The sequence below is a fragment of the Aidingimonas lacisalsi genome (genome assembly GCF_008079445.1).
GTDB lineage: Bacteria > Pseudomonadota > Gammaproteobacteria > Pseudomonadales > Halomonadaceae > Aidingimonas > Aidingimonas lacisalsi.
The window spans coordinates 288,358-519,043 of sequence record NZ_VRYH01000001.1; the positions used below are offsets into that span (position 1 = coordinate 288,358).

The following is a 230,686-nucleotide window of genomic DNA, read 5'->3' on the forward strand; positions in this document are numbered from 1 at the left end:
GATTGCTGCACTCAAGGTACGTGATGGTAACCGGCTGGGACAGATCCTGCGTGAGCATCTCTGCAACAAGCTCGAGGTTGCGTCGATAGCCGGCATGATCGAGGACGATCACGAACTGAGTGTCGTGAATTCCTGAGTTCGACACTCTGCTCTGCGTACTCCTCCACCAGCCCATGCTCGCTGGGCGTATTCAGCGCCGGGCTCCACGCCCCCCCACTCACCAATGCCATGGCCGCATCCAGTTCAATGGCGTTAGCTTCGGTTCGAACAACCAAGCAATTCCCAGTCGTTGCCTGCTCTGATGACTCCTTGTCCTGGACTATATTTTCAGCTGCCTCAGGACGATTTTGTCGCCACCTCAGACGGACGACGATGACGGCGGCCAATCTGTTAATCTGAACCGGAAAGCGAATTGCAACCGACGGTGACGAACGCTTGCCCCAGAGCGTAGCGATCGCCACGACGTGCTGGATCGCAGCGACGCGATCGAGACTCGAGACAAGGAATTCAACTGCCTCATGGTCGTCATTCACCGCGATACCCGACTTTTCCGCTCGCTGCGAATCTACAACTATCGGGTCTGGGCCGCCGGCGCGCTGATCTCCAACATCGGCACCTGGATGCAGCGCGTCGCCCAGGACTGGCTGGTACTCACCGTACTCACCGACCACAATGCCAGTGCCGTGGGCATCACGATGGCGCTGCAGTTCGGGCCGCAACTGCTGCTGCTACCGCTGACCGGCTACGCCGCCGACCATGTCGATCGGCGTCGCCTGATCATGCTCACCCAGGCACTGCTCGGTTTACTGGCGTTGGGGCTCGGGTTGGTTACCGTCACCGGCGTGGTCACGCTATGGCAGGTCTATGGCTTCGCGCTGGGCTTGGGTTGCGTCAGCGCCTTCGATGCGCCGGCCCGGCAGACGTTCGTCAACGACCTGGTCGACGAAAAGCACCTCTCCAATGCGGTGGCGCTCAACTCGACCTCCTTCAACACCGCCCGCATGATCGGCCCCGCCGTGGCCGGCCTGCTGATCGCCGCAGTCGGCACCGGCTGGGTTTTTCTGATCAATGCAGCCTCCTTCGCCACCGTTCTCGGGTCGCTGTGCCTGTTGCGCGTCCAGGAACTGCACACCGCCATACGCCCGGCACACAAGGCCGGGGGCCTGACCGAAGGCTTCCGCTATGTTTGGCAGCGTCGCGATTTGAAGGCGATGCTGCTGATGCTCTTCCTGATTGGGACCTTCGGCTTCAATTTCCCGATCTACATCTCCACCATGTCAGTGAGTGTCTTCCATGGCGCAGCCGGTCAATACGGCCTGCTGACCTCCTGCCTGGCAGTCGGCTCGGTGATGGGCGCACTGATGGCCGCCAAACGCGAACGGCCACGCATGCGCCTGCTGTGCATTTCCACCCTGTGCTTCGGCACCTTCTGTGGCTTGGCAGCGCTTGCCCCCAACGTATTCCTGTTTGCCGCAGCACTGATGCTGACCGGGCTTTCCGCGCTGACGTTCAACACCGCCGCCACGGCTCTCATGCAACTCTCCACGGAACCAACGATGCGCGGCCGCATCATGGCGCTACGCATCGCCGTCACCATGGGCGGCATGCCCATCGGCGCTCCCGTCGTCGGCTGGATCGCCGATCAAGCCGGCCCGCGTTGGGCCATGGCCGTAGGTGCCGCTGCCGGCATCGTTGCCGCGACGATCGCTGCGCGGCTGATAATCCGGGAACGTCGATCGCCCTCGCAGCCGCCGAACGACTCCTGACGTACCTCCGTTACAGACGTATGGCTGCGATGTCGACACCGCAAACGCCGTACCGTGAGCCACCTTCCAGCAAGCCGATGTCATCCTGGACCGAGGACGATCACGACCTCAGCGTTGCCAACGCTTGCAAGGGGCGATTCATTCATGGATAAGGTGTAAGCACTCGACATACGAGGGCATTCAGCATTCACTGCATGCAGATATGGCCCTAATGCCAGAGGCTATTGGCTATAATGAGAGATGTGTATCATCATCACTGTTCAGTGATTGACTACAAGGTATTCAATGAATACGAATCTAGACGAATTTGAGCAACAGATACGGCGTGAAATCGACGATTTCCAAAAGTCGACGCCTCAGCCGGATACCTCTAGCCAAACCCGCTCGTCTCGACGTGCAACGGAAAAGACCACTGCCGACGGCATGAAGACGGGGCATATCGTCCAGTTGGCCGTGCGCAAGAAGCAGCTAGAGATGGACACCGTCTTCGAGCATCACTCATCCAGCATTTCCAAGCTGGAAGCTCAAATGGAAGCCGAAAAGGCTGCCCGCAAGGCGGGCTACCCCATCGTCGGGCATCTGATCGATATCAAGCGGCTCTGAGTAGACTGAGGTAGCTCGTGACCGGAAGCGGTCGCTTATTGCAGCCAAAAAAGGGCCCACGGAGAGACCGTAAGCCCAGCAGTGCGACTCGCCACCTGATTATTGCGCGGCCAATTTCGCGAACGCCGGTGAACGCACGACCTTGCCGACCAGATTCTGTACGGCCGGCACCAAGGCTTGTGCCGTTTGATTGCAGGCGGTTTCACCGTAAAAGCTCGTCGTATAATCGTAAGTTTCAGAGACGGACATCGACTCACCATTGGACGAGTTGACTGTCAACGCCAAGTCCCATGTGCCACCACCCGAAGAAAAGTCGATGTTCTCCAAGTTCCCCGTCAAGGTTACGGGTGACGTCTCTGAATAGACTTCGGCCATGCGCAATTCATCCATGAGAGCCTTTCTTATGAACTCGGAAAAAGGCTTACCATCCGGTGTCTTGATGGGACCGACAGCGCGACACATGATTTCGGACTGTCCCGGAGTAGAGGCCGTGAAATCACCGACGTTGACCGGTATATTTTCCAGGGATCTCAAGGCGACCACATTGTCAGTCGAGACAGCATACCGGTTGGCCGAATAGGTAGAGCAGCCTGAAACGACTAAGGCTAAAGCAATGATCAGTAGATAGTTTTTCATCTTTTCCCTGCACGATAGATAATTAAAGGGGAGGTTTTGGTTGCATAACAGCGACTCAAGACGCCTGCAACAACATCTATCGACCGTGCGTATTAGAACTTTAGGATTTTATATCTCGAAAACCAAACACTGTCTGACGTATCAACACCGCCCCCAGACCAGGGTCTTTATGGACAATGGATTCGGCTAATTTCGCCCATGCCGCAGCAGCACAGGTGGGGTATGGCAGGAAGCGACGAACTCTCCGAGAACGACTGACCACTGGTCCAGGTACCATGCCAACCCAAACGCGGGCTATCCTGCCATCGAGCTTCTTGACCGGTCGCACAGAGCCCAAAGAATGATGACAGCAAACAAAAAAGGGCCTACGGATGACCGTAAGCCCTTGCTATTCTGGCGCGCCCAGCAGGATTCGAACCTGCGACCCTCGGCTTCGGAGGCCGATACTCTATCCAGCTGAGCTATGGGCGCGTTGCATCGAAGCGGGCACAATCGTACCCGCCCATCGGCGGAGTGTCCAGCGTCGTTCGGTGGCCTGACGCGCGTTAAGATAACGCCGAAAAGCAGCAGGAGGCATTATGGTGATCGCGACACTCGGGCCCGCCGGCAGCAATCATGAACTGGTACTACAACGCTATCTGCAAGCCCGCGAGCATCCGGAGGCCGATATCAGGCTATTCGATGATTTCGAGGCAGCATTCGAAGCCCTGGTCGCCAAGCAGGTGGATTTCGTGCTCCAGGTGACGGCTCACCCCAGCCATGCCGACTGTGTGGGACGTTATATGCACCGCGCATTCATCGTCGATACCTTCATCGCCGCCAGCAAGCCATTGGCGCTATTGAGGCGCACAGACATCGACGTTCACGAGACATTGGGGCTGCAACCGGCAACCCGCTATTACACGGATTTATCCGACTGGACAACGCAGATCGAGGAGCCATCCATCGTGCGTGTCGGTGAGGGCTTGCTCGCGGGGCGTTATGATGCCGGCATCACCGCACAGGAGTTTGCCACGCAGTATCCCGAGCGGTTACGTATCGACAAGCCCCTTGGAGCTGCGCTGGATGCCTGGGTGCTATTCAGCCATCGTCCTTTGGATGAGGATGTCATCGTGTGGCCTCAAGCCCCCGTGACCCGTTGGTTTCCATAACGACATTCACACCAGAAAGATGAGCGCGGTACCCGCGGTGACCAGTACCAACCGCAGCCAGGCAGGACGGCGGGCGATCACGCCATAGCTAATGCCGACCAACCCGAGTCCGATCTTGCCCGCATCCAGCAAGGCAGCGGGCAGGTTCTGGGACAAGCCGATCACATCACTGTTGGCAACCATCGCCAGAGGTATCAGGTACAGCCCAATGCCAAGTGCCATGGCGCGTATCGCCACTTTCAGCCAGTTTTCCCCGACCATGCCCGCCGCAATGAATACGCCACCGCATACGGGCGGTGTAATTGTCGAGAGCAATGCAAACCAGAATACGAACAGATGCGCCAGCAGTGGCGATATACCCAGTTCGATCAAGGCCGGACCGGCCACCGATACACAGATGACATAAGCCGCCGTTGTCGGTACCTCCATGCCCAGGATCAAGCAAGCGACAGCGGTCAGCAGCAATGCAGGCCATAATGCGTCCTGGGAGAGGGAGAGGATAGTGGACGTGACCTTGACCCCAAGCCCCGTCATCGAGAGGACGCCGATCACCAGAGACGCGCAGATGATAATGGACGCGATCACCGACACCTGACGTCCCGCCATCACCGCCGCCTCAGCAAGTCGGTGGGCAAAGGCTCGCCCCGAGAACCGTAGCTTTACATTGAACAGCAAGAGAGCCAGTCCGGCGAAGATGGCGATACTTGCCGCGAATTGAGGCGTATTGCCGCCGACGAAGATACGCTCCAGCAAAATGACGAAAGGCACGGCAAAGAACAGTGAAGTGATCAGCACCTCACGCGGGGCAGGCGCCTCGTCAGCCGCAATAGGCCGCAAGTCGTACCGGGTGGCGAAGGCATTGATACCGGCCCAGACCGTAGTGAAATATAGCAGTGCCGGTAGCAGCGCCGCCGCCATGATCTGAACATAGGGGGTACCGGTCAACTCCACCATCACGAAGGCCCCCGCGCCCATCAAGGGGGGCATTATCTGGCCGCCGGACGATGCCACCGCTTCGACGGCCCCCGCCAGGGAACGCGGATAACCGAGCCTGACCATCGAAGGGATGGTAATGGCTCCCGTCGACGCGACATTGGCGGAAGCCGAGCCGGAAATCGACCCCATCAATGCCGAAGAGATGACCGAGACCTTGGCCGCGCCCCCGGTCAAACGTCCGGCAAAGGCACTGGCCATGTTCATGAAGCCCTGGCCCGCTTCACCGGCATTGAGCACGGCACCGAAGATCACGAAGATAGCGACCACGCCGACGCTGACACCGGTCAAGTTGCCCCAGAGCCCACCCTCGGCAATCGTCAATGTCCCGATGAGACTTGCCGACGGCATGCCCTGATGACCGAACTCTCCCGGTACATAATTACCGAAGAAGGCGTAGAGCAGAGCGAGGGCCGCGACCAAGGGTAATGGCCAGCCAATCGCTCGGCGCGCGGACTCCAGTGCCAGCAGGATCAGGAAGCCGCCGATCGCCATCTGCCATGGGCCATCGATGAAGCCATACTGACTCGCCAATGCCGACTCATTGACCGCAATATAGCCACAGGCTGCAATGCCTAGCAGTGTTAACAGCCAACCACTGCCACGCTGCCAGGACGTCCTTGCCATGAAGATCAATATCCACGGCAAGGCTAGCGCCATATGAATGGGCCGACTGACCAGGGCCGGCGCCAACCCATAGAAGATCAATCCCAGATGGAAGAGGATCGAGACCGCTCCCAAGGCGATCCAGCCGGGATGAGGGTGACGCGGCGTCATGGCGTGATCGCGATCACTCAACGCAACGACTCGGGAATCTCGATGTCCGCTTCTTCGTAGTAGCGCAACGCTCCCGGATGCAGGGTACCGGCCATGTTGCCGATCATGTCGGGGCTGATGGCGCCCCACCAGGGAGACTCCTCGGCCATGGCATCACGACGCTCCCAGAATGTCTTGGTCAGGGTATAGGCGGTGTCATCATCCATCTGGGTGGTGGTATACGCGATGACCGGCAAGGAGGTCGTTTCCACATCCGCTTTCACGCCAGGATAGGTATCGGCCGGAATGGTCTGAGGCGTTGCGCCGGTCTTCGCGATCTGCTCCTCGGTCATCGATACCAGACTGATCGGCATGCTGGAAGCCGTTTCAATCACATTGGGCGTAGGGAAGGAGCTCGCGGTGACGAAACCGTCGATCTGTCCGTTCTTCAAGGCATCGGGACCGCTATCGATTTCAGCGTTCGCCACCTCGATCTCGTCACCGAGATCGAAAAGCCCGATATAGCGTTCTGCCTCACGCGCGCCGAACGTACCCCGCCCAATCAGGATTTCTTGGCCGGCGAGCTCGTTCATGGCAATCACGCCGTCGCCGCTTTCGCTACCTGCTACGACCCAGTGCATGGTGATCGCGGGAATGGGGAACAGGCCACGGATGTCCTGAAAGTTTGGACTTTGGCGCTCGGCGAATACTCCTTCGCCTGCCAGTGCCTGTTCGATCAAGCCGGGCGGCGTGGTAAACACATAGTTGCCGGTTCGCGCCGCGACTTCCATCACGTTCTGCACCGAGCCCTGACTCTCTTCGAGGGTCAGAACGATATCGCCCTCGGTACCCGATTTGATCGACTCGGATAGCTCGACGCCCATCTGGTAATACGCCGTTCCAGAGGCCGCCGACTTATAGGTGACTCGTGTGTCAGCTTGAACTGACAACGAGCCGACTCCCAAGAAAGTGGCAGCCAGCAGCAATACGGTAGTACGAACGGGATGAGGCATGACGCTTCCTCTTATTCTAGTTTACTTGGGCACAGTGTTGAGTTAGTCATGTCAGGCGCTGACATTCGCCTGACAACATGCGAATCGCGTATATTAGACGCTTGCTGACGGGCTTGAGAACCCCGAGCCATATCGTCTGGGCCCAAAGGAGCATGGTGCAGCCATTTTCCTGGCAATCAGGTTGCCGCTATACTCGACCTTTGCGCTGGTACGCCGAGCAGCTCCAATTACAAGACCGTGAACGATGAGGTGGTGAGAGTGAGATTCAACAATCTGATCATAGGGTGTCTCGTCGCCCTGGTGATGATGGTGGTATCAGCCACCACACAAGCTGACATGTCGAAAGAGGCGATTGCCGAACGCTTGGCGCCTGTGGGTGACGTTTGCCTGGCGGGTGAGGATTGCGGTACCGCGGCACAAGCCTCGAGCGGCAGCAGCGGCAGCCAATCCGGCGAAGACATCTATGGCAGTGTTTGTGCAGCATGCCACGATAGTGGCGCTGCCGGTGCACCAGCGCGTGACGATGCCGATGCCTGGGCGGAACGCGCCGAGAAAGGTATCGACACACTCTACGATAATGCCATCGGCGGTATCGGCGCCATGCCGGCCAAAGGCGGCAACTCGGACCTATCCGACGATGACGTTAAACGCGCCGTGAATTACATGGTCGAGAACCATATGGATGACCTACCGGAAATCGGTGGCGCTGAAGAAGCCGACAGTGAGGGCGAAACTGCCTCGGAAGAAACGGACAGCGGCAGCGCCGATGACCAGGATACGTCCAGCGATGATGAAGGCAGCGCATCCGCCGGCGAGGGCGAGGGCAACTCCAACGACGGCGAGTCATCCAGTAACGACGCCTCTCAGAGCGATGAGTCAAGCAGTGACGGTGGCAGTGACATTGATGGTGAAGCCATCTACGCCGATGTTTGCGCAGCCTGCCATGATAGCGGAGCCGCCGGAGCCCCTCTGCTGGGTGACGCAGATGATTGGGGAGATCGCCTGGATCAGGACACCACGACGCTCTACGATCATGCCATCAACGGGGTCGGTGCCATGCCTCCCAAAGGGGGTAACACCAGCCTTTCCGATGCCGAAGTCGAAGCCGCCGTCGATTACATGATCGAGGAAACCGAATAACGCTGGGACGCGTCAATCCAGCAGCGATCGCAGGCCTGCAATGGCGTCCTTGCCACGGGCCTGCTTCTTTTCCGGGTCTTCCTTGTCGGCACGCCCTTCCCACTCGAGGTCCGCCTCGGGCAGCTCATCCAGAAAGCGGCTGGGCGTGCAGTCCAGCAACTCTCCGTAGGCTTTGCGCTGTCGGGCCAGGGTCAGTGTCAATGTGCGCCGAGCGCGGGTAATCCCGACATAGGCCAGGCGACGCTCCTCTTCCACGGTATCCGCCTCGATCGCATTGCGATGGGGCAACAACGCCTCCTCCAACCCCATCAGATAGACATGGGGAAATTCCAGCCCCTTGGCGGCATGCATGGTCAATAGCTGCACCCGGTCGGAGTCGTCCTCTTCCTCCTGCTGTTCGAGGATATCGCGCAATACCAGCCGCGAGATGGCAGCCTCCACGCCATCGGTCTCGGTTGTGGTACTGTCCGAATCCGCTTCGGGCTCGCGGTCGAGGGATTTCTCGAGTTGATCGATCAGAGTCCAGACATTGGCCATACGCCGCTCGGCAATGGTCGGTGCACTGGCATGCTGGTAAAGCCAGGCTTCGTAATCCATATCCCGAATCATGTCGCGGATGGCGGCAATGGCGTCATCCTGATCCATGCGCCGGCGTATCCCATCAATGAAATGAGTGAAGCGTCCCAGACGTTCGACGGCACGGGTCGGCAGGACCTGCTCCAGCCCCAGTTCATGACAGGCGGCGAACAGTGACACACCACGCTCGGTGGCATAGTTGGCCAGTTTCTCCAGCGTGCCGGGGCCGATTTCACGACGCGGTACGTTGACGATACGCAGGAAGGCATTGTCATCGGCCGGGTTGATCAGCAGGCGCAGATAGGCCATGGCGTCCTTGATCTCGCCGCGCGAGAAGAACGAGGTACCACCGGAAAGCTTGTAGGGAATCTGGTAATGCTGAAGTTTGAGTTCCAGCAGGCGGGCCTGGAAATTGCCACGGTAGAGCACCGCGAAATCTCGCCACTCGGCACGCTCCTTGATGCGTCGAGTGAGGATCTCGCTGGCCACCCGTTCGGCTTCGGCCTCCTCGTGGCGATTGACGACGACGCGGATCGGCGCGCCGAGGCCCTTATCCGACCACAGCGCCTTCTCGTAGACGTGCGGGTTGTTAGCGATCAGCGTGTTGGCGGCGCGCAGGATCAACTGGGTCGAGCGGTAGTTCTGCTCGAGCTTGATCACGCGTAGCCGCGGGAAGTCCTCGCCCAGGGTGACCAGGTTCTCCGGGCGGGCACCGCGCCAGGCATAGATCGACTGGTCGTCGTCGCCGACCACGGTGAATGTGCCGCGCTCGGCCATCAGCAGGCGCACCAGCTGATACTGGCTGACATTGGTATCCTGATACTCATCGACCAGCATGTAATGAATGCGGCGCTGCCAGCGTGCCAATGTCTCGGGATCATCGCGCAACAGCACCACCGGCAGCAGGATCAGGTCATCGAAATCGACCGCGTTATACGCCTTCAGATGACGCCCGTAGGCTTCGTAAACTCTTGCCGCATACTGCTCGTCATCATCGGCGGCATGCGAGAGTGCTTGTCCCGGCAGAACCAGATCATTTTTCCACTGTGAGATCCGGTGCTGAACCCGCGCGATCTGATCGGCATCGACCTGGGCGTCTTTCTGCATCAGGTCACGCAACAGCGCCTTCGCGTCCTCGGGATCGAACAGGGAAAAGCCGGGTTTGTACCCGAGCGTCTTGAGTTCACTGCGGATGATATTGAGCCCCAGGGTGTGGAAGGTCGACACCGTCAGGCCGTGCCCCTCCTTGCCCTTGAGCAGCGATCCGACACGCTCCTTCATCTCGCGTGCCGCCTTGTTGGTGAACGTCACGGCCGCAATACGACGTGCGCTCATGCCGCATTCGCGTACCAGGTAGGCAATCTTGGTAGTAATCACGCTGGTCTTGCCGGAACCGGCCCCGGCCAGTACCAGGCAGGGGCCGTCGATATAGCGCACGGCGTCCTGTTGGTGCGGGTTGAGAGCGGAAAGACGCTGTTGGATCGTGGTCATCACTTCACTCGTCGAGATCGGCGCCGGAAAAGTCGAGTTGCCGCCAGGCTTCGAACACGATCACTGCACAGGCATTGGAAAGATTGAGGCTACGACTGCCGGTCTTCATGGGAATGCGCAGGCACTGCTCGTCAGGCAACGCATCGAGCATCGATTGTGGCAAACCCCGTGTTTCGGGGCCGAATACCAGCGCATCGCCCTGGCGGTAACGGGGCGCATGATAGCCGCTGCGTCCACGCGTCGAAACGGCGAAAATCCTCACCGGTTCGACGGCGTCGAGAAACGCCGGCCAACTCGCATGAACAGCGACCCGCGCCCACTCATGATAGTCCAGTCCGGCGCGGCGCAACCGTTTGTCATCGAGCGTGAACCCCAGTGGCTCGATCAGGTGCAGCCGAAAGCCGGTATTGGCGCACAAGCGGATCAGGTTGCCGGTATTGGGCGCGATCTCGGGCTGATAGAGCACCACATCGAGCATGGCGTTCACTCTGCCACGCCATAGCGGGCCCGATAGGCACGAATCGCCTCGGCATGCGGCGCCATCTCGTGGCTGGCGTACTGCTCGAGATAATCGAGGACGTTATCCAGGGTCACGATACTGATCACCGGCATGCCATAGCGAGCCTCGACATCCTGAATCGCGCTGGTCTCACCGCTACCCTGCTCCTGACGGTCGAGGGCAATGACGACGCCGGCTGCCGAGGCTCCTGCATCATCGATCAGCGACATTACCTCGCCAATGGCGGTACCCGCCGTGATGACATCGTCAATGATCAAGATCTTGCCCTCAAGGGTGGCACCGACGGTATTGCCTCCCTCACCATGATCCTTGGCCTCCTTGCGATTGAACGCGAAAGGCAGGTCGCGGTCGTGGTGATCGGCCAATGCCACGGCCGTTGTCGCCGCTAGCGGTATTCCCTTGTAAGCTGGGCCGAATAACACATCCGCTGTCACGCCGCTATCGGCGATCGCCTGGGCGTAGAAGCGCCCCAGACGGGCCAGCGATGCGCCGCTCTTGAACAGACCGGCATTGAAGAAGTAGGGACTCACTCGGCCCGACTTCAAGGTGAACTCACCGAATCGCAACACGCCCTGGTCGATGGCAAACTCGATGAATTCGCGCTGATAAGGCTGCATTTGCTTGGACACCCAACCCCCTATCACTTTTATAAGCTAATGCCATTTACCTAAACGTCTAATCGTCGGGTATCATACAGGCGCGACGGAAAAGGGAACATGTATGAAAATCGCCAGCATCAATGTCAATGGAATCCGCGAAGCAGTCGACCGAGGCTTTCTCGACTGGTTGGCCAACCAGGACGCCGACGTGGTCTGCGTTCAGAATCTCAAGGTCAAGAGTTTCGAACTCGATGACAGCATTCTCTACCCGGAAGGCTACGAGGGCTACTTCCTCGATGCCGAACAGGACGGCTTCTCCGGTGTCGGACTCTACTGTCGCAAGATCCCCAAGGCCATCATGTATGGTCTAGGGTTCCCTCAGTGCGACAATGAAGGGCGATTCCTGCAGGCCGACTACGACCGATTCAGCATCGTCAGTTTTCTGATGCCCGACGGCAGCGATCCCGATGCCAAGGCTACGTTCATGGAGCAGTACCAGGAATACCTGGCCAAGATGGCACGCAAACGGCGTGAATACATCATCTGTGGTACCTGGCACATTGCCCACAAGACCATCGATTTGGCCAACTGGGCGGACAATCAGACCACACCGGGTTTCAAACCCGAAGAGCGTGCCTGGATGGATCAAGTCTTCGGCCCTACCGGTTTCATCGATACCTTCCGCGAAGTCAATCGCGACGCCGGTGAATATACCTGGTGGCCGGCACTGGATCAGGACCAGCCACGGACTCGCCAGGAAGGTTGGCGTCTGGACTATCAGGCCGTGGGCACCGAGTTTCGCCGCCACATCGTCGATGCATGGATTGACGACGATGCCACGTTTTCGGAATTCGCTCCCCTGATCGTCGAGTACGATCTCAGTCTGTAAACGCCGCTTTCCGTCGCCGTCCACGCCAGCACGCCGGCTCCCCTACGGCCGGCACGCTGGCTTGGGTCATCGCGATATCAGCTACGGATCCCCAGGGATTCGCGCTGGGCATCGAACAACTGTCGTCCGGCCCCTTCGGCCAGATCCAGCATGGTATCGAGTTCGCCACGACTAAACGATGCCGCTTCCGCTGTCCCCTGAACTTCGATCAAGCCTCCGCCTTCGGTCATGACCACGTTCATGTCCGTATCCGCTCCACTATCCTCAGGATAGTCGAGGTCAACGACCGGCTTGCCCTTGAAGACGCCGACCGACACCGAGCTTACCAATTGCTTGAACGGATCGCCCTTGATCTGCTTGTTGCGCTGCATGTAGCGGATGGCATCCACCAACGCCACGCACCCACCGGTGATCGCTGCCGTGCGCGTGCCACCATCCGCCTGGATCACGTCACAGTCGATGGTAATGGTGAACTCACCCAGTTTTTTCAGATCCACCGCCGCACGTAGCGAGCGCCCGATCAAGCGCTGGATTTCCAGGGTTCGTCCGCCCTGCTTGCCGCGCGTTGCCTCACGGCCACCGCGCGTATGCGTGGCCCGTGGTAGCATGCCGTATTCGGCGGTGACCCATCCTTGATTCTTGCCACGTAGCCAGCGTGGTACACCGGCTTCGACGCTGGCATTGCACAGCACCTGGGTATCACCGAAAGTCACCAGTACCGACCCTTCCGCATGACGCGTGTAATCGCGAAACAACGTCACTTCACGAAGCTGGTCGGGTTGTCGTCCACTCGGGCGCATATCACCTCTCAAGCCATTACCATTCGAATCGAGCGTCCCATTCTACATGCTAACGGCCGGGAATCGGTTACACTATTTCACCTAGGTCACGTGTCACCAAGTAAATGGCTAGCGTCTCAGCTTCACCCATATCGATCAGGAGAATGCATGGTTCATAGCATGACGGCCTTCGCCCGACACAGTCACGATGCTGACTGGGGCAACCTGCAGTTGGAGCTTCGCTCGGTCAATCAACGCTATCTCGACCTGCATTTCCGCTTGCCCGAGTCACTCCGCGACCTGGAGTCGACCTGGCGGGATCAACTACGCGCACGGCTGGCGCGTGGCAAGATCGAATGCACCCTGCGATTCACCCCCAGTACTGCAGGCACCTCGGTGACAGTGAACCGGGACCGCCTCGATGAACTGGCCCGTGCCCTGCACGAAATCCGCGGTCTGGTTCCCGATGCCGACATGCCGGATGCCCTGGCGCTGCTGGATCATCCCGGCGTGATCGACACGGAAGAGACCGACATCGAGCAGATCAGGCAGGTCGCTCACGCGCTGTTCGCTCGTGCCCTGGACGACCTGGTCGTCGGTCGCGCTCGTGAAGGCGAACAACTGGCCGAGCTGATCCGTACGCGCCTCGCCGGAGTCCGCGAGCAAGTAGACGCGGTACGCACACGCCTGCCCGCCATCATCGAAGGACAACGCAAGCAACTGCTCGACCGTCTGGAAGCGGTGCGCACCGAGCTCGACCCGCAGCGACTGGAGTCCGAACTGACCCTGATGGCCCAGAAAGCCGACGTCGATGAAGAACTCGACCGCCTGGCAACCCACGTCAACGAAGTGGAACGGCAACTCGGCCAATCAGGCCCGGTGGGACGACGCCTGGACTTCCTGATGCAGGAACTCAATCGCGAGGCCAATACCCTGTCATCCAAATCGGTCGTCGCCGACACCACCCGCAGCGCCGTCGAACTCAAGGTCCTGATCGAACAGATGCGCGAACAGATCCAGAATATAGAGTGATGTCCATCCTCATCTACACAATTACATAATATACTGTTTTTAATAGAAATTTTCTGATTGGTTGTCTATAGCTGTCTACGAAAATCTAGCTTAAGCCAGCGCAAAGTGGGGAGTACAATGGGGAGTAAACCAGTGTACTACCCACCAAGAGGCTCGATTTTCCTATGGGTACTCCCCACTTCAAACGCTCACCCCTGGACTGGAGCATCCCGCCCAGGGAAACAAGCCCTGCGCCAACCTGGCAGAAAAAGCCGTGTAAACATGCTCTTGATGAGGCACGCCCTACTCTGGTCACCACAAATTCAAACAAATGTTTCAAATTTTTTATGCACGCTGGAGGAGGGGCTAATGGGCAGCTTTACCGCCAAGAAGGTCCAGTCCCTGATCAAGGACGGAACACCGGGACGCTACAGCGACGGCAACGGCCTGTACCTGATGATTCCAAGGAAGGGCATGCCCTACTGGATGCTTCGATACACGTTCGCCGGAAAGCGGCGTGAGCTGACGCTGGACAAGTACGCGGATCTTTCCTTGGCCGAGGCTCGAGAGCAGGCTGTGGAATCCCAGAAGGCCATCCGTAAAGGACTCGATCCTGTCGAAGAACGCAAGCGTGAGGAGCAGGTCGCCATCCATACTGTCCAGGGCCTTTTCACCGATTGGCACCAGGACCTGGAGAAACGCCTCAAGCACCCTCACATCCCCAAGCGTATCTTCGAGAAGGAAGCTGCTCCATCTATCGGGCACCTACCCCTGGAGAACGTCACCCCCATGGATGTGCGGACGATCATCAGGAAGGTCGCCGGCAGCGGCCGCCCAACCATTGCTAACGATGCCCTGATGTATCTTAAGCAGTTGTTCAATCATGCCATCAAGCTTGGACTGCTCACCTATAACCCGGCATCGGCCTTCAACGTCAACGATGCGGGGGGTGTCGAGAAAAGCCGCGACAGGGCTCTGAGCCTCGATGAGATTCGCCAGGCTTTTCAAGTTTTCAGGGAAAACAGCGATAGCTTCAGCCGCGACAACTATCTCGCCTGCGCCCTTCTCCTCACTCTGGGGGTACGCAAGACTGAACTGATCGAAGCCCAGTGGGCCGAATTCGACCTGGAGAACAGGCAGTGGGATCTATCGGGGGAACGTAGCAAGTCAGGTGTTGGGATCAGAATACCGCTCCCGCCGCAAACCATCGTCTGGCTGGATGAGCTCAAGACCCGAGCCTGTGGCTCGGACTACGTCTTTCCTAACCGTCGCAGCAGTAAGCAGCCCCATATGGGCAAGGACACGCTGAATCGCGCCATTTCCAAGTTGTTCGGCCGAGAGCCAGGCAACAAGCCTCAGCCAGAGAACAAGATGGGCAATATCGCCGAATTCACCGTACACGACCTGCGACGCACCTGCCGCAGCCTGTTAGCTGCCGCTGGCGTACCGGGGCACATCGCGGAGCGCTGCCTGAACCACAAGCTCAAGGGCGTGGAAGGCATCTACGATCGTTACGACTACTTCGAAGAGCGGAAACAGGCCCTGACCAAGGTGGCAGAGCTTGTTGAGCCTGCCATCAGCGAAGACCAAAGCGAATGTCCGGTAGGCCATGAGCAGACAATGACAGTATAAACGCACCTCCTCGGCCAAAACAGCAACATCTGGAGCCGGATTTTTCCAGTTCTGGCTGGACCTAATAAGAGGTCAGGGGCAGGGTCAGTATGGATTCCTCTCGTTTGGAAACGGTTGAACTCTTCGAGGGCAGATCGACGGGCGCCCAAGCCCTGGGAATGCCTACTGCGACCGTGAGCCGCCGAATTTCCGAGCTGGAAGCCGGCCTGAACGCCGCCCGAGGGTTCCTGCGACTCGGCCTGGATGATCTGTTGATGGTGGCACGCGAATTTTTGAATCCGCGGCTGGCTCGGTAATCCCCCATTTGTAGAGGGTTTCAACAGTAGAGCCCTGGCCACTCCAACACCCTGAGTATTCGATCAATAACTCCATTCGTTAACGCATAGACGCCAATAGTCTACAATTCGATTCGGACGGGGGAATCTTCTATGGCCAGCAGCTCTCAAATCAAAGCCTTACTGAACAGTTACGCGGATCAGGACAACGACCGCTTTTTTGCCGTGGCGCTCCAGGTGGCGGCTAAAGAAGCTCAGCGTGGGCACCACAAAGTGGCCCGGGATATTCGCTCGCTGGTGGAAAAACTCCAGCATTCACAGAGCCAGGCAGACAAAAGCCAGCAGCCAGAGCAGCCAACGCCCCTGGTCACGCCTCAGGGAGAGCTGGAAGAGCTTCTCGAGCAGCTAACGCCAGCGGTAAGGCGCAATGAGCTGGTTCTCCCAGAGCAGGTCAGTTCTCGAATTGACGGTGTCATCCACGAGCAACGCCAGAAAGCCAAACTGGCACAGTACGGTCTTTTGCCCAGCCGGAAACTCCTGCTCGCAGGCCCACCTGGCACCGGTAAAACGATGACAGCCTCAGTGCTCGCGACGGAGCTCCAGCTGCCGCTCTATACAGTCCGTCTGGATGGGCTGGTCACGCGCTACCTTGGTGAGACGGCATCCAAACTCCGCAAAATCTTCGATCAGATCGCTGCAACTCGGGCCATTTACCTTTTCGACGAGTTCGATGCGATCGGTGGTGAGAGAGCCCAGAGTAACGACGTGGGCGAAATCCGGCGTGTCCTCAACTCCTTCCTCCAGTTCCTGGAGAAGGACACATCTGAAAGCCTCATCGTTGCTGCAACCAACCACCCAGATCTTCTCGACAAGGCACTCTACCGGCGGTTTGATCAGATCATTCAATATCCAATGCCGGATACTCGTGAAATTGAGAAGCTGATCCAGAACCGCCTGGTGGCATTTTCCCTGGAGCAACTGAACCTTTCTGAGGCCGCAAAAGCAGCTAAAGGGTTGAGCCCAGCTGATGTAACCCGATGCTGCGAGGAAGCTGCGAAGACTTCCGTACTTAACGGGCACCCAGTCAACACCCAACGACTCGTTGAGGCATTCCAGGAGCGCAACACTCACCGCTGAACAATGGACGCTACATGGCGCAGTGGAAGCAACATATAAAGCTGGAAGGTGTAGCCATTCCCGAGTCCTTCCGGAAAAAGGGACGGGGCCCACGTCCACTGATTCCGCAGTGTGATCGCTTCACCCATGGAGGAAAGCTTCAAGGTGAACTCTCCCACGCATGGAGCACGTACGAAGAACGCAGGCAACGGGTTCCCTCACCGCTAGACCGTGATCGCGGCATCTTCCTTGAAATCACCAGCCAACCTGGATACCCGCTTCCCGAGGAGAAGCTGGACAATCAGGATTTCGATCTCCGGCACCTCCGTAAAGTCGGTGATCAAGAAGTGGCAGTCGTTTTTGTGCCGGAAAAATCGCGTCGACGTGTTGCCAACAAAATCGAGAACTACCTTGATCCCAAGAAAGACCGAAAAGGCAAACCAAGCAACCAGTTCCTAGTCACCCGGGTTGCCGAAATAAAGTTGGCAGATACTGCCAGCTTCTGGACGGACTCCACTGAACGATTACCTGAGACTCCTGACAAAAAAGTCTGGCTCGAGCTGTGGATTAAACGAAGGGCAACCCACCTTTCTCGGGAAGAACTCTCAGAGGCCCTTAGCCAGAACACGGAAATCGAAATTGGCAACAGCGCCCTCACCTTCTTCGACAACTACGTCCTTCTGATACGCGCCTCGCTCAACGACCTCGCGTTCGCGCCAGAACTCATTGGCTCCCTGGAAGAGCTGAGAGCAGCAAAAGAACCACCGGAATTCTGGGTTGAGCTCTCACCCTACGAGCAGCATGAATGGGTGCAGGAGCTGCTTGAGAGAACGCAGCGCCATGCGCCTGAAGCAACCGCATGCATTCTGGATACCGGCATCAATTATCACCACCCTTTGCTGGCACCCGCTTGCGCCGAGGAACGATCCGTCTCCTGGAGACCTGAATGGCCCACATTCGATGAGTTTGATCGGTTCAACCCGCTCAAGCGCACAGACGCCCACGGGTCAATGCAGGCTGGTGTAGTTATCTATAACGACCTACGAGCTGCATTGGAGGGACAGGAAACAATCGAACTGCGCTTTGATGTGGAATCCGGCCGCATCCTTCCTCCCAACGGCTCCAACCCGCCGGGTCTCCTGGGTCAATTGACGGCGGGTACCGCGTCCAAACTGGAAATCGATCGCCCACTACTTCCCAGGGTGTATTCGCTGGCTGTAACTGCTGCCCCCGAACCAATCAGCGGCCAACCCTCCTCATGGTCTGCAGAAATCGACCAATTCACCTCAGGTGCTGAAGACGGAACCGCTCGGCTGTTCATCATCAGCGCCGGCAACAATCCAAATGTTGCTCCCAATACCGATCACTGGGATCAGGTAGCCCAAACCCCCATAGAGGATCCAGCTCAAGCCTGGAACGCGCTTACTATCGGCGCTTACACAGAGCAGACTTCAATTCGGCACACCACTTTCGATGGATGGTCGCCCATCGCAGAAGCCGGCGACGTTGCGCCTCAAAGTTCCTCCTCAGTTTACTGGGAATGGAGAGACCAGGCTCCGTTCAAGCCAGATCTTGTTGCCGAAGGCGGAAACTGTGCACTCTCGCCAGACCACAAAGACGCTGACATGATCAATCCACTGTCCGTGCTAACGACATCCGGTCGGACGGATGGTGCCCTTTTCGAATACCATGGCGACACGAGCGCAGCCTGCGCTTCCATAACGCACATCGCGACTGACCTTAGGGCGACCTACCCCGACCTCTGGCCGGAGACCATTCGTGGTCTTTTGGTGCACTCTGCAGAGTGGACTCCCGCAATGGAAAGGCGTCTAGAGCACCTCAGGCGAACTACAAGCCGCTCAGCGGCAACGGCCACTATGCTGAGAACGGTTGGCTATGGAGTCCCCAATAAAGTGAGGGCAAAAGCCAGTGCGGCCCATGCACTCACCCTTGTCTACGAGGACTATCTTCAGCCATTCTCCCAAAAACTTGGAAAAAAGCGCTCAGATCCGACGCTCAACCAGATGCACCTGATAAGGCTACCTTGGCCGACCATGGGGCTGAGTGAACTGGCACCCGAGACAAAGGTGCGCCTGAAGGTTACGCTCTCCTACTTCGTGGAGCCTAATCCAGGACGACGCGGATACCGCTCCCGGTATCGGTATCAATCACATGGGCTCCGGTTCGATGTTATTCGTCCTGCCCAAGGCGAGACCAACTTTCGGCAGAAAGTTAACGAGGAGGCAAGAGACGAGTCCTACAGTGGCCCCGAAGAACAGGATTCAGGCTGGATGCTGGGCCCCTCGCTGCGCACGAGAGGAACGCTTCACTCAGACACCTGGGAAGGCACAGCAGCCGACCTGTTGCGCCGTAACACGCTCGCGGTCTACCCAATCGCTGGATGGTGGAAATACAGAGAAGCAGAAGAACGATGCAATGAAAACGTTCGCTACTCACTGCTGGTCAGCTTGGAGGTCCCAGAGAATTCAGTCGACATCTACTCCGAGGTGGCGAGCAAAGTAGCGGTAGAAACGCCTGCAACGATCAGCGTTTAATCAGGCCTTAGTCAAGCATTCGAACACCTATAGCACGCACCTTTCACTATGGTGCAAGGCAGTAAAAAACATGGAATCGCGGATTCGCGACATTATCCTTTCAATCGTGCCCAACGATGGCAGCACTATCGGTAACCAAAGCCTTTTCAAACAGGTGCGCGAGCAGATTGAAGCAGATGGTGGTAACTATCAAGAATCCGAGATCAATAAAGTCCGTGAATCCCTGATTACGGAAGGCGTCCTTGGCAAAGGGCGCGGCAGAGGCGGCTCAGTTTACCGTAAAAACCAACCGAATCCTCAACACTCCCCTACGGACAAAGCTGATACTCAAAAGAACAAAGAGACCCCGGACCCTATGCCTAACAACCAGCACTTCGGCACCTACGAGCACCCGAACGAAGCGACGCAACGCCCAGATGTGGGACTCCAGGACCAATTTCACCAGGTCAAAGAGCCGAAAACATACCGGTATGACTCAAGCCTTGCGCCTGAACTGACGTGGGACGAAAGCGCAGAACGGGAATTTGCCGAGTGGCTGATAAATCTCATTGCCGAAGCCGAGGAAAAAGGAGAAAACGCTGTCTTCAACGAACCCCAGTGCTGGCAGGGTACGGGTGAAACTTTCCGCTCCATGCAGCAGTGTGCCGCTCGCCTGCGCAGTCTGACTCGGCCGTTCTTGAACTGGGCAGGTAAAGCGGAACGTCAGCAGATAAGCGTCGCGACGGTGCCCCTTTTCGTCCATGAGCGACATTCAACACGCGCCATCCTCGATAAACTCAAGAATTACAAAGCTAGCGGTCAGAGCATGGACCTTTTCGGTGATCCCGAGACGGATATTGCCGATAAGCTGGATGCCTACGAGCACAAAGGGCCCTGGACCAACCGAATGATTTTAGGCGACTGTAATGACCCCCTGGTTTCTGCACACCCTACGCGACTAATGCCGGGTGTGCTCGGGGTGCCACATAGTCCAGAGACTGATGTGGCCGTTCTTCGCTGAAGTCGTAGATCACCGCTTTCGACCCGGCGTAGGAGGTGGTGGCGTAGGCCCAGAGGTCGGCTCGATGGGTCTTCTTCTTGCCCGGGGCCAGCATGGGTACCGGCGTCTCGTCGGTATGCAGCACGGGCTCATCGTGCAGCCGCTCGCGTAGCGCATCGACCAGCGGCTGGAGTCGCACGCCGCAGATGCCGACCCATTCGGCCAGGGTGGAGAGCGGGATCGCCACGCCGGCACAGGCAAAGATCTGTGCCGGCCGGTACAGCGGCAGATGATCGGCGTACTTGGTGATCAGCACCTGAGCCAGCAAGCCTGACGGGGGATGCCCTTGTCGATCAGATGGGCCGGCATCGGCGCCTGGGTCAGCGTCTCGCAGTGATCGCAGACCCACTTGCCACGGATATGTACGCGGTGGTACCGCCAAGGCGCAGTGTCTCCTGTACTTCGTCGATACACGGACCGATAATGTCCGAGTCGATTCGGTCGGGCCGCTCCCCCTCAGTCCCATGATCACCGCGTGACCTGTCCCGTGGCCAATACCAGTGGCTGACAAGGAACCAAAGAGCTGAATTTCGGCTCGTGCAACGTGCTCAAGCAGGTTGCGCTGCTGCACCTCGTCTAGGAAACCGCAGCGGCCTGCATCGGCCCCACGGTGTGAGAACTCGACGGCCCAACACCGATCTTGAACAGATCGAAGACGCTGATTGGCATGCTTTCCCCCGAAAAAAACAAGTGTCGCTGTATGCTAGCGGTCGAAGACAACTGTTCGGTTGTCATGCAGGAAAACACGCCGCTCCACGTGCAACGCTACCGCTCGGGCTAGGGTCAGACACTCAACGTCACGCCCTTTGGTCACTAGGTCCTCGGGATAGTCGGTATGACTGACAGGCTTCACATCCTGGGTAATGATCGGGCCTTCATCCAAAGTGTCATTGATATAATGCGCTGTAGCCCCAACAAGTTTGACGCCCTTTTCATACGCTTGGTGATAAGGTCGTGCCCCTTTGAAACCAGGCAACAATGAGTGGTGGATATTGATCGCCCGACCGGCGAGCAGCTCACACATGTCGCTGGATAGTACCTGCATGTAGCGGGCAAGGATCACCAATTCGGCAGCGGTCTCCTCGACCACCTCCCTTACCTGTGCTTCCTGCGCCATCTTGATTTCGGGGGTAATCGGGAGATGGTGATAGTCGATCCCGTGCCACTCCGCCAGGGATGCTAAGTCTGAGTGGTTGGAAACGATGGCCCGTATCTCGATAGGCAGCTGACCAACGCGATAGCGATAGAGCAGATCGTTGAGGCAATGATCGGCCTTCGACACCATGATCACCACAGGCATGCGTCTTTCTGGTGGCGTCAGTTCGAAGCTCATCGAGAAATCGGCAGCCCGCTCGGTGAAGCCCGCCTGAAAGGCCGCGGCATTGAATAGCTCGTCCTCGGGCTGGAACTCAGTACGGATAAAGAAGCGCCCACTGAGCCGATCATCGAAGGATTGCTGCTCGGTGATATAGCAGCGGCTTTCCTTGAGGAATCGCGTCACTACATCCACGGTACCGAGGCGGCTGGGACTCTGGGCCGCCAGGATCCAACGGTTAGAGTTCTCTTGCATATTGTGTCTCCCGGACGGGGACCGCTGGCCACCGGTCCCGTCTCTGTCAGACCTCGACACCGATGGCATATGCCTCGCCAGCATCCAGGATCCATCGATAGAGGTAATCAGCGAAGCTTCTCCGCAGCACCAGCTCCCAGCGGGTCTCTGTGGGGCGGCGCAGGATCAGGTTCGCCTTAGCGAACACTGTGGTGACGCCCTTGCCCACCGGGAAATTGTCGGGATGGACATCGTAGGGTGTCGATTTCATCAGCAACTCGCGGGCGGCCTCGCCTTCGAGTTCGAGCAGCGTCTGGCCGCCGCTGACATTGACGATGGCGTAGTGGGCGTCGCCCAGAGCCTCGCGCAGCTTGCCCTCCAAGCCAAACTCCTCGCCACCGGGCACGATCAGCAGCCACTCATCGGGCGAAAGCCACTGGATCGAGCGCTCGCCACCTTCGTCCCGGCTGAGCGCATTGGGATATGCTGGCAGGCCGAAGCCAAGTACCGAGTGCACCGCTTCGTCGAGGACGATGGCGCCGCCACGTAGAATCAAGTGCCCCAGCAGGGCCCGCTCACGCAACGCCACCCGACTCTCGGTGCAGGGGGCAGGTGCCCCCGAACGCTGATGGAAAAAGACCAGTGGCGACTCAGCCGATATCTCCACGCCGGGATGCGTTTCGAAGGTCCTGATGTTTTGGGCAACTAAATTAGACATGTTGGCGCTCCCCTTTAGGATCGTAAAAGACATTACTGACGATCTCGGCCTGGTGCACCTGGCCATCGACCATGGGCAGATAGACCGTCTCACCTATCCGGTGATGCCCGCCCTTGACTACCGCCAAGGCAATACCATGACCGAGAATGGCGCTGTAATAGCTGGAGGTCACATGGCCAACCATGGGCATCGGGATAGCGTGATCCGGATCGAAGACGATCTGCGCACCCTCCTCCAGCACCACGGCCGAATCCTTGGGTTTGAGGCCCACTAACTGTTTCCGATCCTTGCGTCGGGTATCGGAGCGCGACAAGGCACGTTTGCCAATCCAGGGAAAGGGTTTGTCGTAACCGACGGCCCACTGCATACCCAGATCTTCCGGGGTCACCGAGCCATCCGTGTCCTGGCCGGCAATGATCAAGCCCTTCTCGGCTCGAAGTACGTGCATGGTCTCGGTACCGTAGGGCGTCAGGTCATACTTGTCGCCGTGCTCGAACAAGGTCGTCCAGACGTGCAAGGCGTAGTTGGCCTGAACGTTGATCTCGTAAGCGAGCTCACCGGTGAAGGATATCCGGAACACCCGTGCCGGGACATCCGCGACCTGACCTTCACGCCAGTCCATGAACTTGAACTGCTCTTTGTCCAGATCGATATCGGTGATCTCCGAGAGCAGTTTGCGCGCTTCAGGACCGGTGACGGTGATCGTCGCCCAGTGATCAGTGACCGAAGTAAAATAAACCTGCAATTCAGGCCACTCGGTCTGGTGCCACAGCTCCAGCCACTCCATGACTCCGGCTGCCCCGCCGGTGGTGGTAGTCATCAGGAAGTGGTTCTCACCCAGGCAACTGGTGGTGCCATCATCCATCAGCATGCCGTCGTCCTTGCACATTAACCCATAGCGCACCCGTCCAGGGGCCAACTTGGCCCACTTGTTGGTGTAGACCCGACCCAGGAACTCCCGGGCATCCGGCCCTTGGATGTCGATCTTGCCCAGCGTCGAGGCGTCCAGCACTCCGACCCCCTGACGGACGGCCAGACACTCCCGCGCCACCGCCTCGTCCAGCGTCTCGGACTTGCCGTTGACAGTCTTCGGGAAGTACCACGGACGTTTCCACTGACCCACATCCTCGAACTCGGCACCGTGCTCCACGTGCCATTGGTGCAGGGCGGTGTACCGCTCGGGGTCAAACAGATCACGGCAGTGACGGCCAACGATGGCGCCGAAGGTCACCGGCGTGTAATTGGGTCGGAATACTGTAGTGCCCACCTCGGGGATCGTCTTGCCCAGGCAACGGGCGGCGATGGCCATGCCATTGATGTTGCCGAGCTTGCCCTGATCGGTTCCGAAGCCCATGGCAGTATAGCGCTTGACGTGCTCGATGGACTCGAAGCCCTCGCGGGTGGCCAACTCGATGGCCGCCGCGGTGACGTCATTCTGCTGGTCGACGAACTGCTTGGGCCCCCGCAGAGTCGGCTTCTCGTGGGGCACCTGATAGAACGCACAGGCGGCGCCTTCGCGCAGCGAGTCCACCTGCGGCAGTGCGATGGGCCCGGCCGGGCGGTCCAGCGCTTCTAACGCCTGTTCGGCCATGGCGGCACCGTCAGCCAGTCCTTCGGCCAGATCATGCACACCTCGGGCGCTGCCTGCAGCATGCACCCCTCTTACCAGACTGGGCACGAAACCGAGACTCTCCTCATTCCAGGAAGGACGCGCACCGGTATGGGATGCCAGGTGAATCACCGGGCTGTAGCCACCTGAACTGGCGATGGTGTCGCAGGCCAGAGTCTCGGCCTGACCGGTGACCTTGAATGCCTCAGCATCGATAGCAGCGATACGGGCACCACTCACCCGATTACCGCCCTTGGCCTCGAGCACCGCCGCGCCTTCGATGATGCGGATGCCGCGGGCGCGTGCCTGCGCCACCAGTTCGCCGTCAGGTGCCTGGCGAGCATCAACGATGGCCACCACTTCGCGGCCGACATCAAGCCAGTCCAGGGCGGCGCGGTAGGCGTAATCATTGGTCGTAGAAAGTATCAGCTTGTTGCCGGGCACCACGCCGTAGCGACGGACATAGGTCGACACCGCACCGGCCACCAGGTTTCCGGGCACATCGTTGCTGCCATAAACCAGTGGCCGCTCGTGGGCGCCGGTAGCCAGTAGCACCTGACCGGCACGCACGCGATGCATCCGCGACCGGGTGGGACGGTAGCCGGCTCCTTGCGGCGCTGTCTCGCCAAGATGCTCCGTGCGCCGCTCGTGTAGGGTCACGAAATGATGGTCATGGTAGCCGTTGGCGGTAGTACGCGGCAGCAGTGTGACATTGTCACACTGGGCAAGTTCATCAAGCACCCGTTCCACCCACTGAACGGCGGGCTGATTATCGAGCAGTTCGCGGCTGTCGAGCAGTGAACCGCCCATCTCCTCCTGTTCGTCGCAGAGAATCACTCGAGTGCCACTGCGCGCAGCGGTCAGCGCCGCTGCCAAGCCAACCGGTCCCGCGCCGATGACTAGCAAATCACAGTGCTGATTGAGGTGATCGTAGCTGTCGGGGTCCCGCTCCATCGGGCTACGTCCCAAACCAGCTCCCTTGCGAATGACTTTCTCGTAGGTCATCCACATGGAAGCGGGTGCCATGAAGGTCTTGTAATAGAAGCCTGGTGGCATGAAACGTCCACCCAGCTTGCCAACCAAGCTCATCAGATCACGCTGGACGTTGGGCCAGCCGTTGGTACTCTGTGCCGTGAGGCCGTCGAACAAGGCCTGCTGGGTGGCGCGTACGTTGGGGACCTGAGCCGACTCCGTACCACCTAACTGGATCAGTGCATTAGGCTCCTCAGCGCCGGCGGCAACGATGCCACGCGGCCGTGAGTACTTGAAGCTGCGATTGACGATGTTCACCCCGTTGGCCAACAGCGCGGAAGCCAGAGTGTCGCCAGCATGACCTTGGTAACGTTTGCCATTGAAGGTGAAGCTCAGGGTGCGGGCGCGATCGATGCGCCCGCCTTCACGAAGACGGTTAATTTGGTTCATGCCTTGACTCCTTCCTGACGCGACATGGCTTCCGCCTCGGTAGTTACCTTCTCGGAGAGACTCCCTTCGGGAAACTCGGCGGTAAAGCGCGGCAGTTCGCCCATTTTATAGGTCTCGAGGATCGCGTAGCTCACGGTGTGGCGTGTGATATTGAAGAACTTGCGACAGCCCACAGCGTGTACCCACAATTCGTGGTGAATACCACGCGGGTTGTCACGGAAAAATAGATAGTCGCCCCACTCTTCGTCGCTGCACGCCTCAGGCTCCTCGGGACGTGCGATGTGCGCTTGGCCCTTGGGATGGAACTCCTCTTCCTCGCGATGTTCCTCGCAGTAGGGGCAGTAGATATGAAACATGGGATTGCCTCCTTAGTGAGCCACGCCGGCCGCACCGTGCTCATCGACCAATGCCCCGGTATGGAAACGATTGATGGAGAACGGCGCTGCGAGCGGGTGGGCCTGGTTCTTGGCCAGGGTCCAGGCGAATACATGGCCCGACCCCGGAGTGGCTTTGAAACCGCCGGTGCCCCAACCGCAGTTGAAGAACAACCCTTTCACCGGCGTGGCAGAGAGGATCGGGCAAGCGTCCGGGCAGGTATCGACGATGCCGCCCCACTGGCGATTCATGCGTACTCGCGAGAAGATCGGGAACATCTCGACAATGGCCTGCAGGGTGTGCTCCACAGTGGGGTAGCTGCCGCGCTGGCCGTAACCGTTGTAGCCATCGATGCCGGCGCCGATCACCAGATCTCCCTTGTCGGTCTGATTGATGTAGCCGTGCACGTGGTTGGACATCACCACAGTGTCCAGCACCGGCTTGAGGGGCTCGGAGACCAACGCCTGCAGCGGGTGCGACTCCAGGGGTAGCTTGAATCCCGCCATCTTGGCCAGCACTCCGGAGTTACCCGCCGCCACGCAGCCGATGGTCTTGGCTTCGATATCGCCGCGGTTGGTGTGCACCCCAAAGACGCGGCCGTCGCGGATCTTGAAACCGGTGACCTCCGTGTTCTGCAAGAGATCTACACCGAGTGCATCGGCAGCGCGGGCGTAGCCCCAGGCCACGGCGTCGTGGCGTGCCACCCCTGCCCGCGGTTGCCAGGAGGCACCAAGAATCGGATAGCGGGCATTCTTCGAACAGTCCATGACCGGCACGATCTCCTGGATCTGCTCGGGGGTGAGTACCACACTGTCGATGCCGTTCAAGCGGTTGGCGTTCACCCGACGCTGGACATCTCGCATATCCTGCAGGGTATGGGCCAGGTTCATCACACCGCGCTGAGAGAACATCACGTTGTAGTTGATGTCCTGTGAGAGTCCCTCCCAAAGCTTTATGGCATGCTCATAAAGTGCAGCGGACTCATCCCATAAATAGTTGGAGCGAACGATGGTCGTATTGCGGGCGGTGTTGCCGCCGCCCAGCCAGCCCTTCTCCAGCACCGCCACGTTGCGGATACCGTGCTCCTTGGCCAGGTAATAAGCGGTGGCCAGACCATGGCCACCGCCACCGATAATGATGACGTCGTACTGTGGCTTGGGTGTAGGGTTGCGCCACTGGCGCTCCCAGTTCTCATGGTGGCTGAGCGCGTGCTTGGCCAGCCCGAATCCCGAATAGCGTTGCATGGGTCTCTCCTAATACATATCAGCGATTACAGGGCGGTCGCGGCCGGCATCTTGGCCCCGTGGGTCACAGCGGATGTGTCACCGTAGACCGGGTGCCGCTCACAGAGCGCGGCGACCTTCTCGCGCACTTCGGTCTCCACCGCATCGGTGTTGCTACGCTCGGCCAGCACGTCAAGGATGTCGCACATCCAATCCGCCAGCTCAGTGCACTCGACCTCATCGAAACCACGCGAGGTCACAGCTGGGGTGCCGATACGCAGCCCTGAGGTAACGAAGGGGCTCTCGGGATCGTTGGGTATGGCGTTCTTATTGACGGTGATATGTGCCCGGCCAAGCGCTGCATCGGCATCCTTGCCGGTCACGCCTTGCTTGATCAGCGAGACCAGGAAAAGGTGATCATCGGTACCACCGGACACCACCTCGTAGCCGCGCTCAATGAAAACGCCGGCCATTGCACGGGCGTTGTCGATCACCCGCTGCTGATACTGCACGAAGTCCTGACTCTTGGCCTCCTTGAACGCCACAGCCTTGGCGGCAATCACGTGCATCAGCGGCCCACCTTGCTGCCCTGGAAACACCGCCCCATTGAGGCGCTTGTAGAGAGGCTCGTCGCCAGCGGCGGAGAGGATCAGCCCCCCACGGGGACCGCGCAGGGTCTTGTGGGTGGTAGTGGTGACTACGTGGGCATAGGGGACCGGACTTGGGTAGAGTCCGGCAGCAACAAGTCCGGCCACATGGGCCATGTCGACCAACAGCCAAGCACCGACCGCATCAGCGATATTGCGAAAACGTTGCCAATCCACCATTCGGGCATAGGCCGAAAAGCCGGCGATGATCAGTTTCGGTTTGTGGCTGCGAGCTAAGCGCTCAACTTCGTCATAGTCGATCTCTCCCGTCTCAGGGACCAACCCATATTGAACTGCGTGGTAGTGTTTACCGGAAAAATTGGGTGCCGCACCGTGGGTCAGATGGCCACCATGAGCCAGACTCATACCCAACACGGTATCGCCCGGCTTGATTAGCGCCATAAAGACGGCTGCGTTAGCTTGGGCACCCGAGTGAGGTTGGACATTGACGTAATTCGCCCCGAACAAGTCACGAGCTCGATCAACAGCCAACTGCTCTATGACATCGACGTGTTCGCAGCCGCCGTAGTAGCGCTTACCGGGATACCCCTCGGCATACTTGTTGGTCAATTGGGTGCCTTGGGCCTCCATTACGGCCCGGCTAGCGTAGTTCTCGGAGGCGATCAACTCGATATGCGCCTCCTGGCGCGACACTTCATCGGCGATGGCGTCAGCGATCTGCGAATCGAAAGTGGCGAGACCAACTTGGTTCATGACTGACTCCTGTTGTTATCGGTAGTGGGCAGGACGTTCTTGGAATCTATCGGCAACCTGCCAGAGGGAAAAATTTGAAATCCTTATGCACAGATAACCTCCACACAACGCATCCGGCTTACCCAGTGATTAAAGGCGATGACAGGGAGGAAGGATTGAACAAATGCGACAGGCCTACTGAACGCCTGACACTATCGAGGGAGCCCCCAGCCTAGGGGCTCCCTCGGCGACAATCGTTGTCGAGGACATCGAGCTGTGGGAGGCGGAAGGTGGTCGTAGAAGAGTCAGAGCTCAGGACGGCTCTCAACATGCAGGAAGAAGGGATCGACTCGATCAGCACCCGGTTCGATAGCACGCTTGCGCATTTCCGTTGGTGTCATGCCGAAGGCACTGCGGAAGTGGCGGGAAAAGTGGGCCGTATCGGCGAAACCGCAGCGCTCGCCGATCTCGGTGATGCGCTTGCCGGTGTAGTGGAGCAACCACAGGCCATAGCGCAGGCGCAGGTCACGCGCGAACTTCTGAGGCCCGACGCCCAGAACCTCGCGGAAGCGACGCTCAAGGTTACGACGCGATGTCCCCACCCGCTCTGCCAGCACATCCATGGAGATCGCCTCTCCCAGATGCTGTTCGAGCACATTAATGGAGCGACGAACCAAACGATCCTTGATCTTGCCAAACACCACCGGCTGCGGCTGAGGGTGGGTGCCGGTGCGGACTTCATCAAGGAGCATGATATTCAAGCTCTTCATCGCCCATGCCTTGCCCAGGTGCCGCTCAACCAGATGAGCGGCCAGATCTGCGGCCGCTGCCCCTCCGGCACAGGTGAGCCGGTCACCGTCATCGATGTACAGTCGATCAGCAACCGGATGAATGGCTGGAAAGCGCTGCATCATGTCGCGGTGGTGATACCAGCTAACACAGCAGCGCCGCCCCTTCATGAGCCCTGCCTGGATAAGGGCAAAGACGCCGGTGCATAGCCCAACTAGCGGCACCCCGACATCGGCCGCCTGGCGAAGGTAGGCCAGAGCGGTGGTATCCAAACGGGCTCTTTCGTCCAGAACCCCGCCGATGACCACGATGTAATCGAACTCACTGGGGTCCTGGAAGGACAGACAGGGCGAAATGGTGGCACCACAGCTGGAGAGAGCCTCCTGACCGATGCTGGTCATGAACGTCCAATGGCAGTGCTGCTGGCGGCTACGATCCCCCTCGTCGGCAGCTAGACGCAGATAATCGACGAAGGCGGCAAAGGGCAGCATAGTGAAGCGGTGCAGAAGAACGAAGCCGACCGAGAGGGGCGCCCTCCCGGGGCAGAGATCAATCGTGACACCTGGTGTCATGGCAATGCACCCCAAAAACCCGGATTCAGTCTGAAAACATACCCTATCGCGCTACCAGTCCTGACACACCAAACGCAGGAAGCGAGCCCCAGACTCGCTTCCTGCGTTTGGTGGTGACAGACTCGAGATCAGGACTGGCCAATGGTGTCCACGTAGTCAACACAACGATCTACGGATTCGACATCACCGAACTTGGCATCGATGTCGAACAGGTTCCAAGCCACCGCTCCGGGAACCCGGTCGCCGATGCACTCCTTGACAGCGATAGGACGGAACCCATCGGCGATACCGTCGCAGACGGTCTGGCGTACACAGGCACAGGCCGTCACACCCGTCACGAGGATCGTATCGACACCGTTGGCACGCAGGATGCCAGCGAGTTCGGTGCCATGGAAGGACGAAGCGCGTTTCTTCAGCAGCGTATATTCACCCTCGACCGGGGCTATTCGCGAATCGATAGCCCAGAGATCCTTGTCGGCAAGATTGACGACATCAATCGGGATTTTATTATGCCATAGCCCCATGTCGGTGAATGGCGCATTGCGATCAGTGATCTCATAAGCCGTGGTCACATGGATTACCGGTAAATTCGCGGCGCGGAATGCCTTGAGCAGTTTCTGCATACCGGGAATGATCTCGTTGTCCATCTTCTCCTGGTCGCAGGTGAAAGGATTGCCCGGGCGGGTCCAAGCATTGGCGAGATCGACGCTCACCAGCGCCGGCTTCTTGCCAAACCCGACGCGGCGCTGGAAGCCGCGCTCCTGATAAAGCTTTGTGGACTCTTCAAAGGATTGCTCGAGCATTGCCATCAGATTTTGAGACATTCTGCTTACTCCAGTGGATCGAGATTCGTGATCTCATGTAATTGCTGAAAAAGTCATCTGCAGTCTGACAGCTTCAAGATTAATAACTTGGTCTAATGCAGTCTAATGACATTTTTAAGGATATTGATAACTTTAAAGTTAATAATAGATTGAGAACAACATTGCGAGTTCCTACAGATCCTCTCTCGAAACCGTCTTATCCAGTTGATCGGAGCGTAGGCGCATGAAACTCTCACTTTCGCGCTCATAGACCCAGTTACAGTCGACACTGGTACCCAGATAGTCATCGGCGGAGACGTCACCACACTCTTCCTGTGAAAAGCGCTTCATCACGTACAGCCTCATGATGGCGAAGTAGATCAGTGCACCGAGAACGAAGCCCAGCAGGAAGGCCCACTGTCCCGAGAAGAAGGCGACAGTCCCGGACACCAGCCAGGCAATGATTCCCGCCGGATTGAAGCCCTTGATGTAGTGAAACTGCCCCCCTTTACGATACAGATGGGGAACATTGAGTCGTCGCTTCCTGATGAAATAGTAATCGGACACCATAATCCCGCCGATAGACGACAGGTATGCACCGTAGGAGAAGAGGAATGCGAAGAGATTGTCGAGTATCACCCAAGGCATGAACAAGGTCCCGACGATGGCCGCGATGACTACGGCGACGGGATAAGACACCTTGGGGGCGCCTGCATTAACGAAGGCGAGCGCCGCCGGAATCAAGTTGGCCGCATTGTTGGTTGACCACTGCGCCAGTACGACGAGCACCAAGAGAACAATGAGACTCAAGCCTTCGCCCTGCCCTTGAATAACGGTGACGGGGTTCCACTCTCCCGCCGCGATGAAGGAGACCGCACCGATCAAGGCAATCCAGGCTTGAGTCGCCGGTAGCGCCAGCAGCTGAGCCAGCAACACATTTCTGTTGCGCGTGAAGAAGCGACGTTCACCGGAGGGGGTCTTGACAAAGCGAGTGATATTCGGAATATCGATGGCTAGCGTGGACCAGAACGCCACATTGGCGAGAAAAAGCGTCAGGATAGTAACGTCCTGCTCGCCCACAAACCGCCAGATGTTAATCCCCTGGGTTTGCGCCAGCACATCGAGAGTGAAGTACATCCAAATCGAGATGGCCAGAATGGCAGGCGCGGCGATGGCGGCCAGCCTTTCCACCGCTTTGATCCCCATGGCCGTATTGGCTACTTGCACCAGGGCGAAAACCCCATACCACACGGCCCAGTTGGAGAAGCCGGTCAGGTACTCAACGATACCACTGAGCGCGAGAGCCCCCAGATAGGTTTGGATACCGAACCAGATGGCGGCCACGACACCACGAAAGACCGACGGCAGATGAGTGCCATACACACCGAACGGTGCCCTGAGATAGACTGAGAACGAAAGCCCATGCTCGGTGCCAATATCAGCGGTAAGCAGCATCAACAGCGCCAGGAGGACATTGGCCACGAAAATGATCGATACGACCTGCGGTAGCGGTGCACCCGATACGCCATTGGCACCCAGTTGGAAGGTCGCGATCATCACCGCGATGCCGACCCAGATCCAGACGAAGCCCAGAGCTGAGATAGGTTTCTGGGAGTTGGCGACAGGCAGGATAGACTCTTCTAGCAGATGATTCGTTTCCGACGCGATAGACGACGCGTTATCGGCGATACCCGATCCTGTAGCAGACATGGTTTCACCCTTGATGAGTTATTGACGTTGTGATCACGTCCTGGAGTTCAGGCCAGGACAAGGATGCTGGAGAGAATGCGGGGGAAGAGGCTCCCCCGCGTTGCGCTGCTACGCGCCCATCTCGCTGCGCCTAGCGGCGGTAGCTAGGCAGTCCAGCTCGAGCATGTCATCAAGGACAACACCATAGGCTTCATAGGCATGTGCGACAGTGCAGAAGTCATCGAGCACGTCCTCCCTAACCTGCTCAGGAGAGCGCTCGAGCGGGTTACCGTAGCCCCCACCACAGGGCGCATAGAAGGCCATGACATCGTTGGCCTTGGTCACATATCCGGAAAACTTGGACGGCATGTTGGCCACCTCATCCCGAGCACCGTAATTGTAGATCTCACACTTGCCAACGGCGCCATCCGAGCCCCCGAAGGCCCCCCAGGGCACGTGATAGTGACGCTCACTCTCGTGAGTGATGAACCCCGGGGTCAGGACACGCTGGGACTTGACGACACCGATCCCCCCGCGATGCTTACCGGCGCCGGGCATGACATCGTCCCGGAGCTCATAGCGGTCGCAGATCATCGGCAGGTGCATGCCGAGATCCTCGATCGGATTGTTACGGGTGTTCGCCATGAGGTTGTCGATGGCGTCGGGGCCATCGGAGGCGGGACGACCACCATAGGCTCCCTCGTTAACCTCCAGAAAGACCCAGTATTCACCGTCGTCCTTCATGCCCGCATAGGAGGCGAAGGAAATAGCGGCGGAGCTACCGGCGATGGTCTGTTCGGGCAGGACGGGGGCGAGCGCCTTGATGATGAGATCGATCATCATGTTGCACTGGGTGAAGCGCGCCTCGGTCGCAGCCGGAAAGATGGGGTTGAAGATCGAGCCCTCAGGGGCCACCACATTGATCGGGCGGAAGGAACCCTCGTTCGAGGGAATCGGTACGTCCAGCTTGCTGGAATCCAGCAGCAGCTTCCGGAACGCGGCAAATGCCGCGACCTTGCAGGAGCCCTCGAAGGGCACGTTGTAGGCGGTGGGTGTCTGGTCGGCGGAGCCGGTGAGATCGACGGTGACAGAGTCGCCCTCCACCCTGACCGTCACCACGACCGGAAGCCGCACTTCGCGATTCCGCCCATCATCATCCAGAAAGCCTTGGGCCTGATACTCCCCGTCCGGGACCTCGGCAATCCGCTTCCTTAGCATTGTCTCGGAGTAGTCGATCAACTGGTCGATGGTGGTAAAGGTCCGGTCCTTACCATACTTGTCGAGCAGCTTCTTGAAGCGCATAACCCCCAATTGTGCCGAGGCCACCTGTGCCTCGATATCACGCATCAGTTGCTGGGATGCACGGCTGTTGGCCGTGATCATCTTCTCCAGCCCGGCGTTCTTCTTGCCCTGTTCGTAGAGTTTCAGGCCAGCGAATAGCATCCCCTCGGCATAGACATCGCCGACATCGATGATCAGCCCCGGGGTGGCGGCCCCGATGTCGATATGGTGCGCGGTGTTAGCGGAGAAACCAACCAGTTCCCCCTCGTAGAAGACGGGAATGATGATGGCTAGGTCGGGGGTATGGCTAGAACCGTAGTAGGGATGGTTATGCACCACGACGTCCCCTTCGTACCACTCACCATCCTGCAGCGTCTTCTCGACGCCTCTCAGGTAGGCGGGAATCGAGCCGATGTGCATCGGAGTCGACTCGGACTCGCAGATGGTCTGGTAATTCCTGTCGAATAGCCCTGCCCCCAGGTCCTGCGACTCGCGGATGATGGAGGAAAAGGACATCCGGTAGAGCACATGGCCCATTTCCTCGGCAATGGTGTCGAGTGCACCACTGATGACTTGCATTGTGATCGGATCAACTTTCTTATTTTCCATCTTGCCCACCTGTACGAATATTTAGCTGGATTTCGTGATCACGAGGTTGCCGTGATTAGAGACAAGAGCCTTCCAACCTGGCGGCACCAGGGAGGTCGAGTCATGCTGCATGACCAAGGCCGGACCGGGAATTTCATGCCCACACAAAAACTTGCTGCGGTCATAGCGGGGTGTGCTATGGATGGAGCCGTCATCGAACACGGTCTCCCTTGCATACATGAAAGCCTCATCCAGTCCATTTCCTTCCGCCGATGCGAGCGGCTTCCAAGCCAGGTCCGTCGATTTCGATTCGCCGACCACGCGTAAGGTCACCAGTTCGACTTCGGCATCGTCATAGCTATACCCATAGTCAGTTTTGTGTTGTCGATGGAAATTCTCTACCACCCGGCGAATACTCTCCCTGTTGCGATCACCATCCGGAATTTCCGCACGCAACTCGAAGCCCTGACCGTGATAGCGACACTCAGCGAAGCGGGTCAGCTTGACATTGGCCGGTGCTACTCCATCCTTGGCCAGCTTCTGTATGGCCTCCTCATCTAGGTCGTGCATCAGCCCCATCACGGTCTCGAAGTTCTGGTTGCTGATCGAGGTCAGCTCGCAGAGATGTGACCTTGTCACCTCGTACTGCAGGTTGGTGGTCAGCAGTCCGGCGGCCGAGGTGATACCGGGAGCGGGGGGGGCGATCACGCCCTTGGCATTGACCTCCTCGGCCAGGGCCGGGCCATGTACCGGGCCGGCTCCACCGAAGGGCATCAGCATGAACTCACGCGGATCGACGCCTCTCGCCACGGAGTTGGAGCGAATCGCCAGCGCCATATTGTTGTTGACGATCCTGATGATGCCGAGGGCCGCATCCTCGACGCTCAGACCCAGCGGATCGGCGATCTTGTTCTTGATGGCATTTTGGGAGAGTTGCGCATCGACCTTCAGGTCGCCACCCAACATCTGGTCGGCATCCAGACGCCCGAGTAGGATGTTGGCATCGGTAACGGTCGGCTCCTGACCGCCCCGGTTATAGCAGGCCGGACCTGGCATCGACCCTGCGGAGCGTGGCCCGACCTGGAAGCCACCCGCCTCATCAACGTATGCTATGGAACCGCCGCCGGCCCCGATGGTGATCAGGTCGATCATCGGTACCATTACGGGATGGCCACCCACATAGGAATCACGCGGGTTCATGATCTTGATATCGCCTTCCGTCAGCGTCGAAATATCAGCCGAAGTCCCGCCAATATCAACGGTGATGATGTTGCGCTCACCATCTAGGTCTGCGAAGAAATGGCCTCCGATCACACCACTTGCCGGTCCGGACATCAGGATGTTGACCGGCTTTTCACAGCAGCTATCCACGGTGGCCAAGCCTCCATTGGACTGCATGATTCTCAGGTCGGCATCGATGCCGTTCTCCTTGAGCTGGCTCTCAAGGTTGGTAAGGTAGAGCGAGGTTTTCGGTCCGACATACGCGTTCATTGCTGTTGTTGAAAAGCGTTCGTACTCGCGCATGGCATCGACGACTTCGCACGAGCAGCAGACATAGGCCTCGGGCATCTCTTCTTGGATGATCGCCTTGGCACGCATCTCATGTTGCTTATTGAGGAAGGAGAAGAGGAAACCGATGATGACGGACTGGATGCCGGCCTTTTTAAAGGTCTGGGCGGCCTGCCTCACCTCGTCTTCGGCGAGCGGCACCTCCACCTCGCCGGTTGGGGGCAGCACGCGTTCGGAGATGGGAATGCGATGACGCCGCTTGACTAGCGGCTTGCACTGCCAGGGCACATCGAAGTGGAGGGAAAAGTTGTGGGGCCGCTTGTGACGCCCGATATGCAGGATGTCCCGGAACCCCCGGGTGGTAAGCATTCCGATCTCGGAACCGTTCTGCTCGATCGAAATGTTGGTCGCGACTGTCGTGCCATGCACGATCGTTCCGACCTCACTTCGTTGGATGCCGGCTTTGTCACAGACCTCCAGTACACCCTGCAATACGCCAATCGACTGATCCTGCGTCGTGCTCGGCACCTTGTGTCGGTGGGTGCCGGCACCGACCGAATCGATGGAGAACGTCTCCAGGATGATGTCCGTGTTGGTACCACCAACATCTACGCCAATACGAGCCATTAAAGCTACCTCACTCTATTGTTTGAGTATTGAATCAACAGGACCGAAAACCTGCGATGTCACTATCCTGACCTTTTATCTTGATTGCTCTGTTGGTCTTTGCGCTTAATTTCCAGTCCACAGAGACCTCTTAGACCAAAGCGCAATGAAAAATTGCTGGATTACTTCCAGACTAGGCTTTATGAGTTATAAGTTCTAATGCCCTTTCCACACACATTGATAACCTTAAAATCATGAATATTCGTTTTGACCTCCGCCAAGTGAGAGCCTTTCTCGCCGTCGCCCAGACCCTACATTTCAAGCAAGCCGCCGAGATATTGTGCGTCACACAACCCGCCCTGAGTCGCATGATCAAGGCGTTGGAAGAGAGCGTCAGCGCTGAACTGTTTTCGCGAACAACTCGGCAGGTCGAGCTGACCACGGCCGGCCAGCTTTTCCTAGAGGAGTGTCAGACGGCCATTACGCATCTCGAACGTGCCGGGCACCTGGCCCTACAGGCGGGAAGTGGCGACATCGGGCATCTCTCCATTGCCTATAATGACTTCTCGATCAACGGTGTCCTGCCCAGAATTCTTGAGATGTTCAAAGAACAATATCCCGATATTTCCGTCGATCTGGTGTATATGCCATCGCATCAACAGCACAGAGCTCTCCTGGATCACGAGATCGATGTCGGCTTCCTCATTGGTCCGCTGCAGGTCGAGGGGATCGAGGCGCTCCGTGCTGCGGTGGAAAGAATTGTCGTCATTCTTCCTCGTCGCCATCCTCTGGCGACGCGTAACCGGCTGAGTATTGAGGACTTGGCCCAGGAGAAGTTCATCCTCGGAACTGAAAGCGGTTGGAGCGAGTTCCGGTACACCATCTTCAACCTTTGCATGCGAGCCGGTTTCACTCCGCAGATCGTTCAGGAAGCGAGTACCAGTAATGGCATCTTTGGGCTTGTCGCTGCCAACATGGGTATCTCGCTTTATTCCGACTGCATCACTCGCTTTCAGCGGGAGGATATCACCGTCGTTCCCCTGGATGATGACTCGATCACGATCGAGACCATCGCGGCTTGGAGTCAGGCTTATGTCACGCCCAGCTTTCGGCTCTTCAAGCAACTGCTTCAATGCCAGCTGGCCACTGACCAGCCGCCCGAAGGCTGAACGCCTCGCCCGACGAGATCCCGGGTCAACCGGGATCCGTGCTCATTTTCACGCCACGTCCGTCAGACGTGACCGTAGCGACTTGATCCGACCCGCTGACTCTGGACACCGTGTTAAGCGAGTACAATCCGCTTATGAGGTGCTCCACGGTGAGAAAGCAAAAGCGCAACCGCTATTCCGATGAGTTCAAGGACGAAGCGCTGAAACTCGCCGAAAAAACCAGTCCTGCCACCGCCGCACGAGAGCTTGGTGTTCATGAATCACAGATGTATGGCTGGTGCTCGGTAAGCGAAGAGTTATCGTCATCTGGTGTATAGCGGTCAGGCCGCATTCCTGTCTAATTGACCGGCTATTTGCTTCCCGTCTTCGAACTTGACCTGGTTGACGACCAGTCCCCGCTTATGGAAGTGCTTGAGTCGTCTCCAGCGTTTCTGAGCGGTTTGGAACAACTGGAAGACCTTCGCCTGGGTCGTGTGTCCCGGGAGCCGCAGTTCCGACTCCGCTTGCTCCGCAAGCGGACCGTGGTGAAGGTCGATTCGATCAGGTTGGTGGTACAGATATGCCCCCAGTGTTCTACTGGGAAGTCATAGAACGCCAGCAGTTCATCCCGATCCTTGGCCAGGCATTCCATCGCATGGGGGGACTTGGCGCCGAAGCGCTTCATCGTCAGATCAGAGGCCTCATGCGCGGCGCCATGGGTCTCGGCCATTCAGATTTCGTGCAGATTGGCCTTGTGCTCAACGAGCCACTGGGCATTCAACCGCGAGACTGTGTTGGGCGACAGGCCCTTCGCCTGGTCGCCCCGCAGCGCCGACAGGGCCAACTGATAGTTGTCGGTGAAGATGCCCTTGAGATAGAGCCAGGGAACCAACGCTTCGACGCTGCAGGCCCGCTCCAGGTAGGGCGTAACAGGGGCTATTGAAGCAGGCCTTGCCATCACTGTGATCCTACGCCTTGGGTACCTTGACGGTGACGTCACCGTTGCCGATCTGCACAGTGCGCTTCGGCCAAGAGCCATTACGCACCACCGCCTGCCGACCGCCCTCCAGCGTCGTATCGGTATAGTGGGCCAGAAAGTTGCCAGCTCAGCCTCCACGGCCTTGACGATCAGATCTCGCGCCCCTTGACGAAGCAACTCATGCAGTGGATCGACGACCTCGGATGCTGGCTGTGAAAGAGCGTGGGGGGTAGAATCGCTCATGGCGTATCCACTCATGTTGATTGAGAGCTTGGTCATGATCAATCAACATGAGTGGATACATCACCTTTCCTACCTCCTTCCATACACCAGAAGTCACCATAGCTCTTTGTATATCTAATCATTCCATCGGCAACCAAAATGGCATAACGATGACGAATATACCCACCGACCTATTGAGAACCTTTGTCACAATCAAAGACCTAGGCGGCTTCACCAGTGCAGGCGACCTTCTTGGTCGCTCACAACCGGCTATAAGCCTGCAAATCAAAAAGCTGGAAGAGGTTCTTGATACCAAGATATTTCTCAGAGGATCGAGTCTCGAGCTAACCGAAGATGGAGAATATCTCTATGAATCGGCGCGACAGATACTGGAAATCAATGACCAGGTTATTGCCAAAGTCAGAGGCGACAATATTTCCGGTAAAGTCAGACTGGGGATACCCAATGACTTCGAGCTAGCATTCCTTCCCAAAGCACTGAGAAACCTATCTCGTGTCTACCCGAATATCGTCGTAGAAGTCGATTGTGAAATTAGTAAAGTCATACTCCAGCGATACCAGAAAGGTCATTACGACATTGCTCTGGCCATGGAACGAGTCAAGGAAAGTGAAGATAGAGACCCACGCGACTATCGGCTGGAGAATTTGGAGTGGGTCTACAATGACAGTTGCCTTATCGATGTATATGACGAACCCATCCTGTTGATTGCCTATCCACAGGGGTGTGTTTATCGCTCCATCATGGAAGAGGCTCTCCAGGGACAGCAACATCCTTTCCGTTTCATGTACACAAGCACAAGTCTTCTTGGAATATTCTCTGCTGTAGAGGAAGGACTAGGCATCACTGCGATGGCCACATCAGTCATTCCCGAGAACCTGAAGCATGTCAGTAGTGCCAGCAGCCTCCCTGAACTCGAGCGGGTATGTATCGGCTTATATTACAAGGAACGCGAACTCAATGTCGCATCGCGTCACGTGCTTGACTTTCTGCGTTCTGGTCTCGCCAACATATAGATCTTCTATGGGGAATTATCGGCCTCACAAGGTCAATAATTCCCCAATTAATTACCTAAAGGTTTCAGACATTTTGGCTATACACTCATCAAGTATCCACTTCCCTTTCTCAGCAGTCGCCTTTGTCGGCGACGATAAGGTTCCAGAATCAGGAACCCAGTCTGGATTCGGCGGAAAGACGTCATAAGGGGGAAACTCAGCAGGAGGAGTATCTATCGCTCTGGACATATCCACGAGCTCGGGGTGAATTTTCAGCATGATTGAAGTCTCCAGCACGCCTCCATGCTCGACAGCCCAACCTGAGAAACCATCTGGGAAGACCATTTCGATAGTGGCTTCACTGATGAAGTCCCAGTAAGAAAGGAGAATCACCTTGATCTCAACACCGGAGAGCTGAGCGTGCTTTACAGCACGATCCGCAGCCTCGACGAGGCACATTGAATTCTCGAAGTGCCCATTGATCAGGATAAACTCTCGACTCCCATGTTCAACGAAAGCGAGAATGACATCATAGACATACTCTTCCAATGCACGACTACTGACACAAGTCGTACCAGGAAAAAAGTTGCCACCCCCTGACTTAACCTGTGACTTGTAGCCATAGGCTATCGGAGGCGCCACCAACATCCCACCGGTTTTCTCGGCCACTTGGCAGGCAATATGCTGAGGGATTAGTACATCAGGGTTGAGTGACATATGGGGACCATGCTGCTCAATAGCCCCCACGGGTATCGCAACCTTACACTCGCCGTTCCCCACACGATCTCGATAAGTCATCCAATCCATATTCTCAATTCTGACATTCATGCCACGGTTTCCTTTGCTTCAGAGTATGGTTTCAGACCGAGCCGCTTCTCTTGACTCAGAGCTTTATAGATCGAGAACGCCATCAGCACCATGATGATCGAGAATGGCAAAGCAGCCAAAATTGCCGCCGTCTGCAAGGTCGTCAACGCCCAGGCACCCCCGGCGACCAATAGCACAGCAGCGATGACGCCCTCAATGACCCCCCACATCACCCGATGACGAGTCAGTGGATGAGGATCACCTTCGCTAAGGATCGTTGTTACGACCAGCGTGCCGGAGTCCGAAGATGTAATAAAATACGTGGATACCAGTACGGTGCCGATCAATCCGGCCATTAAACCGATAACCCCCGGCTCAATAGCTTCGAAAGTGGCATACAAGGCGAGAGACATATTATCCGACACCATATTGGCAATACCACCATCCTCAAAGAGCTCCACGAAAATGGCGGAGCCGCCATAGGCAGAGAGCCAAACGAAAGATAGTAATGACGACACACCTACCACGCCAAAGATGAATTCCCTAACTGTGCGCCCTTTCGATACACGCGCTACAAACACACCGACGAACGGTGACCAGGAAATCCACCATCCCCAATAAAAGATGGTCCACCATCCTTGCCATATATCCTGCCAGGATCCACCTCCGTTTTCCGCTACTTCATTGGCACCGGCATAGAGGCTGAGTGGGATCAAATTGACGAAATAATCCCCAATGGAGTCAAAAAAATTGTTGATGATATATCGTGTTGGTCCGAAGAACAGGAAGAACGCGAGGATCACGAACGTTAACCACATATTGACTTCTGATAGATATTTTATTCCGCGTTTCAAACCCGACATGACTGATATCAAAGCCAGAATGGTAATTACAAATATCAATCCAAGTTGGACATTAATAGAAATCGGGATGTCCCATACAAAATTAAGACCAGAATTAATTTGCTGAACACCAAGCCCCAGGGAAGTGACAATACCAAAGAGGGTGGCAAAGAGAGCAATGATATCGATGAAGTTACCAAGCCAGCCATTCACCCTATCTCCCAGCAGTGGATAAAGCGTATACCGAATACTTAGGGGTAGGCGATACCGATAAGCCATCAAGGCTAGAGCCAAAGCAACGATGCAATAAATACCCCAGGCATTCATCCCCCAGTGGAAATAAGATAACCGCATTGCCACCGTGGCCGCTTCGGTTGAATTAGTTGCCGAAGAGAATGGTGTACCCTGCGACAGGTGCATCATGGGTTCGGCAATAGACCAGAAGATAATTCCGATACCTTGGCCCGCGGCATACAGCATGGCAAACCAGGTAAAATAACCAAATTCCGGTCGGTCGTCCTCCTGACCAAGCCGCAGTTTTCCGTAAGGACTGATTGCCAAGAAGATCAAAAAGAACAGAAAAGTAGCGGCTAGTGCCACGTACCACCAATTAAAGTAATATGTGATAAAGGTTCTTCCAGCATCAGTTACTGAGGTTAGCCTTTCAGGGAAGAACAGAGCAAATGCAATGACCACGCCTACGATAGCGATTGTTATCGAGGCAACCAGCGGGTTGATCCCTCGAAATGGTCCTGAGTGTAGAATCATTGTTATTCACCTCGGCACATAGACAACAAAGGGGGCGTCAGCCCCCTCATCGTTAATTCTCATTTGATGATGTTGTGCTCCGGCCCGTACGGGAAGCCGGTGATATTGTCGGCCCCGTGTTCATTGACTACCAAGATATCGTGTTCTCGATAACCACCAGCCCCCGGTTGCCCTTCCGGTATCATGATCATCGGCTCCATCGACACCACCATGTTGGGCTCAAGCACGGTCTCTACGTCCTCGCGCAGCTCGAGTCCTGCCTCACGACCATAATAGTGACTCAAGGTACCGAAGGAGTGGCCATAACCGAAGGTGCGATACTTGAGCAGGTCGTGCTTAGCGAAGATCTCATTAAGCGCATGGGCGATATCGCAGCAACGTGCACCAGGTTTGATCAGTTCTTGGCCGCGCTCATGGGCTTCGCAATTGGCTTTCCACAAACGCAGATGCTCCTCGGAAGCGTGCTCGCAGAACAGGGTGCGCTCAAGCGCTGTGTAGTAGCCCGAGATCATAGGGAAGGTGTTGAGACTGAGAATATCACCGGACTGCACGCGACGACTGGTCACCGGGTTATGGGCACCATCGGTGTTAATGCCGGACTGAAACCAGACCCATGTGTCCATCAGCTCGCTGTTGGGATAGGTCTTAGCGATCTCTCGCACCATGGCCTGCTGCCCGGCCAACGCGACTTCGTACTCCGGCACACCGGGTGCAATGGCATCACGCACTGCAACGCCGCCCACATCGGCGATACGAGCTCCTTGACGAATCAGCGCGATTTCCTCGGCGGACTTGATCATACGCATTTTCATTGTCGGTACGCCAATATCGACCAGTTCCACGTCGCCAAGTGCGTCCAGCAACTTTTGCTGATTCTGAAGTGTCAGGTGATCGAACTCGACACCGACCCGCCGACGCCCTTCACAGAGCTGCTTGACGGCTTTGAAGAAGTTGTCCTTTTGCCAGTCGGTATAGACGATATTGTCGCCTAAGCGATTGCGACGATAGGGCTGTCCACCATCGATATTAGCGGTCACAGTGGTAAAGCGATCTTGGGTGACCACCAGTCCGTAGTCGCGACCAAATTTGCAATAAACGAAATCGCTGAAGTAATTAATGTTGTGGTAAGACGTCATCACCACAGCCTCAATGTCATGGGCAGCCATGGTTTCACGCAGGCGGTCCAGGCGCCCCTGCATCTCGGCATCCGAGAAGGTCGGCATGACTTTTTCGCCATTGGGTATCTCGATCAAAGATGGCAGTTGCATGTTGTTGTCTCCTTACTTCATTCAAAAGAATCGCTGTACCAGCCAAGACGAAGCCTGCATTGCCCACGCCGGCGCATCGTGCCTATCGTTGTCAAGCATCACGTTCTGTGCTGCTGGTGAGCACGAATATGACCAGCGTTATTTTTGAGCACCAATGACTAGTACAAATGCGCCCATTGGCATAGAAAATAACTATAAAAATCAATAAATTACGAATTAAAAAATATTCGAAACGAGCTAAAAATTCTCGCCCGTATAGGTGTCGCTCGGTGCATGGGAAGGAAAAGACACGAGACGGCACCTAGCTCTAGATATCCAGTTTCAGACGGCACATTTAAATGTAGATTCCTGGCGCTCTCAAGTTCCAAGTGCAACGCTATTGCAGGGTAGGCGGGCCCGCTATTGATTTCTTGAGCACCTCGGCATAGACCTCCAGTGGAGATCGCCAATCCAGTGTCTTGCGAGGCCATGTGTTCAGTAAATCGGCGATGGCATCGAGTGCCTCCTGGCTTTAGACCGAGAGATCGGGCCCCTTGCAACAGGCCATTGGTGTTGTCGTTGGAACCACGCTGCCACAGGCTATGGGGGGTCAGCGAAGTTGCCAATATCAGTGAAGAAGGTCCGCACCCCCAAATCACTACCTGCGGCTGCCCTCGAAACAGCGGATGCCTTTAGCGATGAGCTTGGAGTAGGCCTTGCACATGTAGCTGGCCGCGCAGAAAACCTGCGCGAATGTTGCGGCGTCATTGCGGTGCAGGCAATACACATAGGGTTCACCTGTCAGCTTGTCGGTGGCGACATGGGCCAGTCTCGCCATGTCATGGAGCGGCCAGCCGATGGCCCAGCTCCAGGCGCGCATGCAGCGGTGGTAAAGGTTGTCGTCGGAATAACCGCCATCGGGTGAGCGGTAGAACGTCCCCAGCGAGCAGAAGGCGTCGTAGTTGAGCAACAGCAGCAGGTGGTAGTGGGGCTTGTCGCTGGTGTCCTACTCGCGACACCACAGGTAGCGGACTTCCGTGGTGTACTTGGTGTCCGCGGCGCCCAGCTCCATGCGCAAGGTGTAGAAGAACTGGCTGAGACAGGCGTTATCGGCGTGCATCGGCCCCACCGGCATGGTCTGAGGGAAACGCAGGTCAAGGCGAAACGCCAGCGTACGGCACTGTTGGGAGCAGGTGTGCTGCAAGACCCGTAGGCTCGCCTCCAAATAGTTCTCGATCAAGGGACCGTTGGCGTACTGGTAGACGGGCCACCCGAGATACTTACCGTCGTAGTAGAGGCGTAACTTGGAATTGTCGGGATGGCGCTTCGGGGTCGGGTTATACATACAAATCTCCTGATGTGACGCTCAGGCCACACGCATGCCCACGGCCCTGTCAGCCGTGGAGCGAATGGGCGTACGATGTCACCGTTGGGGTAGGGGCGTAGTTGTCTCGTCGCTGTGAGCTTTGTCAGAGGCTATAGCGAGGAGTGGTCACGACGAGTAAGTGCGAAGCGCTGTCAGCACAGGTAAGCCGTGTGATCTCCCACCAGGATCGCCTCATGGGAAGGCGATCCTGGTGGGGCTGTCATGTTGGCTTCATGAGACAACGCATTGATGGAATCGAGAGGGGGCTGTGGTGTGTCCTCCTGGGGAGCGTTGTCCCATGGCCTTCTGAGCTCTGCTGAGGGTTTATGCCATGTCTACTGTCTGGCTATGCCTATCCTCCTTGAGGATCTCTCCTTCGGGCTCCTCTCTTTACCTCTGCTTCGTTACCATAATCTATAGTTATTAATTATTAGATGCATATTACTAATACCGTCATGTCATCGGCCGACGCTGAGACCTCTGTGCCCCGAGGCATGCGGTGTGGGGCATCCAGGATGAGGCAGGATCGATACCTGATCTAGAAAAATAATTCCATTTCATCAATAAGATAAGAGACGAACCGACTCGATTCAAAAGATCATGCAGACCAGTAAAAATATTTTCAGATCTATATCACCTCGCGCAAACCCAGCATTAGCGCCCTAGAGTGAGCAGATACCTAGGATATTACGACCTTCAGATGTTGCTCTCGGTCTCTACGGTCAAGGGAACAGGAGCTAAAGTTTCCTTAGGTTATGACGATAATGTCTTAGTACCTCACAAAGATAGGCTGGACATCTTTGTGAGAAGACGAAAATTTTCAAGGTAACAAAGAGGTGTTTATATGGATAATGAAACTGGGAAGATTGAAGAAGAACAGAAAGAATGCCAGTTTAATGATGAGGAACTTGATGAAAAGATAAAGGAGGGTGCAGGAAAGTACTCGGATAAAGGGTTTTGGAGAAAAACCACGAAATATGCAAAAAAAGCAGGAGAAAAAGCTATCCACCCTGCTTTAAAAATGTATTATTCTGCCCAAGATTCTGATACACCTACATGGGCAAAGACAACTATTTATGGAGCATTAGGATATTTTATATCACCTGTGGATGCGATACCCGACCTAACTCCAATTGTGGGGTATACCGATGATATAGGAGTGTTGGCAGGTGCGATTGGGGTAGTTGCTACTTATATAAAAGATGAGCACGTTGAAAAAGCCCGGGAAACATTAAATCGTTGGTTTTCTTGATTTCCTAGTAGCTGGCAGGAATTGTCCTGCCAGCTTTATTCAATGTTTTATCATGTTACAGATGGCGGATGCAGGTTCTCAATGCAACATCTCGCGTATCCGTTCGTCATTGTACCCCCCTTCTCTTATTGGCCTGTCAGTGGTACTCGCGGTGCGGCAATGGGATAACCGGCACGGAATGTTCATTGTTACTGGACACGATTATCACCAGCACCTCCCTACTTGGCGAACGTGATCTTCGTAGTCGTTGCCTAGTCGGCCATCGTAGGCAGCATACACATCGACCCAGTCGGATACGTGGGATGATATATCCACGTCAGCATTGATCTAGTCGGTCAGCAATGCTTGCCCCTCAACGGAAAACGATTGGTGCACTAAGTTCCACCGATTGAGGAGTCAGTTGTTATTTGCCAACTACTCGATAGCTGAAAGGTCCTTGCGGTTCTCGGCGATCAAGATGGCATTGGTCTGGGCGCTGAACTTGCCTTCGCGGTCGATCAGTTGGATCTGATGGCCGGGCCTTAGTACGAAGCCAACGGCAGAGTTGAGAGGAGCTGAGCAGTGCTCGGGAAGCGGCGATTACAAAAACTTTAAGATCTATATCACTCCTGTGACCTGAGCCATCCCCAGGCTTGTTTCAACCGCACAGGAGTCGTGATATGCCCCCACCCTGCATGCGCTGTGACTCGCAGCGCGTGATCAACCTCGAGACCGCCCGCAAGCTGGGCATAGCCGCCGGCGCACTGACCGGTTCCCTCAAGGGCGCCTATTCGTCGCTCCATTCTCCTGGTCGTCTACAGACCTCCTCTGCCCAGTTCCCTCTCGGCCGTCTCTCTTCTGCAGTCATTGCGGCCGCAACAGGTGGCATTGCCGGGGCCGCCGCCGGACAGCAGATGGTGCAGCACCTGTTTCCGCCCGGTGAGGGAACGCCCTGGCTCTGCCTGGGCTGTGGTCACACCTTCCGGATGCAGGACTAGCCCCATCATTCCTCTTTCCTCCACTCTTGCCGGCGATCCGCCGGCTTTTTTTCGTTAAGGAGCTTTTGCATGGCACATCTGATTGAGCAAATGGCTTATGTCGGCGATACCCCCTGGCATGGCCTGGGGCAGCAACTGTCCCGTCACCAGCCTCTGGCGGTTTGGCAACAACAAGCCGGTATGAACTGGCACATTGAAGCGTCGCCAGTTCGCTTCATGACTGACTCACCCTCTCACTTGGGAAGTATCCATTCCTTCCCGGAACAGAAAGTGCTCTACCGCTCCGACACCGAGGCACCACTGTCAGTAGTCTCGCAGCGCTACAAGGTCGTGCAGCCCGAGGAAGTGCTGGAGTTCTACCGAGATCTGACCGAGTACGCCGGTTATGAGCTGGAGACGGCCGGGGTGCTCAAGGGCGGCCGCAAGTTTTGGGCGCTGGCTCGCAGCGGTATGGGGGGTGCCCTCAAGGGTCAGGATCAGGTGAACGCCTACCTGCTGCTGGCCACGTCCTGTGACGGCTCGCTGGCAACGGTGGCGACACCGACCTCAGTCCGGGTGGTCTGCAATAACACCCTGACCATCGCCGTGGACGGCATGGCGCAGGGCGTGAAGGTACCTCACAGCACCGAGTTCGATCCCCAACGCGTGAAGCAGCAGTTGGGGATCTCGGTTTCGCAGTGGGACGACTTCATGTACCGCCTGAAGACCCTGGCCGAGCGCAAGGTCAGCCAGGAGGAAGTGAAGACGTACTTCCAGTCGGTGATCTGCAACACCGACGAGCCGCTGGACGATCCCGCTAGGCTACCCAACGTCCGGGCGCTCAACCGTGTCCACCAGCTCTATCACGACGAAGGACGAGGCGCTCACCTGTGCACGGCGCAAGGTACCGCCTGGGGGCTGCTCAACGCCGTCACCGAGTACGTGGACCACGAGAAGCGGGCGCGCAGCAACGACTACCGCATGGACTCCGCCTGGTTCGGCCAGGGGGCCAGCCTCAAGGACAAGGCGCTGACGTCGGCCATGGCGCTGGTGACCTGATCAACGTCAGTCATCCCGTCACGGCTCGCTTTCCCTTCATCCAATGCCATCGCCACCGCATAACGCCTGGCCATTCACGGCCAGGCGTTTCTACTTTCGGAGGTTGACATGCCATCACCCATGACATTCGAGATCTGTCGCTCCCTGACCCAGCTCACACGCCAACTACTGGAAACCGGTGAACACGAAACACAGACCCTTGTGCTGGCCAAGGGCCAGCTCTATCGCGTGACCGTCTCCCTGGAGCCGGTTCCTGCCGATCAGCTCCAGGAAGTGATTGACCACTATCTTTGAGGAGGTCCCATGCCAACGCCCATTTCCCCCCATACCGACCGAAACGCCTCAGACACAGAGTCTCTCCAGGAAACCACCGCCATCATTCAAGTGATCGAGCGGGCGGCCCTCAACCCGGACGTCGACATCGACAAGATGGAACGCCTGCTGCAGATGCAGGAACGCGTTCTGGATCGTCAGGCATTGCTGGCCTACAGCGCCGCCATGGCAGCCATGCAGACCGAACTGCCGAGCATTGCCGAGCGCGGCCAGGGCAACAACGGCGCCTATGCCACTCTGGAGGACATCGTCGATACCGTGCGTCCAATCATGAGACGGCATGGCTTTGCGGTGAGCTTTCGAATTCAGACACAGGAACGCGGCATCCAGGTGACTGGCATCCTGATGCACGAGGCTGGCCACCGTGAAGAGACCAGCATGCTGCTGCCGACCGATATCAGTGGCAACAAGAACGCCGTGCAAGCGTTTGGTTCGTCGACCAGTTACGGCAAGCGTTATGTGCTATGTGCCTTACTCAACATCACCACCCGTGGCCAGGACGACGATGGCCAAGCGAACGCCCCGGCCAAACACGTCACCCCCTTCCAGGCCGGACAACTCAATCAATTGCTGACGGCGTGTCCATCGACCACCCAGGAATGGTTCGCCGGCAAATATGGGGGCGCCGAGCAGGTGCCACGAAGCGACTTCGACAAGCTGCGCGCGTCTCTGCAAAAACGGGCTTCACCGCACCGCCAATCGCACTGAACGACCCGCGAGGGGAATCCCCTCGCCACTATGCCGCATCATCGACAGAGGAGATCGTCATGCAGGTCCTGACACTGGAACAGGGCACGCCGGAATGGCATGCCGCCCGACTGGGCATCGTCACCATGTCCGAGCTGAAGTCCTTGCTGGTCAAGGGCAAGGGGCCAGGCGGCTTTGGCGCCGGTGCCCTCAGTTACATGCACCAACTGATCGGCGAGCGCATCACCGGCGAGCCGTCCGATACCTTCCCGGGCAATGCTCACACCCAGCGGGGACATGAGCTGGAGCCGGTAGCTCGTGAGCTCTACCACGAAGCCACCGGCCTGCCCCGCCTGGAGCAGGTCGGCATTATTCTCAACCACGGAGTGGGCTATTCACCCGATGGCCTGGTGGACAGCCACGGCCTGGTGGAAATCAAAACCAAGCTGCCCAGGTACCAGATCGAGCTGCTGCTGGCTGATGAATTGCCCCAGGAGCACATCGCTCAATGCCAGGGCGGGCTGTGGGTCAGCGAGCGGGAGTGGATCGACTTCGTCAGCTACTGGCCGGGCATGCCACTGTTCGTGAAGCGCGCCTACCGCGACGAGGCAATGATCCGCACCATCGCTGAGCGCGTCGAGGCGTTCTACGAGGAGCTGGAGCGCCGCATGGCCATGGTCATGGCGGCGTGAGGAGAGAGAACATGAACCACCGCAAGCTGAGTGCCGGCGAGACCGCCGGCACCTATCGCATCACCGACACGGTCACCGAAGCGGAGCTGCTGAGCATCGCTCAGGCCTTCGCCCGTCGACGACTGGCCCGAGGCCGCAAGCTCACCCAGCCAGCGCTGGCGTTCGAGTACCTGCAGATCCTGTTGCAGGACTACGAGCATGAGGTCTTCAGTGCCGTGTTCCTGGATAGCCAGCACCGCGTGATCAGCTTCGAGGAGTTGTTCCGCGGCACCATTGACGCCGCCAACGTCTATCCTCGGGAAGTGGTCAAGCAGGCACTGGCACACAACGCCGCCGCCGTGATCCTGGCCCACAACCACCCCTCGGGCGATCCCGAGCCCAGCGATGCCGACCGACGCATCACCCAGCGGCTAAAGGAAGCGCTGGGGCTTGTGGAGATACGGGTCATTGATCACATCGTGGTTGGTAGCGAAGAATGTGAGTCCTTTGCAGAGCTCGGGTATCTGTGACGGGGGGTCACGACATAACGCCGGTGCCACTCCGTTGGGGTGGCACCGGCTATTCACAACTCATTTCTTTTCTTACAGCTGGCTGCTAACGGCCAAAAGCGGTCATTAAGCGTCTACAAAATCAGGGCCCGCTCAGACAACATTCACTACGGTGACTTTTGGGGCTGATAATGCCGGACAGACCCATCCTCGTTGATCAAGTGTTCATCCCTCGCTGCCTCCACGGAACGGACAAACCAAAACCAGCAATCCTCACGACCGTGAGGTGCAGCTTCAATCATATGAAGAACCTCCTCGCGCGAGTAACCTCTTAGCATATCCGAGACGTGACGCAAGTGATGAAGCTTAGTCGGGCACTCTAGTACGCGCGCCAGAAGTTCCTCATGCACGGCGCAGTGCATGGGATTCGCCGTAGCGGCCAACCGATAGAGCAAGCTTTCTTGATCAATGTCGCCCGATCTAATGCAGCGTTGGAGTGCCTTGACAGGAAACAGGTCGAAGCTATCGGAGAACACTTGTGGAATGAGTGCAGCGAGGGCAGGCACCCTAAGCATGCGATCCAGCAGCGGAGCGCTGTAGGAAGCAGTTCCCTTCAACTCCTTAAGTACCGCTGCCGCGTACTCGTCGTCGAGATGATGCACGACGTAGTCGATGGCTAGCTCCGGCGAACGGGACAGTAACTCTGGAGTGAAGTGGTCCTCCCAACTGTTCTTCATACTTTGGCGCACGACCCATTCAGAAAAGGGATGTTCGACACCATCGGCCGTTTTCACGCCTAGTTCAGCACCACTTCTCTTTTGCCAGTCCTCGTAAATTAGAAGGGCTTGGCGGAGGTGGTAAGCCGGGAGAGCGTCGGGCTGCTTTTCGATAAATCTTACAATGTGAGGAACCCCCTCGGGGTAGACTCGCGCAATAGCGTTGAACAAATCCTCTGTCACCTTCGGCCACATGGGGCTCCCTATCCGCCGCCAGATTTCATCGATGAGCGTTTCAGGTGCACTCGAAAGCCAGCGCATGTTGGCAAGTACGGGGATGTGGTGGATACCCGCGAAGGACGAAGGCAATTGTTCGATCATTTCCGGCAGCAGGGCCTCGCCGTGACGCGCGATTAGTACTCGCCATCCTGCCTCTTCATGACCTGCGGCGATCCAGGCCCGCGCTGTCTTGTCATCAACCTCAAGCGAGAGCTCCTCGGCGAGTTTGTGATGATGAGAGGCCCCGGTTGCTAAAGCCACACGCTGATAGCGGGCTACCCAGGGTGAGCCGCGTTCGACGATAGCAAAGCCGAGCAGTTCTTGCGCGCGAGGCCCCATGGAAGGGAACTGGGTAAGCAATAGACCGAACTCGTCGTCATCACCGCAGCCAACGAGCACTCGGTTGAGTTCGAATGTGGCGCCGAAATTCTGCCCTACAATGGATTCGACCAAGCGTTCGTATTCTTCAGCGATGAACCGAGCCAGCCTCCTGTTGCCGCGTCTTGCTGCGGCGGCCCGAAGCATCCAAGCGCGCGAAGCGATGACAGTGTCGAGATGCGGTCGAACCCACTGCGGTACATCGCCACAACAGCCAAGCGCGGTTGCGGCCGCCTCGGCATAACTTATCCGGCCGTCTGCCGCAACCTGCTCTAGCCAAAGGCTCCACTCTGGCCCTCCACCTTGGGCGATTGCATCGAGGACGAGACTGCTATTCGGTGACCCTAGCCAGTCGGCGAGCGTAGCCCGTTGCGCGTACAGGGCGTTTGGGCTTAGGGCCCGCTTCCACTCAGACGGGTACAAGTTGGATCGGCCTAGTTCGGCGAGCACCTCCAGAGCGGGGCGAAGAAGTTCCAGGCGCTCTCCTTCCAGCGCAGCAAGGGCAGCGCGACTGCGCACAGCTAAGCGAGGATCTTCCAGCGAGAGGGAGAGCGCTTGTATTAGGGCGGGTGTGGGGCGTTCTGCATCGCGGCTTGCATCGAGTGTGGCGGCCAGCACCATATCTTCCCTGACCGTTGCGTTTACGTCGCTCTCTGCAGCGCGTCCACCCGCCTGGATAGCCAAGGCATAGCTCTCGCGCGTCCAGAGCGAGTCTAATGCGCGCTCAGCGGCAGCGTCGCCCAGTAGACCGCGTCCTGTGAGCCAGCTCCAGTAAAGGTCGTGGACGGGTACTGCTTGACCGCCACGTTCGAGAATCGTACCAAGGCTCCTTAGCAGCCAGGCTGGATCGGTAAGGCCCACCTTAGTTGCGCGAGTTTGAAGCTCATGCGTAAGACGACCAAAAGACCGCGTTCCCGCCAGCGAGAGGTCAGCCACAGCTCCGGCGAGTACTTCTGTGAAGCGTTCGGGCAGCCCGCGCATAAGGTGCTCGTGGAACTGTCGCAAGAGGTCGCCGGTCGTAGCAGACCGCGCGTCCGATAGAACGTGGATGGCCAGAAGAAGAGGCAGGCGCAGGAGGTCAATCACCGAGCTAGGCGGTAGCGTTTCGCCTGGCGTTGCTGCTGCTACTGCACGTGCAACTCGGTCGGGTGGAAGCAGGTCGAGTGCCCAATGCTTCAGGGCGCCATCGTCGATGTCAGCCAGCTTAGCCGTCGCAACTAAGCGTGCGCTTCGCAGAGCGCGCAGCGCACGTCGCTTCTCCCCGGCCTGTGCGGCGCCCGCGAAATCGGACCAGCTGTCGACGAAAACGCAGATTCGAGGGTCTTGAAACAAAGTGGTTAATGCGACTCCCGGCGCCGCCTCGGTGATCATTTCTTCTAGGTCGCGCCAGGATGTCGCCTGTCCGGCCGGTAGATAAAGCGGAATGATCGTACCGGCTGCGAGCAGCTCTTTTGCTGAGTTCCAGAGGGCATGAGTCTTGCCTGAGCCGGGCTGGCTGACGATGAGGTGTTTTTTTTCCGAGAACCCAATGAGATCCGATATTGAAGCGCTCGCTGGAGCCCTGTCGTATATAATCTCGGTAAGACGTGGCCCCGCTGAGAAAGCGTCCAGAAGTGCGTCCCGGGCTACAACCTTGGCTGCCGGGAGTAGCCGGTCGATCGACGGTGGCGTGCCAGTCTCAATCAACGACTCCGCCAAGTTGCGCAACTCGTCAATGGACAGAGTGGTACTAGGCCGCGCGGCGCGCTCACTCAATAAGTCCACGGCGACGCTGGACGGAACATCGATTGATGTCGCGCGCTCTAGGCAATCCTGAAGTTGAACTCCGTTTAAGCGACGTGGAGCCGGCCCGAGCACACACGCAACGACTTCACGGAACACGGTATCGTAGGAGCGACGAGCCATGTCTACTGTCGCTTGATACTCGTCTCGGCGAGTGACTAGTGTTCGCCGGTTGCCCTCTTCAAGATAGCCCCAATCCTGCGCGCCGCATGCAAAGACCACAGAACTGAGAAGCTCAGCCCTTAGCTTTTCGGTTGGGCTACTGGCGACAAAAGTGCGCAGCTCATCAGATAACGTGCGCTGAAGAAGTGCTGCGCGTAGCTCCTCAACATCCCCTCCGGAAGCGGCAGTTTCCCAAGCAATCAGGCCGGCCTCTCCGGAAGGCAACGCATTCTTTCGCTCCTTTCCGATATCCGATGTTGTCAGAAACACGAGCCTTGCTTCACGACCCGGGTTACAGACACGTAGCCGATGCAGGGCTTCGATAGCCTCTAGCACATCTGGCGAGTTCAGCGTTACCGCCCCTGAATCGCTAGTGTCTTTTACCTGAGTGGCTTTCAGCACTTCATCGCCCATATCCGGCTCGCGGAGAAGCTCGGTAAAGTCCTCGGCCACTTCTAAGTAGAGTTCATCGCCTGTCCCCAGCAGCGCCAACCACGCGGCGGCCGAGGCGTGGAGCTGGTAGACATAGCCACGAAGAGCCGCAGTTGCCTGTCGGCTCACGTCTTCTGGGGGAACGTTCCAAACCTGAGAAGGGTCTCCGAAGACAGAAACGGGCGTGTTCGACATGGGTTTGACTCTGGCGAAAGCAGCGGCATAGCCGGACGCTGCACTGTATCGAAGTGGGGCTAGATACTAAACCAATACCCGCTCACAACTTCGCTTTGCAATTCACAGGTAATATCCACCATTTGTGTAATGCACGATTAGGCTCTCTTCGGTATGACTATCGACAGCAAGCACCGGGGACCCGTCAGTTTTGGATGTATCAGTAATCAATCGAGCCCCTCCAGAACACGCCAAACTTTACGGTAAACGTCTGCATCTGCATTCCCGTACGCTGCCCTCCATTCAATCTCACTCAAATCTCTGAGCCGAGAACGCACACTCGCGATTGGACCGGAGGCAAGATCGGGCTGATTATCTGCGATGCTTAGGGCGGCCGAACGGGGGATGCCAAGGAGTCGGAGGGTGATGGCTTCGTCGCTGTTCACTCCATAAAAGACTTGGGAGGGTAGGTTGCGGACCTCCTCCAAGCGATCTTCTGGCAATTCGCTACCGGTGATGGCAAGGAGTGCGCCAAGCCCCCAAGCTGTAGTCTGCGTCAGTTTGCTGGACAGGTTCTGTCCGCACTGAGTCACGGCGTCAACATAGGAATTCCCATCCATGAAGTAATTTCGCGCAATGGATTCGACGGACACGCCGTTGACCCAATCCTTCAGTATGCATGCGAGTTTATCGCCATTAGTCTTGTTGCTGCCGAGGATATCTTTGAGGTTTTCTCTCAGTTCAGGGATGTTCAGGAGAACCCCCATCATTGCCGGAAGGCTGGTGTCGCCGTCGGCGAACAGGGTTGAGTGGTCCCAGGAGTCTGCAGTGATACCAGACTCCCGTGATTGCGCCATGGCGCCGCGAATGCTTTGCAGAGAGAAGCCGGTGCTATCAACCAACCCAAGAGGTTGATTCGGTTGGCAAATGTACTCAGCGTAAGAACGGACGCCAATTAGTAGTGAACGGGCTTGGTGAGGCTTCTGAGCTCGCAATTTTGCGAAGCCGTACGTGTTGCGAAGAACCTGTTCGACTTCGTCGCTAAAGGTTTCGGGTTTGCCCATCTGCTGATAGGTGTGTGCTAGGTACTGCAAGAATGACGACCATTCAGGGTGGTAGTAGACGATTCTCCCCAGATCTGAAAGCAGATCCTCTGCTTCTTCAGCCATTTGGATGAGTGCGGAATTCAAATCACCTGACTTCTGATTGATAAAAGACCGTAGGGCAGTCGTTCGGTCCTCTGATTCAGAGGCCAACGCTACTACGCCAAGGTCACCTTGCCCAATGCGGCCGGCACGGCCAGCAATGTTCCAAAAGTCCTCAGGTGGCATATCCACGCCATAGGGGTATTGATGGCTGGCCATGACAACGCCAGAAACCGGGAAGTTGACCCCTTGAGCGATGGTGGTTGTTGCGACGAGGAAACGTAGCTCTTCGTGTTCGAAAAGCCATTCCATGAGCGTACGCACCTCATCGGATAAGCCAGCGTGGTGGACACCCACGCCATGGCTGATCATATTAATCAGCGGGAATTCTTTGCCATATTCTAGCCTCAGGAAGTCTTGGACTAGCTTAATGCGAGCACTCGCAGGTTGGAGGTTGCGTTCCAGTGTTAGTGTTTCAGCCAAAGACCATACCCAACGGGGTTGCGTGTGCATGACGATAACGGGGCCGCGCTGCTGCAATTCCTGGGCGGAAATAGCCGCGACCATCGCAGGGGTCGATGCCTTGCTATAAGTGCTGGCGATATCGTGATTGGTGCCCAGTTGAATCGGATCGTCTACCGCTAGGGTCCGGCGTGTAGTGTGGACGGATTCCAGCTCCACCGAGTAGTCATAGCTCTTTCCACGGATGTGATCGCCCTGTTTCAGGTTAGCAATGCCGATGACGCGATCGTTGGGCTGCCAATCGACGCTGAAGCTGATGTCATCCGAGCTTTGATCGCCAAGCCAACGGGCGACTTCGCGAGCGTTGGTGATGAAGGGGGTGAGCAGCAAGAACTGGGCATTCTCACATTCGCTGTTGATAGTGGCTAACAAGAGCTCAAGCTTTAGCCCGCGAGTAGGGCTCTGAAGGTTATGCGCTTCATCAACCACAACGAGCGTCAGGGGCCGTCCAATTTCCCTTTCCCAGCCTTGACGAAGCATGAGATCGAGCTTCTCGGGTGTTGTCACCAGTACCCGGAATTCCTTGCCATCATCACGTTGAGTGAGGAGTTCAATCTCTACGTTGTCGACTTCGAGAGCAGGGCTGACTTCCTCAACGACCACGCCGAGCTGTTCGAAGTCTCGTCGCAGTTGGCGGGCTACCTGATTGACGAGTGTGCGCGTGGGAGCCAGGTAAGCAACCCAGCCGCGTTCATGGTCGAACTGGTTAATGGCTTGCAGTATGCGGAATTGGGCGATCAGTGTCTTTCCGCTGGAGGTCGGCAAACTGACAACCACCGCGCGACGGCTGGACCCCAAAAGACCTTGTTCGGACAGGGCCCGTCGTTGGGGTGGGAGGACGTCGAAGAGTGCGCGATCACCACGCCCTTTGCTGACGAGGGTCTCTACGAATTTTGTGACTCGGGAGTTGACGGCCCGCGTGACTGTCCAGATGGAGTTGTGCGCCATCTGAGCCGCGCATACCTCCAGAAGGCGAGCTACGGGGTCAAGGTCAACTAGTTGGACGTCTTCGCAGACGGCAAAGACACGGTCGAAATGCATATCCAATAGTTGCTGGATCTGGAAGCTACCGTCGGCTTTGCCACTGGTGATGAATTCAGCGAAGATTTCTGCAGCCTTGGCCAAGTGGTAGAGGCCAATCAGTTCAAGGGCATTAACCTTGCCGGTTCCATCGGGCAGGCTGGCGAGGTGTTCAGCTTCGAAGTCGGCTTGCGCTGCACGCAAATCGCTAATGCGTTGCAGTACAGTGTCTCGATCATCCCAGCCCCTCTTGCGGATGAGGCGTAGCCATATGTCTATGATGGTGCTCCAAGTCCGGATGCGCCAATCATCGGAGTTCAGGCCTAGCTGCGGCCACTCGATTGTGTTGAGCCAGCGGCTTGCATCTGCTCCGCGCTCACCGAGGACAGCCATACAGGCCGCGCGCAGGATGGTACGACCGCTATCGACGTCGTCGCCAAACGAAAGGTGCTTCCAGAATCGGAATCCGTCAGCTGCAGCGCTTCGCAGGTCACTGATTTCGTCGCTTTCCCAGTCGAAAGGTCTGGTAGCGATGATATCGATGACGACCAGCTCCATCGACTCAGCGCCACGCTTGAGAAGGTTCCAATCCCACTCTTGCTTGGGTTGGTTCAGCTGAGATTGAACATGGACAGCTGAAGCGACCTTGCCACACTCTTCGCGAAGGTCTGCGAGTGAATCGAGCAACCAATGGCTCATGATTCACCCCCTTTAATGCGTGTGGGTAGGCTGATAATTGAACAAGGAAGGTGCAGGGCCTTCAAGCGGCAAGCGGTCGGCATTTCGAGCCGGTCAGCGAGATTAGAGCCACGAGAACTGAGGTCTTTAGGGTTGGGCTCCGTGTCACGAATGAGGATCCCGAACAGGACGATAGCCTTGTTGCCAGAATCTAGAAGACGCTTCACCGCATGATCAAAGTCTGGCTCATGTGGAGTGCCTTTACAGCGTGGAAAGAGCCAGCGAAGTAGCGTATGAAGGAGGCTTAAGTCATCAGCCAACTTGTCGAGTTGATTGGTCATGCCGCTACGGCCATGCATGACCTGTGGTGGGTTATCGGCCTCGCTGGAACACTTGACTTCACCTAGAGCAAGAAGAGCGCCGTCCTTATCTTCCGTCAAGCCAACGAGGTCAGCACCTGGTAGGCTTGCCATTGGAGTGCGTTTGTCCCGTTCGGAATTCCAGGGCCATTTGACGTCATGTTCTTGGCTGAGATGGACTTCGGCGAGCGCTTCACCGATGGCCCAGTCTCGTTCTTCCTCCGGTGCGGCATCCAACATAGCCTGTAGGCTTTCCTGCTGGAAGCCAGTGCTTGCGAGCCCCCGAAGATGTGCTTCAAAATCAGTTGAACTCTCCTCATCATGGACCCGAGAGGCTACTTCTGTAGTCAGGAACTGATCGAACGTATCTCCATCGTTCATCTGGACGCCGGTCCATGATACCTGGCGGTCCTGATCTGCGTAGCACTCTGAGATGAAATATGGTTTCACCATTCTCAATTAATCTCTCTCGGGGATACGAATATCAGATTCGCATTAATGTCAACAACTTCTCAACTGACGTACGGCTTGCCAACCAAATTCCTGTAAGCATCCAACATGGCCGCTTCGGGTCGAGGCTGTGTGAAAACGCTTGGAACGTCTCGGGCCGGTCAAAAATTGATCAAAAATGGTGCTCTCTCGCGCATTCTGAGGCAGTTGCAAGGCAAAATTCTCTCCAGATTTCGCGTACAAGCACCATCTTCAGGAGAGCCGAGGAGTTTTCACACAGCCTGGGTCGAAAGAGGGCATACGACAACATGTACAGCCTATACTCAATCATTGGCAACATGCCACATACCTGCTGTGGAGGCTCTGCTACGGCTTGTTTTGGTGAACAGTCTTTGGGTAGGTGACGGTCCCGCTTTGAATCACCCCAAGTTGCGTAGACACCTCCAAGCCTTGTAATGAAAGCACTAAGAAGATCCCATGATCCGTTAACGATACACCGAAGAATTCAAGATCGAAGCCCGTCAAGCAGGTGACAGAGCGAGGCCCTCCCGTCACCTAGGTCCCCATCCGGCTGGGTGTGTCCGGCTACAGTCTGTATCAATGGATGAAGCGCTATGCCAAGTCTGCTGAACATCGGCACCAAGACGATGATCTTCAGGCCGAGAACCAGCACTTGAAGTCCGATCTGTAGCGTGTATCAGAAGAACGAAATATCCTCAAAAAGGCCACCGTCGGAATGCCGCCCAAAACTTCGCCAGAGAGTCCGACTGAGGCTGACCCTCCCCCAGCTTCACGGGCGGCTACAGTTATGCCCAGCGCCACCGCGGATGGTGTCCCCTGGCGCCATCAATGCCACTTCGTCGAGCCGCGCGTGTCTCAGGCCGCCGAAGCCACTACCACAGCCTGCTATTGCCGGTGATAGGGGAGAGGCCAGTGTGGAGTTTGGTGCTGGGCTTGGTACTAAAGGCCTAGCATCATAGAATGGCCGTAGCACTCTAGGCCAGCCGGAGCAGACTATCATCAAAATCATCATCGCTATCATAGTCATCGCTGCAGTTATGTATGCTGGGAACCACTATTTCACTATTTCTGGGTGCCGAGAAGCCACCGATTTCGCCATGTCTATGCGCGCTCACAACAACAAAGCAGAGCTAAATATGCAGGAGAAAGTCCAGATGGCGGACATCGCTGAAAAAGCCATGCAGCATGAAGTCACCGAAGATCAGCTTAAACAAGCCACTGCAACAGCAGTTGAAATCGACGCCGGCGGGATGGCTGATGACTACGTGGAAGAGGTTGTCTTCGGGGAGTGTATGCAGTCATCCCTGGTGCAGGTCTGGGCTGAACGATTAGGTTTTGGTGTTATCAATGACATTAACGCAATGGTAAAGTAACGGAACTTCAGTCCCCTCTTCACCCACGGGGCCGTGCCGGATGCTATGCAGCTAGTGTGGAGTCTTTGTAAGTGGCCACTAAAAGACCCTACGAAGACCATAGGTGTTGAATTGGCACTCCCAACATCGTGACTTCCAACTGCAGCAGCGGGTCTCTGATTCATACTGGTGAGTATCGTCATCTCAGGGAGGAGAACGGTATGTTGGCTCACGCTCATATGAAAGCCCGCCAGGGGCCGAATGCGGTGTCCATGCCGAGGACATCGGCTTGCGTATCCACTGGGCGCTCAGTTGGTCCACCGCGCCAAGCAGTGAGGCGACGAGGACGGTCGTTTCATCATCTCCTCTGGATTGCCTTTAACACCGCCTACACTAACGAGCTCGGTGATCTGCGCATCACCGAGGCCCGCATGTTTGGTGAATTCCTGCAATGCCTGACGCCCCAGACGATTAGGATTGACTCTACGCACTTGCCTGGAGGCGCTATCCTGGCGCGATTCGTCTGTTTCTCGGCAACCGGTAAGTCTCCCAGCCCTACTGGGACCATCAGAACGGCCAGCCCGGGGGCGGCAATTAGAACACCGGTACAGTGCTGAGCATTGTCTTCCAGCGCCTCTATACGCTCCGCAAGCAGCTGATCCACGGAAGCGCGACATGAAACGGCTCGGTGAACCGCGACCAACTGCGGGACGCCAACCAGATCTTGGTCGATATGGTGTCGGTGATCGCTCCAGGACGAGATCATAGCCGTAGGAAGAGGCGTTGCGCCGGAGTTCGCGGTTGGCCGTGCTGCTATGGATGCCAAGCTCTCTGGCCATTTTGCACTGGCTCTTGCCCAGGTCATGACGGGCATGAATCTAGTATCGTTGAGTCTGAATCAGCTGTCGGTATCCCATGCTCCGCTTCACTTTGGTCGGTGAGCCGAGAAGGGGATCGGCGCTGGCCCTCCTACCTCTATCGTATGGTCCAAAATGCTGCGGTTATTCTATGAATCCAGAGACCGACAGGTTTGTACCCTTTGGCAGGTACTGCCGCAACAGCCCGTTGGTGTTCTCGTTGAGCCCCGCTGCCATGGGCTATGCGGGTTAGTGAAGTAGATCGCCCTCCCAGTGGTCAGGCATCAGGCGGTCTTCGATCTCAGGCGGCCGCATATGGATGCTGACCGGCTCGGGAATCTGCTGGCATCGATCCTGACCACGGCTGCGTGGACGACGCTTGCCATTGTCCTGCTACAGGCAGGCGATGAGCTACTTCTGGAGGTTGCCGCGTGGCATCACATAGAGCGCGTTGTAGATGGCCTCATGCCAAACCTATCGGCGTGAATCGTTGTGTGACATGTGCTTCAGTGTGCGGAATCTCAGTACAGGTGACCAGTACTTGCGCAGCAGGTAAACCACCACCTCAAAAAGTTCTCCTTCGGGATGCAGACTTGTCAAGCGAACCCAGTAGCCAGGCTGGCATCGTGGTCCTTAGGGTCAGGCCTTTTCGCAGGTGAGTACCCGCGATACCTTACAACCCCCATAACTGACGATGACCCAGATTGAGTGAATGTCTCGTCCGCGACCTTCTCAGACACCGAACTCTTCATCTCTCCCATACTACGAACAGACAGTCCCCGCACAACTTGTTACGCTAAGGCCCATTAGCATACTTAAAATACTGGGCGGCCCCAGAGACGTACTATCGAAAAATAAGGAACGGCGTCCTCCTCCTGGAACCGACGGGAAGCTGGAGCCAACAAGATGCGGGGAAAGAATGGGTCATCAACAACAGTTTGCGCCGGGCATGCGCCTGGAAATCCGCGACGCCGAATGGCGCCTAACGCGGATCGACCACGCCAGTGACGGCGGCCAGTTGCTCAGCTGCACCGGGCTCTCCGAGCTGGTGCGCGGTCGCGAGGCGCAGTTTCTCAGTCGCCTGGAAGACGACATCCGCATCCTCGACCCCGCCTCGACCCAGCTGGTCGATGATCTCTCCCAGGGTCATCGGGCCGGCCTTCTGACGCTGGCCACCCAACTACGCGACACCGCCCCCACGGATGACCGCATCCACCTGGGCCACCACGCCGCCATGGACGCCCTGCCCTTCCAGCTCGAACCGACACGCCAGGCCCTCGATCAGCCTCGTGCACGCTTGCTGATCGCCGACGCCGTGGGGCTCGGCAAGACACTCGAAGCCGGTATTCTGACCAGCGAACTGATCGCCCGCGGTCGTGGCAAGCGCATCCTGGTACTGGCCGTCAAATCCATGCTCGGCCAGTTCCAGCAGGAGTTCTGGAACCGCTTCACCATTCCGCTGACGCGCCTCGACTCCCAGGGGCTGGCCAGAGTGCGCAACCGCATTCCGGCCAACCACAACCCCTTTCACTACTTCGACCGCGCCATCATCTCCATCGACACCCTCAAACAGGATATCGAATACCGGCATTACCTGGAGCAGGCCCACTGGGACATCATCATCATCGACGAAGCCCACAACGTCGCCGAACGTGCCGGTGCTCAGGGCGCCTCCCAACGCGCTCGCCTGGCTCGCCTGCTGGCCACTCGTTCCGACACCCTGGTCATGCTTTCGGCCACCCCGCATGACGGCAAGCCCGAGAGCTTCGCCAGCCTGATGAACATGCTGGATCCCACGGCGATTACCGACCCCGGCACTTACGCTCATGAAGACTTCCGTGACAAGGGCCTGGTGATTCGCCGCTTCAAAAAAGACGTTCGCGACCAGTTGGGCGACTTTCCCGACCGCCAGATCGACCGTCACTACGCTACCGCCAGCCAGCTCGAAGAGCAGGCCTTCGAGCAACTGATGGACGTCAGTTTTCATACTCTCGACGGTCAACGCAGTGCCGGCAGCGGCCTGTTTCGCACCCGCCTGGAAAAGACGCTTTTCTCCAGCCCGGCGGCCTGCCTGGCCACCATCGAGAACCGCCTGGCCAAGCTGCAGAAGCAGGCCCCGAGCCCCGAGCGCGCCGCCGATATCGACAGCCTCGAGGGCCTGTCGCTGGCCGTGCGCGACATCACCCCGGAACACTTCGGCAAGTACCACGCCCTGCTCGAGCTGCTGGGCCGCAAGGCCGGCCAGGGTGAGCTCGGCTGGCAACGCGACAGCGACGACCGCCTGGTCATCTTCACCGAAAGCCTCAACACACTGGCCTTTCTGGAAGACAACCTGCCCGGCGATGCCGGCTTGAATGCCAATCAGGTCGGCGTGCTGCGCGGCACCGACCGGGACCGCGACATCATGGCCACCGTCGAGGCCTTCAACCGCGGTGACAGCCCGCTGCGCCTGCTGCTGTGTTCCGATGTCGCCGCCGAAGGCATCAACCTGCACCACCGCGCCCACCGTCTGGTGCACTTCGACATTCCCTGGTCCCTGATGGTTTTCCAGCAGCGCAACGGCCGCATCGACCGTTACGGCCAGACACAGACACCGCAGATCCGCTACCTGCTCACTGAGTCCGAGCATCCCAAGGTACGCGGCGATCAGCGCGTCCTCGAAGTGCTGATCGACAAGGACGACCAGGCCAGCCGCAACATCGGCGACCCTTCGGAGTTCTCGGCCAGCCGCACCCAGGAAGAACAGGAAGCCCAGGTCGCCGGTGTGCTGGAAAGTGACGACGATCCGGACGACCTCTCCGCGTTGTTCGCCGGCCTGCTGGACGACCAGCTCAGCGACAGCGAATCACCACTCGACGCCTTCATCCCCGACACCGCACCGGCCGCCAGTCTCGATGAGTTGACCACCCAGCCCCCGCGGCTCTATCCCAGCACGCTGGCCTGGTCACGCGCCGCCATCGACTGGCTGCGTCAGGCCATGCGCGAGCAGGGCCAACCGCTGGAGGCCAGTGTCGATGAACAGGCCCAGCGGCTGGAGTTGGTCGCCCCCGAGGACCTGCGCCAACGCCTGGCCTACCTGCCACGAGAAATTCGCCCCGAACACGACCGCTTCATTCTCACCGCAGACACCCAGCGCATGCAGCAGGCCCTCGACCAGGCCCGCCAGGAGGACGATCCCTGGCCCAGCGTGCAGTACCTCTGGCCCCTGCATCCCGTGCTCGAATGGCTGCGCGACCGTATCCTCAATGCCTTCGGCCGCCACACCGCCCCGGTGATCCGCGTCCCCGGTACCTTGCCCGAGGGCCAGGCACGCATCCTCTTCCAGGGCGGCTACCCGAACCGTCGCGGTCAATCGCTGATTCAGGCCTGGTGCGCCGTGCCCATTGGCACGGTGGACGGCACCATCGGCAAGCCCATATCGCTGGAAGATACGCTGGCCGAACTCGCGCTCGACCCCGAGTCGCTGCCCAATCCCGGCATCGAGGGCGACAACAGCGCGCTCCAGGATGCCCTGTCCGGCGCGGTCAAAGCCGCCGAGCGCTATCTCCACCAGGTGCGTGTACAGCGCGAAGGCGAGATCGACGACCGCCTCAACGCCCAGATGGCCGAGATGGACGCGCTCAAGGACCGGCACCTGAAACAGATCGAGATCGACCTCAGCGCCAGCCGCGAGCAGGAAACCCGCAAGCAGCGCCGCCGCGACGACCGCACCGCGCAACTGGAGCGCATCTTCGCAGACTATGGGGACTGGCTGGAGGCCACCCAGCAGATCGAGAACCAGCCCTGGCTCCAGGTCGCCGCCGTCTTTACCGGCGACCCCGCTGCTCGGCAGGAGTCGCCTGAATGATGGGGCGGATGAACCGACATGAAGCGCCGGATACATATCCGGCGCCGTTTCGCGCGATGACAACGGCTGTTGTCTTGCGAGCCGATCTCGGCGTGCCTAAAATCCACTTCAACATACCCGCCAAGCCTATGGCTGCTCCGGCAGTCACGCTTAAATCGAGCGGGTTTTCTTTTGCATATTCATTCCGTGACTCCTTGCGTCACGCCCTCAGTGCGGCTAGCATAAGTGTCAATATACCCGCCAAGCCTATGTGGACTTCGGTTCTCAAGCTCAAATTGCGCGGGTTTTTTATTGCCCGTGAACAAGACACCCCAGCACAGCACCCAAGCCACTTCACTCCAGAGGTGGCATCATGACGCAATTCGACAAGTCCGCCTTGACAGCCAGCGAACAGCTGGATCTGCTGATAGAACGTGGTTTGAAGGTTCATGACCTCGAACGTGCCCTTCGACTGCTGGAAGTCACCACGTCCTTCCGACTCAGCCCCTATATGCGGCCCTTTCAGTACCCCGATGACCCGGCCCACAGCTTCAAGCCAGGCACGCAGCTATCAGAAATCATGCAGGTTTATCGCTTTGACAGCGATCTTCGTCAGCTTGTGATGGTGGCCATCGAGCGGGTCGAGATCGCCGTACGCACGGGTATCAGCAACCATATGGCCTGCCAATACGGGACGCATTGGTACTTGTCGCCTGCTCGCTTCAAATCCCACTTCGATCACGCACGTTTGCTCAAAGAGCTCGGAGACAAACTGGCCAAGGAAGCACGTCAGTACCATAAAGAAGTGGAGCGCATCGAAAACGCGAAGTCTTCTGAAGAAATCAAAATGTTACGCAAGGAAAGCCGAAAGCGTGACAACTACCCACGCTACTACTCTCTGACCTATGATCAGCCGGTTCATTTACCTTCCTGGGCCATGGTGGAAGAGTTGAGCCTGGGATCGCTATCTCATCTATTCGATGGTCTGGACGAGTATCGTGACCGCAAGGCCATCGCTCGCCGCTTTGCTGTGCCGCATCAAGTGCTAGCAAGCTGGCTGCATACGCTGACGTTCATTCGGAATATTTGCGCTCACCACTTTCGTCTCTGGAACCGTGAACTTTCGATCCCGCCCAGTTGGCCAAAGCACCTCACTTTACCGGGCCCCCAAAAGGGAGGCGGCGTCCCCCGCCGCCTTTTCACCGTGCTGGCCATGCTGACGTATCTCACCACGCAGATCAGTCCGGACACTCGCTGGCCAGGTCGACTTCACGCCCTGCTGGAAGAATACTCCGATATACCACGCGCCCCCATGGGCTTTCCGGATGACTGGCAGCCACGGCTCGCCTCGCTCAACGCCGCCACACGCTAAGGAGACCGCCATGAGCCAATCGCCGTCTTCAAAAGCACAAGCCGATGTCGCCCCGGTCGAGGTACTCTCTGGTCTGGGCAGCGCCGACCGCGGCATGCTGGCCACCTTCCTGGCGCTGTTCGATGACGGCCGGTTGCAACGTCGCCTGCAAAAGCGCTATCAGGACATCAAGGAGAAAGTCCGGGGCGAAGGTGACTACGGCGGCGATAATCACCTGGCCCTGCCCAATCCCGATCGGGAGGAAGATCGGCAGGATGCGCAGGAACTAGGCGAGCGCCAGCACTACTGGCGCAACAGCGAGCATGACGACAACATGCTGCGCCTGCTGCTGTGGATTCGTCTGCGCGAGGCACTCCAACTCCCTCCCGGGCTGACCACGACCCGTCGCGGCTGCCACCACCTGGCCGACGACATGGTCGCCCGACTGCTCAACGTCTTCGATTCGCCCGATCAGAAGAAATCGCGTTACCGCTGGCTGCAGAAGCTGGGCTACAACAAGGACGGCGGCCAGGACGCCACCTTCTCCGATATCGTGCTTCCCATCCTCGACCGACTGCTGAGCGAGGACAAAAGCCGGAAAGCCGCCGAGGGCCTGTCGTCCGACCCGGAGCAACGCTATCGACAACTGGCAGAAGCCGTATCCCTGATGGGCGGCCTCAACCAGGACCAACTGCAGCGAGCGCTGGGTGGCGAAAGCATCGACAACATCAACGATGGCGCCATGCGCAACGCCGCACTGCTCGGCGGCTCCATGACTGCCCTGGGCGTCGGGGTGGGCGTCAGCGGCTTTGCCCCCTACCTGCTGGCCGCTCAGGCCTCTGCCTTCTTGCCGCTGATCAGTGGCTCGGGGCTGGTGTCCTTTGTCTCCGTGATCAGCAACCCGCTGACCATCGCCGCCATTACCGCCACCGGTGGCGCCTACGCCTTCAAGAAGGCCGGCAACAGGATCGATGCCCATCTTGCCTCGCACATCATGGCCCTGCTCGCCCTGACCGGACTGCGCAGCGGCAAACAGGCACTGGGCAACACCCAGCAGGCCTTCGCCCTGACGCCCCACCTGACGCACGGCATCGACGCTAGCCACAAGCGAGGGGGCCACAAGACGGCCGAGCGTTATCAGTCCGAATGGCAACGCCTGGCCGGGCTGGCCGACATGCCCGACCCGCACCCCTCCGCCGAAACCGAGGCGATCATGTCGCGCCACCTGGCCCCTACCACCGGCAGCGAACTCGGCAACATGGCCGCCATGACCGGCCTGACCCTGGGCGACATGCTCTACAACCTGGCCGCCATCGACCCCAAAGTGATCCAGGCCGCCGATTTCTCGCGCACCGCCGATATTGACAGCAGCCTGGATTTCGCCACCCTGGCCGAACAGATCCAGAGCAGCAGCCAAGCCGCCGCTATTGGCGCCACCAGCCAGCTCAAGGGCTATGTCGCCGAACAGGCCGTCGCCGCCCAGCTTGTCGCCCAGGGCCACACCGTCAGCCTGCCGGATACCGCCAGCAATCCCGGTTGGGATCTACTGGTCGACGGCCAGCCCCTGCAGGTCAAGTTCCACGACGACCTCGGCGGCCTCAATGCCCACTTCACCCACTACAATATCCCGGTCATCGCCAACACCGAGTTGCAGGGCCAGATCCCCGAGGAATGGAGCGATCAGGTCTTCTTCCTGGAGGGCCTCAGCAACGCCCGCGTCGAAGCCCTGACGGCCCAGTCGCTCGATGCCGGTGCCGAGCTGTTCAGCCCCGAGGTACTGCCCGCCGCCACGCTGATCACTGTCACGCGCAGCATGCTCGCCTATCGCCGCGGCCAGCTCAGCGCCCACCAGACCCTTGAGCAGATTCTGCTGGATGGCAGCATCCGGGTCGGCCTGGCCGGTGCGGGCAGCCTCGCCGGGCCCACCCTCGGCGGCCTAATGTTCGGCCCGGCCGGCGCCGTGGTGTTCGGCGTGGGCGGTCCGGTCTTCGCCCAGGCGCTGACCCCCAGAGTCTCGCAGGGCATCAGGCAACGGGCCTCCGGCGAACAGTATCGCCAGTGGCAGGCCGAAGCGCATCAACACCTCGATGCCTTGCATGGTCGCCTGCTCGACGCCCTGAGCGAAAAGCGCGAGCAGATCGACGCCAAGCTCGCCGCCTGCCCCGATACCCCAGGGGGCGCCTACCTGCGCTGGCGGCTCAACGACGACCGCCGCCACAGCCAGGAAGTGCAGATTCACCTGAGCCACCTGCGCCAGGCGGAAGCATCCGGCGCCGAGCCACGCTTCCGCGCCACCCTCGAGCTGCTGGCCATCGCCGGGCTGCATCCGGTGCACTACCAGGCCGAGCTCGACATCGTGACCCGACACTTCGAACAGCGCCCCAGCCTCAGCCAAACCGTGAAAGACCGGTCACGCAGCGCCGCGGAAAGTGCCCTCGAGTACTCCTTCACCACCGCGGACGTGGTCGCCGGAGGCGGCAAGGCGGCATGGAAGGCCTGGCGCAAGAGCCGCAGCAAGCGATAACAATTAGCATCCGAACGGCACGGCAAACCCGGCGACCCGTAACACGATCATCAGAGAAGCGCCCATGGCACACGCAGGCATCATCAACGACAACGAGTTCTACAGCGAGCACTACCTCGCCGATATCTTCGAGGGCGACATTCGCGGCGTCATCGAGACCTGGCAGCAGCGCGCCAACGACACCGGCGGCGAGACGCCCTGGGCCCTGCTGCGCCGGGGCGCCTTTGAGCGCCTGCGCGAGATCGAGGCCACCCAGGCACTGGCGCGCCGCGGCCGCAGTCGCGAGGCCGTCGAAGCCGCCCGCGAGCTGGCCCGCCCGCTGCTTGAGGCCTTCGGTTACACGCCACGGCCCGAGCGCCGCCTGATCGACGATGAAGCCGAGATTCCCCTACTCGCCGAGCTCAACGGCCAGAACGGCGCACCGCTGCTGTGGGTCATCGAAGCCCTACCGCTGGAAGAGCCTGAGGGCGATCCACTGGCCGCCGCGCCGCTGGCCGCCCAGTACCTCAGCTTCGACGAAACCCCGCTGCCCACCGCCTTCCAGCGCGAACTCAACGCCGAAACACCGCCCAGCTGGCAGAGCCTGCTCTCGCGCCAGGTCTTTGCCCGCGAACAGCCACCCCGATGGGTGCTGCTGGTGGCGCCCCACCAGTGGGTGCTCATCGACCGCAGCCGCTTCGCCCGCGGCCAGTTGCTGCGCTTCGACTGGAGCGAGCTGCTGGCCCGCCGCGAGACCGACGCTCTGAAGGCCACCAGCGTGCTGCTGGGCCGCGAATCCCTGCTCGACGCCAACGGCCAGAGCCTGCTCGACAACCTCGACGAAAACGCCCACAAGCACGCCTACGGCGTCAGCGAGGATCTCAAGTACGCCCTGCGCGAGGGCATCGAACTGCTCGGCAACGAAGCCACCCGCCAGCTCATCGAACGCGCCCGCAGCCGCAAGGAGGGCATCTACTCCGGTCAGCTCGACCCCGACCAGCTCTCCCGCGAGTGCCTGCGCACCATGTACCGGCTGCTATTTCTGTTCTACATCGAGGCCCGGCCCGAGCTCGGCTACGCCCCGGTGGACAGCTCGGTCTACCTCAGCGGCTACTCCCTGGAGGGCCTGCGCCAGCTCGAACTCACCCCACTGACCAGCGAGCGCGAGCGCCAGGGCAGCTTTCTGCACCACTCCATCACCCGGCTCTTCCGCCTGGTGCATGATGGCGTCGAAGCGCCCGGCAACCAGCATTTCGACTTCGACGGCACCGGTAAGGATGCTTTCACTCTGCCGGCACTCAAGAGCCACCTGTTCGACCCCACGCGCACCCAGCTGCTTGACAAGGTCGTCTTTCCCAACGTCATCTGGCAACAGATCATCAAGTTGATGTCGCTCTCGCGCCCTGCCAGCGGGCGCGGAAAGCGTCGACGCGGGCGCATCAGCTATGCGCGGCTGGGCATCAACCAGCTCGGTGCCGTCTACGAGGCCCTGCTCAGCTATCGCGGCTTCTTCGCCGAACACGATCTCTTCGAGGTCAAGCGCGCCGGCGAGGCCACCCCCGACCCGCTGGCCACAGGCTACTTCGTCACCGCCGAGCAGCTCGAACACTTCAGCGACGACGAACGCGTCTTCGACCGCGACGCCGACGGCTACCGCCAGCTGCGCCGCCACCCGCGCGGCCGCTTTCTCTACCGCCTGGCCGGGCGCGACCGCGAAAAGAGCGCCTCCTACTACACCCCGGAGGTGCTGACCCAGTCGCTTGTCAAATACGCCCTCAAGGAGGTCTACGCCGAGCAGCTCGACCCGCTGCCCGACGACGCCGCCCGCGCCGAGCGCCTGCTCAGCCTGACCCTCTGCGAGCCGGCCATGGGTAGCGCCGCCTTCCTGAACGAAGCCATCGACCAGCTCGCCGACAAGTACCTGGCCCTGGCCCAGAGCGCGAAGCAACAGCAGGACCCGACCGCCGAGCGCATTCCCCAAGCCCACTACGCCGCCGAGAAGCAGCGCGTCAAGATGTACCTGGCCGACCACAGTGTCTTCGGCGTCGACCTGAACCCCGTGGCCGTAGAGCTCGCCGAGGTCTCGCTATGGCTCGGCGCCCTCTCCGCCGACCGCTTCGTGCCCTGGTTCGGCTTTCAGCTGCGCACCGGCAACTCGCTGATCGGCGCCCGCCGCGAGGCCTACCCGGCCAGCGCTATCGGCCTCAAGGGCAAGGACCCCGCCGCCTGGCTCAACCGCGCTGGCGACGCCGTACCGCTCGTTGTAGTACCTGAGCACAGCAATTCGTCAGCGAGCGGCAGCCAGCACGCGGCGCACGGTGCGCAGCCGGCGAGCACCGCGCCACAAAGTGATGGTCTTGCGCCCACTCATGGGTTGCAGGAAAGCCGAATCTGGCACTTCCTGCTGCCCTTTACCGGCATGGCCGATTACACCGACAAGGTCGCCAAGCAGCTCTTCAAGGGCGAACTAGCCACCATCAAGCAATGGAAGAAGGCCTTTACCGCGCCCTTCAACGCCGAGGAACGCCAGCGCCTGGAACGCCTCAGCCAGCAGGTCGAGGCGCTGTGGATCGAACACACCCGCGAGCTGGCACGCATTCGCACCCGCACCAGCGACCCCTACCCCATCTATGGCCGCGAGGCCAACGGCGAGCCCACCAGCCTGGCCTTCAAGGACGCCATGGAAGCCTCGCTGACCCAGCGCTACCAGGAGAGCGCCCCGGCCTACCGCCGCCTCAAGCTGGCCATGGACTACTGGTGTGCGCTATGGTTCTGGCCCATCGACCGCGCCGAGGAACTGCCCAGCCGCGAGGAATGGCTGTGGGACCTGGAAACCCTGCTGCTCGGCGACACCATCGGCGCCGGCCCCAGCCACGACATCCCCGACCTCTTCCAGCAGGAGCCCGAGGGCACCGAGGAAGGCCAACGCTTCGTCGACCGCTTCGGCGTGGTCAAGCTCGCCACCCTGTTCCGCGCCTGCCCACGCCTCAAGCTCGCCGACAAGCTGGCCGAACAGCGCCGCTTCTTTCACTGGGAGCTGGAATACGCCGATGTGTTCTCCGGCGCCGTCAGCGGCCGCCGCGGCTTCGACCTGGTGCTGGGTAACCCGCCCTGGCTCAAGGTGGAGTGGCAGGAAGGCGGCATCATGGGCGATCACCAGCCCGCCTTCGCCCTGCGCAAGACCTCCGCCAGCCAGCTCGCCACCCTGCGCGAACAGGCCTTTCACGACCACCCCGGCCTACCAACCGCCTGGAGAGAAGAGTACGAGGAAAGCGAAGGCACCCAAGCCTTTCTCAACAGCGCCGCCAACTACCCTCTGCTCGCCGGTCAGAAAGCCAACCTCTACAAGTGCTTCCTGCCCACCGCCTGGCGGCTGGGCAGTGAACAGGGCGTGGCCGGCTACCTCCACCCCGAGGGCATCTATGACGACCCCAAGGGCGGCAGCTTTCGCGAGGCGGTGTATCCGCGCTTAAGAGCGCATTTTCAATTTATTAACGAGACCAAACTTTTCGCTGAGGTCCATAACCAGACGCTTTTCAGCATCAATATCCATGGCCCGCGTCAACACAGGCCGGCGTTCCTGCAGCTAAGCAACCTCTTTGTGCCCAGAACCATCGACGCCTGCTTTACCCACAATGGCGAAGGAACCGTTCCCGGCATCAAGGAAGAATATACCGGCGACGATGGTCGTCCTCGGGTGAAATGGGAGTACTCGGGCCATCGTGACCGACTGATCCGCATCGATACCGACACTCTCGGCCTATTTGCAGCCCTCTACGACGAGGACGGCACGCCGCCGTTGCAGGCGCGCCTCCCGGCCCTGCATGCCCGGCAAATGCTCAATGTACTCGAACGCTTCGCCGCCCAGCCCACCCGACTGGGGGACCTGGGAGATGACTACTATTCCACCCAGCATTGGAACGAGGTCAACGCCCAGCAGGACGGCACCATGGAGCGTAGCACTCAGTTCCCGAATAACGCCGAGCAATGGATTCTCAGCGGCCCACACTTCTTTGTCGGCAACCCCTTGTTCAAGTCACCGCGCCCCGGCTGCAAGAGCAACAAGGACTACGACGCGATCGACCTGGAGCGCCTGCCCGACGACTACCTGCCGCGCACCAACTACGTCCCGGCCTGCGACCCCGACACCTACGCCGCCCGCACCCCCCGCGTCAGTTGGATCGAGGAAGGCGAAAGCCAGCCCAGGAAAGTTACAGAATATTATCGGTTTGTGACCAAATTTCAGATTGGCAATGGGTCAGAACGGTCTCTTTTGAGCGCCATATCGGGCAAATATTGTGCACATATTAATACAGTTGTATCTTTAATATTCAGAGATTTGCACAGGCTAATCATCACACAAACCTGTTGCTCAAGCATGCCTTACGATTTTTTCGCAAAATCATCCGGTATGCCCACGTTTTTGAGCCTCCGGAGGGCGCTCTCTTTCCCAAACGAGATAAGTAGTCAGGCTTACATCCGAACATTATCTTTAAGCTGCTTGACTCAGGGTTATGCGGAACTCTGGCAATCCTGCTGGCAGGATGACTTCCGGCAGGCCCAATGGGCCAGCGATAGTCCGCTGCTCGATCACGACTTCTTCGCCAAGCTGACGCCGGAATGGCAACGGAACTGCGCGCTGCGCAATGACTACGCCCGCCGTCAGGCACTGGTGGAAATCGATGTGCTGGTCGCCCAGGCGCTGGGCATGACGCTGGAAGAACTCAAGACGATTTATCGCGTGCAGTTCTCGGTGATGCGCCAGTACGAAGCCGACACCTGGTACGACGCCCGAGGCCGCATCATCTTCACCCCCAGCAAGGGTCTCGCCGGCGTCGGCCTCCCCCGCAAGGCCAACAAGAAGGAACTCGATCAGGACATCCACTACTCCATCGAGTCCCCAGAGCGTACCGACTCTTCAAAAGAGTACGGCATCGCCCTCGGCTGGGAAGATGTGAAAGACATGCAGGAAGGCGTCGTCCGCAAGACCTACCTCGACGACACCCTCCCCGACGGCCCCTGGGAAACCACCATCGAATACCACGCCCCCTTCACCCGCCCCGACCGTGAGCAGGACTACGAGGAAGCGTGGGCTTTTTTTGAAAAACAGGGTAATAGCGAGGTCACATAACATGGCAATTCCACTTGCTCCCGCTTTACTGATCCTAGCCCGGTCAGTGGGTGTAGCTCTTCGCAAATGGCCAAGTATTTTAGCCTTGACCGGCCTGGTCGCAGCTTCAGGATTCACGTTTAATTCCATGGTGAGACAAGCCGGAGAAACAGCTCTAAGCTTATGGCCATTATTGGCGCTGGCTTGCTTCTTCCTACTTGCTAGAGAAGTACTTAAAGCTTGGCTGAAAATAAAAAGCAAAGAAGGGAACGTCAAGAAGGAGGAAAGATGAGCCTAGAAATGACCAAACGCTCAGGCTTCGTATTGCGAATGTTGTCGCTAGCCGCATTTTCATGCATGCTAATTTTTGCAAGTATAGTCGTCATCGATAATTCCGAGCTAAACAAGCTTGTACCACCCAGCACAGCGAAAACGTTATCTATACTTTTTGGTTATATCGTCGCCATGACAACATTCAACTATGCCTTAGCAACCAAAGGTAGGAATTTCATGGGCTGGAAAAATGAAGCATTCATCATGCTCGGATTTATTGTCAGTTTTTTGGGCATGTTCCTCCCTCATGCCTTTCCAAAAACTGAAGTATTGGTCACTGAAAGCTGGATTCCATTCTCCTCCGAGGAGAAAGAACACTATAAAGCCAATTGGACCTACGCACTAGTCTCTTTTCTTTCCCTGCCATTTTTTTACAAAGCATGGACGGGAATTAGATCCATGCCGCTTTGGAAAGAATCAAAAAATACAGGATAAAGTTTAATTTTAACCGAGAATATCCAAGAATTTTGTGAAGTAGAAAAATAAATATCCATTCGGTGGATAATAACTAACGTATAAGAAAAGGGGGTAGGTGTTGGTATTGCTAAAATTCAAAAGATACAGCGTCTAGGTAGGTGATTGCGTAGGTACGGGTATCCTCCTTATTGCCGAAGTAAGTGGAATCCGTAGGGCGGCTCTTCTGAGCTTTACGTCGTATTTCCACGACGACGGCAAATAGCGGGAGACGGCACTGGTCGATCATTTTCTGACCACTCCCAGCAAGCTGCTCAAGGGGCACTATCTGTCGCTGCGCACCAAATACTAAAATCCAATTCAGACTATAAAAGCGAACTAGGGGAACTGAGCGCGATGAAGATATCTACTCTCCTCGACCAGATCGACAACGGTCAGACCGCCCTGCCCGAGTTCCAGCGTGGCTATGTATGGAATCGGGACCAGGTACGCAGCCTGATGACCTCCCTCTATAAGCGCTACCCTGTTGGTAGCCTACTCTCCTGGGCTACCGATGCTAGCAAAGTCGGCCACCGTGGCGATCAACATCTCAATGCTGGCACCGTAAACCTTTTGCTGGACGGCCAGCAGCGCATAACCTCCCTCTACGGTATCGTACGCGGCAAGCCGCCTGCCTTCTTCGACGGTGATGAGCGAGCCTTCACGGACCTCTTCTTCAATGTCGAGACTGAAGAGTTCTCGTTCTACATGCCAAGCCGCATGGCCAATGACCCCAAGTGGATCAGCGTCACTAGACTAATGGCCGAAGGCTCGGAAGAGATGACGAAAAGCTTGCCGGACTCAGGTGAAATCTCCATTGATGACCTGTCTTCTATCCTGAATCGTCTTAACCGCCTACGTGATGTACGTGATATCGACGTCCATGTGGAGCAAATCTCCGGAGAGGACAAAACACTGGACGTGGTCATCGATATCTTCAACAAGGTCAACAGCGGCGGCACCAAATTGTCCAAGGGCGATCTGGCGCTGGCTCGAATCTGCTCCACCCAACCGGATGCACGTGTATGCATGCGTCAGGCACTAGAAGATTGGAAAGCTCAAGGCTTTCACTTCTCGCTGGACTGGCTACTGCGCTGTATCACGACGCTGACCACCAACGAGGCCAGATTCGTGTTCATCCATGATCTGGATGGTGAACAATTCATTAGGGGGCTGAATAAGGCGATCAAGCACATCAGCTACCTGCTTGACGTGATCGGTGACCGCCTGGGACTCGACCACCAGCAGGTGCTGACCGGCCATTACGCGTTTCCAGTGCTTGTTCGCTATATCGAGGAACAGGGTGGCAAGATCGGCGACGAGACCTCGCTCAAAGCCATGCTTTACTGGTATATCCACTCGGCAATCTGGGGCCGTTACTCCGGTTCCACCGAGAGCGTGCTATCTCGCGATCTCGATATCCTGCTGGATAACCAACCCGACGGTATCCAGGCACTGATCCAGGAACTGGCGCTGTGGCGGGGCAGCCTGAAGGTACGCGCCGATCACTTCTCCGGTCACACTCGCGGTAACCGCTTCTATTCCCTTCTCTACATGCTCACTCGGGTCGGCGCAGCCAAGGACTGGGGGCTCGGCATTGCTCTCAAGAAGAATATGCTCGGCAGCAATTCCGGCCTGGAACTCCACCACATCTTTCCCAAACACCGCCTGCGGGCGTTCGGCTATGATCGCAAGCAGGTCAACTCACTTGCCAACTTCTGCTTCCTCACCAAGGGGTCAAATCTGAGCATCTCCAACCGCCTGCCTGTGGAATACTTCGAGGAGGTGCGCGAGAATTATCCTGATGCCCTCCAGAGCCAGTGGGTACCGCTGGATGAGTCGTTGTGGCAGATAGAACGCTATCCCGATTTCCTCAAGGCTCGCCGCGAACTGCTGGCCCAGGCAACCAATGCCCTTCTCGATGAGCTCTATCATTTTGATGAAAGCGTAGAGCCCCTGGCGGCACCTGCTCCAGAGCGGGATATTCCGGGTGGCATCGACTCAGAAGAAGAGGAGCAGCAGCTGCGCGAACTGCAGGTCTGGCTGCAGTCCCAGAAGCTACCCGATGGGGAGCTGGAATACGAACTGACCAATCAACAAACGGGCGAACCACAGGCCATCCTCGATCTAGCCTGGCCAGAGGGGTTCCAGCCTGGCTTGGATGAACCCGCCGTACTGCTGCTCAATGAGAATTCCAGTCTGATATTAGCCGCTAACAAGGCCGGCTACCAAGTATTCGAAGAGATCGACAAACTCAAGCGATATGTGGCCGAGCATATTCTCGACGACCACTATGCCGTGCTCCCGGATTGGGCCCAGCACCTGAGTAAGGATGCCATACCAGTGGCTGAATGGGTCATGGACAATAACCTGCCCGAGCCTGTCGTTGGCCATGATGTGCAGAATAGCTCTCGAAGTGTCGTTGGCTCCTTTGAACTCGCCTGGCCAGAGCACAAGGTAGGGATATGGACAAATCAGGGGCGGGCGAATCCGATTCCGGAAACCCTGGTCGGATGGCACCTTTACAGCCTTGAGGAAGTCAGCAAGGCACCGACTCTGCTCACTCAGCGGCTGAAAGAAGCCAGTGTGGCATGAGTTGAGGTATTCATGACCCGCTCAAACGGCAGACAATCATCATCAGAGGTTTTGCAATGAATCCAGCCGCAGCTCTTGAAGCATTTTTGCGAGGCCAGGAGGCGGAGAGCGTCACCTTTGTCTTCTTCTGGCTGATCATCGGTGCCTTTTTCCTGGCATTATATGGCTATAAGACCGACCGGATGCGCGGCTTCGCGCATTATGCCCCCAACCTACTTACCTCTCTCGGCATTCTTGGTACCTTCATCGGTATCGTGATCGGCCTGATGCATTTCAACCCTTCCGATATCGACAGCAGCATTGTCTCGCTTCTTGGCGGCTTGGAAACCGCCTTCATGACCAGCCTACTGGGCATGGCTGCCGCAATCACCTTCAAGGTGTTCACAACGAGTTTCAAGTTCATGCAGCCGGGTGAAGTGACGGGTGTGGGACCCGAGGAGATTGGTCCCGAGGATATCCATGCCAGCTTGCAGGCCCAGTCGGAGAGCCTAGAGATGCTGCGCCATGCTATCGCCGGCGATGAGGATGGCTCACTCGTTTCGCAGTTAAAGCTGCTTCGCAGTGATAACCGTGACATAGGCGACAAGCTCATCCAGCTCGACGATACCAACAAAAAGCAACTGGATGTCATGGTTGAGCTTCATAGGCATTCGGAGCAGCAGTCAGAACGGTTCGAGCGCTTCTCGTCGGATCTCGAGCAGCAGCTCAAGGATTTCGCCGATATGCTGTCACGGTCAGCTACCGAAACGGTCGTCAATGCCCTAAAGGAGGTGATTGCCGACTTCAATAAGAACCTCACGGAGCAGTTCGGCGAGAACTTCAAGGCACTCGACGCTTCAGTACAGAAGTTAGTGGAGTGGCAGGAGAACTATCGGCATCAGCTGGAGGACATGAAGGCGCAGTATGATCAAGGAGTTCAGGCCATCACCCAGACTGAACAATCCGTCACGCATATAAGCGAGAAAGCTGGTGCCATCCCCGACACCATGGAAGGCCTGAAAACCCTACTGGAGACTACTCGGCACCAGCTCAATGAACTCAGCAATCATCTAGAGGCCTTCAAGGGTATGCGCGATGCGGCCGTCGAAGCTGTGCCGACGATCCGCGAACAAGTGGATAGCACGGTCCGTGATGTCAGTGGGGCCGCGCAGAGTGCAAGCGAGCACTATAAGAAACTGCTGGATGACTCCGACAAGTACATCGAGGCACATGACTCGATGCTCCAGGAATTCCTCAAACAGTTCCAGGCGACCACCCAGGAAGGTGTGGAGAAGCTACGCGAAGACCTAACCAATAGCGCCAAAGATGCCTCAGATCGCCTCATCGATGGGGCTGCCAAAGTCAACGAGTCTCTTATTCAAGGTTCGGAGTCAATCAACACGAACTTCGGCAACTTAAGCCGAAACCTGACCCAGACCTCCGATACCGTCGCAAGCAAGTCTGAGCAGATCGCCGAGCAGTTCGATGATGCCCTCAAGGAAGTTAACAACCATGTCCGCAATATGGGCGAAACCCTGACCAAGGAGAGCCAGACCCTCAGCCAGACTCTGGCAGAGGCCAGCAAGCAGACGGAGCAACATATCCGCTCTGTCCAGACCCAGGTCAACGAAAGCATCGAGCAGATGCAGCAACGCCTCACTCGCTCGGTCGAGGAGATGACTGGCATGCAGACACGTCAGATGAACGAAGCCTTCCAACAGATGGATGGTGTCATGCGCCAGTCCGTTCAACGAACCGGCGAGAGTGTCAACTCCCAGCTCAAGGCAGTCGACGAGAGCATGCAGCAAGAGCTCGATCGCGTCATGACAGAAATGGGGAACGCACTGACCCAGATATCCGGTCGTTTCACCCAAGACTATCAGAGGCTGACCCAACAGATGCAGCAAGTCGTCCAGACAGCCAATAGTGGACAGTACTGATGAGTCAGATGAGATCGCTTTTCGGCAAAGGGCACAGTGCCGGTACGGATGACGAGCATCATTGGTTATCGGTATCGGACCTGATGGCCGGGCTGATGATGGTCTTCCTATTCATCTCCATAGCCCTGATGCGTCATGCACTGCTCGAGCGCGACCGCATCAAGGAAGTCGCCGTTGCCTATCAGGAGAATCAGGTCGCCATCTACGATGCCCTAATGGACGAGTTCGAGGATGACCTAGAGGAATGGCAAGCGAGTGTCGATGACGACACCCTGGCTTTTACCTTCCAGTCTCCTGAAGTTCTATTTGCTACCGGATCTGAGTCGCTACGACCACGGTTCCAGCAAATCCTTAACGACTTCTTTCCACGCTACCTCGACATCCTCCTAGACTTTTCCGACTCCATCAATGAGGTGAGAATAGAAGGGCATACCAGCAGCCTATGGGCGGGAGACTCGACGGATCAAGAAGCCTATTTCAACAACATGGAACTCTCCCAGGGAAGAACAAGATCTGTGCTGGGCTACTTGTACGACCTTCCCGATGTGTCGACACACCAGGAATGGATCAAGGCCAATGTAGCAGCGGTGGGATTTTCCTCATCGCGTGTCGTACTTGATGAGGAGGGCCATGAGGATACCGAAAGGTCTCGTCGGGTCAGCTTTCGCGTCATTACCAATGCCGATACACAGATCCGCCAAATTTTGGATGGTACCTGATGAAACTCTCGGTTGACTTCAGTGCCCTGTTTGCCTCGGCCAAAAAGATGGGAGACCCCATTGAGAATGACTTCGTCCTTGATACTCCACGTGAGCCATGGGAAGACAAGCTCGGCTCTGAAGGTATCGAGCTGGAGGATATCAACGAGCTGGAAAGCATGGATGGGTTACTTTCCTATCGTGGTAGGCAGGTACTCCTCTATATCCAGGACCATGGGTCAAGGGTTCAAGAGGCCCTGGTGGCCCCAGATGAGGCAGGCAAGAAGTATCACATCGCCGAGTGCCGAACATTGCACAAGATGCGGAATGAAGGTCGCTTTGAGCGTTATGTGATTACCAATGACATCTCTGGCGAATTCGAAATCAGCGGTCACGACTACATGACAGGCCATCCCGTAGAGGGGAGGACACGACTACGCATTTGCAAGAATTGCCTGACCTATCTCAACTACCAAGGCTATAGCAAGCCAGGTAACTATTCGGCCTTCAATAACTTCGACCTAGATGAGTTCTTCCAGACCTACAGCTCCTTCTTCACCCACTTACCTCAACGCAAGATGGGGGAAGCAGACGGCTATACAGCGGACTGGCCGGAGATCTCGCGAGCCTTTCGCCAGGAAAAGGCGTACACCTGCGAGAAGTGCGGCATTCTTCTCTCGGATCATCCTAGGCTACTACATGTACATCATGTCAACGGCGTAAAAAGCGACAATCGGAAGTCCAACTTAAGGGCATTCTGTGCCGACTGCCACAGTAAGGAGGCCTTCCATAAAAGCATGTATGTCTCGCATGCCGACAGGCAGACCATTTCCCGGCTTCGGCATGAGCAACAGTTTCAGAAACCCGACAATTGGCAGGAGGTTATCAGTCTGGCCGACTCCGGACTCCGGGGATTCATCGAGCGCTGCCGAAGTGGATGTCTACCAGTACCGGAAGTCGGACTCGACCTGCAGGATGACAAGGAAGAGGTCAAAGGCATGCTTGAACTGGCATGGCCACTGCAACGCTTGGGCATCGCCATTGATGAACGAGACAAGCTGCATGCCGAACGCCTCGGATGGAAGGTCTTCAAAGTGCATGAGGCACTCGACAACTTCACGACCTTTATGACTCGCCTATGATCCAAGTCCTATCTGTCGCATTGCTTCATGGCAGCTCGGCGAAGCATACCATTTCTGTTAATTTGAATGGGCATTACGCATGCGCCAGGAAATGCTGAAGGAGCCTGCATGCTGCCAAGCCTTGTTGCCCATGAGCTACAACTGAGTCTGCACGATTATCTGCGGGCGGCCTTTCCGATCTCCACGCCCTATTTCCGTGGCGAGGGCCAGCAGGGTGAGACGGCGCTGATCGATCGTTTTCTCGATACGTCAGGTAAACTCCTCAAAGGGCCGTATCTGTCGCTAGGCCTGCCCTTTCGGCGTGACGATGCGCCGCCGCCCTTTTCTCATGTGAACCCAGGCTTTCCGCCCTTTCGGCATCAGCAGCAGGCCTTTCAGCGGCTCAGCGGTGAGGAAAAGCAGTCGACGCTGGTGGCAACCGGTACCGGCTCGGGCAAGACGGAGTGCTTCCTGCTGCCGATCCTGGAGCACTGTGCGGTGCGGCGAGCCGATCCATCAGTGACCGAGAAGCGCGGCATCAAGGCGTTGATCATCTATCCGATGAATGCGCTGGCGACGGACCAGGCCAGTCGCATGGCCAAACTGGTCAACGAGCTGGATATACAGCTGACCGCGGGGCTCTTTACCGGCGACAGTTCCTCCTCGCCGAGCCATGTCATGTCGCCAGACAGTGTCATCACCGACAAGGAGACGCTGCGCGACAACCCGCCGGATATCCTGCTGACCAACTACAAGATGCTGGATTTCCTGCTGATGAGGCCCAAGGACCAGCCGCTGTGGCGCTACAACTCGCCGGGGGTGCTGCGTTATCTGGTGGTGGATGAGCTGCATACCTTCGATGGCGCCCAGGGCACCGACCTGGCGTGCTTGATCCGTCGCCTGCGTGATCGCTTGTCGATCGGCGATGAGCTGGCCTGCGTCGGCACCTCGGCGACCATCGGGGATGCCTCGGCATCGAAGCAGCTACGCCAGTATGCGACCGAGATTTTCGCCACCGACTTCTTCGAGGAAAGCTTGGTACTGGAAGACCGTCTGTCGGCCGATGAGTATCTCGACAAGGCAAGAGCCTCACAGGGCGAGCCGGCCTTTCATCACTGGCCGGCCGACCTCGCCTCGCGCCAGCAACTGGACCCTCAGCGCTTCGAGCAGCCGACAGCCTATCTGGCGGCGGCCTTCGAGCAGTGGTTTATCGAAGGCAGCGCCCCGCTGGAGACCAACCTTGGCGCCTTGCGCGATGCCGAACATCCTGAGCATTCTCGGGCACTGGTCGCCCTGGGCCGTGATCTCAAGCGGCATGAGGCGTTCCATCGACTCTTGCAGGACAGCCAGGGGGTAACCGACCTGGAGACCTTGCTGCAACGCTGGAAACGTGAGCGTCAGTGGAGTGGTGACGCGCATGTGGTACTGTACAGCTTGTTGACCATGGTGTCCGCGGCCCGTGAAACCATGCCGCGCAACAATGACGAGCCCTTGCTGGTTCCTCTGCTCACGGTGCGTCTGCAACTCTGGCTGCGCGAGTTGACCCGCATGGTCACCCGAGTTGGCGATACGCCGGAGCTACTGTATGCCGACGATGACCCGCAGGGCCGCCCCGTACCGGGACAGATCGACCCCGAGGGCGAGTCGCTGCACTTGCCGCTGGTGCATTGCCGAGACTGCCACAGCGCGGCCTGGGGCACCCTGAAGGCTGACGACGACCGGAAGATCGACAAGGATCTCTCGGCCTTCTATCGCCAGTATTTCCAGCAAGGGGCCAATGTCTGCCTGCTGTATCCATTAAGCGACTCGGCTCCACCGCCGCAGCGAAAAGGCCAGGTCAAGCAGCTGTGTCCGGCTTGCCGTTCACTGACTCATGGCGACGCCCAGGGACACTGCCCGGACTGTGGTGGCCAGGGCCTGCTGCGGGTCTGGCAGCCTTCGTTGCAGGAGCGACGCCAGGAACGCCTGATATCCTCGACAGACCATTGTCCGTGCTGTCTGTCACGCGGCGGCCTGTCGATCCTGGGGTTTCGGGCCGCTTCGCTTTCCAGCTCCCTGCTGGCACGTCTGTACCAGTCACCCTACAACAACGATCGTAAGGCCATCGCGTTCTCCGACAGCGTGCAGGATGCCGCTCACCGTGCCGGCTTCTTCGAAGCGCGTACCTGGCGCCAGGCGCTGCGCCAGGCCATGAATGGCTGGCTGGCCAGCCGTGGCCAGGCCCTCTCGCTGGACCGTCTCGGCACGGCCTTCGCCGAGTCGATGCGGCGCCAGGCGGGCAGCGATGCGGACTTCGTAGGTCGCTGGCTGGCCCCCAACATGGCCTGGCTGAAAGATGCCGATCATCTGCTGCGTGAGAGTCGGCTGCCGGCCGACAGCGACCTGCCCGAGCTGGTCGGTCGCCGGCTCGACTGGGAACTTCATACCGAGCTGGGACTGCGCAGCCAGATTGGCCGCACGCTCGAGCGCCAGGGGCGCGTCACCCTGACGGTGGATACCACCCTGTTGGAAGCCGCCGCCGAGCGCCTAGCCCACGACTGGGCTCAGGAACTGCCGGGCATCGGCGAAGTCAGCCACGAGCAAACGACACGCTTCCTGCTCGGCGTGCTGCATCGCATGCGCACCCGTGGCGCCTTTGCGCACCCCGAGGTGGAAGGCTATGTGCAAAACGGCGGCAACACCTTCTTTTTCCGCAATAGCCCGTGGTTGCCCAATTACGGCCCACGCGCTGTGCCTCCCGCCTTCTTCAGCCTGGAGTCGGTATCGCAGAACTTCGACAGCATTAACGGCAAGCAACGCGGCGGGGGCCAATGGTACCAGAGCTGGTTTCTCAAGCAGCTGGACAGTGACCAGGTACTGGCGAACGATGTGGCTCAGGCCTACCAGCTGGCACTACGTGCCCTGGAGCGAATCGGCCTGATACGTACGGTGGCAACACCGCAGGGGCGTGCCGTCTGGGGGCTGGAACGCCCTCACTGGCATGCTGTGACTCAGCCGCTACCCATGCGATGTAACGCTTGCGGCCAGCGCCACCAGATAGCACATGAACAACAAGAGCATTGGCAGGGCATGAACTGCCTGCAGCCTCAATGCGGCGGCGAGCTGACCCTGTCCAGCCGGTTCAAGTGGGCCCTGCCACCCTCCAGTAACTCCCCGACTCGCCTCGTCAGTCACGAGCACACCGGCCTGCTGGAAAGCGACGAGCGCGCACGCATCGAACGCTCCTTCATCAGCGGCCAGCGCCCTTGGGATATCAATCTGCTCTCGGCCACGCCGACACTGGAAATGGGCATCGACATCGGCAATCTGTCATCGGTGCTGTTGTGTTCGACGCCGCCCTCTCAGGCCAACTATCTGCAGCGCATCGGTCGTGCCGGCCGCCGCGACGGCAATGCCCTGAACGTGACCATCGCCAACGCCGCGCCTCATGATTTGTATTTTTACGCCGAGCCCCGCGAAATGATGGCCGGCAACGTGCAGCCGCCGGGGGTCTTTCTGCAGGCCACTGCCGTGCTGGAACGCCAACTGATGGCCTTTGCCTTCGACCATTGGGTGGCCGAGGCGGCCCGCGGCAGCAAGCTGGACGAAACGATGCTGCCGATACGCCTGTCGTCCGTGCTGGACAACATGCGGCGCGAGGATCGCAACGGTTTTCCCCATACCTTGCTGGCGTTCATCGATCACCATGAAGCTTGGCTATTCGAGCAGTTCTGTACGCTATTTCCGGCGCTGGATAGCGAAGCCAGGACCCATCTGCATGCCTACTTCACCAATGACGAAACCACCGAAGGCAGTCTACGCTACCGCATCAACAACCGTCTTCACGACAAGGCGAAGCAACGCCAGAGTTGGCGGGAGACCATCAAGGCGCACAAGAAGCAGCTGGAGCGTCTTCGCCAGCAGCCTCAGGATGATGCCATTCAGGAAGCCATGGAGGCCATCGAAACCGAACGACGCGCCCTGATGGAAATGGCCAGGCGGCTGGACGCCCAGCACACCCTCAACTTCTTCACCGATGAGGGGCTGTTGCCCAACTACGCCTTCCCGGAGGAAGGCGTCACACTCAACGGGGTGGTGATTCGTTCGGTACGCCAGGCGGAACGCGAAGACACCACCTCCACCGATAACGCCAAACCTGTCCGGGCCAACAAGCCGGCGAAGTCCTACGAGGTGGTGAGTTATGACTTTCAGCGCCCGGCCCAGAATGCCCTGGTCGAACTCGCCCCGGAAAATACCTTCTATGCCGTGGGTCGGGCATTGAAGATCGACCAGGTGAACATGCGTCTGAGTGACGTCGAGACCTGGCGACTGTGCAACCACTGCCATTACAGCGAGAATATCGGCAGCGGGGATCTGCATGGCGCCTGCCCGCGTTGCGGCAGCCCGCAGTGGGCCGACAGCGCCCAGAAACGCCAGTTGCTGCGGCTTCGCGAGGTCACCGCGACGGTGCGGGACCGTGACAGCCGCATCGGCGATGACAGTGAACAGCGCGAGCCGTCCTTCTATGTTCGCCAGTTGCTAACCGATATCGCGCCGCACAGCGCCCGTTTCTCCTATCGCCTCAATGACCCGGAGTGCCCTTTCGGCTTCGAATATATCCCCCGGGCGCGCTTTCGCGAGATCAACTTCGGTCGCCACGATGACCAGGCACCCTCGCTCAAGGTAGCCGGGGAGGAACAGCCGCGGAGCGGATTTCGTGTCTGCAAGCACTGCGGCAAGGTGCAACGCCCCAAAATGAAACCCAGCGAGCGTCACCAGCGCTTCTGCAAGAAAGCCCAACGCGGCGCCGTCGAGCAGGAAGATGATTTTCTGGACAGTCTCTTCCTGTACCGCGAGTTGTCATCCGAAGCACTGCGCCTGCTGTTGCCGCTCTCGGATATCGCCATGTCCGATACGGCACGCCATTCGCTGATTGCGGCCCTTCACCTTGGGCTGAAAAAGCACTTCCATGGCAACGTGGATCACCTCAAGGTGACCGAACAACAGACACCGAGCCAGGGAAGCGAGCCTTCACGCCATTACCTGGTGCTGCACGACAGCGTCCCGGGCGGTACAGGCTACTTGAAGGAATTGATGCAGTCGCCGGAGACCCTGCTGGCCATGTTGAGCAAGGCCCATGACCATCTGAGCCAGTGTGACTGCCAGCACGATGAGCAGCTCGATGGCTGCTACCGTTGCCTGCTCGCCTATCGCGAGAGCCGCAACATGGTGCATATCTCGAGGCGTCGCGCCATGGAGTTGCTGGAGCGTATCTTGAGCCGGCGCGACTCGCTGATCACCATCGATGGCCTGGAACAGATCGACCTCAATGCACTGGTGGAAAGCGAGCTGGAGCAGCGCTTCATCGATTACCTCGCCCACCAGGAATCCGACATTCGCTTGATGCCCGAGCTGCACGAGGGCACACCTGGCTGGAGGCTGACGATCACCACCGGCCGCGAAGAAGATGGTACGCCCCGTTTGGCCAGTTGGCGCATCGAGCCTCAGCGCAATCTGGGGCCGGCGGATGAAGTGATGTTGGCAACCCGACCGGACTTCGTACTGTGGCCCACCAGCGAGAGCAACCGCCATGCACGACCGGTGGCACTCTACCTGGATGGTTTTCAATACCACCACGACCAACTGGATGATGATACGGCCAAGCGCCAAGCAGTACTGGCATCCGGTCGCTTTCATGTATGGACGCTGGGCTGGCGTGACCTGGAAAACGCCGAGCTGGAGGTGCCGCTATGGCAGCGCGAGCCAGCACAGCATCTGGGCGCTATCTATCAAGGGCTTGCCACCAGGCTGGGTACCACCAGCCGCCATGATGGCCTAAAAGACCTCAAGGCAAGTTCACTGAAGTGGTTGCTGGCCTATTTACGCACCCCCATCGGGACGGCACAGACATTGGCCCAGGCTGCGCTCGGCCAGGCCTTTCACTGGCTGGACGAGCGCACCCTCAAGGAGGCCGGTCTGCGCCACACCATCGACCTGGAGCTCGCCGAGAATGCGCCGAATGCCGTTCGCCACACCCTCGTGCCCGACTCCCGCCAGGTGCTGCTCGGCGGCGTGATGAATGCGCTGGGCAACAGCGATGCTTCTGGAGATTCGGCAAGCAGTGAGGTCACGGTCAGCATTTCGGCTCAGGCCATACAGAACGCCCAGCGCCTGAGCCGGGAGCTGCACGTTCACTTGAGCCTGGATGATCGCCACCTGCCCGACAGTGCCGAAGGCGAGGCACGCTGGCGGGCCTTCTGGCATGCAGCCAACCTGCTGCAGTTCGTGCCGCGCTTTTCAATCTGCTCGGTACGTGGGGTGGAGAAGGGCGTGGTCAGCGATATGGTGGCGGAATGCGCTAGTTTGACGTCCATCAGTTGGCAATCCAAGCACGAAAATACCGCAGAAGACACTGACGCCGGCTGGCAAGCATTGATGGCGGATGACCTGACCCTGCTGTCCGGAGAGTTTGTCGAGCAACTGGCCAGCCGTGGTCTGCCGGTACCCACCCCAGGGCTGGATGTGCTGGACAAATCGGGAGAAGCTTCCATTACCTTGGAGCTGGCCTGGGAGTCGGCTCGCGTCGCCGTGGCGCTGGAAGAGGACCTCCCCGATGACTGGCAAACCGTGCTGTCAGATTGGCAGCTGGTGACAACACAGGACAAAGCCGCCATAGAGACACTGATGGGCTGGCTTGGCGCCGAGACAAGGAGTGAACCATGAGCGAGATCACCGTCGCGATCTCTCAGGAATTTCTGGAAGCGTACGCGCAGATTCCTCGCCGCAAGCAGGGCAAGGTAATGAACATGGTCACCAAGTTCCGCGAGAATCCACGCTCGCCGGGACTCAACTACGAGACCCTGGCCACGACCGATCCTAACCTGCGCTCGATCCGAGTCGATGACGAATATCGAACCATCGTACTCAAGCCTGAACGAGGCAATGTCTATGTGCTGCTGTGGGTCGACAAGCACGACGATGCCTATGCCTGGGCCTTCCGCCATCGGGTCGATATTCACCCCCAGACCGGCAGTCTGCAGATCCTCTCGTCCTCGACGGAACAGGTGGCTGACGAGGAAGCCACCCACACCATCGAAGAACAACACGATACTCGGGAGACTCAGCCGATCTGCCAGGCCAGAGAGCGCGAATTGCTCCGACTAGGGGTGCCAGAACCGTTGATCTCCGAGGTACAACAGTTGACCTCTGTCGCGGCGCTGGAGGCTCTCTCCGCTCGCCTGCCCACCGAGGCGCTGGAAGCCTTGATGTTTCTTGCCCATGGCGAGCCCCTTCAGGAGGTGCTGGAAACCTACGGGGTCCCCGATACTCAGACGCCGGTCGATCGCGAGGATTTCGCCACTGCCCTGCAACGACCGGATAGTCAGCGCCGTTTTCGGGTCGTGGAGGAAGAGCACGAACTACAACATATGCTGCAGGCTCCCCTGGCTCATTGGCGCGTTTTCCTGCACCCCAGCCAGCGCCAGCTGGTCGAGCGCCACTGGAATGGCGCGGTTCGAGTGCTCGGCGGTGCCGGAACCGGCAAGACCGTGGTAGCCATGCACCGAGCGCGCTGGCTGGCCCGGCGCCTGGTCGATGACATGGCCGACGATGGGCAGGGTAGGATTCTGGTCACGACCTTCACCCGTAACCTGGCCACGGATATCGAGCACCAGCTCCGAGAGCTTTGTCGTGATGACGAGATGGCTCGCCTCGAGGTCATCAATATCAACCGCCTGGTATCACGTCTGATCAAACGCGATGGTGCACCGAGACTGGTCTACCCCTCGGACAAGGGCTACCAGCAAGCCTGGAAGCGGGCCATGCAGCTGCAGCCTGATGATCCCGACCTACCCGCCAGCTTCTACGGGGAAGAATTCCAGCAGGTGATCCTGCCTCAGCATGTGATGACACGACAGGACTACTTCCGCGCATCACGCGCCGGTCGCGGAGTGGCCCTCAACCGACGTCAGCGTGCGGCGATATGGCCCGTTTTCGAGGAAATGCGCGCGCAACTCAGCCATGCCCGTCTACGGCCTTTCGAAGATGGCGTTTTCGAGGCCATCAGCATGGTCGAACGCGGTGAATTGGACGCTATCTGGTCACATGTGATCGTCGATGAAGCGCAGGATTTCGGCGCCGAGACACTCACTCTGTTGCGCCACCTGGTGCCGGAAGGCCGCGATGACCTTTTCATCGTGGGTGACGGTCATCAGCGTATCTATGGTCGTCGAGCATCCCTCTCGCGTTGCGGTATCAACATTCGAGGGCGCGGCAAGAAACTGCGCATCAACTACCGCACCACCGAACAGACCCGCCGCTTCGCCGTAGCTCTGCTGGAAGGCCAGGCCATCGACGACCTGGACGAAGGTAGCGACAGCCAGCAAGACTATCGCTCACTGCTGCAGGGCGAGATACCTCAGGTTCATCACTATCCGGATTTCGACGCCGAGATGGATGCGCTCGCCGAGCATCTCAAATTCCATCTGGCACGACATGACAAGGACGCCCGAGAGAGCCCGGGCGCCGATAGCTGTGTGACAGCCCGCACTCAGAGGCTGCTCGATCGCATCCACGCCGCATTGCAAACGCGCGGCGTGACGACACGCCCCATTTCCCGAGACACGCCGGACGATCCGGAGCAGGAAGGCGTGCGACTCGCGACCCTGCATCGTGTCAAGGGGCTCGAGTTTCGCGAGATGCATATCGCCTGTGTCAACGCCGGTGTGATTCCCGCGAAGCACACCGGGCGGACCGAAGACCCGGTGGAAAAGCGTCAACGTGAACTCAACGAGCGTGCCTTGCTGCATGTGGCCGCTACGCGTGCCATTGAACGCCTATTCATCACCAGTAGCGGACAGCAAAGTGACTTCCTCAAACAATAGCCCTACTAATAATGACATCGGGTCGCGCCCCCCTATAGAGTTCCCATAGGTTTCGTAGAAGTCCAAGCTATCATGGCACGAACCATGACTTATCAACCATCGGCTCTGAGGGTAATACTGCTCAGAGCCTGACGGATGACTAGAGTATACAAGGCTATTTACGGTTCAGTTCAGACTGGTACCGAAAGCCCGCATCCCCCGGCCGTAGCGCTTTGTCTTAGCCTTGCACAGGTAGGAAGCTCGATAGAAGGCCCTCTGGAAGCTCTCGGCATCATCCCTGTCGATCCAGTACATTGGGTTCTTCGGTACATGTATCCATGGCTCCTGGAAGTTCCACTGAACGCCCAGTGCGCTATACCAGGCCCGAGAGATACGGTTGATGAGGTTCTCGTTGGGAGAGCATGCCCTGCCGAGCATGTGGTAGGCATCTCGATTAAGAATCAAGAAGAAGTGGTAGTGAAGCTTGCCATTAGCGTCCACCTCGCGGCACCAGACGTAACGCACTTTAGTGTCGGATGCCCTACCGCTCCGACGCTTTCGCTCGCGGTCGTTTTTGATGATGGCCTTCAAGGCATCAATGAATTTCATGATCAAACTTTTATGATCTTCCACTGACATCGTGTTGCTGATCGCTGTAGGAATGACCGGCTCAAACCGGATAGCAAGCACTCGGGGATAGTCATACAACGCCTTCTGAAGCGTCAAATAGGTCCCCTCAAGATACTCGGTCACCATCGGTAAATACTTCGTTTGGACGTCCATGCCGCTGAATGAAGTGTCGTTGTTCAAGTGCAGGTTAGGGTTGTAAGGGTGCCGCAGTGACATGTCATATCTCCTGTTCTCACATGGAACTACCGATGGCCAACAAGCCATGGGTAGTTTCCATAGGCATGGTCAATTCTCCAGCTGCACGATGGATTCATAGATCTATAGGCGGGAGTTACTTTATGTCCCCTTTCCCTGTTAGATACGGGGCTAGGTACCTTCCTCCACTCTTACAAGTATTTAATGGAGTTGATAATAATAATTAAACAAGGGTCAGAGACGCTGATTCAGATACTAGCAATGCGGGTTGGCTCTGGTAAACGAAGGTAGTGGATGGTGGAAAACCAGCTCTGCAATTACATCATTTAACTCTCACTTCTTCACTTCACACTGAATCTATATCCCTCCGCTCTATGGACTCCTGTATCCAGGTATCGATTTCATCCTCCACCCAGGCAACAGCTCGAGTTCCGAGTTTTATAGGTTTTGGAAACTTCCCCTCGTTTATGTACTTGTATACCGTGGACCTGGCAAGCCCGGTACGGTCCATGACGTCTTTAATTCGGATTAATTTAATGCTCATAATGAACTCCTGTCAGTCCCTCATGAGATCAAGAAGTGGAGTATTTTTAATTTAAAACTCTTCTCCCCTTACCCACCGCTTTTGAATCAAAGCGCAAACCATGCCTACCTTCACCGAATGAGAAAAGCGTATAACGTCTAGCCGGGAACATGGCTGTGCAGAAGATCGTGAGGCTCTCAGACTCCCTGCCTTTCCACAAAGTGGCATTGCACTTGCTGTAAGCGCCCTTATGCAACCTTGCTATTCACCTATGGCATTACCTTTTCAAGACTAGGTAGTGCGTTTCTATATCTCTACTTCCCAAGCTATACAAAGCAATATCAATTAGTTATGTTGATAACAGCAACGTTGTTACGTCACGTGGTAACGTTACGTTGTTACGTACCGTTGTTTTGACACGTTGTTATGCTAACCTAGCAAGGACCCCTAGCGGGCTAGCCCACAAACACAACCTTAACCTAAAGAGAAAATAGAAATGACAGGCTTAATCCAGTGGTTAAAAGCTAATGACGAAGAACAACATAATTGGGCCTTAGAATACCTTCAAAAAAAGGGGTTTTATACATTCCCCTTTCCTCCAACCTGCTATGAATATTTGATTCAGCTTGAAAAAAACAACAACACCAACCCTAACTATATCCTTGCAGTAAATTCCATGAAGTCTGCTTGGCGACAAAAAAAGGCCAGAGCAAAAAGAAAAGGGAAAACAGAATTCAGCTTGACAATAAATAAAGAAAAAAAGAGAAAACTGAACAGCCTCGCAAAGAAAAAAGGTAAGACACTGGGCGAAACGCTAGAAGAGCTGATAGACGATGAAGCCCAAAGAGATGAAGAGCGGAGAAATGAAATCAAAAGGCAGAAAGAGATATTTTCACAACGACTCAAAATAACAAGGGAATCTCACAAGCGTAAAATTTTTGAAATTGAAATGTACACGAACATTCTCCTATACCTGCTAGAGGAGAATTTGAACAAAATGATCCAATACGAAACGGATGCCTTCAAGGCTAATCACCCCTCAATTCATACACACATCGGAACTAAAGAATTTAAAGAAGAAAGATTATCATATGAAAGCGAAACCATAAAAAAAGCCTTGAGAAAAGTCCAATCTTGGACTCCAAAGACATTCCCATTGGACATAGTGACAAAACTTAATACGAAACAATTAATTAGCGAATAAGGATAAAAACGTATAAAAATTCTTCCTAGGTTTGTCACTCATTTTTGTAGCGTTGCTTGATTAAACTAGCCAAGAAATCCGTACTGGTGCAGACTCAGATCCCCAAGCATTTGAGTCTGCCTAGCCACGGAAAATATTGGAAAAAACCTCACACTAAAAAAGCCTTAGTATACAAAACTGAGCTTCAAGTTATTAATAATTATCATCGGTTGAGACCTGAAGAAAGATAAGCACCCTTGCCTATGGGGTCCTGACGGATGCTATGTATTAAATACAGTATACGAGAAATGCATAAAGTCTCTTCTAAAAATCGGGGTAAGATGAAGCCTGAATTCATCGTAACTTCCCCAACTTTCGTTCCTATTATGATATGCGGATATATTGGACTCTAACATGAGAAAAAATACAGCGGTGTAGACTCAAGCTGGAGTAAAAACCTCTTGGGAAATAAGGACACTATAGGGCCCTAATACAGCGCCGCCATCAGCACCGGTGCCATCAAGATCAAAGACGGATCTCCGCTCAAAGGGTGCCGGAAAGCGAAAGGGCTGCATCCGCGACGTGCCTCCAGCATGTTGATCACCTACGGAGGGCCTCAGGGGGTCTGGTCAAGAACCGGCCGCAGCTACTAACCTGGCGCTTGCGTGACATGCTGAGTGTCAGCTTGGGGTTCAGGCTTCACTGTCTTGGCCGGGGTGGCGACGCGGGCAGTAAATCGCCATGGTTGTGGCGCTTAAGTAGAATGCGCCTAGCTCCCTACCCAACCAGCGCCCTGTTTGACCCGGCAGCGACTGGCAGCCTCATTCAATTGGGGAGTACAGTGGGGAGTAACCTCGGATTCTCATTACAAAATATATGCCAACCTATTGATTTACAATAAAATAATTTTTATGCCCCATTTTAAGATCCAGAATATCGAGTGATGTCCATCCTCATCTACACAATTACATAATATACTGTTTTCAATAAAAATTTTCTGATTGGTTGTCTATAGCTGTCTACGAAAATCTAGCTTAAGCCAGCGCAAAATGGGGAGTAAACCAGTGTACTACCCACCAAGAAGCTCGATTTTCCTATGGATACTCCCCACTTCAAACGCTCACCCCTGGACTGGAGCTTCCCGCCCAGGGAAACAAGCCCTGCGCCCTTCTCCTCACTCTAGGGGTGCGCAAGACTGAACTGATCGAAGCCCAGTGGGCCGAATTTGATCTAGAGAACAGGCAGTGGGATCTATCGGGGGAACGTAGCAAGTCAGGTATTGGGATCAGAATACCGCTCCCGCCGCAAACCATCGTCTGGCTGGATGAGCTCAAGATCCGGGCCTGTCTCAGGACCGCCGCGGGCTCCAGCCCCAAATAAGCGATTGATCACCAGAAGGCTTGCGGTACCTTGCACCTGTCCGCCAGTATTGCTACTCATAGCTCACTTCTCTCCCTGCCACTATGACAAGTGGACATAGAGACCCTAAGGTCATGCTCATTCGGAATAATTCAGCTCTCACGGGCCAAGCGCGGGGCAATGGCCAAGACGTGGCCGGGAAACTGGGAGCTACTGATGCTGCCTTCTGCCCCCCAGAAGCAGTCGATCGCAGCATTCCAGGGACCTACGTGGCGCGAGTCTTGTATCAGGCGGTGCGCTTTCGTAACGTGCCAAAGGCCATCCGTACCGACCGTTCCTCGGTAAGGTGCTCGCTCAAGGGCTGACAACCGGAGATTACAACTGAAACTCATCCAGCCGGGGAAAACCGACGTTGAACATGTTCATCGAGAGCTTCAACGGACACTTCTAGCACGAATGTTTGAACGTTCACTGGTAGTCTGGTCCATGCCAGGGTGGAGGTTGTGACGTCGTCGTGTTTCAAGTGCCCCTAGTAGATCCTCCATAGCAAAGCATCGCGCATCTAGTGTGCCACACGCTTTTGACTAATGTTCCAGTCTTCCTCCTGAAGGCTCAGCATGGGTAGGCCACCTTGGGCCTAATCTTGGACTCTTGCGAGGATCATCCAGAGTTTTGAACGTAGATTGTATTCCTTCAATCGCTTAAGTTGCTCAAGATGGGAATGAGAATGCGGTCATGACAAGCCATTGTCGGCCTTCCTGTGCTGGTTCATCAGGCGACCGTTGGCCCTGATGTGGGGTTGAAAGCACATCTTGGCCCCGTTTCATCTAGACACCACATGACACAAACGCGATCGATAGATACGCATGATGGTCACGATTACTGACAAGGAGTCAGTTTATGAATCATGGCAGCTTGAGCGATGCATTTGGCTTTCTCCGGGCATATATCACTAATCCGTTGCTTGTCGGCGCGGTTATCCCCTCTGGGCGGGCTCTATCGAATCTCATCACTTCGGAGATTTCCGTGGAAACGGGGCCAGTTATCGAACTTGGACCAGGCACGGGAACCTTTACACGCGCCCTCATCGCACGCGGTATCCCACAAGAGGACCTGGCATTAATTGAGTGCGGTTCGGAGTTTGCCAGCAAGTTACAGCATCGATTTGAGCGTACCCACATACATTGTATGGATGCCTCTCGATTGGAGGCGGTTGAACTCTTCGAGGGCAGACCGGCGGGCGCCATCATCAGCGGGCTACCGCTGTTGTCGATGACGCCGGGTAAGGTCATGGCCATTCTCGATAGTGCCTTCGCCAAGATGCGGCCGGATGGCATATTCTACCAGTTCACTTACGGGCCAACCTGCCCGATCCCAAGGGCGTTACTCGACCGACTTGGGCTCAAAGCGATCCTTATCGGTCGCAGACTCGCGAACGTTCCTCCGGCTGCGGTCTATCGCATTTGCCGACGTCAGCCGCATCCAGGTGTCGGAACCCGTACCCAGCTCATTTCCCACTCTATTTAAAGATGGTCGGTGAGAACTTAAGTCGAGAAGGCCAAGTGTGTGTTCTCAAGTGTTGCTCTGCCGTTAGCGCTTCACCGATGTTTGGACGCTTACGAAGATAAAATGGATTTTGACGCAAAGGTGGGTGGTATTGCCTCAATCATGCGGGAATCTAATTTCATAGCAAGTTGACGGTCTCAATGAGCAAGTGCAACACCTGACCCATCCGGTATGGTGCTGCCATGACTCACTGCTATCGCCACCTCACTGCTGAAGACCGAACCGCACTCTTACCGACTTGAGTGACCTGCACCCAACTTTCTAATCCATCGTGATCTTAGTAATGTTCATCACGAGAGGGGACGATGAACATGAAGAAGTGATTCACCGAAGAACAGATCATCCCTATCCTGAAGGAAGCGGAAGCTGGTCTGCCCATCAAAGAGCTGTGCCGGAAATACAACATCTCGGATGCCACCTTCTACACCTGGCATAAGAAGTACGGCGGTCTGGAGGTCTCTGAAGCCCGCCGCCTAAAGACCCTTGAGGAAGAGAACACCCGACTCAAGAAGCTCCTGGCAGAGTCCATGCTGGATGCAGAAGCGCTGAAGGCAGCCCTCAACCGAAAGTACTGACCGTCAGGAACAAGCGTGAGGCGGTGCGCACCATGTTGTCGGAGACAACAATATCCGAGCGCAAAGCCTGTTCACTCGTCGGGTTATCCCGCGCCACGATGCGGTATAGGTCTCAACACTCGCTTGACGAGCGGGAGCTGACAGAGCGCATCAAAGCTATTGCGTACGAACGTCGCCGATTTGGCTATCGACGTGTGCACCAGTTGCTGCGTCGTGAGGGTATTGAGGTGAATCACAAGAGGGTTTATCGACTCTACCGGGAAGCTGGGCTGGCTGTCGGCAGATCGTGGACGACTTCACCAAGGAATGCCTCGATATTCCCGTTGCGATGGGAATCTCAGGGAAACAGGTGGTACGCACCCTGAATGGTATTGCCGCTTTCCGAGGCTACCCAAAAGCGGTGAGAACCGACCAGGGGCCAGAATTTACCGGCCCAAGTCGCGGCAGCGTGTCATCAATGACGATCTCGCGGCGCGGGTGAAACTGGTCCTGGAGCGGTTCCCCCACCTACGGCTATCACCGCCTGGCGTGCGTCTTGGGAGAGAACCGCAAGCCGATCCAGCGCATCCTGCAAATGAAAGGCTGGCAGGTGCGCAAGCGGCCACAAGGCTTCCGACCGCATGCCAGGAGCTTGCCGTCAGTCACGTCACGGCCTGATGAACGCTGGGCGACGAATCTCACGCACGTGTGGTGCGGCAAGGATCGGCGGGCCAGTCTGGCGGTAATCATCGACTGCTGTACGCGTGAGATCCTCGGCTGGCGATTATCGGACAATGGCAGCAGCAAGACCGCTGAGGCCGCGCTGGAGGAAGCGCTAATCTATCGGCTGGGGGGCAGTTCAGTGCTGGGGCGCGTTCGGCACCCGTTGGCCCTTCGATCAGATAACGGGCTCGTTTTCAGCAGTCGCCACGACACGGGCACGGTGAAGGGCTATGGCCTCACACAGGAGTTCACGACGCCGTATACACCGGAACAGCACGGCTCTGGTCGCCGCTGCGACAGTTGGACTCGGGATCGCTTACTTGCCTGATTGCCTCACCTATGACTATTGTCGCCTCTTGGACGCTGGTGCCGATCATCACAAGTCATCTGCCTCCTCCGGCAGGGGCCCATGTCATCCGCCCTCCAGGACAGCACTCCGCACGCACGGTCCGGGGTTTCACCGAACTGCTGAACGAGAACTTTGAACAAGCTCCGCAGCGTTGGGGGCTCGAACGCTGAGGTAAGAGAGGGGCGGAGCCGGGATTGTGAGGATAGTTAGCCCGGAAAACTAAATAATCGTGCCGGAGGCGAATAACTGTGGTGTGAAATACCGACCGTCGATCAAGGGGCGAGGCGGTCCTGCGCCGATCCAGCCAGCGCCTCCCGGTGGGGGAAGTCAGGCCCTCGACGCTCGCAGGTGATCGCGGACGCGGTCGTCGCAAACGACAGCATAGAGACGACATCATCGCTAGTAAGCATGGGGAGCCGAGTGGGAGCCAAAAAATCATGCTCGTCCAGCCAGCATAACATGGCGGCTTGGAAAGCATCTCCCGCACCCACGGTATCGGCCATGTCGATGGTGGGCGCGGCGACATGCACGCGCCCGTGTCGCCGGGTGTAAGCGTCGGCGCCCCGACGGCCGCGCGTGATTACGATGACTTCGCAGTTCAGCGAGGAAAGCCATTCGGCGGCCAGCTCCTCCGGTGAAGTTCCATAAAGCAGCTCGATGTCTTCCTCGCTGATCTTGATGACATGCGCGAATCGACGGAAAACCTCGAGTCGCGCTTTCCAGTGCTCCCGGCTGGGTTCCACGCTGAGACGCACGTTGGGATCCAGCGTGACCAGTCGGTTCGACGAGGCTTGGGCCACCAACGCTTCCAGCGTGGCGGACGAGGGGCGAGTAACCAGCGAGAACGAGCCGACGTGAATGGCGCGAATGTCGCTGGTGAGCGTGGGCAAGTGCCCTCGCTCCAACAGGCTGTCGGCACTTCGGAAGCATCGAAAGTCATATTGGGGGACGCCCTGACGGTCGAGCCGAATCATGGCGAGCGCCGTGACGGCCCGATCGATCTTGACCAGATAGCGGGTGTCAACGTGCTCGGCATCCAGCACCGCCTCGAGTTGCTCCCCCCAACCATCGTCGGCGATCCCTGTCAGCATCGCGACGCGTCGCGATAATCTTGCCAGCCCGATCGCCACATTGAAGGGAGACCCACCGGGCATGGCAGTCAGTCCGATGGGCCGGCCGGGATGTCCGACTGAATGCGCATCGTCTTGCAACACATCGAACAGCGCTTCACCACAAATCAGAAACATGCTTTTGGCCTTCCGTTCAGTCGAATGCACCTTGCTGGGACGCGAAACGTGCCGTGGACTCGGTCATGTCTTCGAGCTGGCGCCGGTTGGTTTCTCGCACCGAGCAGTAGACGAAAAGCCAGGACAGGCCGGCAAAGGCCGCATACAATCCATAGGCGTATTCCAGCCCCACGCTGGCGAGCATGGGGAAGGTCATGCTGACGGCGAAATTGGCCAGCCACTGTACGGCGGCGCCCAGGCCCAGGGCGATGGCTCGGATGCGGTTGGAAAACATTTCCGCCAGCAGCACCCACACCACTGGCCCCCAACTGGCACCGAAGCCGATGATGAAGACATTGGCCGCGATCAGAGCGACGGGCCCCCAGGGATAGGGCAGGCTGAGCTCGCCGGCATGGGCCACGGCCTGGGAGAACGACAGCGCCATGATCGTCAAAGAGGCGCACATCATTGCCGAGCCGATCAACAGGAGCCGTTTCCGCCCGATATGGTCTATCAGGCAGATCGCGATCACAGTGGCGACAATATTGGTCGTGGCCATGATCACCGAGATCAGAAAAGAATCCGACTCCTGAAACCCAACGGATTTCCACAGCGTCGTCGAGTAGTAGAAGATGACGTTGATACCCACGAACTGCTGGAAGACCGACAGTAGTATGCCGACCCAGACGATGGGTAGGAACAGAAAGCGCGCATCCAGAATGTCCTTAATCGACTTATGATGATCCTGCTCGATGGTGTCGCGAATTTCATTGATCTTACGATGGTTGGCCCGAGGGTTATCGATGCCGACGACTGTCGCGAGGATCTCGCCCGCTTCACGCGCGCGCCCCTTTTCCACCAAGTAGCGTGGCGATTCCGGCAACATCAGGGCCAGTGCGCCGTAGAGCAGTGCCGGTGCTAGTTCGGTCAGGAACATCCAGCGCCAGGCAGCCAGGCCGAGCCAGGCTGTTGCGTTGGCACCTCCGGTCAGATTGGCGATGACGGCGCTGGTCAGAATCGCCAGGAAGATGCCGATCACTATCGCCAGCAACTGGAGCGTGCCCAACCGCCCGCGCAGGTTCGCCGGCGAGATCTCGGCGATATAAGCTGGCGCGATCACTGAGGCCATACCTACCCCGATACCACCGACGAAGCGCCAGAAGATCAAGTCCCACACTAGGAAGACCAGACCCGAGCCCAGCGCACTGATCGCCAGCAGGCTTGCAGCGATCAGCATCGTTCTGACCCGACCGAAACGCTCGGCGCAGACTCCCGCATACCAGGCACCGACCATGGCGCCAAGCAAGGCGAAGGAAACGGTGAACCCCAACATGCCGGGACTCAACGAAAAGGTTTGCTGAATGGCATCGACAGTGCCGTTGATGATCGAACTATCGAAGCCGAACAGGAAACCACCCATGGCGGCGGTCATGGTCACCATCATCAGGCGCGGCGAGAACGCACCGTCATCTTGTCGTGTTGCGATTTGCATGGGGAGATCCTTCCGGTGTCCTCCGAGAGCCTCGATATCCACCGGCGTTGGGAATGTCTCGGTAAGGGAGCGTCAATCCGCGGTCAGTTGATACCGCCCGAAATATGAACGTTGATTCCGGTGACATAGCTGGCGTCGTCGCTGAGCAGATAGGCCACGGTGCCGGGAATCTCTTCGACCCCGCCATATCGCCGCATGGGCACGCTGTCGATCATCTGACGTGCCACCTCGCGGGGATCGGTGGAGAAATATTGCGAATTCGCCTCGGCCTGCAGTTGGACTTGGCGGTCCCACATGAAGCCGGGACCGATGAAGGCGGGGCTGATGGCATTGACACGGATGCCGTGAGGCGCCAGGTCCTTGGCGGCGGTCTCGGTCAGGCCCACCACGGCGAACTTGGACGCGCCGTAGGCCGCCATGTTGGGGGGGCCCTGGACGCCGGCCATGCTGGCCGTGTTGACGATGCGACCATAGCCACGCTCGACCATGTGCGCCGAGACCACTTTCAATACGTGAAAGGCACCGACCACGTTGATGCGGATGACCTTGTCGAATTCGGCGGCAGGGTGTTGATGAATGGGGCTGAATGCACCTTGGTAGCCGGCATTGTTCAACAGCAGCTCGATACTCCCGAAGCACTCGACGATGGCGGACACCGCTTGTTCGACAGCATCGATGTCGGTGACATCGCAGACAAAGTTCTCTGCGGTGGCACCAGCCTCGATCAGTTGCGCACGACTACGTTCGAGCTTCTCTGGATCCAGGTCCAACAGCGCGATCGCGGCGCCTTCGCTGGCCAGTCGCTTGGCTATCGCCAGGCCGATTTCGCCGCCGCCTCCGGTGATGAGTGCGGTCTGGCCGTGAAAACGGGGGGATGCGTTCATGATTACATGTCCTTGGATAGTGTAAGGAGGTCGGTGCTCAGAAGAGGGTATATCCACCATCCAGAACGACGATCTCACCAGTCATGAAACTGGACGCAGCACTGGCGAGATAGACCGCCATCGGCCCCAGCTCTTCTGGCTCGGCGGGGCGTTGCATGGGAGCGTCTTCGATCCAGTAGCGTCGAAACTCCGGACGCTCCAGTGGCGACATTTCGGTACGGACATAGCCCGGCGCGATGGCGTTGACACGCACCCCGTGTGGCGCCCATTCGGCGGCGAGCGATCGTGTCAAGTGATGCACTGCAGCCTTGGATGCGTTGTAGGCGGGCTGCATCTGAGGCCGATTGACGATCATTCCCGACATCGAGCCGGTATTGATGATGCTGCCATGCCCCTGCGCAATCATCCGCCGGCCGACGATTTGCGAGCAGTACCAGACGCCATTGACATTCACGTTCATCACCTCGAGAAAGCGTTGCGGAGTGACCTCGATGGCGGGCTCGTGGTAGCAGATGCCCGCATTGTTGACGAGGATGTCGATCGGCGCGGACAAGCTTTCGATGGCGCTCTCGACGCTATCGGGATCGGTGACGTCCAAGCTGACGGCGCTCGCCTGATGGCCTTCCGCCTTCAGCGCATCGACGACTGCAAGATTGCGTTCGGCATGACGGGCGGCGATGACCACCGATGCACCAGCCTCGGCCAGTGCCCAGGCCAGCGCTTCGCCGATACCTCGATTGCCGCCGGTCACGACGGCGGTCTGCCCAGTCAGGTCGAAGCGCTGCATGACATGGGGACGATGAGAGTTGGCAGGCATGGAATCATCCTATTCGCGGGTGAAGGTACGCTTCCCGAGCGGGGTCTCGATGCCGGGAAACATCGTGATGACTATTGATCGGAATGTATGCATAGCTATGCAATGACGACAATCTAGGCTGCCGAACGGATGAGTTCAATGCGCTATTGGTCTAATGCAGTCCGCTGGAATCGGGACTGTGATGCCAAGCGAACGATCATGCTATATCGTTGACCTCACGGAAGACGCTACCTAAGTGGACACCCATGACCAAAAGCAGAAACCGATACCCCACCTCGTCGGACGTGGCTCGCCTGGCAGGTGTGTCACAGTCCGCGGTTTCCAGGACCTTCACCCGCGACGCGAGTATATCCACTGCGTTGCGAGAGAAGGTGCTGACCGCTGCCAGGGAGCTGGGCTATCGACCCAACGCGTTACCCGGAATCATGCAGGGTCAGCGCTCACGCATGATCGCGGTGGTCGTCGGTGGCATGTACAACCCCTTTTATGCCCGTGTGCTCGATACATTGACCGATGAGCTGCAGGCAAGAGGAGAACAGGTGCTGCTGTCTCGCGTGGAGAGCGACCATGCCCTCGACGAGGCCATCGATCAGATTACACGCTACCGGGTTGATGCCGTCGTCAGCGCATTGGCGGTGACGACCGAAGAGACGGCTCGAAAACTCTCCGCCTCCCGAATCCCGGTGGTGGCGTTCAACAGTACCCTCACCGCGCCATGGGTCAGCGCGATCAACTCCGACAACGCTGCTGCCGGCCGACAAGCCGCGGATCTGCTGCTGGCCCGAGGGGCGCGGCGATTCGGGTTCATTCACGGCCCCCTGTCCAGCCCGGCGGAGCAGGAGCGCTTCGACGGATTTGCCAGGCGCCTCGTCGCCTGCGGCAACCCCGCGCCGGCGGAAGCCAGAGGAGATTACGATTATGGAGGCGGGCAGGCCGCCATTCGCGAGTTATGGCGTGCCGCCATCCCGCCCGATGCCATTTTCTGCGCCAATGACTTAATGGCATTGGGGGCGATCGATACCCTTCGGCATGAACTGAGCGTCTCGGTACCTCGATCGGTCCGCATCATCGGCTACGACAATATCGACTCATGCGACTGGCTTGGTTATCAACTCACCAGCTTCGACCAGGATGTCAACACGATGGTTGAAGGCGCCATCAGCCTGATCTTTGACAGGGAGGGTCTCGGGGAGAAGAGCGTGACGGTGACCGTCTCGCCCAAATTGGTGGAGCGAAGCAGTACCCGGTGAGCGGGCCTCGAGCCAACGGGGATGGCCTGCCGGCTTCCTCACGCTGCGACGCTTCCCATCCGGTCACAAATTAATTGGCCCGGTGCTGCCCTCGGCGCCACCTTTGTCCCAGTGCTTCAGCAGCGGGCACTGGACCAGCAGCGCTGCGGTGGTGCCCATGGATGGTTACCACTACGACAACGCTGTCCTCAAACCCCTGGGGTCGTTGCCGATCAAAGGTGCCCCCCGAAACCTTCGACATCGAGGGCCTGTTGCATGATCTGGCGCGCTTGCGTGCTGCCGATCGCGACGTGGCGGTACCGGTGTTCGATCGACCTCTGGATCTAGCCCGTGCCGGTGGCCGAGTAATCACTCCGGGGCACCGAGTTCTGATCGTAGAAGGCAACTATCTGTTGTTGAATGAAGGGCTCTGGCCAGCACTGCGCGATTACTTTGATTTCAGTCTCTTTCTCCATGTCGAGGACACCGTACTCGAGCAGCGTCTGATCGAGCGTTGGTTGAGCATGGGGCAGGACCAAGCCGTAGCCATCGCTAAGGCCCGTGACAAGGACATGCCCAATACCCGCTTGATCAAGGCTCGTTCAATAGCGGCTGATCTGGTCTGGAACCAGGAAAGCATTACCTAAATGCCTCCGCGAGCGAATCTTTGCGACGACGCGTTAAATACAGGAGCTGTCGAGTAGATCACTAATGCCAGAAAGTGGCTTTTGCTATGCATGTCGTTCGGACTGCAAGGCAGTCGTCCACGCCTTCCAGCACATGTCGATGGCATCGACATATCCTCGCTTCATGTCGATAAATCACCGCATAGCGGACTGGCACATCGCCTTGCCTAAATATGATTTATTGCTATCAGTCGGTTAGAAAAATATAAATTTTTACTATCATAAGAATGCTTTAAAAAGATGGCACGTCAATAACGCATGACCGTCACACGAGGGTGAGCGCGTTATTGAAGGTACCGACTATGGGTGCCTTTAGTATCACCAAGCGCAAGCGCCATTATGGGGAGAGCAAGTATGAGCGGAAAATGTCCGGTAATGCACGGTGGCAATACCTCCACGGGAACCTCCAATAAGGACTGGTGGCCGGAAGGTATTAACCTGGACATCCTGCACCAGCACGACCGTAAAACCAATCCGATGGACCCTGACTTCAACTATCGGGAAGAGGTCAAGAAGCTTGACGTCCAAGCGCTGAAGAACGACCTCCGAAAGCTGATGGTGGATAGTCAGGAGTGGTGGCCTGCGGACTGGGGAAGCTACGTGGGTATGTTCATCCGTGTCGCATGGCACTCCGCAGGCTCCTATCGCTTGGCGGATGGCCGTGGCGGCGGTGGTACGGGCAACCAACGGTTCGCGCCGCTCAACTCTTGGCCGGATAATGTGAATACCGATAAGGGGCGTCGCCTCTTGTGGCCAATCAAAAAGAAATACGGCAATAAGGTTTCATGGGCCGACCTGATGGTCCTGTCCGGTACCATCGCTTACGAAGTCGCAGGCTTGAAGACCTATGGTTTCGCCTTCGGCCGTGAAGATATCTGGCATCCGGAAAAGGATATCTACTGGGGTGACGAGAAAGAGTGGCTGGCACCCTCTGACGAGCGTTACGTCGACGTCGACAAGCCGGACACCATGGAAAATCCGCTGGCAGCGGTACAGATGGGGCTCATTTACGTCAATCCAGAGGGCGTCAACGGACAGCCCGATCCGCAGAAAACCGCCGAGCAGGTACGTGAAACCTTCGCTCGCATGGCCATGAACGATGAAGAGACTGCGGCGCTGACGGCCGGTGGGCACACGATCGGTAAGTGTCATGGTAATGGTGATGCTGACGAGCTCAGTGCAGAGCCTGAAGCGGCCGATGTGGAATATCAGGGCATCGGTTGGATGAATACCAAAGGCCGTGGCGTCGGTCGTGATACCGTCGTATCCGGTATAGAGGGCGCCTGGACCAAGAATCCGACCCAGTGGGATATGGGTTGGTTCGATATGCTGTTCAACCACGAATGGGAACTCAAGAAGAGCCCGGCCGGGGCATGGCAATGGGAACCGGTCGATATTGCCGAAGACGATATGCCGGTGGATGTCGAAGACCCGTCCATTCGCCGCAAGCCGATCATGACCGATGCCGATATGGCGATGAAGGTGGACCCCGTCTACAACGACATCTGCCGGAAATTCATGAACGACCCAGAGTATTTCTCTGAAACGTTTGCCAAGGCATGGTTCAAGCTCACCCATCGCGACCTGGGCCCGAAAGCACGCTATATCGGCCCCGACGTCCCCGCGGAAGACCTGATCTGGCAGGACCCGGTTCCGGCAGGCAGCATCGCCTATTGCGAAGAAGTCGTTAAGCAGAAAATCGCGGAAAGCGGCCTGAGCATCGGTGAGATGGTCAGCACGGCATGGGACAGCGCTCGTACGTATCGCGGTTCCGATATGCGCGGTGGTGCCAACGGTGCGCGTATCCGCCTGGCACCTCAGAATGATTGGCCGGGGAATGAGCCCGAGCGTCTCGCCAAAGTCCTCGACGTCTATGAGCGGATCTCTGCCGAGACCGGTGCCAGCATCGCCGATGTGATCGTGCTGGGGGGTAGCGTTGGTATCGAAAAGGCGGCGAAGGCGGCGGGCCATGATGTGCATGTACCGTTCCTGAAAGGCCGCGGCGACGCCACCGACGAGATGACCGATGCCGACTCCTTCGCGCCGCTGGAGCCGCTGGCTGATGGCTTCCGTAATTGGCAGAAGCAAGACTATGTGGTGAAGCCGGAAGAAATGCTGCTCGACCGAGCCCAATTGATGGGGCTGACCGGGCCGGAAATGACCGTGCTGATCGGCGGTATGCGAGTGCTGGGCACCAACCATGGCGGTACCAGGCACGGTGTCTTCACCGACCGTGAAGGCCAGTTGACCAACGATTTCTTCGTCAATCTGACCGACATGGGCAACACCTGGAAGCCCGCGGGTAATAACCTCTACGAGATCCGCGACCGGCAAACGGACACCGTCAAGTGGACAGCGTCGCGCGTCGACCTGGTCTTCGGTTCCAACTCGCTGCTGCGTTCTTACGCGGAAGTCTATGCCCAGGACGACAATGGCGAAAAGTTCGTCAACGACTTCGTCGCTGCCTGGACGAAAGTGATGAACGCCGACCGTTTCGACGTCGCATGACCCTCCCCTATCCCGGTTAGCGTCTCGCGCACGCCGGGAAACGCGACACGGCCCTTCAGGACGAAGCGCGCCGTGTCGCGATACCGTGACCCTGCGCTTGACGAACGTGATCCGATGGGAAGACAACCTGTCGAGCAGCAGGCTACTTTATACTTTCGTCTAACCCTGCGATCATTGCGCTCTCATCACGCAGCACTCGCTGCGCTCCACTCAAGGAGAGCCCCATGCAGGATGCGCCCTCAACCGGAACGTACGCCAACAAACCACGCCTGGCCGAACTGTCCCTGGCACTCGGCGGCTTCGGTATCGGCACCACGGAATTCGTGATCATGGGGCTGATGAACCCCATCGCCGACAATCTCGCCGTCAGCGTGCCGGACGTCGGTTACGCCATCAGCAGCTACGCCTTGGGCGTGGTGGTAGGAGCCCCATTGATCGCGTCGCTCGGGGCGCGTATACCCCGCCGCGCTCTCTTGATCGCTCTGATGCTGATCTTCGCCATCGGTAATCTGGCCAGCGCCCTGGCCCCCGGTTTCTGGTCGTTCGTTGGCCTGCGCTTCCTGGCCGGCTTGCCGCACGGCGCCTACTTCGGCGTCGCCGCATTGGTCGCCGCCGGAGCGGTGCCCCTCGATGAACGCGCTCGCGCGGTGGGGCGTGTGATGATGGGATTGACCATTGCCATTCTGCTGGGCGCACCCCTGGGTACCTGGTTCGGCACTCAGTTCGGCTGGCGGGTGGCTTTCGCCGCAGTCGGCGGTATCGCACTGCTCACGGCACTGATGATCCGCTGTTTCGTTCCCCCGCAACCCCGCGATCCTGATGCCAGCCCGGTGCGTGAACTCACGGCATTGATCAAGCAGCGCGTGCTGTTCACCCTGGGCGTGGCCTGTATCGGCTTCGGCGGCATGTTCGCGATCTTCAGCTACGTGATGCCGACACTGGTAAAACAGGCCGGTATGAGCGAGGCCCTGGCCCCGCTGGTGTTGGTCATTTTTGGTATCGGGACGATCATCGGGACGCTTGCCGGTGCCCGACTGGCCGACCGTAACCTGGTACGCGCCATCCCCCGCATCCTGCTGTGGTGTGCCTTGGTGCAAGGGCTGTTCTATCTGGCCGCCAACCATATCCTGACCGGGCTAGTGTTCGTCTGCCTGACCGGCACCAGTATGGCACTGGGGCCGGCGCTGCAGACGCGCTTGATGGATGTGGCGGAAGATGCCCAGACCATGGCCGCCTCGCTCAATCACGCCGCCTTCAACATGGCCAACGCCTTGGGCGCCTGGCTGGCCGGTGTCGCCATCAAGCTCGGTTTTACATGGTCCATCACCGGGCTGGTAGGCACCCTCCTGGCCTTATGCGGGCTCGCCATCTTCACCATCGGCCTATGGCTGGAACGCCCAACCACAACCTGTTCACATCCTGATTAGAGAGACACTGACTCACGTCGACGGCTACCCGCTCAGTCAGCCCAGGCCGCTATTCAGTGCCACCCTGAATTGGCATCAAATGGCGCTGCCGCCTTAGCAGGATCAGTGCCATGATCACCAACAGCGCCACGAGACCGGCAAAGAGTTCACCGGTAATCGACAGACCAATCACGCGCGCCGTTAGCCCAATCCCCACTACCGGCAACGAAATCGCCACATAAGCGACCACGAAGAAACTGGAGGTCGCCTCCGCTCGTCGGATTGGCGGGCAAGCGGCCACCACCTCGCCCAAGCCGGCGCGAAACGCGATGCCCTGTCCGATACCGGCCACCAGTGCGCCGACCAGGAAGCACGCCAGCGAGGCCAGTGCGATCCCTGTACCAATGGCCATGACGCCAACGAGCAATATCAAGCAACCGCAAGGCAGCCGCAGGGGGGAGGGAATCCGAGCCTGTAGCAGTTGCCCCAGCGTCGAGGCGAAGAACGGCGAACCTGCCACTGCGCCGATGGCTATCGGATTCGACACAGCCATCACCTGCCCCATGAACGCCGGCGCCGTAGCGGTGAAGAAACCGAGCACAGAAAACCCCGCAAAGCCGGCAATGGCTGCCGGGAAGAACACGGCGCGAACCTCTGCCGGCACACTGGGCCGTTGCCATCCGAGTCGTATCCGCTCGGGTCGCACCACCGTCTCCGGAGCGAACCCGATTGCCAGTATCGCCAATCCAGCCAACGCCAGGTGCAACATGTAAGGAAGCCACAAAGGATCAGGCAGATAGCTCGCACATAGCCCGGCCACCACCGGTCCGAGACCCAACCCCCCCATATTGGCTGCCGTGGCTGCCAATGCCGCATAAGGTTGCAGGCGTGCCGGCGCGAGCTCCAGGACCGCTACCGTTGCCGTTCCGGTGAAGACGCCGGCAGAGAGTCCGGAGAGTACCCGGCCGGTGAGCATGGCCCCCAGCCCCTCTGCCTGCAGGAAGACCAGATCGCTGACAACGGCGGCCAACAGGCCGGCCAGCAGTAGCGGACGCCGGCCCAGTTGATCCGACCAGCGCCCGGTCACCAACAGGGCCGCTATCACGCCCACCGCATAAGCGGCAAAAATCACCGTGATGGTGAACTGCGAGAAACCAAGCTGCGCCTGGTAGAGCGGATAGAGGGGAGTAGGCAGAGTCGTGCCGAGCATGGTGGCTAGAAAGGCGAAAACCGCCCCGCCAAAGGCAACGGATCGCTGCATTGTCGATAGGGAAGACACTGGCATGATTCCTTTCCCGCCGTAAGTCAAGATAACCGAGTCTAGCACGCCAGATTCGACGTACCATGACGTGGCACCCAGCGAACGGTTATAATGCGCCGCTTGACGCCAGGACCCGCCCGGCAGGCGGGGACATTCGCGATCCGGAGCCCCACATGTCCCAAGGTACCCTCTACATCATTTCCGCCCCCTCCGGCGCGGGCAAGACCAGCCTGGTTCGTGAACTGCTCAAACGCCTCGACGACATCCAGGTATCGGTATCTCATACCACGCGGACCATGCGCCCCGGCGAAGTCGACGGTACCAATTACCACTTCGTCGATGTGGCCACCTTCGAACGCATGATCGAACGTGGCGACTTCTTCGAATACGCCAAGGTCTTCGACAACTACTACGGCACCTCGCGCCCGGCCGTTCAAGCACTACTGGCGGCAGGCAAGGACGTGATTCTCGAAATCGACTGGCAGGGTGCCCGTCAGGTACGCAATCAGGTACCCGATGCTGAATCGGTCTTCATTCTGCCCCCATCGCGGGAGGCCTTGCGTCAGCGGTTGGCTGATCGGGGCACCGACGACGACGACGTGATCACGAGGCGCATGCGGGACGCAATCAGTGAAATGTCGCATTACGATGAGTACGACCATGTGATCATCAACGACGATTTTGCATCCGCCCGAGATGACCTGGAAAGTCTGGTACGTGCCCGGAGAACACGTCTCGGTCGCGTGCAAGAGACACGCGGCCGCTTGCTCGAAATGCTCTTGTCACGCGATGAGGGCGTCGAGTAAACTGTCTTGTCCTTCGTTTTGCATCATTCAACTCCTCATTTCGAATTCAGGTAACTGCTCATGGCGCGAGTCACCGTTGAAGATTGTCTGGATCACGTCGAAAACCGTTTCAAGCTGGTGATGATTTCCACCCAGCGCGCGCGCCAACTGGCCCGCGGTTCACGTGATGCCCTTATGCCCTGGGAAAATGACAAGCCCACCGTCATGGCGCTGCGCGAAATCGCTGCCGGCAAGATCGACGACAACATTCTGGATGAGCCGATCGAGGCCTCGGCCCGCATGCCGAGCGAGACCTCGCCGCGCGAGGAGTGACGCAGCGCCGCGAATCGGATAACGTGAGGCTATCGTTTCGTTATCAACGTTCGTGGTTTTGGGTATAGGCGCGTTTCATGTTCACCATCGATGACCTGGCCGATCGCCTCGGCGGCTATCTTCCATTGGATGAGATCCAGCAGGTCAAACGCGCCTTTTACTACGCAGAACAAGCCCATGACGGGCAGCAACGCCGTTCTGGCGAACCCTATGTAACTCATCCCCTCGCGGTGGCCAACATTCTGGCCAATATGCATATGGACCATCAGAGTCTGATGGCTGCCATGTTGCATGACGTCATCGAAGACACCGGTGTCTCCAAGGAAGCGTTGGCCAAGCAATTTGGCGAGCCGGTCGCGGAGCTGGTCGACGGTGTCTCGAAATTGACCCAGATCACCTTCGAAGACAAGGCAGTCGCACAGGCCGAGAATTTCCAGAAGATGGTCCTGGCAATGTCCCGGGACATCCGCGTGATCATCGTCAAACTCGCCGATCGCTTGCACAACATGCGTACCCTGGGGGCTCTGCGTCCCGACAAGAAGCGGCGCATTGCGCGTGAAACCCTCGAAATCTACGCTCGCATTGCCAGCCGCCTGGGTATCAATACCATTCGCGTGGAACTCGAAGACCTCTCGTTCCACGCGCTGCATCCCATGCGCAGCGAACGTATCAAGCGCGCCGTCAGCAAGGCACGCGGCAACCGCCGGTCGACCATTCGCCAACTGCAGAACAGCTTGCAGAAGTGCATCGACGACGATGGACTGACCGGCACGGTCATTGGACGTCAGAAACATCTGCTGTCGATCTATCGCAAGATGCGGGACCAGCGAAAATCATTTGCCGAGATCATGGACGTCTTCGGGTTTCGCATCATTACCGACAATGTCGATAGTTGTTATCGCATCCTCGGCGCCGTACACAACCTCTACAAGCCGGTGCCTGGCCGATTCAAGGATTACATTGCCATTCCCAAGGCCAATGGCTACCAAAGCCTGCACACGACGCTGTTCGGGACTCGTGGTATGCCTATCGAGGTACAGATCCGTACCCGTGAAATGGAAGCCATGGCCAACAACGGCATCGCCGCTCACTGGCTTTACAAGGCAGGGCAGACGGAGCGACCGATTGCCGCCGGCAGCCATGCCCGGGCTCGTGAGTGGGTTCGTGGCCTGCTCGAGATGCAACGCCATGCCGGTAACTCGCTGGAATTCATCGAACATGTCAAGAACGACCTGTTTCCCGATGACATCTACGTGTTCACTCCCAAGGGAGACATCATGGAGCTGCCCCAGGGCGCCACGGTGATCGATTTTGCCTACAGCGTGCATACCGACATCGGCAACAGCTGCATCGCTTGTCGTATCGATCGTCACCTGGCTCCCCTGTCGACTCGGCTGGAGAGCGGCCAGACACTGGAAGTGATCACCGCCCCTGGCGGACGACCGAACACGTCCTGGCTATCGTTCGTAGTGACAGCCAAGGCGCGTTCCGCCATTCGTCACGCCCTGAAACACCAACAGCATACGGAATCCATCCAACTGGGTCGCAGGCTCCTCAATAAAGCCCTTGCCGATTACGACACCAGCCTGGAGGAATTACCCGATGGCTCCTTGCACCATTTGCTGGACGAACTGTCGTTGAAGAATGAAGACGCCTTGCTGGAGTCTATCGGGTTGGGAACAAGACTCGCCCATGCCATTGCCAGGCAGTTAGTCGATGCCCCTCGTGAAGAGTCGGCAGAAGGCTCCCTTCCCGTTTCCCAGCAAGGATCGATCATGATCAGCGGAACCGAGGGCATGGTCATCAGCTTCGCACGTTGTTGCCACCCGCTGCCCGGCGACCCGGTGATTGGTCATCTATCGGTCGGCAAGGGCATCGTCGTTCACCGAACCGACTGTCGGAACCTGGACGAACTCAGAAGTGATCCCGAGAAGCTATTTGCGTTACAGTGGTCACAACACATTGAAGACGATTTCCCGGTCGCGCTGCGTATCGAAGTCGAGAGCCGCCGGGGATTAGTCGCGGAACTGGCCAGCTTGGTCACGGATGCCGATGCCAATATCGAACGCATTGGCATCGAGGAACGTGATGCACGTCTATCGATCGTCAATTTGACACTGGCGGTACGTGATCGTGTTCACTTGGCACGCATTATCAAACGGACTCGCAACCTGCCCCACGTCGGCAAGATCTCGCGCGTCCTGAACTGAACCCTGGCGAACGTTTTACCGCCGCCATTGCGGCGGAGCGGTCGTCTTTTTTATTACAGGAGATGCCTCATGAGCAACAAGGCCGTCATCAATACCGATAAAGCGCCTGCGGCAATCGGTCCATACTCCCAGGCGATCAAGGCTGGCAATACTGTGTACCTGTCCGGTCAGATCCCTCTCGATCCGTCCACCATGGAACTCGTTTCGGATGATTTCGAAACCCAGGCACGCCAAGTATTCACCAACCTCAAGTCAGTCTGCGAGGAAGCCGCCGGTTCACTCGGCGACCTGGTCAAGATCAACCTCTATCTGATCGACCTGGATAACTTCGCTATCGTCAATCGCGTCATGGAAGAATGCCTCGAGCAGCCATTCCCCGCACGAGCGGCAGTAGGAGTCAAGGCATTGCCCAAGGGAAGTCAGGTCGAGGCGGAAGCCATCATGGTGCTCGGCGACTGACCTGTCCACGGGAAAACCGGAACATGCGACTGTTTCTGGCACTACGTCCCTCTCCCGACTTGCGTCGGCAGTTGGGTGAGTTGGCGGATACGGTTCACGCCCGTTACGGCGGACGTCGCATGCCTGATGCTACCTTGCATGCGACTCTGGCCTTTCTGGGCGAGGTTCCCAATGAGCGCTGCCACGAGCTGGTGCGTTTCACGCGGGAATGGCGCATACCGCCCGCCACCTGGCGCCTGAATCGCTTCGGTTATTTCCGCGGTCCGAAAATACTCTGGGTGGGGAGTCACGACACCCCCTCCCCATTGCAGCAATTACATAACGATCTATGGCAACACCTGGAACAACTGGGCTTCGCGCCGCCCAACTCGGGAAATTTCGTACCTCATGTCACACTACTGCGGAAGGTAGCGGAACCCGAATGGACCTCTCTACCCGACATCGACTTCGAATGGCATTATAATCAATTGACACTGATCCGGTCAGTCGCCACGAAGCATGGTCAGGATTATCAGCGTCTCGCTCAGTCCGTGAACGGCTGGATGGAATCACCAGGGAGGGGAAATGGGTAAACATTTGCTGAAAGGTGTCTGGCCGATGCTGGTCGTGGGGATGATATTGACACCCACTGCATCCAGCCACGCCGATGCCTATATTGCACCTGGCGTGACCAGTGAAGAGACGGCCACCCTGACACTAGGGCTAGACCACACTTTCGATCTGGATGACTGGTCACCTGCACTCAGCCTACGGCTGACAGGTAGTGTGCTGCTGCTCGAACGTCACGGCGGCGATAATGCTGCATTGGTCATCGCGCCAGCGCTACGCTATACCTTTCTGGAGACGCCATTCTCACCCTTCCTGGAAGCGGGGGTTGGGGGCGCACTGTTTCTGGATGCCAGCATGGAGGACCGGGACCTGTCGACGGCCTTTCAGTTCGAAGATCGTGTGGCCGCCGGTCTGCATCTTGAGCATGGGGGTGAATTGGGTATCAGTGCAGCGCATTATTCCAATGCCAGCATCAAGAAACCCAATGATGGCTTCGAGGTTTATTCATTGACCTACCGCCATCCGTTGTGACGCCTTTAGGCTTTCTCGTTCTGCAGGAAACCGCCTTGCTTCAACACATGGGTGTAACCTTCCCGATACGTGGGATAGCGAAAACGGTAACCGCTCTCCAACAATCGCGAGTTGTCACAGCGCTTGCTGGAGCGTCGTCTGAGAGGCGATTGGATGGTTTCGGTCGAGGTCACCTTGAGCTTGGCGGCCAGCCAGGTCATCACATCATGCAAGGGCGCGGGCTCGCAGTCGGTACCCAGATACAGTTCCTGAATCGGCTTGCCGGCCATCTTCAGGCCAATGAGATGCGCCAGCACACCGGCGCAGTCATCGCGGTGTATACGGTTGGAGTACATCGGCGGCCCGGAGGCGACAATGCGTCCTTCACTCACCTGGCGAATCAACCGGTCACGCCCGGGCCCGTAGATACCCGAGAAGCGCACCACGCTACCCGGCAGCTCATGATGTATGAGCGACTGCTCGGCCTGGCGCATGAGGTTGCCGGAAAACCCGGACGGCGCCGTTTCGCTCGATTCATCGACAACTTCGCCCTGATGTTGGGCGTAAACACTCGTAGAAGAGACGAAGAAGACATGGTCAGGCGGCGTTTCACGGCGAGAAAACTCCGTCAGTACCGTCTTCAACCCATCAGGATAGGCGGCCCGATAGGCGTCTTCCTCGAAGCGGTCGGCACTGACCACGTATACCACGATATTGGCGTCGGGCAGCGTGGACGCGGCCCCATCGGCATGAATATCCAGGGCCAACGGCTCGATACCGCTGTCCTCGAGGCCACTAACGTTGCGGCGCACACCGATGACACGCTGCCCGGCATCAAGCAACTGCTGTCCCAACGCCTTGCCGACATCACCACAACCGATAATCAGAGTCGTCGTCTTCACCTTTCTCTCGCCCCTTGATAAAAAGTCCCTATTGGAATTGTCGATCCATCTGCTTCGAGAGGATGCCAGCAGGCACCACCATGACTCTAACAGAACTCCGTTATATCGTAACCTTGGCGCAAGAACATCATTTCGGTCGCGCCGCCGAGCGTTGCTTCGTCTCGCAACCGACATTGTCGGTCGCGGTCAAGAAACTCGAAGAAGAGCTCGGCGTCGCGTTGTTCGAACGCTCGAAATCCACGGTACAGGTCACACCGCTGGGCGAACAGATCGTCGAACAGGCGCAGCGGGTCCTGGAGCAGAGCAGTGTGATCAAGGAGCTGGCCAATGCCGGCAAGGATCAACTCTCCAGCCCACTACGCATCGGTGCTATCTATACCATCGGCCCGTATCTGTTTCCTCATCTGGTGCCAGAGCTGGCCAAGACCGCACCCCAAATGCCGCTGTACATCGAAGAAGGCTTCACCGCGGCGTTGCGCCGCAAACTACGCAGCGGGGAACTCGACGCCATTATCGTGGCGCTGCCGTTCACCGAGTCGGATGTCGTAACGAAATCCCTCTATGACGAAGAGTTCGAGGTCCTGATGCCCGCTCACCACCCCTGGGTCGCCAAGGAGCGTATCGACAAGGAAGACTTGCTCAATGAGCGTCTGCTGTTGCTCGGCGAAGGCCACTGCTTTCGTGATCAGATCCTCGAAGCATGCCCGGCGATCAGCAACCAGCTCAATAGCCCCAGCAACACGCTCACGGCAGAAGGTGGTTCGCTGGAAACGATACGCCATATGGTCGCTTCCAAATTAGGTATAACGGTGCTGCCCCACTCGGCGATTGGTACTAGCCATTACGAAGCCGGTGTCCTGACAAGCCGGCCATTCAGTCCCGAGGCCCCGTCACGCACCGTCGCCATTGCCTGGCGGGCTAGCTTCCCGCGTCCCAAGGCGATCGATGCGCTGACACGCGCCATTACGTTCTGCCGTCAACAGCAACTAGAATCGGCATGAACGCGCTAGAGCAGGATATCAGAGCGCTGAAGGGCGTCGGCGAGGCACTGGCTGTCAAACTGGCCCGGCTACGTATTCATGAGGTGGCTGACCTGCTCTTTCATTTGCCGTTACGCTATCAGGACAGGACGCGCGTGACTCCCATCGGGACACTTCGAGCGGGAGCCGAAGCCGTCGTCGAAGGTGACGTGGCTGCCGCCGACGTGATCAAGGGGCGCCGCCGCAGCCTGCTGGTTCGCCTCAAGGACGGTTCGGGCATTCTCAGCCTGCGATTTTTTCACTTTTCACCGGCTCAGCAGCAGCAATTCCGCCCCGGGGTGCGGGTTCGCTGCTTCGGTGAAGCGAGAGCCGGCGCTACCGGACTGGAACTATATCATCCCGAATATCGCCTGATGAACAGTGGCGATGCACCGGTGGAAGATCATCTGACGCCTATCTACCCCACGACTGAAGGACTCAATCAAGCCAGACTGCGCAGCCTGATCGGTCAAGCGCTCGACTGCCTCGATGCCACACCAGAGGCACTCCCGGACTGGATTCCCGAAGCGCTCCGCCAGCGCTTCGAACTGCCCGAATTACATGAAGCATTGCGTTATCTGCACCGCCCCCCACCCGAGGCGGACCTGGCCAGCCTGGCCGAAACGCAACATCCCACTCAGCGTCGCCTGGCACTGGAAGAATTACTCGCCCACCAGCTCAGTCTGCGCCAGATTCGTGTCCGCATTCAGTCGGACACGGCCCCGGCACTGCCCTCCGGGCGTAACCTGCAAGCCACCTTCCTGACACGCCTGCCGTTCTCCCTGACGGGCGCGCAACGTCGCGTGCTCGATGAAATCACGGGCGACTTGGCCCGACAAGCGCCCATGTTGAGGCTGGTGCAAGGCGATGTCGGCTCCGGCAAGACGGTCGTAGCCGCCATGGCAGCGTTATCAGCGCTGTCAGCCGGTTTTCAGGTCGCGCTGATGGCTCCCACCGAGATACTCGCCGAACAGCACTACCGCAGCTTTCAGGACTGGTTCGGCCCCATGGGAATCGATGTCGCCTGGTTGGCCGGTAAGCTCAAGGGCAAGACGCGTCTTGATACCAAGGCGGCAATCGGTGATGGCCGCGCTCAAGTCGTCGTCGGCACGCATGCACTGTTCCAGGAAGACGTTCATTTTCATCGCCTGGGGCTGGCCATCATCGATGAACAGCATCGCTTCGGCGTGCACCAGCGTCTTGCTCTCCGTGACAAAGGGGAAGAGGGCGGATTGACCCCTCACCAACTCGTGATGACGGCTACCCCCATTCCCCGAACCTTGGCGATGAGCGCTTACGCCGATCTCGATGTCTCGGTCATCGATGAACTGCCACCCGGCAGAACACCGGTCAAAACCGTCGCGGTTCCCGATGAACGGCGTCCCGAAGTCGTCACTCGCATTCGCCAGGCCTGCGCGGCAGGCCGCCAGGCCTACTGGGTCTGTACATTGATCGAGGAGTCGGAAGCCTTGCAATGTCAGGCCGCTGAAGCGACTCGCGACAGTCTCGTCGAGACATTGCCGGAATTGGCGGTCGGGTTGGTCCATGGACGCATGAAAGCCGCGGAAAAGGCCGAGATCATGGATGCCTTCAAGGCTGGCGAACTGGATCTGCTAGTAGCCACCACGGTCATCGAAGTCGGTGTCGATGTCCCCAATGCCAGCCTGATGATCATCGAGAACCCAGAGCGATTGGGCCTTTCCCAGTTACACCAGCTACGGGGTCGAGTCGGCAGAGGCGATACCGAAAGCTATTGCGTACTGCTCTACCACCCCCCACTATCCGCCCACTCGCGAGAGCGCCTCGGGGTCATGCGCGATACAAGCGATGGATTTCGCATCGCCGAAAAGGATCTGGAACTTCGCGGTCCTGGCGAAGTCCTCGGAACGCGTCAGACAGGGTTGGCACAAATGAAGATCGCGGATCTGGAACGCGATAGCGACCTCCTCGATCGCGTCACGCTACTCGCACGAACGCTACTGGAGACAGCACCGCAAGCCACTACCCCGCTGATTCATCGCTGGTTAGGAGAGGAAGCCGCACGCTACGGTCAGGTCTGAGGAACTCAGGCGGCCGCCGCTTCGACGGCTGCCTCTTCGCCGTTGGCGTTGACGAGCCGATTGGCGGCTTCGCCCAAGGGACGTAGCTGGCGGCATATCAGCAACAGTTGGGTCTGCACGGGGCGGTAGCCACTCATCTCCATGCCTGCCGATGCCTCGCCTTGGCCCAATTGCGCCATCAAGGCCGATTGTTTCGTCTCCAGATCCTCGATCGCCTGGTGCTGGAGCAATCGGCTCGCCACGTGCTCGAGTATCTCGGCAACCTGCCTGGCCACCGGCATCACATTGGCATCGAACTCATCCTCCGTCATCTGGTGGCGGTGTGCCCCGAGCGCGGACAGATATCCCAGCAAGGTATGCGATACGACCAGGAAGCGGAATCCGTCATCAGCATCATGCTTTCGGTAATGCCCCGGTTCCTGAAGCATATTGGCCAGCATGGTCGAGAGTGCCGCATCCGCATTATGGGCATTGCGCCGAGCCAGACGATAGGCCAGATCGTCCTGCTTGCCAGTTTCGTACTGATGAATGATTTCTTCCAGATAATGGCGGCTGGACGTCAACACATTGGCCGCCTCTCGATGCAAACGTCGCCCCTGCCAGTCCGGCAATATCGTGAACACCGCCAAGCCAGCGATCGTTGCCCCGACCAGCGTATCGAACAGACGCGGCCAGATCAGATCGAAACCGTCGCCAACTTGATTGAAACTGCACAATACCATCAAGGTAATCGACGTCGTCGCCAGGATGTAATGTGTCTCACGGTTAGCGAAAAACGAGACACCGGCAACAACGGCGATCATCGTCTGGACCAACGGATGAGGAAACAGGGTGATCGACACCCAGCCCGCCACCAGACCCAGTACCGTACCGATGACACGCTGACTGAGAAAACGCCGGGTCGCAGCAAAGTTGGGGCGACAAACGAAAATGGTAGTCAACAGAATCCAGAATCCCTGGGTGGGATGAATCAGATGCAACAACGCATAGCCTACCAGTAGTGCAATGGGCAAACGGATCGCATGACGAAACGTCGGCGACCCCAGTGTCAGGTTGAGCCGAATACGTTCCCAGCCATCACGCAAGCTCCGTGGAGAACGATTGAACAGACTATCGTCTTCTGGCTCATCGGTGGCATCCGGATTATGGGCACTGGCCAGTTGGTCCTCAAGCGCAGAGAGATTATCAGCCAGTGCCTCCAGAGACGGCATCAAATCATCCCAATCACCACGCTGCATGCCACGCAGGTAATCAATCGAGGCACGCAGATCTTCCAGCGCCTGTTCGCTCAGGTCGTGATCGAAGGGCCGATTGAGTAACAATGCCTTGCCAAGGCGCTTGCAGGCCCGTCCCTGTTGGTCGAGCAGGCGCTGACAACGAAACAGCACATCGTGGTGGAAAAAAGCATCGATCAAGGACGAATAGGGATAATGTGACGAACTCGCACGTTCATGAATATCCTGGGCAATGAAGTAGATACGCAGATAACGATTGAGTTTGCGCTCGCCTCGTTGCCCCTCGAGACGGCGGTAGATCATCTCCTTGGCTTGATTGAGAGCGGTGACGACACGACCGTTCTGGCGAGCCAGCCTCAAGCGTTGTTCTTCGACATCCAAGCCGCGCAGCGGCTCGAACAACGTCGACTTGATGATCAAGTACTCGCCCAGCTCCTTGTAGACTCGGGCCATGCTCTGTTTCACGGGCTGACGGGAGAACAGTGCACACCATGCTACCGATATGACTCCGTACCAGGCGGCCCCCGAGACCAACAGCAATGGCTGGCGCCAGATTCCATCCGCCGGCACGCCGCCCTGATGCTCGATATTGATCATCGAATAGATGGCCAGGATCAGGGTCCCCGAAGCGATGGTGGCATAGCGCTGCCCTACGGCGCCGAGCATGATCAGTATGAAGGTGGATAACGCCAGACCCAGGGCGAACAACCAAGGCCAGGGAAACAACCATTGCACGCTCAACGACGCTGTCGCAAAACAGCTCAACGTCACCAGCAGCGCCTGCAATCGGCCTTGCCAGCTATCATCGGTTTCCGACAGTGCACTGGCAATGATGCCCAGAAACAGCGGGATCACCAATGCGATATCGCCTTGATACCAACTCAGTGCCAGCGCGCCACTGAACGCCAGGAAGACACGAAGGCTGTAAGCGAACTTATCGAGCGTCCAGAGGCGTCGCAGGTATTTCGAGATCGGCGTCGGCAACATGGATGACCGCATGGCGATGGATGATGACTCTCAACTCGGGATAATTAGACTTTAGTATAACGTCAATCGACGACAGTTTCGCCCTAAGCCGAAAACCTTCCGTTTCAGAGTCAGTTCATAGGTGACCAAGCAGCGCTTGCAGCCGTTGCAAGTCGCTGGAATCGCCGACCAATCGAACGTTGCCAGCCATCATTCCCGCAAGGAACGCGCGTCGCGAGGGTTTACGAAGCAATTTGATCGCCGTGTCACTATCGGTAAATCGCAACTCCAGATCGAGATCCACCGGTAGCCCGGAACCGGTTTCGATCCCCTCGGGTGACATGCGGTAGTAACGTGCAATCGATAAATCTTCGGTGGCCACACCCCAGTCCAGACGTCGCCGCTCACTCAAGGCCTGATAGAACGCGGATCTACGGCGCAAAGCCCGTTTGAGCAACAAACCGACGAACCAAAGCATGAATCGCAGCTTCATGGCCACTCCGAATGCGGAACTCCTGGCAGGAAATCCGCCGACTACCTAGTGCAGCCGGCGTGGTCCGGCTCCACGCCCGTGTGATCGAGCAGCGAGCGTAGCCGGACGGCATCGCGGGGTCAAAGCCCCGCGCTGCGGGCTTACTTACTACTTGGCAACAGCGTCTTTCAGCGCTTTACCGGGCTTGAAAGCCACGGTCTTACTCGCCGGGATAGTCAATGGTTGACCGGTTTGCGGGTTTTTGCCGGTACGAGCGGCGCGCTCGCGCACGGTGAAGGATCCGAAGCCGATCAGTGAAACATCCTGCCCTTTTGAAACACTACCGGTGATCTCGTCGAGAATGACATTGAGCACCTGGCCTGCTTTGTCCTTGGACAGATCGGCACGCTCGGCAATCGCCGCAGCGAGTTCTGGCTTGCGCATAAAGCCCTCCTAGTTTGGCAATGGCAAGGCGACATGGGCCGCCCTTTTTGTTGTTAACAGAAAAAAGACGTTTCCGAACGAGCCACCGGAAGCGGCAGATAACGATGCAGCAGAAACGTCTTCTGCCTCGACACCGGGCCGGTTCGCACGGCACAACGCTTCTAGCCTAGCAATGCTGGTGCGGCTCGCGCCAGTTCGACTTTCCTCCTGACACATGCGCCTGTCAACGCAAAACCGATCAAACGACCGTCTTTGGACTCCGCCAGGGCGGTCAAATCATGGCCTTCGCCTTCAACCCGCCAGCGGTCCGGCGCATGGGTTGGCGGGAGCGAAACCACCGGCAATGCCGGCGTTTTCACCAATACCGGCCATGGGCCGTAACTGACGCGTGTCGGCGTCCCGCTCAAGGTGGCCGCCAATGCCTTGGCACTGGCCTGCAGTGGTTGCACGTACATGGCATTGACACCTGCCACGCACGCGCCATCACCTAACGCATGAATGCCGGGAACTGACGTCTGAAGATAGCGATCGGTCTGAATGCCACTGCTGTCGATCGCGATGCCTGCCGTTCTCGCCAACTCGGTACGTGGACTCAAACCAGTAGCCACGAGTATCAGATCGGCACTCAGGCAATGGCCATCATCCAAGGTTGCCATGATATCGACGCCTTCCCTGTGCAAGGATTGCAGACCGTGCCCCAGCAGCAGATGGATGCCGGCATCCATGAAAGCCTCACCCAGCGCATGCCCCAGAGGTTCGGGTAGCAAGCGCGGCAAGGGCGCCTGCTCGGGCGCAATCAGGCTAACGGCGTGCCCGCCTGCCACAAGATCGTTGGCAAATTCACAGCCCACCAGGCCAGCACCGATAATCGCCACACGTGCTGCCCGATCGAGCGCATTCAAGGCGGCATGAAAGGCTCGATAATCATCGAGATCGTTGATGGTGAAAACACGATCGGCGAGCTCATTCGGAAGGGCAAAGGGTGGCTGCGGTGCCGCTCCAGTCGCCAATACGAGTTCGGAAAAGCTTACGGACTCGTTACCCAGTTGCACTTGCCGATGCAGCGAATCGATGGATGTGGCACGAGTGTGCGTCCGCATCACGATCTCCTGCTGGTCGGCAATGTCCAACGCTGAGCGATTGGCCAGGCGGTCGGGTGATAGATGCTTGGCAAAGCCAGTGGAGAGCAGCGGTTTGGCATACTCATCGCCGCTATCGGCAGTGATCACGGTGATCGGCCGATGGGCATCGCGGGCACGCACCTGGCGTGCCAATCCCAAGCCGGCCATACCGCTACCGATGATGGTCAAAGGGGCGCTCATGACATTCCTGGTGAACAGCTTCAGTGGCTGCTCATGATACACTACTGTGCCCAATCTTGACCCGGAGGCGATGGTGAGTGAAGGCCATGACAGAATCCAGGGACGGCTTCCCGACTGGCAACCCGCTGAAGCCCGGCGCCCCGCCATGAGTCCGGCTTGGTGGCACTGGATCGCATCGCGCGACTCACTGACATCGCGCTTGATCGAGGCGGCTGGTGAGTGTCGCTTCCGTGTTCGACTGCTCGACCAGCGTTTGGGTCGTCCCAGGCGGGATGAAGCCCGTGCCCTGTTACTCGCTCCACGGCGGTACGCTTGGCTGCGTGAGGTCGCTCTCTGTGTCGATGATCGGCCCTGGGTGGTAGCCCGCTCGGTTGCCCCGCTGAATCGTTTGCGCGGACAACCCTTGGCTCAGCTTGGTGAACGCTCATTGGGCAGTTGGTTATTCCGCCATCCAGGCCTGCAACGCAGCCGTATCGAAGTGACGTCTCGTCCCGCACCGTTTTTCCCCGAGCGCGGCCCCTGGGGACGTCGTTCCGTGTTTCGTCACGACCGCTTCCAGGTACTCGTCCAGGAGTTCTTTCTCGACCGAATGATGGATGATTTGCGCTTACCGCCACGTTAGGATAGCGCCACTGACTTTTGGAGATGTCGATGGACCAGACAGCGCCCCGACGCGGTATCGCACGCCTACCCGACTTCCTCGCCTTGATGCGTCTCGACCGTCCGATCGGCACATGGCTGCTCATGTGGCCGACCCTCTGGGCCCTTTGGGTTGCCGCCGAAGGGGTACCTTCACGCGAGGTGGTGCTGATTTTCGTGGCGGGTGTCTATGTCATGCGTGCCGCGGGTTGCGTGGTCAATGACTATGCCGATCGCCATTTCGACGGTCATGTCAAACGCACCCGAGAACGTCCACTGGCCACCGGCCGGGTCAGTGTACGTGAAGCCCAGGTATTATTCGCACTATTGGTGGTCATGGCGTTCGTACTGGTCTGCTTGACCAATCGTTTCACCATCCTGCTGTCGATCGGCGGGGTCATCCTGGCGTTCATCTATCCCTTCATGAAACGCTATACCCATCTTCCGCAACTGTTTCTCGGTGCCGCCTTTTCCTGGGCGATTCCCATGGCCTTCGGTGCAATACAACAGAGCGTACCGATCGAAGCTTGGCTGCTGTTCCTCGCCAATGTCGTATGGACGGTCGCTTACGATACCCAATACGCCATGGTCGATCGCGATGACGATCTGCGTATCGGCATCAAGTCCACCGCCGTACTATTCGGACACGCTGACAAAGCCATGGTCGCAGTGCTACAGCTTGCCACCCTGATTCTGCTTGGTTGGATCGGTCTCAGACTCGCGTCAGGCGGTTTCTTCTGGGTGGGGCTGGCCGCCATGGCAGCCATCTTCGTCTATCAGCAATGGCTGATAAGCGACCGTTCGCGCGAGCACTGTTTTCGCGCCTTCCTCAACAACCACTGGGCTGGCATGGTGATGTTTGCAGGACTGGCTCTGACATGGTGGCCGGAAAGCTAGTGAACGTCAGCCCACAGATACATGATTTGACGGCGAGCCAGGTGCCATCCTTGGCGCAGATGCGTTACTGTCATGACATTGTCATAAAGACGTGCTGTCATCGTCATCAGCTTGTCATTGTCCTGATGAGGCCCAAGGATGACTTCCAAAACCGTGCTTATCGTCGATGATGAAGCCTCGATCCGCGAGATGATCGCAGTGGCGCTTGAAATGGCCGATTATCGGGTGCTCGAAGCCGACAATGCTCAGGATGCCCATGCCATGGTCGTCGACGAACACCCCGATCTGATGCTGCTTGACTGGATGATGCCGGGTACCAGCGGTATCGAACTGGCCCGGCGCCTCAAACGCGACGAGGCGACCGCCGAGCTGCCGATTATCCTTCTCACCGCCAAGAGCGAGGAGGATAACAAGATTCAGGGGCTGGAAGCCGGTGCTGACGACTATATCACCAAGCCTTTCTCCCCCCGGGAGCTGGTCGCTCGGCTCAAGGCGGTCTTGCGTCGCAGTACACCCAAGGGCATCGAGGACACCGTCGAAGTCGAAGGTCTGATACTCGATCCCGCCAGTCATCGCGTCAGCACCAATGGCAGCGCCGTCGAGATCGGACCGACGGAATATCGCCTGCTACAGTTTTTCATGACGCATCAGGAACGCGTCTATACGCGCGACCAATTGCTCGATCAGGTCTGGGGCGGCAATGTCTATGTCGAGGAACGCACCGTGGACGTGCATATACGTCGACTACGCAAGGCCTTGGGCGAAACGCACAAGCATTTGATACAGACGGTGCGTGGCACCGGGTACCGTTTTTCCACGCGAGGATAGGAGGGCCAACGCCAGCGTGCGCTATTGGAACCAGGAACTATGGCGGCTTGCCGGTCTGGTCGTGGTCCTGGGCCTGGCCGGCTGGGCGCTGCACGCACCAGGCTTCGGTGCGGCTCTCGGGCTAGCGATTTATCTGGTCATCCACCTGCAACGCTTGCGCGCTCTGTACCGCTGGTTGACCCGCCATCCCCATGAAGAACCCCCTGCCGCCAGCGGCATATGGGGAGAACTGTTCGACCGGCTCTACAAGTACCAGAAAGCGCAACGCATCACTCAGCGACGTCTACGCGATACGCTCAAACGGATTCAGGATTCATCCGAAGCGATGAGCGATAGCGTCGTCATGCTGGATCGACGTGGCGACCTGGAGTGGTGGAACAGTGCGGCCGAACGCATGCTGGGCTTGAAAGCCGCTCATGACAGGGGTCAGCATATCACCAACCTACTGCGTAATCCGCGCTTCATCGACTACTTCAATGCGCGCGACTACCAGGAACCTCTCACCCTCACATCCCCGATCGACGAACGTCAGATCCTGCAGTTCCAGATCACCTTGTATGGCGATGACGAACGGCTGGTAATGGCACGGGATATCACTCGTCTGCATCGGCTGGAGGAGATGCGCCGCGACTTCGTCGCCAATGTCTCGCACGAGTTGCGAACGCCACTGACGGTGCTTGCCGGGTATCTCGAGACCTATACAGACCATGCCGATCAGCTACCATCGCGCATGGTGCGTGGACTGGAACAGATGCAGAACCAGACCGTGCGTATGCAGAATCTGGTCAACGACCTGCTGTTACTATCCCGCCTGGAAATCGATCAGCGTACCGATGATTCCGCACCGGTAGCGGTGGGTGACATGCTCGAGTCGATCCGGGGAGACGCTCAATCGCTATCGGGAGGGCGCCATCAACTGACCCTGGAGATCGAGGAACTCGGTTCATTGATGGGCAACGAACAGGAATTGCGTAGCGCCATCTCCAATCTGACCGTCAATGCCGTGCGTTATGCGGGTGATGGCTGTCGAATCACTCTGCGCTGGTGTCGATATGCCGATAGCGCTTGCATTGAAGTCGAAGATGATGGCGAAGGGATCGATCCGGTACACATCCCTCGCCTGACGGAACGTTTCTACCGGATCGACAAGGGCCGCAGCACGGCAACCGGAGGAACAGGCCTGGGGTTGGCTATCGTCAAACACGTATTGCTGCGTCACGATGCCCACCTCGAGATCGACTCCCACCCGGGGCAGGGCGCGTGTTTCCGTTGCGTGTTTCCCGCCGAACGGTTACGCCCGACCGAAGACGTGCCACGCATTCAGGAAGCCTGAGATACCTCCTGCGACAGCCCGCGATAATACCGCTCCCACAGTTGAACCGCGCCAGCGACGGCACCCGGCAGCAGGAATACATTGGCCAGTGGCACCCAAGTCAGCAGCGTCACCCAGGCACCGAAGGTCAGACTCTGCCACCAACGCTTGCCGAGGCGGCGTTTCATGTCCGCAAAGCTGACCCGATTGTTGTCCATGGGATAATCGAGATACGTAATCGCCATCATCCAGGCCGAAAACGCTGCCCATAATATCGGTGTCACCAGATTGACCAACGGTATCCAGCTCAACACTATCAAGATGACCAGTCTGGGCAGGATATAGCCAAGCTTGCACAGCTCACGGCCCATGGCATCAATGCCGGTTCTGATCAAGCCACGATCATCAGCCGGTGGACGACCGGTAAGCCGCGTTTCCACCTTGGCCGCCAGAAAACCATAGAATGGCGCGGCAATCAGATGGGTGACCAGCGTGAACGTGAAGAACACCACGATGATCAGTGCCACCACGAACAATGGCCAAATCAACCACTCCAACCACGCCAGCCAACCCGGTACCAGCGACATCCATCCATCCAGCCAACCGCCAAATTGCGTCAACACAACCTGCAGCATGGCACCATACACCAACAGATTGATGGTGATCGGTACAAAAACATAACGACGCATTCCCGGCGCATAAACGGTGCGCACCCCGCGGATCAGCGCTGTGAGGGCATACAACATCAGGTCTTTCCCTTGATTTCACTTTCCATGGATCGACATCGAAACGGCCGTCGCACGCGGCAACGGCCGTTATCATTGATCCTTACCGGGAAGCGTGGGTCAAGACTGGCGCTTGAGGGCATCCTCGTCGAGTTCGTCGGGATCGATATGACGAATGTCCAGGCCCTTGACCAGATAGATCACGTATTCGGCCAGGTTGTTGGCATGATCACCGATCCGTTCGAGAGCCCGCAATACCCACATGACACTCAAGACGGAAGTAATCGAACGTGGATCTTCCATCATGAACGTCATGAGTGAACGCATGGCGCTCGTATATTCATTGTCCACGGCTTCATCCTCATGGACGACCTTGAGTGCCAGATCGATGTCAAAGCGAGCAAAGGCCGTCAATGAGTCGCGGACCATCGCGCGTACGTGTTCACTGATGTGACGTACTTCGACCAGCCCCTTCGGTCCATTACCGGCTTCACTCAGCACCACGGCATTGCGTGCGATCTTGCTCGCTTCATCACCGATGCGCTCAAGATCCGAGGTGGCACGGATCACGGCCAACACCAGTCGTAGATCGGAAGCGGCCGGCTGGCGTCGGGCTAACACCCGAGTACATTCATCATCGATCTTGAGCTGCATGTCATTGACGGACTTGTCGTCGTCACTGACGCGCTCACCAAGGCGGCTATCGCTTTCGAGCAATGCCGTGACTGCATCCTGAACCTGTTTCTCGACCTGGCCTCCCATGGTCATCAGGTGGGTCTTGAGCTCCTCGAGCTCCTGGTTGAACTGCTTGGAGATATGCTGACTGTGTGTATCGGTGGTGATATCCATGGGACTCTCCTGGAGACACTGGACGTCCGGCTATCTGTCGGTACGCCCGGTGATATAGTTCTCGGTACGCGCCAAACGCGGGTTGGTGAACAACGTATCGGTAGCGCCGTACTCGATGAGTTCACCGCCCTCGAGGAAGGCGGTATAGTCCGATACGCGCGCTGCTTGCTGCATGTTGTGCGTTACCAGCACCAGAGTCAGATGCGACTTGAGGGTGCGGATCAACTCCTCGATCTTTAGCGTTGAGATCGGGTCCAGCGCCGATGCGGGCTCATCGAGCAGCAATACCTCGGGTTGGACCGCCAGGGTGCGCGCAATGACCAGTCGTTGTTGTTGCCCACCCGACAGCGACAGTGCCGAATCGTGCAGGCGGTGCTTGACTTCATCCCACAAGGCTGCCGATTCAAGCGCCCATTCGATCACCTCGTCGCGGCGCCGCTTGGGCAACGCCGCCTGCAAACGCAAGCCGAAGGCCACATTTTCGTAAATCGACATGGGAAACGGATTGGGCGTCTGGAAGACCATGCCGACACGCCGGCGCAGGTCGGCCACATCGACCTCCGGTGCGTGAATTTCCTGACCTTCGAGCATGATACGCCCCTGGCGATCGACATCATCATTGAGATCATGCAGGCGATTGAATGCACGTAGCAGCGTTGACTTGCCACATCCCGACGGCCCGATGAACGCCGTCACTCGGTGTCGAGGCACGTACAGGTTCAAGCCGGATAGCGCCGTCTTGCCAGCATAAGCGACCGACAGTTCTTCGATCTCGAAGCAACGTCCCTCACGCGGGATATCCTGCACCACTTCATGCAGAGCTGCCTGTCGCGGTGATGTCTCATCGGCCATCAGCAAGGGTCGATCTCCCATTCATCGATGCGCCTGGACCACATGACGCGCCCTGATAGTATGCCGCAACAATATTGCAGTCAGATTAAGCACGACGATGACCAGCACCAATAACAACGCCGTGGCATAAACCAACGGCATGGCGGCCTGGACATCGCCACCATGAAAACCGGCATCGAAAATATGATATCCCAAGTGCATGAATTTCCTCTCCAGATGGATGAAAGGAAATTCATCATCCACCGGCACTTGCGAAGCCAGCTTGGCGACGCCCACCAGCATCAATGGCGCCACTTCGCCGGCCGCACGGGCTATCGCCAGAATGACGCCGGTCAACATGGCCGGTACGGCCATGGGCAGCACGACGCGGCGCAATGCCTCACTGCGTGTCGCCCCCAAGGCCAAGGCACCCTCGCGCTGTGAGTCGGGAATACGCGCCAGTCCCTCTTCAGTCGCCACGATGACGACAGGCAGAGTCAGTAATGCCAAGGTCAGTGATGCCCACAACAGGCCACCGGTACCGAACGTGGGTGACGGTAGCTCATCCGCAAAGAACAGGCTGTCGAGACTCCCGCCGATACCATAGACAAAAACGCCCAGTCCGAAGACGCCATAAACGATCGACGGCACGCCCGCCAGATTGCGTACCCCGATGCGAACCAGACGGGTCAGGCGCCCCTGTGGCGCCACTTCATTGAGATATACGGCAGCCAGAACGCCAAACGGCGTTACCAGTACCGACATCAACAACACCATCATGACGGTCCCGAAAATCGCTGGCCAGACACCACCGGCCGTATTAGCAGCACGTGGCCCTTCAGAGAGAAAGCGCCACACTCCCTCCCCCCAACTGGCCAATTTGGCAAGAAGCGACATCGCATTGGGACGCTTCACTTCGATCAACGCCTCCAGGGACAATTCGAGGCGTTGTCCGGACAGGCTCTCCAGTACGACATGATCGCGCTGCATCGCGTCCTGAAGTGCCAGTATTCGTGCCTTGATCTCACGCAGTTCGTCTTCCTCGGATGGACTCATTGCGCTATCGTCCACGTGCTCGGCCAAGGGTTCCAGGCGATGATTATGGAGTGCGTCGCGTTCGTGGCGTAACTGCGAGACCCTCGCCATGCGTTCCTCCAGCTCGCGCCAGAGAGCGGCCCCATCGCTAGCCGTCCACTGTGCTTCCGGACCCTCGAGACGCAGGAGACGACCGATAAACGGTCCCCAGCGCCGTCGCTCGATGATGACCAGATCCTCGGGTGTCGTCCGTGTGTCGATCGCATTGACCTCCACCCAGCGCCACTGATCGCCATCCAGATCACGATTGCCGGTACGATAGAGGCGCTCGCTACCGCTAGCCTGGCCAGGCAAGCCTTGTTCACGTACGGGCTGACCAGCAAAGCGTTCGCCCGACACCAGAGTCACGGCTTCGATGTCCGGTGGCCAGAAATGGGCGAGGCCTCGCCCGGCAATCAAAGCAAGCAACGCGAGTACCATGAGCAGCGACAACGCGACGCCGCCGGCTGCCAACCAGGCCCCGGGACCCTCGATGAGTAAGCGACGCCGCGGTAACAACTTCCTCATGTCGTTCCACCCAAACGTTGATAACGCTGTGTCAGACGACTACGCACCAGCTCGGCCAATGTGTTGACACAGAAGGTGAAGACGAACAACAGCAAGGCACACAGCAACAATAACTGATAGTGCACACCTCCGGGCGCCGCCTCGGGCAGCTCGATCGCAATATTGGCAGCCATGGAACGCATGCCGTCCAACGGGCTGAGCGTCATTAGCGCGGTATTGCCGGTAGCCATCAAGACGATCATGGTCTCTCCAACCGCACGGCCGGCCCCGATCATCACGGCCGAAAAGATGCCGGGACTCGCGGCGGGCAACAGGACCTTCCAAAGCGTTTGCCACTGCGACGCACCCAGTGCCTGAGCGCCTTCGGAGAGACTGGCCGGTACACCGGCCAACGCGTCCTCGGCCAATGAGTAGATGGTAGGAATGACGGCAAACCCCATGGCCAGGCCTACGACCATGGCATTGCGGGTGGCATAATCCAGTCCCAGTTGCTGATCCATCCAGGTACGCATGTCACCATCGAACCAGAGCACTTCCAGATACGGCGATATGCCCAGCGTCAAGGCAACCAGTCCTGCCAGCCAGGGGATCAGCCACAATCCGGCCCAGCCCAGTGGCACGCGTTTCGACAAGCACCAGGGTAAACGTGCTTGTATGATGCCCGCGGCCAGAATACCCAGCGGTAGAACCAGCACCAGGGCAAACACGCCGACCAAATGACGCTCCACATACGGTGCTAGAACAAGGCCGGCAATGAAGCCGATCACTACGCCAGGCAAGGCTTCCATCAATTCGATCACGGGTTTGATGCGAAAACGCAACCGCCGCGACATGAAACAGGCCGAGTGAATCGCCGCTCCCAGTGCTAGCGGAACCGCGAACAGCAGAGCATAAACGGCGGCCTTTAGCGTGCCCCATGCCAACGGTGTGAGACTGAACATCGGCGTATCAGCGTCGGTCGCCGCGTTAGCCTGCCAACGGTACTGAGGCTCGTCATACCCCGGATACTGTTGGGGGAGCCACAATGACTCGATATCGATCGCATCGGAGTTGGCGGTCGATGCCGAACCCGTGAATAGCGGAACCACCTCGACAACCAAGAATACGCCGATCGCCAGAACCGCCAGAATCACACCGATGCCACAGGCAGTGACCGCCAGCGTAAACAGGCGATCTCGAACGTATCGGAAACGCCGGCGCCACGGAGACGGAGATAATGAACGTTCAGTCATGGCCGGCAGGAGATACGAAGCATGAAGGATTCACCACAATAGTAAGACAGGCATGTGACAGAACGATGACAGCCTATCGGGGCGATACATGACCCCAAGGTACGTTGAGTCCGAGTGCCTGCCTCACGGCAGCAATCACCGACTCGGGCAAGGGAATGAATCCCGATTCACGAACACTGTCCTGACCTGCAGGCGACAACACCAGGTCTATAAAGGCTCGCTCTACCGGAGGCAATGATTCACCAGGCGGCAGATTGACATACAAGTACAGGGTTCGCGACAACGGATACTCACCGTTCAAGGTCGTGCGTTCACTCGGCATGACCGCGGGACCATCGCCCTCCTGCAACGCCAGGGGACGTACTGCCGATGTGACGTATCCGATACCTGAGTAACCGATCCCACCAATGGTGGCCGCCACGGCAGCGACAACGGAGGATGAGCCGGGGTGTTCGTTGACATCGACACGGAAATTCCCCCCGCAGAGCGCATCCCGACGAAACACGCCATAACTTCCCGACACGGAGTTGCGACTATGACGATCTATCGGTCCTGCCAACTCCGGCCTATCCAGATCATCCCAGCGCTCAATCGATGTCTCGGCGCCACAACGCAACGTATCGGAAAAGATCGCATCCAGTTGCGTCATTGTCAGCTTGCCCAGTGGATTATGCCGATTGACGAAAACCGCCAAGGCGTCCATGGCCACGGGTATTTCGGTTGGGGGATAGCCATGGCTGGCTTCGAACATCTCGCGTTCACTGGCCGTCATACGTCGCGACATCGGACCCAATCGCGTCGTGCCTTCCGCCAGAGCCGGTGGTGCCGTGGCGGATCCATTGGCCTGCAATTGCAGGCGCACTGCCGGATACCGTTGTTCGAGTCGCTCACCCCAGCGTAGCATCAACCCGGCCATGGTGTCGGAGCCGATCGAATCGAGATTGCCGACCACGGGATCCCCCCAGGTGTGGGCCATGGCACCCGTCATTGGCCACATCAGCAGACCGAGTAGAATGATGACAGTACTGAAACGAGTGGGCATGATACGCTCCTGTAGCATCACCGGATCGGGCAACCAGGGTGGCGATTCCCCGGGGAGGGCGTTTAAGATGCGGCTTTGCCCGATCGACGGCAATAACAATAACCTAGGAATCATTGACTCAAGATGACAGAACTCGACGATATCCCCACGCCCCAAGGGCAACTGACCTTAAGGTTGGTTGCATCTCGCCACGATACCAATTTTTACGGCGATATCCCGGGAGGTTGGCTGACCTATTACATGGATCAAGCCGCGGAACTTGCTGCCGGCCATGAAGCCGGCGGCCGTACTGCCAATGTCGCAGTCGAAGCCATGGATTTCCTGTGTCCTGTCCGCGTTGGCTCCACCGTCAACATCTACACGGCAGTACGGGAAATCGGGCGCAGTTCGATCAAGATCGATGTCCAGGTATGGATTCGTCCCCCGTTCGAACAGAACGTGGATGAACTCTACAAGGTCACGGAGGCCCGTTTCGTCATGGTCGCACTCGATGAGAGTGGCCGTATCCGTGCCGTGTCAGCCGCAGAACGAACCCCCTGATCCGCAAAGGGTCAGCTCCGCACCATGTCGCGAGCCTTGAGATAGGCGAATTCGCCCGCATCCGTATAGGTACGCACCACATCCTGGAATTGTCGATAGGAATCATAAATCCGGCGCGACGCCTCGTCCTGCTCGACCTGTTCCTGAAGCACGTCTCGGGAGGCCTCGGACAACGCCTGGAGTACGTCATCGGGCAAACGCTTCAAGGTTACACCATGTTCCTCGACCAGGGAGTCGAGTGCCAGGGCATTACGATAGGTGAACTCGTCGATCATGGCGAGGTTGGCGCTGCGCGACGCTTCTCTGACGACCACCTTGAGATCGTCGGGCAGCGCATTCCAGGCTTCCAGATTGATGGTGCCTTCCAACACGGCACTGGGCTCGTTCCACACTGAGGTGTAGTAGTAATCGGCCACTTCATGCAGTCCGAACGCCTGATCGTTGTAGGGGCCGACCCAGTCGGCGGCGTCCAGCACTCCGCTTTGCAACGAACTGAAGATCTCGCTGCCCGGCATGTTGACCGCCGAAGCGCCGATACGATTCATGACTTCACCGGCCAGCCCGGGCAAGCGAATCTTGAGCCCCTTCATGTCCTCGAGCGAATTGATTTCCTTCTTGAACCAACCGGCCATCTGCGTACCGGTATTGCCCACGGCAAATGGCTTGAGGTTATGTTCGGCGTACAGTTCATCCCACAGCGTCATGCCATCGCCCTGATAGAGCCAGGCATTGGTTTCGGTGGTGTTCATGCCGAACGGCACGGCGGTGAAGAACTGGGCAGCCGCCACCTTGCCACGCCAGTAATAGGAGGCGGAATGCCCCATTTCAGCGGTACCGGCAGAGACGGCATCGAATACTTCCATCGCCGGCACCAGCTCGCCTGCCGCATAGACCTTGACGCGCAGACGACCACCGGAGAGCCGCTCGATACGCTCCGCCAGGTCGTTGGCCCCGGTACCCAACGCAGGAAAATTCTGCGGCCAGGAGGTCACCATCTTCCATTCAATGGTTTCTTGAGCCTGGGCCGTGGAAATGAAAGGTGCGGTGACGGCCCCGGCCGCCCCTGCTCCCAAGGTGCTGAGAAATTGTCGACGTTGCATGTCAGGCGTGACTCCCTAAGAAAGGACAGGATAAACGGGAAGTATGCGGTAAAGACGATTTAACCGGCAAGTTGCCAGCGATACGTTACAATGGCGTCAGTTTGGCAAAGCCAAGCACCAGCCATTTGTCGCCTTCCCCTTCGAAACTGACCTGGACACGGGCACGCTGCCCTTCGCCTTCGGCATTCAGAATCACACCGTCACCGAATACCGGATGACTGACGCGTTGCCCCAGTGACAACGACGGCAGATCGTCGCCACCATCAACCGTCGTCTGCTGCGACAGCCCTATACCCGGGCGGGAGGCAGTCACTGGCCGCGATACTTGCCCACGCAATCTGACCTCTTCCAGTAACTCCTCAGGCAGTTCACGCAGGAAACGTGAAGGTCGCTGATAGGTTTCCTTGCCATGCAAGCGTCGCAATTCCGTATAGGTGAGATAGAGTTTGCGCATGGCCCGGGTCACACCGACGTAGCACAGACGGCGCTCCTCTTCGAGACGTCCTGGCTCTTCCATCGACATTTTGTGCGGAAACAGACCCTCTTCAACGCCGGCAATGAAAACGATGGGAAACTCCAGCCCCTTGGCCGAATGCAGCGTCATCAATTGTACGCTGTCCTCGAATTCATCGGCTTCATGGTCTCCGGCGTTGAGCGCCGCTTCGGAAAGGAAAGGTTCCAGGGCCGCGGCCCCTTCTCCGATTTCAGGCGGATCGAGCGCTTCACCCTGAGTGAAAGCGCGTGCCGCATTGATCAGCTCATCCAGGTTTTCGACACGGGCCTGCCCCTTCTCGCCTTTCTCGCTGCGATGATGCTCGACCAGACCCGAGGCATGGATGACATGCCGGATGATCTCGCTCAAGGACATGCCCGCCGTGTCGTTATCGAGTTGCTCGATCAGATCCGCGAAGGCCTTGACCGACTTGGCAGCACGCCCTTTCAGGGCGCTGTCAGCCAGACTGTCGTGAAGCGATTGCCACAGTGAGACATTGGCTCCGCGTGCACGCTCACGCAGAATCTCCACGGTGCGCGTCCCGATTCCCCGCGCCGGGACGTTGATCACACGCTCTAGAGAGGCATCGTCCTCGCGGTTCATCAGCAGCCGCAGGTAGGCCAGCGCATTCTTGATCTCAAGGCGTTCATAGAAGCGCTGACCACCATAGATGCGGTACGGCACACCCTGGCGAATCAGAGTTTCCTCGATAACCCGGGATTGAGCATTGGAGCGATAGAGGATCGCAATCTCACGACGTGCGATGCCCTCATCGATCTTTTCATTGATCGTATCGACGATAAAACGCGCTTCATCGAGGTCGTTGAAACCGGCATATACCGAGATCGGTTCGCCATGTTCCCCCTCGGTCCACAACTCCTTGCCCATGCGACCGGCATTATGCGTAATCAAGGCATTGGCGGCATCGAGAATGGCGCTGGTCGAACGATAGTTTTGCTCCAGACGTACCGTCTTCGTATGCGGGAACTCCTCTTCGAAGCGGCGAATATTCTCGACTTTTGCCCCACGCCATCCATAGATGGATTGGTCATCGTCCCCGACGACGGTCATCGGGATGTCCTGGCCGGTCAACAGCTTGAGCCAGGCATACTGCAACGTATTGGTGTCCTGGAATTCATCGACCAGTATCTGACCGAAACGCTCCTGGTAATGGGCAAGCAGCGCCGGATTGTCACGCAGCAGTTCCAGACTTCTGAGCAGCAATTCACCGAAATCGACCAGACCGCCCCGCTCACAGGTCAACTGATAGCGTTCATAGAGCTCGACCATCTGCGACAGATAGGTATCACCCTGTGTCTGTACCTGATGATGACGCAGCCCCTCCTCTTTGCAGCCAGAGATGAAGAACTGCACCTGCTTGGGCGGAAAGCGTTCATCGTCGATGCGGTGATCCTTGAGCAATCGCTTGATCAGGCGTAACTGATCGTCGGCATCGATTATCTGGAAATGCTGTGGCAGGCGGGCATCCTGCCAGTGCGTACGCAGCAGGCGATGCGCTATGGCGTGGAAAGTCCCCACCCACATGTTACGCAATGACAGCCCCAACAATGCCTCCAGACGGGTTCGCATCTCGCGAGCCGCCTTGTTGGTGAAGGTCACGGCGAGGATGGCATAGGGCGACAATCCCTCGGTCTGCAACAGCCAGGCAATACGATGCACCAGCACCCGTGTTTTACCGGAACCGGCACCAGCCAGCACCAGAACATGACCTTGCGGAGCACTGACGGCCTCTCGCTGGGCCGGATTCAACTGATCGAGAATCGCCGTGACGTCGTCCATAGTGGGATGGAAATCAATAGTTGCAAATGGAGGTCCAGCCTAGCATATCGGCCTGCCAGAGGCCGTAGATGATGCACTCGAAAACACTCAGCCCGCCTCGAGTTTCCAATAGGCCAGAATATGGCTTATCACTCGAGGCGCATGGCTCAAGCGTCGTCGTCCGATTCCGGGAATCGCAATGGATTGAGGCTTTTCTTCACTGCCTTCAACTGCTCGGCCAATCTGGGGCCACGTGTCTTGGCTACCCCGACCGCCAGGACATCGATCAGCGCCAAATGCGCGATACGAGAACTCATGGGAGTATATATCTCGGTGTCCTCATGAACATCGATATACAACGGTAACGTGACTTCCGAAGCCAGCGGTGAACCACTCGGGCACAACCCGATGACGGTAGCGCCAGATTCACGCACCAGACGAACACTGGCAACAAGGGCCCGGGTCCGTCCTGTCTGCGATATCGCGACGACGACATCATTCTTGCCCAGCGTCACCGCCGACATGTTTTGCATGTGGGGGTCGGTATAGGCCGAGGTGGAAATCTGCAGACGAAAGAATTTGTGCTGCGCATCGAACGCCACGGCGCCCGAGGCACCGAAGCCATAGAATTCGACGCGATTGGCGGCAGCCAGGGCATTGATGGCCTGGCTCAAGTTGTCATTGTCGAGGCGATCGCGCACTGACAGCAAGGTGCCGATCGTGGAATCGAAGATACTGTGAGAAAACTCGGCGACACTGTCACTATCGTTCATCGAGAACTGGGCGAACTGGCTACCGGTCGCCAGCATCTGAGCCAGACGCAGCTTGAAGTCCTGAAACCCATCGCATCCCAGAGCACGGCAAAAACGCACCACCGTCGGCTCACTGACCTTGGCCTCGGTGGCCAGATCGACAATCCGCATGTGGATGACTTCGTCGGGGTTACGCAGCACGAACCGCGCCACCTTCTGCTCGGAGCGACGAAAGTGCTCCATGCGGCCTCTCAACTCATCGAATAGGGCACGGCTCACGCTTCGCTCCTCTCTGACCCATGACTCACTACCAACCATCCTACACCATGATGAACGACCATTGACCATGACACGACAAACGTGAGATTGACGTTATCCGCATCACGTCATCAATCTGTCACTTGGTTTATAGTAAAAGACGCACGATATCGACACATTCTGTCAGCAGGAGAGTTGATCAATGCGCAATGTCCAACAGGTCTCGTCGGTCAAGAATGAACTTCTCGATATTTTCATGAGCCTGGAAGTCGCCGAACACGAACAGCGCCAGAAGAGCGCAGCGAGCCGTTACCTCCGGGCGCGTCGCGGTATTGAACTGCACGACGAGTTTCGACGCCTGGAGCGGGACATCACCGACTGGGATGAAGACATGACACAGTAGCAGCGTTCGCTGACGCGATGGGGCGCCACGCAGGCGCCCCGGCAATCAGCGGATTCGAGTGCATCAGGTCGTCGAATCCGCTTGCGCGTGACACGTCATAGGCTGGTCACAAAGACCAGAATGACACCGATTGGTGCCACGAATCTCGCCAGCAGATTCCAGACCATTGCACCACTGTCACCGAGTCCCAGTTCGTCGCGAACACTGCGACGTTCCAGGCACCAGCCAACGAAGATGATCGCAGCCAGGCCGGTCAGCGGCAGCATGAACTTGCTGGTCAGAGTATCGAGGAAGTCGAAGATGCTCAGTCCCAGAATGAGCACGTCACTCCAGACATTGAAGGAAAGCAGCGCCGCAACGCCCAGAGCCCAGATTGCACAGCCACTGACCAGAGTGGCGGCAATACGAGACAACGGTGTCCGCTCCTCGATGAACTCGACCGTCGGTTCCAGCAACGAAATGGCCGAGGTCAATGCGGCAAAGGTCAGCAGCAGGAAGAAAATCAATCCCAGGAAGGCACCGCCACCTAGATTGCCGAATGCCAGTGGCAACGTCACGAATATCAGCCCCGGTCCCTCACTGGGATCCAGGCCATTGGCGAAGACAATGGGGAAGATCGCCAGGCCGGCAACCAGGGCAATGACGGTATCCAGAATCACCACGGTACGCGCGGTCCTGAGCAGATCGACGTTTTCGCCCAGGTAGGAGCCATAGGCCATCATGATCCCCATACCCAACGATAGCGTGAAAAAGGCCTGTCCCATGGCTGCCAGTATGACGCTACCATCGATCGCGCTCAGATCGGGGTTGAACATGAAAGCCAAGGTCTCGCCAAAGTGCCCTGTGGTCAGGCCATAAACCACCAGCACCAGCAACAGAATGCCCAGGGCGGGCATCAGGGTCCGTACCGCGCCTTCCAATCCCTTGGTCACACCACGCGCAACGATGCCTATCACCAGCACCATGAAGAGCGAATGCCAGCCCAACAGCACACCCGGACTGGCAAGCATGCCGTTGAAGAGTTCACCGACGCCGTCGGCATCCTGGCCGGCGAACGTGCCACTGATCGAATTCACCGTATAGGAAAGGGACCAGCCACCAATCACGCTATAAAACGAGAGAATCAGAAAACCGGCCAGCACACCGCTCAGACCCACCAACCCCCAAGCGGGGCTGTGACCATTCTGACGTGCCTGCTCGGTCATGGTATTGATGGGATTTTTCTGCCCCCGCCTACCGATCAACCATTCGGATACCAGGATCGGCAAGCCGACCAGCGCGATACAGAGCAGATAGACCAGCACGAAAGCCGCGCCACCGCTGTCCCCGACCATGTAGGGGAACTTCCAGATATTGCCTAGACCCACTGCGGAACCGGTGACCGCCAGGATAAAGGTCAGTCGTGAAGACCACTGCGCATGAAGTTGTTTCGCCATTGATTCACCTGAAAATTACATGTTCCGCCATTGCTGCCATCGCTCGGCAGGAACGATGACATTGTGCTTATTGTCGCTGATCTGTCCCGATGGATCGCACCGGGCAAGGAGGGGGACAAAACTAGCCGATCATACGCTTGTTGGCCAGAGGCAATGGGCAATAATCGATCCCGCGGATATCGCCTCAAAAGAGCAGGTTTTGTCGCTCACCGGCAAAGTCAGCCAAATCGGGAAGTCCGATGCTTGTTGCCAGTTGGCGATGAAAGTGTCGTGCCAATTCCGGGGCATGACGATTATCCGGTGTATGCACAAAGAGAAAAGGGGTTTTCCCCTGATTTATCCACAACCTTAACCGTTCGATCCAGGGTAAAAAATAACGATCGTTACGTACCCGATCGAAATGGCCTATGAAGCGAACGATGGGGTTATTTGCCGTGGAAATCACGTGTAATGGGAGTTTCGGCTTTTCCGACTGTGCCTGGAACAAACGCGGATCATTATCAGTTGGTTCCGAAAACAATGACCTGACATCAAGCATCACGCGATCTATTCCATGACTTATCAACAGGCGGTTGAAATGACGCTCGACCCTTCCCTTGTGGAAAAAATGCTCATGTCGCACCTCGACGGCACCCCGGATATGTTCAGGCCAACGCGATAGCAGTGTGTCGAGCTTGGGAAGCTCCGCTTCATCGAAATCTCGCGGCAACTGGATCATGATCGGACCGAGACGATCATGTAGTGGCGCCAAGCGTTCAAAAAAGCCATCGACATCGGCATCGACATGATGCAATCGTCGCTGATGGGTAAGCTCGGCAGGCAACTTGAAGCAGAAACGGAAATCGGACGGCGCCTGGCTTGCCCAGGACGCCACTGTCGCTTCCGATGGTGCACCACTATAGAACGTGGTGTTTCCTTCCACCGCATTGAAGACCCTGGCGTAGTCCGCCAGGCGGCTCTCCTGTCTGCCATGCGGTGGATACAGGCGACCCCGCCAATCGTTATTGGCCCACATGGCCATGCCGATGTGCATCATGTCGGTCACATTGGATCCGGTTAAGGTCAGGATTCAGCACAATCCCGAACATACGCTATAGAAGTGTGAAGACTAGGCGGATGTAACGAGCGCCATAAGCGCATCCGTATCCGTACTCTCCTCCAGGGCATCCGCCAACCGATCCAGCGTCTGCTGCCGGTGCTGGTGATAGTCGATGGTTGGTGGGGTCGAGGCGAGTCCCAGTATCTGCAGCAGGCTGGTACAGGCATCCGGGTGGTCGAAGATGCCGTGTAGATAACTGCCCATCACCTGTCCGTCTTCGCTGATTGCGCCATCGTTTCGATCACCAAGACGCACTAGTGGTCGTTCAAGCGCCTCGCCTGTGGTGACGCCGTTATGGATCTCATAGCCGGTCACCGGGATGTCCCGCTCGGTCTCCAACAGCAATCGGCCTGCGACGTTCTCCAGCTGCTTGCCCACCACCATGCGGGTTTCCATTGCCAGCAGCCCCAGTCCGGGGGTCGATCCGGGCTCACCCTCGAGACCCGCCGGATCATGCAGTGCCGTTCCCAGCATCTGGAAACCGCCGCAGATGCCATAGACCATGCCTCCATAACGCAGGTGGCGATGAATGGCTCGTTCCCAGCCCTGTGCGCGTAGCCACGCCAGATCACTGCGCGTACTCTTGCTCCCCGGCAGCAGGATGACATCGGCCGGTGGAATCGGTTGCTCGGACCCGATGAATCGAATGTCGACCCCCGGATGCAGACGCAATGGGTCAAAGTCGTTATGGTTACTGATCCGGGGCGGCACCGGTACGATCACTTTCAGGGCACCGGGCTCACTGTCGCTACGGGTACCAACGGCATCCTCGGCATCCAGCACCAGCCCGTGCAGGTAAGGCAAGACGCCGAGGACCGGTTTGCCGGTACGTTCGCCCAGCCAAGCCAGCCCCGGCTCCAGCAATGCCCGATCGCCCCGGAAACGATTGATCACGAATCCCTGGATTCGTGCACGTTCACTGTCGGATACCAACGCCAGCGTGCCCACCAGTTGGGCGAATACGCCACCCTTGTCGATATCGCCGACCAGCAGCACCGGGCAGTCGATCGCCTCGGCGAACCCCATGTTGGCGATATCGTTGGTCCTCAGGTTGATCTCGGCCGGGCTTCCTGCACCTTCGGCGACAATCACGTCGTGACGCTCGGACAATGCCTGCCAGGCCGCTACCACGGAGTCCCGAGCTTCGGCCTTGTAGGCATGGTAATCCAGCGCATCCATATTGCCATGCACCTGTCCACGCAGGATCACCTGGGCGCCACGATCGCTCTGTGGCTTGAGCAGGACCGGGTTCATGTCGCTATGCGGCTCGATACCGCAGGCCAGCGCCTGCAATGCCGTAGACCGGCCGATTTCTCCCCCATCCGCCGTTACTGCACTATTGAGGGCCATGTTCTGGGGTTTGAACGGCGCCACCGACACCCCTTGCCGGGCCAACCAACGACATAAGGCCGCCACCACTGTGCTCTTGCCGGCATCGGAAGTCGTGCCTTGAATCATCAAGGTGGTCACGCGTGCCTCTCCCTCATGTCATCGAGCGCCACCTGCAGTGAGTCATTGTCCAGTGGCTGGCCCCAGCCATTGCCATGCACCAGCTCCGTTAACGGCAGACGCTGGCGCCAGCCTGCTTTGGCCAGTTCCGGCCGCTCAAGAAATTCGCTGACATAGCCCAGACACAGATAGGCCAGTGGATATACGGCATCGGGCAATTCCAGTACCTCGGCAAGTTCGTTCGGGTCGATGATACTGACCCAGCCGACACCAATGCCTTCGGCACGCGCCGCCAACCAAAGATTCTCTACCGCCAGACAGGTACTGAACAGATCCATCTCGACAATGCTGGTACGCCCCAACACCGGTCCTTCACCACGATTCCTGTTACAGGTAATGCAGAGATTGATGGGGCCGTCCAGAATGCCTTCAAGCTTCAGGCTTCGATAGGTCTGCTGTCGTTCATCGCTGAATTGCGATGCCCCCCGTTCGTTCTCACGCTGGAAAATTCGATGGACCCGCCGGCGTACCGTCAGGCTGTCGATCAACAGAAAATCCCAGGGCTGCATGAATCCGACCGAAGGGGCGTGATGGGCAGCGTCCAATAGACGAGCCAGCACGTCGGCGGGAATCGGATCCGGCAGAAACTGGGAGCGAACGTCTCGACGCTCATGGATGGCCCGGTAAAGGCCATCCTTTTCCTGTTCCGAGAACGGGGCGTTAGAGTCGTTCATGACACTCTCCCATCGGCAAATTGTCGCGTGCATGATCAGGCGGTTAGAGTTCCACACCTTGCTGGGCTTTTACCCCCTGCTCCTTGAAGGCATGCTTGACTACCTTCATTTCGGTGACGGTATCCGCCAACTCCACCAGCGCCTCGGGGGCATGGCGGCCGGTGACGATGGCGTGCTGCATGGGCGGACGCGCCTGCAGGTCGTCCAGCACCCGGTCGATATCCAGATACGCGTGCCGCAGAACGATGTTGAGTTCATCGAGTAGCACCAGATCATAGCTATCGTCGGCGAGCATCCGGCAAGCTTCGCTCCAGGCGGCTTCGGCGGCTTTGATGTCCTTGTCGCGATCCTGGGTCTCCCAGGTATAGCCCTCGCCCATCACGTGGTAGTCGACATTGGGCAGTTGGCGGAAGAAGGCCTCCTCACCGGTCTGGAACTTGCCCTTGATGAACTGCACCACACCGACCTGCATACCGTGGCCCAGCGCACGGGCCAGCATGCCGAAGCCCGAACTGCTCTTGCCCTTGCCCGGCCCGGTGAGCACCAGCAGCACGCCCTGCTCCTTGTCGGCGGCAGCGATGCGCTCGTTCATGATCTTCTGCTTGTGAGTCATGCGCTCGGCATGGCGTTGTGGGTCGACTTTCTGCATTTCATCCTCCTGCGGTGTCGATTTGGCCGTCCGTCAAGCTTGGCGTCCGAGCCAGCAAGTAGGCGTCCATGATCCAGCCGTGCCGCTCGCGCAGGGCAGCACGGTGCGTGATGATCGACGGAGCCACGTCCACCAGCCAGCCGTCGATCAGGCTCTGCTTGTCCATGCCCAGATAGGCGCCCCACCAGATGTAAAGGCCCTCAGGCGGTAACGCCTCGAAGGCGCCCCCACTGTCGAGCATGACCGCGACGCTGGCGGCATCAGTGGGCCAGCCGCGCTCGCGCAGACGCCGCCCAGTGGTGATCTGGACCGGCTCGGCGATCGCATTGAGGGGAATACGGTGCTCGGCGGTGAGGACCTGCAGGCTGGTGATTCCCGGCACCACCTCCATCTCAACCGCCTGCCCGGCAGCACTCAGGCGCTTGGCGATGCGCAGACTGCTGTCATACAGCGACGGGTCCCCCCAGATCAGCATGGCGACTCGTCCGCCCGCCGGCAGATGGGTCGCCATGAGTTCCGCCCAGACATGTGCAATCGCCCCGTGCCAGTCGTCCACCGCGCCCAGATAATCGGCACTGGCGTCGCGGTGCGGTAGATCGAACTCCACGACCCGGGTCCGTGATGACGACTCCAGGAGATCCCGGCACAGCAACCGACGCAGGTCGACCAGATCCGACTTGGCGTCTCCCTTGCGCGGCAGCAGAACAAGATCCGCCGCATTGAGGGTCCGAATGGCGGCCAGGGTGACATGATCGGGGTTGCCCGTGCCGATGCCGATCAGCGAGAGCTGGATCATGACACCTCCCCCTCGTCGCCGGGGACAGGGGCAGTGCCGGCGAAGGGCGAGTCCGCCGACTGGGGCCGGAACCGGCGGTCATAGCCGAGCGCATACAGACAACTCTCCTGGAAATCCTCACTGCCCAGCACCGGACCCACCAGGATTATCGCCGTCCGCTGCAGGCTGTCATCGACCCGGGAAGCTATCGTCGATAACTGTCCTCGAACCACCCGCTCATCGGGCCAGCTGGCTCGCCATACGATGGCCACCGGGCAATCGCCGCCATAGAAGGGCACCAGTTCCTCCACTACCCGGTCAAGCTTATTGACGGACAGGTGAATCGCCAGGGTGGCACCGGTCTTCGCGAAGTTGGCCAGGGTTTCGCCGTCCGGCATGGCGCTGGCCCGTCCCGGTGTCCGGGTCAGCACGACGGATTGCGCTACCCCTGGCAGGGTCAGCTCTTGTCCCAGGGCGGCGGCCACCGCAGAGAAGGACGGCACCCCCGGGGTGATGGCATAGGGAATGTCCAGCTCGCGCAGCCGACGCAACTGCTCTCCCGTAGCGGACCAGACCGATAAGTCCCCGGAATGCAATCGGGCCACGTCCAGACCTGCGGCATGGGCGCTATGCATCTCGTCGATGATCTCATCCAGCGACAGAGGTGCGGTGTTGATGATGCGAGCCCCTTCCGGGCAGTGCTCGAGTACCTGCTCAGGTACCAGCGAGCCTGCGTAGAGGCACACGGGACTCGATGCAATGAGATCCCGCCCACGCAACGTCAGGAGATCCGGAGCGCCGGGACCGGCACCGATGAAATGTATCGTCATGCTCAGACTCCTCTGGCCACCGCGGCGGTGGCCATTCGATCCATTGAAACCAGCCGGGTGCCGAGCAAGGTCGCACCGGGCCCCGCCGCCAGCAGGGCGACAGCCTCGGCGACGCTGCCCGTTCCCCGGGCCTGCAGACTGTGCCTGGAGCGAGTGAGAGTGGCGGCGGACGGCAGGTCCGCATCGGCCACGGAGATCACCCCGATCCCTCGCACGCGCCCCAGTGCCTGCACCAGCGGCCACAGCGTCCGGGTCGCAGCCAGCCGGTCGACACCGCCATAGCGTGACTCGAGCTGCTCCAGCGCCTCGTTCAGCGATTCCAGACGCGCGCCCCGGCGCAAGCCGAAGCCGGCCACTGTTACCGGATCACTCGCCACGCTCACCGGGTCACCCGCCACTGCACGATGGGATAACTGGCTTGCCAGCCCCGCCGACTGCCGATGGAAGCGGCGGTGGCCAGTTCGAGACGTAACAGTTCACCGCCGGCCTGCTGATGCCAATGGGACAGCAGGGCCTCGGACTCCAGCGTCACCGCATTGGCCACCAGACGCACGCCGGCCGGCAGACGTTGCCACAGCGTGTCAAGCAGCGTCTCCGACAATCCGCCCCCGACGAAGACCGCATCGGGCGGCGAGCGATCGCCCAGTGCCTCAGGGGCGCTTCCTTCCACCACCTCGAGCCAGTCGACGCCCAACAGGCGCGCATTGCGCTCCGCCCGCGCCGCACGCTCACTGGCACGCTCGAAGGCCACGGCCTGGTTGTCCGGATGGGCCAGCAGCCACTCGATGACAATCGAACCCGACCCCGTTCCGATATCCCACAACCGCTCCCCCGGTGTCGGTGCCAAGGCCGCCAGGGTCATGGCGCGCACGGTCTGCTTGGTGATCTGGCCGTCGTGTTCGAACCAGTCATCCGCGCGACCGGCGGTCAGCGGCAAGACCGGCCCATCCCCGGCCACGTCCAGGCCCACCGCAACCGGGTGGAGAATATCGTCTGGCAGGGAGGTATCGGCCTGCACGGTGCGGATGCGCTCGCCGTCACCGCCCAGCGCTTCCAGTACATGCAGCCGAGAGGCGCCGAAACCGAAGCGCACCAGCCAGCCGGCCAGTTCGATCACGGCGGCCCCGTCCTTCACCAGCACCAGCAAGCGCCGTTCGCGCTGCAGGTAAGGCCGGATCCGTGTCAGGGGCTTGGCATGCAGGCCCAGGCAGGTACAGCCTTGCAGTGGCCAGCCCAGACGTGATGCGGCCAGGCTGAAGGTGGAGGGTGATGGCAGTGCCCGCCACTCTCGCTCATCCAGGTCGCGCGCCAGGCTGGTCCCTGCCCCGAACCAGAACGGATCGCCGGATACCAGCATGACGACCCGGCGGCCGCGCTCGGCCAATAGTTGGGGGATACCGTCCGCGAAAGGTACCGGCCATTCCCGCACCTCGGCAGCCAAAGGCGGCAACAGGCGCAGATGACGACGTGCGCCAAAGACCACCTCGGCACCTTCCAGCGCGCTGCGGCTTGCCGCTGTGAGTCCCTCTGTGCCACTCTCCCCCCAGCCTAGAATCGTCAGCCAGGGAGCGTCGTCAACGTCAGCCATCATCTGAATCCCAGTAACGGAGATGAGCTGTTCCGGCGCCAAGCCTCCGCGAGGGCGCTGTAAACCCCTCCATGGGCGCTACTTTTGCCCTGCGGCGCTATCGCTTCCTGCGCCGCTTGCAGGACCGGGGTTGGCCATCCGTGGCCAGCCCGTTCGGCGGGGTCCGCCTCACCCATGGCAAAAGACCCTCGCTCCGCCTTGTCCCCGGCGTTCATCTTGCCAACAGCTTGAATGGGAAAGGAGCTCAAGAAGCCCCAATGAAAGTCCTGATCCTGGGGGGCACCTCTGAAGCCAGTGCCCTGGCCAGCGCCCTGGCCGAACGCTCGATTCCCACCCTGTTCAGCTATGCCGGCCGGGTAACCGTGCCCAGACCGCAGCCAGTGCCTACCCGCGTCGGCGGTTTTGGCGGTGTGGCAGGTCTGAGCGCCTTCATCACAGAGCAGCGCATCACCCATCTGGTCGATGCCACTCACCCCTTTGCCGAACGCATGAGCCACAACGCCGTCGTCGCATCCCAGCGCAGCGGTATTCACTGCATCGCCCTGACCCGGCCCCCCTGGGAGCCGATGGCCGGCGATCGCTGGACACGGGTCGCCGATGTCGCGGCGGCGGTGAATGCCCTGGCCGGTCCGCCACAGCGGGTGCTGTTGGCGATCGGGCGCATGCACCTCAATGCCTTCTCGGCCCAGCCCCAGCACCACTACCTGCTGAGGTTGGTCGACCATCCCGAGACTCCGCCGCCCCTGCCTCATCACAGTGTGACCCTCGACCGTGGTCCCTTTAGCCTGGATGGCGACCTGGCCCTGTTCCGGGAGCATGGCGTCGAATGCCTGGTATGCAAGAATGCCGGCGGCACCGGTGCGGTCGCCAAGCTCACCGCGGCTCGCCAACTGGGCCTGGCGGTGGTGATGATCGAGCGGCCGGCATCCCCTCCGCGTCAGGAAGCCCACGGCGTCGACACGGTCCTGGATTGGCTCGGTCATGATGCCGAACGCGGCGTATAGACCCACGCCCCCCCATGGTATTCGAGATACCGCGTCTGGCTGGATCCCACCATCACCAGGGTGCGCATGTCGGCCATATCCGGTGTGGCCTCGTCGAGGGTCGTGACCCGCAGGGTTTCCTGCGGTGTGGAAACGGCCCGCGCGAACATGATCGGGCGTCGCGGCCCACAGACCTCCCGCAGCACCTGCAGCGCGCGGCCGAACCCCTCCGGCCGAGCCCGGGAGCGAGGATTGTAGAAGGCCATGGCCAAATCCGCCTCCGCAGCCAGCCGCAGACGCTTCTCGATCAGGGCCCAGGGCTTGAGGTTGTCGGACAGATTGAGGCAACAGAAATCATGTCCCAGCGGCGCCCCAAGCCGTGCACTGGCCGCCAGCATGGCGGAGATGCCCGGCAATACCTGGATGTCCAGCGCTCGCCAATCGGACCCAGCCGCCTCCAGCGCCTCGAACAACGCCGCGGCCATGGCGAACACGCCCGGGTCTCCCGACGAAACCACGACGACCCGGTGGCCGTCGGCGGTCATTTGTAGCGCCTGTTCCGCCCGCCGTATCTCCTCGCGGTTGTCCGATCCGTGGCGCACAAGCCCCGGGCGTGGCGCCACCCGTTCGACATAGGGCACATAGCCCACCACATCGGTGGCATCCGCCAACGCAGCCGATACCTCCGGCGTGACCATCGCCTCGGCACCCGGGCCCAGGCCAACGATCTTCAGCCACCCTTTCATGGCCGTCTCCCGTTGCCATGAATCACCAGGATGGAAAAATACGGCACGCTGTCGCCGGCATCGCTGAACGGCCGCACCCGCTCCTGCGGCATGGCGGCGTATTCGATCAGCCAGGCCTCATCCGCCCGGCCGGCCCGGGCCAACGCCCGTCGAAGCTTGTCCAGGTTGCGCCCGATCTTCATCACCACCAGAGCGTCGGCCCCCGCGATGCGCTCGACCAGCATCGCCTCCGGCAGGGTGCCCATCAGCACGGTCATGATGTCGTCGCCCCAGGTCACGGGTTGCCCGGTGGCGGTCCAGGCGGCGGACATACCCGTGATGCCGGGCACGACCGATACCGGTACCTGCCCCTGCAGGCGGGTATAGAGGTGCATGAAGGAGCCGTAGAAGAACGGATCGCCTTCGCACAACACCACCACATCGCGGCCGGCATCGGTTATCTCGGTCAGTTGAGCGACGCTTTTTTCATAAAAGGCCGACAGCAGTTCGTTGTAACGCGGGTCGTCGAACGGAATCTCGGTGGTGACCGGGTATTCCATCGGCAACTCGATGGCTTCGGCTGCCATCATGCCGTCCACGATACTGCGGGCGTGACCGCTCCGGCCCTTCTTGCGGAAAAAGGCGACATGCGAGGCCCCACGGATCAGCCGATCCGCCCTGACGCTCATCAGATCCTGGCTGCCCGGTCCGAGACCGACCCCGTAAATGGTTCCCTGCGTCATACGCTACGATCCGCCATGGCATTGATGGCGGCCACCGTCACCGCACTGCCGCCGAGTCGCCCGCGCACGATGCAGCAGGGCAGCGACGTGTTCGCCCAGAGCGCTTGCTTGGATTCGGCGGCCCCCACGAAGCCCACCGGACAACCGATGACGGCTGCCGGGCGTGGGCAATCCGGCGCTTCCAGCATGTTCAACAGGTGAAATAGAGCGGTCGGCGCATTGCCGATCGCCACCACCGCCCCGTCCAGATAGGGCCGCCAGAGCTCCACTGCCGCCGCCGAGCGGGTGTTGTCCAGGTCCCGAGCCAGGCCGGGAACCCGTTCATCGTGCAGGGTACAGAGTGTGGCGTTATCAGCCGGCAGGCGCTTACGCGTAATGCCCTCCGACACCATACGGGCGTCACACAGAATCGGCGCGCCCCGCTCCAGCGCCTCGCGTGCCCGGTTCACCGCGTCACCGCGGAAATGAATGGATGACGCAAGATCCACCAGGCCGGCGGCGTGGATCATGCGCACGGCCACCGGTTCCTCTTCTGGCGCGAAGCGATCCAGCTCGGCCTCGCGCCGAATGATGGCAAAGGACTCCCGGTAGATGGCCGGGCCGTCCGTTTCATAGACGTGAGGCATCTTCATTCTCCAGATAAGCCAAGACATCAGATTCGTTGAGTCCGGTCGCAACCGGCGTCCCATCGGCACGATCACTGAGGATCAGATCGAAGCGTCCATCCCGACCCGTCAGACACAGGTCGGTCGGCTGCCGGCAGGCGCAGCCCTTGGCGCAACCGGAGACATGGACGGAGCCCTCGACCCGTCCACTCAGACGCTCGGCCAGGCCCAGCGTCTCGACGCTCGCCTGCTCGCAGTGAGGGGCCCCCGGACACGCCTGCATGGCCAAGCGTGGATCCCTGTCATCGTCCAAAAGGCCCGGGATCGATATCTCTCCTTGGTCACTCCCCTCGACCAGCAGACGCCGCCAGGGCGTCACCCGCACGGCGGTGCACGCAGCGGAATCGAGCGCAGCGCGCAGTACCGATGCCGGCGCCCGCCCGAACGGCAGGCCAAATACCTGACCACGCGCGTGTTTACCCAATGCCAGCCGAGGACCGGCCCCGGCGGGTGGCATCGAGGCAGGAGCCCAGCCCGGCAGCGGCGCCTTGTGTCGACGCATCCGTCCGGACTGCCGCCCGCCACTGGCGACGAACCAGTGTGTCAGCCGTACCAGCAGCTCGACAGCGGCCGCGGATGAGTTCGCCGGTGTTCCCAGCTCCTGCCCATCGGCCCGGACCAGCAAGGTACCGGATGCCGACCGCTCGATGCGGAAGTCCGCGGACACCTCGCCCAACACCGGTGCCTCACCGGCATCGATGGCGACGCCCATCTTGTCCGGCAGTTCCGCCATATCCGCGAGGCGGGCCAGCAGCAGGCAGGCCGTCTCATGCGTGGCATCACCCGCTCGCCAGTCCGGCGTCAGCAACAGTTGAGGTCGACGTTCGCTGTGCGGATCCGGGTCGACCAACTCATACTCGACAAGGAAGTCCAGCAACCCGGGCCAGGCGGCTTCCGTCACACCGCGCAACTGCAGATTGGCGCGGCTGGTAAGTTCGATCAGGCCACTACCGAAGGTTTCGGCTGCTTCGCACAGTGCCAGCATCTGATCCCGGGTAAACTGCCCCAGGCGAGGCCGGACGCGCACCAGCAGGCCATCGCCGGTCGCCATGGGTCGCCAGGCCCCGGGGCACCAGCCCTTGATCCGCGGCTCAGCCACCATGGGAGCCGACCTCCCTGGTCTCGTCGATCTGCAGCAGCAGATCCTGCAGGGCCTGGCCCTGTTCGCCGGGCTCCTGCCACATCCCGCGTTGGGCGGCTTCCAGTAATCGCTCGGCCATCTCCTCCAGCGCCGCCGGGTTATGCTCGCGCAGGAACGCCTGGTTGGCGTCTTCCAGTACCAGTGTCTCGCTGACCTGAGCGTACTGGTAGTCGGCCACCAGGTCGGTGGTGGCATCATAGGCAAACAGATAGTCCACCGTGGCGGCCATCTCGAAAGCGCCTTTGTAGCCGTGCTCGCGCATGGCCTCGATCCATTTGGGATTGAGCACCCGCGAGCGGATCACCCTGGCCAGTTCCTCCTTGAGCGGGCGAATCCGCGGCTGCGCCGGATTGGCATGATCGGCATGATAAATGTCCGGCGGTTGCCCGGCGAGGGCGCGGCTGGCATTGGCCATGCCGCCCTGGAACGCATAGTAACTGTTGGAATCGAGGATATCATGCTCACGGTTGTCCTGATTCTGCATCACCGCATCCAGGCCCTTGAGCTGGTGTTCGAAGGCCCCCCGTGCAGCGGTGCCGGATTCCGGGAACTGACCGTAGGCGTAGGCACCGGCGCCGAGATAAGCCTCGGCCAGATCGTCCGCGCTGTCCCAGTCGCGATTATCGATGAGCCGATTCAGGCCGGTGCCGTACTCGCCGGGCTTGGTACCGAAGACCCGGTAACCGGCTTCCCGGGCTGCTTCTTCCTGGGAAAGCCCCTGGTCTTCGAGGGTCTGGCGACGCGTCAACACCGCCGTACGGATGGTGTTGGCGTCGCCTGGCTCCTCGTAGTCGGCTACCGCCTGCACCGCGACATCGAACAGCCGGATGACATTGGGAAAGGCATCGCGGAAGAAGCCGGAGACCCGCAGCGTGACGTCCACTCGGGGGCGCTGCAGCAGCATGGCGGGAATCACCTCGATGTCGATCACCCGCTGCGAGCCGAGCGACCAGACCGGTCGCACTCCCATCAAGGCGAAGGCCTGAGCGATGTCATCGCCACCGGTGCGCATGGTCGCTGTACCCCAGATCGATAGCCCCAGCCGGCGCGGGTAATCGCCATTATCCTGCAGGTAACGCTCGACGAATGTCTGGGCCGATTTTTCGCCCAGGGACCAGGCGGCGGGCGACGGAATCGAACGGTTGTCGACGCTGAAGAAGTTGCGCCCGGTGGGCAGGGTGTCCAGACGCCCACGGCTGGGAGCACCGCTCGGACCGGGCGGAACGAAGACGGCGTCGAGCCCGTCCAGCAGCGACTGGATCTCCATCTCGGCACCCTGCTGGATGGCGGTCCAGAGGCGGTCGCGAGCATAGCGACACTGCTCGGCGGTCGCCGGATAGTCATCGGCCAGGGAAGCCAGGCAGCCTGGCTCCAGTACGTAGTCAGCGATCACTCGGTGAGCGAGCCACTCCAGGCGCTCACGGGTGTCGGCACCGGTACGCCAGGCGGATGCCGCCAGCTCGGCGAGGGCCGGTGGCTTCGGACCGTGCCAGGGTTCGGCCCCGGCCATCAGGGGATCGAAGTGACCGCCCTCTGCCTGCAACCCCAGGTCGTCCGCCAGATTGTGCAATAGGCCGCGATGGGCCGGCCCGTCTCCACGTGGCAGTCTCAAGATGGCGACCAGGGTTCCCGCCAGCTTGTCGCGGGGAGGCAGGGTGCCCAGCACATGCAGGCCATGACGAATCTGGGACTCCTTGATATCGCACAGATAGGTGTCCAGTTCATTGAGCAAGCACTCGTCATCCGCTGTCTGCGCCAGCTCCTGGTCGATGCCGGTGCGATGCAGATGTGCCAGGATCTGCTCGCGCAGCAACGCCTCGCGCCGGGGGTCCATGCCCAGGGCCTGGTAATACTCGTCGGTCAGGGCTTCCAGTTCCGCCATGGCACCATAGAGTTCGGCGCGAGCCAGCGGCGGCATCAGGTGATCGATGATCACGGCCTGACTGCGACGTTTGGCCTGGGCGCCTTCGCCCGGGTCGTTGACGATGAACGGATAGAAGTGCGGCACCGGTCCCAGGGCGATGTCCGGCCAGCAATCGGCGGAGAGCGCCGTGCTCTTGCCCGGCAGCCACTCCAGGTTGCCGTGCTTGCCGACGTGGATCACCGCACTCACCTGGTAGTATTCACGCAGCCAGAGATAGAACGCCAGATAGCTGTGGGGCGGCACCAGTTCGGTATCGTGGTAGGTCTGCGTCGGATCGTCGATGAAATCCCGCTCCGGCTGAACCCCGACGAAGGTCTCCCCTAGACGGACCCCGGCGATCATCAGCCGTCCCTGCCGGCACTTGGGATCGTCCGACGGCGCCCCCCAACGCGTCCATACCGACTCCCGCAGCGATGCCGGCAGAGTCTGGAACCACGCCAGGTACTCATCGAGTCCGATGCTCTGCCAGCAGCCGCGCTGTTCCAGGACATGGCGATCATTGGTGACGCTGCCCTGCAACAGCCGGATCAAGTCGTCACCGTCCTCCGGCACGTCGCTCACCGGATAGCCCGCCGCCGCCAGCGCCCGCAGGATCTCTAGCGTAGATGCCGGCGTATCCAGGCCAACGCCGTTGCCGATGCGGCCATCACGATTGGGATAATTGGCCAGCACCAGCGCCAGGCGCTTGTTGCGGTTCGGGGTCCGGCGCAGGTCGCAGAAGCGACGCGCCAGCCGGGCGACGAAGGCAGTGCGCTCCGCATGCAACGCATGGCGGGTCACCGACAGCTGGCAGCGCTCGCTATAGTGAGCCTCCGTCTTGAAACCCACCGCGCGCGTCATGATCCGGCCATCCATCTCCGGCAGGACCACCTGCATGGCTACATCGCGGCTATGCAGGCCACCCGCCGCAGCCTGCCAATCCTCCTCGGTGCTGCTTGCCAGGATCGCCTGCAGAACCATCGGCCGTCCGACGAAGAGACTGTCGACCACTTCGCCACCCAGCGCGTCCATATCGTCCGGATTGCGGTTGACGGAAAAACCGGTGGTGTTGACCACCAGCATGGCGCCCGTCTGCTCGATCAGATGATTGACGAAGGCAATGCAGGACTCCTCCTTCAATGACGACACGGCCACCGCCAGCGGCTCGATCTCCTGGGCTCGCAGCGCCTCGATCAGGCCGTCCAGTACAGCGGTATTGGCGCCCTGTAGATGACTACGGTAGAACAACAGCAGGCATACCGGACGCCCGGGTTGCCGACGAGTTCGCCATTCGCTCAGCGTCGCTTCCTGCCGACCCGCTATCCGAGGATCGTAGAGCAGAGCCGCGGGCACCGCCTTGGGTTCCTGCCACGTCAGCGACAATCCCAGACACTCCACGCCGACAAAGCGCAGTAACTGCTCGGCATTGTCCACCCCACCCTCTCTCAGGTAGCGCCAGACTCGGTGAGCCGATTCGAAAGGCACGCTGGATTCGCCCAGCAAGGCATCGTCCGGGGCATCACAGCCGGGTACCAGGATCAACTGGCGTCCCTGGCCGGCGGCAGCCCAGGCCAGTAGACGCTCGTGCCCGTATTGCCAGTAGGCACTGCCCCCCATCAGCGAGACGATCACCAGTCGTGCCCCTTCCAGTACACGATCCTCGTAGAGATCGTAGGCAGCGGGCTTGACCAGGTTCATCCAGTTGGCGAGCCGTACCGTCGGGTAATCGTTACCGAGGTGATCGACTCCCTGTGCCAGGGCCGACAGACTGCTGTCGGCGGCTGACAGGATGACGATCTCGGCAGGGCTCTGCTGGAGGTCGACGATACCTTCATCGTCGACGAAGCCTCCGGGCTTGGCGGCGAAAAGATGCATCAGGCGGTCGCCGCGATTTCGGCGCTTGCCAGGGCCGCGTGCAGGTCATGGCTGTTCAGCGCCTTGCCGATGAAGACAATCTGGGTGTGGCGCGATTCGTCCTGCGCCCATAACCGGTCGAAATAGCCATCCAGACGCTCCCCCACGGCCTGGATCACCCGACGCATGGGTTTGCCCGGAATCGCCGCGAAACCCTTGGCCCGATAGATCTCATGAGTCTTCAACAACTGCTGGAGTCTGTCCGCCAGGACGTCGCCATCGACTTCCCCCAGCCGGATCACGCAGGAATCGAAGTGATCGTGAGCGTGATCGTGGTGCGCTCCCTCGGCATGATGGCGGTCATGGTGGTTCTCGATACGGTCGATGCTGTCCTCGCTCGCCGCACCGATGCCCATCAACGCTTCCAGTCGAGCCGTATCCGTGGCCAGGGTCTGGTCGACGAACAGGGTCTTGACCGATTCGGGAACGCGCGCCTGAACCAGGGCCTCGACTCGTGCCTGGTCGGTTGGGTCGAGCAGGTCGGTCTTGCTGACCAGCACCAGATCGGCCGCACTCAACTGGTCGTCGAGCAGTTCACCCAGGCTGGGGTCATGATCGAGGGACTCGTCGGCCTGACGCTGTGCCGCGACCTTGTCGACGTCGCTGGCGTAACGGCCAGCGGCGACCGCCGGCCCGTCGATCACGGTGATGATGGCGTCGACGGTGCAATGCTGGCGGACTTCCGGCCAGTTGAACGCCTGGACGAGCGGCTTGGGCAGGGCCAGGCCACTGGTCTCGATCAGGATATGATCGATATCGTCCCGGCGGGCCACCAGCGTCTTCATCACCGGCAGGAATTCCTCTTCCACCGTGCAGCAGATACAGCCATTCGCCAGTTCGTAGATACCGCTTTCGTCTTCCACGGCGGATTGGTCTTCGCAGCCCAGGGCGCAACCGCGCAGCAGGTCGGAGTCGATATCCTGCTCGCCGAATTCGTTGACGATGACGGCAATGCGTTTACCGGTCACCTGACGCAGTATGCTGGCCAGCAGCGTGGTCTTGCCACTGCCCAGGAAACCGGTCACAACCGTGGCGGGGATCTTGTTCAGTCGCATCCGTTGGATTCCTCAGTATCGATGGTCTCGCGTGCCGGCACCGGGCCCTGCTCGAACAGGCGGGCCACGGCGGCGGGATTGTCGGGAAAGAACAGGTGAAGATAGGTCGTCGTCAGGCGTCGCTCGCGATAGATGGCCTCCCCCGGCGCGGAATGGCGCTGGCGCCGCCCATGACCGATCGGCTCGGGAGTTCCCTCCGCCAGCGAGCGGTGATGGGCATGGGCCCGGATCGCCCCCTCAGGCAGCTCGGCGGTCTGCATCCCCTGACAGCCTCGCCGCCCTCGCATGGCGCCATGCCCGGGCAACAGACCCAGCATGGTATGGGCTCGACCGTCGTAGTCCGTCAGGGTTTCCAGACAGTAGAGCATGCCGCCGCACTCGGCGAGGATCGGCTTGTCCGCGGTAAACAAGCGGCGGATATCATCCCGCATGGAAGCATTCGCCGCCAACGACGCGGTGTGGAGCTCGGGATAGCCGCCCGGGAGCCAGAGAGCATCGCAAGGTGGCAGACATTCATCGGTCAGCGGCGAGAAGAAGCGCAGGGTCGCTCCCATGCGTTCCAGCAGTTCCAGATTGGCCTGATAGATGAAGCTGAATGCCGCATCCCGCGCCACGGCGATGGTCCGGCCGTGAAGCGCAAGCGGTATCGTGTCATTGTCGGGCACCGCATCAAAGATGACCGGCGGCAATTGCAGGAGTGCCTCCGCCAGCCCTTCGGCCAGCAGCGCCTTGGCGCCGGCCTCGAAGCGGGATTCCAGATCCTCGCGGACCTCCTCGGCCTGAACCAGCCCCAGATGCCTTTCAGGCAGGGCCAGGGTCGCATTGCGTGCCACCGCCGCCAGCAGAGGAAGGGTGGCCGGCAGCGCTGCGTCGATCAGTTCCCGGTGGCGCTGTGAACCGCAGGCGTTGGCGATCAGCCCGGCGATGTGGATGTCGTCACGAAAGGCCGCCAGGCCGGCCACCAGTGCCGACGCGGTCTGGGCCATCCCCTTCACGTCCATGACGATGACCATCGGCAGGCCGAACAAGGCTGCGAGATCGGCGCTAGACGGTTCGCCGTCGAACAACCCCATGGCGCCTTCCACCAGGATGAGGTCCGCCTCGCGGGCGGCATCAAACAGACGCCGGCGACAATAGGCCTCGCCGGCCATCCACAGATCGAGCTGATCGACCGGCTGGCCCGACGCCTGAGCCAGTACCAGGGGATCAAGGTAATCCGGCCCTGTCTTGAAGACGCGGACCACCTTGCCCTGGTTGCGTAGCATCCGAGCCAGCGCTGCCGTTACCGTGGTCTTGCCCTGCCCCGATGCCGGCGCAGCGATAAAGACCGCGGGACAGGCCGCTCTCCTCAGCCCCAGGTCCGCCGGCGTGCCGGAATGGCTCTCGGCTCGGATCTCGTCGCGCTCGGTCATGTGGCCTCCAGGCTGGACTCTAGGCTAGACATGGGCCGGTACAGGGCGCCCAGTTGCCGAGCGATACGTACTCCCTGGCCGCGTTTGACGGCAGCCTGCTCGGTATCCACGACGATGCAGTCACCGAGCGACGGCAAGCCAGACAGGGATTGCCGGGTGCGACCGTCAGTAATGAGGTAGGTTCGCACATGCAGGCCGGTGTCCTGTCGCCGCCATTGGCGGATCAGGCGCGCTGCCTGCAGGATGGCGTCACGGATCGGCGTGCCACCGCCACCGCTTGCGGCATCGAGCCGTTCACGCATCACCTTGGGAGCGCGGCACCGCGGCTGGATCGGCGTGACGCCATCATTGCCGAAACCCAGCACCGCTATCTGCTCCCGAGCGGCATAGGCCTGGCGCGCCAGCTGGTCGACCAGGCCCTTGGCTCGAGCCAGCAGCTGCTGGCCCAGCGTCGAAGCGGACGTATCCAGCAGGATGACATGCAACACCGGCTGACCGGTGCGAGCCTTGCGATAGCGCAGCTGACGCCAGGGCCAGTGCCCACGATTGGCGATCAGAGTGGCGAACCAGTCCGGTTGCTGTGTCTCGCCGTGTGATCGGCGCTGTCCCGGCTGGTGCCCCTTGCGCAGCCGTGCGGAAGAGGAAGTGGCCGATGACGAGGATGTCGCGCGGACGTCCGCGGATATCTCCGGCAAGTTCGGGGCCGGCACGCTCAGGCTCTGCTGGGTTACTGGCGGCATGGCACCCCATTGACCCTGTGCTTGCGAGGCACCGGCTTGGTCACCGCTGGCGGACGACGTCTCTCTTTCGGCATCGGCGTTCCCGCCACTGGGGGGAGGGGGCGGCGTGCCGGGTGACGGAGAGGGTGGAGAGTGGTGATGAGTTCGGCGATGCGCAAGCACCCAGGGTTCGACGGTCTCCAGATCGGTCTGGCTTACCGTGTACGCGCCCCGCCAAGCGGCATGCGCCTGGGCCGCTCGATGCCAGGTCACATCCGCCCGCAGGCCCTCGACACCGGCATTCTCGCAGCGCTGAGCGATATGCTCGTAGACCCAGGAATCCGTAGTGATCTCGGCCAGCGCCTGCTGCGCTTGCCGAATGCGTTCGGTCAGCGCTGCCTGGTCGTCCGCATGTGCCGCGACATAGGCATGACGATCGCGGTCGAAAGCCTCCCTCTGTTGCACGATGGCCATCCGTTCCCGGACGCTCACCACCGATTCCTGCTCGAGACACAGGCCGAAGCGGTCGAGCAACTGGGGGCGCAACTCCCCTTCGTCCGGGTTCATGGTGCCGATCAGGCTGAAGCGCGCGGGATGCGTATGGCTGATGCCGTCGCGCTCGACGATGTTGGTGCCGCTCGCGGCCACATCGAGCAGCAGGTCCACCAGTGTATCCGGCAGCAGGTTGACCTCATCGACGTACAGTACGCCGCCATCCGCCTTCGCCAGTAGCCCCTCGTGGAAAGTCGCCTCCTGTTCGGACAGTACCCGCTGCAGATCCAGGCTGCCGGTCAAGCGTTCCTCACTGGCACCCAGCGGTAGCGTGACGAATGGCGGCCGACGCCCCTCGGTATCATCGGGCAGGATCGATGCCAGCGCCCGCGCCAGGGTGGACTTGGCACTACCCCGTGGACCACTGATCAACACGCCACCCACTCGGGGATTGATGACGTTGAGCAGCAAGGCGGTCTTGAGCGCCTCCTGGCCGACGACGGCGGCAAAGGGGAACTCACTGGAGGTCATCATGACCACCCATCGTACCGGTGAGACGCTTCAGGGCAATGACACACAGCACACCGGCCAGCAGCCAGAACGCCAGATTGGTGAGTCCGGAGGCCCAGATGAATTCGTGATGAAGCACGGTCAGTTCAGCCACTGATTGCGGATCCGGATGAGCGAACAGCGGACCTTCATTTGTCGGCACCCAGATATAGGGCATCACCAGCAAGGGTAGTCCGAGCCCACGCTTCCAGCCACGCGCCAGAATCAGTATCCCCAGGCCGGCTGCAGCCATGAACACAGCAGCGAGCCACCACAGTTGGCGCGATTCGAGGGCGGCGGCCGATGTGCCGGGGATTTCAGGCGGCAGGCCCAGAGACGGCGCGACAAAGATCACGAGATAGCAAAGCCCACCCACCAGCAGTCCACGACCCACGGTCAACGACAGTCGGCCACGTTCGTGAAGCTGGTTCACCAGCACCAGGAGGATGGCGCTGAAGCCGATTCCGGCGAGAATATTGGAAACCGCCGTATAGAACAGACGCTCGGCACCATCGTCCGGTGCCCAGGCTTCTTCGTCATGATGGTGACTGGCCTGGCCGCCATGTTCATGACCGTCTTGGCTTCCAGACGAGGCATGCGCATCGTCGCTGACTTCATACTGCTCAGCGGCGAGAAGAATCGGGGTAACACCAGCGCTCTGAATGGCCGTCATCGTCAATCCCAGGACAACACCGACCAGGCAGGCGCTCAGCACCAGAAAACGGAACATCAGTTTTCCTCCTGAACTGCCTCAGTGACAGGGAAATACGAAGGAGTGCCGGCTATCATGCGCCGCATTATGTGCCGCGTTCATCGGCATGAAACCGACAGCGTAAAGGATGAGCGCTCCGAAGAGCACCACGACACCCTGCTGGCAGGCAGACGCCAACCTTGAACCAGAGCGAGAAGCCCGTTTGTGAGACGAGGCAGGAATAGTAGACATGAGCTTATCCCCGGTGCCCACCGCACCGTTACCAGATGAAACGAAACGACGGGCCGGTCTCCGGGCTCAAAGAGAACGTATGCGCAAACACCACGTCTTCACCTGCACCTTCCCGGCTCGTGCCAGTGGTCTTCGCAGGCGACTCTCCTTTCACCGTTGCGGGGGCAGCGATGGAATAGGCTGAAGCGCCGCACCATACTTCCCGATTATCCCCTACAAGCAGGGGCACCCGTCCCCAGACGAGCCATCCTAAAGTAATTCCCGCAGTAGAAGCAATTCAAGGGCCGTCGTCTCCATCGTTTCATGGCCGGCGAAACACCATCCTAGACGGCGGGAGAGGATTTCATTCGTCTTAATGATGAGTTATAACATAACAATTCAGGAATAACGCCGGTAGCAATCGAGGCATCTAGTATGGAGAATACATTGACTCACTATTGTCCGCTTACGTTTTACAGGATAGTCAACTTATTGATATACAGGGAATATACATGAATCTCGCTTGCAAGGTACTGGCAACGCTATGCTTGTTGCCCGTCTCCTGCGCCATGGCCGATACCACGTCCTATCCTCTGACGCTTCCCAATTGCGGCAAGGAACTCAGCTTCCAATCAGCCCCTGATGACGTGGTCACCGTCGGTCAATCGGCCACCGAAATTCTCTATGCATTGGGGCTGGCCGATCGGGTAACGGGGACCTCGGTCTGGTTCAACCCGGTGTTGCCGGAATTCCGCGATGTCAATGACGACATCGACCGCATTGCCGACAATGATCCCAGTTTCGAGGCGGTGGTGAACAAGAAACCCGACCTCGTCACCGCCCAGTATGAATGGCATGTGGGCCCCACCGGCAGCGTGGCGTCTCGGCGCCAGTTCCATGACCTGGGCATCGCCACCTACATCATGCCCGCCGATTGCGATACCAAGGACAATACGACCGGCGGCGACGGCACCCGCATTGCCGCCTTCTCTACCGAATCGATCTACAAGGGCATCACCGAACTGGCCACGATCTTCGATGTGCAGGACGCCGGGGACGCTTTGGTGGCCGACCTCGAGGCGCGCGAGGCAGAGGCCATTGCCAATGCCGAGAGCCTTGCACTGCCCGAGGATCTGTCGGCAGTGTTCTGGTTTTCCTCTCCCGATCAAGTCGCCGACCCCTATGTCGCTGGCCGACTCGGTGCACCGGGCTACATGATGGACAAGCTCGGCATCCGCAATGTGGTTGAATCGGACGAGGAGTGGCCCGTCGTCGGCTGGGAATCCGTTGCCCAGGCCGATCCCGACATCATCGTGCTAGCCCGTATGGATCGTCGTCGCTATCCAGCCGACAGCATCGAGAAGAAGCGCGAATTTCTTCACAACGACCCCGTGGCTCGCGAAATGTCGGCGGTGAAGAACGGCAACATCATTGAAATGGATGCCCATGCCATGAGCGCCACGATGCGTACGATCTTCGGCCTCGAAACGCTGGCCGATGCCTTGTCGACCATGTCATTCGACCGATGAATCTAGCCATCGCGCTTCATCCAGTGGGTCGCTTTTCCAGGCCCTGGACCTGGGCCTGGCTGACACCACTGATCCTGTTCGTGGCCGTGATGGCCGGCACCGCGATCGGTGAAACCTCGATCTCGATGGAAACGATCCTCAAGGTGCTTGCCAATCGGCTCTGGGGGGCGGAGTATGCCGTCGACCGAATCGATGCCGGTATCATCTGGAGCTATCGGCTCAGCCGCGCCATCATTGCGGCTTGCTGCGGCGCCGGACTGGCCCTGGCCGGCGTCGTTCTGCAGGCGCTGCTGCGCAATCCCCTGGCCGACCCGTTCCTGATGGGCATTTCCGCCGGTGCCTCGACCGGGGCCGTGGCGGTGACTATCAGCGGGATTGGTGCCGGCACCCTGACGCTCTCGCTCGGGGCTTTCGCCGGCGCGGGTCTGGCCTTCGTCCTGGTGGTATTGCTCGCCCATGCTGCCAGCAGCGGCACCGGGGGCGGTCGCGGCACCCAGGCCGCCGGGGCCATCATTCTGGCCGGCATTGCCGGATCCCAGTTGTTCAATGCCCTGACCGCCTTCATCATTGCCAAGTCAGCAAGCGCCGAACAGGCACGCGGTATCATGTTCTGGCTCATGGGCAATCTGTCCGGCGTACGTTGGGACGATGTCACCTTGGGGCTGCCCGCTGCGTTGGGGGGCGTATTGATCTGTCTGTGGCAACGGCGTGCACTGGATGCGTTCACTTTTGGCGCCGACAGCGCCGCCTCGATGGGCATCGCCGTACGTCCTGTCCGGGGCATCCTGATCACCGCCATGGCCCTGGTGACGGCAATAATGGTCTCCATGGTCGGCGCCATCGGCTTCGTGGGTCTCGTGATTCCCCATGCCATGCGCTTTCTCGTCGGCAGTCGACACACTCGCCTGGTACCGGCGTCGGCGTTGGCCGGTGCCGTTTTTCTGATCGGCTCGGACATCGCTTCACGTACCCTCGTGCCGGGGCAGGTGCTGCCGATCGGTGTGGTCACCTCGCTGATCGGTGCCCCGGTGTTCGCCATGATTCTGGTGCGGGGGACGAGAGTACGATGAGATTGGCTGCTGAGCGCGTCGACTGGACGATCCACGGACACAAGTTGCTGAACGACGTCAGCCTGGCGGTGGAGCCCGGCGAGACCTTCGGCCTGATTGGCCCCAACGGCTCGGGAAAGACGACGCTGCTGCGCATGCTCGCGGGACTGCGCAAGCCGAAAATCGGACGCGTGCTGGTGAACGACCGGCCGATGGCCAGGATGCGGCAGCGTGATATCGCTCAATCCATCGCCGTCGTCGAGCAACAGGCGGAAACCATTGATCGAATAGTGGTCCGACAGGCTGTTGCCCTGGGCCGCACTCCCTTCCTCTCGCCGTGGTATCCATGGTCCGATCAGGATGACGCCATCGTTGCCCGAGCCCTCGACGATGTCGGTATGCAACCGCTGGCGGACCGCCTTTGGCATACGCTTTCCGGCGGCGAACGCCAGCGCGTCCACATCGCTCGCGCCTTGGCTCAGCAGCCGAAGATCCTGTTGCTTGATGAGCCCACCAACCACCTCGATATTCGCCATCAGCTATCGATCCTGCAATTGGTCAGGCAGCTACCGGTCACGGTGGTCATCGCCTTGCACGACCTCAACCAGGCGATGAATTGTGACCGTATCGGGGTCATGGATGCCGGACGCCTGGTCGACGTCGGCCCACCCAGGAACGTCCTGACGACCGAAAGGCTGCGTCGTACCTTCGGTGTGTACGCCGATATCCTCGATGACCCGGTTGATCACAGCCGAATCATGCGGTTCCGCAACGCCATATAAGCATAAGCGCGGATTGCCGATGTCATGGACGATAGTGCCGCTTGTTCCACGGCCGTCAGTTCCTCGTACTGTTTCCAGGATGTCAGCCAATCACGGTTCTCCTCGCCCATGCCGCCTGCACTCAGCCTCGTGATTCCCTTGCTTCCAGCCGTTGCACGAGCCCATGGCGGACATACCAGATCGCCTCGCAGGCAGCGGCGGCGTCCTGGACCAGCCAGCCATTGAGATCACGCAACCGACGTAGTTCTGATGTCATGGGTACAACACCGCGACCCATTTCATCGAGAATCAACACCACCGGGGTATCCGCCATCCTCTCTGCGTCGGTCAAGGCATCCAGGATCGATCGCCACATGCCACGCAGTGCCTTGTCATCGCTCTGTTCAACCAGCACCGCCTGAAGCCAATCCAGCCAACCGGTGACCACCAGAGGCAGGCCAGGTCGATGGCTGCGAAGCCAACCATCCACTTCCTCCCCCGCGGTCAATCGGTGCCAGTTCGCCGTGGGGAATCGCCCGGCGACTAGGGCTCGTCGGCCGGAGCAGGCACCGCCGATGAAGAGTTGCATCGCCAGTCTCCTTCCTGATGTTCGAAGATGAAACGCCGCCCTTGAGCCTGGCCCACCGTGCCATCCCAGAAGTCGGCAGCTTCCAGACGTCGACGCAGTTCGCGGATCGCCCCACCATGACTGACCACCAGGACACGACCGTAGCCTTTCGCCAGCGATTCATCGAGCAGCGCCACCAGCCAACCGGATAGACGAGCCCAGAGTTCCCCGGCAGACTCACCGCCGGGTGGGGCCTGCTCCCCCCGACTGTCGATCCAGGCGCGATAACCGGTATCGTCCTTGAGCTGGTCGTAGGTCTTGCCCTCATAGTCGCCGAAATCAAGCTCACGCAGCCGAGCGTCGAAGTGCGCTGTACCCTTTCGACCTTCCCATACATGCGCCAGCGTCTGACGACAACGAATCAGATCGCTACAGTGGACGGCATCGAAGGGCACGTTGGCCAGATGGCTCCGCAGTCGGTCAAGATCCGGCAGTGCCTCAGGCAGCAACAAGGGTATGTCGCGCTGTCCCTGGTAGCGGCGCTCACGATTCCACGCCGTCAACCCGTGACGAACCACCACCAGCTCCAGGCGCTGAGCAGCAACCATAGTTCTCCTCCTTCGATGGCAGCCCCGACGATATCGCCGTTGATGCCGGTGAAGGCCCGGACCATAACCAGGCCATACAGAGACAGAAAGACCAGCAGCGCAGCGAGCAATCCGATCCCGACAGGCAGCCAGACGAAGAGCGGCACCAGTGGTACCAACGAAAGTACCAGATCATTCCGGGTCAGATGTTGCCGCCAGGTCCAGGCCAGTCCTTCGCGCCGCGCACAGGGCGCCAGGCGCAGTAGTGACAGGGCACCGAAACGCGCCAAAGCCGGTAATGCCACCAGCCATGCCGGGGTTGCCCCGGCCGTCAGCAGTGCCCAGAGCAGCATCCCTTTCCAGGCAAGCAGAAAGACCAGGGACAGGATCGCGAAACTGCCCACCTGTGAATCCTTGATGATCGCCCAACGCGTCTCCAGAGACGCATTGCTGCCCAGCGCATCGGCGACGTCCATGACCCCATCAAGGTGCAGACCGCCAGACAGGACCACCCAGACGCTGAGTAACGTTAACGCCAGAAATGGCGTGGGAAGCGCTTGCCCGAGTTCAGCCACGGCGGCAAGCAGACTACCGATCAATAACCCTACCAGAGGATAACAGCGCAACGCCCAGCGACACGTATCGGCACGCCAGGGGCAGCGCAACGGAACCGGAATTCGTGTCAGAAACTGCAACGCCAATATCAACCCATAAAAGGCATTTCTCATATTGGCGTCTCCTCGCTCGATGCCCATTCGAGGGGGAAACCGGCCACCACCTCCACTACGCTATCAGCCTTCCGGGCAAGAAGGCAGTGCAGCCGCTGCAGGAAAGCCAGATAGCGCCATGTTTCACTATCCTGGGGTGGCAGTCCCTCATTGAGGTCATTGGAAACCACCACGAGGGTAATCCGCCGAGCACGTACCGACTCCAGTACGCGCATCAACATGGTTTCTCCCTCCGCCTCATTACCACCACCGGCATAGAGCCATTGGCTGGACCAGAGGGTCAAACAATCAAGCAGCACGGTATCGCCCCCGACCACCTTGGCCATGGCCGTATCCAGAGCCAGAGGAGCTTCCAGGGTATGCCAGTCATCTCCCCGCTCATGACGATGCCGGGCGATACGCTCTGCCATCTCGACATCGCACGCCTGCGCCGTAGCCAGATAGATGAGTCGTCCGCCACGTTCGGCATGGGATGACAGGGCCAGGGCCTCGGCATGACGGCTTTTGCCGGAGCGTGCACCTCCGCTGACGAAGGTGATCATGGTATCCCTCCTCCGCGATACTCGGCCAGGCTGTCAGCCAGTGCCGACAACAAGCGATCATTGTCTTCGACGCCGCGCAGCGCCACACGCAGCCAACCGCCATCCAGTCCAGGAAAGCTCTCGGTGTGACGTACCATGACACCGCGGCGTAGCAATGCCGGCAACAGGGAACGTGTCGTTTCCCGCCCATGAGGATGCCGTACCAGGAAAAAGTTGGTCTGACTTGGTACTACCTCGAGACCCAGCTTGCCGAGATCGGCCTGTAATCGTGGTCGTTCAGTGGCAAGCCACTCGCGAGTGCGAGCCATGAAATCATGATCGTCCAGCAGCGGTGGGACCAACTCAGCGGCCAGACCGTTGACACTCCAGGCAGGCTGGAACGCTTTGGCGCGCTCTACCGTCCGGGAATCAGCCAGCAGATAACCAACTCGCAGACCCGGCAGGGTGTAGAGTTTGGTCAGCGAGCGCAGCAGAATCAGATGATCGAAACGGGCAAGTAGCGGGGTCAGCGCCTCATTCGGGTCATCGACGAAATCGATGAAGGCTTCGTCCACGACTACATGACAGTCGCGTTCTTTCGTCAACTCGATAAGCCGTTCCATCGTCTGGCGCGGTATCAACTTGCCACTCGGGTTGTGTGGCCGGCACAGAAACAGCAGCCGACACTCGCCCAAACCACGCACCAAGGCATCGGGGTCAAGGAGGAAATCAGGAGGTGCAAGATGAGTGTCGTGCCTCGAGAGGCCATGAGCGGTGCAGGCCCGAGCATATTCGGCAAAGCCCGGTTGAACGATGGTGGCCGCCTCCCCGGCATGCAGGGCAGCGGCTATAAAAATGGCTTCAGCACCGCCATTGGTAAGCAATACCTGGTCAGGATGCACACCTTCATGGTCGGCGATGGCAATCCGTGCCTTGCGATATTCCGGATCGGGATAGCGGGAAATCGTCGCCATGCGCTCTGCCAGCCAGCTGGACAACCAGGCCGGGGGGCCCAAGGGATTGAGGTTGGCGCTGACATCCAGCACCGGCGTATCTTCCGGTAAACCGAAGCGGGTCAGCAGCGGCATCGCCTGACCACCGTGAAGGGGCCAATCGTGTCGTGTCATGACACCTCCTTGAATACGATCAGTAACACCAACACCGCCAGGAAACCGAGCCAACCACCATGCATCAGGCGGATGGCACCCTCGATATGGCGAACCGCCAGCGTTTCCCGGGGGATGCCAAGCCGCGTACGACAGGACACGTCACCCTGATACGTGTTCATACCGCCAAGCTGCACACCAAGCAGATTGGCCACCATGGCTTCCGGTAAACCGGCATTGGGACTGGGATGGTGCGCCGCGTCACGGTAAGTTGCAGACAGGGCGCCACGCGTGTGCATGCCCCTCAAGAGATGGGCGCTCAACCAGAGTGTCAAGGCGGTGAGTCGGGCCGGAAACCAGTTGGCCACATCGTCGAGACGCGCTGAGGCCCAACCGAATTCACGATAACGCTCGTTTCGATAACCCACCATGGAATCCAGGGTGTTGATCGCCTTGTAGGCAAGTGCCAAAGGTGCGCCACCCAACAGCGCGAAGAGGAGCGGTGCCGTGATGCCATCCACACTATTCTCGGCGACCGTCTCCACTGTCCCTCGGGTAATCTCCGGTTCATCCAGATAGGCGGTATCCCGGCCGACGACCATCGCCAGTTGCTGACGTGCAGTCGTGAGATCACCCTGGATCAGGGGCGTTGCCACCGCCAATGCCGCATCACGGAGTCCCTTGATGGCCAGGCAATTGACGAGAAGCCAGAGTTCGGCGACCAGTTTCAGCCATGGGTGCAGTCGAGCCAGCAGCATCAGCCCGCTGCTGGCCAGAATATAGGTCCCAATCACTACCACCGATGTCATCAGCCCCCCTTTAAGGCGCCTTGCCCGCGGCGTACCGTGGTTCCAACTCCTTTCCAGGCATCCGATTACCTTCCCCATGCCGACGACCGGATGAGGCATCGAACGGGGATCGCCAATGACCAGATCCAGTAGTACGGCGATCACTACCAGAGTGAGCAACGTGAATGACATGGGTTCAGCCATTCTTCGCCTCCCCGGCACGAATCAGAGCTCGAAAGGCCATTGCGGTGCCCATCGACAGCCAAAGCCAGCCCAGGCAGAAGTACGGGGAAGGTGGTCTCATCCGGCTATTCATGAGGTCGGGGCGGCACCATCGATTCCGGCATCCGTGAAAGTACTCATCTCGGCAAGCATCCGACAGGCCGAATCGAGCAACGGAAAGGCCAGGGCGGCACCGCTACCCTCCCCCAGGCGCATGTCGAGATCCAGCAGTGGAGCGGCATTCAGCGCCGCCAACGCTGTATCGTGACCCGGTTCACGGGAACGATGAGCGAATACCAGATAGTCACGCAGTTCCGGATGCAGTCGGCAGGCTATCAACGCGGCTACCGTCGCAATGAATCCGTCCACCAGTAGCGGGAGCCGATTGGCCGCCCCACCCAGAAATGCGCCGACCATCGCAGCAATCTCCAATCCCCCCAATGCCGCCAAGGCACCCAGTGGATCATCAGCGTCGATGCGTCGGGCATCGATGGCACGCTGGATCACTGAACGTTTATGAGCCAGACGCTCGTCATCGATACCGGTTCCAACACCTACCACACGTTCGAGCGGCACATCGTGGAGTGCTGCCAGCAGAGCACTGCTCGCCGTGGTATTGGCGATGCCCATCTCGCCGACGATCAGGCTGCGATAACCTGCTGCAGCTGCACACTCAGCAGCGCGGATACCGACACCGATAGCCTGCTCGGCTTCCTCACGATCCATGGCGTCGGTATTCACCATATTGGCCGTTCCGAGACGAATCTTTTCGTCTACCAGCAATGGATGATCGATCAATTCGGGGGGAAGTGGCGCGGCGACGCCGACGTCGATCACTTCCAGACCAGCACCATGCTGGTGAGCAAAAACATTGATGGCGGCCCCGCCAGTAGCGAAGTTGGTCACCATCTGGGCAGTCACCGACTGCGGGAAAGCCGACACCCCTTCTGCCGCCACGCCATGATCGGCAGCGAATACCAATATCTTTGGGGGCGACACTCGAGGTAGTGCCTCACCCTGGATTGCCGCTAAATCGATCACCAGCCGCTCCAAACGCCCCAGGCTGCCTGGCGGTTTGGTGAGGTTGTCGAGTCGACGGGCCGCGCACTCGGCAGCGGCCCGATCAAGAGAAGGAAGACGATCGGGGATGACGTTCACATGTATCTCTTCTGACAGGGTTCCAGAAAGACATCATGGTAACGTTCCCCGTTCGCGACGGCTAATTAGATCCCTCGTCGCCTCATTCGACAGTGACCGACTTCGCCAGGTTACGGGGCTGGTCGACATCGGTGCCCTTGAGAACCGCAACATGATAGGACAACAATTGCAGCGGCAAGGTATAGATGATCGGAGCCAGCGCTTCGTCAACGTGGGGAAGTTGCAGCACTCGTACCCCTTCCGTGGATTCGATCCCCACATTTTCGTCAGCGAAGACGAACAACTCACCGCCTCGCGCACGGACTTCCTGAAGGTTGGATTTGAGCTTGTCCAGCAACTCGTCGTTGGGTGCTACCGAGATGACAGGCATTTCGCTGTCGACCAGCGCCAGCGGCCCGTGTTTGAGTTCACCTGCCGGATACGCCTCGGCGTGGATGTAGGAAATCTCCTTGAGCTTGAGTGCTCCTTCCAGGGCGATGGGGAAATGGGCTCCACGTCCCAGGAACAGCGCATGATGTTTCTCGGCAAAAGCCGTCGACAAGGCCTCGATGTCCTTGTCCAGTCCTAGCACTCGGGTGGCTACATCCGGCAATGCGCGCAAGGCGGCGGCGATCTCGACCTGCCGTTCGGGCGCCTCACTACGTACCTTGGCCAGCGACAGAGTCAATAGCATCAATGCCACGAGCTGACTGGTGAAGGCCTTGGTCGACGCGACGCCAATCTCCGGACCGGCATGCGTCATCAGGGTAAGGTCGGATTCGCGAACCAGTGAACTGCCCGGGACGTTGCAGATCGCCAGACTGCCCATGTAACCCAGTTCGCGGGAAAACCGTAAGGCAGCCAGCGTATCGGCCGTCTCACCGGACTGAGACAATGTCACGAACAGCGTATTTTCGGGCACCACGACCCGACGGTAACGATATTCCGAGGCAACCTCGACCTGAGTGGGAATCCCTGCCACTTTCTCGAGCCAGTAACGCGCCACCATACCGGCATGGTAACTGGTACCGCAGGCAACGATATGGATCTGGTCGGCTTTGGCGAACAGTGCCTCGGCATCGATACCGAAGCTCTCGATCAACACGCCACGCTCACTCAGCCGGCCCTCCATCGCCGCCGCTATGACTTGCGGCTGTTCATGGATTTCCTTGAGCATGAAGTGTCGATAATCACCTTTGCTAGCCGCACCATCGCTATGTTCGAACGTCTGTACCGGGCGCTCGACAGCATCACCGTTGCGATCGAATATCTCGATCTTCCCCCCCTTGGAGAGGCGAACCACATCCTCTTCCTGGAGGTAGATGAAACGATCGGTGACCTGAAGCAAGGCCAGCGGATCGGATGCCAGGAATGCTTCCTCGATACCGACACCGACGACCAATGGACTTCCCTTGCGCGCACCGATGATCACACCCGGTTCGTCGCGATGCATCACGCCCATGGCATAGGCGCCGTCGAACACCATCAGGGCATTACGGACTGCAGACAACAGATCATGGCCATGGGAAAATTCACGGGCTATCAGGTGGGCGACGACCTCGGTATCGGTTTCCGAAGTGAATGCATAGCCCTGCTGTTCTAGCTCCGATCGCAAACGTTCGTGGTTCTCGATAATGCCATTGTGCACCACTGCCAGATCGTCACCCGATTGATGGGGATGCGCATTATCCTCGCTCGGCTTGCCATGCGTCGCCCAGCGAGTGTGCGCGATGCCCGAGGTTCCTGCCAGTGGCATCGCCTCCAGGCGTGATTCAAGGGCGGCGACCTTACCCAATGCCCGAACCCGATTGAGTCGATTGTCGTCAGAGATCACGGTCATGCCTGCCGAGTCGTAGCCGCGATACTCGAGACGTTTCAAGCCTTCAAGCAGGATTCCCTGAACGTTACGCGCCACCACGGCACCCACGATTCCACACATGCCGCTCTCCTATTGATCCTCTGTTTTCGACTTGGCGGGACGTCGCCAATCGGCCTTGTTGACCTGACGACTCCGGGCCACCGCGAGGGCACCGTCGGCGATATCCTTGCTGATCGTCGACCCAGCACCGACCGTCGCGCCACTACCGACCGTGACCGGTGCCACCAAGGCAGTATTGGAACCGATGAATGCCTCATTGCCGATCTCGGTACGATGCTTGTTGGCACCATCGTAATTGCACGTGATCGTGCCAGCACCGACGTTCACATCATGGCCAAGACTGGCATCGCCGACATAACTCAAATGATTGATTTTGCTACCTTCACCGACATTGACGTTCTTCGTTTCCACGAAGTTTCCCACTTTGGCACGCACCGCCAGATGCGTCCCAGGACGCAAACGGGCGAAGGGACCGATACGATTGAGACCGGATGCGACGGTTCCCTCGATCACGCTATGGGATGCTATCTCGCTCTCGGCGCCGATATGGCTGTCACGAATCACGCAATAAGGACCAATCGACACCCCCTCACCAAGCACGACGTCGCCTTCGAAAACGCATCCCACGTCAATCTCGACATCATGCCCACACGTCAGGCTACCACGTACATCGATGCGTTCAGGGTCGGTCAGAGCGACGCCCTCTGCCATCAAGCGAGTCGCCATTCGCCGTTGATGAGCCCGCTCCAATCGAGCCAGCTGGGCTCGGTCATTGACGCCTTCCACTTCCAGAGAGTCACGGGGCTCAGCAGTAGCGACCGTGACACCTTCGGCAGCCGCCAAGGCAATGATATCGGTCAGATAATATTCCCCTTGGGCATTATTCGAGGAAAGTTGGGGTAACCAGCGTTTGAGTTGGCTACGTGTCATGGCCATGATGCCGGTATTGCACTCACGTACGCCCCGCTGGCTTGCCGTTGCATCTTTCTGTTCAACGATCGCTCTGACGCGTCCCTCGTCATCACGCAGAATACGTCCGTAGCCGGTAGGATCCTCGAGCGTGACAGTCAGCAAGCCCATATGCTGTTCATCGACACGGGCAACCAGTGATGCCAGCGTATCGGCATGAATCATCGGTACGTCGCCATACAGCACCAATACCTTGTCATGGCTTAGTTGATCCAGTGCTTGCGCTACGGCATGCCCCGTGCCGTTCTGCTCATGTTGAACGGCGTAGTGAACCGGACAGTCGCCCAATGCCTGCCGCAACTGATCGCCACCATGCCCTATCACCACATGGATCTGATCGCAATCGAGTTGTAATGCCGTATCGATAACATGCCGAATCATCGGCCTGCCGGCCAGTCGATGCAGCACCTTGGGCCGAGTGGAGCGCATTCGCGTTCCCTGTCCTGCGGCCAGAATGACAACGTCGAGCGCCATCTTGACTCCTTGATCGATATTTTCAGACTGATCCATTCTAGTCACCAGGGCCATGGTCGTCAGGAATCGCTATTCCCATCTCTTTAATCCGTTCGGCTCCCATCCGTTCGACGAATGCCGGGCTGACATAACTCCCCCAGCCTTCGCCATCCGGATCCCGCACCAGCGTCAGAATGGCAAGATCTTCACGCTCTGCCAACGTCATCGAGGCCTTGGGACCAAGCACCATTAATGCCGTCGCCCAGGCATCGGCCCAAGTGGCAGAGTCATGCAGGACTGTCACTGAAGCCAGACGATGCCGTACCGGTCGACCATCTCGGGGGTCCAGGGTATGAGAATAGCGTCGTCCATCCTGTTCGAAATATTGCCGATAATCACCGGACGTTGCCACAGAAATGTCGTGCAATGGCAAGACATGCTGCGCAACCTCTCGTCCACCATCCGGTACTTCGACACCGATTCGCCATGGGGACTCTTTGCCATCACGATAGCCCTTGGCACTCAATTCGCCACCGATGTTGACGAGATAATGATCAATTCCCTGCGCATCCAGATACGCGGCTACCCGTTCGACACCATACCCCTTGGCGACCGCGGAGAGATCGATGAAGTTGTCAGTCAAGCGTCGAGCACGGCCGTTATCGCTCTCTACCTCCAAACTGTCGGGCCCCGTCGCCGATATGCGCCTTGCAATCTCGTCAGCGGCGGGAACTTCCTTGGGACGGGCCTCGGGACCAAAGCTCCAAAGGTTGACCAGATCACCAATCGTGACATCGAAAGCGCCATCGCTGGCCTTAGCCACCGACTGACTGATGGCGAGCACATCGATCAGTCCATCGGAAAGCGATTGCCACTCACCCGGTTCACTGTCGTTGAAAGCCATGAGTTCCGAGTCGTCACGATACGTCGACATCGACATGTCGACCGATTCGAGTTCCTCCATGAAGCCGTCACGCAGTTGCTCGATGTCATCGTCATCAAGATCATCCACAAGCGTGACTTGATAAAACGTTCCGAAGATGGCTCCCTCCAGCTCAATCCGTTCCGGGTCCGGATTCGACTCGGTGCAAGCCGTAAGCCATAGAGCAACCACTCCACAACAACAGACTTGCAAAGCGCTCGACATACGACGCAAGAGCATGTTTCTCCCTAGGCGAAAAACCATAACAGCCAGATTCCGAAGATCACTCGATAGATGACGAAGGGCTGCATGCCTATTCGTCGAATGAAGACAAGAAAGTAATGGATACACAGATAGGCACTTATCCCGGACAGCAGGGTACCGACAAACAATGCCGGCCAATCGACGATGACAGAGGAGAAGATCAGTTCACGAATTTCCAACCCGCCGGCCAGAATGATGACGGGAATCGACAACAGGAAGGAAAAGCGGGCCGCTCCTTCCCGGCTCATCCCCAGTAGCAGCGCCGCCGTCATGGTAATGCCGGAACGCGAGGTGCCTGGAATCAATGCTAATGCTTGGGACAGACCAATCCACATCACATCTTTCCAGCGAAGTTGGTACTCACTTCGCTGACCGGGTCGGCGCCAATCGGCATAACCTAGCAATAGACCGAAACCGATCAAGCTAACGGCAAGAACGGTGACTGTTCGCAAATCCGTTTCGATGACGTCCTTGAACGCCAGGCCCGCAAGGCCGACCGGTATCGTGGCCAATATCACCCACCAGGCCAGGCGCGCTTCTTCATCGACTCGTCCCCGCCAGGATTGCAGCCAGGATATCGTCATACGCCATAGTTCGATGCGGAAATAGGTCAATACCGCTGCCAGACTACCCACATGAAGGGCAACATCGAATGCCAAGCCCTGATCGGGCCAATCGGTGAGCTCCGGCACCAAAACTAGGTGCGCAGAACTGGAAATAGGCAGGAATTCGGTCACGCCCTGAATCAGGGCCAAGATGATAACCTGTAACCAATCCATTCAGATGTCCTGTCAATCATCCATGATCAGATGCGGGTAACAGCGCGAGTCGGATGCCAAGCATACACATATCGGCATGGCTTGTCCGCCCGGATCAACCCGACAGCATGGCAGTGGCAATCGTGAAATAAATCACCACCCCGCAGGCATCGATGATCGTCGTCACCAAAGGGGCAGATGCCGTCGCTGGATCCCAGCCCAATCGATCGAGAAGAAAAGGGAGGCATATGCCGAGCAAACTGCCGAACAATACGATCGAGATCATACTCATGGCCACGACTAGCGCCACCATCTCGCCACCTCGCAGAATGCCGATCGGTGCGACGGCTATCGCCATGGTCAACCCCAGTGCGCCGGCAACCAGCAATTCCCGCCCCATCAGTTTTCCCCAATCCCTGATGCCAACGTCCCCTGTTGCCATGCCACGGACCGTCAAGGTGGCAGCCTGGGCACCGGCATTTCCCCCGCTGCCTATCAACAATGGCAAGAAGAATACTAACGCCACCTGAGCAGCAATCGTTTCCTCGAAGTAAGCAATACCTGCCCCCGAGAATAGATTGCCGAAAACCAGCAATACGAGCCAGACAATACGCTTACGATACAGACTCCATAGACGCACTCGGCTGACACCGCCCTCTAGTTGCCCGACCGAGGCCCCCTTGTGGATATCTTCCGTCGCTTCGGCTTCGACGACATCCATCGCATCGTCATGGGTCACTATTCCGACCAGTCGCTCCTCCTCATCCACGACCGGTACGGCCAGCAAGTCATAGTGCGCCACGATTCGAGCTACCTCTTCCTGGGGCGCATCGACACCAAGCTGAATCACATCCTTGATCATCAAGTCGTCGACACGGGCACCTGGTCGTGCCACGATCAACTGACGCAGCGACATCGTTCCCGCAAGCCGACCCTGATCGTCGATCATATAGATCTGATAGACGGTCTCCGCATCCGGTGCTGTCTGACGGACCCGCATCAATGCCTGAGACACCGTCAACCCACTGGGAATGGCAACATAATCCGAGGTCATCACCGCCCCGGCCGTTCCCTCTTCGTAGCTTGCCAGGCGCTTTAGATCCTCACGCTCGCGGTGAGCCATGCGACGAAGTAGCCCTTCGCGTCGATCCTCATCCAAGACATTGAATAGATCGGCCCGTTCATCGCCACTCATCTCTTCGAGCAGTACCAGCAAGCGATCATCGGCCATCAAATCGGCCAGCTCCGCCTGCAGATCCCCCGACAGGTAGCCGAATACATTGGCACGCCGTTCGATGGACAGGCTTTCCAGAAGACTGAATACGGTTTGCCGGTCCTCGTCTTCCTCGGCAATGTCGGACAGGATGGCCGCGATATCGGCCGATCGAAGATCCGGAAGCAGCGATTCCAGCGTCTCTGAATCATCCTGGGACAAGGCGTCCAAGATCAGTAACTTGTTTTCCTGCAGCGTTGCTTCCAGCGACATGGCAAGCCTCCTTACGCCTCACGGCGTGCCCACAAACGACGACGCCCCCTGGCCATTACAACCAGAGGGCGCCGAGATCACAAGGCCGATCGTTCTGCTATTCTCTGCCCGCCTTCTTGCGCAATTGCTGAATGGTTCGCAATTGGGCAACCGCTTCGGCAAGTTCAGCCGCCGCACGTGTATAATCGATTTCAGCGGCCGTCTCATTGAACGCTCTCAAGGCCTGTTGGCGCGCCTCTTCTGCCGCAGCTTCATCGAGGTCGCTGGCACGTACGGCCGTATCCGCGAGAATCGACACGATATCCGGCTGCACTTCGAGGAAGCCACCGGTGATGTAGTAATTCTCTTCTTCACCACCGTCGTGGATCACGCGAACCGGGCCGGGTGACAGCTCAGTCAACAACGGCGCATGGCCAGGAAGGATCCCCAGATCCCCCATGACACCAGCAGCGATGACCTGGTCGACATCGCCAGAGAAAATCGATGCCTCGGCACTGACGATCTCGCACTTTAGGCTGTTCGCCATAGTCTTGTCCTCCTGCTGGACGACCTTACTTCATGTCCTTGGCTTTATCGACCGCTTCATCGATGGTGCCAACCATGTAGAAGGCCTGCTCCGGCAGTTCGTCGTATTCACCGTCAAGGATACCCTGGAAACCGCGAATGGTCTCCTTCAACGACACATATTTGCCGGGCGAACCGGTAAAGACTTCGGCAACGAAGAACGGTTGCGACAGGAAGCGCTGAATCTTGCGCGCCCGAGCCACGGTTTGCTTGTCCTCGTCGGACAATTCGTCCATGCCCAGGATGGCAATGATGTCCTGCAACTCTTTGTAGCGCTGCAATACTCGCTGTACCCGGCGAGCGATATCGTAGTGTTCGTCACCGATCACCAACGGATCCAACTGACGAGACGTGGAATCCAGCGGATCGATGGCCGGATAGATCCCCAGCTCGGCAATCGAACGGGCCAGTACGACCGTCGCATCCAGGTGAGAGAAGGTGGTTGCCGGCGATGGGTCGGTCAAGTCATCCGCAGGTACGTATACGGCCTGGACCGAGGTGATCGAGCCCGTCTTGGTGGACGTGATACGCTCCTGAAGGACCCCCATTTCCTCGGCCAGGGTCGGCTGATAGCCAACGGCCGACGGCATACGACCCAGCAGCGCCGACACCTCGGTACCGGCCAGGGTGTAACGATAGATGTTGTCGATGAACAACAGTACGTCACGGCCTTCATCACGGAACTTCTCGGCGATGGTCAACCCGGTCAGGGCAACGCGCAGACGGTTGCCGGGCGGTTCGTTCATCTGACCGTAAACCAGCGATACCTTATCCAGAACGTTGGATTCGGTCATCTCATGATAGAAGTCGTTACCCTCACGGGTACGCTCACCGACCCCGGCAAATACCGAGTAACCACTGTGCTCGGTAGCGATGTTACGTATCAATTCCATCATGTTGACGGTCTTGCCCACACCAGCACCGCCGAACAGGCCAACCTTGCCACCCTTGGCGAAGGGGCAAACCAGGTCGATGACCTTGATGCCGGTTTCCAACAACTCGCTGGACACCGATTGATCGGCATAAGAAGGCGCCTTGCGGTGGATTGGCAAGCGTTCCTGTTCACCGATCTCACCGGCTTCATCGATAGGCTGGCCAAGCACGTTCATGATGCGGCCCAGCGTTTCCTTGCCCACCGGCACGGAAATGGCGGCACCGGTGCTCTCCACGTCGATGCCCCGCTTGAGGCCTTCCGTGGTCCCCATTGCGATGGTTCGAACCACCCCATCGCCCAGTTGTTGCTGAACTTCGAGAATGGTCTCGCTATTCGAGACCGTCAGCGCGTCGTAGACCTTGGGAATACTGTCCCGCGGAAACTCTACGTCAATCACCGCGCCGATGATTTGTACGATACGTCCGCTCATCTTGATTCCTCTTAGATACCTGCAAATGAAACCTGCATAACCCGGGAGGGAATCGCTTCCCTCCCGTGGTGCTATACCGCAGCGGCACCACCGACGATCTCGGAGATTTCCTGGGTGATGGCGGCTTGACGAGCCTTGTTGTAGACCAGTTCCAATTCGTCGATCATATTACCGGCATTGTCAGTGGCGCTCTTCATGGCGATCATCCGCGCCGCTTGCTCACAAGCCACATTCTCGACCACGGCCTGATAGACCTGCGACTCGATGAAGCGCACCAGCAGCCGGTCCAGTAGTACCTTGGGGTCCGGTTCATACAGGTAATCCCAGCTTCCGGGACGGCTGTCATCCTCGTTATCCATATCGTCATCGCCCATCTCGGTCGACAAGGGCAACAACTGCCGCACGACCGGCTTCTGGGTCATGGTGTTGACGAACTCGTTGTGCACCACAAACAGGCGATCCAGACGACCTTCGTCATACGATTCCAACAGGATCTTGATACTACCGATCAGATCCTCGATTTCCGGCGCTTCGCCCAGGCCATTACGTGCCGCTACCAGTTGGCCACCATATTTGCTGAAGAAAGCGCTGGCCTTGGTACCCAGAGCGCAAAATTCCAATTCCGCGCCCTCATCACGCCAGGCCTTGGCTTCCTTCAGCACCTGCTTGAACAGGTTGGCATTCAGACCACCGCACAAGCCCCGATCGGAGGAGACCACAATGAAACCAACACGCTTGGCCTCGCGCTCGATCATATAGTCGTGACGATACTCAGGGTTGGCACCAGCAACATGAGAGACAACATTACGTATCTGACGAGCGTAAGGGTGACTTGCCTTCATTCGCTCCTGGGCTTTACGCATTTTCGATGCAGCTACCATTTCCATGGCACTGGTGATCTTCTGCGTATTCTTGATGCTCCCGATCTGAGAGCGTATTTCTTTAGCAGCTGCCATAGCGACCTACCTCTCGTTCGTGGCTGTCAGAGACTGTAAACACGGGAGAGGTGCCCTCTCCCAAGCTAACGGATTACCAGCTCTGAGTTGCCTTGAACTTCTCGAGACCAGCCTTGAGGCCTTCCTGAATTTCGTCGTTGTAGTCGCCAGTCTGGTTGATCTTGTCGAGCAGTTCGCCATGCTCTGCCTGCATATAGGCATGCAACGCTTGCTCAAAGGCCAGCACCTTGTCTACCCCGATGTCATCCAGGAAGCCTTCGTTGGCGGCATATAGCGTCAGCGCCATTTCGGCCACGGACATCGGCGAGTACTGATGCTGTTTCATCAACTCAGTGACACGCTGACCGTGTTCAAGCTGCTTTCGCGTTGCCTCGTCCAGATCGGAAGCAAACTGGGAGAAGGCCGCCAGCTCACGATACTGAGCCAATGCCAGACGAACGGTGCCCCCCAGCTTCTTGATGATCTTGGTCTGGGCCGAACCACCAACGCGGGAAACGGACAAACCGGCGTTGATCGCCGGACGAATCCCGGAGTTGAACAGGTTCGTTTCAAGAAAGATCTGACCATCGGTAATCGAGATGACGTTGGTCGGCACGAAGGCCGATACGTCTCCCCCTTGCGTTTCGATGATCGGCAACGCCGTCAGGGAGCCTGTCTTGCCCTTGACTTCACCGTTGGTGAACTTCTCGACGTAATCGGCGTTGACACGCGCAGCGCGCTCGAGCAAGCGCGAATGGAGATAGAAGACATCCCCGGGGAAGGCTTCACGTCCCGGCGGGCGACGCAGCAATAGCGACGTCTGTCGATACGCTACGGCCTGCTTGGAGAGGTCGTCGTAGACGATCAGGGCATCTTCGCCGCGATCGCGGAAATATTCCCCCATGGTGCACCCGGCATAGGCAGCGAGGAACTGCATCGGTGCCGGATCGGCAGCGCCTGCGGATACCACGATGGTATGTTCCATCGCACCATGTTCTTCAAGTTTGTTCACCACCTGGGCAATGGTCGACTGCTTTTGACCGATGGCGACATAAACGCAGGTGATGTCCTTGCCTTTCTGGTTGATGATCGTATCCACGGCGATCGCCGATTTACCAATCTGTCGATCGCCAATGATCAACTCACGCTGACCACGACCGATCGGCACCATGGAGTCGATCGATTTGAGACCCGTTTGTACCGGTTGATCGACTGACTGGCGGGTAATGACACCTGGCGCGACTTTTTCGACTGCGTCGGTCTCCTTGGTATCGATATCACCTTTACCATCGATCGGGTTGCCGAGTGCATCGACGACACGGCCAATGAGCTCACGTCCGACCGGCACTTCGAGGACACGACCGGTACATTGCGCGGTCATCCCCTCTTCGAGTTTCAGGTAGTCGCCAAGTACCACGGCCCCGACGCTGTCGCGCTCAAGGTTGAGCGTCATGCCATAGATGCCGCCGGGAAATTCGATCATCTCGCCAAACATGGCGTCTTCGAGGCCGTGAATACGTACGATGCCATCGAAAACACTGACGATAGTACCCTGATTGCGGGCTTCGGATGCGACATCAAGCTTTTCGATACGTTGCTTGATGATGTCGCTGATCTCGGAAGGATTCAGTTGCTGCATGCCATGTCCCTCATGGCTCAGGCGGAAAGTGCCTCGTGAAGGCGGTTCAATCGACCGCGTACCGACCCGTCAATGACGGTGTCGCCGGCACGCAGGATGACGCCACCCAACAAGGTTTGATCCACCTGAGTAGTAATGGAGATTTCGCGATTGAGACGCTTCTTGAGTGCGGCACCGAGCTTGTCTTGCTGCTCGGTTTCCAACTCGAATGCCGAAACGATAGTTACGTCAATGCGCTGTTCGTACTCGGCCCGGAAGGTCTCGAACTGCTGTGAAATCGACCTTAATACCGACAACCGGCCTTTCTCGCCTAGCATGTCGAGAAACTGTCTGGCCGGCTTATCGACCGTTATATCGGCAATCTCGATAAGCAGTTCCACCTTTTGAGCAGAAGTCAGCTTGGGATGAGAAAGCACCTTCTGCATCTCGCGGTCGGCAACCACACGACCCAGCGCTTCAAGCCACTCGGACCAGGCCGGAAGCGCATCATGATCGCGTGCGTACTCGAACGCCGCCTTGGCGTAGGGTCGAGCGACGGTAGATATTTCCGCCATGGGTCACCTCCTCACAGTTCGGCGGCAAGCTCATCGAGCAGCTTGCGATGTGCCTTCTCATCAATGGAGGATTCCAGGACGCGTTCCGCACCGAGAATAGCCAAACTGGCGACTTGTGTACGAAGCTCTTCCTTGGCGCGATTGACTTCCTGCTCAACCTCGGCCCTCGCACCGGCGATGATACGATCACCTTCGGCACGTGCTTGTCCACGCGCCTCCTCGATCATCTGATTGGCGCGCTTGTTGGCCTGCTCGAGAATTTCAGAAGCCTGTTCCTTGCTTTCTCGTAGCGTCTGGTCCGCTTGTTCCTGAGCGAGCTCAAGGTCACGTGACGCACGGCTGGCCGCATCCAGCCCCTCAGCGATCTTTTTCTGACGCTCATGGAGCGCTTGGCTGATCGGCGGCCACACATACTTTATGCAAAACCAGACAAAGATCGCGAAGGCGATCGACTGTCCGATAAGCGTCATGTTGATATTCACAGGACTGTACCTCTGACGGATTCGTGGCGACCGGAAACTGACAAACCGAGCGCACTGCGCTCGGTAAGCGAGCTATTAACCGGCAACGACGAAAATCAGGTACATCGCGATCCCGACACCGATCATCGGCACCGCATCGAGCAAGCCGGCCATCAGGAATGTCTTGGTCTGCAGCTGATCGCCAAGTTCTGGCTGACGAGCCGTGGACTCAAGCAGCTTCCCCCCCAAAAGGGCGAAGCCGATACCGGTACCGAGCGCGCCCAAGCCGATCATGATCGAGGCAGCAATGTAGATGAGTTCCATGGTTTAGCTCCTATTACTGAAGGTATCGGAATTGCAAGTGTTACAGCGTTAGTAGTCGTTGCTCGTGTTATCAGTGATGCTCGTGTGCAGCGCTCAAGTACACGACGGACAACACCGTAAAGATGAATGCCTGGAGTGTAACGACCAGGATGTGGAAGATCGCCCACGGGACATCCAGTAACCAGATGGCCCAGAAGGGTAGCAAGGCGATCAGTATGAATATCACCTCACCAGCAAACATGTTGCCGAACAGACGAAGGCCGAGGCTGAGCGGCTTGACCAGAAGGCTGATCAGCTCCAGCAGCAGATTGAACGGAACCAGCAACCAAGTATTGAAAGGGGTAAAGGAAAGCTCCTTCGCGAAGCCGCCGACCCCCTTGACCTTGAGACTGTAGTAAATGATCAGGCAAAACACGCCGATGGCCATCCCCATCGTGGCATTGGGATCCGTGGTCGGCACGATCTTCATGTAGTCGACGCCCAGGCGAGCAAAGAGCTCAGGGAAGTAGTCGACCGGGATGACCTTGAGGCTGTTCATCAGCAGGATCCAGACGAAGAGCGTCAAGGCCAAAGGCGCAATGATCGGGTTCTTACCGTGAAACGTGGAGCGAGTGAGGTTTTCTATGAACTCGAAAACCATCTCGACCATATTCTGCAGCGTACCGGGTACCCCCGTGGTCGCTGCCTTGCCGGCCTTGCGGAATAGACATATGAACAACGTGCCCATGGCAATCGACCATCCCATGGTGTCGAGATGGATAGCCCAGAAGCCCATCTCGCGAGCTTCTTCGGCCGAATGTGCCAGCGACCAGCCATTTTCAGGATGATTTCCCAGGGTCAGATTCTGAAGGTGGTGACGTATGTACTCGGTCGGCGTCGGATTATTGCCAGCCATGAAGTTGCCTCGCGTTAGTTTGGTCAGTCAGTCACGCACAAGCCAAGGAGCTACCCAGTGCATGAAAATAACCGCCAAGTATGCGCTGAAAAAGAAAATTAGGTTTGAAGGAGGCACCGTGATGAACACTACGGCAAACAGTACCACCGTCAAACCGAACTTTCCTGCTTCCGCCCGGTACAGATTGGTTACGACTCGTTGCGGTTGTCTTCCTCCACGACCGAGACCCGACCTCCACACGAAATACCCATTGGGCAGCCATCCTACCAGCCCACCTTTCAAGACGGACAGAGCGCTTTCGGCTCCACCTGCCAGTAACGCGATCCCGATCAGGATCATTACGGCAATCGCTTGTCCCCACAGCACTCGGGCAAAACGTGTTTGACGGCGAATCGCCGGTGAAGGTCGTTGCATCGTTCACCTTTGCTGATGCTCGTCAAACGATCGAGTGCATTACCATCAGGCAAACACCCGCGGATTATAGGGAAGCGCTACAGAGCGTTCAACCGAAGGCAACGCGAATTTTCGCGATATTGCACTAGTTTACGACCAAAAGGGTAGGAATCGTCGGTAAAAAACGTTAGCTTGCTAAAAAGTAATCCCATTCAGCGGATATGTCCCAGAATGCCATCGAGTTCGTCCAGACTACTGTAACGAATGGTCAAACGCCCCTTGCCACTGCGACCGTGCTGAATCTTGACGGGCGCACCAAGTAGTTCTCCGAGCTGAGTTTCCAAACGGCCGACATCGGTAGGCGTCTCTTCCCGAGAAGACGGCGAACGCTTGGCGCTCCCTTCTTCGCCAAGACGCTTGACCAACGCTTCCGTTGCGCGAACCGTCAGGTCCTTGTTGACCACTTCATGAGCCGCTTGGCGCTGTTTTGCCCCGGACAGGGCGAGTAGTGCACGAGCATGCCCCATATCCAGATCTCCGCGCTCGAGCAATGTCTGGACTTCGGGATCGAGAGCCAATAAACGCAACAGGTTAGCCACTTGGGCACGAGAGCGCCCGACCGTGTCAGCCACCTGTTTCTGTGTCAGATCGAAATCGTCCATCAGACGTTTCAACGCCATCGCCTCTTCGACCGGATTGAGGTTCTCCCGCTGAATATTCTCGATCAACGCCAGAGCCAGAGCCGCCTGATCACTGACCTCCCGGATAACTGCCGGAATCACATCGAGTTCAGCCAGTTGAGCCGCACGCCAACGACGTTCGCCAGCGATGATTTCGTAGCGCTTCTGACCCACGGGGCGTACCACGATGGGCTGCATGACTCCCTGAGCACGAATCGAATCGGCCAGTTCTTCCAGTGCTTCGGGCTGGATGTCCCGGCGCGGCTGAAATTGCCCGCGTGATAGCTGGCCGAGTGGCAAGCGCTCCAAGCGATCGCCGGCAAACGCTGGCGACTCGATCGTTAGATCAACGTCCCCATCGCTCTGCTCGAGGGGCGTGTCGTTCTCACCTTCCAAGGACTCACGATGGCGGGCACCAGAACCGATCAAGGCATCCAGGCCACGGCCCAGGGGGCGTTTACGCGTCATTGATATTCCCTCGATTCATATTCCCGAGACTCATAGCGACAAGCGCCGAATCAACTCCTTGGCCAGCACACGGTGCGCCTGACTGCCCCGTGAGAAACGGGCGTACTTGGTGACCGGCAAACCGTGGCTGGGGGCTTCTGCCACCCTGACGTTGCGAGGAATCGTGGTCTTGAGCAAGGTATCGCCGAAATAGTCGCGCAACTGTTTGCTGACATCGCGAGTCAGGCTGTTACGCGAATCATACATCGTTCGGACGATGCCATGGAGTGCCAGGTTGGGATTCACGCTATCGCGAATCTGATCGACCGTGTCGAGCAGTGCCGACAGGCCCTCGAGAGCGTAGAACTCGCATTGCAGCGGGATCAGCACCCCGTGAGCAGCCGTCAGACCATTGACGGTCAGCATATTCAATGATGGCGGACAATCGATCAGGACGACATCATATTCCCCGGCAACGCTTCTCAAGGCCTCCGATAGGAAACGCTCTCGTCCCTCATCACGGTCGAGTAGATCGACCTCGGCAGCGGTCAGGTCACCATTACTGGGTAACAGAGCGTAGCCGGTATCCGGACAATCGAGGATAACCTCCGCAGCGCGACTGTCTCCCATCAACACATCCAGGATGCTGCCATCGAGCTCGTGCTTGTCGATGCCACTCCCCATGGTGGCATGCCCCTGGGGATCCAGGTCGACCAGTAGCACGCGGCGGTCCAGTGCCGCCAAGCTGGCGGCCAGATTGACGGCCGTGGTGGTCTTGCCCACGCCCCCTTTCTGATTGGTCAAGGCGATGATCTTGGTCACAAGCGACTCCCTTGCAGATTCTGACCGCTACCACGCAGTTATCCCGATTGGTCTTCATGGCGACTCAGGGTCATCAGTACGCGTTTACCATGTTCTCCCGGTATGTCGAGATGCCGGACTTCCTCAACCTTGACTCCAGAAGGCAGTTCGCCACGTTCCGATTCCACCGACGGGCCTTTCATTGCCATCCACCGTCCCTGTCGAGTCAGCAGATGGTCGCTGAGTGTCACGAATGCACCGAGTCCGGCAAAAGCCCGAGAAACGATCTGATCGAAGGGGGCGGCTTCGAACGACTCGACTCTGGATTGTACGGGCGTGACATTGGTCAATCCCAATTCCAGCACAACTTGGCGTTGAAAACGTACTTTCTTGCCGTTGCTGTCGAGCAGTGTGACATCCGACTCAGGCCTGAGGATAGCGATGATCAGACCAGGAAAGCCGGCTCCTGCGCCGACATCAAGGATACGAGACCCTTGCATGGCATCAACGATAGCAGCACTGTCGAGCAAGTGCTTGGTAACCATCTCGGCCGGCGATCGTATCGCGGTGAGGTTATAGGCACGATTCCACTTGTGCAATAGGGCCAATATCGTCAACAGCCGTCGGCGTTGTTGATCATCAGGATACCAGCCCAGGTCAGCGAGACCTTCATCCAATCGTTGCTCGACGGTGACGTCCATCGCCTTGATCATCCAGCGGCCACCTGACTGGTATCCAGTAAACGACGTTTCTTGAGATGAACCAGGAGAATGGAAACTGCAGCAGGGGTCACACCAGAGATTCGACTCGCCTGACCAAGAGTTTGCGGACGTGCTTCCTTGAGCTTCTGGCGAATTTCGTTGGATAGGCCGTCGACATGATCATAGTCCAGTGCCTCGGGCAACGGTGTCGCCTCGTGACGCTTCAATTTGTCGATTTCTTCCTGCTGACGGTCGATATAGCCCTTGTACTTGGCTTGGATCTGTACCTGTTCGGCTACCGTGGGGTCCACGTCCGATTCACCGTTGAGCGACGCTAAATCACGGTATTCGAGTTCAGGACGCTTGAGAAGATCCAGCAGGTTGTACTCGCGTCCCAGAGCTTTACCGGTTTTTTCCTCGACGGCATCAGCAGCCATTGTCCCCGGGTGTACCCAAGTGGACTTGAGCCGAGCCTGTTCACGTTCGATGGCATCACGCTTATCCACAAAGGTGGACCATCGCTCATCGTCGACCAATCCCATGTCACGGCCGAGTTCCGTCAAACGCAAGTCGGCGTTGTCTTCGCGCAGCAAAAGCCTGTACTCCGCACGTGACGTGAACATCCGATAAGGTTCCTGAGTTCCCAGCGTGATCAGATCATCGACGAGCACACCCAGATAGGCTTCATCACGGCGTGGTGTCCAGGCGGCTTTGCCCTGTGCCCGGCGTGCAGCATTCAAGCCTGCCAGAAGCCCTTGTGCACCGGCCTCTTCGTAACCGGTCGTGCCATTGATCTGGCCGGCGAAATACAGGTTGTGGATAAATTTGGTTTCCAGCGAGTGGAGGAGATCTCGAGGATCGAAGAAATCGTATTCGATGGCATAACCAGGCCGCGTGATATGCGCCTGTTCGAGACCACCGATTGACCGGACTACCTGTAACTGGATGTCGAAGGGCAGTGAGGTCGAAATGCCGTTGGGATAGAGCTCATGGGTCTCGAGCCCTTCAGGCTCGACAAAAATTTGATGGCTCGACTTGTCGGCGAAACGATGAACCTTGTCTTCGATCGATGGGCAATAACGTGGCCCTACTCCCTCGATGGTTCCCGAATACATCGGCGAACGGTCCAGGTTGGCCAGGATGATCTCGTGTGTTTTCTCGTTGGTATGAGCAATATGGCAACTCATCTGTCGAGGATGCCAGTCGCGTTGCCCCATGTATGACATGACGGGGGTCGGTGTATCGCCCGGCTGTTCCTCGAGACGTGAGAAATCGACGCTCTTGGCGTCCAATCGAGGCGGTGTTCCAGTCTTGAGGCGATCGACGCGAAACGGCAACTCGCGCAAACGGGACGAGAGTGCATTGGAAGGAGGATCCCCTGCACGACCACCGCGACTGTTATCGAGTCCGATATGAATCACGCCGCCCAGGAAGGTACCTGTGCACAGGACAACGGTATCACCATGAAACCGGATACCGGTTTCAGTGACGACCCCGGTCACGGTATCACCCTCGACGATCAGATCGCCGGCGGCCTGCTGGAATATCACCAGATTCGATTGAGTTTCCAACTGGCGACGTATGGCGGCCTTGTAGAGTACACGATCGGCTTGTGCCCGAGTTGCTCTGACGGCTGGGCCCTTGCGGGCATTGAGGACGCGGAACTGAATGCCTGCCAGGTCAGTAGCTTTGGCCATTGCGCCATCCAGAGCATCGATTTCCTTGATCAGGTGGCTTTTGCCTATGCCTCCCATGGCGGGGTTACAGGACATCTGGCCGAGTGTCTCGATGTTGTGTGTCAGCAGCAGTGTTCTGGCGCCAGTGCGGGCAGCGGCCAGGGCGGCCTCGGTTCCCGCATGACCGCCACCGATGACGATGACCTGGTAACGATCGGGATAATCCACGTTGCACCTCGAGTGATGCTGGCTTGGCATCGTTGCTAAAAGACATATAGCGAAATCAGCCAGCCAGTATAAACCTCTTGTGGGTAACCGTCAGGGGTTTTCCACACCTCGTGTGTCGTACCCTGGTTGTTCAGGGTCTCTAATAATTATTATTGATTGTTAAGTAAAGAAGTTCTGTTGTTGTTGCTACTACTGGTGTGGATGTTTTTTGTGGAAAACTATATATAGTCTCCGAAAAACATATAGATACAGTGTTCACAAGTATGCGGAAAGTACGGGCAGTAGCTGCGTACGGACAGCGAGGAAGCTGTGGACGATAATGGCATTTTTCCACAGGACTCACTTTTCACCACTTGTCCACCGTCGTCTACCGAGCTTGTCACCGTGGCTGTTAACACATCGGTTGTAATTCGATGAACGGCTCAAGAGCAGGGGATGAGAGGGAATTGGAATGGATTGGCGGGATAAGTTATCCACAGAGCGAAAACGGGCCCATCATGAACGACGGGCCCGCGATGGCCTTTCACCAATGAAGGAACTTCAATGCTTCACTGGCCCCTCAATGCTGAAGTACCCTCGACAGGAAGTTCTGAGTACGTTCCTGTTGTGGATTGTCGAACACCTCATGGGGCGGTCCTTGCTCGATGATTTCGCCCTGGTGAATGTAAATGACACGATCGGCTACCTCTCGAGCGAACCCCATCTCGTGAGTCACCACCATCATCGTCATGCCTTCCCGGGCAAGTTCACGCATGACATCCAGGACTTCACCGATCATTTCCGGATCCAGAGCGGATGTGGGCTCATCGAATAGCATCAAGCGGGGTTCCATCGCCAGTGCTCTAGCGATCGCTACACGTTGCTGTTGTCCGCCTGAGAGTTGAGTCGGGTATTTGTCAGCCTGATCGGCAATTCCGACCCGCTCCAGAAGTCGTTCTGCGGCAGTGCCGGAGTCTTGTTGGGATAGCCCCCGTACCTTGATAGGCGCCAGCGTGACATTTTCCCGGACCGTCAGGTGAGGGAAAAGATTGAATTGCTGGAAGACCATACCGACCTCGGTACGGATGGCCTGAAGTGCTTGACCGCTCTTGCCATGTGGTAGGAGCTCCTTCCCGTCAACGCGCAATTGGCCACTTTGATACTCCTCCAGGCCATTGATACAACGTATCAGGGTGGACTTGCCTGAGCCACTGGCGCCAATGATCACGAGGACTTCACCTGCGCTCACTTCGAGATCGATGTCGTTGAGGACATGGAGGTTGCCGAAGTGCTTGTTCAGTCTCTCGAGCTCGACGATGGGCACTGGCGTCGAGGATTCCTGGGAATGTTCGTCACTCATCGCATTTATCCCTTATTGTCCGACCAAGCCCTTGCGCTCGAGCTGGCGCAAGACGATGGAGAGGGTCAAGGTGATGGCCAGGTAGAGTATTGCGACCATGAAATAGACTTCGAGGGCATTGAAGGTCGTTGCAATATACACTTGACCCTGACGTACCAACTCGCCAACACCGATGACCGAGAATAGTGAAGTATCCTTGATGCTGATGATGCCTTGGTTGCCGAGGGCCGGAATCATGCGTCTGAAAGCCTGTGGCCAGATGATGTAGCGAAAGGATTGGGTTCGGGACAAACCTAGCGAGAGGCTGGCCTCGCGTTGTCCTCGTTCGATGGATTGCACACCACCACGGACGATTTCTGAGATATAAGCGCCTGAATTGACGGCTATTGCGGCAATACCGGCGACGATGGCATTAATCGGACCTCCCAATAATTGGGGTAAACCGTAGAAGATGAACAGGACTTGTACTAGAACCGGTGTACCGCGAAATACCTCGATATAGATCGTGGCCAACCAGCGTAGCCATCGAATAGGGCTGATACGTAGCAGTCCGAAAAGAATGCCGATCAGGAAACCGATGGCCAAGCCACCAAAAGAAATCAACAGGGTCCACGGAATCCCTGTCAGAAGATGGGGGATGGAGGCGAACGCCGCCTGCCAATCGAATGTGAATTCCACGTGACTCCTCCCGCCAGTAAATCGCCTGTTACCGAAGAGTCCCGGCTAGGCGAAAAAGGGTATGGTCGATGGGAACGCAACGGGGTCGAGCTTACAGCCCGACCCCGTTGATCAATTGCATGACGACGTCATTCGTCGTTGGGTGCGCTACCAAACCATTCTTCGTAGATCTCGTCGTAGGTGCCATCTTCCTTCATGCTGGCAAGCGCTTCATTGACGGGTTCGACCCATTCGCTGTCCTTGACCAAGGCAATGCCGTACTGTTGGCCTTCATAAAGTGAGCCGACGACCTTGACCTGACCTTCGCCGCGCGTATTGGCGAAATATTCGACGTTGGGAGCGTCATAGAAGACGGCGTCGACACTTCCCCCCATCAATGCCATGTACATGTCAGCACTGCCTGGGTACGGGGTGACATCGGCGCTATCGCCTAGGTTCTCTTCCAGATAGTCATAACTGGTCGAGCCTACCTTGGTGCCGATTTTCATCCCTTCCAGGTCGCTGAATTCTTCGACGCTATCGTTGTCGGCACTGACCAGTATACGCAGGCCGCTGTCGTAGTAAGGGTCGGAAAAATCGACGATTTCGGAGCGTTCGTCGGTGATGGTGATGCCGGCAATGGCAATGTCCACATTGCCGGTCTGGACGGCAGGAATAATGCCGTTGAAATCCATGGTTTCAAGATCGATCTCAAAGCCGGCTCGTTCTGCGACCTCACGGATGATATCCATATCGAACCCGACCATTTCGCCGGATTCTTCATCCATCATCTCGAAGGGGACGAAGCTCGGATCCGTCACGACCTCGAGCGTTTCCTGCGCCATGACCGTGGAAGACGTTGCAAGGCCCAGCATGAGGCCGGAGAGAGCGGTAATCTTGTAGGCTTGACGTTTCATGGAGTTCCCCATTAGCTATGATTGTTGGCGGAATACGCCATTTACCATGGCGAGTTCCGGGGGAAGCGTCAAGTTGGGGGAAAAACGGTTTTTACACCATGAAGGAAGCACCGCAACCACAGGTAGTGGAGGCATTGGGGTTCTGTACCAGAAATCTGGCACCGGCCAATCCCTCCTCGTACTCCACCGTGGAACCGACGAGATACTGGTAGGATAGGGGGTCAACGACCAGGGCGACATCCTCGTATTCGATCAAGGTGTCCTCGTCGCTCACTTCATCGGCAAAATCGAAACCATACTGAAAGCCGGAGCACCCCCCACCAGTGACATAGACGCGTAGCTTCAAGGTATCGTTACCCTCTTCAGCAATCAACGTCCGCAAACGGTGCTGCGCTCCATCGGATAGCAATAGCGGCTTGAAAGCGCCGGGATCGAAGGATTCTGTGTCGCTCATCGATGCGCTCTCCTGGATGTGTTGAATGGCCGTCGATCCTTCATTATCGGCAATCCTTAGCAAAAGGGTCAACTTTGATGACGAATCGGATATCAAGGCATCAACGCTGGGGCTTCGAGACCCGCCATTTCATTGAAGCCGAACATCAGGTTGAGATTCTGAATGGCTTGGCCGGAGGCTCCCTTGACGAGATTGTCGATGACGGCAAGTACGACGACGGTATCTCCTCCGCTGGGGCGGTGTACGGCAATACGACAGATATCGGTGCCCTTCACGCTGCGCGTTTCTGGATGACTGCCGGCAGGCATGACGTCGACCGCCGGTTCGTTTATGAAACGTTGTTCGAACAAGCGTTGAAGGTCGCCGGGTTCACCGATCAGACGACCATAGAGTGTGGCATGGATACCGCGGATCATCGGTGTCAGATGAGGAACGAACGTCAATCCCACCGGCTTGCCTGCAGCACGAGTCAGTCCCTGACGAATCTCCGGTAAATGGCGGTGGCCACTGGCGCCGTAGGCTTTCATCGATTCGCTGGCTTCCGCGAGCAATGACCCGATCTTTGCTCCCCGTCCAGCACCGGTAACGCCGGATTTGCAGTCGGCGATAACATGGTCGGTATCGATCAATTCCGCTTCCAGCAAAGGCAGGGCAGCCAGTTGAGCGGCGGTCGGATAACAGCCGGGAACAGCGACCAGACGTGCCTGGCGAATGGCATCGCGGTTGATCTCGGGGAGGCCGTAGACGGCATCCGCCAGCAAGTTCGGGGCGCCATGCGATTGCCCGTACCAATGCTCCCACTCCTCGACGTCGGTGAGTCGGAAATCGGCTGATAAATCGATCACCCGAGTCCCTTTGGCAAGCAAGTCGCCGGCCAACGCATGGGCCACACCATGTGGGGTGGCGAAAAAGACCGCGTCACAGGCACCCAAGCGTTCGGGATCGGGCTCGGTGAAGGTCAACTCGTCGTAGTGGCCGCGCAGGTTGGGATAGAGTTCAGCAACCGCCAACCCGGCCTCGGAACGCGATGTGATGGCATCCACCTCAACGTCGGGATGCTGCGATAGCAGCCGTAGCAGTTCCACGCCGGTATAACCGGTACCACCTACAATACCTACCTTGATCACGAAAGCCTCCTTCCTGATGGACGGCACAAGCGTACCGCTTCCATTTATGATACACCTGTAAACGTACTCATGTGATCCATCATGCAAATCGAATTCCATGCTGTCTGTCGTCGTATCGACTCATGAATCTTGGCATGTATCAGTGACTTCCCATGATAGGGGGGTATGTGCCGCGATTGCCTAAACCTGATTTCAGCCTCAGACGGTTTCGCCGTCAGTTGGCCAGTGTCGACGCTTTGCCGCAACTTTGCTTACTTGGCCTGGCGGCGGGTATCGTCACCGGCGGGTTGATGGTGGCTTTTCGCCTGACCCTGGATCTTGGCGGGATACTGTTCATGCCCGGAGGCGATTCCGAGGATTTCGAGTTGTTGTCTCCGGAGATTCGTGCCTTGCTGCCGCTGTTGGCGGTTGCCGTGATCGGTATAGGTCTATGGCGTCAACCGGCGGCGGCTCGCAAGATGGGCGTGGCTCACGTCATCGAGCGGTTGACATATCATCAGGGACGCTTTCCGTTTCGCAACTGGCTCAATCAGTTCTGGGTTGGGGTTGTCACGGTACTCGGCGGACTATCGGCGGGACGCGAGGGACCAGCGATCCACCTTGGAGCCGCTGCCGCTAGCGGTATCGGTGAAAAGTTCCGGTTACCACACAACAGCTTGCGGGTATTGGTGGCTTGTGGAACCGCTGCCGGGATTTCGGCATCGTTCAATACGCCGATTGCCGGTGTCATTTTCGCCATGGAAGTGGTCATGATGGAGTACACGATCGCCGGCTTCATGCCGGTAATCCTGGCATCGACCATGGGGGCCGTGATCGCCCAGTTGGTTTACGGAAGCGAACCAGCGTTCCAGGTACCCAGCGTTAGTTTGGGCTCCCTGTCCAATCTTCCATGGATAGTGGTCTCGGCGTTGTTCATTGGATTGCTGGCCGGTGGTTTCGTCCATCTCGCTCAGGGTAATCAACGGCTGGCTGGCTGGCCGGTCTGGTTCAAGCTGAGCTTGGTCGGTTTGGCGACTGCAACCATCGCCTGGTGGTATCCCGAGGTGCAGGGCATCGGCTATGACAGTCTGGCTTTATCCTTGAATGGCGAACTTGCATTGGATGTGCTGATCGCATTGATGATCGCCAAGTTGATATTGTCGGCACTAACCATCGCCTGCGGTATTCCGATCGGTATCATCGGACCGGTATTGGTCTCGGGGGCAGCCGCGGGAGCATTATGCGGTCTTTTTGGAGGCTGGATATGGCCAGCCATGGCTGCCGATCCTTCCTTGTATGCGATGCTTGGCATGGCTGCCATGCTAGGTGCCGTTTTGCAGGCTCCGCTGGCCGCGTTGATGGCCTTGCTGGAGCTGACCCACAATCCCAATATCATTCTGCCGGGGATGCTGGCGGTCGTGATTTCCGGACTGACGGCACGACAACTGCACTGCCAAGGTTTCTATATCAGCATGATTCAACAAGGGGTTCATCCCCTCCAGCAACCGCTCATGCAGGCATTGTCCAGGGTTTCGGTACCGGCGGTCATGGAACGACGTCTGATATGTACCCAGCGAATGGTGGCACTCGACGAGGCCAAGGCTTTACTGGAAGGCAAGCCATCCTGGATCGTGATACTGCGATCCAACGACGATAAGCCTACCTTGGCACTTAAAGCCGCCGATCTAGCCAGAGCCTTGCTCGATCATACGTTGGAACCTCATGCTTACGGCCGATTGGACTTGCTGGAAGTTCCGGGTGTACGACTGGACATGGCGCCGATTCATGCTGAAGCCACCTTGACCGAAGCCTTGGCCCGGCTCGACAAGGATGCCGTAAATGCTCTGTATGTCGCCGATTGGCAGGCCCCGAAAGCCCAACGTATTTCCGGTATCATTACACGTGATGCCATCGAACACTATTATCGCGATACCCTCTGATGTCGCGTCTGTAAGGAGCTTGCATGTACCTGTGGATCAAAGCGTTGCATCTGGTCGCCGTCGTTACGTGGTTCGCTGCCATGTTCTACCTACCCCGCTTGTTCGTTTATCACGCCATGGCTCGTGACAATGACGACATCAAAGCGATCGATTATTTCCGCATCATGGAGCGCAAGCTGTATCGCGGTATCATGGTACCGTCGATGCTGGCCGTGATCGGCCTTGGAATTGCGTTGTTATACCTAGTTCCCGGTTTCATGAGTCAAGGCTGGCTCCATGCCAAGCTGGCACTCGTGGTACTGCTGGTCGGCTATCATCATATGTGTCTGGCGTACATGAAAAAATTGGCGTCAGGTACCTGTACCAAAAGCCATGTCTATTTTCGCTGGTTCAATGAAGCACCGGTGATCGTCCTGCTGGCGATCGTCATTCTTGCTGTGGTCAAGCCATTCTGATGAGCCAGATATCGCTATCTTCTCAACAGTTACCGGTCGTTCTGGTCTTGGCCGGCCATGATCCGAGTGGTGGTGCGGGCTTGACTGCCGATAGTGAAGCCATTGCCGCTTGTGGTGGATGGGCACTGACCATTCCCACGGCGTTGACCGTTCAGAACGGTGACGATGTGCAGCGTGTCCTCCCTTGTCGAGGTGATGACATGCGCGCCATGGCATCGGTGCTCGATGATTTTTCGGTAGCGGCTATCAAAGTGGGGTTGATTGCTAGCCTCGATGCATTGGATGCGGTTGTGGATATCATCCAACGTTATCCCGGTGTCCCTCTGGTCCTGGATCCGGTCTTGAAAAGTGGAGGCGGCACAGAGTTATACACAACCGAATTGATCGATGCTTGTCGTGATCGGTTGCTCCCCCTTGTGGATATCCTGACGCCCAACCGTTATGAATTAGCATGTCTGGCCGGCGACAGTTGGGATAACGACACGGATCGTGCTGTAGCGCTACTGTCGTTGGGGTGCCAGGCTGTCTTGGTTACCGCGACCGATGAGCCATTACCCAACACCTCGTCCGAATGCGTGATGCACACCTTGCATACACCGGACAACGGCAGGCAATGGCACTGGCCAAGACTTCCCGATCATTTTCATGGTTCCGGGTGTACCCTGGCCGCGTCTTTGGCCGTACGGTTGGCATCCGGCGAGAGCTTGATTCAAGCCTGTGAGCAGGCCCAGTCCTATACTTGGCAATCCTTGCGCCATGGTTGGCGTCCGGGCGATGGCCAGTGTTTTCCCCGTCGTCTGTGGCGCCACTCCACCCATCCGTTTTCAATGGAGTGAACGCATGGAGCTCCACTGGAAGCAAGGTATCTACGCCATTACCGATAGTCACCTGTTGCCCGACGACCACACGCTATTTTCAGCCTGCGAAGCGGCACTGGAGGGCGGACTGGCGTTGCTGCAATACCGTGACAAGTCATCTGATCCGGATAAACGCTGGCGTCAGTCACAGGGTCTGGCCGCTCTATGTCGTGGGCATGGTGTACCGTTGATCATCAATGATGACCTTGAGCTGGCATGGCGATTGCGTTGCGCAGGGTATCGACACGTCGGTTTGCACCTGGGGCAGGAGGATGGCGCGATAGGTGAGGCACGTGCAAGGCTTGGACCCGATGCCATTATTGGTTCCACCTGCCATGACAGTCTGGATCTGGCGAAACAAGCCTCCCGGGAAGGTGCCAGTTATCTCGCATTCGGTCGCTTCTTCGCTTCATCCACCAAACCGGAAGCGCCGTCTGCGAGACTCGAGTGTCTTGAGAAAGCGGCGGTCTTTGGTTTACCGCGAGTCGCGATTGGGGGGATCGGGGCAGAAAATATGATGATGGCCAGGAGAGCCGGGGCCGACCTGCTTGCCATGGTCGGTAGTGTGTTCCGCCATGAAGATCCACGAACGCGTGTCGCATGGCTGAATCAACGGCTGGACAACCCGCGATTTGCACCTGACCATGAATAGAGCATGCGCATCGTGACCGATGGCGTTACCGTTTCATTACCTATCCACAAGGTGGCTAGCTGTTATCCAAAGGGTTATCCACAGCTTGTCATCAAGATTCTTGATGCATGAGGGCCTTCATGACCACATCCGCTGAGCTGTTCGAACAGGCATGTCGTTACATTCCAGGGGGAGTCAATTCTCCGGTACGTGCCTTCAAGGGCATGGATCGGGCGCCCCGGTTCATCGAGCGTTCTCAAGGAGCCTATCTATTCGATGTGGAAAGCAACCATTATGTCGATTATGTCGGCTCCTGGGGACCGATGATCACCGGCCATGCCGACCCGGAGGTACTCGCTGCCGTCCGTGACAGGCTTGACGACGGTCTCTCCTTCGGGACGCCGACGGCCATCGAAACCACCATGGCTGAGTCGATCTGTGAATTGATCCCGACCATCGAGATGGTTCGCATGGTCAACTCCGGTACCGAGGCCACCATGTCCGCCGTGCGTTTGGCCCGTGGCTATACCGGTCGCGATAAAATCGTCAAGTTCGAGGGCAATTACCATGGTCATACCGACTCGCTGCTGGTCAAGGCCGGTTCCGGAGCACTGACCCACGGTGAACCCAGCTCTCCCGGTATTCCAGCGTCGTTGGCTGAGCATACCGTGACCCTGTCGTATAATGACATCGAAGCCGTGGAAGCCTGTTTCGAGGAGATTGGCGATCAGGTGGCCTGCATCATCGTCGAGCCGGTAGCCGGCAACATGAATTGCATTCCTCCTTCGCCGGATTTCTTGCAGGGGCTGCGACGTGTCTGCAACGAACATGGCAGTTTGCTGGTTTTCGATGAGGTGATGACTGGATTCCGTGTCGCCTTGGGGGGAGCGCAAGCTCATTATGGCGTGATGCCGGATCTGACGTGTCTGGGCAAGATCGTCGGTGGCGGCATGCCGGTGGGGGCATTCGGCGGCAGTCGCGAAATCATGTCCTGGATATCTCCGTTGGGTCCGGTTTACCAGGCTGGAACACTGGCTGGTAACCCGCTGGCCATGGCTGCAGGCATAACGCTTTTGAACAAGATTCGTGAGCCCGGTTTTCATGATGCGCTGGCCCAGCGTGTCGATACCCTGTGTTCCGGACTCGAAGCTCGTGCCCAGGCGGCAGGAGTGGATATGATAACGCAGCATGTTGGCGGCATGTTCGGAGTCTTCTTTACTCACCAGACGAGCGTCGACAATTTCGCGCAGGTAGCGGCTTGCGATGCTGAGATGTTTCGTCGCTTCTTTTCGCGAATGCTCGATCAGGGCGTTTATCTGGCACCGTCCCCCTTCGAGGCCGGTTTCATGTCAAGTGCGCATACGCCGGAAGACATCCAGAAGACATTGGATGGGGCTGAGAAGGTATTCGATAGTCTGGGTCGAACTTGACAGAATAGCGGGTGATCAACCGGGTGGTCAGGAGGGAAACGGTGAGCGATGCGTTGATTCAGGCGCTGAGTCATCCAGCGTGTTACGAGCCCTCGGTGCAAGAAGTCGAATGTCTCGAGACGCCGATGGCGTGGGTATTGTTGACAGGGGATTATGCCTACAAGGTCAGCAAACCTCTGACCCTGGGTAACGTCATTGATCGCTCGACCCTGGAACAGCGTCGATCTCTTTGTGAACGAGAGGTACGACTCAGTCGACGCGTTGCACCCCATCATCGTTTAAGCGTAGTGCCTATCTCCGGCACCCCTGAGTCGCCTCGCTTGGGCGATGACTCCGCCCCCATCGAGTATGCGGTAAAAATGTACCAGTTGAGTCCTCGCCGCTTATTCAGTGCATGGCAGGCCGGCGGGCAATTCTCTCGCGAACTGGTCGATGAGCTGATCGTTCAACTGGTTGATTTCCATGAATGTGCGGAAACGGCATTGCCTGGGTCCATGGAGACTCGTGTTGAGTCCGTTCGGGATAATATCGAGCTGGAGTTCGAGCGGATCCTGCCCCAGCTTCAAGATGCTTCTGAATTGCACCGCCTGGCCTTGTTGCGAACCTGGGCTGCGGAGGCGTTTGCTCGTTTACGAGCTGTGTTATCAATACGCTATGAGCAGGGAAGCGTACGTAAGATACCCCAGGATTTTCGCTGTCGCCATGTCGATCATGATGGCGTTGCCTGGTCCTTTGATCGGGTCGCTGCGTTGGATCGGGAGCCTTGGATCGATGTGGGTGGCGATCTGGCAGGTCTGCTGGTTGAACTGGAAGCTCGAGGCGAACGCCCGTTGGCACGACATGCTTTGAATCGTTACCTGGAACTCTCGGGAGATTATGATCTAGCCAGAGTATTAGACTACTTCAAGGTCTATCGTGCCCTGGAGCGTGCCAGAGGTATCCTCCAGGAGGCTGGGACGCAGGGAATCGGGCCCTTGCAATACGAACGTTGTCGTGACTATCTGGCACTAGCGGAAAGTGACAGTGAATTCCGTTTCCCCTATCTGTTGATCGGCGCCGGGGTATCGGGAAGTGGGAAGAGCCGCTTCACTGGTGAGACAATTCGACGTCTAGGCGGTATTCGACTGCGTTCCGATGTCGAGCGAATGCGCTTGTTCGGCTGTGAGTCTGACGAAGCGAAAGAGACGATTGATGCCAATCTCTATGGACCCAGAAATACGCAACGTACCTATCGACGTCTCGCTGAATTGACGGGCATTCTTCTGGAATCGGGATTACCCGTTTGTATCGATGCGACTTGTCTGAAACGCCAGCAACGTGATCTGCTTGCCTGGCAGGCAGAAGGGCGAGGCTTGCCGGTGATCATTGTCAGCTTCGAAGCGGATGAGGCCACGCTTCGTTCCCGTATTCAAAAACGCTCGCGAGGTATTGATGATTCCTCGATGAGCGGGCTGGCGATTCTGGAGCATCAGCTTGCCGAACGTGAGCCTTTTGGTGACGACGAGCGACGTAGACTGATTCATCTTGATACGACAGCCGACAATGCTACCGATAATTTAGTGAGCTTGATTCAGACGCATATGCGACTGGACTGAGATACGCACCGTTCAACTCATGATGTAACAAATAAATTACGTTGTGTTTTCGGGTAACTGATTGTTCGCTAACGAGAAGACAAAATAGCAATAGTATTTCGCGAAAATTGTGTATCGTTGCTGAAACATGATTATGGTTTTTGTCCAGACCGTGCTCTTATCCTTCCTTTTTGTTTGTTCCCAATATATTGATTATTAATGGTTTTTATCCCTTGAAGCCATTTTGGCATATATCATGCCCCATCTTGTTACCATGAAAAGACACTGTATATCAGTGGATGTTTGTCACTGATATCGGTGATGACTTCTCTGATGATGCCAGAAAGTACGATTTTCATGGGCGAAATGAATAAATCATGCATGATAAGGGAGATTCACCATGAAGAAGTATGTACTAGCGGGAACAACGATGTTGGCCTTGGTCATGGCGATTTCCACTGCCAGTGCCAACCCCTTCAACAAGCAGATCGGCACGGATGATAGTGGCGATCAATCAAATAATCTGACATCGACAGCGGCAGCAACAGGCGGAGACAGTGGTTTTTCGCTGGGTGGTAGCGGTGGTGATGGCTCCAGTGACGCTTCCGTCAAAGCCAAGAATTATCTGGATGAGGTCGACGACGACGATAACGCTGGAACACAGACCGCGGCGGGTACAGCCACCAGTGGAACAGGGACTGGCGGTGCGGGTGGTGCCGGCGGTGCTACTGGACGCGGTGGCGATGCCTGGGCCATGAGTGAATCCTACAACACCATCACCGAAGTCATTGCCTATCAGGACCTGGAATCCCAAGTCACCGGCTCCAGGGTATATATCACGGCAGGTGATGGAGCCATGGGGGGGGCCGGCGATGATGGTGGCGATGCGTTTGCTGCCTCTGTCGGAGTCGGTGTTGGTGGTGAAGGCGGTAAAGGTGAAGGGGGTGATGGCGGTAAGTCCTACGCCAAGGCAGGCGATGGTGACGATGGCGGTGATGGTACTGGTCTCGGTCTCGGACTAGGCGCTGGTCAGGGTGGTGACGCTGACGCCGAGAATGATGACACCTATGCCAACAACGCAACCTTGGCTGGTCTAGCGGCTGTCGTCGAGGATGATGACAATAATGCGACTGGCGGGGCGGCCACTGGCGGTGATGCCACGGCTTCATCAGCAGCAGCAGGCGGTACCGGTGGTGCCGGTAGTGGTACTGGCAGCGGTTCCGGTACGGGGACTGCCGGTGATGGCGGTAATGGCGGTAACGCAACAGCAGGAACTGGAGGTAGCGCTAACGGTAATGGCGGCGGCGGCGGTGGTGGCACCGGCACCAGTGGCGATGCCATGGCGGCTGCCGGCAATGGTGGCAACGGTGGTAACGGCGGCAATGGCGGCAATGCAACGTTGGCAACCGGAACTGCCAGTATGTCAGCAGGCTCCGGAACCTTCGGGGGTATCGCCAACATGAACTTGTCCACCGGTATCTATAACTCTCAGTTGGCTGCCAGCAACGTTGCGGCACATAGCAACGTCAACATTGGCAATTGATGAGTGTTTGATACGGCTATAAAGCGGTAATCATGGGTTGGCGGCATTGTCCGCCAACCCTTATTCGATCGATCTTTAGTGCGTCGGCACAGGAGCAGTTCATCATGAAAAGATTCGACCGTTTGTCGCTGCAGCTGATTGGGATCGTCACGCTGGTGGGTCTTGCCGTTTCGCCTATTCTTGCAGAAGAACTCCCATCTTCAACTGCCCGAGGATTCGATACTGTCGAAAAAATTGATGGCGACATTCTTGAAACCCTGAGAGGGAAAGAAGGGTTCGTTAATCTGACAAATGTTCAAAGCATTCAAAATCTTGATGCTAGCGTGAGTCATAGCAGCTTTTATGCCGATACTATACGCAGTGGTGCAATCACCATCGAGGCTCAGGCACTAGAAAATTTTGGTGGGATCGGGTTATTCAACCTGGTTACCGGCAATAATAATGCTGTCAATAGTGGTGTTGGAGTAAGTATCTACATGGCTGAGTGATGAGTAATTGATATGAAGAAACTGATTACCGGAATTATGGCGGCGACGGTGCTGACTGCATCATTTCAAATGATGAACGTTTCTTCAGCCTATGCTGGTTCTGTCAACATTGCCGGTTCCTTCGGCTCGTTTCAGGTTCCCAGCAAAAGTCTGGTTGAATTGCGTTGGGATCGTGTTGTGCCTCAGCAGTATGACTATAGTTGCGGATCCGCTGCCGTCGCGACGCTACTTACCTATCATTACGATCGCGAAACTTCCGAAGCGGAAGTCTTCGATCTCATGTTCGCTAGTGGCGATAAGGAGAAAATACAACAGCATGGATTTTCAATGCTTGATATGAAGCGCTACCTGGATGCTCAGAATCTTGATTCGGACGGTTTCCGCATCGAGCTGGACGATTTTATACGCATCGGGGTCCCTGCCATCACGTTAATCAATACCGGCGGTTACAAACATTTCGTGGTGATCAAAGGCATGGATGAAGATCGTGTTCTGGTTGGCGATCCGGCAGTAGGTACTGTCGTTGTGCCTAAGGAGCACTTCAGAAAGCTGTGGGACGGTACGGTGCTTGGAGCCAGGCGCGAAATGGAACTTGCTCAGCTTCACTTCAATCACGAAGATGATTGGCGTATCCGCCCCGATTCGCCGTTAAAGCAGGGTATGAGGCGTTCCGGTGTGGGTAGCGCCTTACTCGGTCTACCCGGTGATAACGAGATGGGCAAATAATAGCCTCATTGGGGACGATGACCATGAACGTTTCGACTGGTGAATGGCAAGCCGGAGTTAGAAGGGACTCGCGAATAGTAAAGCGAAGAACGATCTGGCCGCTGGCATGGCTGTGTTTTTTCATATCTTCGACAACACCGGCGGGCTTTGTCGCTGAGATGGCAATTGACCCATTCGTGCCTGAAGTTGACGCACCCATGGCTGAGCCTCTGGCATTTTCTCAGCAGCCGGTTATCGATGCGTCCGAATTGGAGGGTATGCGTGGTGGTTTCAATATCGCGGGATTGGATGTCGATTTCGGAGCCAGATTAAGAACACAAATCGATAATATTCGCTATGAAACCGTGCTTAGCATCACTCAAGCAGGCACTAGTGTGGTATCGGAAACCTTGAATGATATGGGATTTCAAGCGAATCAGCAATTGATCCGGGTTGGTCAAGGTAGCGGGAGCTCATTGGAAAATGTATTGCCAGCCAACGTGGCATTACCGGGATTGAATGAATTCAGTGGCGTCACTCTCAATGATCCCAAGGGTTTTTCGGCAGCACTGCATAACGTCACTCGTGATGCTATCATGAGCTCAGTCGTGAGCAACGCATCTGACCGGGATATCCGGCAGTACATGAACCTTGATGTGAAGCTCAATAATGTCAATTCGCTGCGCGATGCCCAGCAGCGTTCAGTCATCATGAACTCATTGTTCTAGATGGCATGCTCTGATCTCACCTCCTTCAGGGCAAGCGAGATATCGCTTGCCCTTTGTCTATGAGTTGCTGGCAATACCGGTCTTGGACTGTCTATTCCAGTTCGGCGTGCCTCCCATTAAAAGACGTTCATGCCAAACGGAATCCGTAGTGTCAACATGGTGTCGGGTGCATCATCAGTGACTCCAAGCTCCAGTCCCAGATTGACCGATGTATCCTGTGAAAGCTGATAGGACCAGCCCAGAAGCAGTGAACCGACATTCAGGGTGCTGGATTGAGTACTAACACTATTGCCATCATCGTCAGTGAAACGGGTCTTGGTTTTATTGATGAAATCGTTCTTGTACCCAAGTGTGAACGACGAACGTTCGTTGATGGAATAAGCCATGCCAAAACTCACACGAACGGCGTCTCCCGGGTCAACTTCACCGACGAAGAGATCACCTACCGGTTCATCGATATCGTCCTTCATATTGTAAAGATAGCCAAAATTGGCAAAGTAGACGGCCGGGTCCGAGGGAAACAGAAGCGTCAGGCTAGGTTCGATCGAGTGAAAACCAGAGCCCGTCGCCAATTCGCGTTCGATGCCGTCCGCATCGCGGCGGATATCGAAAGGTCCCTCGCCGGTCGTCGATTTATATCTGAGATTGCCAATGAAATATGGCCAGCCATCCTGGCCTCGATTCATTTGATAGTGGGCGGCGATCTCGATATCTCCTAGCCCGTTTCCCGTCAGGCTTCTATCTGTACTGAATCCTTGTGCATCGGGAACCGTGGCATAGAGTGTGTCGTCGCGGTAGACATAAGGTACTTTCAGCTCCAGTTCCAGCCGGTCGGTGACTCCCAAGCGACCAGTTACCGAGGCCGTCATGGTATCTCGGTCGGCGTCTTCGGCTTCGAATACGCCGATCAAAAAGGTACTCAATATTTCGATACCGCGAAATGTGAGCCTATTGACGCTGGCATGGGAGTATTGTATTTCCGGTTCGATGACAAGACGCCCTTTGGGAGTAAGAACACCACCGATATCGGGAATGGCCTGAATTTCGGGTTGTTCTTGCTGAATTTCGGGTGCTTGTCCTACGGGTTGCTGCTCTGCAGAATTCCGGTTATTGGCATCCTGAGCCAGCACTTGACTGGCCAGAAGAAGAAGGCTCAGCCCGGTCATGCTTGTGAGGATTTTTGAGTTCATGTCGTTGTCTCCCCTGAGACCCCTTGTTGAATGTTGAATGATGCATGACATTATTACGTTGTCGGCCTGGCGATGGTCCTCCTATGCTCAATGCTTTCGGGAGCTCGAGTCCTTCAGCGGGGATAAAGGAAATACCGTCACACCGTTGAGAGTTTTTCGGTGCCACTCGATACGATGCTTCTCCAATAATCGGTAAAGAGTGATTCTGGAAATCCCTAGTTCGCGAGCCGTAGGTACGATCTTGTAGTTATGCCGTTGCAATGCTGCCTCTACAACGGCAATTTCAGCATTATCGCGAGCGGCTTCCAGAGTGGCGGCAATGGGTTTTCCCTCAATCAATCGGCCTTCAAGGCCTAGATCCTCTGGCTCGATCAGGTGGTGTTCACACATCACCATTGCGCGCCGGATACGATTGATGAGTTCACGGACATTACCCGGCCAATCGTGCTGGGCAATCGCCTCGAGGGCGTTCTCGCTGAACCCGTGAACGCCAGCAGCTTTCTCTGGGCTAAACTCGCGAAAGAATCCTTGAGCCATGGTTTCCAGGTCTTCCCGCCGTTCGCGCAGTGGTGGAATATCCAACTGGATGACGTTGAGGCGATGATAGAGATCTTCTCGAAACCGGTGAGCCTTGATCGCGGTGAGCAGGTCAACATGAGTGGCGGAAATGATGCGTGTATCGACCATGACTTCCTGGACGCTACCAAGGCGCCGTATCCGATGGTCTTCCAGAAAGCGAAGCAGGTTGACTTGCAAGTCGCGTGGGAGATCACCGATCTCATCCAGAAACAGCGTGCCACCATCGGCACTTTCAAGTCGTCCGATACGGCGACAGTGCGCATCAGTGAATGCGCCTTTCTCATGTCCAAAAAGCTCAGCTTGAATGAGCTGGGCCGGTAAAGCGCCACAATTGATGGTGATGAAAGGTTTGTCGGCTCTGGCTGACATGGCGTGGATGGTACGAGCGACCAGTTCTTTGCCCGTACCGGATTCACCGATGATCATCACTGGTGCATGAATGATTGCCACTTTATGGATACTTTGCAGAACTCGTCTCATGCTGGGAGCAGAGCCGTAAAAGGGGGGGGCGGCATGCTGAAGGTAGTGAAGTACTCGCGTAGATGATGCTGATCTGGCAGTACGTTTCATCGATGCTGCATGGTTAAGAAGAACACAAAGGGCCTTTCCATTGCCAGGAAGTATATGGTAAGCATAAAAAAGTGTTTTTATTATCAATCTATTATTTTCATTTCTTAGATAATCATTGTCTATTAAGGCAATCCATTCTATGCAGCTAGCATCTATCAATTCCTCAATGTCTCTGTATCCTGATTCACACAAAGATCCCATATCGATGATACCAATATCGAAATGATTGGCTATCAATCGGTCCGATGGCATAGTGATACGAGGATAGTGACTGACCTCAAAGAGCTTCAGTGCCGTATCGACAAGGATGAGACGGTTGGCCTCAATACGATTCCCAACATAAAGTAATCTCTTCAATGCATGCATGAGCCCCCCTTATGGCATTGAAAAGCTTAACCTTCACAATGAGTGTGATCAGGTCTAGGCATTGTCTGAAAAGTGCCTTCGCTTACCCATACGGCGTTAAAAATCGGCTCAAGATGCCAATTTACAACGTGTAAACTCCGCGCTTTCGCCGATTTTTTGCCTTGTCTGTCCTTCGCTCGCCGACTTTTCAGACAGCGCCTAGTTCTGTGTTTTATGTCGTTTTCCAATTTATGGAAAGCGGTTGGTAATATCGGATTTCATTGATGCGATAGTAATACTGGTTACCCAGTCATCTTTTGTAAAGTTTTGTTTTATGGGATTTTAGTATGGTTTATGGACCAACAATTTCATTGAATTAAAATGGTAGGGTGTTTTCATTGAAAAAATGACCAAAATTGATGATTTATTATTATTCTGAGCCACTAATTTTCATCAGGAATATGTATATCTTAATAAAGGAATATACGAAAATACAGAAGGGAAATTGGATATACACAAGAGAGAATTTTGATAACCTGTTGAATATCAAATAGTTACATTACTTTTCGTGCGATCCCGATCGTTTTTGTATCAAAAATGTTTCACTCTCTTTCCATAAGGCTGCAGACCCTGTCATAGAAGGTTTCTTTTCCTATTGTTTAATTTACATTCGGCAACAATATGAGCGGATGTCTCATCAGCTATACACTCTCCTTCTCGTTGATTCTATTTAAAATGCATTAAAATCAATAAGATAAAAGTTGGCATGGCAATTGCTCAGTGTTATGTGACGACACTGAGGATAGAGATCATGAACGGCTTTACACACTCCACATCGGTTTTACCGCTCAGGCCAATCGCAACGCGCTGCCAGTATATCGCGACTGCATTGATCCTGGCGTGGGGACCGGCTGTCAGCTGGGCAGGGGAGTTGCAGGGAGATAACGACACCATAGCCGTTGCCTACACCACGGTCTCGCATCAGTCATCGTCATATAGCAATAACAACCACCATGGTTTGGCCGATCATGTCGCTTTCGAAAGTGGCAATGACTTCGGGGGTAACGGCGGAGAAAGCTTGCCCGGCACATTCAGGTCACTGGAGATGAACACAACCATTGATAGTGACACCTTGAGCCAGGTGCGCGGCCGTTACACCCCGTCTTCCGAGCTCGAAAAAGGCACGGCTGACGGCGTCATTCTTTGGGATGAAGGCCATGTCGGCAAAGGTGGTGGTTCGAGCAAGGGATCCAATCACTCCATGGGTCAGGGAAATATCCAGAACAACTCCATTACGACCCAGAGTAAAAGGTGAGCGTCATGGCTGGAAACACAATCTTTGGAAACGAAATATCAAACAAAACTGGCCGTTTGCGGAGAGTGTTACTGGCAATGTCACCGCTGGTTTTCATGACGTTCGTAATGAATAACGCATCAGGAGATGACGGGGTCTTCAGGCATCTACCGCAGGCGAATAGCAGTGTCATCAGTGGTGAAGCGTTGAGTGGAGTACGGGGTGTAGTTACCACCAATAGTGCAGCGGGAACCAACAATCTTCAGAGTAATTCGGGAGCGATTTCCATCGGTGATACCGCTTCCGTGAGTAACCATATCATTCAGCAATCCACACTGGACAAAGGCTCCGTTCCTGGCCGAGACAACGTCTCGATCGAGGGTCGAGCATTCAGCCATGCCAAAGGCTGGATTTCGACCAATCAGGCGGCGGGGCAAGCGAATGTGCAGGGCAATGCAGTCAGCATGGCTCTGGGCATCAGGGGCAGTGCACTGAGCGAGAGCAGTATGGGTCAGGTGCTGTCCGATCAGCAGGGACTGACGGCCGATCTGGTTAGTTCCGATTCCTCGAAGCGTAAGGTCACGATCGACAAGACAGCCTTCTCGGGGGCGGCAGGAATTATCCAGACGAACCAGTCAGCCGGAAACGGCAATACCACCAGTAACAGCTTCAGTCTCCGTGTGGGGCCTGGGGGCGGTGAGTAGTCTGCCGGAATAAACAACGTTGAACCAAGGTTCATTCAGGAGAAAGATCATGAAAACATTGACGAAAACTCCGCTGGCACTGGCTATCGCTACCTTGATGATGGCGCCCTATGCGATGGCGGATGGGTATAACGGTGGTTTCGATACCGATAGTGAAATCGACTCTGAGTTCAGTAATGAAGTCGAAGTCGAAATCGAGCATGAAGCGGAAACCGATAAGAAGATCAAGGTATGGGGCGGCGCCCTGATACTGGATCCCAACTACGCGGGTGCCACGGTCGATAGCAAGCAATTGTCGGAAGACAATTTCGTGCTCAACGACCTGGTGGAAAACGATGCGCGAGTAGGCGGTGATGCCGGTCGAAATGCCAGCGGCAATATCGGCATCAACAGTGCGGCCGGCGACAACAACCAACAGGCCAATGATGCGGCCTTGGCGGCATCCGACGCGAATACGGTATTCGCCCAGTCGGCCGCATTCTCGGTACAGTCCTCTGACGACAACACGGTGGTCAACAAGGGTACCGATAACGATGCCGGCGCAGGTGGCAATGCGCTGCGCGGCGCCACAGGCAATATCGGTCTCAACAGTGCCGCCGGGGTCGGTAACGCCCAGCAGAACAGCTTGTCGGCGTCCGTCAACACCAGCAATGGATCAGCCGATGCCACATCGGCCGGCGTGCAATCGACCAGCGATAACACCAGCTTCAATGGACCCGGGGAAATCGAGACCACGGAAACCTCTCAATATAATGGCGTAGCAGCCATTGCGGGAGCGTCTGCCGAAGCTGGTGCAGGTGCAAGCGTTGGTTATGGACTGAAAGTCGGTGCCGGTGCAGAAGCCAGCGCTGGGGCGCTTGCGGCGGCTGTCTCCGGTAGTGAGACCGTCACCACCACGGTCTCTCGGATGCAGACCAACGATGCCAAGCTGAACGGTAACGCGCTCCGCGATGCTTCGGGCAATATCGGGGTCAACGTGGCTGCCGGCAACAACAACATGCAGCGTAACTCGCTCTCCATTGCCGCCGGAACGGGTGGTGGTTCTGAGTGACCGCGGCTAGTCGGTGATGTGAACCGGCCCCGGATGGGGCCGGTTTTCCACTCCAACGAGCCTGTGGGAGAGCACTGATGTTTCCTTCGATAATGACTCGCATGTTGTCTGTTCTGGTTGGCGCTGGCTGCCTGCTGGCAGCGGGAATATCCGATGTCCAGGCGGCCAACGTGCGTCTGGGCAATGTGGTATCGGGTACCGTGATCAACAAGGATGTGCAGTCGATGCGCGAGCGGAAGTTCGACACCCTGGTGGAACAGGAAACGGATTTCTCCTGTGGCGCCGCCTCGCTGGCGACTCTGCTTCGTTACGCCTATGGCAAGCCGGAAGTCACTGAAAATGACGTGCTTGAGGGAATGCTTGAAATCGCCGATCCCGAGGTGGTGATGGAGCGCGGCTTTTCCCTGCTCGACCTCAAGAATTATGTCGATAGCCTGGGATATCGTGGCCGCGGTTACGAAGTCGACACCGAGACGCTGGACGAGGTGGCGATTCCCGTTATCGTGCTGCTCGATATCGATGGCTACAAACATTTCGTGGTGATGAAGAAAGCCAGTGATGACCGGGTCTATGTCGGCGATCCGGCGTTGGGCAATCGGGTCATGGAGCGCGATGCCTTCCTCGAAGCCTGGAACAACATCATCTTTGCCGTGGTAGGCGAAGGGTTCGATACGCAGACACCTCTACTCGATCCGGATCAACCGCTGACGGCGCGACGGCTGACCGATGTGTTTGCCCCGGTTCCCGAACAGGATCTTCTCGATTTCGGATTTCGCCATGCCGACTTCTTCTGAGCGAGGTGCCTGCGGATAACGACATCAACAAGGGCGCATTCAAGGGGGTAAATATGATCAGGCACTGGGTGGATAAGCGTTGGTACGGTGCACTGGGCGTTGTCGTTGTATTAGGGGGCGTTGGACAACCGACAGACGGACGGGCCGCGACGACCGATGTATCGGCGTTGGCTGATTCCCGTCAACTCAGCGATGACGAATTGGCCGGTATGCGCGGCCGTTTCATCGATGGCAAAAGTGTCATGTTCTTCGGCGTCAGTATGGAGAGTGAATTCCGCACCGCGGGAGGTGATAGTCTGAAAGCGGGCGCCAATCTCCATGCCGATCTGATCAAAGGCAAAGCCAGTTTCAAACCACATATTACAGCCACGTCTATCGATAGCGATAAGGTGACAGCGAAAGGAAATAATAATGCGAATTTGAGCTATAACGACCTCGGCAGTGGCAATGCGCGTGGCGTCGTGCAAACCATACAGGCGGCCGGTGATGGCAACGCTGCTGCCAACGAATTCGAACTCGATATCCAGACATTTGCGAATGCGGCGCGTGGCGGACGAGTTTCCGGCAATGGTGAAACGTCTCTGAATACCGGTACAGCCAATCTGAGAGTTCGACAGAATGGACGCGGTATGGAAGTCGGTATCGACGTGCCAGGCCAGGGCCGTATCAAGCAGCAGCTCCGATCGGGGCAGGGGTTGCATCAGTCGGTGCAACTCAACAGCGATTTGCAGCAGGTGCGAAACGTGACACGGTTACAAGTCGGGGTGAAGCAGGCACTGGGTAACGCGTCAGGCTCCCAGCTCAAGCGTGCACTGGATTCGGCACGCGGCCTACGACGTTGACCGGACCGACATCGGTTTCGCAATCAGGTTGCTATTTTTTTATGGTGGCTGTCTCCGTAAGTTACGTGAGACGGCCACTTTTTCTGCATTGTTGATGTTCCGTGATATTGACGTCAACGCGCCGACATTTCTGTCGACTACACTGCCTAGTGCATCAGACGTTCATGAACAACAAAACGGTAATGCAGTGATCGGGAAAGTGTCGGAATTCTGCTCGACAGGATTCAGTCTCAGCCCATCGAATACCATCAACAACCCAGGGAATCGATAGTCAGGGGAGTGGATAATGCGAATGACCAAGGTTGCCGATCCTCAACTGAGTCTCAAGCCGTATCTCACCGCTGTCACATTGTGTGTGGGTAGTGCGTGGGCCACATCAGCCTGGGCTCAAGGGGATGTATCGCCGGGGGGCGATGGAGACGGGGAGGTTGTCAGGGAGGCCGGCCCCACGCAAAGCGTCCAGAATGTGCTCCGTGAGGAACATGCGCTGTTCTCGGATCGACTGACGATCGAACCCGGGATCAGTTATGCCTATTCGGATCGTAGCCAGTTGGCTCTGAGTGGTTTCCTGGCGCTGGATGCCATTTTCCTGGGGGAAATCGATGTCGATACCGTCTCGAGCCATATCACCACGTTCGATCTCAACTTTCGTTACGGGGTAACCGAGCGCCTGGAATTCGAACTCAATTTCCCGTTCCTGTATCGCAGCAGTACCTATGAGAGCACCGGAGGGGGTGGTGCGGGTGAAGATGACCCCAATGTCGAGGATTCCGTGAGCGAGGCCGGATTGGGGGATATCAGTGCCTCACTTAATTACCGGTTGTTGAATGAAACCGCGCAACGCCCCGATCTGGTCTGGAATTTTGGTGTCCGTGCGCCGACAGGAAACGATCCCTTCGGTATCCCGACACGTCGAGTGGAAGGCAGTGAAGGTAATATAGAGATTCCGACTGAATTGCCGACGGGTAATGGCGTCTGGGCCGTTTCCACGGGCTTCTCGGTGCTCAAGACGGTCGATCCTGCCATTCTCTTTGCCAACGCTGGCTACACGTATAATTTCGAAGAGAGTTTTGGCGATATCGATGCCGCGGAAGGCAATCAACCGGGTGATGTCGAGCTGGGTGATTCCTTCAACCTGGGATTTGGCACAGCGTTTGCCCTGAATGAGCGGTTGAGCTTGTCGATGTCCTACGCGCACCAACACAGCTTCAAATCCGAGACGACCCAGAACGGGGTTACCGAAGAGATCGTGGGGAGTGATGCCAATGTAGGCACCATGAATTTCGGCGCCACCTATGCGCTGAGCGACGATACCTCACTGGTCACCAACGTGGCGGTTGGCTTGACCGACGATGCCTCGGACTTGACGGTCTCGTTCCGGATGCCCTTCCAGTTCTAGCGGCGTTCACACCTGTATCAGGATGCCGTGTTGAGCCGCTCATGCGTAAGCAGAGCGGCTCAATGTTTGATGTCAGGCGTTTCATTCCGGGTGATCTGGTGTTTATCGATCAAGCGGTACAGTGTGACTCGCGACACACCGAGTTCCTTGGCAGCGTTCTGTACCTTGAACTTGTTTCGTGCCAAGGCAGCGATCAAAGCCTCGCGTTCTGCGGCATCACGAGCTTGTTCCAGTGTCAGGATTTCCCGGCTGTTCAAGCGCCGTTCGAGTCCCATGTCGGCAGGACGGATCAGACGCCGTTCACACATCACCATGGCTCGACGCACTCGGTTGATGAGTTCGCGGATATTACCTGGCCAGTCGTACTGCCGCATGAGTGCCAGGGTTTCCTGGCTGAAGCCACGCAGTTGTACCGGTTTCTCATTGGCGAACTTATCGAAGAAAAAACGTGCGAGGACTTCGATATCTTCCTGGCGCTCGCGTAACGGTGGCACATTGATCTGAAGAACATTGAGCCGATGGTATAGATCTTCACGAAAACGCCCTTCACGCACCGCAGCTTCCAGGTCGACATGGGTCGCGGCCAATATACGAACATCGACATTGATCTCCTTCAGGCCGCCGAGTCGCTGAATCTGGTGATCCTGAAGAAAGCGTAAGAGATTGACTTGCATATCCAAAGGTAGATCGCCAATCTCATCGAGGAATAGCGTACCGCCGGAGGCTGACTCGATTCGTCCGATCTTGCGTTGTGTCGCACCGGTGAAGGCACCTTTTTCGTGGCCGAAGAGTTCCGCTTGGATCAAGTTCGAAGGCAGTGCGCCGCAATTGACGGCCACGAACGGCCCTTGGGCGCGGGCTGATCGCTCGTGAATGGCATGGGCGGCCAACTCCTTGCCGGTTCCGGACTCGCCGCTGATGAACACTGGGGCATCGACAGCCGCCACTCGGCGAATCATCTCGAAGAGCTTGTGCATCTCTGGCGTCGTGCCAACCATTTCGTAGTCTTCGGAACCGAGTTGGCTGTCTTTGCCGAGAATGGGGTTCAGCCTGGCCATGGCGAGCGCGTGGTTGAGCAGACAATCGACCTGGCCTACGTCCATGGGCAAGGTATGATAGGCATAGAAAAGCTGGCTTAATGCGCGACAGCTATAGTGATCACTCAATGCCATGTCATCGACCAATGCGACCCACTCCATGGGGTGGGACATCACCAACTTCTCGGCGTCCTTATGATGATGTTGTTGGCAGAAGTCGACGTACATCAATCCGACATCACAAGGATTTGAGTGGATCAGTTCGTTGGCTTCGAAGGTGTCGTCGGCACATTGAATTGACCATCCACGCTGGACCATATCATTGATGATCGGTGGGGTATGATGGTGTGGAGCACCTACGAACAACAGTCGTTTTGCAACTTCCATAAGTCTCTTCTCATGTTCCCGGCATTATTGGCATACTGATTGAACAGTGTTCATGACGTCGGCATGCACACCACTCAATGCCTTATGGACGAGTGGTTATCGTCATCGACCTTTGTCGCCAGGTTGATAGGCATGGCGCCCAGGTTTTGCCTTGCCCAGTTCATTGCCTGGATACGGTTGTGTACCTTGATTTTGCGAAACACGTTGTAGAGATGTGATTTGACCGTGTGTTCACTGACGAACAGCCGTTCGGCAATTTCTGAGTTGGACGCTCCGGAGCCGAGCAACCCGATGATCTCCAACTCTCGGTGCGTCAAGCCACAAATCGGTCGATAAGCGTTGCGTTGCTGGCGTCGGTAGAAGTCGATCAGACGTGTCATCAGCGAACGGGATATCCACAGGTCGCCTTCGAGCAGTTTGCTGATTCCCTTGCAGATCAGCATCAGGCTGTCGCTGCGGTAGAAGACGCCCTGCAGATGAAATTTGGCCAGCACATCGGCTGCATGATCTTCGTCGCGCAGGTTGAAGGCCGCCAGGTACATATCGGACCCCTCCAGGGTATGGTAATACCACTGCTGGAGGGTCTCGTCATCGACATGGTCGGCATCCATGAGCACGAGGGTCGTTTCTTCCTCGTGCAGTTCGTGGTTCTCATGCAATCCCTTGACGGCGACTGGGCATTGTAATTGCTGATGAATGTAATCGATGAACAGCTGAGATTGGGGATTCGCATCGGTGACGAGAAGCACCGACCCCTTAGCTTGATCCATGACCCTGCTCCTTTCTTATGGGAAACGCGATGCGTCAACGGTATGACAGTGTTAGGAAAGCCCCTCTCTCTAACTTTAATCCAAAGACCAGATATGTAAAGTTAAGTTACAGGTAAAATTAATTCTTTTTGTCTGGCTTTTCATGTTTTACTTTATTAGTATAAAAATACTATATAAATCATGAATATGCATCATGTTATTTATTTATTGCAGGAATAAGTAAGCAGGTTAATAAAAACATTAATACTTTAACTTTTGTAAATTTAGATTCTTGATCCCTAAGTATGAGCTAAATCATACCGCTCTCATGTTCTGGCGAGGGTGTGGTAGAACCTTATGTTTTACATGAAAATTCTCAGCGTTCTTTTGAAAGCGTAGAATAGGCGGCCCCATAGCGAGGATGATGGAAATGCCGGGAAATAATACATTGGTATTGGCCAGTGGGAACACTGGAAAAATAAATGAATTCAATAAGTTATTGTCGCCACTGGGGGTTGAGGTCGTTTCTCAGCGCGATTTCGACGTACCCAATGTCGAAGAAAGCGGACTCACCTTTGTCGAGAATGCGCTTCTCAAGGCGCGTCAAGCATGCCGGGTCAGCGGCCTGCCTGCGCTTGCCGACGATTCCGGCCTGGAGGTGGACGCCCTGAACGGTGCTCCGGGAATTTATTCAGCCCGTTACGCAGGTGAACCCTCCAGCGACGATGCCAACAATGACAAACTGCTGACTGCCATGGCTGACGTACCGGAAGGGCAGCGCAGTGGGCGTTATTGGTGTGTACTGGTCTATCTACGTCATGCCGAGGATCCGGTGCCTCTTATCGTCCAACGCCATTGGGAGGGCGAAATCCTGGCACATCCTCGTGGTGATGGTGGCTTCGGCTATGACCCGCTGTTCTGGGTCGGCGAGTCGGGGATGAGTGCAGCAGAACTGTCGTCGGACGAGAAGAATCGGCTTAGCCATCGTGGTCGTGCGATGCAAGCGTTACTGGAACGGTGGTGCTGATACATTATGAGTCTGCCTGATCGATTCTTACCTCCCCTGGCGCTTTACGTCCATGTACCCTGGTGCGTCCGCAAGTGCCCCTATTGCGATTTCAATTCCCATGGCGTGGGTCATCAGGCGGAGCTTCCTGAAGAGGCTTACCTGCAGGCACTGTTGACCGATCTGGATGACGATCTGGCGTTGGCATCGCCGCGCGAGCTGAAAAGTCTGTTTATCGGTGGTGGAACACCCAGCTTGATGTCGCCGGGATTCTATCGGCAGTTTCTGGATGAGCTCAGGGAACGCCTCCCTTTCGCGGATGATATAGAGATCACCCTGGAAGCCAACCCGGGAGCAATCGAGCAGGGGCGGTTCCAGGGTTTTCGTCAAGCAGGGATCAATCGGCTATCTCTCGGTGTGCAGAGCTTTCAGGCCGAGCAACTCACGGTTCTGGGCCGAATCCATGGAGCGGACGACGCTTGTCGGGCCGTGCAGTCTGCCCGGCAAGCCGGATTCGATAACCTCAACATCGATCTGATGCATGGACTGCCAGGTCAGGATGTGGCGTCAGCGCTGGCCGATCTGGAGACGGCGTTGTCGTTAACGCCCGAGCATCTCTCCTGGTATCAATTGACGCTTGAACCCAACACCGAATTCTACTCCAGTCCGCCAACGCTGCCTTCGGATGATCTACTTGGGGATATTCAGGAAGCCGGTCAGGAGCGCCTGGATGCCGCCGGGTTCCGTCAGTATGAGATATCGGCTTACGCACGTAGCGGTCGAATGGCGCAACACAACCTCAACTACTGGATGTTCGGCGACTATCTAGGCATCGGGGCGGGGGCTCATGGCAAATTGAGCGCGTTGTCCGCTGAGGGAGAGTTCGATATCGAGCGGCGTTGGAAGACTCGCCAGCCTGAAGCGTATCTACGTCGTCGCCAGGATCCGCGCGGTTTCGTCGCTGGTCGAGAACCGGTCTTGCCTGTTTCACTGCCCCTGGAATTTGCCATGAATGCCTTGAGACTGATAGACGGCGTGCCAATGTCGACATGGGAAGCGCATACCGGGCGTCCAGTCAGCGACCTCGAAACGCATCTGTCATCGTTACGCAAAAAAGGACTTCTTGTGCAAGATGCCGAATGGCTTCAAGCCACCCCCCAGGGTCTATTATTCTTGAATGACGTCCTGGCATCGATCAGCGATGACTGATGCCGGGGTCGTCCCGTTTTTTCAAGGAGTGATTGTATGATGCCCAAGTTCGTGCGCTTCATTAGCCCCCTTGCCGCTGCCGTCATCGTGGCAGGTTGCGCTACCACGGATCCCAATACCGGGGAAACGCGTCGCAATAATACCGGGACCGGTGCCGGTATCGGTGCTGCTGTCGGTGCAGTTGCCGGCGCCCTCAGTGGCGATGGCAGCTCCAGTCGACGCGATCGCGCGCTCATTGGCGCTGCCGTTGGGGCGGCAGCCGGGGGCGGTATCGGTGCCTACATGGATCGTCAGGAAGCTGAATTGCGTGAGCGGATGCAGGGGACTGGTATTGGTGTCGAACGCACCGGGGATGACATTACTCTCAATATGCCCGACAGCGTTACCTTTGCATTCGATTCCAGTGAACTGACCAGTGAAGCTCGCCGTGCCCTGGACGATGTCACCGACGTGTTGCGACAGTATCCTGAGACGCGAATCAATATTGCCGGCCATACTGACAGCACCGGTTCCGAGGCGTATAACCAGCGTCTGTCGGAACGTCGGGCCGAAGCGGTTGGCGGGTATCTGCAACAAGGCGGCGTCAATGCCAGCCGTTTGAGCATGGCTGGTTACGGCGAGAGCCAGCCGGTGGCGAGCAATGAGACCGATCAGGGGCGGGCGCAAAACCGTCGGGTCGAGGTCACATTGTCACCGATGCAGCAGGCGGGGCAATCCGGCCAGTAAAGCGACTTCTTATCCCGGCCCGCCGCTGGGCGGCGGGTTCCTTGAGTTCAGTCGAGATATGTCATGCTCGCTTACCAGCATGCCTACCATGCAGGCAATATGGCTGATGTGCATAAGCACTTGGCCCTGTATGGCGTGATTCGGCATTTGCACAGGAAGGCGTCGGCGGTTACCTATATCGATACCCATGCGGGTCGAGGGATATATCCGCTGTCCGCGCCTGAAACACGTAAACTGGCAGAATATCGCCAGGGAGTGGCTCCTTTATGGGATGCGCGCAACGTGATTGACAGTGATACGCTGTTGAAAGCGTGGTTGCTGGCGCTGGACCCCTTGCAAACCAGCCACGAGGGTGGCTTGACCCACTATCCAGGTTCACCTTGGTGGTTGGCCGAAGGGCTCCGTTCACAGGATCGGCTACAGTTGTTTGAGTTGCATCCAGGCGAGCACACTCAACTTACCCACCAAGCGTTACCCGACAACGTTCGCTGTCGTCATGCTGATGGATTGACAGGTATCGTGGAGATGATGCCGCCATCCACACCGCGAGTCTGCGCCTTGATCGACCCCAGTTATGAGCGCAAGGAAGAGTATCAGGAAGTCGCGGACACGCTGATTACACTCTCGCATAAGGTTCGACATGCCATCGTGTTGGTGTGGTATCCCTTACTGTCGGCAGGAAGGCACCATTCAATGCTCGAGCGACTGCGAAACGCCGGGGTACATAAACTTTGGCGGAGCGAGCTCCGTTGGCGTGCCCCAGTGACCAATGGACATGGAATGTACGGTAGCGGCCTGTTGGTATTCAATCCACCGTGGGGGTTGGATGAACGACTCGCGGCCAGCATGGAGTGCGTTTTACCGGTGTGCTCGAACGAAGCCCACTATCATGCTGACTGGTGGATGCCGGAGTCGTCATGACTGGGGTCACGCTACTTGCCGATGCAGAAACTGCCGAAGATTTCGCCGAGCAAGTCGTCAGCGCTGAACTCACCGGTAATTTCACCCAATGCCTGTTGTGCATCACGCAGATCTTCGGCGAGCAGCTCGCCGGCTCCATGGCCTGAAAGTTGATCCTCACCGTTAGTGAGCGCTCGCTTGGCACGGTCGAGAGCATCCAGGTGCCGCCGGCGAGCCGAGAAACGGCCCTCCGGTGTGACGGAAAATCCCATCACCGCCTTGAGATGCGCCTTCAGACTATCGATGCCCTCTCCCGTCTTGGCCGAGAGACGCAGGATCGGCGTGTTACCGGTGTCGTCGTATCCTGGCGGTTCTTGGGTCCCATCGATCTTGTTGCGGACCAGCGTCAATTGTTCGGGATCGGCGAGCCGTGCGACGAATGCTGGCCAGATCGTCATCGGGTCGGTGGCCTCGGTGGTGGTAGCATCGACCAGTAGGAGCACTCGGTCGGCCTTTTCAATCTCCGACCACGCTCGGGCGACGCCGATCTGCTCCACGGCGTCGGGCGTATCGCGTAATCCGGCGGTATCAATGACATGAAGTGGCATCCCATCGACATGAATATGCTCACGCAGTACATCGCGAGTCGTGCCTTCGACCGAGGTCACGATAGCGGTATCCTGCTCGGTGAGGGCATTGAGTAGACTCGATTTACCGGCGTTGGGACGGCCGGCAATCACCACGTTCATGCCTTCACGCATCAAAGCGCCCTGACCCGCGGCCTCGCGTACACTGTCGAGTTCGCTCTGAACCCCGGAAAGCATGTTGGCCACGTTGCCATCGGCGAGAAAATCGATCTCTTCTTCTGGAAAATCGATGGCGGCTTCGACATACATGCGTAGTTCGATCAGTCGCGTGACCAATGCCTCGACTCGGTGCGAGAACTCGCCCTGGAGTGAACGGACAGCGTTTTCAGCCGCGGCTCGGGAACTGGCTTCGATCAGATCGGCAATGGCCTCGGCTTGTGCCAGGTCCAGCTTGTCGTTGAGGAAGGCGCGCTCGGAAAATTCACCGGGTCGAGCCAGGCGAGCGCCGAGTTGTACACAACGTTCCAATAGCAAGTCCATGATGATTGGCCCACCATGACCCTGCAGTTCCAGGACGTCTTCACCGGTGAACGAGTTCGGTCCCACGAAATAGAGCGCGATGCCCTCATCGATGATCTCTTCTTTGCCTCGGAATCGCAAATAGTCCGCCTGACGTGGCGGTGGGCAGTAGCCCAGAATCGCTTTGGCTATTGCGCTGGCATCGGGGCCCGAGACGCGAATGATCCCGACACCGCCTCGTCCCGGTGGCGTAGCGAGTGCAGCGATAGTGTCCTGAGTGTAAAGAAGGTTGGTGGGCATGCTGGCTCCGGTCACTGTGACTACACGGCTATTGTCCCGTTGGTCGTCCATAAACGCCAGGCCCCCGCATTGCGGGGGCCTGGCATCGAGAACGATCGGGTCACGCTATTTTCGCGTTTTCATTCCTTTGCCCACAGAGGGGTCGCTCTCGATGTTGCGTGTGATGATCCATTGTTGAAGGATCGATATCGTATTGTTCACGATCCAGTAAATCACCAAACCGGCCGGGAACCACAGGAAGAAGAAGGTGAATATCACCGGCAACATCTTCATGATCTTGGCCTGCATCGGATCCGGGGGTGTCGGGTTGAGCAGTTGTTGCAGGAACATCGAGGCGCCCATCAGGATCGGCAGAATGAAGAACGGATCCTTCACTGAGAGATCTTCGATCCAGAAGATGAAGGGGGCGTGGCGCAATTCCACCGATTCCAGCAACATCCAGTACAGGGCGATGAAGACCGGCATCTGTACCAGAATCGGTAAACAACCACCCAACGGGTTGATTTTCTCCTTCTGGTAGAACTTCATCATTTCCTGGGACATCTTCTGGCGATCATCGCCATACTGCTCTTTGAGGCGCTGCATCTCGGGGCCGAGCTTGCGCATCCGGGCCATGGACTTGTAGGCCTTGGCGGAAAGCGGGAACAGCGCCAGTTTGACCAGGATCGTCAGTACGACGATCGACCAACCCCAGTTACCGAGAATTTCATGGATATGGTCGAGTAGCCAGAAGAGCGGATTGGCAAGGAACCATAGCCAACCGAAATCAACCGTGAGTTCCAGGTGCGGCGCTACTGCCTCCAACTGATCCTGGATCTTCGGTCCCATGAACAGGGTAGCGCCAAGCGTGGCTTCGCCGTCTTCCGCGAGATTCTGTGTCGGGCCGGCAAATGCCGCGACATTACGACCACGTGAATCCGTCGTCCCGTAATACAGGTTCTGTTGTTCCTGGGGGGGGGCCCAAGCCGAAGCGAAGTAATGCTGGATGATGGCGACCCATCCCCCTTCGACGTCACGATTGTCGAAATTACCGGCCTGGATATCCGAAAAGTCGACCTTCTGGTAGCGGTCATCCGGCGAGGAGTAAGCGGTTCCCAGATAGGAACTCATCCCCAGGGCTGGGCCGCTGGAAGGGTCGGGACTGTTATCGCGAGCCAACTGGCCAATGAAACGGGCCGTTACCGGCTCGTCTCCTTGATTCGCCAGGTGATAGCTGACATCGACAGCGTAATTGCCCCGTTCGAAGGTGTAGCGTTTGATCACATCGACGCCATTGACTTCCGCCTCCAGCTCGACCCGCAATTCATCGTCACCCTCGGCTAGACGATAGTCGGTCGTTTCAGGATCGTAGGCGATGCGGCCATCGTGGCCTTCCAGTTGCAAACCGGACTTGGCGACGTAACTGCGTCGCTCGTTATCGCTGAGCAGGATAAAAGGTTGTTCGGAATCCAGTCGCTGCTTGTGCTTGGGCAGTGCGGCATACACGATGTCTCCCCCTTGGGGATCGATGCGCACATCAAGTACGTCGGTGGTAACAGCAACCAGCTTGCGACCGTTGTCCGCCGGATCGGCGGCTTCATCGGCCATGTCACTGTCGATGTTGTCATCCCCGCTCGGTGCGGCCAAGCCTTCGCTGTCGCTGTCTCCCGAGGCGCTCTCGTCGTCGACGCTATTGTCGTTGACGCTGGGGTCGTCGGAACTGGAAATCGCGGGAGCGTCGGTTATCGGAGGCGCTTGACCATAATCCTGATTCCACTGCACAACCAGCAGATAGGCGAGCACGGCCAATGGAATCAGTAGTAGGAGTCGTTTTACGTCCATGAGAGTTCTGCCCGATGGAAGTGGAGGTCTGGCGACGTGTCGGCCGACGGAGCGACCCCGTATGGCTGGCGTGCCAGCCGACGGCAATGCAGGCTGGCCATGTCGCCCGCATGGGGCTCTGGCACCTCGTCATGGACCGGTAGCCTATGCATTGCGCACACTCTTCTCGAGACGCCGCCACATGCCGTGTAGTTGGCGATGCAGTGTAGCATTGTCCAGTTCGGTGATACCCCGGCGCGCCAGTATGACGATATCGACAGCCGGCAGCCGATGCTGTTGCAGGCGAAAGGACTCGCGAGTCAAACGTTTGATGCGGTTGCGATCGACAGCCCGGCGTGCGCTTTTCTTGCTGATCACCAAGCCAAGCCTTGGATGTTCCGTACCGTTTCTGCAAGCCAGGGCCAATAACCCTTTGCCGTGCACCTTGTACGTCGCATTGTCGAAAACGTGTCGATAGTCTCCGGCGCTGAGTAGTCGCAGGCGCCGGGGAAATTCGTTACGAGACACGCGCTCGCCGTCAGGCGCTCAGATGCTTACGACCCTTGGCGCGGCGGCGCGCCAGTACGGCACGACCATTCTTGGTTGCCATGCGTGCCCGGAAGCCATGCATGCGCTTGCGCTTGAGAACGCTGGGTTGGAAGGTGCGTTTCATAATGAGTGATTCCCACGTGGTTGAATTGGTCTCAATGTCGAATCGTTCTGCCCCGACGCTTGTTCCAGAATGTCAGGGTCTTCGGATCAAGACGGGGAATTTTAGTGAATTCGCTAGTCCGGTGCAATTTTTCTGAGATTACGATTGCATCACTCTGTCACTGGCGAGCCAGACCCAAGGGCGGTGTAGTGCCGAAAGCGCCGTTCATACTAGAAGGCATTGTTATTAACATTGGGGATCAAGGTTGTGAATATTTCTAAAAAATACATAAAAATCAACCATTTGAAATATTTTATAAACTGTGATCAATTTAGTGGACAGATCGTTGGGTAATGGAATGTGCGTGCCGAGGTAACAAACGTTTTCCACAGCACCGAGAGTGCGTCGTCGTGTGGATAACTCAGCCTCAGAAAGCTACAATGGCCGGTCTTCGTTAACGCGTTAGTGGGTGAGGTTGCGGTGTCGGTCGCTCTTTGGCAACAATGTCTTGATTTTCTGCAGGATGAATTGAACTCTCAGCAGTTCAATACGTGGATTCGTCCCCTGCAGGCGGAAGAAGGTGAATCCAATGAGCTTTGCCTGCTAGCCCCCAACCGTTTCGTACGTGACTGGGTCAACGACAAGTATGCCAAGCGCATCAATGAATTGATGCGTGAGTTGGCGCCGACCAAGCCCCCGAAAGTGTCCTTGACGGTAGGCAGCCGACGTGCTGCGCCTGCTCCGCAACCCCGTGAATTGGGTAATCCGGTTTCTGCCGGCGCCTATAGCCAACCGGCGGCCCCTGCAGTGCATACGCCACCGCGAGGCGATATCCCCGATGAACGTGAAATCGAAGCCACTGCAGACAACGATACGCCGCAGCAGGAAAATGCGGCGCGTAGCGGTAGTGGTGAGCGTCAAGTCCAGGTCGAAGGTAGTCTCAAGCACCAGAGTGGACTTAATCCCAACTTCACTTTCGAAACTTTCGTGGAAGGGAAATCCAACCAACTGGCGCGTGCAGCGTCGCGCCAGGTCTCGGAAAACCCGGGAGGAGCCTACAACCCGCTGTTCCTCTATGGTGGCGTTGGATTGGGCAAGACACACTTGATGCATGCTGTAGGAAACCAACTGGCGGTGAAGAGTGAGAAGGCCAAGGTCGTCTATCTGCATTCAGAACGCTTCGTGGCCGATATGGTCAAAGCATTGCAGCTCAATGCAATCAATGATTTCAAACGCTTCTATCGTAGTGTCGATGCCTTGTTGATCGATGATATCCAGTTCTTTGCCGGTAAGGAGCGTTCTCAGGAGGAGTTTTTCCATACCTTCAACGCCCTGCTTGAGGGTGGCCAGCAAATGATCTTGACCTCGGATCGTTACCCCAAGGAAATCAATGGTGTAGAAGAGCGCTTGAAGTCTCGTTTTGGATGGGGGCTCACCGTCGCCATCGAGCCGCCGGAACTCGAGACGCGAGTGGCGATCTTGATGAAGAAAGCGGACCAGGCCAAGGTCGATCTACCCCATGATGCCGCTTTCTTCATCGCCCAGAAAATTCGCTCCAATGTGCGTGAGTTGGAGGGGGCTCTCAAGAAAGTCATTGCTGACTCGCATTTCATGGGGCGGCCCATTACCCAAGATTTTATTCGAGAATCGCTCAAGGACCTGCTTGCTCTCCAGGACAAGCAGGTCGGCGTCGATAATATCCAGCGTACCGTTGCCGAATACTACAAAATCAAGCTGGCCGATCTGCTTTCCAAGCGTCGTTCACGGTCCGTTGCCAGGCCGCGTCAAGTTGCCATGGCATTGGCCAAGGAGCTGACCAACCACAGTCTTCCCGAGATCGGCGATGCATTCGGCGGGCGCGATCATACGACTGTGCTGCATGCGTGTCGTAAGGTGCAGTCGCTTCAGGAAGACAATGCCGACATCCGTGAGGATTACAAGAATCTGCTGCGATTGCTGACCAGCTGATGGACAGCGGCGCGACGACGAGTCATCGAAATTCAGGACAAGAAGTGGAGTTTTCATGAAATTTTCCATCTCCCGCGAAGCCCTGTTGCGGCCCTTGACGCTGGTGGCTGGTGTGGTGGAGCGACGCCAGACATTGCCAGTGCTGTCCAATGTGCTCTTACAGGTTCAGGATGACCAGTTGGCACTGACTGGTACGGACCTTGAAGTCGAACTCATTGGACGTACAGCTCCTGACCAGGTTGACGAACCTGGATCCGCGACCGTGCCGGCTCGCAAGTTGATGGACATCTGCAAGTCGTTACCGGAACAATCGGAAATCGCTTTTGCGATAGAAGAAGGACGAGCCGTTCTACGCAGCGGGCGTTCCCGTTTTACGCTGTCGACACTTCCGGTTGCTGAATTTCCCAATATCGAGGATGGACCCGGTAATGTGGAGTTGAGCTTACCCAGAGGAACGCTGAAGCACTTGATCGATGCAACATCATTTGCCATGGCCCAACAGGATGTTCGTTATTACCTGAATGGCATGTTGCTGGAGCTGACCTCCAACTTGGTGCGTACAGTGTCTACGGATGGTCACCGTCTGGCTGTCTGCTCTCGTCCTGTCGACATCGAAGTGGAACCCACTCAGAAACTGATCGTGCCGCGCAAAGGGATTCTGGAGTTGACTCGTTTGCTCGATGATAGTGACGAATCTGTGAGCTTGACGGTGGGTGCCAGCCATGTGCGAGCTCATACCGGTGAGTTTACATTCACTTCCAAGCTGGTTGATGGCAAATTCCCGGACTATGAGCGGGTGGTACCTCGCGGTGGCGATAAGGTGCTGATTGCTGATCGTGTCGAATTGCGTCAGGTACTGTCGCGCACGTCGATTCTTTCGAATGAAAAGTATCGTGGCGTTCGTCTGCAGCTCGAAGAGGGCAATCTTCGTGTCACGGCCAATAACCCTGAACAAGAAGAGGCCGAGGAAAATGTCGCTATCGAGTATAGTGGGGAAGGCATGGAAATCGGTTTCAATGTCAGTTATCTCATTGATGTTCTGACGGTACTGAACGAGGATCGAGTCCAGTTGACGTTAGCGGACCCCAATAGCAGTGCCTTGCTGGAAGAGCCGGGGGGCGGTGACGCCATGTATGTCGTAATGCCGATGCGACTCTAGTGATGCATTAGTAGCAGGCAACGTCACGATTTCTGCGTCATTGTCTCTGTCCTTGTTCTGCCTTTTGACGATGTCTCTTGAGATATCGTGGGATCTTGCGGATGCCTCTTGATCGCCTTGCCTTCATGGGATTGCGGAATCTGGTTGAGACCGATTGCCAACCTGGTGCCGGTGTCAACGTGATCGTCGGTGCCAATGGGAGTGGCAAGACCAGCTTGCTTGAAGGTATCCATATACTTGGAATGGGGCGGTCATTCCGGACGCATCAACTGAAGCATACGATTGCTCACTCCACCGATGCGATGGCTTTGCATGGTCGTCTTGTCGGCGATCCCCCTGTCCCGTTGGGTGTTCGCCGCACACGTGCATCGAATGAGCTGGAAATGCGAATGGCCGGCGAGAAGGTGTCTCGGATCTCGCGCCTTGTTGAGGCCCTACCTCTGCAGTTGATCAATCCTGATGCATTTCGTTTGCTTGAAGGCTCGCCGACGACGCGTAGAGAGTTTCTCGATTGGGGTGTGTTTCACGTGAAACATGAGTTTCTCGCTACCTGGAGGCGAGTAAAGCGTGCGTTGAAACATCGGAATGCACTCCTCAGGCATGATAGAATGGATAAGCGTTCCTTGGACGCTTGGGATCATGAGTTAACGTACTGGAGTACGAAACTGGATGATCTGCGCGCGGAGTATATGCAGGCATTGTCGCCAGTATTCGAAGAGACGCTGAAAGAGCTCCTTCCCCTCGAAGGATTGTCCCTGCGCTATTATCGTGGTTGGGACCGCCAACGTCCTTTGAGTGACGTGCTGAAACGGTCGCAGGATACCGACCAACAGATGGGGTTTACTCAGCAAGGACCTCAGCGAGCAGATTTGCGTATTCGTCTCGATCGACGTCCTGCAGTAGAAGTGCTATCCCGCGGGCAACAAAAGTTGGTCGTAAGTGCCTTGAAACTCGCCCAGGGACGCCTGTTGGAACAAACTACTGAACGCACCTGTGTCTATTTGATTGATGACTTACCGGCTGAACTCGACACGTATCATCGTCAGGCTTTCTGTCGATGGTTGGAAGTCATGGGGTGTCAGGTGTTCATCACCAGTGTCGAACAGGATGCACTGAAGGGCCTTTGGCAAACAAATACGCCGGTCGCCATGTTTCACGTGAAACATGGGTGTCTGGAAGCGTCACACGGAATGCAAGACTTCATGACGGAGTAGTCAATGAGCGAACAAGCTTACGACTCATCGAGCATCAAGGTACTCAAGGGTCTGGATGCCGTACGCAAGCGCCCCGGGATGTACATAGGTGATACCGATGATGGTACCGGGCTACATCATATGGTGTTTGAATTGGTGGATAACTCCATCGATGAAGCCCTGGCCGGGCATTGTACTGAAATTCGGGTAGTTATCCATCCGGACGAGTCAGTTACCGTCAGCGACAATGGCCGTGGCATACCTACCGATATTCATGAAGGTGAAGGTGTATCGGCAGCAGAGGTCATCATGACGGTTCTGCATGCCGGCGGTAAGTTCGATGATAATTCATATAAGGTGTCGGGTGGTCTACACGGTGTCGGTGTCTCCGTGGTCAATGCCTTGTCTGAAGAGTTGAAATTGACGATTTGGCGCACCGGTGATGTATATGAGCAGGTCTATTGTCATGGTGAGCCCCAGTCTGCGCTACAAATCGTAGGCAAGACGGAACAAAGTGGCACAAGGGTCCATTTTCGACCCTCTACCGACACCTTTGCCAACATCGAGTTCCATTACGATATCCTCGCTAAGCGTCTAAGAGAACTCTCGTTTCTGAATTCAGGAGTGGCGATCCGATTGATGGATGAACGCTCCGGGAAAGAAGAGCTGTTTCATTACGAAGGGGGCTTGAAAGCGTTCGTCGATCATCTCAATACGAACAAAACGGCACTCAATCCCGTTTTTCACTTCAACTCCGAGCGCGAAGACGGCGTCGGTGTTGAAGTTGCCATGCAGTGGAACGATACCTTCGCTGAGAATATCTTCTGTTATACCAATAACATACCGCAACGCGATGGCGGTACACACTTGGCCGGATTCCGTGCGGCACTGACCCGCTCTCTCAATAATTACATCGAAGCCGAAGGCTTATTGAAGAAGTTGAAAGTGGCCACCTCAGGCGACGATGCGCGTGAAGGGTTGACTGCGATCATTTCAGTCAAGGTACCGGATCCCAAGTTTTCTGCTCAAACCAAGGATAAACTGGTCTCGTCCGAGGTCAAAACGGCCGTCGAACAGGAGCTCGGTCGCCACTTTTCTGATTATCTGGTCGAGCACCCGAATGAAGCGAAGAATATCGTCAATAAGATGCTGGATGCCGCCAGAGCTCGAGAGGCGGCACGGAAGGCTCGAGATATGACGCGACGCAAAGGGGCTCTGGATATTGCCGGCTTGCCCGGTAAGTTGGCTGATTGTCAGGAAAAGGATCCCAGCCTTTCCGAACTCTATCTGGTTGAGGGTGATTCGGCGGGCGGTAGTGCAAAACAGGGCCGTGATCGTCGAACTCAAGCGATTCTGCCGCTCAAGGGAAAGATTCTCAACGTCGAGAAATCACGTTTCGATAAAATGCTGTCATCCGCTGAGGTTGGCACATTAATCACGGCACTTGGCTGTGGTATCGGGCGGGAAGAGTTCAATCCGGACAAGTTGCGCTACCATTCCATCATTATCATGACGGATGCTGACGTGGACGGGTCGCATATTCGGACGCTACTGCTGACCTTCTTTTTCCGTCAGATGTCGCAGCTCATAGAGCGTGGGCATGTATATATTGCTCAGCCGCCTCTCTACAAGATCAAGCGTGGCAAGCAAGAACTCTACCTCAAGGATGAGCAAGCCTTGCTAGACTACCTGACAACGACTGCCCTTGATGGTGCACGACTGTATGTCAATCCTGATGCACCAGGCATTGCCGGCGAACAGTTGGAAGCGTTGGTGAAGCAGTACAGGGATGTGATGAACCGTATCGAGCGGTTGTCCCGCGTCTATCCGGAAGAAGTGCTTCGCAAGATCGTGCATGCTGCCAAACTCGAAGGCGAGGAAAGTCTCAAAGACCGGGATTGCATGGAGCGCTGGATAGCGTTTCTGCAAGCTGAAATGGATGCGATGGTTTCCTATGAAGGCGGTCCACGCTATACATTCCAACTGCACGAAGATACTGAGCGCGAGTTATATCTTCCTAGTGTCAGCCTGACGGCCCATGGTGTGACGACGGAATATGTCTGGGGCATGGATTTTTTCCGCAGCGTGGACTATCGCACCATGGCTGAGCTGGGAGACACTCTGGATAACCTGCTTGAAGAGGGTGCCTATATCGCTCGTGGCGAACGGACACAGTCTATCACTTCCTTTTATGATGCTCTTGAGTGGCTGATGAAGGAGGCGCAGCGTGGCTTCTCTATTCAGCGGTACAAGGGGCTTGGTGAAATGAACCCCGATCAACTTTGGGAAACGACCATGAACCCGGAAACCCGGCGGATGTTGCAGGTCTCTATCGAAGATGCCGTTGCTGCCGATATGATGTTCAATACCTTGATGGGTGATGAAGTCGAACCACGTCGTGATTTCATCGAGCGATTTGCTCTAGTGGCCAACCTCGATATTTGAGAAGGTGTTGGTTCTCTTTATGCGTTTCACTGGAGTGTTTCACGTGAAACATCTTGAGAACGGGTGTTGGCACATGAGGGCTGTGTGAGTGTTGAAAAGGGCTGACTGATAGTCAGCCCTTTTCATTTAACAAGGCCGACACCGTTCCTCTCGAAGCAGCCAGTCGGTGAAAGCGGCAAGATCATCGAAGATCAAGGTTCGTTCCAGGCCGACTCCATGCAATTCGGTTCTGCTTCCTTTTCCCGTTCTCACCAGTGCCAGCCGACTACCAACTGCCGCACCTGCTTCAAGATCTCGCAAGCTGTCCCCGACCATCCAACATCCTGCTATCGTCTCGAGCTTGAGTGCCGATTGGATCCTGTACAGTAATCCCGGGAGAGGTTTTCGGCAATCACAGTCATCATCGGGTCCATGAGGACAGTAGGCGATGCAGTCTATCTTGCCTCCGGCTTGGTTGACCTGACGGTGAAGCTCCCGATTCATTTCGGCCAGTGTGTGTTCAGAATAATACCCACGAGCGATACCGGACTGATTGGTGGCAACGGCGACCATCCAGCCTGCCTTACTCAAACGAGCGATTGCATGAATGGACTCCACGTAGGGCTCCCATTCGTTCAGTGATTTTATGTAGGCGTTAGAATCGTGATTGATGACGCCGTCGCGGTCCAGGATGATCAACTTGGGGGGTTCTGACATGAAGGTGGTCGTACGCTTGGGTGTTCTGATGATGATAGCTCTGTGGAACGAAAGCTAGAGTGTAGCCGATGTTCCACGTGAAACACTAGGTGAAAGTGTTAAGCGGAAGCAGTCAGGATCGGGCTTCCGGAAGATATGTCGATAGTGATGCGAACGCTTGGAAATACTCGTTGACTGGTGTTGGATGGCAAAGAATCCAACCCATGCGTGCTGTGTTTCACGTGAAACATTCCGGGACAAAAAAGCCGGCGGATGTGCGCCGGCTATAAGGTGCCTGGGAGGTGGTCGCATCACTGGGATAGCTGTGAGATATCCGCCACGTCGAGGAACAATGCTTGAAGAGTGGCAAGAAGTGCCAAACGGTTGTGGCGAATCGCTTCATCCTGTGCCATGACCATGACGTCGTCAAAGAACTGGTCAACTGGCTCTCGCAGGCCTGATAGAACATCCAGGGCCTGGCTGTAGTCAGCTCGAGCGAAGAGCGGTTGCACGGCGTGACGGCAGGATTCAAGAGCTTCAGATAACGATATTTCTGCTGTTTCTTCCAGAAGAGAAACATCGACCGGATGATTGGCAGCATCGTACTCCTGTTTGGCCAGGATGTTGGAGACTCGCTTGTTGGCTGAGGCAAGGGCGGAAGCTTCATCGCGCTGACTGAAATGACGCACTGCGTGCAAGCGACGAGCGAAATCCAACGGCTTGGTAACCGGACGAGAGCGCACTGCAAGATATACCTCGGCAGGTATCCCGGCATCCTGGGCCCAGGCTCGGAAGCGGTCGAGCATATATTCAAGAACTTGGTCAATCAGATCGTCCGGCTTGGGAAGGTCTCGATGCTGGGCAGCCGAAAGCGTTAGCAAGTCGCGCAAATCGAGATCCAGTTCACCTTTGATCAGGATATTGAGCACACCGATAGTGGCTCGTCGGAGTGCAAAGGGATCCTTGCCGCCAGTCGGTCGTGCCCCGATGGCGAAAATACCCGTCAAGGTATCCAGTCGGTCAGCTAACGCCAACGCTAACCCTGCACGCGTTTGCGGGATCTCATCATCAGCGAAACGAGGTAGATATTGCTCGTACAAGGCACGAGCCACTTCTTCATCCTCGCCATCATGGCGGGCGTAATAACATCCCATGATGCCCTGTAGTTCAGGAAACTCCTGAACCATTTCGGTAACCAGATCACACTTGGCAAGTAAGGCAGCTCGTTCGGCCTGTGTCGTGTCACCACCGATGGCATCGGCAATGTATCTGGCAACGAAGGCGATGCGTTCGCTCTTATCGGCAAGTGTGCCAAGTTGTTGCTGAAAAACGACATTGGCTAACCCATCGCGACGCTTTTCCAGGGATGACTTGCGATCCATCTCGTAAAAGAATGCCGCATCAGCCAAGCGTGGGCGAATGACTTTCTCGTTACCCTGGATGACCTGCTGCGGGTCCTGGCTATCGATGTTGGCCAGTGTGATGAACAATGGCTTGAGTTGATCATTGTCATCAAGCAGGTGAAAGTACTTTTGATTGGCTTTCATTGACGAGATGAGACATTCAGGAGGAACGTCGAGAAAACGCTGATCGAAACTGCCGGTCAGCGCCACTGGCCATTCGACGAGCCCACTGACTTCCTCGAGAAGCTCATTATCGATAACGGCATTACCATCATGTGCCTCGGCTTCAGCGAGAACTTGCTCGCGGATGCGTTCACGCCGTTGCTCCCGGTCGGCGAGGACATGAGCTTCTTCCAGCATGGGGAGATAATCATCGGCATGCTTCAGCTCGATCGCTTCCGGGGCATGAAAACGATGTCCATGCGTAATACGGCCGGCTTTCAACCCGAAGGCTTCCGCATCGATCACCTGGTTGCCGTATAACAAGACTAGCCAGTGCACAGGGCGTGAAAATTCGACGCGGGACGTGCCCCACCTCATGTTTTTGGGGACGGGCAAGGAGGCCAGGGCTTTGTCGATGATTGCCGGCAATAACCGATCGACCGAGTCGCCTGGCTGGTATTCGCGGTAACCGAGCCAGGTCCCTTTATCGGTTTCCAGGTGAATCAACTCATCGACAGTGACACCACATGACCGGGCAAAGCCTTCTGCCGCTTTTGTCGGTTTTCCATCCTTGAAGGCCGCTGCCAATGCAGGACCACGACGTTCGACTTCACGATCAGGTTGTTTTCCGGCTAATTCAAGGATCCGGATAGCGAGCCGACGCGGCGTTGCATAGGCACGCACATCGGAAAAGGGGATGTCAGCATCAAGAAGGCCGTGGGTGATGCCTGAGGCCAAGGCGTCCGAGAGAGCATTGATGGCGCCAGGAGGCAGCTCTTCCGTGCCGAGTTCGAACAGTAGGGTTTCAGTCGTCATGCTCAGGCATCTCCCTGTTCAGCAAGCAATTCTTGACGCAACGCTGGTGTGGCCATGGGAAAGCCAGCGGCCTTGCGCGAGTCATAATAGGCATGGGCTACATCACGAGCCATGGTACGAACGCGCAGGATAAACCGTTGGCGCTCGGTGACCGAAATCGCATGGCGTGCATCGAGCAGGTTGAAGGTGTGAGAGGCTTTGAGGACCATTTCATAAGCAGGTAGCGGAAGACCCGCTTCGAGTAACTTGCCGCATTCACTTTCCTGATGGTCGAATGCATCGAACAGTGCCGGAACATTGGCATATTCGAAATTATAGGCGGATTGCTCACGCTCATTCTGCAGATACACGTCGCCGTAGGTCACGACACTGCCATCAGGGGCCCGTGTCCATACCAGGTCATAGACACTATCGACATCCTGAAGATACATGGCGATACGCTCCAGACCATAGGTCAATTCGCCGGTGACCGGATAACATTCGATGCCTCCGGCTTGCTGGAAATAAGTGAACTGGGTGACTTCCATGCCATTGAGCCAGACTTCCCAGCCCAGTCCCCAGGCGCCGAGGGTGGGAGATTCCCAATTGTCTTCGACGAAACGGATGTCATGTACCAATGGGTCGATGCCAAGCTGTGTCAATGACCCGAGATACAACGCCTGAAAATCGGCCGGGGATGGTTTCATGACGACCTGAAACTGATAATAGTGCTGCAGACGGTTAGGGTTTTCGCCATAGCGGCCATCGGTGGGGCGGCGAGAGGGCTGGACATAAGCGGAGTTCCAGGATTCGGGTCCGATCGAACGCAGGAACGTGGCCGGGTGGAAGGTGCCGGCACCGACTTCCATGTCCAATGGCTGCATGATTACGCAGCCTTGTTCGGCCCAGTACTGCTGCAGGGCGAGAATCAGGCCCTGGAAGGTTTTCACGTCTGGTGTCGACTGTGTCATTGGTGAAGCACCGTTAGCCCATGAATTCAAGAACTGCCAAGTATACAATTAGTGGGTAATCGGTTATAGGCACCTGGAATAATCGATGCTCGGGTGAAGGCCAAACGATGACGAGGATTCCTAGATGATCGTAGTAACGGGCGGAGCCGGTTTCATCGGCGCCAATCTGGTCAAGGCATTCAATGCTCGTGGCCGGGAGGATGTCATGGTGGTTGATGATTTGCGTGATGGTACCAAGTTCATCAATCTGACGGACTGCATCTTGGGCGACTATCTCGACAAGGATGATTTTCGCAGACGCATCGAAGCCGAATTACGAGGAGAGTCATCCAATCTGCCCGAGATCGAAGCGATCTTCCATGAGGGGGCCTGTTCGGATACCACCGAGTGGGATGGGCAGTTCATGCTCGACAACAATTTCGAGTACTCAAAGGTGCTATTGCACTATTGCCAACGTAAAGGCATCCCCTTCCTCTATGCTTCGTCTGCGGCAACGTATGGCGGTAGCGAAGTCTTTGTGGAAGACCCGATGCATGAGAAACCGCTCAACGTTTACGGCTATTCGAAGTTATTGTTCGACCAATATGTACGG

The 230,686-nt window shown here is 57.6% G+C and carries 191 protein-coding genes, 1 tRNA gene, 8 pseudogenes and 1 riboswitch (2 of these 201 running past the window's edge); of the genes and pseudogenes, 88 read left to right on the forward strand and 112 right to left on the reverse strand.

Features of this window, described 5'->3' with window-relative positions; translation table 11 throughout:
* The 3 genes from FVV99_RS01295 to FVV99_RS01305 all read left to right on the forward strand — a co-directional run.
* Positions 1-136 carry the 3' portion of a GntR family transcriptional regulator gene (locus FVV99_RS01295; protein ID WP_148252192.1) on the forward strand. Its footprint begins 548 nt before the window's first position, so only the last 136 of its 684 coding nucleotides appear in the window; its start codon lies off the left edge, out of view; the stop codon is at positions 134-136.
* Positions 137-464: 328 nt separating this feature from the next.
* Positions 465-1,766, forward strand: a complete 1,302-nt coding sequence (locus FVV99_RS01300) for an MFS transporter (protein ID WP_236645257.1) — start codon at positions 465-467, stop codon at positions 1,764-1,766.
* A gap of 285 nt (positions 1,767-2,051) precedes the next feature.
* Positions 2,052-2,369: a hypothetical protein gene (locus FVV99_RS01305; protein WP_148252193.1), complete on the forward strand. Its 318-nt coding sequence runs from the start codon at positions 2,052-2,054 to the stop codon at positions 2,367-2,369.
* Positions 2,370-2,468: 99 nt separating this feature from the next.
* On the opposite strand, the gene FVV99_RS01310 is transcribed toward FVV99_RS01305, so the two are convergent.
* A complete protein-coding gene (locus FVV99_RS01310; RefSeq protein WP_148252194.1) occupies positions 2,469-3,005 on the reverse strand; it encodes a hypothetical protein in 537 nt (178 codons plus the stop codon).
* 394 nt (positions 3,006-3,399) lie between these two features.
* A tRNA-Arg gene (locus FVV99_RS01315) sits at positions 3,400-3,476 on the reverse strand.
* 107 nt (positions 3,477-3,583) lie between these two features.
* On the opposite strand from FVV99_RS01315, the gene FVV99_RS01320 reads away from it, so the two are divergent.
* Positions 3,584-4,156 (forward strand): amino acid ABC transporter substrate-binding protein, encoded by a 573-nt coding sequence (locus FVV99_RS01320; protein WP_148252195.1) that lies wholly within the window; start codon positions 3,584-3,586, stop codon positions 4,154-4,156.
* 6 nt (positions 4,157-4,162) lie between these two features.
* Here the strand turns inward: FVV99_RS01320 and FVV99_RS01325 are convergent, their stop codons facing one another.
* Entirely contained in the window at positions 4,163-5,926 is a 1,764-nt protein-coding gene (locus FVV99_RS01325) for a TRAP transporter permease (protein WP_148252588.1), read from the reverse strand.
* Positions 5,927-5,943: 17 nt separating this feature from the next.
* On the reverse strand, positions 5,944-6,918 hold the full coding sequence (locus FVV99_RS01330) for a TAXI family TRAP transporter solute-binding subunit (RefSeq protein ID WP_148252196.1): 975 nt from the start codon (positions 6,916-6,918) through the stop codon (positions 5,944-5,946).
* 258 nt (positions 6,919-7,176) lie between these two features.
* Here FVV99_RS01330 and FVV99_RS01335 point away from each other — a divergent pair, with 258 nt between their 5' ends.
* Positions 7,177-8,058, forward strand: a complete 882-nt coding sequence (locus FVV99_RS01335) for a c-type cytochrome (RefSeq protein ID WP_236645258.1) — start codon at positions 7,177-7,179, stop codon at positions 8,056-8,058.
* Positions 8,059-8,070: 12 nt separating this feature from the next.
* On the opposite strand, the gene rep is transcribed toward FVV99_RS01335, so the two are convergent.
* The 3 genes from rep to pyrE are packed head-to-tail and all read right to left on the reverse strand — an operon-like array spanning position 8,071 to position 11,262.
* Positions 8,071-10,125, reverse strand: coding sequence for a DNA helicase Rep (rep, locus tag FVV99_RS01340; RefSeq protein WP_148252197.1), 2,055 nt, complete (start codon positions 10,123-10,125; stop codon positions 8,071-8,073).
* Between the two features lie 4 nt (positions 10,126-10,129).
* Positions 10,130-10,603, reverse strand: a complete 474-nt coding sequence (gene trmL, locus FVV99_RS01345; RefSeq protein WP_148252198.1) for a tRNA (uridine(34)/cytosine(34)/5-carboxymethylaminomethyluridine(34)-2'-O)-methyltransferase TrmL — start codon at positions 10,601-10,603, stop codon at positions 10,130-10,132.
* A gap of 5 nt (positions 10,604-10,608) precedes the next feature.
* The gene (pyrE, locus tag FVV99_RS01350; protein ID WP_148252590.1) at positions 10,609-11,262 is read right to left on the reverse strand and encodes an orotate phosphoribosyltransferase; all 654 of its coding nucleotides are present in this window, start codon (positions 11,260-11,262) and stop codon (positions 10,609-10,611) included.
* Between the two features lie 103 nt (positions 11,263-11,365).
* On the opposite strand from pyrE, the gene FVV99_RS01355 reads away from it, so the two are divergent.
* A complete protein-coding gene (locus tag FVV99_RS01355; protein ID WP_148252199.1) occupies positions 11,366-12,133 on the forward strand; it encodes an exodeoxyribonuclease III in 768 nt (255 codons plus the stop codon).
* Between the two features lie 77 nt (positions 12,134-12,210).
* Here the strand turns inward: FVV99_RS01355 and rph are convergent, their stop codons facing one another.
* A complete protein-coding gene (gene rph / locus FVV99_RS01360) occupies positions 12,211-12,933 on the reverse strand; it encodes a ribonuclease PH (protein WP_201745001.1) in 723 nt (240 codons plus the stop codon).
* A gap of 147 nt (positions 12,934-13,080) precedes the next feature.
* Between rph and FVV99_RS01365 the strand changes: the two genes are divergently transcribed.
* The 6 genes and pseudogenes from FVV99_RS01365 (at position 13,081) to FVV99_RS18620 (ending at position 20,501) form a co-directional block, all read left to right on the forward strand.
* Positions 13,081-13,944, forward strand: a complete 864-nt coding sequence (locus tag FVV99_RS01365; RefSeq protein ID WP_148252201.1) for a YicC/YloC family endoribonuclease — start codon at positions 13,081-13,083, stop codon at positions 13,942-13,944.
* Between the two features lie 348 nt (positions 13,945-14,292).
* Complete coding sequence (locus FVV99_RS01370; RefSeq protein ID WP_148252202.1) at positions 14,293-15,555, forward strand: tyrosine-type recombinase/integrase; 1,263 nt, start codon at positions 14,293-14,295, stop codon at positions 15,553-15,555.
* 188 nt (positions 15,556-15,743) lie between these two features.
* Positions 15,744-15,848, forward strand: a pseudogene (locus tag FVV99_RS18615) (IS481 family transposase); the annotation flags it as partial.
* A gap of 135 nt (positions 15,849-15,983) precedes the next feature.
* Positions 15,984-16,967, forward strand: a complete 984-nt coding sequence (locus tag FVV99_RS01380) for an AAA family ATPase (RefSeq protein ID WP_148252203.1) — start codon at positions 15,984-15,986, stop codon at positions 16,965-16,967.
* Between the two features lie 14 nt (positions 16,968-16,981).
* Complete coding sequence (locus FVV99_RS01385) at positions 16,982-19,501, forward strand: S8 family peptidase (RefSeq protein ID WP_148252204.1); 2,520 nt, start codon at positions 16,982-16,984, stop codon at positions 19,499-19,501.
* A gap of 70 nt (positions 19,502-19,571) precedes the next feature.
* A complete protein-coding gene (locus tag FVV99_RS18620; protein ID WP_201745002.1) occupies positions 19,572-20,501 on the forward strand; it encodes a hypothetical protein in 930 nt (309 codons plus the stop codon).
* Here FVV99_RS18620 and FVV99_RS01395 read toward each other — a convergent pair.
* The 13 genes and pseudogenes from FVV99_RS01395 to FVV99_RS01455 all read right to left on the reverse strand — a co-directional run.
* Positions 20,488-20,903: pseudogene (locus FVV99_RS01395) on the reverse strand (IS66 family transposase); the annotation flags it as partial. The gene FVV99_RS18620 and the pseudogene FVV99_RS01395 sit on opposite strands and share 14 nt — an antisense overlap.
* An 85-nt stretch (positions 20,904-20,988) precedes the next feature.
* Positions 20,989-21,275, reverse strand: a pseudogene (locus tag FVV99_RS18625) (serine dehydratase beta chain); the annotation flags it as partial.
* Positions 21,244-22,110 carry a formyltetrahydrofolate deformylase gene (gene purU / locus FVV99_RS01405; RefSeq protein ID WP_148252205.1) on the reverse strand — a complete coding sequence of 289 codons (867 nt, stop codon included), beginning with the start codon at positions 22,108-22,110 and terminating at the stop codon, positions 21,244-21,246. The pseudogene FVV99_RS18625 and the gene purU, both read right to left, overlap by 32 nt.
* 46 nt (positions 22,111-22,156) lie before the next feature.
* Positions 22,157-22,807: a sarcosine oxidase subunit gamma gene (locus tag FVV99_RS01410; protein WP_148252206.1), complete on the reverse strand. Its 651-nt coding sequence runs from the start codon at positions 22,805-22,807 to the stop codon at positions 22,157-22,159.
* Positions 22,800-25,838, reverse strand: a complete 3,039-nt coding sequence (locus FVV99_RS01415) for a sarcosine oxidase subunit alpha family protein (RefSeq protein WP_148252207.1) — start codon at positions 25,836-25,838, stop codon at positions 22,800-22,802. The genes FVV99_RS01410 and FVV99_RS01415 overlap by 8 nt, the downstream gene beginning before the upstream one ends.
* Entirely contained in the window at positions 25,835-26,194 is a 360-nt protein-coding gene (locus FVV99_RS01420; RefSeq protein ID WP_148252208.1) for a sarcosine oxidase subunit delta, read from the reverse strand. The genes FVV99_RS01415 and FVV99_RS01420 overlap by 4 nt, the downstream gene beginning before the upstream one ends.
* 12 nt (positions 26,195-26,206) lie before the next feature.
* Complete coding sequence (locus tag FVV99_RS01425; protein ID WP_148252209.1) at positions 26,207-27,457, reverse strand: sarcosine oxidase subunit beta family protein; 1,251 nt, start codon at positions 27,455-27,457, stop codon at positions 26,207-26,209.
* A 26-nt stretch (positions 27,458-27,483) separates the two neighbouring features.
* On the reverse strand, positions 27,484-28,797 hold the full coding sequence (gene glyA, locus FVV99_RS01430; RefSeq protein WP_148252210.1) for a serine hydroxymethyltransferase: 1,314 nt from the start codon (positions 28,795-28,797) through the stop codon (positions 27,484-27,486).
* A 284-nt stretch (positions 28,798-29,081) separates the two neighbouring features.
* Entirely contained in the window at positions 29,082-30,137 is a 1,056-nt protein-coding gene (locus FVV99_RS01435; protein WP_148252211.1) for a GlxA family transcriptional regulator, read from the reverse strand.
* A 128-nt stretch (positions 30,138-30,265) separates the two neighbouring features.
* The gene (locus tag FVV99_RS01440; protein WP_148252212.1) at positions 30,266-30,961 is read right to left on the reverse strand and encodes an isochorismatase family protein; all 696 of its coding nucleotides are present in this window, start codon (positions 30,959-30,961) and stop codon (positions 30,266-30,268) included.
* A 171-nt stretch (positions 30,962-31,132) separates the two neighbouring features.
* Positions 31,133-32,650: an NCS1 family transporter gene (locus tag FVV99_RS01445; RefSeq protein ID WP_148252213.1), complete on the reverse strand. Its 1,518-nt coding sequence runs from the start codon at positions 32,648-32,650 to the stop codon at positions 31,133-31,135.
* A 108-nt stretch (positions 32,651-32,758) separates the two neighbouring features.
* Complete coding sequence (locus tag FVV99_RS01450; RefSeq protein ID WP_148252214.1) at positions 32,759-34,519, reverse strand: hydantoinase B/oxoprolinase family protein; 1,761 nt, start codon at positions 34,517-34,519, stop codon at positions 32,759-32,761.
* A gap of 21 nt (positions 34,520-34,540) precedes the next feature.
* Positions 34,541-36,634: a hydantoinase/oxoprolinase family protein gene (locus tag FVV99_RS01455; protein ID WP_148252215.1), complete on the reverse strand. Its 2,094-nt coding sequence runs from the start codon at positions 36,632-36,634 to the stop codon at positions 34,541-34,543.
* Between the two features lie 233 nt (positions 36,635-36,867).
* On the opposite strand from FVV99_RS01455, the gene FVV99_RS01460 reads away from it, so the two are divergent.
* On the forward strand, positions 36,868-37,782 hold the full coding sequence (locus FVV99_RS01460; protein ID WP_148252216.1) for a LysR family transcriptional regulator: 915 nt from the start codon (positions 36,868-36,870) through the stop codon (positions 37,780-37,782).
* A gap of 149 nt (positions 37,783-37,931) precedes the next feature.
* Positions 37,932-38,099: a transposase gene (locus tag FVV99_RS01465; RefSeq protein WP_161598945.1), complete on the forward strand. Its 168-nt coding sequence runs from the start codon at positions 37,932-37,934 to the stop codon at positions 38,097-38,099.
* A 3-nt stretch (positions 38,100-38,102) separates the two neighbouring features.
* Here FVV99_RS01465 and FVV99_RS01470 read toward each other — a convergent pair.
* Positions 38,103-38,983 (reverse strand): annotated as a pseudogene (locus FVV99_RS01470) (transposase).
* Positions 38,984-39,030: 47 nt separating this feature from the next.
* Here FVV99_RS01470 and FVV99_RS01475 point away from each other — a divergent pair.
* Positions 39,031-39,996, forward strand: coding sequence for a LysR family transcriptional regulator (locus FVV99_RS01475; protein ID WP_148252218.1), 966 nt, complete (start codon positions 39,031-39,033; stop codon positions 39,994-39,996).
* Positions 39,997-40,047: 51 nt separating this feature from the next.
* Here the strand turns inward: FVV99_RS01475 and FVV99_RS01480 are convergent, their stop codons facing one another.
* The 6 genes and pseudogenes from FVV99_RS01480 to FVV99_RS19130 all read right to left on the reverse strand — a co-directional run bounded on the left by FVV99_RS01480 (position 40,048) and on the right by FVV99_RS19130 (position 44,984).
* The gene (locus FVV99_RS01480) at positions 40,048-40,803 is read right to left on the reverse strand and encodes a creatininase (protein ID WP_148252219.1); all 756 of its coding nucleotides are present in this window, start codon (positions 40,801-40,803) and stop codon (positions 40,048-40,050) included.
* On the reverse strand, positions 40,800-42,392 hold the full coding sequence (locus FVV99_RS01485) for a BCCT family transporter (protein ID WP_148252220.1): 1,593 nt from the start codon (positions 42,390-42,392) through the stop codon (positions 40,800-40,802). Before FVV99_RS01485 ends, FVV99_RS01480 begins: the two co-directional genes overlap by 4 nt.
* Before the next feature lie 59 nt (positions 42,393-42,451).
* Complete coding sequence (locus tag FVV99_RS01490; RefSeq protein ID WP_148252221.1) at positions 42,452-43,660, reverse strand: M24 family metallopeptidase; 1,209 nt, start codon at positions 43,658-43,660, stop codon at positions 42,452-42,454.
* A 376-nt stretch (positions 43,661-44,036) separates the two neighbouring features.
* A pseudogene (locus tag FVV99_RS01495) lies at positions 44,037-44,247 on the reverse strand (transposase); the annotation flags it as partial.
* A gap of 50 nt (positions 44,248-44,297) precedes the next feature.
* Positions 44,298-44,633 (reverse strand): annotated as a pseudogene (locus tag FVV99_RS19125) (YagK/YfjJ domain-containing protein); the annotation flags it as partial.
* Between the two features lie 12 nt (positions 44,634-44,645).
* Positions 44,646-44,984: an inovirus Gp2 family protein gene (locus FVV99_RS19130; RefSeq protein WP_148252223.1), complete on the reverse strand. Its 339-nt coding sequence runs from the start codon at positions 44,982-44,984 to the stop codon at positions 44,646-44,648.
* A gap of 865 nt (positions 44,985-45,849) precedes the next feature.
* Between FVV99_RS19130 and FVV99_RS01510 the strand changes: the two genes are divergently transcribed.
* The 7 genes from FVV99_RS01510 (at position 45,850) to FVV99_RS01540 (ending at position 50,493) form a co-directional block, all read left to right on the forward strand.
* Complete coding sequence (locus tag FVV99_RS01510) at positions 45,850-46,257, forward strand: YkvA family protein (RefSeq protein WP_148252224.1); 408 nt, start codon at positions 45,850-45,852, stop codon at positions 46,255-46,257.
* Positions 46,258-46,916: 659 nt separating this feature from the next.
* Positions 46,917-47,234 carry a hypothetical protein gene (locus FVV99_RS01515; protein ID WP_148252225.1) on the forward strand — a complete coding sequence of 106 codons (318 nt, stop codon included), beginning with the start codon at positions 46,917-46,919 and terminating at the stop codon, positions 47,232-47,234.
* 69 nt (positions 47,235-47,303) lie between these two features.
* A complete protein-coding gene (locus FVV99_RS01520) occupies positions 47,304-48,272 on the forward strand; it encodes a DUF932 domain-containing protein (RefSeq protein ID WP_148252226.1) in 969 nt (322 codons plus the stop codon).
* Between the two features lie 108 nt (positions 48,273-48,380).
* Positions 48,381-48,566 carry a hypothetical protein gene (locus tag FVV99_RS01525; RefSeq protein ID WP_148252227.1) on the forward strand — a complete coding sequence of 62 codons (186 nt, stop codon included), beginning with the start codon at positions 48,381-48,383 and terminating at the stop codon, positions 48,564-48,566.
* Positions 48,567-48,575: 9 nt separating this feature from the next.
* On the forward strand, positions 48,576-49,313 hold the full coding sequence (locus FVV99_RS01530; RefSeq protein ID WP_148252228.1) for an ERF family protein: 738 nt from the start codon (positions 48,576-48,578) through the stop codon (positions 49,311-49,313).
* 59 nt (positions 49,314-49,372) lie between these two features.
* Positions 49,373-49,984, forward strand: coding sequence for a lambda exonuclease family protein (locus FVV99_RS01535; protein ID WP_148252229.1), 612 nt, complete (start codon positions 49,373-49,375; stop codon positions 49,982-49,984).
* An 11-nt stretch (positions 49,985-49,995) separates the two neighbouring features.
* Positions 49,996-50,493, forward strand: coding sequence for a JAB domain-containing protein (locus FVV99_RS01540; protein WP_148252230.1), 498 nt, complete (start codon positions 49,996-49,998; stop codon positions 50,491-50,493).
* Positions 50,494-50,639: 146 nt separating this feature from the next.
* On the opposite strand, the gene FVV99_RS18490 is transcribed toward FVV99_RS01540, so the two are convergent.
* The 3 genes from FVV99_RS18490 to FVV99_RS01555 all read right to left on the reverse strand — a co-directional run bounded on the left by FVV99_RS18490 (position 50,640) and on the right by FVV99_RS01555 (position 58,500).
* Positions 50,640-54,416, reverse strand: a complete 3,777-nt coding sequence (locus tag FVV99_RS18490) for a hypothetical protein (RefSeq protein ID WP_161598947.1) — start codon at positions 54,414-54,416, stop codon at positions 50,640-50,642.
* A 206-nt stretch (positions 54,417-54,622) separates the two neighbouring features.
* Positions 54,623-57,781: a DEAD/DEAH box helicase gene (locus tag FVV99_RS01550; protein WP_148252231.1), complete on the reverse strand. Its 3,159-nt coding sequence runs from the start codon at positions 57,779-57,781 to the stop codon at positions 54,623-54,625.
* Positions 57,778-58,500 (reverse strand): hypothetical protein, encoded by a 723-nt coding sequence (locus FVV99_RS01555; RefSeq protein ID WP_201745003.1) that lies wholly within the window; start codon positions 58,498-58,500, stop codon positions 57,778-57,780. The genes FVV99_RS01550 and FVV99_RS01555 overlap by 4 nt, the downstream gene beginning before the upstream one ends.
* Positions 58,501-59,079: 579 nt before the next feature.
* Here FVV99_RS01555 and FVV99_RS18725 point away from each other — a divergent pair.
* From FVV99_RS18725 to FVV99_RS01630, 15 genes and pseudogenes are all read left to right on the forward strand, one after another.
* Positions 59,080-59,257: pseudogene (locus FVV99_RS18725) on the forward strand (transposase); the annotation flags it as partial.
* 487 nt (positions 59,258-59,744) lie between these two features.
* Positions 59,745-59,963, forward strand: a complete 219-nt coding sequence (locus FVV99_RS01560) for a hypothetical protein (RefSeq protein ID WP_148252233.1) — start codon at positions 59,745-59,747, stop codon at positions 59,961-59,963.
* A gap of 1,755 nt (positions 59,964-61,718) precedes the next feature.
* Entirely contained in the window at positions 61,719-64,646 is a 2,928-nt protein-coding gene (locus FVV99_RS01570; protein WP_201745004.1) for an SNF2-related protein, read from the forward strand.
* The gene (locus FVV99_RS01575) at positions 64,643-65,002 is read left to right on the forward strand and encodes a hypothetical protein (protein WP_148252234.1); all 360 of its coding nucleotides are present in this window, start codon (positions 64,643-64,645) and stop codon (positions 65,000-65,002) included. The genes FVV99_RS01570 and FVV99_RS01575 overlap by 4 nt, the downstream gene beginning before the upstream one ends.
* On the forward strand, positions 64,999-65,997 hold the full coding sequence (locus tag FVV99_RS01580) for an Abi family protein (protein WP_148252235.1): 999 nt from the start codon (positions 64,999-65,001) through the stop codon (positions 65,995-65,997). The genes FVV99_RS01575 and FVV99_RS01580 overlap by 4 nt, the downstream gene beginning before the upstream one ends.
* Before the next feature lie 10 nt (positions 65,998-66,007).
* A complete protein-coding gene (locus FVV99_RS01585) occupies positions 66,008-68,500 on the forward strand; it encodes a hypothetical protein (protein ID WP_148252236.1) in 2,493 nt (830 codons plus the stop codon).
* Positions 68,501-68,564: 64 nt separating this feature from the next.
* Entirely contained in the window at positions 68,565-73,610 is a 5,046-nt protein-coding gene (locus FVV99_RS01590; RefSeq protein ID WP_148252237.1) for a hypothetical protein, read from the forward strand.
* A gap of 1 nt (position 73,611) precedes the next feature.
* Positions 73,612-73,881, forward strand: coding sequence for a hypothetical protein (locus FVV99_RS01595; protein ID WP_148252238.1), 270 nt, complete (start codon positions 73,612-73,614; stop codon positions 73,879-73,881).
* On the forward strand, positions 73,878-74,357 hold the full coding sequence (locus FVV99_RS01600) for a hypothetical protein (protein ID WP_148252239.1): 480 nt from the start codon (positions 73,878-73,880) through the stop codon (positions 74,355-74,357). Before FVV99_RS01595 ends, FVV99_RS01600 begins: the two co-directional genes overlap by 4 nt.
* A gap of 375 nt (positions 74,358-74,732) precedes the next feature.
* Positions 74,733-76,970, forward strand: coding sequence for a GmrSD restriction endonuclease domain-containing protein (locus FVV99_RS01605; RefSeq protein WP_148252240.1), 2,238 nt, complete (start codon positions 74,733-74,735; stop codon positions 76,968-76,970).
* A gap of 56 nt (positions 76,971-77,026) precedes the next feature.
* Positions 77,027-78,889 carry a MotA/TolQ/ExbB proton channel family protein gene (locus FVV99_RS01610; RefSeq protein ID WP_148252241.1) on the forward strand — a complete coding sequence of 621 codons (1,863 nt, stop codon included), beginning with the start codon at positions 77,027-77,029 and terminating at the stop codon, positions 78,887-78,889.
* Positions 78,889-79,608 (forward strand): OmpA/MotB family protein, encoded by a 720-nt coding sequence (locus tag FVV99_RS01615; RefSeq protein ID WP_236645260.1) that lies wholly within the window; start codon positions 78,889-78,891, stop codon positions 79,606-79,608. Before FVV99_RS01610 ends, FVV99_RS01615 begins: the two co-directional genes overlap by 1 nt.
* Complete coding sequence (locus tag FVV99_RS01620) at positions 79,608-80,729, forward strand: HNH endonuclease (protein WP_148252242.1); 1,122 nt, start codon at positions 79,608-79,610, stop codon at positions 80,727-80,729. Before FVV99_RS01615 ends, FVV99_RS01620 begins: the two co-directional genes overlap by 1 nt.
* A 108-nt stretch (positions 80,730-80,837) precedes the next feature.
* A complete protein-coding gene (locus FVV99_RS01625; protein ID WP_161598948.1) occupies positions 80,838-87,410 on the forward strand; it encodes a DEAD/DEAH box helicase in 6,573 nt (2,190 codons plus the stop codon).
* A complete protein-coding gene (locus FVV99_RS01630) occupies positions 87,407-89,569 on the forward strand; it encodes a UvrD-helicase domain-containing protein (RefSeq protein ID WP_148252244.1) in 2,163 nt (720 codons plus the stop codon). Before FVV99_RS01625 ends, FVV99_RS01630 begins: the two co-directional genes overlap by 4 nt.
* Positions 89,570-89,734: 165 nt before the next feature.
* Here FVV99_RS01630 and FVV99_RS01635 read toward each other — a convergent pair whose 3' ends face one another.
* Together FVV99_RS01635 and FVV99_RS01640 are read right to left on the reverse strand one after the other, a co-directional pair.
* A complete protein-coding gene (locus FVV99_RS01635; RefSeq protein ID WP_161598949.1) occupies positions 89,735-90,394 on the reverse strand; it encodes an inovirus Gp2 family protein in 660 nt (219 codons plus the stop codon).
* Positions 90,395-90,719: 325 nt separating this feature from the next.
* Positions 90,720-90,917, reverse strand: coding sequence for a helix-turn-helix transcriptional regulator (locus tag FVV99_RS01640; RefSeq protein ID WP_201745005.1), 198 nt, complete (start codon positions 90,915-90,917; stop codon positions 90,720-90,722).
* 475 nt (positions 90,918-91,392) lie between these two features.
* Here FVV99_RS01640 and FVV99_RS01645 point away from each other — a divergent pair, with 475 nt between their 5' ends.
* From FVV99_RS01645 to FVV99_RS01665, 4 genes and pseudogenes are all read left to right on the forward strand, one after another.
* Positions 91,393-92,100: a hypothetical protein gene (locus FVV99_RS01645; protein ID WP_148252246.1), complete on the forward strand. Its 708-nt coding sequence runs from the start codon at positions 91,393-91,395 to the stop codon at positions 92,098-92,100.
* A 2,238-nt stretch (positions 92,101-94,338) separates the two neighbouring features.
* The gene (locus FVV99_RS01650) at positions 94,339-94,965 is read left to right on the forward strand and encodes a class I SAM-dependent methyltransferase (RefSeq protein ID WP_201745006.1); all 627 of its coding nucleotides are present in this window, start codon (positions 94,339-94,341) and stop codon (positions 94,963-94,965) included.
* A 377-nt stretch (positions 94,966-95,342) separates the two neighbouring features.
* Positions 95,343-96,009, forward strand: a pseudogene (locus tag FVV99_RS18735) (transposase); the annotation flags it as partial.
* Between the two features lie 105 nt (positions 96,010-96,114).
* On the forward strand, positions 96,115-96,609 hold the full coding sequence (locus FVV99_RS01665) for a DDE-type integrase/transposase/recombinase (protein WP_148252247.1): 495 nt from the start codon (positions 96,115-96,117) through the stop codon (positions 96,607-96,609).
* Positions 96,610-96,902: 293 nt separating this feature from the next.
* Here FVV99_RS01665 and FVV99_RS01675 read toward each other — a convergent pair whose 3' ends face one another.
* The 4 genes from FVV99_RS01675 to FVV99_RS01690 form a co-directional block, all read right to left on the reverse strand.
* A complete protein-coding gene (locus FVV99_RS01675) occupies positions 96,903-97,877 on the reverse strand; it encodes a carbohydrate kinase family protein (protein ID WP_148252248.1) in 975 nt (324 codons plus the stop codon).
* A 16-nt stretch (positions 97,878-97,893) separates the two neighbouring features.
* Entirely contained in the window at positions 97,894-99,348 is a 1,455-nt protein-coding gene (locus tag FVV99_RS01680) for a sugar porter family MFS transporter (protein ID WP_148252249.1), read from the reverse strand.
* 83 nt (positions 99,349-99,431) lie between these two features.
* Positions 99,432-100,232, reverse strand: coding sequence for an SDR family NAD(P)-dependent oxidoreductase (locus FVV99_RS01685; protein WP_148252250.1), 801 nt, complete (start codon positions 100,230-100,232; stop codon positions 99,432-99,434).
* A 37-nt stretch (positions 100,233-100,269) separates the two neighbouring features.
* Positions 100,270-101,049 (reverse strand): glucose 1-dehydrogenase, encoded by a 780-nt coding sequence (locus tag FVV99_RS01690; protein WP_201745007.1) that lies wholly within the window; start codon positions 101,047-101,049, stop codon positions 100,270-100,272.
* A gap of 245 nt (positions 101,050-101,294) precedes the next feature.
* Here FVV99_RS01690 and FVV99_RS01695 point away from each other — a divergent pair, with 245 nt between their 5' ends.
* The 4 genes from FVV99_RS01695 to FVV99_RS01710 all read left to right on the forward strand — a co-directional run bounded on the left by FVV99_RS01695 (position 101,295) and on the right by FVV99_RS01710 (position 106,899).
* Entirely contained in the window at positions 101,295-102,299 is a 1,005-nt protein-coding gene (locus FVV99_RS01695) for a LacI family DNA-binding transcriptional regulator (RefSeq protein WP_148252251.1), read from the forward strand.
* 218 nt (positions 102,300-102,517) lie between these two features.
* On the forward strand, positions 102,518-102,925 hold the full coding sequence (locus tag FVV99_RS01700) for a nucleoside/nucleotide kinase family protein (RefSeq protein WP_330859263.1): 408 nt from the start codon (positions 102,518-102,520) through the stop codon (positions 102,923-102,925).
* A 393-nt stretch (positions 102,926-103,318) separates the two neighbouring features.
* Positions 103,319-105,472 carry a catalase/peroxidase HPI gene (gene katG, locus FVV99_RS01705; RefSeq protein ID WP_148252252.1) on the forward strand — a complete coding sequence of 718 codons (2,154 nt, stop codon included), beginning with the start codon at positions 103,319-103,321 and terminating at the stop codon, positions 105,470-105,472.
* A gap of 224 nt (positions 105,473-105,696) precedes the next feature.
* Positions 105,697-106,899, forward strand: a complete 1,203-nt coding sequence (locus FVV99_RS01710) for an MFS transporter (RefSeq protein ID WP_148252253.1) — start codon at positions 105,697-105,699, stop codon at positions 106,897-106,899.
* A gap of 49 nt (positions 106,900-106,948) precedes the next feature.
* On the opposite strand, the gene FVV99_RS01715 is transcribed toward FVV99_RS01710, so the two are convergent.
* Positions 106,949-108,163, reverse strand: a complete 1,215-nt coding sequence (locus tag FVV99_RS01715) for an MFS transporter (RefSeq protein ID WP_201745008.1) — start codon at positions 108,161-108,163, stop codon at positions 106,949-106,951.
* Between the two features lie 149 nt (positions 108,164-108,312).
* Between FVV99_RS01715 and gmk the strand changes: the two genes are divergently transcribed.
* From gmk to FVV99_RS01745, 6 genes are all read left to right on the forward strand, one after another.
* A complete protein-coding gene (gmk, locus tag FVV99_RS01720) occupies positions 108,313-108,945 on the forward strand; it encodes a guanylate kinase (protein WP_148252254.1) in 633 nt (210 codons plus the stop codon).
* A 60-nt stretch (positions 108,946-109,005) separates the two neighbouring features.
* Positions 109,006-109,257, forward strand: a complete 252-nt coding sequence (gene rpoZ, locus FVV99_RS01725) for a DNA-directed RNA polymerase subunit omega (RefSeq protein ID WP_148252255.1) — start codon at positions 109,006-109,008, stop codon at positions 109,255-109,257.
* 77 nt (positions 109,258-109,334) lie between these two features.
* Positions 109,335-111,467, forward strand: coding sequence for a RelA/SpoT family protein (locus tag FVV99_RS01730; RefSeq protein ID WP_148252256.1), 2,133 nt, complete (start codon positions 109,335-109,337; stop codon positions 111,465-111,467).
* Positions 111,468-111,536: 69 nt separating this feature from the next.
* Entirely contained in the window at positions 111,537-111,926 is a 390-nt protein-coding gene (locus FVV99_RS01735) for a RidA family protein (RefSeq protein ID WP_148252257.1), read from the forward strand.
* A 23-nt stretch (positions 111,927-111,949) separates the two neighbouring features.
* Positions 111,950-112,498 (forward strand): RNA 2',3'-cyclic phosphodiesterase, encoded by a 549-nt coding sequence (thpR, locus tag FVV99_RS01740; RefSeq protein ID WP_148252258.1) that lies wholly within the window; start codon positions 111,950-111,952, stop codon positions 112,496-112,498.
* Positions 112,491-113,006 (forward strand): acyloxyacyl hydrolase, encoded by a 516-nt coding sequence (locus FVV99_RS01745; protein ID WP_148252259.1) that lies wholly within the window; start codon positions 112,491-112,493, stop codon positions 113,004-113,006. The genes thpR and FVV99_RS01745 overlap by 8 nt, the downstream gene beginning before the upstream one ends.
* A 5-nt stretch (positions 113,007-113,011) precedes the next feature.
* On the opposite strand, the gene FVV99_RS01750 is transcribed toward FVV99_RS01745, so the two are convergent.
* A complete protein-coding gene (locus tag FVV99_RS01750) occupies positions 113,012-113,887 on the reverse strand; it encodes a Rossmann-fold NAD(P)-binding domain-containing protein (RefSeq protein WP_148252260.1) in 876 nt (291 codons plus the stop codon).
* Between the two features lie 80 nt (positions 113,888-113,967).
* Here FVV99_RS01750 and FVV99_RS01755 point away from each other — a divergent pair, with 80 nt between their 5' ends.
* Both FVV99_RS01755 and recG read left to right on the forward strand, forming a co-directional pair.
* The gene (locus tag FVV99_RS01755) at positions 113,968-114,888 is read left to right on the forward strand and encodes a hydrogen peroxide-inducible genes activator (protein ID WP_148252261.1); all 921 of its coding nucleotides are present in this window, start codon (positions 113,968-113,970) and stop codon (positions 114,886-114,888) included.
* The gene (recG, locus tag FVV99_RS01760; RefSeq protein ID WP_148252262.1) at positions 114,885-116,966 is read left to right on the forward strand and encodes an ATP-dependent DNA helicase RecG; all 2,082 of its coding nucleotides are present in this window, start codon (positions 114,885-114,887) and stop codon (positions 116,964-116,966) included. The genes FVV99_RS01755 and recG overlap by 4 nt, the downstream gene beginning before the upstream one ends.
* Before the next feature lie 5 nt (positions 116,967-116,971).
* Here recG and yccS read toward each other — a convergent pair whose 3' ends face one another.
* From yccS to FVV99_RS01780, 4 genes are all read right to left on the reverse strand, one after another.
* On the reverse strand, positions 116,972-119,188 hold the full coding sequence (yccS, locus tag FVV99_RS01765) for a YccS family putative transporter (RefSeq protein WP_148252263.1): 2,217 nt from the start codon (positions 119,186-119,188) through the stop codon (positions 116,972-116,974).
* A 115-nt stretch (positions 119,189-119,303) separates the two neighbouring features.
* Positions 119,304-119,660: a hypothetical protein gene (locus FVV99_RS01770; protein WP_148252264.1), complete on the reverse strand. Its 357-nt coding sequence runs from the start codon at positions 119,658-119,660 to the stop codon at positions 119,304-119,306.
* 147 nt (positions 119,661-119,807) lie between these two features.
* On the reverse strand, positions 119,808-120,083 hold the full coding sequence (locus FVV99_RS01775) for an HU family DNA-binding protein (RefSeq protein ID WP_092568751.1): 276 nt from the start codon (positions 120,081-120,083) through the stop codon (positions 119,808-119,810).
* Between the two features lie 161 nt (positions 120,084-120,244).
* A complete protein-coding gene (locus FVV99_RS01780) occupies positions 120,245-121,405 on the reverse strand; it encodes an FAD-dependent oxidoreductase (RefSeq protein WP_148252265.1) in 1,161 nt (386 codons plus the stop codon).
* Positions 121,406-121,475: 70 nt separating this feature from the next.
* Here FVV99_RS01780 and FVV99_RS01785 point away from each other — a divergent pair, with 70 nt between their 5' ends.
* From FVV99_RS01785 to phoR, 4 genes are all read left to right on the forward strand, one after another.
* Complete coding sequence (locus tag FVV99_RS01785; protein ID WP_148252599.1) at positions 121,476-122,027, forward strand: chorismate--pyruvate lyase family protein; 552 nt, start codon at positions 121,476-121,478, stop codon at positions 122,025-122,027.
* Positions 122,028-122,056: 29 nt separating this feature from the next.
* Positions 122,057-122,941, forward strand: a complete 885-nt coding sequence (gene ubiA, locus FVV99_RS01790) for a 4-hydroxybenzoate octaprenyltransferase (RefSeq protein WP_148252266.1) — start codon at positions 122,057-122,059, stop codon at positions 122,939-122,941.
* 138 nt (positions 122,942-123,079) lie between these two features.
* Positions 123,080-123,769 carry a phosphate regulon transcriptional regulator PhoB gene (phoB, locus tag FVV99_RS01795; RefSeq protein ID WP_148252267.1) on the forward strand — a complete coding sequence of 230 codons (690 nt, stop codon included), beginning with the start codon at positions 123,080-123,082 and terminating at the stop codon, positions 123,767-123,769.
* Between the two features lie 16 nt (positions 123,770-123,785).
* On the forward strand, positions 123,786-125,102 hold the full coding sequence (gene phoR / locus FVV99_RS01800) for a phosphate regulon sensor histidine kinase PhoR (RefSeq protein ID WP_148252268.1): 1,317 nt from the start codon (positions 123,786-123,788) through the stop codon (positions 125,100-125,102).
* Here phoR and cysZ read toward each other — a convergent pair.
* The 6 genes from cysZ to FVV99_RS01830 form a co-directional block, all read right to left on the reverse strand.
* Positions 125,090-125,827, reverse strand: a complete 738-nt coding sequence (gene cysZ / locus FVV99_RS01805) for a sulfate transporter CysZ (RefSeq protein WP_148252269.1) — start codon at positions 125,825-125,827, stop codon at positions 125,090-125,092. The two genes, phoR and cysZ, sit on opposite strands and share 13 nt — an antisense overlap.
* 99 nt (positions 125,828-125,926) lie before the next feature.
* A complete protein-coding gene (gene phoU, locus FVV99_RS01810; RefSeq protein ID WP_148252270.1) occupies positions 125,927-126,655 on the reverse strand; it encodes a phosphate signaling complex protein PhoU in 729 nt (242 codons plus the stop codon).
* A 30-nt stretch (positions 126,656-126,685) separates the two neighbouring features.
* Positions 126,686-127,528 (reverse strand): phosphate ABC transporter ATP-binding protein PstB, encoded by an 843-nt coding sequence (gene pstB / locus FVV99_RS01815; RefSeq protein WP_236645261.1) that lies wholly within the window; start codon positions 127,526-127,528, stop codon positions 126,686-126,688.
* Positions 127,529-129,088 (reverse strand): phosphate ABC transporter permease PstA, encoded by a 1,560-nt coding sequence (pstA, locus tag FVV99_RS01820; protein ID WP_148252271.1) that lies wholly within the window; start codon positions 129,086-129,088, stop codon positions 127,529-127,531.
* Positions 129,085-130,320, reverse strand: coding sequence for an ABC transporter permease subunit (locus FVV99_RS01825; RefSeq protein WP_148252272.1), 1,236 nt, complete (start codon positions 130,318-130,320; stop codon positions 129,085-129,087). Before FVV99_RS01825 ends, pstA begins: the two co-directional genes overlap by 4 nt.
* A gap of 73 nt (positions 130,321-130,393) precedes the next feature.
* Complete coding sequence (locus FVV99_RS01830; RefSeq protein WP_236645262.1) at positions 130,394-131,362, reverse strand: PstS family phosphate ABC transporter substrate-binding protein; 969 nt, start codon at positions 131,360-131,362, stop codon at positions 130,394-130,396.
* Between the two features lie 123 nt (positions 131,363-131,485).
* Here FVV99_RS01830 and FVV99_RS01835 point away from each other — a divergent pair, with 123 nt between their 5' ends.
* The gene (locus FVV99_RS01835; RefSeq protein ID WP_148252273.1) at positions 131,486-131,902 is read left to right on the forward strand and encodes an acyl-CoA thioesterase; all 417 of its coding nucleotides are present in this window, start codon (positions 131,486-131,488) and stop codon (positions 131,900-131,902) included.
* 11 nt (positions 131,903-131,913) lie between these two features.
* Here the strand turns inward: FVV99_RS01835 and FVV99_RS01840 are convergent, their stop codons facing one another.
* The 3 genes from FVV99_RS01840 to hexR form a co-directional block, all read right to left on the reverse strand.
* Entirely contained in the window at positions 131,914-133,002 is a 1,089-nt protein-coding gene (locus FVV99_RS01840; protein WP_148252275.1) for a TRAP transporter substrate-binding protein, read from the reverse strand.
* Between the two features lie 85 nt (positions 133,003-133,087).
* Positions 133,088-135,295, reverse strand: a complete 2,208-nt coding sequence (uvrD, locus tag FVV99_RS01845; protein WP_148252276.1) for a DNA helicase II — start codon at positions 135,293-135,295, stop codon at positions 133,088-133,090.
* Between the two features lie 146 nt (positions 135,296-135,441).
* Positions 135,442-136,305 carry a transcriptional regulator HexR gene (gene hexR / locus FVV99_RS01850; RefSeq protein WP_148252279.1) on the reverse strand — a complete coding sequence of 288 codons (864 nt, stop codon included), beginning with the start codon at positions 136,303-136,305 and terminating at the stop codon, positions 135,442-135,444.
* Positions 136,306-136,486: 181 nt separating this feature from the next.
* On the opposite strand from hexR, the gene FVV99_RS01855 reads away from it, so the two are divergent.
* Positions 136,487-136,687: a PA3496 family putative envelope integrity protein gene (locus tag FVV99_RS01855; RefSeq protein ID WP_148252281.1), complete on the forward strand. Its 201-nt coding sequence runs from the start codon at positions 136,487-136,489 to the stop codon at positions 136,685-136,687.
* A 95-nt stretch (positions 136,688-136,782) separates the two neighbouring features.
* Here the strand turns inward: FVV99_RS01855 and FVV99_RS01860 are convergent, their stop codons facing one another.
* The 9 genes from FVV99_RS01860 to cbiE form a co-directional block, all read right to left on the reverse strand.
* The gene (locus FVV99_RS01860) at positions 136,783-138,123 is read right to left on the reverse strand and encodes a sodium-dependent transporter (RefSeq protein WP_148252283.1); all 1,341 of its coding nucleotides are present in this window, start codon (positions 138,121-138,123) and stop codon (positions 136,783-136,785) included.
* 184 nt (positions 138,124-138,307) lie between these two features.
* A complete protein-coding gene (locus FVV99_RS01865) occupies positions 138,308-139,159 on the reverse strand; it encodes a DUF72 domain-containing protein (RefSeq protein ID WP_201745009.1) in 852 nt (283 codons plus the stop codon).
* Between the two features lie 72 nt (positions 139,160-139,231).
* Positions 139,232-140,692: a cobyric acid synthase gene (locus FVV99_RS01870; protein WP_148252287.1), complete on the reverse strand. Its 1,461-nt coding sequence runs from the start codon at positions 140,690-140,692 to the stop codon at positions 139,232-139,234.
* Positions 140,689-141,405 carry a 5,6-dimethylbenzimidazole synthase gene (bluB, locus tag FVV99_RS01875; RefSeq protein WP_148252288.1) on the reverse strand — a complete coding sequence of 239 codons (717 nt, stop codon included), beginning with the start codon at positions 141,403-141,405 and terminating at the stop codon, positions 140,689-140,691. Before bluB ends, FVV99_RS01870 begins: the two co-directional genes overlap by 4 nt.
* Before the next feature lie 43 nt (positions 141,406-141,448).
* The gene (gene cobO, locus FVV99_RS01880) at positions 141,449-142,054 is read right to left on the reverse strand and encodes a cob(I)yrinic acid a,c-diamide adenosyltransferase (RefSeq protein ID WP_148252290.1); all 606 of its coding nucleotides are present in this window, start codon (positions 142,052-142,054) and stop codon (positions 141,449-141,451) included.
* A 1-nt stretch (position 142,055) separates the two neighbouring features.
* Entirely contained in the window at positions 142,056-142,850 is a 795-nt protein-coding gene (gene cobF / locus FVV99_RS01885; RefSeq protein ID WP_148252292.1) for a precorrin-6A synthase (deacetylating), read from the reverse strand.
* On the reverse strand, positions 142,847-143,659 hold the full coding sequence (gene cobM, locus FVV99_RS01890; RefSeq protein ID WP_148252294.1) for a precorrin-4 C(11)-methyltransferase: 813 nt from the start codon (positions 143,657-143,659) through the stop codon (positions 142,847-142,849). The genes cobF and cobM overlap by 4 nt, the downstream gene beginning before the upstream one ends.
* A gap of 2 nt (positions 143,660-143,661) precedes the next feature.
* On the reverse strand, positions 143,662-144,042 hold the full coding sequence (locus tag FVV99_RS01895; RefSeq protein ID WP_148252296.1) for a cobalamin biosynthesis protein: 381 nt from the start codon (positions 144,040-144,042) through the stop codon (positions 143,662-143,664).
* Positions 144,039-145,247 carry a precorrin-6y C5,15-methyltransferase (decarboxylating) subunit CbiE gene (gene cbiE / locus FVV99_RS01900; RefSeq protein ID WP_148252602.1) on the reverse strand — a complete coding sequence of 403 codons (1,209 nt, stop codon included), beginning with the start codon at positions 145,245-145,247 and terminating at the stop codon, positions 144,039-144,041. Before cbiE ends, FVV99_RS01895 begins: the two co-directional genes overlap by 4 nt.
* A gap of 257 nt (positions 145,248-145,504) precedes the next feature.
* On the opposite strand from cbiE, the gene FVV99_RS01905 reads away from it, so the two are divergent.
* Entirely contained in the window at positions 145,505-146,251 is a 747-nt protein-coding gene (locus tag FVV99_RS01905; protein WP_148252298.1) for a cobalt-precorrin-6A reductase, read from the forward strand.
* On the opposite strand, the gene cobJ is transcribed toward FVV99_RS01905, so the two are convergent.
* Genes cobJ through FVV99_RS01955 form a run of 10 tightly spaced genes read right to left on the reverse strand, consistent with a single transcriptional unit; the run spans position 146,227 to position 158,491 of the window.
* A complete protein-coding gene (cobJ, locus tag FVV99_RS01910) occupies positions 146,227-146,976 on the reverse strand; it encodes a precorrin-3B C(17)-methyltransferase (RefSeq protein WP_148252300.1) in 750 nt (249 codons plus the stop codon). The genes FVV99_RS01905 and cobJ overlap by 25 nt on opposite strands.
* The gene (gene cobI / locus FVV99_RS01915; RefSeq protein ID WP_148252302.1) at positions 146,973-147,698 is read right to left on the reverse strand and encodes a precorrin-2 C(20)-methyltransferase; all 726 of its coding nucleotides are present in this window, start codon (positions 147,696-147,698) and stop codon (positions 146,973-146,975) included. The genes cobJ and cobI overlap by 4 nt, the downstream gene beginning before the upstream one ends.
* Entirely contained in the window at positions 147,695-148,324 is a 630-nt protein-coding gene (locus FVV99_RS01920; RefSeq protein WP_148252303.1) for a precorrin-8X methylmutase, read from the reverse strand. The genes cobI and FVV99_RS01920 overlap by 4 nt, the downstream gene beginning before the upstream one ends.
* Positions 148,308-149,465 carry a cobalamin biosynthesis protein CobG gene (locus FVV99_RS01925; protein ID WP_148252305.1) on the reverse strand — a complete coding sequence of 386 codons (1,158 nt, stop codon included), beginning with the start codon at positions 149,463-149,465 and terminating at the stop codon, positions 148,308-148,310. The genes FVV99_RS01920 and FVV99_RS01925 overlap by 17 nt, the downstream gene beginning before the upstream one ends.
* On the reverse strand, positions 149,455-153,282 hold the full coding sequence (gene cobN, locus FVV99_RS01930; RefSeq protein WP_148252307.1) for a cobaltochelatase subunit CobN: 3,828 nt from the start codon (positions 153,280-153,282) through the stop codon (positions 149,455-149,457). The genes FVV99_RS01925 and cobN overlap by 11 nt, the downstream gene beginning before the upstream one ends.
* Positions 153,282-154,376, reverse strand: a complete 1,095-nt coding sequence (gene cobW / locus FVV99_RS01935; RefSeq protein WP_148252309.1) for a cobalamin biosynthesis protein CobW — start codon at positions 154,374-154,376, stop codon at positions 153,282-153,284. The genes cobN and cobW overlap by 1 nt, the downstream gene beginning before the upstream one ends.
* On the reverse strand, positions 154,367-155,788 hold the full coding sequence (locus FVV99_RS01940) for a cobyrinate a,c-diamide synthase (protein ID WP_148252311.1): 1,422 nt from the start codon (positions 155,786-155,788) through the stop codon (positions 154,367-154,369). The genes cobW and FVV99_RS01940 overlap by 10 nt, the downstream gene beginning before the upstream one ends.
* Positions 155,785-157,533 (reverse strand): AAA family ATPase, encoded by a 1,749-nt coding sequence (locus FVV99_RS01945; protein ID WP_148252313.1) that lies wholly within the window; start codon positions 157,531-157,533, stop codon positions 155,785-155,787. The genes FVV99_RS01940 and FVV99_RS01945 overlap by 4 nt, the downstream gene beginning before the upstream one ends.
* Entirely contained in the window at positions 157,517-158,278 is a 762-nt protein-coding gene (locus FVV99_RS01950; protein WP_148252315.1) for a CbtA family protein, read from the reverse strand. The genes FVV99_RS01945 and FVV99_RS01950 overlap by 17 nt, the downstream gene beginning before the upstream one ends.
* A 21-nt stretch (positions 158,279-158,299) precedes the next feature.
* Positions 158,300-158,491, reverse strand: coding sequence for a CbtB domain-containing protein (locus FVV99_RS01955; protein WP_148252316.1), 192 nt, complete (start codon positions 158,489-158,491; stop codon positions 158,300-158,302).
* A gap of 34 nt (positions 158,492-158,525) precedes the next feature.
* A riboswitch (cobalamin riboswitch) is annotated at positions 158,526-158,739 on the reverse strand.
* Between the two features lie 243 nt (positions 158,740-158,982).
* Between FVV99_RS01955 and FVV99_RS01960 the strand changes: the two genes are divergently transcribed.
* The 3 genes from FVV99_RS01960 to FVV99_RS01970 are packed head-to-tail and all read left to right on the forward strand — an operon-like array spanning position 158,983 to position 161,830.
* Positions 158,983-159,999 (forward strand): ABC transporter substrate-binding protein, encoded by a 1,017-nt coding sequence (locus tag FVV99_RS01960; RefSeq protein WP_148252318.1) that lies wholly within the window; start codon positions 158,983-158,985, stop codon positions 159,997-159,999.
* A complete protein-coding gene (locus tag FVV99_RS01965; protein WP_148252320.1) occupies positions 159,996-161,069 on the forward strand; it encodes a FecCD family ABC transporter permease in 1,074 nt (357 codons plus the stop codon). Before FVV99_RS01960 ends, FVV99_RS01965 begins: the two co-directional genes overlap by 4 nt.
* A complete protein-coding gene (locus tag FVV99_RS01970; protein WP_148252321.1) occupies positions 161,066-161,830 on the forward strand; it encodes an ABC transporter ATP-binding protein in 765 nt (254 codons plus the stop codon). The genes FVV99_RS01965 and FVV99_RS01970 overlap by 4 nt, the downstream gene beginning before the upstream one ends.
* Before the next feature lie 121 nt (positions 161,831-161,951).
* Here the strand turns inward: FVV99_RS01970 and FVV99_RS01975 are convergent, their stop codons facing one another.
* From FVV99_RS01975 to argC, 30 genes are all read right to left on the reverse strand, one after another.
* Positions 161,952-162,398: a bifunctional adenosylcobinamide kinase/adenosylcobinamide-phosphate guanylyltransferase gene (locus FVV99_RS01975; RefSeq protein ID WP_148252323.1), complete on the reverse strand. Its 447-nt coding sequence runs from the start codon at positions 162,396-162,398 to the stop codon at positions 161,952-161,954.
* Complete coding sequence (locus tag FVV99_RS01980) at positions 162,353-162,985, reverse strand: histidine phosphatase family protein (RefSeq protein WP_148252325.1); 633 nt, start codon at positions 162,983-162,985, stop codon at positions 162,353-162,355. Before FVV99_RS01980 ends, FVV99_RS01975 begins: the two co-directional genes overlap by 46 nt.
* Positions 162,937-163,692, reverse strand: a complete 756-nt coding sequence (locus tag FVV99_RS01985) for an adenosylcobinamide-GDP ribazoletransferase (protein WP_148252327.1) — start codon at positions 163,690-163,692, stop codon at positions 162,937-162,939. Before FVV99_RS01985 ends, FVV99_RS01980 begins: the two co-directional genes overlap by 49 nt.
* Positions 163,689-164,234 carry a bifunctional adenosylcobinamide kinase/adenosylcobinamide-phosphate guanylyltransferase gene (locus FVV99_RS01990; protein ID WP_148252329.1) on the reverse strand — a complete coding sequence of 182 codons (546 nt, stop codon included), beginning with the start codon at positions 164,232-164,234 and terminating at the stop codon, positions 163,689-163,691. The genes FVV99_RS01985 and FVV99_RS01990 overlap by 4 nt, the downstream gene beginning before the upstream one ends.
* Entirely contained in the window at positions 164,231-165,340 is a 1,110-nt protein-coding gene (gene cobD, locus FVV99_RS01995) for a threonine-phosphate decarboxylase CobD (protein WP_148252330.1), read from the reverse strand. Before cobD ends, FVV99_RS01990 begins: the two co-directional genes overlap by 4 nt.
* Entirely contained in the window at positions 165,337-166,311 is a 975-nt protein-coding gene (cbiB, locus tag FVV99_RS02000; RefSeq protein ID WP_236645263.1) for an adenosylcobinamide-phosphate synthase CbiB, read from the reverse strand. Before cbiB ends, cobD begins: the two co-directional genes overlap by 4 nt.
* Before the next feature lie 108 nt (positions 166,312-166,419).
* Entirely contained in the window at positions 166,420-167,487 is a 1,068-nt protein-coding gene (gene cobT, locus FVV99_RS02005; RefSeq protein WP_148252332.1) for a nicotinate-nucleotide--dimethylbenzimidazole phosphoribosyltransferase, read from the reverse strand.
* 82 nt (positions 167,488-167,569) lie between these two features.
* Entirely contained in the window at positions 167,570-169,405 is a 1,836-nt protein-coding gene (gene glmS / locus FVV99_RS02010; RefSeq protein ID WP_148252334.1) for a glutamine--fructose-6-phosphate transaminase (isomerizing), read from the reverse strand.
* Between the two features lie 9 nt (positions 169,406-169,414).
* On the reverse strand, positions 169,415-170,743 hold the full coding sequence (glmU, locus tag FVV99_RS02015) for a bifunctional UDP-N-acetylglucosamine diphosphorylase/glucosamine-1-phosphate N-acetyltransferase GlmU (protein ID WP_407921328.1): 1,329 nt from the start codon (positions 170,741-170,743) through the stop codon (positions 169,415-169,417).
* A gap of 82 nt (positions 170,744-170,825) precedes the next feature.
* Positions 170,826-171,929: an FAD:protein FMN transferase gene (locus FVV99_RS02020; protein WP_236645264.1), complete on the reverse strand. Its 1,104-nt coding sequence runs from the start codon at positions 171,927-171,929 to the stop codon at positions 170,826-170,828.
* 8 nt (positions 171,930-171,937) lie between these two features.
* The gene (locus FVV99_RS02025; protein WP_148252335.1) at positions 171,938-172,732 is read right to left on the reverse strand and encodes an undecaprenyl-diphosphate phosphatase; all 795 of its coding nucleotides are present in this window, start codon (positions 172,730-172,732) and stop codon (positions 171,938-171,940) included.
* Between the two features lie 94 nt (positions 172,733-172,826).
* Positions 172,827-174,197 carry a magnesium transporter gene (gene mgtE / locus FVV99_RS02030; RefSeq protein ID WP_148252337.1) on the reverse strand — a complete coding sequence of 457 codons (1,371 nt, stop codon included), beginning with the start codon at positions 174,195-174,197 and terminating at the stop codon, positions 172,827-172,829.
* A 97-nt stretch (positions 174,198-174,294) separates the two neighbouring features.
* Entirely contained in the window at positions 174,295-174,723 is a 429-nt protein-coding gene (locus FVV99_RS02035; protein ID WP_148252339.1) for a F0F1 ATP synthase subunit epsilon, read from the reverse strand.
* 25 nt (positions 174,724-174,748) lie between these two features.
* Complete coding sequence (gene atpD, locus FVV99_RS02040; RefSeq protein ID WP_148252341.1) at positions 174,749-176,125, reverse strand: F0F1 ATP synthase subunit beta; 1,377 nt, start codon at positions 176,123-176,125, stop codon at positions 174,749-174,751.
* Positions 176,126-176,196: 71 nt separating this feature from the next.
* Positions 176,197-177,081 (reverse strand): F0F1 ATP synthase subunit gamma, encoded by an 885-nt coding sequence (gene atpG, locus FVV99_RS02045; protein WP_148252343.1) that lies wholly within the window; start codon positions 177,079-177,081, stop codon positions 176,197-176,199.
* 73 nt (positions 177,082-177,154) lie between these two features.
* Complete coding sequence (gene atpA, locus FVV99_RS02050; protein WP_148252345.1) at positions 177,155-178,699, reverse strand: F0F1 ATP synthase subunit alpha; 1,545 nt, start codon at positions 178,697-178,699, stop codon at positions 177,155-177,157.
* A 17-nt stretch (positions 178,700-178,716) separates the two neighbouring features.
* Positions 178,717-179,253 (reverse strand): F0F1 ATP synthase subunit delta, encoded by a 537-nt coding sequence (locus FVV99_RS02055; RefSeq protein ID WP_148252347.1) that lies wholly within the window; start codon positions 179,251-179,253, stop codon positions 178,717-178,719.
* Positions 179,254-179,264: 11 nt separating this feature from the next.
* The gene (locus FVV99_RS02060; protein WP_148252348.1) at positions 179,265-179,735 is read right to left on the reverse strand and encodes a F0F1 ATP synthase subunit B; all 471 of its coding nucleotides are present in this window, start codon (positions 179,733-179,735) and stop codon (positions 179,265-179,267) included.
* A gap of 75 nt (positions 179,736-179,810) precedes the next feature.
* On the reverse strand, positions 179,811-180,038 hold the full coding sequence (gene atpE / locus FVV99_RS02065; RefSeq protein ID WP_148252350.1) for a F0F1 ATP synthase subunit C: 228 nt from the start codon (positions 180,036-180,038) through the stop codon (positions 179,811-179,813).
* A gap of 70 nt (positions 180,039-180,108) precedes the next feature.
* Complete coding sequence (gene atpB, locus FVV99_RS02070) at positions 180,109-180,933, reverse strand: F0F1 ATP synthase subunit A (protein WP_148252352.1); 825 nt, start codon at positions 180,931-180,933, stop codon at positions 180,109-180,111.
* 27 nt (positions 180,934-180,960) lie between these two features.
* Positions 180,961-181,347, reverse strand: a complete 387-nt coding sequence (locus FVV99_RS02075; protein WP_148252354.1) for an ATP synthase subunit I — start codon at positions 181,345-181,347, stop codon at positions 180,961-180,963.
* Between the two features lie 191 nt (positions 181,348-181,538).
* Positions 181,539-182,474 (reverse strand): ParB/RepB/Spo0J family partition protein, encoded by a 936-nt coding sequence (locus tag FVV99_RS02080; RefSeq protein ID WP_148252355.1) that lies wholly within the window; start codon positions 182,472-182,474, stop codon positions 181,539-181,541.
* Between the two features lie 30 nt (positions 182,475-182,504).
* The gene (locus FVV99_RS02085; protein WP_148252357.1) at positions 182,505-183,275 is read right to left on the reverse strand and encodes a ParA family protein; all 771 of its coding nucleotides are present in this window, start codon (positions 183,273-183,275) and stop codon (positions 182,505-182,507) included.
* A gap of 38 nt (positions 183,276-183,313) precedes the next feature.
* Complete coding sequence (rsmG, locus tag FVV99_RS02090; RefSeq protein ID WP_148252359.1) at positions 183,314-183,967, reverse strand: 16S rRNA (guanine(527)-N(7))-methyltransferase RsmG; 654 nt, start codon at positions 183,965-183,967, stop codon at positions 183,314-183,316.
* Positions 183,964-185,859: a tRNA uridine-5-carboxymethylaminomethyl(34) synthesis enzyme MnmG gene (mnmG, locus tag FVV99_RS02095; protein WP_148252361.1), complete on the reverse strand. Its 1,896-nt coding sequence runs from the start codon at positions 185,857-185,859 to the stop codon at positions 183,964-183,966. The genes rsmG and mnmG overlap by 4 nt, the downstream gene beginning before the upstream one ends.
* 559 nt (positions 185,860-186,418) lie before the next feature.
* Positions 186,419-187,198: an amino acid ABC transporter ATP-binding protein gene (locus tag FVV99_RS02100; RefSeq protein WP_148252362.1), complete on the reverse strand. Its 780-nt coding sequence runs from the start codon at positions 187,196-187,198 to the stop codon at positions 186,419-186,421.
* Positions 187,199-187,210: 12 nt separating this feature from the next.
* Positions 187,211-187,876, reverse strand: coding sequence for an amino acid ABC transporter permease (locus FVV99_RS02105; protein ID WP_148252364.1), 666 nt, complete (start codon positions 187,874-187,876; stop codon positions 187,211-187,213).
* 128 nt (positions 187,877-188,004) lie between these two features.
* Complete coding sequence (locus FVV99_RS02110; RefSeq protein ID WP_148252366.1) at positions 188,005-188,772, reverse strand: transporter substrate-binding domain-containing protein; 768 nt, start codon at positions 188,770-188,772, stop codon at positions 188,005-188,007.
* Between the two features lie 91 nt (positions 188,773-188,863).
* On the reverse strand, positions 188,864-189,226 hold the full coding sequence (erpA, locus tag FVV99_RS02115) for an iron-sulfur cluster insertion protein ErpA (protein ID WP_148252367.1): 363 nt from the start codon (positions 189,224-189,226) through the stop codon (positions 188,864-188,866).
* A 92-nt stretch (positions 189,227-189,318) separates the two neighbouring features.
* Positions 189,319-190,353, reverse strand: a complete 1,035-nt coding sequence (gene argC, locus FVV99_RS02120) for an N-acetyl-gamma-glutamyl-phosphate reductase (RefSeq protein ID WP_148252369.1) — start codon at positions 190,351-190,353, stop codon at positions 189,319-189,321.
* Between the two features lie 167 nt (positions 190,354-190,520).
* Here argC and FVV99_RS02125 point away from each other — a divergent pair, with 167 nt between their 5' ends.
* From FVV99_RS02125 to FVV99_RS02170, 10 genes are all read left to right on the forward strand, one after another.
* Positions 190,521-192,272 (forward strand): chloride channel protein, encoded by a 1,752-nt coding sequence (locus FVV99_RS02125; protein WP_148252370.1) that lies wholly within the window; start codon positions 190,521-190,523, stop codon positions 192,270-192,272.
* Between the two features lie 23 nt (positions 192,273-192,295).
* Positions 192,296-192,727 (forward strand): protoporphyrinogen oxidase HemJ, encoded by a 432-nt coding sequence (hemJ, locus tag FVV99_RS02130; RefSeq protein ID WP_148252371.1) that lies wholly within the window; start codon positions 192,296-192,298, stop codon positions 192,725-192,727.
* Entirely contained in the window at positions 192,727-193,563 is an 837-nt protein-coding gene (gene thiD / locus FVV99_RS02135) for a bifunctional hydroxymethylpyrimidine kinase/phosphomethylpyrimidine kinase (RefSeq protein WP_148252372.1), read from the forward strand. The genes hemJ and thiD overlap by 1 nt, the downstream gene beginning before the upstream one ends.
* Positions 193,564-193,567: 4 nt before the next feature.
* Positions 193,568-194,236, forward strand: a complete 669-nt coding sequence (gene thiE, locus FVV99_RS02140; RefSeq protein ID WP_148252373.1) for a thiamine phosphate synthase — start codon at positions 193,568-193,570, stop codon at positions 194,234-194,236.
* A 119-nt stretch (positions 194,237-194,355) separates the two neighbouring features.
* Entirely contained in the window at positions 194,356-195,645 is a 1,290-nt protein-coding gene (gene hemL / locus FVV99_RS02145) for a glutamate-1-semialdehyde 2,1-aminomutase (protein WP_148252374.1), read from the forward strand.
* A 41-nt stretch (positions 195,646-195,686) separates the two neighbouring features.
* A complete protein-coding gene (locus FVV99_RS02150; RefSeq protein ID WP_148252375.1) occupies positions 195,687-197,240 on the forward strand; it encodes an AAA family ATPase in 1,554 nt (517 codons plus the stop codon).
* Between the two features lie 379 nt (positions 197,241-197,619).
* On the forward strand, positions 197,620-198,762 hold the full coding sequence (locus tag FVV99_RS02155) for a hypothetical protein (RefSeq protein WP_148252376.1): 1,143 nt from the start codon (positions 197,620-197,622) through the stop codon (positions 198,760-198,762).
* Positions 198,763-198,866: 104 nt separating this feature from the next.
* Positions 198,867-199,250 (forward strand): hypothetical protein, encoded by a 384-nt coding sequence (locus tag FVV99_RS02160; protein ID WP_148252377.1) that lies wholly within the window; start codon positions 198,867-198,869, stop codon positions 199,248-199,250.
* 12 nt (positions 199,251-199,262) lie between these two features.
* Positions 199,263-199,976: a C39 family peptidase gene (locus FVV99_RS02165; protein WP_148252378.1), complete on the forward strand. Its 714-nt coding sequence runs from the start codon at positions 199,263-199,265 to the stop codon at positions 199,974-199,976.
* Positions 199,977-199,999: 23 nt separating this feature from the next.
* A complete protein-coding gene (locus tag FVV99_RS02170) occupies positions 200,000-200,683 on the forward strand; it encodes a hypothetical protein (RefSeq protein ID WP_148252379.1) in 684 nt (227 codons plus the stop codon).
* A gap of 116 nt (positions 200,684-200,799) precedes the next feature.
* Here the strand turns inward: FVV99_RS02170 and FVV99_RS02175 are convergent, their stop codons facing one another.
* Both FVV99_RS02175 and FVV99_RS02180 read right to left on the reverse strand, forming a co-directional pair.
* Entirely contained in the window at positions 200,800-201,924 is a 1,125-nt protein-coding gene (locus FVV99_RS02175; RefSeq protein WP_236645265.1) for a transporter, read from the reverse strand.
* 36 nt (positions 201,925-201,960) lie between these two features.
* Positions 201,961-203,388, reverse strand: coding sequence for a sigma-54 interaction domain-containing protein (locus FVV99_RS02180; protein ID WP_236645266.1), 1,428 nt, complete (start codon positions 203,386-203,388; stop codon positions 201,961-201,963).
* Positions 203,389-204,178: 790 nt separating this feature from the next.
* Here FVV99_RS02180 and FVV99_RS02185 point away from each other — a divergent pair.
* The 6 genes from FVV99_RS02185 to FVV99_RS02210 all read left to right on the forward strand — a co-directional run bounded on the left by FVV99_RS02185 (position 204,179) and on the right by FVV99_RS02210 (position 209,451).
* Positions 204,179-204,682, forward strand: coding sequence for a hypothetical protein (locus FVV99_RS02185; protein ID WP_148252380.1), 504 nt, complete (start codon positions 204,179-204,181; stop codon positions 204,680-204,682).
* A 107-nt stretch (positions 204,683-204,789) separates the two neighbouring features.
* Entirely contained in the window at positions 204,790-205,365 is a 576-nt protein-coding gene (locus FVV99_RS02190) for a hypothetical protein (protein ID WP_148252381.1), read from the forward strand.
* Between the two features lie 49 nt (positions 205,366-205,414).
* Positions 205,415-206,416: a hypothetical protein gene (locus FVV99_RS02195; RefSeq protein ID WP_148252382.1), complete on the forward strand. Its 1,002-nt coding sequence runs from the start codon at positions 205,415-205,417 to the stop codon at positions 206,414-206,416.
* Between the two features lie 77 nt (positions 206,417-206,493).
* On the forward strand, positions 206,494-207,210 hold the full coding sequence (locus tag FVV99_RS02200) for a C39 family peptidase (protein ID WP_236645267.1): 717 nt from the start codon (positions 206,494-206,496) through the stop codon (positions 207,208-207,210).
* Positions 207,211-207,263: 53 nt separating this feature from the next.
* Positions 207,264-208,052 (forward strand): hypothetical protein, encoded by a 789-nt coding sequence (locus FVV99_RS02205; RefSeq protein ID WP_148252383.1) that lies wholly within the window; start codon positions 207,264-207,266, stop codon positions 208,050-208,052.
* 286 nt (positions 208,053-208,338) lie between these two features.
* The gene (locus FVV99_RS02210) at positions 208,339-209,451 is read left to right on the forward strand and encodes a transporter (protein WP_236645268.1); all 1,113 of its coding nucleotides are present in this window, start codon (positions 208,339-208,341) and stop codon (positions 209,449-209,451) included.
* Between the two features lie 59 nt (positions 209,452-209,510).
* Here the strand turns inward: FVV99_RS02210 and FVV99_RS02215 are convergent, their stop codons facing one another.
* Positions 209,511-210,875: a sigma-54 dependent transcriptional regulator gene (locus FVV99_RS02215; protein ID WP_148252384.1), complete on the reverse strand. Its 1,365-nt coding sequence runs from the start codon at positions 210,873-210,875 to the stop codon at positions 209,511-209,513.
* A gap of 74 nt (positions 210,876-210,949) precedes the next feature.
* A complete protein-coding gene (locus tag FVV99_RS02220) occupies positions 210,950-211,645 on the reverse strand; it encodes a LuxR C-terminal-related transcriptional regulator (protein ID WP_148252385.1) in 696 nt (231 codons plus the stop codon).
* A gap of 409 nt (positions 211,646-212,054) precedes the next feature.
* Between FVV99_RS02220 and rdgB the strand changes: the two genes are divergently transcribed.
* The 4 genes from rdgB to FVV99_RS02240 all read left to right on the forward strand — a co-directional run bounded on the left by rdgB (position 212,055) and on the right by FVV99_RS02240 (position 215,486).
* Complete coding sequence (gene rdgB, locus FVV99_RS02225; protein ID WP_148252386.1) at positions 212,055-212,651, forward strand: RdgB/HAM1 family non-canonical purine NTP pyrophosphatase; 597 nt, start codon at positions 212,055-212,057, stop codon at positions 212,649-212,651.
* A gap of 6 nt (positions 212,652-212,657) precedes the next feature.
* Complete coding sequence (gene hemW, locus FVV99_RS02230) at positions 212,658-213,839, forward strand: radical SAM family heme chaperone HemW (protein ID WP_148252387.1); 1,182 nt, start codon at positions 212,658-212,660, stop codon at positions 213,837-213,839.
* 39 nt (positions 213,840-213,878) lie between these two features.
* On the forward strand, positions 213,879-214,565 hold the full coding sequence (locus FVV99_RS02235) for an OmpA family protein (protein ID WP_148252610.1): 687 nt from the start codon (positions 213,879-213,881) through the stop codon (positions 214,563-214,565).
* Between the two features lie 63 nt (positions 214,566-214,628).
* A complete protein-coding gene (locus tag FVV99_RS02240) occupies positions 214,629-215,486 on the forward strand; it encodes a 23S rRNA (adenine(2030)-N(6))-methyltransferase RlmJ (protein WP_148252388.1) in 858 nt (285 codons plus the stop codon).
* Positions 215,487-215,497: 11 nt separating this feature from the next.
* Here the strand turns inward: FVV99_RS02240 and mnmE are convergent, their stop codons facing one another.
* From mnmE to rpmH, 4 genes are all read right to left on the reverse strand, one after another.
* Complete coding sequence (gene mnmE, locus FVV99_RS02245; protein ID WP_148252389.1) at positions 215,498-216,871, reverse strand: tRNA uridine-5-carboxymethylaminomethyl(34) synthesis GTPase MnmE; 1,374 nt, start codon at positions 216,869-216,871, stop codon at positions 215,498-215,500.
* A 105-nt stretch (positions 216,872-216,976) separates the two neighbouring features.
* Positions 216,977-218,692, reverse strand: a complete 1,716-nt coding sequence (yidC, locus tag FVV99_RS02250) for a membrane protein insertase YidC (protein ID WP_148252390.1) — start codon at positions 218,690-218,692, stop codon at positions 216,977-216,979.
* A gap of 144 nt (positions 218,693-218,836) precedes the next feature.
* Positions 218,837-219,199, reverse strand: coding sequence for a ribonuclease P protein component (gene rnpA, locus FVV99_RS02255; RefSeq protein WP_148252391.1), 363 nt, complete (start codon positions 219,197-219,199; stop codon positions 218,837-218,839).
* A 10-nt stretch (positions 219,200-219,209) separates the two neighbouring features.
* A complete protein-coding gene (gene rpmH, locus FVV99_RS02260; RefSeq protein ID WP_148252392.1) occupies positions 219,210-219,344 on the reverse strand; it encodes a 50S ribosomal protein L34 in 135 nt (44 codons plus the stop codon).
* Positions 219,345-219,803: 459 nt separating this feature from the next.
* On the opposite strand from rpmH, the gene dnaA reads away from it, so the two are divergent.
* From dnaA to gyrB, 4 genes are all read left to right on the forward strand, one after another.
* The gene (gene dnaA / locus FVV99_RS02270; protein ID WP_148252394.1) at positions 219,804-221,291 is read left to right on the forward strand and encodes a chromosomal replication initiator protein DnaA; all 1,488 of its coding nucleotides are present in this window, start codon (positions 219,804-219,806) and stop codon (positions 221,289-221,291) included.
* A gap of 55 nt (positions 221,292-221,346) precedes the next feature.
* On the forward strand, positions 221,347-222,450 hold the full coding sequence (gene dnaN / locus FVV99_RS02275) for a DNA polymerase III subunit beta (protein ID WP_148252395.1): 1,104 nt from the start codon (positions 221,347-221,349) through the stop codon (positions 222,448-222,450).
* A gap of 101 nt (positions 222,451-222,551) precedes the next feature.
* Positions 222,552-223,664, forward strand: a complete 1,113-nt coding sequence (recF, locus tag FVV99_RS02280) for a DNA replication/repair protein RecF (RefSeq protein ID WP_148252396.1) — start codon at positions 222,552-222,554, stop codon at positions 223,662-223,664.
* Positions 223,665-223,667: 3 nt separating this feature from the next.
* Positions 223,668-226,088: a DNA topoisomerase (ATP-hydrolyzing) subunit B gene (gyrB, locus tag FVV99_RS02285; RefSeq protein WP_148252397.1), complete on the forward strand. Its 2,421-nt coding sequence runs from the start codon at positions 223,668-223,670 to the stop codon at positions 226,086-226,088.
* 126 nt (positions 226,089-226,214) lie between these two features.
* Here gyrB and gmhB read toward each other — a convergent pair whose 3' ends face one another.
* The 3 genes from gmhB to glyQ all read right to left on the reverse strand — a co-directional run bounded on the left by gmhB (position 226,215) and on the right by glyQ (position 230,094).
* Complete coding sequence (gene gmhB / locus FVV99_RS02290; protein WP_148252398.1) at positions 226,215-226,784, reverse strand: D-glycero-beta-D-manno-heptose 1,7-bisphosphate 7-phosphatase; 570 nt, start codon at positions 226,782-226,784, stop codon at positions 226,215-226,217.
* 290 nt (positions 226,785-227,074) lie between these two features.
* Positions 227,075-229,144 carry a glycine--tRNA ligase subunit beta gene (glyS, locus tag FVV99_RS02295; RefSeq protein WP_148252399.1) on the reverse strand — a complete coding sequence of 690 codons (2,070 nt, stop codon included), beginning with the start codon at positions 229,142-229,144 and terminating at the stop codon, positions 227,075-227,077.
* 2 nt (positions 229,145-229,146) lie between these two features.
* A complete protein-coding gene (glyQ, locus tag FVV99_RS02300; protein ID WP_148252400.1) occupies positions 229,147-230,094 on the reverse strand; it encodes a glycine--tRNA ligase subunit alpha in 948 nt (315 codons plus the stop codon).
* Between the two features lie 124 nt (positions 230,095-230,218).
* Between glyQ and rfaD the strand changes: the two genes are divergently transcribed.
* On the forward strand, positions 230,219-230,686 hold the 5' portion of the coding sequence (gene rfaD / locus FVV99_RS02305; protein ID WP_148252401.1) for an ADP-glyceromanno-heptose 6-epimerase. 489 nt of this gene lie beyond the right edge of the window; 468 of the gene's 957 nt are visible here — the first part of the coding sequence; its start codon is at positions 230,219-230,221; the stop codon falls past the right edge of the window.

Coding starts and splice junctions, on each gene's coding strand:
- FVV99_RS01305 (WP_148252193.1), top strand. CDS start 2,052: ATGAATACGAATCTAGACGAATTTGAGCAACAGATACGGCGTGAAATC.
- FVV99_RS01310 (WP_148252194.1), bottom strand. CDS start 3,005: ATGAAAAACTATCTACTGATCATTGCTTTAGCCTTAGTCGTTTCAGGC.
- FVV99_RS01320 (WP_148252195.1), top strand. CDS start 3,584: ATGGTGATCGCGACACTCGGGCCCGCCGGCAGCAATCATGAACTGGTA.
- FVV99_RS01325 (WP_148252588.1), bottom strand. CDS start 5,926: ATGACGCCGCGTCACCCTCATCCCGGCTGGATCGCCTTGGGAGCGGTC.
- FVV99_RS01330 (WP_148252196.1), bottom strand. CDS start 6,918: ATGCCTCATCCCGTTCGTACTACCGTATTGCTGCTGGCTGCCACTTTC.
- rep (WP_148252197.1), bottom strand. CDS start 10,125: ATGACCACGATCCAACAGCGTCTTTCCGCTCTCAACCCGCACCAACAG.
- trmL (WP_148252198.1), bottom strand. CDS start 10,603: ATGCTCGATGTGGTGCTCTATCAGCCCGAGATCGCGCCCAATACCGGC.
- pyrE (WP_148252590.1), bottom strand. CDS start 11,262: ATGCAGCCTTATCAGCGCGAATTCATCGAGTTTGCCATCGACCAGGGC.
- FVV99_RS01355 (WP_148252199.1), top strand. CDS start 11,366: ATGAAAATCGCCAGCATCAATGTCAATGGAATCCGCGAAGCAGTCGAC.
- rph (WP_201745001.1), bottom strand. CDS start 12,933: ATGCGCCCGAGTGGACGACAACCCGACCAGCTTCGTGAAGTGACGTTG.
- FVV99_RS01365 (WP_148252201.1), top strand. CDS start 13,081: ATGGTTCATAGCATGACGGCCTTCGCCCGACACAGTCACGATGCTGAC.
- FVV99_RS01370 (WP_148252202.1), top strand. CDS start 14,293: ATGGGCAGCTTTACCGCCAAGAAGGTCCAGTCCCTGATCAAGGACGGA.
- FVV99_RS01380 (WP_148252203.1), top strand. CDS start 15,984: ATGGCCAGCAGCTCTCAAATCAAAGCCTTACTGAACAGTTACGCGGAT.
- FVV99_RS01385 (WP_148252204.1), top strand. CDS start 16,982: ATGGCGCAGTGGAAGCAACATATAAAGCTGGAAGGTGTAGCCATTCCC.
- FVV99_RS18620 (WP_201745002.1), top strand. CDS start 19,572: ATGGAATCGCGGATTCGCGACATTATCCTTTCAATCGTGCCCAACGAT.
- purU (WP_148252205.1), bottom strand. CDS start 22,110: ATGCAAGAGAACTCTAACCGTTGGATCCTGGCGGCCCAGAGTCCCAGC.
- FVV99_RS01410 (WP_148252206.1), bottom strand. CDS start 22,807: ATGTCTAATTTAGTTGCCCAAAACATCAGGACCTTCGAAACGCATCCC.
- FVV99_RS01415 (WP_148252207.1), bottom strand. CDS start 25,838: ATGAACCAAATTAACCGTCTTCGTGAAGGCGGGCGCATCGATCGCGCC.
- FVV99_RS01420 (WP_148252208.1), bottom strand. CDS start 26,194: ATGTTTCATATCTACTGCCCCTACTGCGAGGAACATCGCGAGGAAGAG.
- FVV99_RS01425 (WP_148252209.1), bottom strand. CDS start 27,457: ATGCAACGCTATTCGGGATTCGGGCTGGCCAAGCACGCGCTCAGCCAC.
- glyA (WP_148252210.1), bottom strand. CDS start 28,797: ATGAACCAAGTTGGTCTCGCCACTTTCGATTCGCAGATCGCTGACGCC.
- FVV99_RS01435 (WP_148252211.1), bottom strand. CDS start 30,137: ATGACACCAGGTGTCACGATTGATCTCTGCCCCGGGAGGGCGCCCCTC.
- FVV99_RS01440 (WP_148252212.1), bottom strand. CDS start 30,961: ATGTCTCAAAATCTGATGGCAATGCTCGAGCAATCCTTTGAAGAGTCC.
- FVV99_RS01445 (WP_148252213.1), bottom strand. CDS start 32,650: ATGTCTGCTACAGGATCGGGTATCGCCGATAACGCGTCGTCTATCGCG.
- FVV99_RS01450 (WP_148252214.1), bottom strand. CDS start 34,519: ATGGAAAATAAGAAAGTTGATCCGATCACAATGCAAGTCATCAGTGGT.
- FVV99_RS01455 (WP_148252215.1), bottom strand. CDS start 36,634: ATGGCTCGTATTGGCGTAGATGTTGGTGGTACCAACACGGACATCATC.
- FVV99_RS01460 (WP_148252216.1), top strand. CDS start 36,868: ATGAATATTCGTTTTGACCTCCGCCAAGTGAGAGCCTTTCTCGCCGTC.
- FVV99_RS01475 (WP_148252218.1), top strand. CDS start 39,031: ATGAGTGGATACATCACCTTTCCTACCTCCTTCCATACACCAGAAGTC.
- FVV99_RS01480 (WP_148252219.1), bottom strand. CDS start 40,803: ATGAATGTCAGAATTGAGAATATGGATTGGATGACTTATCGAGATCGT.
- FVV99_RS01485 (WP_148252220.1), bottom strand. CDS start 42,392: ATGATTCTACACTCAGGACCATTTCGAGGGATCAACCCGCTGGTTGCC.
- FVV99_RS01490 (WP_148252221.1), bottom strand. CDS start 43,660: ATGCAACTGCCATCTTTGATCGAGATACCCAATGGCGAAAAAGTCATG.
- FVV99_RS19130 (WP_148252223.1), bottom strand. CDS start 44,984: ATGTATAACCCGACCCCGAAGCGCCATCCCGACAATTCCAAGTTACGC.
- FVV99_RS01510 (WP_148252224.1), top strand. CDS start 45,850: ATGGATAATGAAACTGGGAAGATTGAAGAAGAACAGAAAGAATGCCAG.
- FVV99_RS01515 (WP_148252225.1), top strand. CDS start 46,917: ATGCCCCCACCCTGCATGCGCTGTGACTCGCAGCGCGTGATCAACCTC.
- FVV99_RS01520 (WP_148252226.1), top strand. CDS start 47,304: ATGGCACATCTGATTGAGCAAATGGCTTATGTCGGCGATACCCCCTGG.
- FVV99_RS01525 (WP_148252227.1), top strand. CDS start 48,381: ATGCCATCACCCATGACATTCGAGATCTGTCGCTCCCTGACCCAGCTC.
- FVV99_RS01530 (WP_148252228.1), top strand. CDS start 48,576: ATGCCAACGCCCATTTCCCCCCATACCGACCGAAACGCCTCAGACACA.
- FVV99_RS01535 (WP_148252229.1), top strand. CDS start 49,373: ATGCAGGTCCTGACACTGGAACAGGGCACGCCGGAATGGCATGCCGCC.
- FVV99_RS01540 (WP_148252230.1), top strand. CDS start 49,996: ATGAACCACCGCAAGCTGAGTGCCGGCGAGACCGCCGGCACCTATCGC.
- FVV99_RS18490 (WP_161598947.1), bottom strand. CDS start 54,416: ATGTCGAACACGCCCGTTTCTGTCTTCGGAGACCCTTCTCAGGTTTGG.
- FVV99_RS01550 (WP_148252231.1), bottom strand. CDS start 57,781: ATGAGCCATTGGTTGCTCGATTCACTCGCAGACCTTCGCGAAGAGTGT.
- FVV99_RS01555 (WP_201745003.1), bottom strand. CDS start 58,500: ATGAACGATGGAGATACGTTCGATCAGTTCCTGACTACAGAAGTAGCC.
- FVV99_RS01560 (WP_148252233.1), top strand. CDS start 59,745: ATGGCGGACATCGCTGAAAAAGCCATGCAGCATGAAGTCACCGAAGAT.
- FVV99_RS01570 (WP_201745004.1), top strand. CDS start 61,719: ATGGGTCATCAACAACAGTTTGCGCCGGGCATGCGCCTGGAAATCCGC.
- FVV99_RS01575 (WP_148252234.1), top strand. CDS start 64,643: ATGATGGGGCGGATGAACCGACATGAAGCGCCGGATACATATCCGGCG.
- FVV99_RS01580 (WP_148252235.1), top strand. CDS start 64,999: ATGACGCAATTCGACAAGTCCGCCTTGACAGCCAGCGAACAGCTGGAT.
- FVV99_RS01585 (WP_148252236.1), top strand. CDS start 66,008: ATGAGCCAATCGCCGTCTTCAAAAGCACAAGCCGATGTCGCCCCGGTC.
- FVV99_RS01590 (WP_148252237.1), top strand. CDS start 68,565: ATGGCACACGCAGGCATCATCAACGACAACGAGTTCTACAGCGAGCAC.
- FVV99_RS01595 (WP_148252238.1), top strand. CDS start 73,612: ATGGCAATTCCACTTGCTCCCGCTTTACTGATCCTAGCCCGGTCAGTG.
- FVV99_RS01600 (WP_148252239.1), top strand. CDS start 73,878: ATGAGCCTAGAAATGACCAAACGCTCAGGCTTCGTATTGCGAATGTTG.
- FVV99_RS01605 (WP_148252240.1), top strand. CDS start 74,733: ATGAAGATATCTACTCTCCTCGACCAGATCGACAACGGTCAGACCGCC.
- FVV99_RS01610 (WP_148252241.1), top strand. CDS start 77,027: ATGAATCCAGCCGCAGCTCTTGAAGCATTTTTGCGAGGCCAGGAGGCG.
- FVV99_RS01615 (WP_236645260.1), top strand. CDS start 78,889: ATGAGTCAGATGAGATCGCTTTTCGGCAAAGGGCACAGTGCCGGTACG.
- FVV99_RS01620 (WP_148252242.1), top strand. CDS start 79,608: ATGAAACTCTCGGTTGACTTCAGTGCCCTGTTTGCCTCGGCCAAAAAG.
- FVV99_RS01625 (WP_161598948.1), top strand. CDS start 80,838: ATGCTGCCAAGCCTTGTTGCCCATGAGCTACAACTGAGTCTGCACGAT.
- FVV99_RS01630 (WP_148252244.1), top strand. CDS start 87,407: ATGAGCGAGATCACCGTCGCGATCTCTCAGGAATTTCTGGAAGCGTAC.
- FVV99_RS01635 (WP_161598949.1), bottom strand. CDS start 90,394: ATGTCACTGCGGCACCCTTACAACCCTAACCTGCACTTGAACAACGAC.
- FVV99_RS01640 (WP_201745005.1), bottom strand. CDS start 90,917: ATGAGCATTAAATTAATCCGAATTAAAGACGTCATGGACCGTACCGGG.
- FVV99_RS01645 (WP_148252246.1), top strand. CDS start 91,393: ATGACAGGCTTAATCCAGTGGTTAAAAGCTAATGACGAAGAACAACAT.
- FVV99_RS01650 (WP_201745006.1), top strand. CDS start 94,339: ATGAATCATGGCAGCTTGAGCGATGCATTTGGCTTTCTCCGGGCATAT.
- FVV99_RS01675 (WP_148252248.1), bottom strand. CDS start 97,877: ATGTTTCTGATTTGTGGTGAAGCGCTGTTCGATGTGTTGCAAGACGAT.
- FVV99_RS01680 (WP_148252249.1), bottom strand. CDS start 99,348: ATGCAAATCGCAACACGACAAGATGACGGTGCGTTCTCGCCGCGCCTG.
- FVV99_RS01685 (WP_148252250.1), bottom strand. CDS start 100,232: ATGAACGCATCCCCCCGTTTTCACGGCCAGACCGCACTCATCACCGGA.
- FVV99_RS01690 (WP_201745007.1), bottom strand. CDS start 101,049: ATGCCTGCCAACTCTCATCGTCCCCATGTCATGCAGCGCTTCGACCTG.
- FVV99_RS01695 (WP_148252251.1), top strand. CDS start 101,295: ATGACCAAAAGCAGAAACCGATACCCCACCTCGTCGGACGTGGCTCGC.
- katG (WP_148252252.1), top strand. CDS start 103,319: ATGAGCGGAAAATGTCCGGTAATGCACGGTGGCAATACCTCCACGGGA.
- FVV99_RS01710 (WP_148252253.1), top strand. CDS start 105,697: ATGCAGGATGCGCCCTCAACCGGAACGTACGCCAACAAACCACGCCTG.
- FVV99_RS01715 (WP_201745008.1), bottom strand. CDS start 108,163: ATGCCAGTGTCTTCCCTATCGACAATGCAGCGATCCGTTGCCTTTGGC.
- gmk (WP_148252254.1), top strand. CDS start 108,313: ATGTCCCAAGGTACCCTCTACATCATTTCCGCCCCCTCCGGCGCGGGC.
- rpoZ (WP_148252255.1), top strand. CDS start 109,006: ATGGCGCGAGTCACCGTTGAAGATTGTCTGGATCACGTCGAAAACCGT.
- FVV99_RS01730 (WP_148252256.1), top strand. CDS start 109,335: ATGTTCACCATCGATGACCTGGCCGATCGCCTCGGCGGCTATCTTCCA.
- FVV99_RS01735 (WP_148252257.1), top strand. CDS start 111,537: ATGAGCAACAAGGCCGTCATCAATACCGATAAAGCGCCTGCGGCAATC.
- thpR (WP_148252258.1), top strand. CDS start 111,950: ATGCGACTGTTTCTGGCACTACGTCCCTCTCCCGACTTGCGTCGGCAG.
- FVV99_RS01745 (WP_148252259.1), top strand. CDS start 112,491: ATGGGTAAACATTTGCTGAAAGGTGTCTGGCCGATGCTGGTCGTGGGG.
- FVV99_RS01755 (WP_148252261.1), top strand. CDS start 113,968: ATGACTCTAACAGAACTCCGTTATATCGTAACCTTGGCGCAAGAACAT.
- recG (WP_148252262.1), top strand. CDS start 114,885: ATGAACGCGCTAGAGCAGGATATCAGAGCGCTGAAGGGCGTCGGCGAG.
- yccS (WP_148252263.1), bottom strand. CDS start 119,188: ATGTTGCCGACGCCGATCTCGAAATACCTGCGACGCCTCTGGACGCTC.
- FVV99_RS01770 (WP_148252264.1), bottom strand. CDS start 119,660: ATGAAGCTGCGATTCATGCTTTGGTTCGTCGGTTTGTTGCTCAAACGG.
- FVV99_RS01775 (WP_092568751.1), bottom strand. CDS start 120,083: ATGCGCAAGCCAGAACTCGCTGCGGCGATTGCCGAGCGTGCCGATCTG.
- FVV99_RS01780 (WP_148252265.1), bottom strand. CDS start 121,405: ATGAGCGCCCCTTTGACCATCATCGGTAGCGGTATGGCCGGCTTGGGA.
- FVV99_RS01785 (WP_148252599.1), top strand. CDS start 121,476: ATGGTGAGTGAAGGCCATGACAGAATCCAGGGACGGCTTCCCGACTGG.
- ubiA (WP_148252266.1), top strand. CDS start 122,057: ATGGACCAGACAGCGCCCCGACGCGGTATCGCACGCCTACCCGACTTC.
- phoB (WP_148252267.1), top strand. CDS start 123,080: ATGACTTCCAAAACCGTGCTTATCGTCGATGATGAAGCCTCGATCCGC.
- cysZ (WP_148252269.1), bottom strand. CDS start 125,827: ATGTTGTATGCCCTCACAGCGCTGATCCGCGGGGTGCGCACCGTTTAT.
- phoU (WP_148252270.1), bottom strand. CDS start 126,655: ATGGATATCACCACCGATACACACAGTCAGCATATCTCCAAGCAGTTC.
- pstB (WP_236645261.1), bottom strand. CDS start 127,528: ATGGGAGATCGACCCTTGCTGATGGCCGATGAGACATCACCGCGACAG.
- pstA (WP_148252271.1), bottom strand. CDS start 129,088: ATGAGGAAGTTGTTACCGCGGCGTCGCTTACTCATCGAGGGTCCCGGG.
- FVV99_RS01825 (WP_148252272.1), bottom strand. CDS start 130,320: ATGACTGAACGTTCATTATCTCCGTCTCCGTGGCGCCGGCGTTTCCGA.
- FVV99_RS01830 (WP_236645262.1), bottom strand. CDS start 131,362: ATGCCCACTCGTTTCAGTACTGTCATCATTCTACTCGGTCTGCTGATG.
- FVV99_RS01835 (WP_148252273.1), top strand. CDS start 131,486: ATGACAGAACTCGACGATATCCCCACGCCCCAAGGGCAACTGACCTTA.
- FVV99_RS01840 (WP_148252275.1), bottom strand. CDS start 133,002: ATGCAACGTCGACAATTTCTCAGCACCTTGGGAGCAGGGGCGGCCGGG.
- uvrD (WP_148252276.1), bottom strand. CDS start 135,295: ATGGACGACGTCACGGCGATTCTCGATCAGTTGAATCCGGCCCAGCGA.
- FVV99_RS01855 (WP_148252281.1), top strand. CDS start 136,487: ATGCGCAATGTCCAACAGGTCTCGTCGGTCAAGAATGAACTTCTCGAT.
- FVV99_RS01860 (WP_148252283.1), bottom strand. CDS start 138,123: ATGGCGAAACAACTTCATGCGCAGTGGTCTTCACGACTGACCTTTATC.
- FVV99_RS01865 (WP_201745009.1), bottom strand. CDS start 139,159: ATGATGCACATCGGCATGGCCATGTGGGCCAATAACGATTGGCGGGGT.
- bluB (WP_148252288.1), bottom strand. CDS start 141,405: ATGAACGACTCTAACGCCCCGTTCTCGGAACAGGAAAAGGATGGCCTT.
- cobO (WP_148252290.1), bottom strand. CDS start 142,054: ATGCAGAAAGTCGACCCACAACGCCATGCCGAGCGCATGACTCACAAG.
- cobF (WP_148252292.1), bottom strand. CDS start 142,850: ATGATCCAGCTCTCGCTGATCGGCATCGGCACGGGCAACCCCGATCAT.
- cobM (WP_148252294.1), bottom strand. CDS start 143,659: ATGACGATACATTTCATCGGTGCCGGTCCCGGCGCTCCGGATCTCCTG.
- cbiE (WP_148252602.1), bottom strand. CDS start 145,247: ATGGCTGACGTTGACGACGCTCCCTGGCTGACGATTCTAGGCTGGGGG.
- FVV99_RS01905 (WP_148252298.1), top strand. CDS start 145,505: ATGAAAGTCCTGATCCTGGGGGGCACCTCTGAAGCCAGTGCCCTGGCC.
- cobJ (WP_148252300.1), bottom strand. CDS start 146,976: ATGAAAGGGTGGCTGAAGATCGTTGGCCTGGGCCCGGGTGCCGAGGCG.
- cobI (WP_148252302.1), bottom strand. CDS start 147,698: ATGACGCAGGGAACCATTTACGGGGTCGGTCTCGGACCGGGCAGCCAG.
- FVV99_RS01920 (WP_148252303.1), bottom strand. CDS start 148,324: ATGCCTCACGTCTATGAAACGGACGGCCCGGCCATCTACCGGGAGTCC.
- FVV99_RS01925 (WP_148252305.1), bottom strand. CDS start 149,465: ATGGTGGCTGAGCCGCGGATCAAGGGCTGGTGCCCCGGGGCCTGGCGA.
- cobN (WP_148252307.1), bottom strand. CDS start 153,282: ATGCATCTTTTCGCCGCCAAGCCCGGAGGCTTCGTCGACGATGAAGGT.
- cobW (WP_148252309.1), bottom strand. CDS start 154,376: ATGCGACTGAACAAGATCCCCGCCACGGTTGTGACCGGTTTCCTGGGC.
- FVV99_RS01940 (WP_148252311.1), bottom strand. CDS start 155,788: ATGACCGAGCGCGACGAGATCCGAGCCGAGAGCCATTCCGGCACGCCG.
- FVV99_RS01945 (WP_148252313.1), bottom strand. CDS start 157,533: ATGATGACCTCCAGTGAGTTCCCCTTTGCCGCCGTCGTCGGCCAGGAG.
- FVV99_RS01950 (WP_148252315.1), bottom strand. CDS start 158,278: ATGTTCCGTTTTCTGGTGCTGAGCGCCTGCCTGGTCGGTGTTGTCCTG.
- FVV99_RS01955 (WP_148252316.1), bottom strand. CDS start 158,491: ATGTCTACTATTCCTGCCTCGTCTCACAAACGGGCTTCTCGCTCTGGT.
- FVV99_RS01960 (WP_148252318.1), top strand. CDS start 158,983: ATGAATCTCGCTTGCAAGGTACTGGCAACGCTATGCTTGTTGCCCGTC.
- FVV99_RS01965 (WP_148252320.1), top strand. CDS start 159,996: ATGAATCTAGCCATCGCGCTTCATCCAGTGGGTCGCTTTTCCAGGCCC.
- FVV99_RS01970 (WP_148252321.1), top strand. CDS start 161,066: ATGAGATTGGCTGCTGAGCGCGTCGACTGGACGATCCACGGACACAAG.
- FVV99_RS01975 (WP_148252323.1), bottom strand. CDS start 162,398: ATGCAACTCTTCATCGGCGGTGCCTGCTCCGGCCGACGAGCCCTAGTC.
- FVV99_RS01980 (WP_148252325.1), bottom strand. CDS start 162,985: ATGGTTGCTGCTCAGCGCCTGGAGCTGGTGGTGGTTCGTCACGGGTTG.
- FVV99_RS01985 (WP_148252327.1), bottom strand. CDS start 163,692: ATGAGAAATGCCTTTTATGGGTTGATATTGGCGTTGCAGTTTCTGACA.
- FVV99_RS01990 (WP_148252329.1), bottom strand. CDS start 164,234: ATGATCACCTTCGTCAGCGGAGGTGCACGCTCCGGCAAAAGCCGTCAT.
- cobD (WP_148252330.1), bottom strand. CDS start 165,340: ATGACACGACACGATTGGCCCCTTCACGGTGGTCAGGCGATGCCGCTG.
- cbiB (WP_236645263.1), bottom strand. CDS start 166,311: ATGGCTGAACCCATGTCATTCACGTTGCTCACTCTGGTAGTGATCGCC.
- glmS (WP_148252334.1), bottom strand. CDS start 169,405: ATGTGTGGAATCGTGGGTGCCGTGGTGGCGCGTAACGTTCAGGGAATC.
- glmU (WP_407921328.1), bottom strand. CDS start 170,743: ATGCGCTCCACTCGGCCCAAGGTGCTGCATCGACTGGCCGGCAGGCCG.
- FVV99_RS02020 (WP_236645264.1), bottom strand. CDS start 171,929: ATGCTCTTGCGTCGTATGTCGAGCGCTTTGCAAGTCTGTTGTTGTGGA.
- FVV99_RS02025 (WP_148252335.1), bottom strand. CDS start 172,732: ATGGATTGGTTACAGGTTATCATCTTGGCCCTGATTCAGGGCGTGACC.
- mgtE (WP_148252337.1), bottom strand. CDS start 174,197: ATGTCGCTGGAAGCAACGCTGCAGGAAAACAAGTTACTGATCTTGGAC.
- FVV99_RS02035 (WP_148252339.1), bottom strand. CDS start 174,723: ATGGCGAACAGCCTAAAGTGCGAGATCGTCAGTGCCGAGGCATCGATT.
- atpD (WP_148252341.1), bottom strand. CDS start 176,125: ATGAGCGGACGTATCGTACAAATCATCGGCGCGGTGATTGACGTAGAG.
- atpG (WP_148252343.1), bottom strand. CDS start 177,081: ATGGCAGCTGCTAAAGAAATACGCTCTCAGATCGGGAGCATCAAGAAT.
- atpA (WP_148252345.1), bottom strand. CDS start 178,699: ATGCAGCAACTGAATCCTTCCGAGATCAGCGACATCATCAAGCAACGT.
- FVV99_RS02055 (WP_148252347.1), bottom strand. CDS start 179,253: ATGGCGGAAATATCTACCGTCGCTCGACCCTACGCCAAGGCGGCGTTC.
- atpE (WP_148252350.1), bottom strand. CDS start 180,038: ATGGAACTCATCTACATTGCTGCCTCGATCATGATCGGCTTGGGCGCG.
- atpB (WP_148252352.1), bottom strand. CDS start 180,933: ATGGCTGGCAATAATCCGACGCCGACCGAGTACATACGTCACCACCTT.
- FVV99_RS02075 (WP_148252354.1), bottom strand. CDS start 181,347: ATGCAACGACCTTCACCGGCGATTCGCCGTCAAACACGTTTTGCCCGA.
- FVV99_RS02080 (WP_148252355.1), bottom strand. CDS start 182,474: ATGACGCGTAAACGCCCCCTGGGCCGTGGCCTGGATGCCTTGATCGGT.
- rsmG (WP_148252359.1), bottom strand. CDS start 183,967: ATGATCAAGGCGATGGACGTCACCGTCGAGCAACGATTGGATGAAGGT.
- FVV99_RS02100 (WP_148252362.1), bottom strand. CDS start 187,198: ATGAGTGACGAACATTCCCAGGAATCCTCGACGCCAGTGCCCATCGTC.
- FVV99_RS02110 (WP_148252366.1), bottom strand. CDS start 188,772: ATGAAACGTCAAGCCTACAAGATTACCGCTCTCTCCGGCCTCATGCTG.
- erpA (WP_148252367.1), bottom strand. CDS start 189,226: ATGAGCGACACAGAATCCTTCGATCCCGGCGCTTTCAAGCCGCTATTG.
- hemJ (WP_148252371.1), top strand. CDS start 192,296: ATGTACCTGTGGATCAAAGCGTTGCATCTGGTCGCCGTCGTTACGTGG.
- thiD (WP_148252372.1), top strand. CDS start 192,727: ATGAGCCAGATATCGCTATCTTCTCAACAGTTACCGGTCGTTCTGGTC.
- thiE (WP_148252373.1), top strand. CDS start 193,568: ATGGAGCTCCACTGGAAGCAAGGTATCTACGCCATTACCGATAGTCAC.
- hemL (WP_148252374.1), top strand. CDS start 194,356: ATGACCACATCCGCTGAGCTGTTCGAACAGGCATGTCGTTACATTCCA.
- FVV99_RS02155 (WP_148252376.1), top strand. CDS start 197,620: ATGAAGAAGTATGTACTAGCGGGAACAACGATGTTGGCCTTGGTCATG.
- FVV99_RS02160 (WP_148252377.1), top strand. CDS start 198,867: ATGAAAAGATTCGACCGTTTGTCGCTGCAGCTGATTGGGATCGTCACG.
- FVV99_RS02165 (WP_148252378.1), top strand. CDS start 199,263: ATGAAGAAACTGATTACCGGAATTATGGCGGCGACGGTGCTGACTGCA.
- FVV99_RS02170 (WP_148252379.1), top strand. CDS start 200,000: ATGAACGTTTCGACTGGTGAATGGCAAGCCGGAGTTAGAAGGGACTCG.
- FVV99_RS02175 (WP_236645265.1), bottom strand. CDS start 201,924: ATGTCATGCATCATTCAACATTCAACAAGGGGTCTCAGGGGAGACAAC.
- FVV99_RS02180 (WP_236645266.1), bottom strand. CDS start 203,388: ATGCATGCATTGAAGAGATTACTTTATGTTGGGAATCGTATTGAGGCC.
- FVV99_RS02185 (WP_148252380.1), top strand. CDS start 204,179: ATGAACGGCTTTACACACTCCACATCGGTTTTACCGCTCAGGCCAATC.
- FVV99_RS02190 (WP_148252381.1), top strand. CDS start 204,790: ATGAATAACGCATCAGGAGATGACGGGGTCTTCAGGCATCTACCGCAG.
- FVV99_RS02195 (WP_148252382.1), top strand. CDS start 205,415: ATGAAAACATTGACGAAAACTCCGCTGGCACTGGCTATCGCTACCTTG.
- FVV99_RS02200 (WP_236645267.1), top strand. CDS start 206,494: ATGTTTCCTTCGATAATGACTCGCATGTTGTCTGTTCTGGTTGGCGCT.
- FVV99_RS02205 (WP_148252383.1), top strand. CDS start 207,264: ATGATCAGGCACTGGGTGGATAAGCGTTGGTACGGTGCACTGGGCGTT.
- FVV99_RS02210 (WP_236645268.1), top strand. CDS start 208,339: ATGCGAATGACCAAGGTTGCCGATCCTCAACTGAGTCTCAAGCCGTAT.
- FVV99_RS02215 (WP_148252384.1), bottom strand. CDS start 210,875: ATGGAAGTTGCAAAACGACTGTTGTTCGTAGGTGCTCCACACCATCAT.
- FVV99_RS02220 (WP_148252385.1), bottom strand. CDS start 211,645: ATGGATCAAGCTAAGGGGTCGGTGCTTCTCGTCACCGATGCGAATCCC.
- rdgB (WP_148252386.1), top strand. CDS start 212,055: ATGCCGGGAAATAATACATTGGTATTGGCCAGTGGGAACACTGGAAAA.
- hemW (WP_148252387.1), top strand. CDS start 212,658: ATGAGTCTGCCTGATCGATTCTTACCTCCCCTGGCGCTTTACGTCCAT.
- FVV99_RS02235 (WP_148252610.1), top strand. CDS start 213,879: ATGCCCAAGTTCGTGCGCTTCATTAGCCCCCTTGCCGCTGCCGTCATC.
- FVV99_RS02240 (WP_148252388.1), top strand. CDS start 214,629: ATGCTCGCTTACCAGCATGCCTACCATGCAGGCAATATGGCTGATGTG.
- mnmE (WP_148252389.1), bottom strand. CDS start 216,871: ATGCCCACCAACCTTCTTTACACTCAGGACACTATCGCTGCACTCGCT.
- yidC (WP_148252390.1), bottom strand. CDS start 218,692: ATGGACGTAAAACGACTCCTACTACTGATTCCATTGGCCGTGCTCGCC.
- rpmH (WP_148252392.1), bottom strand. CDS start 219,344: ATGAAACGCACCTTCCAACCCAGCGTTCTCAAGCGCAAGCGCATGCAT.
- dnaN (WP_148252395.1), top strand. CDS start 221,347: ATGAAATTTTCCATCTCCCGCGAAGCCCTGTTGCGGCCCTTGACGCTG.
- recF (WP_148252396.1), top strand. CDS start 222,552: ATGCCTCTTGATCGCCTTGCCTTCATGGGATTGCGGAATCTGGTTGAG.
- gyrB (WP_148252397.1), top strand. CDS start 223,668: ATGAGCGAACAAGCTTACGACTCATCGAGCATCAAGGTACTCAAGGGT.
- gmhB (WP_148252398.1), bottom strand. CDS start 226,784: ATGTCAGAACCCCCCAAGTTGATCATCCTGGACCGCGACGGCGTCATC.
- glyS (WP_148252399.1), bottom strand. CDS start 229,144: ATGACGACTGAAACCCTACTGTTCGAACTCGGCACGGAAGAGCTGCCT.
- glyQ (WP_148252400.1), bottom strand. CDS start 230,094: ATGACACAGTCGACACCAGACGTGAAAACCTTCCAGGGCCTGATTCTC.